Raw genomic sequence first — 184554 nt, forward strand, 5'->3', positions numbered from 1 at the left:
ACAACGAACCCGTCGGACACACATCCAAACACGCCGCATGCGTGCAGTGCTTACACACATCCGACATCATCAACCACCGAAAATCCGACCGACCCTCCACGCCCGTGCCCCGCCCCGGCGGCTGCGCCCCCGGCATACCCAGGAACTCGGGGCCGCCCGACATGCGGGCCGCCGCGCCCGGCGAGCCGGGTGGCAGCCCCGGGTCCGTGCCCGTGTCGGTGGCGGTCCGCGCCCCCACGGCCGCCGTCGCCGGGCTGGCCGCCGGCCCGTCCGGGTAACCGTCGAACGCCGGTGTCGCCCAGCCGACCGAGCGGGGCTGCTCGACGAACGCCACGTGCCGCCACGAGTTCGCGGTCAACGCGCCCGTGTTGTCGTACGACATGCCCAGCAGGTCCAGGCCGCTCTCCGGAACGTCGTTCCACTCCTTGCACGCCACCTCACAGGCCTTGCACCCGATACAGACACTCGTGTCGGTGAAGAACCCCATCCGCTGCGGCGCGTCGACGTAACCCGCGTCCGGCGCCGGATCGAGCGGCCCGTACAGGGCGTTGGCGTGGGGCATCGCTCAGTCCTCCCGGTCACTGCTGCTGTCGGCGACGTCCGTCGTGATCGTCGGTGGATAGCGGTGGCTCAGGTCTCCCGACCGTCGCCGGTAGTCGACGACGAGGTCCAGCAGGTCCTGCCCTCTCGGACGTCGGCCGGGCCGCACGTCGCAGGTGCCGACCTTGCTCTCCTGGATCAGGACGTTGGGGTCCAGGGTGATGCCGAACAAGTCGTTGGCCGAGTCGCCGGTGACCAGACCCTCGAAACCGAAGTGGTACGGCAGCCACACCTGGTGCAAGATCCGCCCGTCCACGCGCAGTGGCGTCACTCGGTCGGTCACCAGCACGCGCGCCTCGATGGCCGCGCGGGTGGTGACCAGGTGCGCCCAGTCCAGGTGACTCAGGCCCCGGTGGGCGGCCAACTCGGGTGACACCTCGACGAACATCTCCGGCTGCAACTCGGCCAGCGTGCGGACCGTCCGGCTCATGCCGCCGGCGGTGTGGTGCTCGGTGAGCCGACTGACCGTGAACACGTACGGGAAGACGTCGCTGTGCGGCTCCGGCGGACTCGGGTTCAGGTAGTTGATCGGATCGGTGTAGACCTTGCGGGCCGGGTTGGCCTGCTGGCGGTAGAGCGGGTTACGCACCGGCGACTCGACCGGCTCGTAGTGGGTGGGCAGCGGCCCGTCCAGGACACCGCTGGGCGCGTACAGCCAGCCCTTGCCGTCGCCCTGGAGGATGAACGGATCGTCGCCCGCGATGCCGGCGACACCCGAGGTGTTCGGCGGCGGGCGGTACGAGGGCGGTTTGGTCTTCTCGAAGTCCGGCACGTCGTGGCCGGTCCACTGGGACTTCTCCGGGTCCCACCAGACGTACCTCTTGCGTTCGCTCCACGGGTTGCCGTCCGGGTCGGCCGAGGCGCGGTTGTAGAGGATCCGCCGGTTGGACGGCCAGGCCCAACCCCATTCGGGCGCCACCAGGGACTGTTCGGCGCCGGGCTTGCGGCGGGCCGCCTGGTTCACACCGTCGGCGAACACGCCCGTGTAGATCCAGCAGCCACCCGCCGTGGAGCCGTCGTCAGTCATCTCCGTGTAGCTCGCCAGTGGTCGGCCGGTGGTCACGTCGTACCCGTTGATCTCGCGCAGCACCGACTCGGCGCTCGGCTCCTCGTGCGGACCGTGCGTGGGGTAGTCCCAGGTCAGGTCGAGCAGCGCCCGGTCGCGAGGTCGGATCGAGCGCGCGAGGCGTTCCCTGACGATGCGGCCGAGGTGGTAGAAGAACCACAGCTCGGAGCGGGCGTCGCCCGGCGGCTCGACGGCCTTCTCCCGCCACTGCAACAACCGCTGCGTCTGGGTGAACGTGCCCTCTTTCTCGACGTGCGACGCCGCCGGAAGGAAGAACACCTCCGTCCGGCACTCCTGCGGCAGGATCTCGCCCGTCTCGATCTCCGGACCGTTCTTCCAGAACGTCGCACTCTCGACCAGGAACAGGTCTCGCACGACCAGCCAGTCGAGGTTCGCCATGCCGAGCCGCTGCGCGCGGCCGTGCGCGGAACCCACCGCAGGGTTCTGCCCGAGCAGGAAGTACCCCTTGATCCTCCCGTCGATCATGTTGAGGACCTGCTGGTAGGTCCCGTGGTCACCGGTCATCCGGGGCAGGTAGCCGTAGCCGAAGTCGTTGTCGGCGGTGGCCGCGTCACCCCAGTACGCCTTGAGCAGGTTCACCCCGTAGGCGCGCGCGTTACCCCAGAAGCCCTTCTGGTCGGGGTGCGCGATGCTGCCGATCCACTCGTCGAGGGTCGGATGGTCGGCGTGGTGCGGCATCGGCAGGTAGCCGGGCAGCAGGTTGAACAGGGTCGGGATGTCGGTCGAGCCCTGGATGCTCGCGTGCCCGCGCAGCGCCATCACCCCGCCACCGGGACGGCCCATGTTGCCCAGGAGCAGCTGGATGATCGCCCCGGCGCGGATGTACTGCACACCGACGCTGTGCTGCGTCCAGCCCACCGAGTAGACCAGCATGCCGGTCCGCTCGCGGCCCGAGTTCTCCGTCCAGGCCCGGGCCAGCCCCAGGAACTTGTCCTGCGGGATGCCGCAGACCCGCTCGACCATCTCGGGGGTGTAGCGGGCGTAGTGCCGCTTGAGGATCTGGTAGACGCAGCGCGGATGCCGCAACGTCTCGTCCCGCTTCGTCTGCCCACCCACCGGCGCGCCGTGCGACTCGTGCTCCAGCCCGGCCGCCGTCTCCCGCTGTGTCTCGGTGTCGCGGGTGGAGATGTTCTCCGGGGCGCCCTCGTACTGCCAACTGCTCTGGTCGTAGCTGGCGTTCTCCTCCACGAACCCGGAGAAGAGCCCGTGCAGATCCTCGGTGTCCCGGAAGTCCTCGCCGACGATGGTGGCGGCGTTGGTGTACGCGAGGACGTACTCGCGGAAGTCCAACTCGTTGTCGAGGATGTACCGGATCACCCCACCCAGCAGCGCGATGTCCGTCCCCGCCCGGATCGGCAGGTACGCATCAGCCACCGCACTGGTCCGCGTGAACCGCGGGTCGACGTGGAAGACCTTCGCCCCACGGCGCTTGGCCTCCATCACCCACTGGAAGCCCACCGGATGTGCCTCGGCCATGTTCGAACCCTGGATCACGATGACGTCGGAGTTCGACAGGTCCTGCTGGAACTGGGTGGCGCCGCCGCGACCGAAGCTGGTCCCCAGACCGGGGACGGTGGCGGAGTGTCAAATACGGGCCTGGTTCTCGATCTGCAACGCCCCCATCGCGGTGAACAACTTCTTGATGAGGTAGTTCTCCTCGTTGTCCAGCGTCGCCCCACCCAGACTGGCGATACCCAACGTCCGGTTCAGCGGCCGACCCTCGTCGTCGCGCTCCTCCCAGGTCTCGTCCCGGGCGGCCAGGACCCGGTCGGCGATCATGTTCATCGCCGTGTCGAGGTCGAGGTCCTCCCACTCGGTCCCGTACGGCCGGCGGTAGCGGACCATGGTCTGGCGCAACGGACTCGTCACCAGGCTCTTGCTCGCCGCGCCCTTCGGACACAACCGGCCCCGCGAAATCGGCGAGTCCGGATCACCCTCGATCTGCGTGACCTGCCCGTCCGCGACGAACACCCGCTGACCACAACCCACCGCGCAGTACGGACACACCGACCGCGCCACCGAATCGGCGGTCTCGGTACGAGCCGTCAGCGACAGGGATCGCGCCGACTTGGCGGCGGCGCCCCGCCCGAGCGGGTCGGTGCCGGTGAGCTGGCGATAGAGCGGCCAGCTCTCGACCCAGCGGCGCACCCCCATCGCTGCACCTTCCCGAGAGAAGTCACTGAACGTGAACAGCCCGACACTAGTTGAGGGGTCGGCTCGGGCGCAGCGAGATCAGCGGGAAGGCGACGTGGTGATCACCTCGTCGGATGCTCCACGGCCAGGTGATCGCCGAAGGTGCGGTAGCGGCGTAGCTCCCAGAGCAGCCAGCCGATGCTGACGAGCGCCACGGCGACGAAGACGAACGAGCCGGTGAACGTGTCCCAGAGCGTGTGCAGGACGACGACGCCTCCGAAGGTGCCGAGGAACCCGAGCAGTCGGCGGACACTCGGAGTGGCCAGCAGCGCCCACAGCGCCCCGGCGGTGAGGCCGGTCCACGCGGTGTGCCCGGCCGGCGCGGTCAGCCCCCGGATGAACAGGGTCTGCTCCACCGCGCCGATGTTGCCCTTCGAGCTGAGCAGGGCGGTGAAGGCGTACCCCATCGTCTCCAGGGCGGCGAAGCCCATGCCGGCGGCCACGCCGATGACCAGACCGTCGGACGGCACCCGGCGGCGGTGCTGCGCCAGGGCCGTGAACAGCAGCACCACCGGGACGATCAGCTTCGCCGACTCCTCGATCAGTGCCACGAACAGCATCGGCAGGGTGCCGAGGCCCCGCAGGGTGTCGTACTCCAGGGTGCCGGCGACCACCGTGCCGATCACCCCGCCGAAGAACGCCGACGTCACCAGCACCGACGCCGGCACCTGCCACCGCCCGGTGCGGGCCTGGGCGAAGGTCAGGAACGTCAGGGGCGCCAGGGTCGCGCCGAGCAGGATCAGCGCCGGCACGAAGTTCGGATTCTGGGTGCTGACGAGGGTTCGCAGCACGGCCACATAGAGGATCAGCCCGATGACGAGTACCCCGACCCACGCCCACCGACGAGAACGATCACGCATACCGGGGAGTCTCGCGGATACAGGTTACGAAGACCAGACCCGGTGCTGAGATGAGTGCGATGACCCGCCACGCACCGCCCGGGCTACGGGCACGCCTGGTCGACGAGGGCGTGGCCGTGGCCCGCACCCGGGCGGGCATCGGGACAGCCACAGCCGATGGGCAGCGTGACAGGAGCCGGGCGAGGTGGAATGGTCTCGTGGTGGCCACCTACGACGTCGCCCTCGTGCTGCTCGTCGACCCGTCCGGGGCCGTACTCCTGCAGCATCGTGACGAGCACGCCCCCGTCTCGCCGAACCAGTGGAGCCTTCCGGGCGGCCACCTTGAGCCCGGCGAGTCGCCCGAGCAGGCGGCCCGCCGCGAGCTGCTGGAGGAGACGGGTCTGACCGTCGGTGAGCTGCACCCGTTGTGGAGCGGTCCGCGTCCGCACGAGCCCGGTTTTCCCCACACGGTGACGGTGCACATCTTCCGTGGCGCCACCTTCGCGCGACAGGAGGACGTCGTGCTCGGCGAGGGGCGGGCAATGGTCTTCGTGCCGCGCGACGAGCTATTCAATCGCAAGCTGGCGGCGTCCACCGCGGCGGTGTTGTCGACGCGCCTCGGGGACGCCTGATCCAGGGGCCGGCCAGGCGCCTCCCGGCGTCCATGCCGCATCGGGCATGAGGCGCTCCGGTCGACCTTGGACAGCGGCACCGGCAGATGGTCGTTACGATTTCCGCCCATGCGTCGCCTCGCCCCACCCCTGGCACTGGTCCTCCTGCTCGGCGTGTCCGCCTGCACCTCGAAGCCCCCGAAGCCGACGGAGTTCACGAAGGTCACCCTGGCTGTCTTCCTGGACAGCGACGTCACGGCGGACCGGAAGACCGCCGTGGAGCAGCGCCTCCGATCGATGCCCAGCGTCGAGGAGGTTTCTTTCGAGAGCCGCGACCAGGTGTACGCACGCGAGAAAGAGGCCTTGAAGGACAGTCCCGACCTGTTGGCGGAGATCAAGCCGGAGCACATGCCGGAACTGTTCCACGCCACGGTCACCGACGCACCCATCGCCGAGGCGGTCGAGCTGGTGATGACCGACGTGGACGGCGTCGACGAGGTCGTCCTCAAGGTCGCGGACGTCGACCCCCTGCCCTCGCGGATCGGGATCGTGGTCCGCCTGAAGCCGTCCGCGACCGGCGAGCAGCGGACCGCTGTGGAGCAGGCCGTCCGGGCGCTGCCGACCGCCCGATCGGTCGAGTTCGAGGACCGGGCCGCCGCGTACGAGCGCCTGCGCACGCGCTGCCAGGGCAAGGGCGACCTGACCACGCAGCTCCAACCACAGATGGGCCGCGAGTCCTGGCGGTTCGAGATGCCCCTGGACAAGAAGGGCCCGGGAGTGTCCGAGCTGAGGAAACTCGACGGGGTCGACGCCGTACAACTCGTCCCGCTGATGATGCTGTAGCCACCTGCCTCCCTCGACGGCCGCTGCGGCATCGGGCGGATCAGGGCAGGAACTGGCCGGTCAGGTCGATCAGGGCGCGGGCGGCGGCGCCGAGCGGGCGGTCCACCGGGGTCGCCAGCGATGCCGTCCAGTCCAGGTCGGCGTCGGTGACGGTCAGCGTGCGGACGCCCTCGGCGTCGGCGACGACGAAGCGGGGCAGCAGCGCGATGCCGAGCCCGTGCCGGACGTGGTCGGCGCCGGTGGCGATGTCGGGGATCTCGATGGTGACGCGCCGGGACAGGCCGGCGGTGGCGAACGCCCGGTCGGTCACGGTGCGGTTGCCGTACCCGATCGGGGAGTCGATGAAGTCGAGGCCGGCGAGGTCCCGCAGCGGCACCGCCTGGCGGGCGGCGAGCGGATGATCGTCCGGCACGACGAGGTCGATGACCGAGCGGGCCAGCTCCGTGAGGTGGATCTGCGTCGGCGGCGCGCCGGGCAGTGAGACGAACGCGAGGTCGAGCCGGCGCTCGGTGAGCGCGTCGATGAGCCCCTGCGAGCCGGACGGCGCGACGCTGGTGTGCAGCAGCACCCCGGGGTGTCGGCGGTGGAACTCGCCGAGCAGGGCCGGCAGGTGCAGGAGCCTGGTCGAGGTCATCGTGCCGATCCGCAGGGTGCCACGGAGGCCGCCGTGCACCTCGGCGACGGCGTCGCGGGCGTCGCGGGCCGCGTCCAGGGCGATCCGCGCGCGGGGTAGCAGCGCGAGGCCGGCGTCGGTGAGGAGTACGCGTTTGGAGTTGCGGTCCAGCAGCGCCGCGCCCAGCTCGCGTTCCAGGGTCTTGACCGCCGCGGAGACGGCGGACTGGACGACGTGCAGGCGGACGGCGGCGCGGGTGAAGTTCTGCTCCTCGGCCACCGCGACGAAGTATTCGAGTTGGCGCAGTTCCACGCCACCAAGTATCACTTATCGCGATGGCAACTAGCGTCAACTTTCGTTGGACGTGATGATCGAGTGGGGTGACAGTGGGGTCATGTCGTCAACGACCCTGCCCTCCCGCCAGCCCGCCGCCACGGCTGGCCCTGGCGGAGGATCGTCCCGCCACGGCCGTGGCTTCTGGGTGATCGCCCTGGCGTTCCTCACCGCGATGGCGTTCTGCACGGTGCCGTCCCCGCTCTACCCGCTCTACATGGCCCGGGACGGCTTCTCGACGTTCATGGTCACGATCGTGTTCGCGGCGTACGCGGTCGGCGTGGTGATCAGCCTCCTGCTCGCGGGGCACGTGTCGGACTGGGTCGGCCGCAAGAAGATCCTCATCCCGGCGCTGGCGCTGGAGCTGGTCGCCGCCGCGCTGTTCCTCGGTGACGCGTCCCTGCCGGTGCTGCTGGTCGCCCGCCTGGTGAGCGGGCTGGGCATCGGCATGATCACCGCGACCGCCACCGCGTACCTCCAGGAGCTGCACGCGGCACACCGCCCGGACGCGTCCCGGCAGCGTTTCGAGGTGGTCTCCACAGCCGCGAACATCGGCGGTCTCGGCGTGGGCGCGCTGGTCGCGGGCATCCTCGCCCAGTACGTCCACGCGCCGCTGCGCACCCCGTACCTGGTGTTCGCCGTACTGCTGGCGGTCAGCCTCGTGGCGGTCGCGGTGACTCCGGAGACCGTGCGGGAGCGGCTGGTGAAGCCGGCCTACCGACCACAGCGGATCAGCGCCGACCACGGCGACCCCGCCGGCTACGTGGCGGCGACCGCCGCCGGGTTCGCGTCGTTCGCCGTGTTCGGCCTGTTCACCTCCGTGGCGCCGGGCTTCGTCGCCGGCACGCTGCACCTGCCGTCGCGGGCGCTGGCCGGCGCGGTCGTGTTCGCCGTGTTCGGCGGCGCCGCCGTGGCGCAGAGCCTCACCACCCGACTGCCCGCCCGGGCGAAGGTACGGCTCGGGTTGTCGGCGCAGGCCGTCGGCGTGCCCGTCGTGCTGGTGGGGATGCACACCGCCAGCCTGACCGCGTTCCTGCTCGGCGGTGTGGTCGCCGGTGTCGGTGCCGGCGTGCTGTTCAAGGCCGCCGTCGGCACGGTCGCGGCGATGGCCGTGCCCGCCCGGCGCGGCGAGGCACTGGCCGGGCTGTTCCTCATCGCCTACCTCGGGATGAGCCTGCCGGCCCTCGGCATCGGCGTCGCCACGCGCGCCGTCAGCACGATCACGGCCATGAACTGGTTCACCGGCCTGCTGCTCGCGCTCCTCGCCGGCGTGACGGCGCTGTTCCGCCGCAGCTCCGCCAACCGCTGACCGGGCTGGGGGCCGGGCCCGGCCCCCAGCCAGCGGGTCACCGTGGATCGGGCCAGAAGGGTTCCAGCAGGGCCGGGTCCGCGACAGAGGCCGCCACCTGGGTACGCTCCGACTCCGTCAGCGTCAGTGCGCGCAGCCGGGCGCCCCACTCGGGCACCCGGTCGGACTTGCCGAGCGCCACCGACAACTCGACGAGGGCAGCGAGCGCCATCGCCTGCTCGACCACCGGGGCGTCCTCGGCACGGCGGCGCATCCCCGAGTCGAGCGCCCGGTAGGCGGCCCGGTCGTCGGTCTTGAACTCGCGCAGGATCCGCGCGTTGTCGAGCACCCGGGCCAGGCCCTCAAGCTCCTTCGACCCGCCGTACTCGAGGTCTTTCGGCTCGTCGCGGCGGATGAAGATGATGGTGTTGCCCGACGGGTCGACGACGCTGAACCGCGACGCGCCCGCCCGGAACCGCGTGATCCGGGGCAGACCCTTGACGAGCACCTTGCCGTACGCGCTGCGCATCGCGTCGGCGAAGGCCGCGTGGTACGGCGCCACCGCGTCGACCATCACCAGGGCGCCACCGGTCTGTTCCCGCGCGGGGTCGAGGTCCTTCGACGCGGGCCCGTAGTGCAGGGCGAACCCGCTCCACTGGACGACCAGATACACGTACGGGCGCAACTGCTCGTAGGTCACCTCGAAGCCAAGGGCACGCCAGAACGCCAGGGTCTCCTCCGGTGCCGGGCAGGGCAGCAGCGGCACGGTGGTCTCGTTGGGCTGGACACGGTCCTCGCTGGTCGTCATGGTCACTCCCGGTCCGGTCGGCAGGCCGGCCATTGTGCCAGCACGGGCGGCGGATCGCGCCCGACATCACCTCCTACCCAGGGAGGAGACGCGCTCGGACCAGGGGCCGCAACCGGGGCCTGCGGTCGGACGTGTACGGGAGGGGTGGCCACGAACATCTACAGACATGACTACCGTTCTGCGTCGGGCGGCGCGCTGGAACCGCCCGCTGACCCTCTTCGTGGCCGCGTCGGCAGTGCTCGCCGTCGTCGCCGCCGTCGGCATCCTCGTCGACCCCCGCGTCCTCACCGGGGCGCCGATCTGGCTCAAGCCGTTCAAGTTCGCGGTGTCCTTCGTCGTCTACGGCGCGACGCTCGCGTGGATGCTGTCGCTGCTGCCGCGTCGCAGCCGGGTCGCCGAGTGGGCGGCGGCGAGCATCGTCGCGCTGGCGCTGGTGGAGATGGTGGTGATCGTCGCTCAGGTGATCCGGGGTACGACGAGCCACTTCAACGACACCACCCCGTTGAACGCGGTCCTCTTCGCGGTGATGGGCGCCGCGATCATGGTGCTGTTCGTCGCGCACCTCGTCCTCGGGGTCGTCCTGCTGATCCGGCGGATTCCCGACCGGGTCGCCGCGACCGCCGTCGGGTGGGGACTCGGCCTGTCCCTGCTCGGTATGCTCGCGGCCGTGCCGATGGTGCTTTCGACGCAGGACTCGGGCGTCGAGGGCGTCTCCGGGGCGCACAGTGTAGGTGTGGCCGACGGTGGGCCGGGGCTGCCCGTGGTGGGTTGGAGCAGCACCGGCGGTGACCTGCGGATCGGGCATTTCGTGGGGCTGCACGCCCTCCAGGCCCTGCCGATCCTGGCGATCCTGCTGACCCGGTTCGCGACCCGGCTCGACGCGCGTACCCGCGTCCGGTTGCTGGTCGTCGCGGGCACCGCGTACGGCGTACTCACACTGGTGTTGACCTGGCAGGCCCTGCGCGGACAGCCGCTGCTGCGCCCGGACGCCCGCACCCTGGCCGTCGTCGCGGCCCTGGCGGTGGCGACCGCGACCGCCGTCGGCCTGGTGCTGTCACGTCGTCGCCCGGACCTGGCGCTCGCGGCATGACCGGGGCGCTGTTCTCGCTGACATTCGCGGTGGCCGCGCCGTTCTGGGCGCTGATGATCCTGCTGCCGCGCTGGTCCTGGACGGCCCGGATCGTCGGCTCGCCGCTGATCGTGCTGCCGGTCGTCGTGATCTACGCGCTGCTGGTGATCCCGGCGTTCGGCGCGGTGCTGCCCGCCGTCGCGTCGCCGACCCTCGACGGGGTACGCGAGCTGCTCGGCACCGCCGACGGCGCGGCGGCGGGCTGGGCGCACATGATCGCGTTCGACCTGTTCGTCGGGCGGTGGGCGTGGCTGGACAGCCGGGAGCGGAGGGTGCCGGCGCTGGTCATGGCACCGGTGCTGCTGCTGACGATCCTGCTCGGACCGCTCGGCCTGGCCGCCTACCTGGGCGTACGGGGACGGTGGCCTCGTCCGGCGGTCGCCGCCGTCGACACCGGGCACCTAGGCTGACGGCCGTGGCGTGGTGGGGACGACTGTTCGACGCGCGGGACGCGCGCGTGCGGATGGCGCTGCTCGACCTCAGCGGGCTGGGCTACCTGCTCATCGTGCCCCACTCCGCTTCCGTGCCCACGCCGACACAGTGGACTCTCGCGGTGGCCGCGTTCGCGGCGGCGCTCCTGGCGTACCGCCGTCCGGTGGTCAACCTGGTGGCGCAGACAGCGTTGCTGGCGGTCGCGATCTGCCTCCTCGACGACGTCACCATCAACCAGGTGGGGGCGAGCTGGGCTCTGCTCGAGGTCACCATGCTCGCGGCACGCGCCCGCACCATCTGGCTGGCGGCCGGGCTGCTGATCGTGGTCGACCTGACCGCCAGCATCGGCGACCCGCTGCGCGAGGTCGCCTCCGGCGTCGTCGGGCTGGGCCTGGAGGTCGGCGTCCCGGCGCTGCTCGGCCTGGTCATCCGGGCCAACCGGGAGCTGGGACGGCAGGCGTTGGAGCGGGCGCTGGCCGAGACGCGACGCCGCGAGTCGGACAGCCGGGCGGCGCGCTCCGACGAGCGCGCCGCCATCGCCCGCGAGCTGCACGACGTCGTCGCCCACCACGTGGCGTCGATGGTGCTGCGGGTCGGTGTGGCCCGGCACGTCCTGACCGACCTGGACCCCCGGGTGGGCGAGGTGTTCGACGACGTGCACGGCACCGGCACCGCGGCCCTGTCGGAGCTGCGCCGGCTGGTCGCGGTGCTGCGTCAACCCGACGGGGTACGCGGTGACGCAGCGCTGACCGCGATCGAGCCCTCGGCGCTCCCCTCGGCGCTCGGTGCCGCCGTCGACCGGGCCCGCCAGGGCGGCATCACCGTCGAGGCGGACATCGACGCGGCGATCGGGCGGATCGACGCGGTACGGGGCCTGGCGGTGCTGCGGCTGACCCAGGAGGCGCTGACCAACGTGGCGCGCCACGCCGGGTCGTCCGCGCGGGCGCACCTGGTGGTGGCCGTGCGCGACGGGGCCGTGCACTGGGAGGTGACCGACGACGGGGGTGACCCGGTTGGTGACCACACGTCGACGGCGGTGCCGGCCGGCGGTGGTCACGGCGTCACCGGGATGACCGAACGCGTCGAGGTCCTCGGCGGCCGGTTGGAGGCGGGGCCGGCCGGCACGGGGTGGCGCGTGCGCACCGTCCTGCCGAACACCCTGCCCGCCGAGTCGGCACCCCGCGCCCGCGCGGCACCGGCCGGAACACCCACCCGGAGGCCGGCGTGATCCGCGTCCTGCTGGTCGACGACCAGCACCTGATCCGCGCGGGACTGCGCATGCTCTGCGACGCGCAGCCCGACCTCGAGGTGGTCGGCGAGGCCGACAACGGCCGGGAGGCGGTCACCCTCGCGGCGCGACTCGTCCCCGACGTCGTCGTCATGGACCTGCGCATGCCCGGCGTCGACGGGATCACCGCGACAGGTCGGATCCTCGCCGAACGTCCCGCCACCCGGGTGCTCGTGCTGACCACGTTCGGCGACGACGACCACCTCTACCCGGCGCTGAGCGCGGGCGCGTGCGGCTTCCTGCTCAAGGACGCGCCACCGACCGAACTGTTGGACGGCATCCGGCGGGCCGCCGCGGGCGACAGCCCGTTCAGCCCGGAGGTGCTGCACCGTCTCGTCCAGCGCGCGGTGCACGCCCGCGTCGAGCCGCCCCGGCGGGTGCCGGGGCTGACCGCCCGCGAGCGGGACGTGCTCGACCTGGTCGCCGAGGGCCTGTCCAACACGGAGATCGCCGAGCGGCTCCACATCGGCGTCACCACCGTCAAGACCCACATCACGAGCCTCATGACCAAGACCGAGAGCCCCAACCGGGTACGCCTCGCGCTGTTCGCGCGCGGCGCCTGAGTCCGGGGGCTCCTACCGGCCGCAGGCGTAGCCCTGCATGCCCCTCGGGTTCGCCCCGGCGGCCAGCACCCCCGTGGCCGGGTCCCGGGTCACGGCGCAGAGCCGGCCGAGGCTCCACGCGTCGGCGAGCCGTACCTCGTGCCCGTATCCCCGCAGGGCCGTCACCACTGCGGCGTCGAGCCGGTCCTCCACCAGCAGCACACCGGGCTCGAACTCGCGGGGATAGAACGACGACGGCGGGCTGAGGCTGTGCCAGGCGGGCGCGTCGATGGCCTGCTGGAGGTGCTGGCGGCCGACGAGGTGACGCAGCAGGAAGGGCACCTGCCACTGGTCCTGCTGGTCGCCGCCGGGGGTGCCGCAGGCCAGGACGGGTTCCCCGTCGCGGAGCACCATCGTCGGACTCAGCGTGGTGCGTGGTCGGCGGCCCGGGACGAGCGACGCGGGCAACCCCTCCTCCAACCAGCACATCTGCAACCGGCTCCCGAGCGGAAAACCCAACTCAGGGATCGTCGGCGAACTCTGCAACCAGCCGCCGCTCGGCGTCGCGGAGATCATGTTGCCCCACCTGTCGACGACGTCCACGTGGCAGGTGTCGCCCCGGGTCACCCCGTCGGACCGTACGGTCGGCTCGCCGGTGGTGGGGTCCGGCACGTCGGCCCGGTGGGTGACGCCGGACCGGAGGTGCGTCGGCAGGTGCGGCTGCGCACCCCCGGGACTCCCGGGTCGTAGCGTGCCCGACGCGCGGTCACCGATCAGGGCCGCCCGCTCCCGCGCGTACGCCGGGTTCAGCAGCGCCGCGGCAGGCACGTCGGCGCTGTCGCCGTACCACGCCTCGCGGTCGGCGAACGCGAGCGTCAGCGCCTCGGCCTGGGCGTGGATGCCGGCGGCGCTCGCCGTGTCGTACGCGCCGTCGTCGTCGAGCGCGTCCAGGACGGCCAGCGTCTGGAGCAGCACCGGACCCTGGCCCCAGAACCCGGTCTTGGCCACCGTGTAGCCCTGCCAGTCGAGGGTGGTCGGCGCTTCCCAGGTCGCCGAGTACGCGGCCAGGTCGTCGCCGGTGACCAGCCCGCCGTGCACGCCCCCGCTGGAGTCGCGGAACGGTCGTCGGCTGAACGCGTCGACCGCCTCGGCCACGAAGCCCGTACCCCAGGCGCGGCGCGCCGCCTCGATCTGCGCCTCCCGGTCACCGCCGGCCGCCTGCCCCGCCTCGACGAGTCGGCGCAGGGTGCGGGCGTACTCCGGGTTGGCGAACCGCTCCCCCGCCGCCGGTGGCCGGCCGTCGCGCAGCCAGAGCTGGGCGGACGTCGGCCAGTGCTCCTCGAACAGCGACCGCACGGCCGCCACCGTCGCGCCGACCGCCCCCACCAGGGGGTGACCGGCGGCGGCGTAGCCGATCGCCGGCTCCAGCACGTCCGCGAGGGAGAGGGTGCCGTGCTCGCGCAGCAGCAGGAGCCACGCGTCCACCGCGCCCGGCACGGCCGCCGCGAGCGGACCGGCCCCCGGGACGAGGTCCATGCCGAGGGACCGGAAGTGGCCGATCGTCGCGGCGGCCGGGGCGGGGCCCTGCCCGCACAGCACCGTCGGGCGCGGGTCCCGGGCGGTCGCCACGATGGCCGGCACCTCGCCGCCCGGGCCGTTGAGGTGGGGTTCGACGACGTGCAGAACGAACCCGGCGGTGACCGCGGCGTCGAACGCGTTGCCGCCGCGTTCGAGGACCCCCATCGCGGACTGACTGGCGAGCCAGTGCGTCGACGACACCATGCCGAAGGTTCCCTGCAGGGTCGGTCGGGTGGTGAACGTCATGACAACACCTCACTGGGAGCCCGGTGGCGCTGGGAGGCCGTCGGCGGTCGCCTCCCAGCGGGCAATGCTAGGCCGCTCGGCCATGGCGGATTCCGGCCAGTCACAACCAGCCGCGCCGGGTGGCCTGCACGCCGAGTTGGAACCGGCTGCGCGCGCCCAGCAACTCCTGGAGGCGACTGACCCGGCGGTGCACGGTGCGGTTACTGACGCCCAGGTCACGGGCGATCGCCTCGTCGGTCAAGCCTGCGGTGAGCAGCGCTAGCAGCCGCTGCGTGGCCACCGTCGGCTCGGCGTCCGGTTCGGTGGTGTCGGCGGTGGCGTGGATCGGCGCGCCGAGCCGCCAGAACACCTCGAACAGCTCGGACAGCCCCTCCAGCAGCCGCGAACGGTGCACCAGCATCCCGTCGGTCTCGTCGCCGCTGGCGCGCGGGAGGACGACCAGGCCACGGTCGTCGTCGACGAGCACCATCTTCAGTGGCAGCTCCGGAAAGACGCGCGCCTGCTCACCGGCGGTCACCGTGGCACGCACCGCCGCCAGCATCGCCTCGTCGTGCAACAGCTCACCCTCGTACACGCAGCGGTAGCGTCGGCCGCGGCGCAACGCGTCGTACTGCACCTCCTCCGGGACCCGCGTGGTGTCGCGCAGGTACGGCCCGCGTTCCAGACCCCGCACCTCGGCGCGGGCCCCGGCCTGCAACTGGCGGAACAGCTCGCGGACGGCGTCCTTGCCCTCGATGACCTCGACGAACGCCGCGCCCGTGCCGTGCACCGCGGTGTAGAGCCCGGACAGCGTCTCGGCGGCAGCCCGCGCCCGGGCCGCCTCCATCTCCCGCAGCGCGGCCCAGTTCTCCAGGGCGGTACGCGGTGACCGGACGTGCAGCACGCCGGCGGCGTCGCGGTGCACGGCGCCGCTGCTCAGCAGGCCGGCGAGCGCGCGCGTGGCCCGTGGCGACGCGGTGGTCAGGAACGTCCGCTGCGCCACCGGCGCAACCCGCAGGAGATGTTGGTAGACGTCCACGGCGTCCGCCGTGAGCGGGAGCGATTCCACGTCGAGGGCGGGCGTCACGGCGAGGGGACCGATCCGCATCGGGCGATCGTAGAGCGCCCCGGCGTCGACGGTTTACGCAGGTCGGAGCACATGGATCACGATCAGTTCGCCGAGGCGTCCCCGCGCTCGCCTGCATCGCGAGGGTGGTACTCGGGTTGCAGCCGCGCGCTCGTGAACGCCGACTTCACCGCCGCCTTGAGCGCGGCGACGTCGTACGCCCCGTGGTGGCGCTGGCCGTTGACGAAGAAAGTCGGGGTGCCGGTGACGCCGCTGAGGTCGGCCGACTCGACGTCCTCGGCGATCCGGTCGACGCCCATGCGCTTGACCATGTGCTCCCGGAACGGATCGAGCTCCAGACCGAGCTGTTCGGCGTAGCGCAGCACGTCGGCGGGGTTGAGCGCGTCCTGGTGGGCGAGCAGCAGGTCGTGCATCTCCCAGAACGCGCCCTGCTCGCCCGCCGCCTCGGCGGCCTCGGCGGCGAGCTGCGCGTGCGGGTGGACGTCGGTGAGCGGCAGGTGCCGCCAGACGTACCGGACGTTGGCGAAGTCGGCCAGCAGCTCCCGGACCACCGGCTCGGCCTGCCCGCAGTAGGGGCACTCGAAGTCGCCGTACTCCACGACCGTCACCGGCGCGTCGATCGACCCGCGCATGTGGTCGCGCTCCGCATCGACCGGGAGTTTCAGGTCGACGATCCCCATGGCCATGCCGAGCAGCGCCCGCGCACGCCGGGTCGGCGAGAGTCGGGCGACGATGCGGAACAGCAGCCAGGTGAGGACGGACGCGCCCACCGTCGCGACGAGGATGCCGAGCTTCGCCTCGTCCAACGCCGGGCCGTGCAGGGCGTGGTTGGCGATCAGGAGCGCGACGGTGAACCCGACGCCGGAGACCGTGCCGACCCCCAGGACGGCGACCCAGCCGACCGGCGGCCGGAACCGGCCACCACTGAGCCGGGCCACCAGCCACGAGGTGGTCACGATGCCGACCGGCTTGCCGACGAGGTACGCCGCCACCACGCCGAGCGTGACCGGCGAGGTCACGGCCCTGCGCAGCAGCTCGCCGTCGATCACGATCCCGGCGTTCGCCAGCGCGAACAGCGGCACGACCACATAGCTCGCCCACGGGTGGTACAGGCTCTGCAGACGCTCGTTCGGTGACAGCGCGGCGGTGAGCCCGGCCTGTGCCATCCGGGCGAGCTGCGGTGTGGGCTGCTCGCGGAAGAGGCGGAACTGGTCGCTCGCCCACTGCAGGTCCTTGCGGCCCGGGTCGTACGCGTAGGTGAGCAGCCCCATCAGCAGGCCCACCACGACCGGGTCGATGCCGGACTCCGACACCGCGAGCCACGCCGCCACCCCGAGCAGCGTGTAGAACCAGCCGTGCCGGATCTTCCGGACCCGCAGGAGCAGCACGACGGCGAAGATCCCGGCCGCGACGAGCAGCGCCGTCGGCGAGGAGTGCGACGGGTACGCGACAGCCAGCACCGCGATCGCCACCAGGTCGTCGACGACCGCGACCGTCAGCAGGAAGGCACGCAGCCGGTCCGAGAAGCGCGGCCCGAAGACGGCCAGCGCGCCGAGCGCCAGGGCCGTGTCCGTGGCCATCACCGCGCCCCAGCCCACCGCTGTGGGACGCCCGGCGTTGATCGCCAGGTAGATCCCGATCGGCAGCAGCATGCCGCCGAACCCGGCCAGCATCGGCAATGCCAACCGACGCCGCTCGCGCAGCTCGCCGATGTCGAACTCGCGGCGCAGCTCCAGGCCGGCGACCAGGAAGAAGAACGTCATGAGGCCGCTGTTGACCCAGGTACGCAGATCGTGCGCGACGGGCCAGTCGCCGAGCCGGACCGACAGGGTGGTACGCCACACCGACTCGTACGACGACGGGTGCAGGTTGGCCCAGATCAGGGCCGCCACGGCGGCGACCAGCACCACCCGCGCGCCACCGGTCTCGGTGCGCAGGAACGCACGCAGCGGAGCGTTGATCCGCCCCTGCCAGGCCGTCCGGGCGGACCACCCCCGGAGCGGATTGTTGCTCGTCACGGAGGCAATCTTCCTCGGCCTGACCGTCTCTCGGCGTGGATTCGCGATCGTCTCTCCTGACCGACCCAGCCCCGGGCATGCACGGAAAGCGACTGGTTGGTAACGTGTCGGTGATCTCGCTGGCGGTGGCCGGCGGTGGTCCCCTGGGGAGGGTCAGCATGTGGGCGGACGACGCTGCGCTCGACGCGGCGGGGCGCCGGCTCGACGAGTGGGAGTCGTCGCTCGCCGAACGGGCGGAACGGGCGAAGACGCTGTCGACGCGGATGCAGGAGTTGACCGGCACCGCCCACACCCCCGATCGGACGGTCCTGGTCACCGTCGACTCGGCTGGCCTGCTGGTCGACCTGTGGCTCGACGAGCGCACCCGGCAGCAACCCGCGGCACGCACCGCCCAGCAGGTCGTGGACACCACAAGAGCCGCGCGCACCGACCTGCTGCGGCAGGTCGCCGAAGTGACAGCGGAGTCCCTCGGCGACGACGCGGGCGCCCGGGCCATCATCGACTCCTACCGCGATCGGCTGAGCCACGATCAGGGGCCGAGCGATGCCCGGCGGTGACGGCATCCAGGTCGACCCGGACGACCTGACCGCCCACGCCGCACGCCTCGATCGCTGTGCCAGCAGCCTCGACAACGCCCAGCAGGCAGGCCAGCACGTCCGGTTGAGCACCGAGGCCTACGGGCAGCTCTGCGCGCTGATGCCGACACTGCTCGACGGCCTCCAGCGGACCCTGGTCGACGGCATCGGTGCCGCCGCCGCGTCGGTACGGGACACCGCCGGAAAGCTGCAAACCAGCGCGGACAGCTACCGACACACCGACGCCCACGCCAAGCGCCTGCTCGACGGGGTGCGACCGCAGCCGTGACGTCCAACCCGCTCGTCGCCGCCGCAGCGGACACCCCGCCCAGCGCCTGGGCGGGTGTATGGATCTGCGAGGACATCGAACTCATCGCCCAAGGCGTCCGCAGCGGCAGTTGGATCGACGGCAGCCTCGGTGTGGTGAGCGCCGGCCTCGACGCCCTCGCCTTCGTCTCCGACCCGGTCGGCGCCCTGCTCCAATATGGGATCGCCTGGCTCATCGAGCACGTCAAGCCGCTCAGTGAGGCGCTCGACTGGCTCGCCGGCGACCCGGCGCAGATCACCGCACACGCCCAGACCTGGCGCAACGTCGCCGTCTCACTCCGCGAGGACGCCGCCGAGCTGACCCGCGCCGTCCGCGACGACGTCGCCGGCTGGGGCGGCAGCGCCGGCCCCGCCTACCGCGCCTGGGCCGCCGAACAACACCAGGCCATCACCGGTCTCGCCCAGGGCGCCGACACCATGGCCGCGATCACCGAAGGCGCCGCCGGCCTGGTGGCCGCCGTCCGACTCCTGGTCCGCGACGCCATCGCCACCTGCGTGTCCCGCCTCATCACGTACGCGGGTGAACTCCTCATCACCGGCGGACTGGCAACACCGCTGGTCGTGGAGCAGGTCACCACGCTGGTCGCGTCGTGGGGGGCGCGGATCGCGCGGTTGCTCCGCGCACTGCTGGCCAGCCTGCGGCGGCTGATCCCGGAGGTGCGCCGCCTCGGCGACCTCATCGACAAGCTCAAGCAGTCGCTCGGGCGACTGCAGAAGACAGAGTCGCCACCGAGTCGGAACACGCCCGAACCTGAGCCGCCCCGCGAGCCGCCAAAGCCTGCGGTGACGGAGCAGCAGCGGATACACGATCTCGGCATGGATCCGGCGACCGGGAAGTTTCGTCCGGGCGAGGCGGAGACAGCGGTCCGGCTAGAGCAGGAGATGGGCGTCGTACTCCACCGCGCTCCCCCGGCCTCTTCTGCCGACTGGGTGGACGAGTCCGGACGGACCTACGATGCGGTGGGCAACTTCCCGCCGCAGTTCTTTGACCGTCAGTGGCCCCAGCTGCAGTATCAGATCGAACGGCACTTGGACAAAGCCGACCTGGTGCCGGTGGACGTGTCGAAGTTCAATCCGGAACAGGTTGCCCGGATCGAACAGTTCATCACGGATCGAAACCTCGGTCCGCGAGTATTCATCGTGGGGAAATGATGGCTGGCCTTATCGTGCTGAAACCCGGCGTCGACTGGACTTCATCGGGGGGGCTGTTTGAATGGACGCTGGAGTTTTCGATTGCCCGTCTTTCCGACAGGGAGACCGCTGACCGCTTGCAGGAGATCGTCGACAACAACCTCGGGTCGTTGTGGGTCGACGACCTGCCCCCGGCAGCACAGCTGGAGATCGTCAGCCACTGGCGGAACGACCTGGTGACGACCGGCGAACGGCAACTGCCGGAGACCGAGCACAAGATCGACGTCATCCGCCATCTTCAGGAGCTCGTGGACGCAACCTACTCAGCCGGGTACCCCTGACGCCATCGTCGACCCGGTCGCCGGTCGATCCGGATCCGGCACTCTCCCGCGCCACCCGTTCGGCCCGTACTACGGAGACCGCCCCAACGGATAGCCTTACTTTCACCAACTTCAATGTCCTGGTCTCGGCTCGACGTGGAGCGCGTGCACCGTGGACGGTGACGGAAGGAGACTCCATGCGCGGACGCAGATGGGCGACGCTGGCGGTGGCGGCGACGCTCGCACTCGGTGGACTGGTCGGAGCCGGCGCGGCCCCGGCAGCAGCCGACCCGCAGGGCGGCACGCTCCGCGGCGTCTACTCCGATGGCCAGTTCTGCAACAGCTACGGCAGCGAGGGTGCCCGCACCGGCCAGTGGAGCTGGTACTACTGCGAGTACCGCCAGTACGGTCCCAACGCACCCGGGTTCTACTTCCTCTGGACCTTCACGTACTAACTGTCGGTTCCGCCGCCGGCCCCGCTCGGCCGGCGGCGGCTCCCCTCACCGGCGCAAGCGGCGGGAGCAGCCGCCGTCGTGGCCGTCGCGCAGGGGGCAGCGTCGGCCGCCGGGCAGCCTCAGGTCGCAGAAGACCCGGTGACGCAGGAACTGCTGGTCCTCCTCGGAGACGGTGGTCTCCCCCGGGTCCACCATCGGCAGCACCAGCATCCAGCGGCCGATGACCCGGGCCAGACGTTGCGCAGCGGGCAGGTCGGCGGCCACGACGGGCAGGTGGATGACGTACCGCTGGCTCATCGGGGCTGGTCCTGCGTGGCCGGCCGGCGGTCCAGCTCGCCCTTGAGCCGGGCGGTCTCGCGGCGGCTCTGGGCGAGGGCCGCGTAGACGGCGGCCATGTCGACGGCGACCCGGTCGAGGAAGGCGTACACGTCGTCGGGGTCCAGACCGCGACGTCCGAGCAAGGCAGGCGCGAACCGGCGCTCACGCACCTGCCACGGCAACAAACTGGTGTACGCGCCGGAGCGATCGGCGTCACCACCGCTCGCCGCCCCCGGTCGCTCGTTCTTGGCGTTCATGTCTGCCTGCCTTCCTGACGCGGAGGGGCGAGGGAGTTCGGGGAAGCGCGGCGACCGTTCGGGGGGACCGGACGGCCGCCGCGCTGTGATCAGCCTGCGACAGTCCGGAGCAGGAAAGCAACGTTCCAAAGCGTAATTTCGCCGTTGTGCATTGACTTTCTTTGCTGCAACCCGTAGGAGTTGCAGGAGCAGGTCACGCAGTGTTGCGCCATGGAACCAGGGAGTGTGCGAGTGCCCGACGACATTGGATCGACCGTGCCGCGCCGGCAGCTCGGTCGGCTGCTGCGCCAGTTCCGCAACGAGGCCGGGGTGACACTCGACGCCGCAGCCGAAGCGCTCGAATACAGCCGGCAGAAGATCTGGCGTCTTGAGTGCGGCCAAGGCTCGGTGCGGGTGCTCGACGTCAAGGCGATGTGCGAGCTGTACGGGGTATCGCCCGAGATGACCGAGGCGATGCGCGGACTGGCCGCCGAGACGAAGTCGAAGGGCTGGTGGCACGCGTACGGCGATGCGGTGCCGAACTGGTTCGAGCTGTACGTCGGCCTGGAATCCGCCGCAGCTCACCTTCGCCGCTACGACGAGTCGCTCATCCCTGGGATCCTTCAGACCAAGGAGTACGCTCGCGCGCTCTACCGCCTCGGCGGAATGCTGAACGAGGAGGAACGCGAGCGGGCGGTACAGGTCCGACTCCAACGGCAGGCATTGCTCGTTCGACGGTTGCCGGCAGCTCCCAGACTGGAGGCGGTGCTCTCCGAGGCGGTACTTCGGCGTGGCGTCGGCGGTTCATCGGTCATCACCGAGCAGCTCGCTCATCTCACCAAGCTGTCCGAGCTACCGAACGTCATCGTCAGGGTGCTGCCACTGGAAGCAGGCCCTCAGCCCGGCGCGGTTGCGGGATCCTTCGTGATCCTCGACTTCCCGACGACCAAGGGGGGCCGTGCCGCGCCGGAGCCGTCCGTGGTTTACAGCGAGTCGTTGACCGGGGCGCTGTACCTCGACAAGCCCGACGAGTTGGCGGCCTATCAGCGCGTCTGGCGAGGGCTGGATGCGCTGGCCCTCGGCGAGGCAGAATCGACTGACATGATCAAGCGGATCGCTGGGGAGATGCGGCATGACTGACCTGACCGGCGCCGTCTGGCGCAAGAGCACCCGCAGCGGCGACAACGGCGGCGACTGCGTCGAGGTCGCCACTAACATCCCTGGTGTCGTCGCCGTCCGCGACTCCAAGGACCAGGCCGCACCGGCTCTCATCTTCCACTCAACCGCTTGGTATGCCTTTATCGGCGCCGCCCGCAATAACACGCTGAGCCACTGAAGCCGAAGGCCTGTTGCGCAGGCAGAGCAAGTCCGGTGAGCTGGTACCCGAAGGTCCTCCCGGCTGACACGGACGTACGGCATTGGCCGTGAGGCGGGCCGGGATGACGATGTCGATCCTGCGGACCGGTGCGTCCGTCGTCGCCAGGATGCCGAGGGGACAGGAACAAAAGACCTGCACCTGGACGAAGGCATCCCGACGCTGGGGACCCATCACCGTAGGGCAAGGTGGAATTTAAGGCCTGGCGACCGGTCGAGCTGATGCGCCCGACAAGGAGTTAGCCAGAGCAGCAGTAGGACTAGCGGTCGTCCTGATCGGCGTCGCCTGCGTCCTGTGGATCGTCGTCCTCCTCGGCGAAAGCTTCGGGCGCCTCAACGCCCCCGGTCAACTGTCCCGCATCAACGTCCCGCTGCGCCTGCTTGCCCATGGCTTTCTCCACCAGCTCGAGCAGAGCCCGCCGACGCGCGAGGAAGAACGCATCGAAGTCGGCGGCCCGCAGTGCCTTGGTGTCGATCAGGTGGGCACCGATGATCGTGTCAAGCTCATCGGAGCTGACGGCGGCGGCGCTTTCGAGCTTCGGCACATAGGTTGCAGGCGAGGCTCCGCCGATGAAGCGGTTGGTCTTTCCCGCCAGCGGTGTCTTGTTGACGATGCTCTCCCTTAGGTTGCGTGAGATTTCGTTGTCATCGCACCACTTCTTCGGGAAGACATGGTGGATGTCAACGTCGAGAGCGACATACTGCGTGTGGTCGAACGTCTGGTGGTATCTCCAGTCCTTGGCGCCCCCGGCCATCAGGAGAGCGTGCAAGCCCTTGTACGCCGCAGACTGCCGCGTCCGCAGCGACAGGAGCCGGGACTCAGCGAAGGTCGCTCCCGACACAGTGCCCGGTTGCTGGACCCCAGTGTCCGACGACGTTACAGCCCGCGCCCACGCCGGAACCTGGTCCACGTCGCGTGCAAAGCGTGTCTCTGTAGCGCCTCCGTAGAGCTCGCCGAGAATGCCGCACCAGAACCACTGTCGCAGGCGGCTTCGGACACCGTGGATGGTCGCAGCCTCTCCAAGGATCACGCGGATCACCGCTAGAGGCACGAGTTGGGTCGGGTAGGGAATGTCGCGCGCACGGTGAATGTGTTCGTCTCGGAGGAACTGCGCAACCCACACGAGCGCCTCCCGCACCTGTTCAGCCCAGGCCAGGTATTGGCTGAGCTCAAGTCGCAGGACGTCCTCCTTCCGAGCGGAGGTGAACGACGCCCCATGCGCGGTGACGAGCAGGGTGACCGCTTGGAGGAAATCAGTGTTGCGGATGCCCTTCAAGACAGGATGGTCGGCAATGAGTTGCTCAGTGAGGTGCCAGTCGTCCTTCAAGCGGAAGTCGTCCCCGTGCTGCGCGAAGTAAGCGGCGTCGCCAGCGAAGGTCGCGGTCAGCAGCTCGAAGACGTTGAGGGGAAGCCCTCCGGTGTTGACCTTTTCGAAGACCGTGGCGACCGCTCCCTTGGTCGTCGATTTGTCCAATTCGATAGCAGGAATCTCGTAGCTCTGCATCGGTGTGAGAACCTCGCCCTGGAAGCGCTGGATGAGCGCTCGTCGCACCCTCGCATCACCCGCTTCTCCGGGGAAGTTCCACAACCAATCGAGTTGACCGGGCGAGTCGTAGATTAGGCGGAAGGGGAAGTAGCCGTGTTCGCGCTCCTTTTCCGGTGTGGACACATCGAGGCGGATATCCTTGCCGAAGTTGGTCCGCTCGATCCCGTCGCCTGGCAGGATCACCACCGCCTCGTCCCGACGAGCCGGGTCCTTCAAGGCTCGCTCAATGTCGATGTAAAAGCGCCGCTGAACCTGCTTCTTCCGGGCGTCCTCCGTGTCGACCACGCCTGAGCCGGTCAGTGACTGGTAGAGCGACGTCAGGCGTTGCTGCCCGTCAAGAAGTAGCAGGTCTGGATCTGCCTTACTAGACATCGGGGGAGTTCCCTCGATCGCCTTTGGCTTGAACCGCACCTGGTCGTTGCCGGTTTGAAGCAGCATCAGCACACCAAGGGGGTGACCCAAGGTCACCGTGACGAGCAGGGACCTGATCCGCTCCTCGTCCCACTTGTACCCGCGCTGAAAGTCAGGTAGCTGGATGCTGCCGCTACCGGCCTGTTCCAGAAGCTTGGACAACTTGTACTGCGGCGTCTGGAACCCCACGATGCTCCCCGGGACTATCGGCTGACAGTCCGGTCAGGCTACCGACACAACCTCCGGCCCACCGCCCGCTCGACGGTCAGGTATGCGACATGACGGTCACCAAGATGCACACCTCCGTGGACATGACGCGCCTGTACCACCGGCCCGTGTACGTCACCGGAGACGAAGTTGGCGACACCGCCAGCGCCCTCCGCGAGGGTCGCCTCGACCTGCGACCGCCGAGCTCTTAGCTCACCGCCGAAACTCACATAGCGGTGCGACTCCCGGTCGAGCAGTTCGGCGAGGCAGCTGCAGCTCGGAGACGGTTGGCAACTCACTCTGACGCTGGATCACCTGGCAGCCGCGATGACAAAGGCAGGCCACTTCGAGGAGGCCGGGCAGCACTGGCGGGAGGCCCAGGCCCTGCTGACCGGTTGCGACGATGCTCGTGCTGCCGCGCTTCCGAGGGCATCGGGGCGTCGCTTCCGAGTCGCAGGGGAGTGAGAGCCGTGCGCTACGGGCTGTCGGGGCTGCGTCGCCCGATGGGGGCGCAGGGCACTGACGCGTTCTGCCCAGAGACACTTCTTTCCGTGCTGGCTGGGCGAATTACCTCGGGCGAGGGTTCGAGACGCACGGCAGGAAGACGCCCGACGCTGCGGTCTCTGCTAGAGGTCGGGTCCACGCCGGATCTGGGCGATCCGCCTGTCCAAAGTCCGGACGTGGGCGGAGCCCAACCCGTACTCGGCGACGAGGGCCGGCCGAAGTGCCACGAGGTGCCGAAGGCCCTCGCTGGTGCGCCCTACCGCGGGCAGCATCATGCCGAGGCGGTAGGTGGCGTCCCGGTGCAGGGGGTCGTACGGCTCGGCGAGGGCGAGGAAGTCGGTGAGCTGCTTGACGGCCTCGTCGATGTTGCCGATCTCGGCGTGACTGACGCCCGAGTAGTAGTGGAGAACGGTCAGTTCGTCCCCACCGTCGACCTTGGGGAGGATCTCGTCGAGGACGGCTGCCACCCGACTGAACTCGTCGGCGAACCACAGCGTCGATGCCAGAGCCACCTGCATCTCCAGCTTCAGCGCCGGCTCGGCGGCGGCCCGGCCCACCGCCTCGTCCAGCAGGTCGATCGCCTGCTGGAACTGCGAATCCTGGACCAGCTCGCCAACCTGCTGCTGGATCTCGATCGCCTCGTCAACGCTCAGCGGCGCTGCGGTGGTCGACGTCGGTTTCGGGGCGGGGGCGGCTCCCCGCTGGCGTGGCGCGGGCGCGAGGGGGCGGAGGAAGGGACGACGCGGGTCACGGTTGCCGCCCGGTCCGGCGGGACCGGGCTGGGCGGCGATCGGGAGCAGCGTCTCGTAGACGTCCTCCGCCGAGGGGCGGTCCGCGGGCCGCTTCGCCAGCATTCGCGCGACCAGGTTGTCGAGGTCGGACGGCACGTCGGCGCGCAGTGCCCGCGCCGTCGGCGCCGGGGTGTTGACGTGGTGGTCCTGGTACGAGCGGCCAGTCGTCTCCACGAACGGCACCCGCCCGGTGAGGGCCTCGTACAGGACGCACCCCAGCGCATAGACGTCGCTTGCCGGCCCAACGGGGTTGCCCAGGGCCTGTTCCGGCGGCATGTAGGGCGGACTGCCGACGGTCAGACCGACCTGGGTCAGTCGCGGGAGGGCGCTCGCACCGCGCAGGATGGCCACCCCGAAGTCGAGGACCTTGACCACTCCCCCGTCGCTGACCATGAGGTTCGTGGGCTTGATGTCGCGGTGGACGACGTCGACCCGGTGCACGTCGACGAGGGTGGCCGCCACCTGGGCGGCGATGGCGACTGCCCAGGTGATCGGCCACGGGTCCGCGGCGTAGGTCCGGGAGGCGATGAGCTCCGCGAGCGTCTGCCCGTACACGAGCTGCATCACCAGGTAGATGCGGCCGCTCGACTCCTCGATCCCGAAGTCGTACACCGCGGGGATGCCGGCGAGTTCGAGGCGGGCGGTCGTGCGGATCTCTCGCAGGAACCGCTCCCGGTCCGCCGCCACCGCCTCGTTGAACGCCGCGCTCTCCGCACTGCCGAAGGTCACCGCCGGGCCGGGCCCGTTCCGCATCAGCTTGATCGCCACGCGGCGGTCAAGATGCCGGTCGTAGCCGCTCCAGACGACACCCATGCCGCCGGTGCCGATCGGCGCGTCGACGCGGTACCGGTCCGCGAAGACCCACTCCTCAGCCGGTGTCACGTCGCTCACCGCGCGCGTTCCCCCGAATCGTCACTCGCCTCTGGTCGCTGTCGCACTCTTCTCGTTCGCCCCGGAGACCTGACTGCGGAGCTTGCGCAGGGCTTCGGCGCGAGACGGGCTCAGGATCAGCCCGTACGCCCGACGCCGGGCCTCCGCCTTGACGGCGGCCTGGAACTCCGGGTTGTCGAAGTACCGGCCGACGAAGGTTGTGTTGCGATCATGGTTCCGAGCCACAATGTTGTCCAGCTCTGGGTCGGCCACCTGACCGAACCGTTCGATGTCGTTGTTGAGCGCGACCTGTTGCATCTTCTCGTCCTCAGCCAGTGAGATGATCTGCTGCACGAGCAGGATCTGGTCGGACGAGCTGAGGTCGTAGCCGAAGCGCTCGTTCAGCTCCTCGATCACCTCGCTGAGCGGCTTCTCCTCGACCTGCCGGGAGGCGCCGCCGTCCGGCGAGAAGCCGGGGATGAGGTGCGCGCCGGACGGTTGCAGCGACAGGTCCTCCTCAGCGCGCTTGCGGATGCGCAGGTGACTCAGCGTCGCCGCACCGATGTCGACGCCCGCGCCCGGCTCGCTGGGTAGCCGTCGGAGCAGGAAACGGCCGTACAGGTAGAGCCGTTCGAGGTCCTCGTCGCCGTACCCGACGACCTGGGCCAGGAAGCCGTACGCCCGGACGTAGTCGCTCACCGACGAGCGGAACTCCTCGGCGCGGTCCCGGTCGTCCTTGGCCAGGTGGTCGAACCGGTCAACCGCCGGCTCAAGGAACCGGTAGAGCGCGGCGTGCGCCTTCTCCAGTTGCCCGGCGGTCATCGAGGGCTGATCGGCGGCGAGCAGGGCTCGGGCGAAGGCGTCCATCTCCGACTCGACGAGCAGTTGAAAGTCCATCACCTCGCGCTGCTTGTCGTAGAGCAGGTTCGGGTCGGTCGGCTCGGTGATGGTGGTCTCGAAATACGGCTTGAACCACTTCTGGATGTCTTCGGCCTTGTTGGCGAAGTCGAGCACGAAGACGTCGTCCTGCGTCTTGTCCGGGTGGATGCGGTTCAGGCGGGAGAGGGTCTGGACTGCTGCGACGCTGGCGAGCGGCTTGTCGACGTACATCGCGGCGAGCAGCGGCTGGTCGAAGCCCGTCTGGTATTTCTCGGCGACGACCAGTATCCGGTATTCGGTCTGGTTGCGGGCCGTGGCGTGAGGATCGCCGACCTTCGTGTACGCGAACGCGTCCGGCAGGGCCGCCTCGGAGAACCCGTTGAGCTTCGACTCGGAGTAGTCGATGCCGTCGAGGGTGAGCGTGCCGGAGAACGCCACGATCGGGGCGCAGTCTGTGACACCACGCTTGTCGAGATACTTGCGCATCGCCTGGTAGAGCCGCAGCGCGTGCTCACGGGAGCGGGTCACCACCATCGCCTTGGCCCGCTCGCCGATGCGCTCGCTGACCTCGGTGCGGAAGTGGTCGATGATGATCTGCGCCCGTTGGTCCTGCGACTCGGGGTGCAGCTCTGCCGCCCGTACCAGCTTGGCCTTGGCCTTTTTCGGGTCGACCTCGGGGTCGGCGGCCTCCACGGCCTCGACCGCCGCGCTGGCCAGCCGCCACCGCGCTTCGTACGTGATGTAGTTGCGCAGCACGTCGAGGATGAAGCCCTCCTCGATGGCCTGGCGCATCGAGTAGACGTGGAACGGCTCCATCTGGCCGGTTCCGGGGTTGCGGGTGCCGAACAGCTCCAGCGTCTTCTGCTTCGGCGTGGCGGTGAAGGCGAAGTAGGACAGGTTGGCGTGTTTACCCCGTGCCAGGGCGGAGGCGGTCAGCAGGTCGCCGTCGGCGTCGATGTCGTCCGAGCCGAGCCGACCGAGCGCCTTCTTCAACGCGTTCGCCGACTCCCCCGACTGCGACGAGTGCGCCTCGTCGATGATGACCGCGTACCGGCGCTGGCCCAGCTTGGCGACCTTGTCCAGCACGAACGGGAACTTCTGCAAGGTCGTGATGATGACGCGGGCGGCCGAGCCGGTGAGGGCGTCGGCGAGCTGCTGGGAGTCCTCGTCGATTTTCTTGACCACTCCGGCCACGTGGTCGAACTGGTAGATCGTGTCCTGCAACTGCCGGTCCAGCACCACCCGGTCGGTGATGACGATGGCCTTCTCGAAGACCGGTTGGTTGTCCGCGTCGTGCAGGGTGGACAGCCGGTGCGCCAGCCAGGCGATGGTGTTCGACTTACCCGAACCGGCCGAATGCTCGACCAGGTAGTTGTGACCCGCACCGTGGTCCGAGGCGTGCTCGACCATCCGCCGCACCGCGTGCCACTGGTGGTAGCGCGGGAAAATCAGCGGGCTAGCGTGGGGGGCCGCCTTGCCCTTCCTCGGCACCTCGACGTGCACGAACCGCTGCAGCAGTTCGAGGAAGTTGTCCCCCTGCCACACCTGCCGCCACAGGTAGGAGGTCTGGTAGCCGTCGCCGGGCGCGGGCGGGTTTCCCGCACCCCCGGACACCCCCGGTCCGTTCGAGCCCACGTTGAAGGGCAAAAACCGGGTCTGCTCCCCGGCAAGCCGCGTCGTCAGGAAGACCAGGTGCGGGTCAACGGCGAAGTGCACGAGGGTACGCCGCGCGAAGATCAGCTCCTTGGCGTCGCGATCCGTGCGGTACTGGCGCTTCGCGTCCTCGACGTCCTGCCCGGTCAGCGTGTTCTTCAACTCCGCCGTGGCGACCGGGATGCCGTTGACGAACAGGCCCAGGTCCAGCTCGTCGGCCGTCTTCGCCGAGTAGCGCAACTGCCGGACCACGGTGAGCCGGTTCGCCTGGTACTCGTCGAGCGCGCCGACCGCAAGAGTGTGACCGGGCCGGAAGTAGCAGAGCTGAATCGTGACGCCTCGGTCCTTCACCCCGCTGCGGAGCACGTCGAGCGCGCCCCGCTTGTCGATCTCGACCGCGACACGCTTCGCGAACTCCCGCTGCGCGGTGACCAGGTCGCCGTAGGCGGTGATGAGCCGGTCGAACTCCTTCTTCTGGGTCGCCCCGATGAAGGTATCCAGCTCGCCGGTGTCAAGGCCAAGGTCGGGGCGGTAGCCGTTGGACAGCCCTCGGTGCCAGCCGTTCGCGAGGAGTTCGGCCTCGATCGTCGCCTCGAACGCCTGCTCCTTGTAGACATGAGCGCTCACGACAGGTCCGCTCCCCTCCCGGTCGTCACATCGAACTGCCCAGTGACCGCCGCCGTGATCAGTGCCTGCTTCCGCTCTGCCAACAGGTGGCGCTGCCGCTGCACCGCTGACACCACTTCGCCGATGGCTGCCAGGGCCTCGTCCACTTCGGCCACAACGGCCTGTTGCCTGCGGACAGGCGGAAGCGGAACGCGCAGGTCACGAATCTTGCTACTGCTTGTCGATGCAAGATTCGTCGTCTTACTTCCGGTGCTCTCGAAGTGCACGCGCGCGGGCACTGTTCGAGTCAAGAGGGCCAGGTAATGAGCGTCGAGTAAACGTTTGTTCACTCTAACCGCGAAAACATGGTTCTGATGTAGGCATCCGTCGATTTGGCCTTCCCAGACTGTTCCACGCCCCAACTTGTCGAGATCACCCCCTTCAGTCATGAGAACATCACCCGTCTGCAAGCTGGAACCAGCAGCCAGGCGCCTAGGCACCACGATCTCGGCGACTTCGTTGAGATCGACGTATCCGGCTTGGACATTCGCCACCCGCAAATACGGCCGAGTCACGTCGTCGCTTCCCGACGCACGAGAGGCATCAACGGTGACGCCTGTCTGAATCGTAGCCAGATATCCGAGCCTCACGCCGGGAACGTCCGAGCCAAGCTTGAAAGCCGATGTCACACGGGCCACCGAGAGCTCGCGCAGGAGCTCCAAATGCCGCGAGCGCGCCACGCCGAGCGCCTCAATGCGTGCGGTTTCGGCGTCGAGAAAGTCGGCGATTCGCTGCTGTTCTCGAAGCGGAGGAACCGGCAATCGCACATCGGCAAACGCGTCCATGTCGATGCTCTGGCCCTGGCGTATGCCCTGGGTGATGTTCGCCAACTTCGAGATCAGCAGTTGAGACCTGAAGTAGTACTTGTAGTACCGAGGTTCGAGGCCGTCGAGACAACGAAGGACATGATAGGCGGGACTGACAATCCCCCTCACTTCGGAGTGGGAAATCCCGTGTTGGAAGGACCGAAGTCCGATTACGAAGTCGTCGGGCTCGACGAGCTTGTAGTTTGAGACGTTCGAGTCAGGGTTCCATACGGAAAAGTCGAGGTCTTCGCGCAGGGAAACGCCGGTCTTCGTAGCAGACGCAAGCGGGGCGCCGACGCCGCGCACGTCAATCCGTCGCATCACATGCCGCGCACGACGGGAATCCCATTTAAAGGTGTCACGCATCTCCGCCGGTCACCTCGCTCAGCAACGCTTGAATCTGAGATTCCAGCTCCCGAAGTTCGGCGTCGATCTCGGCCAACGGTCGTGGTGGCTTGTAGACGTAGAAGTGGCGGGTGAACGGAATCTCGTACCCGATCTTCGTCTTGTTTTCGTCGATCCACGCTTCTGGGACGTGCGGGCGGACCTCGCGGTCGAAGTACTCGTGGATGTCTTCGGCGAGCGGCACATTCTCGAAGTCTCGCAGGTCCGCGTCCGGGACGACCTCGCCCTTGATCTTCTGCACTTCCCCGTCCGGCTCACTGATGGAGACGCTGTCCATGATGGCCTTCGCGGGAGCACCGGTCGGCCACAGCGCACCGCCGGCGACCGCCGCCGCAAGGAGCGCGTCCTTGGCTTCGGCCTTCGTGCGCCACACCGTGCCGAGCAGTGGCTTGAACGCGCCGATCAGCTCGTCGCGGTGCGAGTACCGGGAAAGGGGTTTGCTCTCCGCGAGCGCGGCGAGCGTCTCCTCGGTGATCTCGAAGCGGAGCTTCAGTGGCCGTTCCACGGTGATCCGCTGGTAGCCGAAGTCGGTGGTCTGGAAGACCTTGACCTTGCCGTGGTCCGGGTGCGACTCGCCCGACGCGATGGTGAGGGCCTGACCGTAGAGCCGGGTGATGTGGGTGACCTGGTCCTCGGAGATCATCTTGCGCTTGTCACCGAGGCTCTTGCGCATCTTGACCCACTGGTCCCGGGCGTCGAGCAGGATCACCTTGCGTTTGAGGTTCTCCGCCTTCCGGTTGGACAGGATCCAGAAGTAAGTGGAGATGCCGGTGTTGTAGAAGAGCTGGTCGGGCAGGCCGACGATGCCTTCGAGCAGATCGTTCTCCAGGATCCAGCGGCGGATGTTCGACTCGCCGGACTCGGCCGCGCCGGTGAACAGCGGCGAGCCGTTTAAGACGATGGCAATGCGGGATCCGCCCTTCTCCGGCGGCTCCATCTTGGAGATCATGTGCTGGAGGAAGAGGAACGAGCCGTCGTTGATGCGCGGCAGGCCGGCCCCGAACCGGCCGGCGTGCCCAAGCGTGGCCTCGGCGTCGACCTCGTCCTTGACCTTCTTCCACTCCACCCCGAAGGGCGGGTTGGCCAGGAGGTAGTCGAACCGTTGGCCCTCGTGGCCGTCGTCGCTGAACGAGTTGCCCAGGTGGATGTTCGACGGATCCTGGCCCTTGAGCATCATGTCCGAGCGGCAGATGGCGTACGACTCGGCGTTCAGCTCCTGGCCGAAGAGGCGCACCGCCGCCCTCGGGTTGAGCGACGAGATGATCTCCTCCGCCGCCGAGAGCATTCCGCCCGTGCCGCAGGCCGGGTCCAGCACGTTGATCACCGGGGCGCCGGTGAGGTGCCCGCTGTCCGGGCCGATGAGCAGGTTCACCATCAGCTTGATGACCTCGCGTGGCGTGAAGTGCTCACCGGCGGTCTCGTTCGAAATTTCGGAGAAGCGCCGAATCAGCTCCTCGAAGACGTAACCCATCTGGTGGTTGTCGACGCGCTCCGGGCTGAGGTTGATGTCCCGGAACTTCTGCACGACCGGATAGAGCAGCTTGGCCGAATGCAGGCGGGCGATCTGGGTATGGAAGTCGTACTTGTCGACGATCTCGCGGGCGTTCGGCGAGAAGCCGTTGATGTAGTCCCTGAGATTCTTCGCTACGTCCGGGGCGGACGCGCCGATCGTGTCGAAACTCTGCTTGGACGTGTTGTAGAACGGCAGACCGGCCGCGAGCCGAAGCAACTGGTCCTTGTTGGTGAGCGTCAGCGATGAATCGCGGTCCCACACCGCCTTGCGGGTCGGCGCCATGACACAGTCCAAACGGCGCAGCACGGTCAGCGGAAGGATCACCTTGCCGTACTCCGACTGCTTGTAGTCACCGCGCAGCAGGTCGGCGACTGACCAGATAAAGCTGGCCAGGCTCTGGTGGGTGCTCACGTCAACAGCTCGCTTTCACAACTCGTCGGGGGCGGAACCGCCCCTGGGCCCAGCAGAATTTCAGTCACGTGGGGTCTCACCGTAGTCACGTCACCGCGAATGGTGACAGCCCAAGATCGGTCACGGTTACTCCTCGTCCGGTGGACGTAGCGCTCCGCCGGTCAGGCCGATGCCGAGGGAGTGGGCGGCCTCGTCGGCGAGTCGACTCACCGTGTCGGCCGTGTCGCGCAGCTCCTGCACCTGGCGGAACGCTCGCCCGTACCGTTGCTGGTCCGGCAGCGTCAGGACCGGCACCTGCAACCGGCGGACGTCGACCCGCACGATGGTGCTTCCGGTGGCGGCGGCGTTGACGTTCTCCTCCGCGCTGAGGAACCCCGCGATGAACCACGCGTTCAGGCGCTGCGGGTCGGGCCGCAGCAGGAGGTGCTGCCGGCCCAGCGGTCGGCCGTCGTCCACGCCAGCGGCGACGCGGGCGCGGTAGGGCCGGGCGAACAACTCCGGCAGGATGACATCCCCCGCACGGATCTCGACGTCTGCCTCGACGGTGGCAGCTCGACCAGCGGGTACCGCGCGCAGCAGCGTCAGCGCCCCGCCTCGGAGCAGGTCCGCGACAGCCGTCGTACGCCAGGTCTGCGGCTGTTTTCCGGCGGCGGTCCACAGTTCACTCCGCTGCGTCACACCGATCAGCGCGTCCGCCGCGTGTCGCAGCTCGGCGTGCCTCCGCCGCACCTGGCGTAGGTGGTCCGCGGGTCGGATCGCCACCGTCACCGACTGAACGTGCCGGGCCGGAGCGAGGTCCGTCGGCCCGGCGAGCAGATCGACGACCGGCACCGCCCGCGCCACCGAGGGCACGGCTTCGAACACCCCGCCGTCGTACGCCGACCAGGCACCGAGCGCGGCCTCACGGACGGACTTCCAGCCCTGTCGTCCTGACCCGGCGGCGTCGACGAAGAGCACGGTGTCGGAGACCGCCTGAGCGCCGTCCCCCGGTCGCATCAGAACCCACAGGTTCAGACCGATGTGCGAGGGTGGCGCGGCACCGGCCGGCAGCGCGATGACCGCGCGGAGAGCCCCACTCTTCACCAGCTCGGCTCGGATACGGCGACCGGAGGCGCGTTCGGCGGTAGCAGGAGGCATCAGAAGGACGGCCCGACCACCGGGTGCGAGATGGGCGAGACAGTGTTGGACCCAGGCCAGCTCCGGCTCGCCCTTCGGTGGCAGACCGTAGACCCAGCGCGGGTCGTACGCGAGGACCTCCTGACCCCAGTCGCGGTTGCCGTACGGAGGGTTACACAGCACCCCGCCGGCTCCCAGGTCGGGGAACGCGTCGTCGCGCAGGCTGTCCCCATCGCGGATGTCGGCGCGCACCTTGCCGTACTGCAGGCCGAGCCGGGTCGCGGCCTGCGCCGCCTGAGCTGCCAGCAGATCCTGCCCGTACAGTCGGCGAGCCCCACGACGGGCAGCCGCGGCAAGCAGCCCGCCGACCCCGCAGGCCGGGTCGTACACGACGGCGGGGAAACGTTGATCGAGGGCGGGCAGCAGATCGACCATGAGATCCGCCACCTCCGTCGGTGTCCGGTACGTGCCGGTCGTGGCCGCATCGTCGATGCCCCGCTCGCCGACAAGGTCGGCGGCAACGAGCGCGCCACTTGCCCGTACGCAGCGCAGCAGCGCCCGCAGGACCGGCGCCTCGTCGTCACCGTACGTCACCGCATCGCCTGTGAGGTCGGTGGCACGCCGGATCAGATCCCGGTCGGGCAGGTCCAGTGCCCGGTCGAGGTATGCGGGGTCGAGCCGGTGCGCGGCGAGCACCAACGGCAACAGCCGTAACGGCTCACCCTTCTCCGGCCGTTCACGCAGGGCGGCTCGCAGGTCCTCCGCAGGCGTTTCGGCCGGCAGTTGACCTCGCGCCCCGAGCCAGGAGCGGACCGCCTCCAGGTCGTACGCCGGACTCGCCTCGGTCCCGCCGGAGGGTGACGGGAAGTCGGCGTGGCGGCGACGCCAGTTGCTGACCGTCGCCCGGCTGACGCCGGCCATGCGGGAGATCTCCGCAGCGGTGACCTGTGACATGCCTGCTCCTCGTTGACATCCAGTCAACACGACCCTAGGGCAGCATGCGGTTGATGACAACATGGTGGTTGACAGTGTTTTCACGCGGTGCTTTACTTTCGTTGCTTTCGCCGCACTGGTTGCGGCACTGACCACCTCCCGCGCCGAGGGCGGGACCCGCGAAGCCCGCCCTCGGTGCACCCCTCCCCCGCACCACCGCCAGCCCGACTCTCAACGCGAGGAGATCGACGTGCGCCGTGCGAGCCAGCCGACCACGACCAGAGCCACCACGACCAGACCAACCAACCGCCGTGTCGTCCGCAGGGACGTCACCCGTCCGCCGGACGACACGCCCACCCTCTTCGACCTCGACCTGCCTGCGCGAGCGGAGGGCACGTATCTCACGTCGGTCTACCAGCTCGAACGGATGACGCCGACCATCGAGGGTCTGCACGACGCGGTGAACCACCGCTACGTGCGGCAGCACGACTTCCTCATCGAGGAGCGCCTGGTCGCCGGCGCCCCGGCGCTGCTGGTGCACGGGACGGTGCCGCGTCAGCGCGCCGACTGGTGCGAGGTGCTCGCCCGGTTGACCGGGGAGGAGACCCAACTCGGTTTCAGCAGTGGCGGTGCCGCGCTGCTCGTCGCGGTGGACGACAACGTCTACGCGCTCGCCTACGGGACCGTGGGTCGTCACATGGTCGATCTGGACCTGGTCAATCCGGGCTTCGGGATCGGCTTCGCGGTGCGTTCGCTGGCCCCCGACGAGATCAAGCAGGTACGCCGGCGGGTGTTCGGCACCACCGGCCGAGTCGACCGCAACATGGTTCCGGGCGGCCAGCACATCCGGATGTACGGGATCGACAAGTGGGGCGAGATCGTCGGCCAGGTCTGCGGGCGGACGTTCAACCCGAACCTCACCGCCTGCCGGTCCACGGGTAGGGCCACGCCGGTCGAGGGCAGTGACGCCCTGCGCATCCACCTGGGTGTCGAACCCGCGAGCCTCCTCGCCGACCTGAGGGAGATCGACCGGGTCCGCAAGCAGGAGGCGCCCTTCCCTGACCTGGAGTTCATCACCCAGATCCGGCCGGTGCCGGCGCGGGATCCCCGGCTGTCCCAGGTGGAGGAACAGCTGGACCGGCTGCTCAGGCTGCGGGATCCTGCGGACGTCGGGCTGGCCGTGCCGGGCCGGGTCTTCAGCGAGATCGAGCGCGTCCGGTCGTACAAGCTTCGGGTGCCGAAGTCCGGCCTCCGTCCGGCGCGCCTGCCGGAGCTCACGTTGGCGGACGTCCTCGCGCAGACCGAGGGTGTCCCGGACGGCGAGCGGTGGGCGTCGCTCTGCACTGGGCGCATCACCCTCTACGGCGATAAGGACGGCCAGGAGGAGATCGGCTCCACTGCCGCGTCGCGATGGATCACGGCGCAGCTCGCGCACGGTGAGAGTCAGCTCCTGCTGCACGAGGGCGGCTGGTACGAGATCGGCGACCGGCACCGGGAGTTCCTCCGCGACGAGATTGAGCAGGTCCTGGCCGTTCCGGCCAGCTTCGCGCTCCCCGCCTGGACCGCTGAGCTGGCGGACGAGGAGGCGTACAACGCCCACGCCGCGAGGGTCTGCGGGCTGACCCTGCTGGACCGGAAGCTGCTGCGGACCCGCCAGCACCCCCGACGTATCGAGGCCTGTGACCTGCTCGGGCCGAACAACGAGCTGATCCACGTCAAGCGGGCCACGGGCAGCGCGGCCCTGAGTCATCTCTTCGCGCAGGGCGCGGTGTCGGTCGACGCACTGCGGTACGAGGCTGACGCCCGCACCGCGCTCGTCAAGATGGTCAAGCGACAGCCGTCCGGACGGGTCATCGACCCGGCCTTCCAGCCCCGCAAGGTGATCTACGCGATCGCCCTCGGCTCCGGTAAGCCGCTCACGGTGAACTCGCTGTTCACCTTCGCCCAGGTCGCGCTCTACCGGGCGATGAAGTCCCTGCGCAACGAGGGCGTCGAGGTCGAGGTCGTCGGCATCCCGTCGGCCTGATCCGTCTACGACATCAGCTCCACAGGTCCCGGATCAGGACCTTCGCTCCGCGCTTCACCCTTTCCGCCGCACATCTCGCGGGGTGGCCGTCCCCGGCCACCCCGCCGCGACCACGCGTTTGGAGTTGACCATGCCTGTCCCCCGCCAGACCTGCGCCGGCACGTCGGCGCTGCCGAGCCGCACCACCCCACCGGTGATCGAGCTGATCTTCGAGCGGCTGGCCGCCGCTGACGTACCGACCGAGACCGCCGAGCTGGTCCTCGCCGCGCTCACCAGCGAGGAGGAGCTGGACGCCGCGCTCGCCGGCGCTCCGGTCCGGCTCGACCCCCGCTCCCCCACCGGCGGCGACTCGGCGGAGCACATCTGGTTGAAGTCGGTGACCGTCGCCGGCTTTCGCGGCGTCGGCCCGGAGCGGACCCTCCAGGTCGACCCCGGTCCGGGCCTCACGCTGGTCGTCGGCCGTAACGAATCCGGCAAGTCCAGCTTCGCCGAGGCCGTCGAGCTCGCCCTGACCGGTGACAGCGCGCGGTGGGCCGACAAGACGAGCGTCTGGCGTACGGGGTGGCGCAACCTGCACAACCCGGACCCGTGCTGGGTCGACGTGGAGTTGCGGGTCGACGGGGTGGCGACGCCGACCCGGGTGCACCGCGCCTGGCCGGTCGACGCGGGTCTGACCGACGCCGAGGTGACGGTCACGAGCGCGCACGGGCGGCACGGGGGCCTCGACGAGCTGGGGCTGGGCCGCCCGCTGGAGCTGTACCGGCCGTTCCTCACGGCGGCCGAACTGGGCAAGCTCGCCTCCGGCACGCAGAGCCAGCTCTTCGACGCGCTCTTCGCGATCCTCGGGCTCGACGCGCTCACCGACGCGGATCAGCGTCTGCTATGCGCCGCCCGGCCGCACGACACCACCATCAAGGAGGTAGGCGCACAGCGCACCGCCCTGGCCCACGCGCTCGCCGACATCACCGACGAGCGGGCCCAGCGGATCGCCGCACTGCTGCGCGGCCGGGGAGCTGTTGACCTCGGCGCGGTCGCGGCGGTCCTCGACGAGCCGGACGAGGCGACCACCGACCGGGAGGTGCTGCTCGGCCGGGAACTCGCCGACCTCGACCCGCCGCCGGTCGACGAGGTGACCCGGCTCGCCGCTCAGCTGCGGGAGGCGGCGGACGAGGCGACGCGGTACGACGGTGGTCGGCCCCGGGCCGCGTTGCGCAGCGCCGAACTGCTCCGCCTCGCCCTCGAACAGCACGAGGACGCGGGCGACGGGCCGTGTCCGGTCTGCGCCACCGGCGCCCTTGACGGTGGATGGCGTGCGGCCGCCGCGCAGTCCGTGACCGAGCTGCGGCAGCGCAGCGTCGCCGCCCAGACGGCGATGACCCGCCGGACGGCCGTGCTACGGCAGGCGCACCACCTGATCGACGACCTGGCGGTGCCCGAGGGTCCGGGGTCGGAGGCCTCGGTCGGCGTGTTGCGCGACGCCGTGGCGGCGCTTCGACGCGTACCCGGGGAGCCTGCCGCGCTGGCCGACCCACGTGGCCGCGCGGTACCCGGCTGTGGTGTTGGCGGCGGACGCGGCCCGCGCGTACGCCGAAGGGTTCCTGCGGCAGCGCGGCACCGGCTGGCGGGCTGCGGCGGCCGACGTGCGCGAGTGGGTGGCCGCCGGCGGCGGGCTCGCGGCGCGGGAGGCGACCCTGGCCCGGTTGAAGGCCGCGCGCGCGTGGCTGAAGGGGGCGGCTATGGAGATCCGCAACGAGCGGATCGCGCCCTTCGCCGGGCATTCGCAGCGGATCTGGGCTCAGCTACGGCAGGAGAGCAACGTCGAGTTGGGTGCGATGACGCTGGAGGGGATCAACAACCGGCGGCGGGTGGTCTTCCCGGTCAGCGTGGATGGCGCCGACAACGGGACCGCGCTGGGCGTGATGAGTCAGGGTGAGATGCAGGCGCTCGGGTTGGCCACGTTCCTGCCGCGCAGCTGTGCCCCGAAGAGCCCGTTCCGGTTCATCGTGGTCGACGACCCGGTGCAGAGCATGGATCCGTCGAAGGTGGACGGCCTGGCCCGGGTGCTCGCGGAGTTGGCCGAGCAGCGGCAGGTGGTCGTGTTCACGCATGACAGCCGTCTGCCGGACGCGGTGAGCCGGCTCGACCTGGGCCGGGCTCGGATCATCGAGGTGACCCGGGCGGAGAGGTCGGTGGTGACGCTGCGGGCCGGCTCCGATCCGGTGACCCGCTACCTGAACGACGCCCACGCCCTGTCGCGCAACGACGAGATCCCCGCCGAGGTGCGCGGCCCGGTGGTGGCCGAGCTGTGCCGCTCCGCGGTGGAGGCCGCCTGCCACCGGACGGTCTGGCGGTCCCGGGTAGCGCGCGGGGTCCCGCACGCCGACATCGAGTCGGCCATCGAGGGCGCGTCGCGTCGACTGGCCACCGTCGTCGCCCTGGCCGCGTTCGACGACGCCGAGAAGGGCGGTGACGTGCTCGGCTGGCTCCACCGCCGACACGGGCGGCGGGTCGTCGACGCGTACCAGGCGTGTCGGGAAGGGGTGCACGGCGCGTACCAGGCGGACCTGCCCGGCCTGGTCGCGGACGTCCGTCTCCTCGCCGGGGCGCTGTCGTGAGCGCGCCATCGCCGCAGCGCTGCCTCGCGGCGGCCGACGAACTGCTGCGTAGGGCCGGTCTGCTCGGAGCTGCGGCCCTGAGCGCCGGTTGGTGGCCACGGGCCTGCGCCTGCCTGATCCGACTCGCCCTCGAAGGTGGCGTCGACGCGTACTGGGGGCGGGTAAAGCCGACCGTCGCGGCCTGCCGACAGGGCCGCGCGAAGCAGTTGATGCTGCGCGGCCGGCTCGGTCCGGGCCCAGAGGTCGCCCGCCGGGTGGCGTTCGCGTGGACGACGCTCTCCGCCGCCACGCACCACCACTGCTACGAGTTGGCCCCCACGGCGACCGAGTTGCGTCGCCTACACAGCGAGGTGAGCACCCTCCTCGCCCGACTTGAACCGAGCGGCTAGACCTGTTCAGTCACTCGTCTGTGGACACTACGGGGCTTGAAAGTGCCGCTCCGGTTGAGTCGGCGTGAGCAGCTAGACACGTACTGTAATGCCGCTGTTGTCGATCACGGAGGATGTGCGATGCCGCCCGAGTTCGATGGATCCGCGAACAAGGTATCCATGCCCGCTGACGACGTTTCCGACGCCACCGCTTCCCCCGACGCGGAACCGACAGTCAGCCTGGTCGAGATCGAGCCAGGGTTGGCCGTCCTCTTCGCGGACCAGCCGCCGGTCGGCTTCAACGTGATCCCCTTCGAGATGATGGGCACTCAGGCGAACAAGGGCCTGACCGACAAGCTGGCGTTGGCCTCGGGCCTCGGCAATCTTGCGGCGCAGGGCGCGCAGAGCGCGGTCAACGCGCACGGCCTGGTGCGCCTGGCGCCCGCGACGCTGCAGGCGCTCAAAATGGCGCGACCGATGACGTCGGGCGGTTGGAACCTGGGGTCGCTCGTTACGGGCAAGGGGAGGATCGCCGCCTCGGTGCGCTGGGCGCCCGTGACGGGGGCACAGACCGCCTCCATACTCTCGGCTCTCGGGCCGGCCGCCGCGCTGCTGGCGCTGCAGGTGCAGCTGGCGTCGATCTCACGTCGTATCGACGAGAACGTCGAACTCACTCGTGACGTCCTTCGTGCCCTCCATGAGGATCAGTGGGCAACGCTACTCGGCCTGCACGAGACGACGATGCGCGCCGTGCGCGAGGCCCAGGCGGCCGGCACCGTCAACGACCACATCTACTCCGCCATCGCGACCCGGGACCCCGACCTACGCAAGCAACGACTGCTCTTCCGGTCGTTCGTCCGCGGGCACATCGACGCGCTGGACACCGACGGGCAGAGCCGCCGTGCCCACATCCAGAAGAACGTCGAGCAGATCCTCGCCGACGCCCACGGCATGCTGATGGCAGAGTGGTCCTGGTATCGCTCTCAGGTGTTGCGAGCGAGTCACATCAGCCGCGACGAGGCCCATGCCGTCGAGAACGAGCGGCTTCTGACCGAGTTGGTCGCCGATACCCAGCGCGATCACACCCAGGCCATGGACGAGGTCACGGGTCTCCTCACCGACCTTGAACGTCAGTGCCGTCTGATCGCCGAACTCCCGGCCGAGCGGAGCCTGCCGTTCACCGCCAAGCGTCAGAACATCCGGGACACCGTCGCCATGGCCGAGGCTCTGGCCGAGCGGGTGGCGATTCTCCGCAACCGTGTCTACACGCAACCCGCTCCGCTGGACCCACCTCTCACCGCCTTCCCCGAGGCGGTGCCGGATGAGGTGCTGCGAATCCTCCGTTGGATAGTGCCCGGCGACCAACCCCTGCTGGCCATCGCCGATGTCAATCTCGACCGTCTCGTCGGCGACGACGCCTACCTCGGAGTGACACCCGAACGGTTCTTCATCTCGGCACAGGGCGCCGTGCGCAAACAGGGCATCATCGAGCGCGAATTCCCCCTCGCGGACCTTCGCTACGTGCGGTTCCGCGAACGTGACAAGCGAGGCCCTGTACTGGATGTCATCACGACCGAGGAAAACATCCGGCTCACCTTCGACGACTGGGCCGGCAAGGGGCAGGGGTTGGACGACACTCGCCGGCTTGCCAACCTCCTGGCTACGGCGATGAACCTACCCGAGGCCGAGCGACGCACCGATCCGCTGCTGACCGCCGCGTCCTCGACCCGGCCGGCAATTACGCCGTGACCGCAAGGCGTCCCCGTCGAAGGGCGCATCGGAGGCGACCATCACGGCCCTTCACCAGTCACGGGCCCAGTCCGGCGGCGGTACGACGGCGAGTTGCGGCTCGCCGCTGATCGATTCGAGGGCGTGCACGATCCGTAGGTCGCCGTCGGCCGCAGCGTCCTCGTCGGTGACCACCCGGCCACTGCTGCCGTCGGTGCTGACCAGCAGCCACCGATCGGGATGGATGCTGCCGTCGTCGACCAGCGCCCGCACCCCGAAGGTCTTGGCGAGAGCGGCCGCCAACTCGCGCTCGCCCTGGCCGGTAGCGTCAGCGAGTTCCGTGTCCCCGGTCAGGATCCATCCAAATTCCTCATCGTCGTCGGGAGGATTCAACATGGCGACCGGCCTCGGGTCGTCGACTTCCCGGTCCACGATCCGGCCGACGTAGACGCCGTCAGGTGAGATTCCATACTCCTCGCTGAGCAAGCGGCGAAGGGCGGCCGCAGGCAGTTCCCTCTCGAAGTGGATCTGGTAGAGCAACACTTACCCCCGGTAGCTCTTGTGATGGCGGAAAACATCCAGCGCCCGTTCCTGCGCGGCCTCGGTGAGGAACGGATTGCGGGCCATCGCGGCTCTTGCCTTCTCGATGTCACCGCCAGCGGCAATGTACTCCTTCAGGGCGCCGTACTCGGCGCGGTTCAACTGCGCCAGGCCGGGGCCCGCCTCGGGAAAGACGGTGCCGCTCGGTTCGACCGCGTAGGTACGACCGTTGACCTGGTAACGCTGTCGATCTGGATCCCAGGTGGCGCGACCGGCTGCGATGTCGTCCAGGTCCTTGGCGACGTCCGTGCCGGGCAGGACGACCGTGTTGACTTCCTTCGAGGGGTTCTTGGGTCGAATGCTGTCGAGGTTGTGCCGTGGATGAGGCGGCTTGAGAGAGATCTTCCCGGCGGGCCCGGGGACAGCTCTTCGGGCCGCATCAGTAGCGTCGCCAGCGGCCTTCGGCCCGACCTCCCTGGCTTCGCGCATCGATGCCGAGGCCGCCTTGGCGATGATGCCGGAGGCAGCCTCGCTTCCTGCCTTCCGGCCTCGCCTACCCAAGGACGATCTCCAGCGCTTGACCGATCAGGAAGTCGATAGCGATGTCAATCAGCTTCTTGAAGACGGGTATCTCCAGCAACGAGGCTCCCAGGGTCGGCCCGGCCGCGGCGATGGCCTGGACGATCGCGATGGCCAGCAGAGTCAACTGAACGATCACATTGATCTTCAGAGCGAGCACCGCCATGGCACACACCAACAACGCTGCTCCGACTGCCCGCGCTCCCGTACCGATCCCCCGCAAAACCTCGGACGCCGAATCGCTCTGGGCCCACTGAGCGCGGAAGGCTTCCAACGCCTCCCCGTGGTTGTCGCCGAGCAACGCCGCGGCCTCACTGGCAGCGGCCGAGACGGTGTCGACGTCAGCTCCGAACGCTATCCACGCCTGGCCCAGCTCGAAGAGTCGTTCCTCATCGCTCTCCGGCCAGACGTAGCCGAGTTCGTTCAGCAGGCCAGACAACTCACCCGGAATCTGGATCCCCATCGCGGGTCAGCCGAACGCACGAAAAAGGTCGCGGTTGTCTTCCTCGACCTGGTCGTAGGCATTCCCCATCAGGATCAGGCCATCGCCGAAGCCGGTCAGAGCGTTGAGGACCGAGGTGACCGAACGCTCCGCGACTCCGCTGGCGGCTTGGTAGGACACGCCAATCAGGCCGCCGACATCATCCGTGCCGAAGATGTCCCCCATTCCGTCGGCCGTCGTCCGCAGTTGCTGCCACCGTTCGCCAAGCTGGCCTGCCGCCGTCCGCACCGCCTCCCCGACCTCCCGCAGGCGATCCGGATCGACGTCAAGCGGCCTCATCGACGCGGCTCACGTAGCAGCGCCACGACGTCCTGCAGTGCCTGGTTCATCTGGGCCATCTGTCGGATCGACCGGTCCTGCACCTCGTGCAGGCTCCCCGCCAAGGCGTCGACGTCGACGGGCTGCCCGACGGCGGGCTGGCCTTCTCGCAGGACGTCGAACGCTTCGTTGACGGCGGCCATCACATGCTCGGCCAGCTCCGCCGAGGGCGTCCGCATCAGTCGCGGATCGATCGTGAGCGAGTCGAGCCTATCGCCAGCGACGCTGGCGCTGACCAGCCCGTCGGCGGCGCTGCCGTGGCCGACAGCGACCTCCCGAGAGTCCTCGGTGGTGGTTTCCGGGCCGCTTCGCACTGCCTCCAACGCGCGGCGTGTCTCGGTCAGCACATCGTCCATGGAAGACAGTTCGCGTTCGCTCACCACAACACGGGAAGATATCAGCTCAGCACGAAGCGTCAGTGGCGCGCGAGGGCCGGCGGGATCCGTACCCCTGACGTGGACATCCCTGGCTACGACAGTGGCAGGACCTGGCTACTGGCCCAGGGGCGAACTCGTCAAGAGTCTGAGCGAGCAGGTCAGCGCGACGGCCCCGGTGGCTTATGGTGATAAACCGGACGCTCACCGGGTGGGCGTCCGGCCGTGGGATACGCGCTGCTCAGCCGGAGGGTGGACCGATGATCGAGCACGCCTGCGGCGTCGACGACTGCTGAGATGGACTGGGCCGGATGGGCGTTGTTCGGGTTGGTCGCCACCGCGCTGCTCACCGCGGCGATGATCACCGCTCAGCTTGCCGGCCTCACCCGGCTCGACCTGCCCCTGGTGCTCGGGACCTTCGTCACCGCCGATCCCGACCGGGCCCGGGTCGTCGGGTTCTTCCTGCACCTGTGCGTCGGTCAGGGGTTCGCCCTCGGGTACGCGGGCACGTTCACCCTGTTGTACCGCGCCACCTGGTGGATCGGAGCGCTGCTCGGGATCGTGCACGTCGGGATCGCCCTGACGGTGCTCCTGCCGCTGCTTCCTGGTGTCCACCCCCGCATGGCGTCGCAGCGGGCGGGACCGGCCAGCACGGCGGTGTTGGAGCCGCCCGGGCTGTTCGCCCTCAACTACGGTGTCCAGACTCCCCTGGTCACGGTTGTCGTCCACGTCGTCTACGGGGTCGCTCTCGGACTGCTACTGCAAGCCAGGTGACCCGCCGCTCGTCGAGGAGCGGTCGCCGTGACTGGTGAGCGACCGATCAGCGACTACGGGCTGCTGGGCGACACGCGTACCGCCGCCCTGGTCGCGAGCGACGGCGCGATGGACTGGCTCTGCGTACCGCGATTCGACGGTGAGCCACTGTTCGGCCGGCTGGTCGGGGGCCCGGACGCGGGGACGTTCCGGGTCGGCCCGGCCGGGCCGGCCACGGTCGTCGAACGGCGGTACCGGCAGCACACCGCCACCTTGGAGACGACGTGGGCGGTGGGTGACGGCCGGCTCCGCCTCACCGAGGCGATGGTGGCCGAGGTCAGCGGGTGTCTGCTCCCCACGACACTGATCGTGCGACGGTTGTCGGCCGAGCAGGCAGCGGTCGAGGCCGTGGTGCAGTTCGATCCCCGCCTGGGCGCACGGCACCGCAGGCCACGGGTCCAGCACCGGCGGCAGACCCTGGTGTGTGAGTGGGGTGCACTGGCGGTTGCGCTGGACAGCACGCCCGCATTGAGGATCGAACCGGGCCGACCCACGCCGGTCACGGTCCGGCCGGGTCGTCCGGTCACCCTCGTCCTGGCCGTGGCCTACCGCGAACCGGTGATCCACGTCGAGCCCACGGCCGCCTGGGACCTGCTCGTCGAGGACGAGGCCCGCTGGCGCGCCTGGACCGCGGAGATCGACGAGCGGGTGCCGTTCCGGGAGCACGTCGCACGAAGCCTGCTCACGATGCGGCTGCTCACCTACTCACCCTCGGGAGCGCCGGTGGCCGCGCCGACCCCGTCGCTGCCCGAGGAGCCCGGCGGTGAACGTAACTGGGACTACCGCTACGTCTGGCCCCGCGACGCCAGCATCGGCATCAGCGCCTTCCTCAGCGTCGGCAAGGCCGACGAGGCCCAGGGCTTCCTCGCCTGGCTGCTGCACGCCAGCCGGCTGCAACGGCCGCGCCTGCCGGCGCTGCTCACCCTGCATGGCCGGCACGTACCGGCGGAACGGGAACTTCCCGGTTGGCCCGGCTACCTCGACAGCCGTCCGGTACGCCTGGGCAACGCCGCCGCCGGCCAGCACCAGCTCGACGGCTACGGCTGGGTGATCGACGCCGCCTGGGCGTTCGCCCAGACCGGACACCGCCTGTACACCGAGACGTGGCGGGCGGTACGCGGGTTCGCCGACGTGGTCGCCCGGTGTTGGCCGGAGCCCGACGCCGGCATCTGGGAGGTGCGGGAACCCGCCCAGCACGTCCACTCCAAGCTGATGGGCTGGCTCGCCTTGGACCGCGCTCTGGCCATCGCCGACACACACCCCCTGCCGGACCGTCAACGTCGACGCTGGCAGCGATCCCGGGATGCCATCGCCGCCGAGGTCCGGACGCGTGGCTTCGACCCGACGACGGGTAGCTACGTGCGCACCTACGGCTCCCCGGACCTCGACGCGGCGCTGCTCGTCCTACCGCTGCTCGGCCTGGACCGGGCCGAGTCACCCCGGGTACGCGGCACCATCGACGCCATCCGGGACGGCTGTCCGCCGGGGGTCCACTGCTCTACCGCTACCCGCCGGGGCGTGACGGCCTCCCCGGCGCCGAGGGCGCGTTCCTGCCCTGCTCGTTCTGGCTCGTTCAGGCCCTTGCCCGCACCGGGCGTCGCCGCGATGCCGTCGAGCTGTTCCAGGCCATGGTCGACCACGCGAGTCCCCTCGGCCTGTACGCCGAAGAGGTGGACCCGGCGACGGGCGCCCACCTCGGCAACTTTCCCCAGACACTGACCCACGCCGCGCTCGTCCAGGCCGCGCTCGCCATCCGCGACGCCCCGATGGTGTCTTCAGTATCGTGAACAGACCAGAGGCAACCGGTTGGGGCATCGAACCGCTTTCTGCTGCATGAGGTTCGACAAGGAGCGCACCGTGATGGTTGACCTTCGCGCCGGGCTGGTGGCGACGATGCTCGTCGTCACGATCGCTGGGTGCTCCGACAACGGCCGCACCGACGAGCCGCCAGATCGGACCGTCAGCGCGAGCCCGACACCGGTCCAGACCGACAGAGACCCGATCGCGAAACGGTTCCCGCGCCTCGGCGACTTCGTCGAAGCCCACTGGCAGGCGGCAACGGCCGGGGGCGAGAGCCGGGTCTCCGTACCGGGCCCGACCGACACACAGATCGAGGCACTGGTCGTGCTGCGACCCGACACCATCGCCACGATCCTCAAGGGCTACGAGTGGCAGCCCGCGCCACCCGGCTGGGAAGTGTCGCTGAGCGCCGAGCTGCGTCCGTTCCTGCCCACCGGTGGCACGTGGCAGGTCAGTGAGAAGTACGCCGAGGACGTGCGGACGGCACAGTACAACGGCACCGTCTACCTCGATGCCGGCAGCGGCACGGTCTTCCTACGGGTCATCGACAGTTGACCCAGCCGACGATGACGCGCCGATCGTGCGGGTAGGGTCCCGATCATGACCATCCCGCACCTGACCGCTGCCGACGGCACCGCCCTGCCGGCGATCGGACTCGGCACGTACCAGCTCAACGGTTCGGCGGGTGCCGAGGCGATCGGGCACGCGATCCGGGCGGGCTACCGGTTGCTCGACTCGGCGGTCAACTACGAGAACGAGGGCGCGGTGGGACGGGCGGCCCGGGCGGCCGGCGACGTGCGCGACGAACTGGTCGTCACCTCGAAGCTGCCGGGGCGGCACCACGACTACGACGAGGCGCTGACCACCATCGAGGAGAGTGTCTTCCGCACCGGCCTCGACCGGATCGACCTGTACCTGATCCACTGGCCGAACCCCAAGGTCGACAGGTATGTGCAGGCGTGGCGGGCGTTGATCGAGGCGCGCGAGCGGGGTCTGGTGCGGCACATCGGGCTTTCCAACTTCCTGCCCGAGCACATCGACCGGCTGGTCGCCGAGACCGGGGTCGCCCCGGTGGTCAACCAGATCGAGGTGCACCCGTACTTCCCGCAGCAGGAGGCGCTGGACTACCACCGGGAGCACGGCATCCTGGTGCAGGGGTGGAGCCCGCTCGGCCACGGCAACGACCTGCGACAGCACCCGGTGATCGCCGAGATCGCGGCCGCGCACGGCGTCAGCACCGCCCAGACGATCCTGGCCTGGCACGTGGCCCGCCAGGTGATCCCGCTGCCCAAGGCCGCGTCGCCGCAGCGGCAGGTCGAGAACCTGGCCGTCTTCGACCTCGCGCTCACCGACGCGCAGGTCGAGGCCATCACGGCGCTGGGCCGCCCGGCCGGGCGGCTGTCAGATCAAGACCCCGCGGTGTACGAGGAGTTCTGACCGACCCACCTCCCCTGCGCCGATCTTGCACTTTCGGTGGCGACATCTGAGGCGTCACAGCCCAAATCGACAACCGAAAGTGCAAGATCGGCGGGGTCAGGGTCGGGGGTCGGGGGTTCAGGCCAGGCCGCCGAGGGTCGGGTCGCTGATGCTGTCCTTGCCGTTCTCGACGTGGCCGGCGCAGCGGTACGCGAAGTCGGCGTCACCCGCGACGGCGACCGTCAGGTCGTACCAGCCGTGGGTGCGGGCCAGCGGCCAGGTGGCGCGCTCGGTGCGACCGGGGCGCAGCGACAGCGTGACGGGCCGGGAGTGGTACCCGTCCCGGACGGTCACCTCGACGCGCTTCGGCCCACGGTTGGTCAGCGCGAGCCCCATCTTGTCGCCCCGCTCGTCGAGGGAGGGCGTGATGTCGAGATCCGACCGGCCGCCGGCGAACCGCCGGAAGAAGCCGTTGGGCCCGTGCACCGACAGGTCGTACCCGGAGGAGGTTTTCCAGGTGTCGGCCAGGCGCTTGCCCGGCTCGACGGTGTAGCTGCGCGGCGCGGCCGTGCTGCCGCCCTCGCGGACCTGGAGGACCGCGGTGGCCCCGCCGGTGTTGCGGAACTCCATCCGGAACTCCCCGTCGCCCCGCCGTCCGTCGGCGTGCAGGGCGTACGGGATCGCCCGCGCCGGGCGTACGCCGCGCTCCTGCTTCGGCAGCCGTTGATCGACCGGCGGCACGGGCACCTCGTCGGGGTGCCGGACCAGGTCGGCGGGCTTGAAGTCGTCGGTGTCCGGCAGCTTGACGTCGTGCGACCGGTTCGGGTGCCGGAAGTCGAAGGCCGTGGTCAGGTCACCGACGACGGCGCGCCGCCAGGGGGTGATGTTCTTCTCGACCAGGTCCGGCCGGCCGTGCCCGAACCGCGTCTCCAGGAACTTGATCAGCGAGGTGTGGTCGAAGACCTGCGAGTTGACGTAGCCGCCGCGGGTCCACGGCGAGACGATGATCATTGGTACGCGGATGCCGAGGCCGTACGGGCCGGCCGGGTGGTCCGCGTCGCCGGGGAAGATCTCGTTGGTGGTCGGCACGGTCGACTGCCCGTGCTCGCGCGTCTGTGGCGGCGTCGGCGGGACCACGTGGTCGAAGAAGCCGCCCTCCTCGTCGTACGTGATGAACAGCGCCATCTTGCTCCACACCTCGGGGTTCGCGGCGAGGATGTCGATGACCTGCGAGATGTACCAGGAGCCGTAGGCCGGCTCCCAGTTCGGGTGCTCGGTGTACGCCTCCGGCGCGGTGATCCAGGAGACCTGCGGCAGGCGTCCCGCCTCGACGTCGGCCCGGAAGTCGGCCAGCAGCGCCTTCGGGTCGCGGCCCTGGGTGCGGATCTCGGTGCCGGTCTTGGCCCGGTCCGCCAGCGGGGAGCCGGGCTGCGCGTTCTGGTACTGGTCGAAGTAGAGCAGCGAGTTGTCGCCGTAGTTGCCGATGTACGGGTCGTTCGTCCAACCCCAGGAGCCGGCGGCGTTCAGGCCGGTGCCGACGTCCTGGTAGATCTTCCAGGAGATGCCGTTGCGCTCCAGCCGCTCCGGGTACGTCGACCAGTCGTAGCCGGCCTCGGCGTTGGTGATGACCGGGCCGCCGCCCTTGCCGTCGTTGCCGACCCAGCCGCTCCACATGTGGTAGCGGTTCGGGTCGGTCGGCCCCATCAGCGAGCAGTGGTAGCTGTCGCAGACGGTGAACGCGTCGGCCAGCGCGTAGTGGTAGGGCAGGTCCTGCCGGGTGTGGTACGTCATCGACGTGACGCCCTTGTTCGGCACCCACCCGTCGAAGCGGCCGTCGTTCCAGGCGGCGTGCCCGTCGTTCCAGCCGTGCGGAGGGTCCGGCAGGAAGGTCTGGCCAAGGTCCTTCACCTCGGGACGGAACGGCAGCAGCTCGTCGGCGCCGTCGGGCTGGTGCCACACGTCCCTACCCGACGGCAGTGTCGCCGGATGGGGGTCACCGAAACCGCGTACGCCGCGCATCGTGCCGAAGTAGTGGTCGAAGGAGCGGTTCTCCTGCATCAGGATGATCACGTGCTCGACGTCGTTGATCGAGCCGGTCCGGTTGTTCGCCGGGATGGCGAGCGCCTTGCTGAGGTCCAGCGGGAGCGCCGCGCCGATCGCGGGAACTCCCATCGCCTTGAGAAACGTACGCCGATCCACCGTGCCCATAACTCCGCCTTTGTGTGCTCTGATCGAGAAACTGGCGACCGGACGCTATCGAGGGCGGGTTGACGGCAGATGACCATAATTGGGCCGGACGGGAGCCCTCCGACGTACCGTGAGATCGTGCCGACGAGAGACGTACTCACCAAGGCTGACCTCGCCGAACTACGCCGCACGGCCCTCGGGACGGCCGACCCGCTCGGTGTCGCGGCCGATCTCGCCGAGGCGGTCGAGCAGGGCCGGTTGGAAGACCCGGACGACGCCGGTGACGCGCTGACCCTGGCCGCCGAGATCGCCCGGATCAGGGCCAGGACCGAGGCCGCCCTGCGGTACGCGGACCAGGCGCTGGCGGCGTACCCCTCGGCGGACGATCCCCGCGCGGGTGTTGCCCGCGCGCTGCGGGCCCGGGTCATGTTCCAGGCCGGCGGCCGTGACGACGAGGCGGTGGCGGAGCTGACCGCGCTGCGTCCGCTGCTGCTCACGCAGCCCGACGTGCCCGCGTACCTGAGCGCGGCGCTGGACGCCGCCGGTCGGTCGGCGACCGCCGAGACGTGGCTCAGCGAGGCCGTCGACACGCTGCTCGGCGAGCGCGACACCACCGCCGATCCGGAGGTCGGTCCGCCGGACGCGCCCGGCGTGCTGTTCTTCCTGCTGCAACAGCGCCACCGGATACGACGGAACCTCAACCTGCCGCACGACCGGCAGGACGACCTGGCCGACCGGCTGGAGAACCAACTCGTCCGCCAGGCCTCGGAACGCCAGGGCGGCACGTCGGATCTGCTGCTCTGGCCCCGGGACGAGTTCGACCGTCTGCTCGCCGCGCATCCCGAGCTGATCGAGTTGTACGGGCCGGACTGGGACGCGCACCGGGCGCGGCTGGAGAAGGAGCTGGTACGGCTGACCGGCGCCGGCCGAACCGGTCTGGGCGTGTTCCGGGCGACCGTGGCCGGCCTGGACGTGTTCGCCCGTGGGCGCGACGGCGACCCGACCGACGCCGCGATCCGGGCCGGCTACGCGGCCGAGGTGTCGGCGCGGCCCGCCGCCCGGGTGCCCTGGCCGCCGGAGCGCAACGACGCGTGCTGGTGCGGATCGGGCCTGAAGTACAAGAAAGACTGCCTGCCACGGTCGCGAAGCTGAGCGGCGACTCCGCTACCGATAGCCTCCATGCCTGGATCACCGAGATCCGCCATGGCCGGAGGAGTCGCCGAATGTTCGAAGAGTTCCAGGGCATCCCCGCCCATCCGCTCGTGCTGCACGCCGCGGTCGTGTTCGTGCCGCTGCTGGCGCTGCTGGCGATCGCGTACGCGCTCGTCGCGCCGATCCGCCCGCACACGCGCTGGGTGCTGGGTCTGCTCGCGGTGGGCGCGCCGATCTGCGCGCTGCTGGCGAAGCTCACCGGGGACGCCTTCTTCGAGCGGTTGCGCTCGGCGAACCGGGTCACGCCGGAGTTCGTCCCCAAGCTGGAGGCGCACCAGGACTTCGGCGACATGACCCTGTACGCGGCGATCGCGCTGGGTGTCGTGGCGCTGGCCCTGGTCCGCTTCGTCCCGCCGCGCGCCACCGAGGGCGTACCCGCCAGTCGGGCGGTGACCGTGGCGTTGCAGGTGCTGACGGTGGTGGCCGCCGCCGTCGCCGTGTACTACGTGGTCCGCACCGGCGACTCGGGCGCGAAGGTGGTCTGGGAAGGTCAGTGACGTGCAGCGGGGGCGCGGTCCGACCGGAGTCGGGCCGCGCCCCCGCGATGACGGTCAGCCGGCGTGGTACGCCCGGATGACTGTCTGCTCGATGCCGCTCCCACCGTTCGCGGCGGCCTTCACCCGCAGCGAGACAGCCTGCCCGGAGGCGGCCTTCGGCAGGTCGAACCGGTAACTGTCACCGCTGCCGGTGACCCGGGACGGCTTCCAGGTGACGCCGTCGTCGGTCGAGGTCCAGACCTGCATCGACGTCACCTTCTGCGCCTTGACGCCGTGCGCCTGCCGGACGGCCAGCTCGGCGGTTCCGCCGACGGTGTGGTTGTCGTGGTCCATGGGCAGCGCGTAGTCGACCGCGAGCAGCGGCAACGGCACCCTCCCGGTCCCCTCCGGTCCGGCGGAACGGAACGACCACGACGTGGTGACCTTCGTGGAGATCGGCAGGATGAGGCTGGTGTCGACGTCCAGGGTCACCCGGTAGTCGGCCGCCGACTGCGGCACCGTGAAGTCGGCGACCGGCCGATCGCGTTCCTCGACCAGCTTGCCGTTGCGGTACAGCGACAGCGTGCGCTTCAGCCCGATGGCCTCGCCCTGGATGCAGTCGGCGCGCTGGTGCTGATCGGTCAGCGACACCATGTCGACGTGCAGGTTGCCCCGGGTCCGCGACGGCGGGCTGGCGCAGCTCCAGCCCTCACCGGCCGGGTCGTCGTACCAGTCGGAGTGCAGCGGCTGCCGCGCCCACACCTTGGACTGCCGGCTGCCCGGCAGGTACTGGCGCGGCGCCTCCAGGGCCGGCAGTCCGCCGTAGGCGCCCTGGTCGGCCCAGACGATCTCCGGCGAGAGGTAGGACGTCCGGTTCGGTGGCATGGGACCCTCGTACGTCTGGGTCACCGGCACCCCGTCGGCAGTGTCGCCGACGCGGACCAGCCCGGTGTACATCTCCGGCGAGTCGGTCTGGTGGAACCGCTCGTCGAGGCGGGCCAGCCGGGCCTGCTCGGCCCTGGTCACCCGGAACGACGGGTCGGCCGGCACACCGGCGGCGTACTCGTGCACGATGTTGTACCGGTACGGCTTCGCGGTGCCGGCCGGCGCGTCCATGTTGACGGCTGCCCAGGTGCGGCGCGAACCGATGGTGGGCTTCGGGATCGCCACGCTGCGGACCGCCGCCGCCACCCCGAACCCGCTGATCTGGTGCCACCAGGGCAGGCCGTTCACCGCGGTCTGGAAGGTGGTGACGTCGGTCCGGGTGGTCTTGGTGGCCACCCCGTCGACGGTTGCCGTGACCGGCTTCGCCTGCGCGGGGTCGAGGGTCACGGTCCGGGCGCCGCGCACGTCCAGGTCACCGGCCGCGGTGAGGGCCATCTCCTCTACGTCGCTGTCCACGTAGTAGGCGACCGAAGCCCCCAGCACCGAGTATCGACCGGCCGGCACCCGCAGCGTGAAGGTCTCGCCGGGCGTGCCGCTGTCCCCGCCGTAGAACAGCAGCGGATCGGTGAGGTTGGCGACCATGAGGTTCACCCAGGTCTCCGCCCCGTCCCGTAGGCCGGGCATCGGCTTGGTGTGGACCGTCAGGTCGTAGCTGGGCTGCTCGACGTAGAAGCTCACCGGGGTGGTGGCGACCACGTTGCGGCCGGTGCGGGCGGTGACGGTGGCCAGGTAGAGGCCCGGCCGGTTGGCCAGCGCCGCACGGTTGATCCGCAGCGTCGCCGCCGCCGTCGCGCCCCGCTTGAGGGTCACCCGGTTCGTCGACAGCGACGCCGCGCCGCGCGGCACGGGCTGGCCGTCGTGGTTGACGATCGCCACGTCGAGGTCGAGAACCGTCGTGGCCGGGGTGGACGCGCCGGTCCAGCTCAGCTTCGTCTCGCTGGTCCCGGACTGCGGGTACGTGAACGTGCCGAGGTTGACCACCGGCTGGTCGCTGGTGGGGCCGCCGAGGGCACGGGCCGCGTTGAGGCGGCCGGCTCCGATGGCGTACGGGTCGATGCCGGTCAGCGGGTCGGACGCGCCGACGAGGGCGGCCTTGAGCTGTGTGCCCGTCCAGTCGGGGTGCCGCTGGGCGAGCAGCGCGGCGGCGCCGGCGACGTGCGGCGTCGCCATCGAGGTGCCGCTGAGCGACTCGTAGTACCTGTCGATCGGGTCCTGGAGGTTGGTGCCGGCGGCGCGGGCCGCGACGATGTCGACGCCGGGCGCGACGAGTTCCGGCTTGGCCGCGTGGTTGTTGATCAGCGGTCCTCGGCTGGAGAAGTCGGCGAGCTTGTCGTCACGGTCGACCGCGCCGACGGTGAGGGCGCTGGCCGCCGAGCCGGGCGAGGAGATCTGCGCGCCGCTGTTGCCGGCCGCGATGACGAACAGCGTGCCGGTCTGCCGGCTCAGGGCGTCGACGGCGAGCGAGAGCGGGTCGCTGCCGTCGTCGGCCTCGCCGCCGCCGAGGCTCATGTTGATCACGTCGGCCCGGGTGGACGCCCACTCCATGCCGGCGATAATGCCGGAGTCGGCACCGGAACCGTGGTCGTCGAGGACCTTGCCGATCACCAGCTTGGCGTCGGGCGCGACGCCACGACGCTGGCCGTGGGAGGCCGCGCCGGTGCCGGCGATGGTCGACGCGACGTGCGTACCGTGGCCGTTGTGGTCGACGGCGTCCCCGCCCTCGGTGGTGAAGTCGGCCCGCTCGGCGACCCGACCAGCCAGGTCCGGGTGGCTGTAGTCGGCGCCGGTGTCGAGCACCGCGACGCGGGCGCCCTCACCGGTGTAGCCGGCCTTCCAGGCGTCGGGCGCGTCGATCTGGGCCAGGTTACGGTCCAGGCCGGCGGGCTTCGCGCCGGCGGGCAGGGCGGTGGCCCGGACCTTGCGGTCGAGCCAGACCTTCTTCGCCCCGGCGAGCAGCGAGTTGGTCGCCAGCTTCGCGGTGGCCGGGCTCTTCTTGGGTACGTGTCCGGCCACCGCGCCGATGCTGGACAGCGTCCGCACGTCGCCGAGCGCGGCAACCCGGGCGGAGGCGGTGGCGGGCTGCACGATGACGGGCAGCTCGGTGGTGTTCTCGTCGTCGTACCCGTCGGCGATCAGCGCGGTGACGTCGAAGAGGTCGGGGTCGAGGACCGGGCCGATCTGGGACGCGACGCGGGCGGGGAGGACGTGCAGGTGACCGTCCGGGCCGCAGGTCTGCCGGATCACGGCGTTGGCGTCGGCCGGTCGGATCGTGGCCTGCGGGCATCCGGTGCCGGTGCTCCGCACGGTCACCACGTCGCCGGTCAGCAGGGTGACGGTGTGGGTCCTGCCGTCCGTGGAGGTGCGGGGTGTGTCGGTGCCGGCGATACCGCCGGGGCCGGCTGTGGCGGTGCCGCCGGGCACGGCGGTCAGCGCCGTGGCCGTCATGGCGACGGCCAGCAGCCAGCGTGTCTTCCTGAGCATGTCGCTCCTGTCTCATGTGGACAAATGGCGCCTCTTGGGCGACATTTGCAAGATCATAGGTCCGTATAGCGGATCTTCGGCAGGTCGCGGCGAGGGTTTTTTCGTCCGCCGTGACAACGTTTTCCGCCATGTGTCGACGGCCTACCCAGTTCGGTGTCGATTCGATTACGGCCCCTGTCCCGGGCCGGAAAACGGCCGATGCCGGCCACCCGAAGGGATCGACGCCGACGTCCACCCGCACCTAGCATGGCGACGAATGGATCTTCGCGATTGGCCCTGCCGAGACCCGGCAACCGGCCCGACCGAAGGGAGACGCGCATGCGTCGACCCCGCCATCTGGCACTTCTCAGCGTCGGCGTGTCCGGCGCACTGGTCCTGAGCGCGACACCGACACCGGCAGCCGCCCAGCCCACCGCACCCGCGCCCACCGGCATCGTGGTGGCCGACGGCATGACCCAACCGGTGTTCTCGCTCGCCGACGCCATCGAGGAGCGGGTGTACGTCCAGACCCCGGTGGACACCGACCACGACGGCCGCCCCGACCAGGTCGCCATCGACATCTCCCGACCCCGGGAGACCGCCACCGAGGGCTTCAAGGTGCCCGTCATCTTCGAGCACAGCCCGTACCGCAAGGGCACCTGGGGCGACGTGCCGTACCCGAGCGTGCTCGTCGACGAGCTGCCGCAGAACGGCCGGACCGACCACTCCGGGCGGCGGGCGCTCGACGCCGACGCCCAGCGCGCCCAGGCCAAGGCCAACCTGCCCGGCTCGCTGGACGACTACTACGTGCCGCGGGGGTACGCGGTGGTGCTCGGTCAGAGCGTCGGCACCGGCGACTCGGACGGCTGCCCGACAAGCGGCGACCAGGCCGAGACGCTCGGCACCAAGGCCGTCATCGACTGGCTCAACGGCCGGGCCAGGGGGTACGACGCCAACGGCGCCCCGGTGACCGCCGGCTGGACCACCGGCGCGGTGGGCATGACCGGCGTCTCCTACAACGGGACGCTGCCCAACCAGGTGGCCACCACCGGGGTCAAGGGCCTGAAGACCATCGTGCCGGTCTCGGCGATCAGCAGTTGGTACGACTACTACCGGGCCAACGGCCTGGTGGTCGCGCCCGGCACCTTCCAGGGCGAGGACCTCGACATCCTGGCCCAGTACACGGCCGGGCAGGCGCGCGCCGAGGGGCCCTGCGCCGACGAGCTCGCGCAGATCACCAGGGAACAGGACCGGATCACCGGCGACTACTCCACGTTCTGGCAGGACCGCGACTACCTCGACGCCCGTGACGTCCAGGCCAGCGTCTTCGTCGTGCACGGCCTCAACGACTGGAACGTCAAGACCGAGCACTTCGCCGGTTGGTGGGACGAGTTGGCCAAGCGCCACGTGCCGCGCAAGATCTGGCTGCACCAGGGTGGGCACGGCGGGCCGGGCAGCAGCGCCTCGGTGACCCTGCCGGACGGCCGCACCTGGACGTACAAGCAGACGGAGAACCGCTGGTTCGACTTCTGGCTGTGGAACGTGCGCAACGGCATCATGGACGAGCCGACCGCGGTGCTCCAGCGCGAGGACCGCGTCTACACCACGTACGCCAACTGGCCCGACCCGGCCGCGCGCGAGGTCGGGCTGCGGTTCGCCGCCACCGACGCCACCGCGCCCGGCACGCTCACCACGGGCAAGCCGCCGAAGGCACGTGTCGAGCAGAGTTTCGTCGACGAGGGACGGACGATCCACCCGGACACCCTGGTGGCCGACCCGGACACGGCCAGCGCCAACCGGCTCGCCTACCGCTCCCCCGCGCTCGCGCAGAGCGTCCGCATCTCGGGCCGACCGGAGATGCGGTTGCGGATGGCGATCGACAACAAGCCGGACGCCAACCTCACCGCGTACCTGGTCGACTACGGCCCGGCCGGGTCGACCGCCGCGCCGACAGTGGTGACGCGCGGCTGGATGGACCCGCAGAACCGCGTCAGCGCCGCGCGCACCGCGCCGGTCAAGCAGGGCAAGCTGTACGACTACCGGTGGACCATGGAGCCGAAGGACTACGTGTTCCCGGCGGGTCACCGGATCGGCGTGGTCGTCTTCTCCAGCGACCAGGAGTACACGCTGCTGCCGTTGGGGGGCACCGAGTTGCGGGTCGCCCCGAACGACAGCGAGCTGCGGCTGCCCGTGGTTGGCGGGCGGGGCGTACTCGGCTTCTGATCGGCTCCGTCAAGGGGTGGGGCGGTTCGACGACGCGTCGGGCCGCCCCACCCGGGTCTGTTCGGCTAACGGCTCTGTGGTGGCGGGCACACCCTCTAAAGCATCCTAGGAAGATAGCCCATCGCGGCTCCGGGCCCGGTGCCGCAGCCGGCCGGGCCCCCACCACGGGGCCCGGCCCTTGTGCTGTCGTCGTCATTTTTCCACCAACTGCGGCACGTATTGACAACTTTCGACATCAGGGTGAGGCTTGGACCGCAGAGAGCGCTCTCTCGCGCCGGCCCCACCGGGCCGCCACCAGTCTGGCCAGGGAATTACTCCGCTGTCTTCGGCGGCGGCACCGGAGTTGCCCCCTGACCCGTCCCCCGAACAGGAGTCACACGATGGACAGGGCCGCACCCCTCTCCCACCGCCGGCTACGCCTCACCGTGGCGATCGGCGCCCTGCTGACGCTCCTCGGCACGTACCTGGCCTGGACCACCGACCGGGCCGACGCCGCCCCGGTCGCCAACGTCATCCGGGTCGCCGAGTTCCCCGCCGACTGCACGTACAGTCACCGGCTGCCCGACGACCCGATCGTCTTTCCCGGGCTGCCCGGGGCCTCACACATGCACAGCTTCTTCGGCAGCAAGGCGACCAACGCCACCACCACCCTGCCCGACCTGGTGAAGTCGACCACCACCTGCAACCCGGCGGTGGACGTCTCGTCGTACTGGGTGCCGACCCTGTACCGCGACAACGTCGCGGTGGAACCGGCCATCGCCACCTTCTACTACCTCGGTGAGGGTGTGCGCTCCGACGTCGTCGCCAACACCCAACCGTTCCCGCAGGGCCTGCGACTCGTCGCCGGCAACGCGAAGGCCACCGGGCCGAACGACAGCATCGCCCGCTGGTCCTGCCTGCACGCCGGTCAGGTGCCACCGTCGAAGGACTTCGTCAACTGCCCGGCCGGCACCATGCTGGAGTCGTATCTGGACTTCCCGCAGTGCTGGAACGGCCGCGACCTGGACTCCGCGGACCACAAGAGCCACCTGGCGTACCCGGTGAACCAGGCCTGCCCGAGCACCCACCCGGTGCACGTGCCGAAGTTGCGGCAGGTGCTGCGATACCCGGTCAGCGGCGACCCGTCGCACTTCCGGCTCGCGTCCGGGCCGGGCTACACCATGCACGGCGACTTCTTCAACGCCTGGCCGACGGCGGAGATGGCCCGCCGGGTCCAGGACTGCATCCGTCCGGTCATCAAGTGCGGCCACGACGGTCGACCGGTCTGAGTCGTCGCACCCGGGAGGGGCGGTCCGGTGCTGCCGGGCCGCCCCCGCTTCTCGCACGCGGTTCCGGAAGGAGGAGGCATGCGCGCACACGTCACGCTGCTCGTGACGGCGATGCTCGTCGCCGGCTGCGCCGGCGGGCCGTCGAGCACCCCGGACGCCGCCGCGCCCACCACTCCCGCGCCGACGACGGCCACCCCGTCGGACAGCTCCTTCAGCCCGACCGACATCGCCTGGCTGCAACTGACGGCGGCGATGACGCAACGCCTGCAACCGGTCCTGGACCTGGTGCCGACCCGCACCACCGACCCGGCGTGGCGACGGCTGGCCGTCGAGGTGCAGGCCAGCAACCGGGCCGACCTGACCCGCTCCCTCGACCTGCTGGGCGAGGCCGGAGCGCCGACGACCAACCCGCACGAGGGTCACGACATGCCCGGCATGATCACCGCCGACGAGTTGGCCGCGCTGCGGTCGGCCACCGGGACGCCGTTCCAGCGACGGCTCGCCACGCACCTGCGGGCGCACCTCGCGCAGGCCGTCAAGATCGCTGCCGCTGAGCAGCGGGGCGGCGTCCAGCCGGAGACGACGGCACTGGCCGCAGCCGTCATCCGAGCCGGCGACGCCGACCTCGCCCGCCTCGACCAGCTCGACCGACCAGCAGGAACACGCCCGCCCGCCGGACCGTACGGTCCGGCCCCGGCGCCGCGCCCTCAGCTCACCAGCAGTCGGGCGATCGTCGCCGGCTCCGCGAGGTGCGGGAAGTGGCTACCGGCCAGCACGGTGACCTCGATCTCCGGCAGGGCTTCCGTCAGCCAGGCCAGGTAACGGGCCGGCGGCTCGGACGAGGTGACCCAGCGGTAGGGAATCCCCCGCTCGGCAATGGACCGCAGATCGCGGGACCGCTCGGCCGCGATGCCCTCGTCGGAGGAGTGCAGGACCTCGCCCCAGTAGCCCAGCAGGAGGTCCGGGCGGGGGTCGGTCGCGGTGGTGACGATCTCGCGCGCCTCTGCCGGCAACGACTCGATGCCCATGCCGGCCAGCATGCGGTCCCACACCTGTCGCCACTGCGGGCCGCGCAGCGTCGGCTCGGCCTGGCGTACGGCGACGCCGAACGGGCCGGGCAGCAGGATCTGGTCCAGGTTCACCACACCGCGCACCGGATAGCGCGCCGCGTAGGTCGTGGCGACCACCGCGCCCACCGAGTGCCCCACCACGACCGGCGTGGCGAGACCCGCCTCGGTCACCTGGTTGTGCACGACCTCGGCGACCTCGGCCATCCGGTAGGAGTCCCGCCGGGGCGCGTCGCCGTGCCCGGGCAGGTCGAGGGCGAGGATCTGGCGGTCCGGGTCGATCGCCGCGAGTTCGCGCCGCAGCGGGCCCCACTGTCGCCTGTCGTACGTCAGGCCGTGCACCAGGACCAGCGGTGCTCGGGTGTCGTCGTCGTTCACTGCCGTGCCTCTCTCGGGTTCCGGTCATCTCGGCGGCCTGCCCGCAGCGAGCCGATGGTCAGGTCCAGGGCGGCCTCCAGGTGGTCGACCTTCCCGGTGGAGAGCAGCAGCAGGACGCCGCCCTGGATGCCGGCCAGGAGTGCCGCGGCGGCGCGCTCGGCGTCCACCTCGGGGGCGATGTCACCCGTCGACTGCATGTGCCGGATGCCGTCGGTGATCTTGTCCTGCCAGCGCCACATCAGCCCGGTCACGATCGCCTGGGCCCCCGGCGCCCGTCGGCCCGTCTGACCGAGCAGGCCGTTGAGCGGGCACTTCACGCCCTGCGCGAGGTAGCGCTCGATGAGCCGGTCGCGCCACGCGTGCCAGGCCGGCCAGGACGTCAGGTTGCTGAGCATCGGCTCCTGGTCGATGAGCACCTGGTCGGCCTCGTGCTGGGCCACCGCGAGCAGCAGCCCCTCCTTGCCGTCGGGGAAGTAGTGGAAGAGTTGGCCCTTGCTGGTGCCGGTGTGGGCCATCACATCCTCCAGGCGTACCTCGTCGACGCCGTGCTCACGGATCTCGGCGGCGGCACCGGCGACGATCCGTGCCCGGGTCGCCTCGCCCTTGCGGGTCAACGCACGAGTCATGGCCCCACCATAGCCCGGCTTTGGACTTGCGGGTCCATTTTTGGCGAGCCAGGGTCGGTGACGCGCGGTCCGCTCCGGGCCCCGCACAGCGACCAGGAGGACGCGACGATGAACCAGTACCACCTGCTCGGAAGCTCCGGCCTGCGGGTGAGCCGACTCGCACTGGGCACCATGAACTTCGGCGTCGACGGCTTCCACGCCGCGTACGGCAAGACCGAGGAGGAGTCAGAGCCGATCTTCCGACAGTATCTGGAGGCGGGCGGGAACTTCGTCGACACGGCGGACTTCTACACCGCCGGCGAGAGCGAGAAGATCCTCGGCCGCCTGATCGACCGTGCCGGCGTGCGGGAACGGCTCGTCCTCACCACCAAGTTCACCTACAGCGTCGACCCGGGCGACCCGAACGCCAGCGGCAACGGTCGCAAGCACATCATGCGGGCCGTCGAGGCGTCGCTGCGCCGGCTCGGCACCGACTACATCGACCTGTACCTGCTGCACACCTGGGATCGGATCACGCCGGCCGAGGAGGTCGTACAGACCCTCGACGACCTGGTCCGGGCCGGCAAGATCCGGTATGCCGGGCTGTCCGACGTGCCGGCCTGGTACGCGGCCCGCGCACAGAGCTACGCCGAGGCGCACGCCCTGACGCCGATGATCAATATCCAGCTCCCGTACTCCCTGGTGGTGCGGCACATCGAGGCGGAGTTCACCGCGATGGCCCAGACCCTGGGCATGGGCATCACCGCGTTCAGCCCGATCGGCGGCGGCCTGCTCAGCGGCAAGTACCGCCGCAGCAGCGAGGGCCTCAGCGGGACGGGCCGGCTGACCACCCCCAACGCGGGAGGCCGGGGGATCAGCCCCGACGACTGGAAGGTCATCGAGGCCCTGGAGGAGGTCGCCGTCGACCTGGGTCGCCCGATGGCGCAGGTCGCGATCAACTGGGTGGTCACCCAACCGGCCGTCGGCTCGGTGATCATCGGGGCGAGCAGCGCCGAGCAGGTCGCCAGCAACTTCGGCGCGCTCGACTTCGAGATCCCGGCCGACGCCCGACGCCGCATCGACGAGGCCAGCGCTCCGAACCTCGGGCTGCCGTACGGCATGTTCACCCCGCAGTACCAGTCCTGGCTGGTGAGCCCGGGCCTCTCCATCGGCGACAAGCCGGCCGGCTACGCGCCGCCGATCGTCAACGCGCCGCCGGTCGTCAACGCGCCGCGGTAGCACCTGCCTGACGTGGTGTGCCGTAGCGGAGCGGCGCCTCTGCGGCACACCGTCGGTCAGCCGCCGACGGCAGCGTTGTCGGCCGTCGGTGCCGGCTCGCCCTCGTAGAGGTCGACGTAGAGCTGGAGTACGTCGGCGGCCCCGTCGCCGAGCGCGGTGAGGTCGAGGGTGTTGTGGCGGACGCCCAGCGACTCGGGCAGCGCGTACACCCGCAGGTCGATGCCGTTGGCCCGTGCGATGCGGCGCGGCACCCGCACCGCCGCGGTGGCGTCCACCACCGTGTCGAGCGGACTGATCGCCACCGCCGCGCTCAGCAGGCCGGTCCGTCGGGGACGGCGTGACAGCGACCGCACGATCGTCAGGTACCGCGTGACGGCCGCGAGGGAGTAGCCGCGCGCGGTGAGCCGATCGGGCAGGATGCGCCGCCCGTACAGCGTGATGAGTGGCCGGACCGCGAAGGCCGGCGCCTGTCCGGGGCCGAAGAACGGCGACAGCACCAGCAGCCGTCGCACGACGTCCCCACGGACCTGGGCCAGCCAGGTGGCCAGCACCGCGCCACCCGAGATGCCCACGACGCCCACCTCGTCCCCCAGGCCCGCTGCGACCGTGAGGGCCTGCGCGGCGTACGACGTCAGCTCGCCGGTCTCGATCCGGTGGTGACCCGGCCGATCGACCATGCCGTGGCGCGGCGCCCGCGGTATCCACACGTTGTAGCCCCGGGCGAAGAACACCTCGGCCAGCTCGTCGTGCTGCTCCGGCGCCATGGTGTAGCCGTGCAGCAGCAGGACGGCCCTGCCGGTACGCGCGCCGTGGCTCAGCAGGCGACTGCGCGACTCCGGCCGGACCTGCGCATCCGCGGCCTCCGCCGCCGTGATGCTCCGAGCGGCAGCGGTGGCGGCGTCGAAGTCGAGCGGTGACGCCGGTGCGAGCCGCAACTCCCGGCGCCCCAGCGGCCAGAGGTATAGCCCGCCGACCGCCGCCGCGACGAGCGCCGTCGCGCCGACGAGAAGGGCGATGAACTGCGGCATGGGCAGATCCTGGCAGGAGGTGACGTCGGGACGGCCGCGGGGGCGCGCCCCGGTGACCCGGGGCGCACCCGAAGCGACTACACCGTCTCCGCCAGCGGAGCGCTGTCGACCGGCGGAGCGCTGTCGACCGGCGGAGCGCCGTCGACCGAACGGGCCGCCTCGTTCGGCGGCGCGAACAGCACGCGGGCGCGCAGCTGCCGGAAGCCGGTCCGTTCCAGCTCGGCGAGCACCGCGACGCGGTAAGCGTCCACGTCGGCGATGACCTCTCGGGCGCCTCCGGCGGCGAGTACCCGGACCGCCTCGGCCAGCAGCTCACCGCGCGCCGCGTCGTCGAGCAGGCCGAGGTAGGCAAGGAGTGGATAACAGGCGTCGCCGGCCGTGCCGACCAGGCCCACCGGCCGTCCGTCCGCCACGCCGACGCGCCAGTCGTCGGTGGACTCCCCCAACCAGGCCAGCGGATCGGTGGCCAGGTCGACGCCGCTGACGGCGCGCGCGATCTCCGCGCCGGTCAGGACGTCCGGCTCGGCGACCCGGGCGACCAGGGTGTTGATCTCGGCCACGTCGACGGGTGGACGGAACGTGTAGCGGCCGGAGGTCGTCGGCAGGGGCGTACCCGTCCACGAGCAGCGCAGCCGCTCACCCACCTCGACCAGGCCGGCGAGCCGGGCTGCCTCCATCGGCGCGGTGACCACGGCCAGCACCTCGGGGCGACGTCGCCAGTGCGCGGGCAGGGCCGCGTAGTACCGACCGGGACCTCCCAGCGCCTCGTGGGCGGTGCGCAGCAGCGCGGCCCCCACCTCCGGCTCGGCGGCCAGGTCGAACCGCTCCAGCCACGCAGCGCCCACCGCGCCGGGTGGGAGGAGCCAGGCCGCCCGGCCGACGACCCGGCCGCCGCGCAGGGCGACCCAGGTGGTCTCGGGTCGGTAGCCACCGCCGGCGATGCCGTCGGCGTACGGGATCTGCCGCAGTTGAGGCAGCGGATCGGTCATGGAGTCGAACAGGTTTTCCTCGCCCGCGACGAGCGGGCGGATGACCAGACTGGTCATGGCGGACCTCCGGGAAGCGCGCGCCCCGGCTCAGATCCGCGTGGACGCCGGTACGCGGAGGGGGCGCAGAACATCGGACATTGTTCTGACCTCCTCTCGGCTTGACGGCGTGCAGCCACCCTACTTGAGGCGTTCTCGGCGTTCAACGCCCCCGCGTCACAGTGTCGGGTTGGTCTGCGCGCCGCGCTGGTGGGCGTGCCCGTCGGCGACGGCGATCCCGGCCAGGATCAGCGCCGCCAGGCCGGTCACGGCGACCGGCGGGAGCAGGACGCTGGGCAGCGCCGCCACCGCCATGACCAGCGCGCCGATGAACAACATCTGGCAGCGCGGCGCGGACTGGTACCGGCGCTCCAGGTAGCTGCGGCCGATCAGGAACAGCACCGGACCACCGAAGATGATGGCCGCCAGAGCCCAGTCGATGGGCGGGTGCGGGTCCTCGATGACCTGCCCGAAACCGACGGCGGTGCAGATGATGCCACCGACGATGAGCAGCAGGCTGTAGCTCGCCAGCCGGGAGAGTTGCAGGCCCTCCCCGGCGGGGCTGCCGCTGGCCTGCCTGCCCGGCCCCACGTGGTAGAAGTAGAGCCGCCAGAACGAGACCGTGGAGACGAACGCGGCCACGAGGACGATGGTCCGCTCGGCCGAGAAACCCGGGAAGCTGACGGCGGCGCCGGCTTCGAGCACCACCTCGGCCAGCGCGATCATGAAGAACTGGTTGTACCGCTCCGCGAGGTGCACCTCGGACACCGAGACCAGGCTGGCGATCGGCGCACGGCCGATCCGCGGCACCGGCCAGTTGGTGCCCGCGCCGACGAGTTCGATGGCGAGCGCGAGCGTCCAGAAGACGCCGCGGCCGAGGCCGCCGTCGAGGCCGCCACCGATCCAGAGCACGCCGGAGACCGTGTGCCAGGCCAGCACCCGGTACGAGAACACCTGCGCCGGATCACCCCGTAGGGCGAACACCAGGTAGAGCGATCTGCCGAGCTGGATGACGACGTACGTGCAGGCGAAGATCGTGCCGCGCTGGCCGAACGCCTGTGGCAGCGACACCGCCAGCACCAGCGTGCCGAACATCGTGGCGAGCAGGAGGACCTGGAGGTCCACGCGGCGAGGGTCGTAGGTGCTGGCCAGCAACGCGTTCAACGACCAGATCATCCACATCGCGGTGAAGAACAGCAGCGTCTGCCCCGCCTCGGACAGCAGCGTGTGCCGGACGATGGTCAGGTCGTCCGCGACCCGCCCGGCGAGACGGGCGAGCGCGAAGACATAGACGATGTCGAACAGCAGCTCCAGGACGGTCGCCGATCGCGGACTCGTGCTGTCGGCCAGCCCGCGCATCCAGGTGCGCGTCAACATGGCCGCACCCCCTCGTACCGGTTAAGGGAACTTTATCCCGGTACGCGCGGTCGTCATGCCGGATCGCCCACGGTGGGCTCGACGTGGTCGCGCCACGAGTGCCGGGGCTCGTAGCCCAGGACCCGCCGTGCCTTGTCGATGCTGAGCAGGGTCTCGTGCTCGCCGAGCTCCCGGCGGATCTCGACACCCGGGTAGACCTCGGCCAGCAGGCTGGCGCTCGACCGGGACATGACCGTGTCGGCGTTGGCGATGATGAAGACGTCCGCGCCCGGCCGGTCGTACGCGAGCGCCCGCTCGACCGCCTGGGCACCGTCGCGGGAGTCGATGTAACCCCACAGGTTCCACCGCCGGGCTCGCGGGTCGGCGTCGAACGACGGGAACGGCGCGTAGTCCTCGACGTCCATCACGTTGGAGAACCGCAGACCCACCATGACCAGCTCCGGGTCCCAGCGGCAGAAGTGCCGCGCCATCTCCTCCTCCAGAGCCTTGTTCAGCGAGTACGTCGACTCGGGCCGAGGCGCGTACTCCTCGTCGACAGGCGCGTACGGCGGCGGGGTGTCGAACGGGAGCCCGAGCACGGTCTCGCTGGACGCCCACACCACCCGCCTGATGCCGGCGGCCCGCGCGGCGGCGAAGACGTTGTACGTCGCGGCGGAGTTGTTCGCGAACGTGGCCGCGTTCGACATCAGCCCGGGCGCCGGGACGGCGGCCAGGTGCACGATCGCCTCGACGCCCCCGGCGTGCTCGTCGGCGCCCCCGGTGAACGCCTCGACGACCTGCCCGTAGTCGGTCAGGTCGACGAGGAGGAACTCCCCGTCGACGTCACGGGGGTCACGGCCGCCGACGCGGTCCACGGCCAGCACGTCGACGCCGACGCCGCGAAGGTGGGCGACCACGGCGCGGCCGAGCTTGCCGGTGGCGCCGGTGACGACGACACGTCCGGGGAGTACGGGATCGGTCATGAACCCATCCTCGCCGGCCCGTTCCGGCGGCCCGCACGCGGGTGCGTACCGGCGGCCACCCGCCGCATCGATCAGGAATCGAGAAGTCACCGCTGGCGGCCCTACCTAGCATGACCAGCATGGACATCACCATTCACACGACAGTTCTCCCGCACGTCGACCCGGACGCCTCGGTGGCCTTCTACCGCGACGTCCTCGGCTTCGAGGTCCGCAGCGACTTCGGTCAGGGCACGATGCGGTGGATCACCGTCGGGCCCGTCGACCAGCCCGGCACGTCCATCCTGCTGGCGCCCCCGGCTGCCGACCCGGGCGTCACCGAGGACGAGCGGCGCACGATCACCGAGATGATGGCCAAGGGCACCTACGGGTGGATCCTGCTGGCGACCCGGGACCTGGACGGCACCTTCGAGAAGGTGCAGTCCGGTGACGTCGAGGTGGTCCAGGAGCCGACCGAGCAGCCGTACGGCATGCGGGACTGCGCCTTCCGCGATCCGGCCGGCAACATGGTCCGGATCCAGGAGCTGCGCTGAGTCCTCGCCGTACCTCGCCTCGCCGAACTGGTCGGCATGTCGCCCGGCTGCCGCCTGCCGGTGCGTACGGTGCAGGGGTAACCGTTCCACGCGAGGAGGAGACCCATGTCCAAGCCACCGCTTCCCGAGGCCGCGGTCGAGATGCTCCAGAAGCCGAACCCGGCTGTCATCACCACGCTTCGCAATGGTGGTCAGCCGGTGTCCGCCGCGACCTGGTACCTGTGGGAGGACGGCCGGATCCTGGTGAACATGGACGAGAGTCGCCGCCGCCTGGAGCACGTCCGCAACGACCCCCGGGTCTCCCTCACCGTGCTGGACGAGGCCGGGTGGTACACCCACGTGAGCATCATCGGCCACGTGGCCGAGCTGCGCCCCGACCCGGATTTCACGGACATCGACCGGCTGTCGAGGCACTACACGGGTAACGCCTACCCGCGTCGGGAGCGCGGTCGGGTGAGCGCCCTGATCGAGATCGACCGTTGGCACGGCTGGGGGTCGATGAAGGACAACAGCCAGGTCGGCTGACCGACAGAGGTGGCGGTGGCGGAGGGGCGGCTCTTGACCGCAGAGCGTGATCGGCTTAACTTCATCAATCAGATAAGTGTCTTTACTAATTCTGTTTGATCCCTCGTGGGAGTGCCGATGCGTCAACTGCGTCACCGCCGCCTCACCGCCGTCGTCGCCCTGGCGACCCTACTGATCACCGCTGCCCCGCCCGCTGCCGCGAGCGCCAGCGCCAAGCCCGAGCGCCAGCCCGGCTACCACCGGGTCGGCTACTTCACCCAGTGGGGCATCTACGGCCGGGCGTTCCCGGTCAAGAAGCTCGACACCTCCGGGGCCGCGAGCCGCCTCACCCACGTCAACTACGCCTTCGGCAACATCAGCGAGGACGGCCGCTGCTATCTGGACGGCGGGCCGGGCGAGGGCGACGCCTGGGCCGACTACCAGCGACCGGTACCCGCCGAGGAGAGCGTCGACGGCGTCGCCGACGCGCCCGGCCAGGCGCTCAACGGCAACTTCCACCAGCTCGCCAAGTTGAAGGCCAAGCATCCCCAGCTCAAGGTGTTGATCTCGCTGGGTGGGTGGAGCTGGTCGACGTACTTCTCCAACGCCGCCCGCACCGACGCGTCCCGCAAGGCGTTCGTCGCCTCCTGCATCGACCTGTACCTCAAGGGCAACCTCCCGGGCGCGCCGGGTGCCGGGGCGGGCGTCTTCGACGGCGTCGACCTCGACTGGGAGTGGCCGAACTGGGACGGTGAACCCGGCAACGTCATCCGCCCCGAGGACCGGGGGAACTTCACCAGGCTGCTCGCCGAGTTCCGCCGGCAGCTCGACGCGTACGGCCGCACCACCCGCTCGCACCACCCGCTGACGGCCTTCCTGCCGGCCAACCCGGCCACGATGGACGCCGGCTACGAGGGCCGCAAGATCTTCAAGTACCTGGACTTCGCCACCGTGCAGGGGTACGACTTCCACGGCGGCTGGGAGGCCCGCGCCAACCAGCAGTCGGCGCTGCGCGTACCGGCGGGCTCGCCCGACAACCCGGACTTCTCCGTCGAGGTGGCTGTCGACGGGTGGATCGCCCGCGGCGCGCCACGCGCCAAGCTGGTCCTGGGCATCCCCTACTACGGTCGCGGCTGGACCGGCGTCACCGGCGGCGGCAACGGCCTGTTCCAGCCGGCCGCCGGGCCCGCGCCGGCGACCTTCGAGGCCGGGTACGAGGACTACAAGAACCTCAAGAACCTGGCCGGCAACGGCTACACCGTGCACCGCGACCTGCGCGCCGGGCACGCCTGGCTCTTCGACGGTACGACCCTCTGGACGTACGACGACCCGGCGGTCGTGTTGCAGAAGACGCTCTACATCCGGCGGGCCGGTCTGGGTGGGGCGATGATCTGGTCGCTCGACGGAGACGACGACAACGCCACCCTGACCAGAACTATCGGCCTGGGCCTGACCACCTGGTAGGTGCCCGAAGCGCGGCTCCCTTGATCACTTGATGACCAGCAGTTGCCAGTACCGGTTTCCGAACTGCTCCTCATCAGGTGATCAGGGGGTCGGCCCTACTCCGGGGCCACCGCGCGCACCGCGGCCTCGATGAGCGCCGTCACCTGGTCCATGTCCCGCGCCCGGCGGACGTCCAACTCGGCCGACGATCCGCCGGGCAGAACGAGGTGCACCGTCACGTCCTCGCGGCGGTGGGTCAACCAACTGGCGACCGCTTGGACCAGCACCATGACAGTGCCGGCGTCGCCGATCGCCACCCGCAGCACGTCCGCGCCGCCCTCGGGCACTTCCTCCGGTGGTGTCAGGGTCACCCCGTCGCGCAGCCGGTCGTCGGCGCGCAGCCAGGACGCCAGCGAGCGCCGGACATCGGCAGACGGAAGATCCGGACGAACCGCGATGGTGATCGTCTCCGGCACGTTCTGCTCCCTCCAGGACGACGCTGAGTCACACCACCATCCTGCCAGCCGGTCCCGGACCCGGCATCCCACGCACTCACGGAAGTCGATCGGACCTTGACCGTCGTGTCGGCCCGTCCATAGGCTCCGGCCACTGCGAGGCTTTCCCCCAAGAAGGGAACCCGAGACATGACCCCATCGTCGCGTCCGTTCTGGACGGTCCCTCCGAAGCGGCTGGCGGGTGCCGCCGCCATAGCGCTCCTGCTCGGCACGACTCCCCTGCTGGGCGGCACGCCACCCGCGAGCGCCGCCCCGCCGTCGACGTGCAGCAGTGACCCGACGGCACGGCTGGGTACCGTCCCGACCCCGGAGGCGACGCTCGGCTTCCCCCTCGGCCTCGGCCAGGAACGGGTCGTGACCAACGACGAGGTCCGCACCTACCTGGGGGCTGTCGACAGCGCCTCCGACCGGGTCGTCACCGGGGTGCTGGCCACCAGCGTGCTCGGGCAGCCCCTGCCGTACGCGGTGGTGTCCAACGAGCGCAACGTACGCCCGTCCGCGCTGCGCAGGATCGCCGACGACGTACGCGACCTGCGTGACCCACGCCGGACGAGCGCGCGCACGGCGGCCCGTACGGCGAAGGACGGCCCGGCCATCGTCTGGATCGCCGCGAACGTGCACGGCGGCGAGAAGAGCGGCACCGACGCGGCCCTCAAGACGCTGTACGAGCTGGCCGCCGGCCTGTCCTGCGAGGTCGCCCGGCGCAACGACAACCTGGTCACCGTCATCGTGCCGACCCAGAATCCGGACGGCCGCGACGCCAGCCGGCGGCAGAACGAGTTCGGCTTCGACATGAACCGGGACTGGTTCGCCCGCACCCAGCAGGAGACCGACGGCAAGCTCGAACTGCTGCGCCGCTATCCGCCGCAGGTGTTCGTCGACGCGCACGAGATGGGCGGCCGGCAGTACTTCTTCCCGCCCAACGCCGACCCGATCCACCACGAGATCGCCGGCGAGGCGGTGGACTGGATCAACCGGATCGGCGAGGCCAACAAGGCCGGCTTCGGCTACAACGGCGCCTGCGACGACACCGTCACCACCGAGTGCTACTTCAACTACGACACGTACGACATGTTCTTCATGGGCTACGGCGACACCGTGCCGACCACCGGCTTCGGTGCGGCGGGCATGACGTACGAGAAGGGCAGCGCGTCGGCCGTGGCCGACCGGGTGCAGCAGCAGTTCCACACCCAGTGGTCGACGCTCGGGTGGGCCGCCGCCAACAAGCGTGCGGTGTTGGACGGCTACTTCGACATCTGGACCGACGCGCTCGCCCAGGGCCGCGCGGGCACGCTGGAGCCGAACGAGGTGGTGCAGCCCACCAACGAGGTCCAGTTCCCGGTACCCGACGTGACGATCCGCTCGTACTTCCTGCTGCCCGACCGGCAGCTCGCCGACGTCCGCCGGCTCGTCGAGCGGCTGCGCCGCATGGACGTCGAGGTGTACGAGGTGCAGAAGCCCACCCGCGTGCCCACCGCCCGCGTCTTCGGAGGCCGCAGCGCCACAGACGTCACGGTGCCCAGGGGCGCGTACTGGATCCCGATGGACCAGCCGCAGAAGCACTGGATTCAGGCGATCATGGGCGAGGACCCGTACGTCCCGTTCCCGTACTTCTACGACGTGTCGTCCTGGAGCAACCCGCTGCTGATGGGCGTGTCCACCATCTACACGGGCGACAACGTCCGCCCGAAGGCCCAGCTCGTCCGGGGGATCGCCGGCGGCCGGAGCGGGCTGGCCTGGCCGTGGGGCTCCTACACGTACCCGCTGGATTCGGCCGCCGCCGCGGAGTTCACCTTCACCCTGCTCGGCCGGGGTGTGCCGGTCGTGCGTGACCTCGACACCGGCCGCGTCGCGATCCCGGCACGCAGCCTGAGCCGCACGGTCGACGACCTGGCCCGGTCACTCGGCGTCACCCTGACCCCGGGTGGGCGGGTCACCGGCACCCCACTCGACCTGCCCGACGTCGGACTGTTCCAGGGCACCGGCATCTCCACCACCTCCGGCTCGCACGGCGAGGCCCGTTACGTGCTCGGCAAGCGGTGGGGGCTCGACCTGAAGCCGGTCACCACGGCCGACATCAACGACAACACCGAGGCGTTCACCGGGCGTACCGTGCTGCTGGTCCCCGACGGCAGCAACGCCACCGGCGGCCTGACCGCCACCGGACAGGCCAACCTGCGCGACTGGATCGCCCAGGGCCACACCTACGTCGGGCTGCGCAACGAGGGCACCCGGCTGGCCCGCGCCGCCGGCCTCACCTCCACCACGGAGAAGACCAAACCGGCCGACTACCTGGTGATCGGCTCCCACCTGCGGGTCGACGTCGACACCGACAACCCGGTCGCCCTGGGCCGCCCCGCCGAGGACTTCGAGTTCAACAACAGCGACCCGATCCTCACCCCGAGCAGCACCGGGACGAACGTGCTCACCTACCCGAGCGGCGACACGTTCTGGGCCAACGGCTACACCGTCGGCGCGCACACACTCAAGGGCACGGCCGCCGTCGTCGACGAGCCAACCGGCGCCGGTCGGGCGGTGCTGTTCGCGTTCAATCCACTCTTTCGGGCGTACAACGAAAATGGTCTGCACCTGGTGGCCAACGCGCTGCTCTACCCGCCGGGCGCGCCCGACGCCCGACGCACTCCGGGCACCGACGCGGCGCGCGCCAGCGCCGCCGCCGCGCCGGTGACGGCGGACCTGGGCGGCGGCTGGCGGCCGATCACCATCGAGATCGCGGCGGCCGACCTGCCGCGCGCCCGGGCCGTCGTCGAACGCTTCACCACCGACGCGCGCACGACCGCGATGGACACCTCGGTGTACGTCGTGATCCCCAACCCCCAGGGCCTCCAGGCCGACGAACACCCCTTCACGAACGACCTGGTACGCGCCCTGCGCGCCGCCGGAGTGCCACTACGGTCGGTGGTCGCCTGACCGGTCCCCCGCACAGCCAAGCGCCCGTCCCCGGTGTTCTCCGGGGGCGGGCGCTTCTTGCTTCAGGGGATCACGGCCGACGGGCGACCTCAACGACGAATGCCCGCCACGAGGCCGGCCCGAAGATCAGCGCCGGACCGTCGGGGTCCTTGGAGTCCCGCACACCGACGATGCCCGGCAGATTGTCCGCAACCTCGACACAGTCGCCACCGCCGGAACCACTGCGGGTGGACTTGCGCCACACAGCGCCGTTCAGGTCCATGACGTCACCACTTCCTTCATCAGATCGAGGGACTGGCGGCGGGGTAACGCCTCGTTGCGAACGGTCTCCCACCTAGAGATCAGAGTATCCACGTCGTCGTCACGGTCGATGACTACACCGCCGAGTTGGTTCTCCATCTGTGCGACCCACTTGTGATCCGGCAGACGCGCCAGGCTGAACGGCCCGGTCAGGCCGACGTGCATGCTGACCTCGTCCGGTAGCAGGTGAACGCTGATGTTCGGTCGCTCCGCCAGGGTGGTCAACTGCTTGATCTGTCCCGCCATGATGTCGCGGAAGTCCGCACCGGCGCGGCGGAGCACCGACTCGGCGATGACGGCGATGAACTGCGGGGCATTCGCCCTCGTGAGAACCGCCTGCCGGTCGATCCGGTGCGCCATCCGCTTGTCGACCTCGTCTTCGCTCAACGTGTCATCGCAGCGAATGACCGCGCGGGCGTAGCTCTCCGTCTGGAGTAGGCCCGGGACGAGGCTCGGCTGAAAGCACCTGAGCTGCGTCGCCGTGCGCTCCGCGTCGAGCCACGGCAGAAACCACGACGGAGCGCCGAGTTTCCCCACCATGCGCTCGAACAGGCCGTTGTTCTTGAGGGCACGGTCGGCGCCCTTGATGAAGTCCATCGTCAGCGCTCGCGTCTCGCCCTCGACGGCGCTGACATGCGAGGCGCTGAACCCGGCCCCTCGGCCGAACGCCTCCTGCGTCATCCCGGCGGCCCCTCGGGCGCGGCGGATCTCTCCGACGATGAACGCGGCGAGCGAGTGCGGCAGATCAGCCATTCAGTGCTCCCCAAACCGGAAGATCGATTACCCACGCCACTGCCCGACGTGGAACGTTTCGCCAGCTCAGCCCGAACCGGCGAAGCACCTTCCGAGCGTAGTGGCCTCCACAGCAGAGTGTCACCAGCGGCGCGGCCGGTGGAGGACCCGAGACCCGGCGGACGCGTTCGCATCGGGGCCGCCCTCTGGGCCAGCGCTCACGGGGCGGCCCCTCCCAACGTCAGCCAGGGGAAGACCATGCCCATCGACATGCCACCGCAGGTGCGGTCCGGTGACCTGCTGCACCTGACCCGTGCCGCGAGCCCGCAGTTCGCCCGCCCCATCACCGTCCGGGTGATCCGCGCCCTCACCGACCGGCACACGTACCACGGTTGGTTGTGGATCGACGCCTACCAGCTCGGCCCGAACGGCGACGCCGTCGCCCGCCGCGAGCTGTACCTGATGCCCGCCGGCGCGCGCCGGCTCGCCTCCCCACCAGCGGCACCTCCCCGGCCCGCCGCCCCACGCCGACCCACCGCACCTTCCAGCTCCGCCGCCTCACCGCGCACCGCCCCGCGCCGGACCACGGCCTCACGCTGGTCCCCCGCGCCACCCGTGCCCCCCGCGCCACCCCTGCCCACCGCGGCTCCCGCCTCTGCGCTGCCCCGCCCGGCCACCACCCCATCCCGGTACCACCACGCCGGCGCGTCGTGATGCTCGGTGCCCGGCCGCGCACGGTCCGGTGCGGGTCGGCTGATGTCCCGTCGCGCTCCCGATCATCAACCGGCCCGCCCGACATGGCGCTGCGGCACCTGCGGAATCGCCTGGCCGTGCTCGGCCGCCAAACTCCGCCTCCTGGCGACCTACCGGATCGATCGCCAGGGTCTGCTGGACCACCTGGCGGCACTTCAGTCGGAGGCCGCCGCCCACCTCGCGGCCCTCAATCCCGACAATCCACCCATCAACCTGACCGATCGCTTCACCACCTGGGCCTCCCCCCGCTAACAAACCGTCCACTCCCGCGAATCCGTGCAGATCTTGGACAGTTTCCGTTAGCTGCTAACGGAAACTGTCCAAGATCTGCACGAAGCGCACGCGAGGGCGCAGCGCGAGGGCCGCGCGCGAAGGCCGCGCGAAGGCCGCGCGAAGGCCGCGCCGAGACACGGAGGCCGCGCGGTGGCTGCTCAAGGAAGCAAAGGCCGCGCGGGGGCCGCGCAAGGACGCAAAGGCCGCGCGGGAAGCCAGAGGCCAAGCGGAGGCCCAGAGGCCGAGCGCACGAAGACGCGGCGGCCAGCGGCCAGCGGCCCCGAAGTGTCCAAGATCTGGTGGCTCGATGTTCGTCGGGCGGCAAGGATCGACGGAATGTTGCCCGCCGATGACGCCGACGCATGTGATTGGCTCGCCTTCGAGCAGGCGGGTGTGCTGAGGACGGCGCAGCTTGCCGGCCTGCTCAGCGAGGGGACGGTCCGGGGTCGTATCCGCTCCGGACGCTGGCGGTCGATCTGCCAGGGCATCGTGCTCACTGGCAACGGTCGACTCACCCCTGACCAGCAGCTGTGGGTGGCGGTCCTGGCGTCCGGGCCGGGTGCAGTCCTGGCCGGGGCGACCGCAGCCGCCGAGGCCGGCGTACGGGGACTGCGGCGAGAACCTCTGCACGTGCTGGTGCCGGCCAACCGCCGCGCCGCTCGGACGAGCCTTCGTCGACTGCCGATCGACATGCCCGCGGTGCTGCTCCATCGCACGTCGGTGCTGCCCGACGCGCATCTTCAGCTTGCCCGTCCGCCGCGCACGACGACGGCCCGAGCCCTGGTGGACGCGGCCGGGTGGGCCGGCAGCACGGACGAGGCACAGGGGTTGCTGGCCGCGGGGTGCCAGCAGCGTCGTGTGCTGCCCGAAGAGCTGGCTGCCGTCGTCGACGTCCTGCCTCGGGCGCCTCGCCGGCGGCTGATCCGGCAGACCATCGCGGACATCGCCGGCGGCGCGCAGGCACTCTCCGAGATCAACTTTGTGCGGTTGTGCCGACGGCATCGACTGCCCGCCCCGGACCTGCAACGACACCGGGTCGATGCGGCGGGTCGCAACCGCTGGTTGGACGCGTACTGGCACGAGTGGCGGGTGCAGGTGGAGATCGACGGCGCGCACCACATGGACGCGCGGCAGTGGGCGGCGGACATGCGTCGACAGAACGACGTCTGGACCAGCGGCGACCGTATCCTGCGCTTTCCCGCCTGGCTGGTCCGCGCCCGGCCCGACGAGGTCGCCGACGTCGTGCGCCGGGCGCTTGTCGCGGCCGGCTGGACTCCGACGGGAGCGGCGCGAATGCCGTCGAGACAGGCCCGCTGACGCCTACGGTTTGCGGGCGACGCCGCTGTATCCGGTGCGGGCGACGTCCGCGTCGACGGTGGCGGGCGGCTCGGGGTACGGCCACATGTTGACCAGGCCGGGCGGCTCGAGGACGAAGTCGCCGAAGAACCGGGTGACGTCGGCGTGGCCGCGCGGCACGAACGGGGTGCTCGCGCGGGCGTAGATCGCCGAGATGCGGGCCATCAGGTCGGGGTGCACGTCGGTGCTGGCGTGGGACAGCGCGAGGTAGCTGCCGGGGGCGAGCGCGTCGCGGTAGGTCGTCACGATGCGCTGCGGGGCCTGCTCGTCGGGCACGAGGTGCAGCACGAACATCATGAGGACCGCGACCGGGCTGTCGAAGTCGATGGCGGCGGCGACCTCCGGGTGGCCGAGCACTTCGCCGGGTCGACCCAGGTCGGCCTGCACCACCGACACCGTCGCCGCGTCGGCGAGCAGGGCACGCCCGTGGGCGCAGACCACGGGGTCGTTGTCGACGTAGACGACGCGTACGGCCGGGTCGATGCGGTGGGCGATCTCGTGCACGTTGTCGCGCGTCGGCAGCCCCGATCCGAGGTCCAGGATCTGCCGGACGCCCTTCTCCTCGACGAGGTGGCGGACCGTACGGGCGATCAGGTCGCGGCCCTGCCGAGCCGCCTCGGGCATCCACGGCGCGACCTGCAACACCATCTCGGCGGCGGCCCGGTCGGCGGCGAAGTTGTCCTTGCCGCCGAGGTAGTAGTCGAACATCCGCGCGGCGTTCGGCCTGTCGGTCTGGAGCTTGACCCCGGGCTCGGACTGCGTCATGGCCGACCACCTCTCCCCTGCCGAGCCCGCAGCATAGCGTCCACGATGGCCGGTCACCTTCCCCCGGGCTGGCGCTCGGAACGCGGCCTCGTGCCCCAGAGACATGCGGGATATCAGAGAGGCACGTACCGCATCGGCGTGCCGGGTCCGACTGGACTGGTGACCATGCCGTGGTTCGCACCCGGGACAAATGTCCTGGTCGACCGCGTACCGGTGACTCTGCCCGTGCCCCGCGCGCCTGCCTAGCGTGACAGGCATGGATGACACAGCCGTACGCCTCGACGGCCTCACCCGGCGGTTCGGTCCCGTCCGAGCCGTCGACGGGCTCGACCTGACGATCGCGCGGGGCAGCACCGTCGCCCTGCTCGGCCCCAACGGCGCCGGCAAGAGCACCGCCATCTCGCTCATGCTGGGCCTGGACCGACCCGACAGCGGCACCGTGAGCCTGTTCGGTCGGCCACCGGCCGAGGCGGTCCGGGCGGGACGGGTCGGCGCGATGCTCCAGGACGCCGGCTGGGCGCCGAGCGCGACGGTCCGGGAGGTCGTCGACCTGGCCCGTGCGCTCTATCCGCGAGCGGTGCAGACCGACCGGATACTGGCGCTGGCCGGGCTGACCGAGCGTGCCGGCCGCCGCCTCGACAAACTTTCCGGCGGCGAGCAGCAGCGGGCACGGTTCGCGTTCGCGCTGGCCGGCGACCCGGACCTGCTGGTCCTCGACGAGCCCACCGCCGCGCTGGACGTCGCCGCCCGGCAGGCGTTCTGGGCGGCCATCGACCGGTACACCGCCGACGGACACACCGTCCTGTTCAGCACCCACCACCTGCACGAGGCGGACGAGTTCGCCGACCGGGTCGTGGTGCTCGCCGCGGGGCGGGTCGTCGCCGACGGGCCGCCCGCGCAGATCCGCGCGCTGGCCGGCGGTCGTACCGTCTCCTTCGACGTCGCCGGCGGGCCGCTCGACGGCCTCGACGCGCTCCCCGGGGTCCGATCGGTGCAGGTCCGGGGCGGCCGGGTCGCGCTCACCACCGACGACGCCGACGCCACCGTCCTCGCCCTGGCCGGCACGCGTGGCTTCCAGGGCCTGGAGGTCACCGCCGCCGCCCTGGAGACCGCCTTCCTCACCCTCACCGCGACACCGACGACCCGCACCGCGACACCGACGGAGCACTGACATGCGCGCTTACCTGCGATTCGAACTGCGCCGACTGGCCCGCGACCCGCGGCTGCTGCTGTTCACCGTCCTCACGCCCGTGGTCACGTACCTCATCTTCTCCGGGGTTGGTCTTGACGGCGACCGGCTGGAGGGCGTCGACGCGGCGGTGGCCCTCATGGTCGGTCTTGCCGGCTACGGCGCGGTGGCGGGCGTGCTCTCGGTGGGCACGTCGGTCTCCCAGGAGCGGGCGTCGGGTTGGCTGCGCCAGCTCCGCGTCACCCCGTTGCCCGCCTGGCAGGCGGTGATCGCGAAGGCCCTGGTCTGCACGCTCAGCGGGGTGCCGTCGGTGATCGCCGTCGGCTGCGCCGGACGCATCCAGCACCACGTCGAGCTGGGGGCCGGCCGGTGGGCCGCGCTGCTGCTGCTGATGTGGGTCGGCACGGTGCCGTTCGCGCTGCTCGGGCTCGCCATCGGGTACGGCCTCACCCCGCAGCTCGCCCAGCCGGTCAACTTCCTCGCCTTCCTCGGCCTGTCGGTGCTGGGCGGCCTCCTGGTGCCCGTGGCGTACTTCCCGAGCGTGCTGCGCCACCTGGCCCACGCCCTGCCGACGTACCGGTTCGCGGAACTCGGGTGGCGCTCGGCGGCCGGGCTGACGCCCACCCCGTCCGGGCTCGCCGTGCTCGCCGCGTGGACGCTGGCGTTCACGGCCCTCGCGACGTGGGCGTACCGGCGGTCCACCACCCGCCGGTGACAGCCGATACGGTGTCCACCATGTCGTCCGGTGCGACAGGGTCCGGCGGAACCCGCCGACGAGGCTTGCTGCTCGTCGCCGCGCACACCCTCTGGCTCTGGCTGCTGCTGACGCCGGCCGCCGCGATCGCACGCGGGCAGGTGCATCCCGCACCACCGGCGGCGGTGGGGCTCGTCGTCTTCGCGCTGTTCTACCTGGCCCTGGTGGCCGTACCCGTGGCCGACCTGCCCGTCCGTCCGACAGTGCACCAGGCGGGGCTCGTCGCCTTCGCGCTGCTCGGGATCGGGCTCGCGGTGGCGTACGCCGGTGGGCCGGAGGGCTGGCTCGTCCTCTTCCTGTACGTCGCCACGGCCGGCGCGGTCGCCTTCGTGCGCATGACCTGGGGGTTCGGTTGGGTCGGCGGCTCGGCCGCCGCCGTCCTGGTGATCGGCGTGGCGCACCGGCTGCCGGCCACCGAGACCGCCCAGATGGCGCTGATCACCGTGCTCGGGGGCACGCTGACGTTGGCGTTCGCCCGCACGGCCCGCCTGGTGGAGGAGTTGCGCCGCACCCAGCGTGAGCTGGCCCGCACGGCGGTGGAGCAGGAGCGGCTGCGCTTCGCGCGGGACCTGCACGACCTGCTGGGCCACACGCTGTCCCTGGTCGTGGTCAAGGCCGAGGTGGTACGCCGGCTCGCCCCGACCGATCCACAGCGGGTCGTCGCGGAGGCGACGGACATCGAACGGATCGGTCGTACGGCGCTCGCCGAGGTGCGCGAGGCGGTCACCGGCTACCGGGAACGCAGCTTCGCGCGGGAACTCGACAGCGTCCGTGCGGCCCTGGCCGACGTCGGGATCACCGTCAGCGTCCGGGGCGGCGACCGGCAGCTCGGTGTCGAGGCCGACGACGCGTTCGGTTGGGTGCTGCGCGAAGGGGTGACGAACGTCGTGCGGCACAGCCGGGCGTCGCGCTGCGACATCGAGGTCACCACCGACGCCGACGAGGCGGTGTTGACCATCCGCGACGACGGGGTGGGCGGCCGGCCGCAGCTCGGCAACGGCCTGCGCGGCCTCACCGAGCGGCTGGCGCAGGCCGGGGGGACGCTGCACGTCGGCCCGGCGCACGACGGCGGCCTGCGGGTCACCGCCCGGCTCCCCCACTCCCCCACCGGACGGTGGGCGTCGTGATCCGGCTGCTCCTCGCCGAGGACCAGGGCATGATGCGCGGCGCGCTGGCCCTGCTGTTGAACCTCGAACCCGACATCGAGGTCGTGGCCGAGGCCGCGACCGGGGCGCAGGCCACGAGCGAGGCTCTTCGGGTACGCCCCGACGTGGCGCTGCTGGACATCGAGATGCCCGACGGCAGCGGTCTCGACACCGCTGCCACGCTGCGCGACCAGCTCCCCTCCTGCCGGGTGCTGATCCTCACCACCTTCGGCCGGCCCGGCTACCTGCGACGGGCGATGGAGGCCGGCGCCCACGGCTTCCTCGTCAAGGACGGGCCGGTGCAGGAGCTGGCGGTGGCCGTCCGACGGGTGCTGGCCGGCGAACGGGTGATCGACCCGACGCTGGCCGCCGCCGCCCTCGCGGCCGGCCCGAATCCGCTCACCGACCGGGAGCGGGAGGTGCTGTCCGCCGCCGTGGACGGCGCCACCGTCGCCGACATGGCCGCCGCGCTCCACCTGTCCGAGAGCACCGTGCGCAACTACCTGTCCGCTGCCATCGGCAAGACCGCCACCCGCAACCGCATCGAGGCGGCCCGCACGGCGCGCGCCAACGGCTGGCTCTGAGCAGGTGCTGGCGGCGTTTGCAAGCCCACGACACGCTAACTTGAGGGCATCCCCAGACAGAGGAGAGCCCCGTGGGCACTGTGGTCCTGTACAGCTCGGTGTCGGTGGACGGCTTCGTCGCGGACGAGAAAGACCAGCCCGGCCCGCTGTTCGACTGGTTGTCCAGCGGTGACGTCCCGTTGGACGAGAGCGGCGCGCTGACGGTGTCGCAGGCGTCCTACGACTACATCCGGCCGTACTGGGACCAGATCGGGGTGACAGTCGTCGGCCGTCATGTCTTCGACCTGACCGACGGCTGGGACGGACAACCTCCGAGCGGGATCGCCCACGTGGTCGTCGTGACCCACCGGGGCAGGCCCGACGGCTGGGACCCCGGGGCGCCGTTCCACTTCGTCGACGGCGTCGAGGCAGCCGTGGCGAGGGCGCAGGAGCTCGCGGGTGACCGCATCGTCGAGGTCGCCGCCGGCGACGTCGGCGGCCAGGTGCTCGCCGCCGGCCTGGTCGACGAGGTACGCATGGACGTCGTACCCGTCGTGTTCGGGTCCGGCAAGCGCTACTTCGGATCGGTCGACGCGCAGCACCTGTTGGAGGACCCCGACGTGGTGATCCACGGCAACCGCGTGCTGCACCTGCGCTACCGCGTGCGCCGCTGACCGCCCCGGGCCGCCGGACTAGTCTCGCCCGCATGCGGGGACGAATCGCTGTGGCGCGGTGGTACGGGGAACGTCGACGGCTCGTCCGTCGTACTCTGCTGGCTCTGGTGGTGGGTGCGGTGGTCCTGGCCGGCAGCACCGTCGCCAGCGTGCGGTGGGTCCGTGACACCGCCGCCGGCCACCTCTACGACGAGGCCGACGTTCCGGCGGCACCGGTCGCCCTGGTCCTGGGCACCAAGGTGGACACCGATGGTGAGCCGTCGCCGGTCCTCGCAGCTCGGCTGGAGATCGCGCGGCGGTTGTTCGACGCCGGCCGGGTGAGCGCGATCCTGGTGTCCGGCGACAACATGAACGCCGACTACAACGAGCCCGAGGCGATGCTGCGCTGGCTGGTCGACCGAGGTGTGCCGGCGCGCAAGGTGGTCCTCGACTACGCCGGTTTCGACACGTACGACTCCTGCGCGCGGGCCCGACAGATCTTCGGCGTGCGACGGGCGACGGTCGTGACCCAGTCGTTCCATCTGCCGCGGGCCGTGGCCCTGTGTCGGCGTCTCGGCATCGACGCCCAGGGGGTGGGCGACGACAGCGCCAAGCGGTACTCCCGGACGTGGCGGTTCGGGTCGCTGCGCGAGAACGGCGCCTGTCTGAAGGCGGCGGTGGACGTGCTGTCCGGCCGGGAGCCCGCGCACCTCGGTCGGCGCGAGACCGGCGTCGAGGACGCCCTGCGCGACGCCTGAGCACGGTCGACGTACCGACGACAGGCCGCGCGGTCAGCGGGGCGGTCGGGCGCTGTCGCGGACGACGAGTTCGGTGGCGAGTTCGATGCGCGGGCTCTCGGTCTTCTCGCCGCCGGCGAGCCGCAGCACCGTCCGGGCGGCCAGCATGCCCATCTCCGAGAGGGGCTGGCGGACGGTGGTCAGCGGCGGGGAGCACCAGCGGACCTCCGGCAGGTCGTCGAAGCCGATCACGCTGATGTCGTCGGGCACCCGCAGGCCACGTTTGCGGACGGCCTCGTAGACGCCCAGCGCCATCTGGTCGCTGGAGGCGAAGATGGCGGTGGGTGGGTCGGGCAGGGACAGGAGCTGGGTACCCGAGGTGAAGCCGGCCTCGTGGTAGAAGTTGCCGGGCCGGATGAGGGCTTCGTCCACGGCGATGCCGGCGGCGCCCAGAGCCGCGCGGTAGCCGTCCATCCGGGCTCGGCTGCACATCAGGTGTGGTGGCCCGGCGATGAAGCCGATGCGGCGGTGCCCGAGGCCCAGCAGGTACTGGTTGGCGCTCAGGCTGCCCGCCCAGTTGGTCGCGCCGATGGTGGGTGACTCCTGCGGATCGACCCCGGCGGGGTCGATGATGACCACCGGCAGGTGCAGCCGACGCAGCTCCGCCTGCAGTGGCGGGTTCACCATCGAGGTCACGAAGATGACGCCCTCGGTGGATCGCGTACGCATGTTGTCCAGCCACTGCTTGGCCGAGGAGATGCGCCAGTGGATGGCGGAGACGACGGTGCCGACGCCACTGGCGCGGGCGACGTCCTCCACCCCGCGGATGATCTCCACCGCCCACGGGCTGTCCAGGTCGTTGAAGACCAGGTCGATCAGTGCGGCCTCGGTCCGCCGGGCCTGGGTGCGCCGGCGGTAGCCGTGTTGGTTGAGCAGCGCCTCGACGCGCTCCCGGGTGTCGGGAGCGACGTCGGTGCGGCCGTTGATGACCCGCGAGACCGTGGGCACGGAGACACCGGCCAGTCGCGCGATCATCGCGATGGTGACGTTTCGGCCGTTGTCGGAGCCCACGGTCCGCTCCTTCGTCTGGCGGGATTGTTCAGGTTGGTCGGCGATCTGGTGTCGTCACCCCTTGACGCTGCCGGTCAGACCGCCGATCAGTTGGCGTTCGGCGACGGCGTAGAAGCCCAGGGCGGGGAGCATCGACAGGACGACGTACGCGAGCACCCGCGCGGTGTCGTCGGCGTACTGACCCTGGAACGCCTGGACCCCGACGGGCAGGGTCCACCAGCTCTGATCGCTGAAGACGACCAGCGGCAGCATGAAGTTGTTCCAGCTGGTGACGACGGCCAGGACCGAGACGGTGGCCAGCGCGGGGCGGGCCATCGGCAGCAGGACCCGCCAGAAGAACCCGAAGGAACTGCAGCCGTCCAGGACGGCGGCCTCCTCCACCTCGGCGGGGATGGTACGGAAGAACTGGCGCAGGATGATGATGGTGATCGGCAGCCCGAAGGCGGCCTGGGGCAGGATGACGCCGAGCGGGTTGTCCAGCAGGCCGATGGAGCGCAGCAGGACGAACAGCGGCAGGATCGCCACCGCGAACGGGAACATCAGGCCGATCGCGAACAGGGTCACCAGGAACTCGCGGCCCCGGAAGGCGTAGCGCGCGAAGACGAACGCGGCCATCGCCGCCGCGGCGACGACGATGAACGTGCTGCTGACGGCGATGAGCAGGCTGTTGCCGAGCTGCCGCCAGAACACCCCGGAGGCGAACAGGTCGGTGTAGTTCGACGGCACCCACGGGTCGGGCAGGCCCAGCGGGTTGGTCGACAGCTGGCCGTTGTCCTTGAAGCCACCGATCACACCGAACCAGACCGGCACGACGATGAGCGCGCCGACGCCGATGCAGACGAGGTGCAGCACGATGCTGCGGGTCCGCTGGGCGCCACTGGTCTTGGCGGTCATCGCTGGCCTCCCTGGTTGGTGATGGCGCCCGCGGTGTCCCGACGCAGGACGACGCGCTGGTAGAACAGGGCGAAGACGAGGCTCAGCAGGAACATGACCATGCTGATCGCGCTGGCGTAGCCAACCTCGAACCGGCGGAAACCGAACTGGTACATCGTCACGGCCATGGTCTCCGAGGAGTGGATCGGACCACCACCGGTGAGCACCCAGACCATGTCGAACAGTTGGATGGTGCCGATGACCGACAGGAAGATGCTGATCCGGATCGTCGGCCCGAGCAACGGCAGGGTGACGTGGCGGAACGCCTGCCACGCGGTCGCGCCGTCGGTGACCGCGGCCTCGGACAGCTCCTTCGGGATGCCCTGTCGGGCGGCCAGGAAGAGCATCATGTACAGGCCGAAGTACTTCCAGGACACCACCAGGAAGACGGCGTACAGCACGGTGGACGGATCGGCGAATACCGCTCCCGCCTCCGCTCCCAGGAACGTGGATATCGACTCGCCCAGACCCCGGTTGGGTGAGAACACCAGGGTGAACAGGACTGCCGTGGTGACCTCGGAGAGCACGTACGGGGCGAAGAAGATCAGCCGGTAGACGGCTCGGCCGCGCAGCGGCTGGTTGAGCAGCATGGCCAGGGCCAACGCGACGGGCAGCTGCACGGTCAGCGACAGCAGCACCAGCACGAGGCCGCGCCACAGGTCACCCCGGAACGTCGGGTCGCCGAAGGCGCGGGTGTAGTTGTCCAGCCCGACGAAGTTCTCCGGTAGCCCGAAGCCGTTCCACTTGTAGAGGCTGGCGTAGGCGGCCACCACGATGGGCGTGATGACCAGCAGCACGAACAGCGCCAGGGCGGGCGTCAGGAACACTGCGAGGACGCCACCCCGCCCCGGCCGGGGCTGGCGGCCGCGCTGTCGCGCGGTGCCCGGCCCCGGTGCCGGCGGATCTGTCGCCGTGTCGCCGCGCCCTGTGTACGACACGGTCGATGGCCTGGTCATTCCTGCTCCACTCGATGTCGATCGCCGGCTACGGATGGGTACGGGGTCACGGTCAGGCGGTCTTCGCCACCTGCGTGATGTCCTTGAGGATCGCCGCGGGCGCCTTCTTGCCGGCGATGATCTCGGCGACGCTGTCGTTGATCTGCTGCCCGAGCGCCGGCGCGTACGCCTGGTCGAGGTAGAGCTGGAAGCCGGTGTTCTTCGCCAGGGTCTCCGCGACGACCTTGTTGTTCGGGTCGCTGATGGCGTCGGTGGCGTCCTTGACCGTGGGCAGGACCGCGCCGGTCTTCGCGGACCGGCGCTGGTTGTCGACGCTGAGCAGGAACTTCAGGAAGTCGATCGTGGCGGCCGGGGCGTCCTTGCCGACGGCGAAACCGTTGCCGCCGCCGAAGACCTCGGTAGCGGTGCCCTTGCCGCCGTCCACGGCGGGGAACGGGAAGAAGCCCAGCTTGTCGCCGATGCCCTTCTTGCTGGTCGAGCTGGACGCCTGCACCGCCGGCGCCCACTGACCCATCAGCTCCATGGCCGCGCCGCCGTTGCCCATGGTGGCGGCCTGCCCGTCCGGGGAGCCGTACTCGGCACCGAGGAAGCCCTTCTGGAACGGCTGCAGGTCGACGAGCTCCTTGAGGCGCTCACCTGCGGCGACCAGGTCGGGGGTGTCGAAGTTCTTGTCGTCGACGGCCTTCTGCAGCGCGCCGACGCCACCGATGCGCATCGCCAGGTACGACCAGTAGAAGTGGGCCGGCCACTTGTCCTTGCCGGCGATGGCGACCGGGGTGATGCCGGCGGTCTTGAGCTTGCGGACCGCGTCCAGCAGAGCGGTCCAGGTGGTGGGGGGCTCGGTGATGCCGGCGCGGGTGAAGAGGTCCTTGTTGTACCAGAACCCGACCATGCCGATGTCGAACGGGATGCCGTAGATCTTGCCGTCGATCGTGTACGGGCCCATGGCGGCGGGCAGGATGCCGCCGACCAGGTCCTTCACGTCATCGGTGAGGTCCTTGACCAGACCCGCGTCGACCTGCTGCTTGAGCACGCCGCCGCCCCAGGACTGGAAGAGGTCCGGCGGGTCGCCCGCCTGCGTGGCGGTGGTGAGCTTGGCCTTGAACGCCTCGTTCTCCAGCGGCTGGATGGTGAACGTGACGTTGCTGTGCGCGGTCTTGTACTCGTTGGCCATCGCGGCCCAGACCGGCAGCATCGGCTCGGTGTTCTGGATGTGCCACCAGTTGATCGTCTGCGGCGCGTTCGGGTCGCTGGACTTGTCATCGCCACTGCAGGCGCTGAGCAGGTAGGCGCCGGCGCCGGCGCCGGCAAGGCCGAGCAGCGATCGGCGGGAGAGGTGCGCTGTCATGATCCATCCCTTCGGGGACTCACGGTGTGCTCGGACGCCGGCCGAGCCGGCAAGGGTTCGAACCTGGATCTCCGGAACTTTCATTGCTTCGTCGGTATTACCGATCGATGGCCGGGACGCTACGAGCAGTTCCCCCAGCGGTCAAGACCCCTGTCCTATCGCGATAAGACCGGCTACCGTACGAGGGGCTTCCAGTGATCTGGTACCCGCAAGTTTCCGGAAGTTTCACAGCCGCACCGCACAGAGGAGCCCCCGTGTCGACCGACACCGCTGACGTGGCGACCGCTGCCTGGTCGATCCGCAACCCCGTCCTCGCCGGGTTCCACCCGGACCCGTCGATCCTGCGCGTCGGCGATGACTTCTACCTGGCCACCTCGACCTTCGAGTGGTATCCGGGGGTACGCGTGCACCACTCGCGCGACCTCGTGAACTGGCGCCCGCTGGGTGGCATCATCACCGACCGCCGCCTGCTCGATCTGCGCGGCTGCGGCGACTCCAACGGTGTGTGGGCGCCCGACCTGACGTACCACGATGGGGAGTTCCACCTCGTCTACAGCGACGTGGCCAGCTTCGCCAGCGGTTACTGGGACCCGCAGAACTTCCTGATCACCGCGCCCGACATCGCCGGGCCCTGGTCGGACCCGGTGAAGCTGCACGGGCGTGGCTTCGACGCCGCCCTGTTCCACGACGACGACGGCCGCACCTGGCTGCTGAGCATGAGCGCGGACTGGCGTCCCGGCCGGGACCGGTTCGGCGGCATCGAGATCCAGCAGTACGACCGGGCGACCCGTCGTCTCGTCGGCCGGCCGCGCATCCTGTTCACCGGCACGTCGGTAGGGGTGACCGAGGGGCCGCACCTGTACCGCCACGACGGCTGGTACTGGCTGATCACCGCCGAGGGTGGCACCAGCTGGGAGCACCAGGTGACCGTGGCGCGTTCGCGGGAGCTGTTCGGCCCGTACGAGGTGGACCCGGACGGGCCCCTGCTGACCTCGGTGGGTCGGCCCGACCTGCGGTTGCAGAAGGCCGGTCACGGCAGCCTCGTGCAGACCCCCGACGGCGGCTGGTACCTGGCCCACCTGGTCGGTCGTCCCTACTCGCCGCTGGGCAACTGCGTGCTCGGTCGGGAGACCGCGATCCAGCGGGTCGAGTGGCCGGACGGTGGTTGGCCCCGCATCGCCGGCGGGGTGCCGGCCGAGGAGGTCGTCGCCCCGGACCTGTCGCCGCACCCGTGGCCCGAGGAGCCCGCGACCGACGACTTCGACGCCGCCGAGCTGGCATCCTGCTGGTCGACGCTGCGCCGGCCGGCCAGCGCCGACTGGATCGACCTGCGCTCGCGGCCCTCGCACCTGCGTGTCCACGGTGGACAGTCACCGGTGGGCCGGCAGGCGCCGAGCCTGGTCGCGCGACGGGTCGGGGCGACGCACTGCTCACTGGAGACCGTCGTCGAGTTCGACCCGATCGACCACCGGCAGCTCGCGGGGATCACCGCGTACTACAACACCCTGAACTGGCACCACCTCTACCTGACCCGCGCCGACGACGGACGTACGGTGTTGGAGCTGCTCAGCTCCGACAATGGCCGACGCACCCCGTACCCGGAGCTGACCGTCGACGCCAGTGGCGTCGCCCAGGTCGGTCTGCGGGCGGTGTTCGACGGACCCGTGGTGCGTTTCGACTACGACCTCGGGGCCGGTTGGCAGCGCCTGCCCGTCGACCTGGACGCGACGATCCTGTCCGACGAGCACGCCGCGCTGATCATCGACGGGGAGCCCGCAGCCTGGGGTTTCACCGGCTCCTTCCTCGGCCTGTGGGTGCAGGATCTCGGCGGCGACGGGGTGTACGCCGACTTCGACCGGGCCACCTACCGGGAGCACTGAGCACGCGGACGCCTCAGGGGCGCTGGGCGACCGCGCGCAACTGACCGAGGGTGGTACGGAAGCCGTGACCCGACGCCGTCGCGTCCTCCGTGCGCAGGCCGGTGACGGCCATGGCCTGCGAGCGGCTGGACGCGACGGCATCGTCACCGGCCCCGGTGACGTCGAAGACGCCGAAATCGCCGCTGAGCGTCCGGAACGTCGGCGTCGCGGCCCCCGCGTCCTGGGACAGGTAGAGGACCACTCTCTGACCCACGTCGAGGGTCGACATGTGGGCCATGTCCGCCACACCGGCGTCGAGGCTGGCGAGTGTGATCGACGCTCCGGCGCGTACACCGGTGTCGGTCCTGGCCCGCAGGACCTCGTCGACCCGGAAGCCGGCGGACGCGACCTCGCCGCGCACGACCAGGTCGGCGGTCTCGGTGAGCTGCCGCACCGTGCCGTACCCGCGCAGCTTTCCCTGCGGCGGAGCGGGCGGCGCGGTCGCCGTCGGCGCGACCGCACCGCCGGTGGTGGGCGCGGCGGCCGGTTCGGCGCGGTCGTCGCTGCCGCAGGCCGTCAGCGCCGCCGCGGCGAGCACGGCGACCGCGGCGGCCCACCAGAAGTGGGTACGGCGGAAAACGACTGCCATGGAACGCTCCTCGCGGCTCGGTGGTGCTGCTGACGCGGCTCGACCCGGCATCGTCCGGGCCCTCGCGCGGGCTGACGATAGCCACCGTCGCGCACAGCCGGGCGACCGGTTGATGAACAAATGATCTTCGTCTCCGACGTGCCGCGTCGCCGGATCGCGGCCCGGGGCCGCCGCTCACCTCGGCTCGCTGCTCAACCCCTCCAGGCGCCCGAGCGCCCGCCGCGTCGCGTCCTGACTGGCGGGCAGCAGCGGCAGGCGTACCGACGGGGTCGGGATGCGTCCCCGCGCGTGCAGCACCGACTTGACGACGCTCGGGTTGGGCTCGGCGAACAGCGCCGCCGACAGGCCCGCGAGTCGGTGGCCCAGCGACCTCGCGGGCGTGACGTCGCCCGCCTGCCAGTGCGCGACCAACCGGACGTAGTCCCCGGCCGCGACCTGGGCCGAGGCGGCTATGGCGCCGTGCGCGCCGAGGGCGAGCAGCGGGGACAGGAGCGGATCCTCACCACCGAGTACGGCGAACCCGGGCGGGACGTCGGCGAGGAGGTCGACGGTGTCCGCGTCGATCCCTCCCGTGGCGTACTTGACGCCGACGACGCCGGGCAACTCCGCGAGCCGCCGCAGGTCGTCGGCGTCGAGCTGCTGCCCGGTCCGGTACGGCACGTGGTAGACGACCAGCGGCACGGGGCTGGCCCGGACGAGGTGGGCGAAGTAGGCGAGCACTCCCGGAGCGCCCGGCCGCAGGAACGGGGGCACCAGGGTCAGGGCCGCCGTCACCTCGGGCCGGTCGGCCAGCGCGCGTAAGGCCTCGGCGCTGTTGGCGCCCACGAGCAGACGCGCGCGACGCTCCCGGCACACCGCCCCCAGGACGTCGAGCACCGCGCTCCGCTCCTCGTCGGTGAGCGCGGCCGGCTCGCCCGTCGTGCCCAGCGCGACCACACCGGCCGCGCCGGCGTCCAGGACGTCGACGGCCAGGGACGTCAACGCGTCGGTGGCAACGGCGCCGGAGTCGTCGAACGGGGTGATCAGTGGAACGTAAAGGCCGGTCAGGGTCATGCCCTCACTCTCCGGCGACCGACCAGGAAGGTCCAGTTCCGATTGCTCAACCAATACGTAAGCTGGCCTGATGCTTGACGTCCGTCGTCTCGTCCTACTGCGAGATCTGGCCCGTCTCGGGACCATCGCCTCGGTCGCCCAGGCGCACGCCTACACGCCGTCCGCCGTCTCGCAGCAACTGGCCGCCCTGCAACGGGAGGCGGGCATCCGCCTGCTGGAGCGCAGTGGGCGCCGGGTCAGCCTCACGGCGACGGCGACCGCGCTCGTGCGGCACACCGAGGTCATCCTGGCAGCGCTGGAAGCCGCCGACGCGACCCTGGCGGCCGCCCGGACGGGCCTGCGCGGGAGCGTGCGCATCGGCGCCTTTCCCAGCGCCGTACGCACCCTGCTACCGGCGGCGCTGGTCACCCTGGCCCGCGACCATCCGGCACTGGACCTGATGATCACCGAGTTGGACCCGGTCGACATGCCGGCCGCCCTGCGGAGCCGGCAGCTCGACGTCGCGCTGCTGCACGACTACGACATCGCGCCGGTCCCACCCGACCCGGCGCTGGACTCCATCGCGCTGCTGGAGGAGACCGTTTACCTGGCCGTACCCGCTGGGGTCCTGTCGGGCGACGACGCGGATCTCGGCGGCGCGGATCTCGACGCGGTCGGCGGTGCGCGCGACGCACAGTGGATTGTCGGCAGCCCCGGGACGCTCTGTCACTCGGTCGCCCTGCACGTCTGCCAGATGGCGGGTTTCGCCCCGGCGGTGCGGCACCACGTCGACGACTTCACCGCCATGCTCGCCCTGGTCGCCGCGGGCGAGGGGGTCGCGCTCGTCCCACAGCTCGCCGTCACGCAGCCCTCGCCGCAGGTTCGCCTCCTCCCGCTGACCCTCCGCCGACGCACGAGAATCGCCTACCGCAGGGGTGCGGGCGACCACCCTGCGGTGTTGGCATGCGTCTGGGCGCTACGCAGAGCCACCACCGCCCTGCCCAGTGGAGTTCCGATTGACAGTTGATCGACCTGCTGCTATCTGTTAATACAGTTTCCTGATTCTCGCGGTGCCTTGGCGCCCTCCCCCACGCCGGGCACCCGACCGGTCGGCGGCATGCCGCCCCTTTCCCCCGAGGAACACCATGGTGCGTAAGAGAACAGCCGCCTACGCCGTGGGCACCCTGCTGATCGGCGTCGCGGCGGTCGGCTACGGCCTGCCGTCGGCCAGCGCCGCGACCGCCGGCCCGATCACCGGCCTGGCCGGCAAGTGCGTCGACGTGGCCGGTGCCAGCTCGGCCAACGGCACGGCCGTGCAGCTCTACGACTGCAACGGCAGCGCAGCCCAGACGTGGACGGTCGGCAACACCGACAACTCGATCCGCGCACTCGGCAAGTGCCTCGACGTCACCGCCGCCTCGACCGCCAACGGCGCAAAGATCCAGCTGTACGACTGCAACAGCACCGGCGCCCAGAAGTGGACCGCCGCCAGCGGCGGCGCCCTGGTCAACACCGCCTCGGGCAAGTGCCTCGACGTGACCGACCGCAGCACCGCGAACGGCGCCCGGCTGCAGATCTGGACCTGCGGCGGCACCACCAACCAGCAGTGGACCCTTCCGGGCGGCGGCGGCAACCCCACCCCCACGCCGACCGCCAGCGGCTCGACCGGCACCAACCTCGACGACCCGGCGAAGAAGGACGTCGCCATGCAGCTCGTGTCGGCGGCGGAGAACTCCTCACTCGACTGGCGCGCCCAGTTCTCCTACATCGAGGACATCGGCGACGGCCGGGGCTACACCGCCGGCATCATCGGCTTCTGCTCCGGCACCGGCGACATGCTCGAACTGGTCCAGGCGTACACGAACACCAAGCCCGGCAACGTGCTGGCCGGCTACCTGCCGGCGCTGCGCGCCGTCAACGGCACCGCGTCGCACTCGGGCCTCGACCCGAACTTCACCCGCGACTGGCGCACCGCCGCCAACGACTCCGTGTTCCGGGCCGCGCAGGAGGCCGAGCGGGACCGGGTCTACTTCAACCCGTCGGTCCGCGACGGCAAGAACGACGGGGTACGGGCACTCGGCCAGTTCGCCTACTACGACGCGGCGGTCATGCACGGGTACGAGGGCATGCGCCAGATCCGCAGCCGCGCCCTCGCCCGGGCGAAGCCCCCGGCGCAGGGTGGCGACGAGCGGACCTGGCTCAACGCGTTCCTCGACGAGCGGGTCATCGAGATGAAGAAGGAAGAGGCCCACTCGGACACCTCCCGCGTCGACACGGCCCAGCGGGTGTTCCTCAACAACGGCAACTTCAACCTGAACACGCCGTTGGCATTCGCCGTCTACGGTCAGCAGTTCCGCATCAGCTGACCGCACGACGTGACAACGGTGATCGCGCCGCTGCCGGCTGCCCGATCGGGCATGCGGGTGGCGGCGCGGTCACCGTCGGCGTCGTCCGACGTTGACGATGACCGGCACATCGGTCGGCGTTCGTTGACGTCGTCGGTACGCTACGGCCTGTGTGGGGTGTCGTGGACGCGGTGGGGTCAGCGGCTGGCGCGCTGCTCGCGGCGATAGCGGGGTTCGTCGCATACCGGCTCTACAAGATCGAGTCCGAGCGTGATCGTCGTACCGAGATGCAGTGGGCGAGGCAGCAGGCAGCGTCGATCGGCGTGTGGATCCGCGACGACGTCGAGCCGCTCGACCTCGACGAGGATGAGCCGGAGCCCATATCGGAGCCCGAGCTGACCTTTGTGGTGACGAACATGTCGGCGCTTCCGATCTACCGACTCTCGGTGCACTTCGATCTGGGACAGGACATGGCGCTGCGCGTCGTCACGCAGCGAGACGTCCTGCTGCCGGGCGAGCGTTTCGAGACTCAGGTGCCCTCCGAGATCGAGGGTGCACGCCGCCGTCCGGTGTTGACCTTCAGGGACAACGCGGGCGCAGAGTGGTGGCGCGACTCGACGGGCCATCTCGGCCGAACAGGTCACGAGCGTCCCCTGGACGAGGACGAGGACGCCGACGACGAGTGAGGTGAGCTGGGCTCCACCGCCCCCCACCGCGATGTGGCAACCCGTGTCCGTCTGGATCGCCTATCGATCATGATGACCGAAAGTGTCGTACACCTGTCCTAGTGTCAGGTCATGGTCGAGGAGCTGGCGCAGGCGGACGACGCGGTCGCGGCCTGCGTCGACGCGGCGGCCTGGACCCTTGCGGAGCACGATCTGATCGCCGCGCTCGACGCCGCGCACCGCCTCACGCAACGCCTCGCCGCGATCGAGCTGACCCTCGTCCGCGAGCTCGACGGCCGGGGCACGGCCCGCGCCCAGGGCGCGTCCTGCACGACGGTCTGGTTGCGCGAGCGCCTGCGCCTCACCGTTCCCACCGCTCGTCGGCTCGTCGATCTCGCCGCCGCCCTCGACAACGGCCACAACGGCGGAGTCCGGCAGGCGTTGGCCGACGGGAACATCACCGCCGAGCAGGCCCGCGTCATCACCGACACCGTCACCACGGTGCACGACTCCGCCGGCACCGCAGCCGCCGACAAGGCCGTCGGCGTCCTCGTCGAATGGGCGGGGCAGTTCGACCCCACCCTGCTGCGCAAGGTGAGCACCCGCATCCTCGACCACGTCGCCCCCGACGTCGCCGAGGCCGCCGCGAAGGCCGCGCTCGACGCCGACGCCCGCCGAGCCGACCGCGACCGGCATCTCACCCTGTCTGCGCAGACCGACGGCCGACTACGTCTCACCGGCATCCTCGACGCCGAAACCGCCGGCGTGCTGCGTGCCGCCATCGACCCACTCAGCGCACCCAGCGGCCCCGACGACCAACGCTCTCCAGGCCAACGCCGCCATGACGCCCTCGCCGACCTCTGCCGACTCACCCTGCGCACCGGCGATCTGCCCGAGCACGGTGGTGACCCCGCCCAGATCGTCATCACCACCAGCTACGACGCCCTCGCACGGGGACTGAGCGCCGGCACCCTCGACGCCGGCTTCACCGTGACCCCGCAGACGGTTCGCCGGCTGGCCTGCGACGCGGCCATCCTTCCCGCCGTCCTCGGCGGCACCAGCCAGACCCTCGACGTCGGTCGGCAACGACGACTCATCACCGGCCCCCTACGACGTGCGCTGGTCCTGCGCGACCGCGGCTGCGCCTTCCCCGGCTGCGACCGGCCACCCCGCTGGTGCGACGCCCACCACATCCGCCACTGGACCGACGGTGGCCCCACCAGCCTTGCCAATGCCGTGCTGCTCTGCGCCCATCACCACCGACACGTCCACCACAGCGAATGGACCGTCCACCTCGGAAACGACGGCCACCCCGAATTCACCCCACCGGCCTGGCTCGATCCCGACCAGATCCCCCGCCGGAACCACTACCACCGACGTAACTAGGCCATGGCGGCCGACGAGGCCGGGCGGGATGGCGTCCTCGTCACTGAGGGGCATGACGGCCAGGTAGTCGGAATGGTCGAAATGCTGCGGCATTCCGATCCGCCGGACCATCAGATCCTGCGTCCTGAACCGTCGGCCCAGGTCCACACGGTTGTACTGCCCGCTGCCAGAGGGCTCGGGGTGGGATCAGCGTTGCTCACGGCGGCCGAACAGTGGGCAAGCGACCGGGGGATCACGTGCCTGTCGGCTGGCATCCACCACCGCAACGCCGATGCAGTGCGCTTCTACAGCCGGCACGGCTACACCGACACCGGCCTGTCCCTAGGTAAGAGCGTGAAGTCGCGGCCGCAGTGCCGTCATCGGAGCCAGATGATGGCGGCGATGAGGACCAGGCTTGATCGGTAGAGGGATGCATGCCCGTTTGGCGTAGCGGGTGGCCAGGTCACGCCACTGCTTGAATCGGTTGAAGAAGCGTTCCACGACGTTGCGTATGCGGTGGACCTGCTTGACGAAGGCCGGCGGCCTGCCGCCGGGGCTGCCCTTGGCGTTGCGGCGGGCGACCTGGTCGGATCGCTCCGGGATGACGTGGCGGATCCCGCGCGGTCGCGGGGCTCGACGGGTGGAGTCGTGCGCGTAGCCCTTGTCCGCGATCAGCACCTCGGGACGTTTGCGGGGCCGCCCCGGTCCGGGCTCGTTGACCCGGATCGAGTCCAGCAGCGCCAAAGCTGCGGGTTTTCGCCGCCTGACCCGGGGTGAGCTGGATCGACAGCGGCCGGCCGCCTCCGTCGACCGCGAGGTGAATCTTCGTGCTCAACCCGCCGCGGGACCGGCCGATGGCCTCGCCATCTTGCGCGTGAGGGTGTCGCCGGACCTGTCGTGGAGCCCCTCTTTCGCAAGCGCCAGCGGCATGCTGGTGCGCCCGCACGATCGTCCCGTTGATGACCTGGCGGTGATCCCGCCACCGTCCCGCGCACCACCCGGCTCCGGCAGCAGCGGCGCGATCACCGCCCACGCCTCATCGGTCAACTCACCACCGGCACATCGTGAAACGACCAACAAGATCGACACGACACGCCCAAGGAAGTGTCCGGCCGATCATGTGACGAGCGGGCGCCAGACTTGGCGGGGTGCGAACCCTTCACGTCGCAGCCAGTGCTCGGTATAGACGATCCGCTCCGGCTCGACGACCACAAGGGTGTCTTGGGGCGGCTCGGACAGCGACCGCCCCCGCTCGGCATGCTCGTTCTCCCATCGGAACGCCTCCCAGTAGTGCGCTCGGTCCGGATGCGCCGGGTCGAGCACCCGGGCAGTACCGAACAACTGAGCCCCACGGCTGCTGGCCAGCCCGACCAGCGGCGCGAAGATCCCGACGGACACGCGTCGATCGGCAGCGATGTTGCGCATCTTCGGCGAACGTGGCGCGGCCGTGAACAGCACCGTGAAGCCGAGCGGGTAGTACCGCACCGGGGTGGCCAGCGGGCCGTCCGGCCCCGTGGTCGCGAGCACGCACATGTTCTGCGACGACAGCAGGTTGAGGATGCGCTCTTCGAGCCGTTCACGATCGAGTCGCCCAGCCGGTGTGGGCCCGGCCAGCCACGGATTCGTCAACGGCATGCGGCGTCCCCGATCATGACGAGCACCCTACTCACACTGTCGTGCGGAGCAGTTCGGCCCCGCCCAACCACACCCACGACTTGACCTAAAGCTCGGGTGAGGTCCTAGCCTCCGGTATCGGAGGTACGCATGAGCATGGAAGTTACCGCGTGGACGTCACTGCGCCACGCGATGAACGCACGGGACGAGCGTCCGCTGTCCCGCGCCACCTTGAAGCGGATCGCGCGGTTCGCACGGCCGCACCGCGCGCTGATCATCAGGTTTCTCGTGTTGAGCGTCGTGACGGCCGTTCTCACGGTCGCGTCGCCGATTCTCGCCGGCCGGGTGGTCGACGCGATCGTGGACGGCGCCGACGGCGGTGTCGTGGTCCGGTTGGCCGTACTGATCGCGGTGATCGCCCTCGCCGAGGCCGGCCTCGGACTGGTGACGCGATTCCTCTCCGCCAGCATCGGTGAGGGGCTGATCGTCCAACTGCGGACGGCTGTCTTCGACCACGTCCAACAGATGCCGGTGGCGTTCTTCACGCGGACCCGCACAGGTGCGCTGGTCAGCCGGCTGAACAACGACGTGATCGGGGCGCAGCGGGCGTTCAGCGACACCCTGTCGAGCGTGGTCGGTAACGCCGTCACGTTGGTGCTGACGTTGGCCGTGATGCTCAGCTTCTCGTGGCAGATCACGCTGCTGGCGCTCGTCCTGCTGCCGATCTTCGTCCTACCGGCCCGGCGCATCGGTTCGCGGCTCGCCCGGTTGCAGCGTGAGGCGGCCGAGCACAACGCGGCCATGAGCACACGTATGACGGAACGGTTCTCCGCACCGGGCGCCACCCTGGTGAAGTTGTACGGGCGGCCGGCCGAGGAGTCCGCCGAGTTCGCCGCGCGGGCACGGCGGGTACGGGACATCGGGGTCCGCACCGCCATGCTCCAGTGGGTCTTCATCACCGCCCTCACCGTGGTCGGCTCGCTGGCGCTGGCCCTGGTCTACGGGCTGGGTGGCCTGTACGCCCTGCGGGGCAGCCTCGACGCCGGAACAGTGGTCGCCCTCGCGCTGCTCCTGTCACGCCTCTACGCGCCGTTGACATCGCTGGCCAGCGCCCGGGTCGAGGTGATGAGCGCACTGGTGAGCTTCGAGCGGGTCTTCGAGGTCCTCGACCTCACACCGCTGATCCTCGACAAACCCGACGCACGGCCCCTTCCCGACGGGCCGGTCGCGGTCGAGTTCAACGGGGTGCGCTTCGGCTATCCGTCGGCGGACCGGGTGTCCCTCGCGTCCCTCGAGGACGTGGTCAAGCTCGATACGCGTGGCGGCGAGGAGGTGCTGCACGAGGTGTCGTTCCGCGCCGAGGCGGGACAGATGGTCGCGCTCGTGGGTTCCTCCGGAGCGGGTAAGTCGACGATCGCACAGCTGGTGCCGCGCCTGTACGACGTCGACGACGGCGCCGTGAGACTCGGCGACGTCGACGTACGCGACCTGTCCGCCGAGTCGATCCGGACGGCGTTGGGTGTGGTGACCCAGGACGGGCACCTCTTCCACGAGAGCATTCGCGCCAACCTGGCGTTCGCCCGGCCGGGCGCCACCGAGGACGAGATGTGGGACGTGCTGCGGCGGGCCCGACTCGCCGACCTGATCCGCTCGCTTCCCGACGGGCTCGACACCGTCGTCGGAGAGCGGGGATACCGCCTGTCCGGTGGGGAACGGCAACGGCTCACCATCGCGCGACTGCTGCTGGCTCGGCCGCGCGTGGTCATCCTCGACGAGGCCACCGCGCACCTCGACTCCACCTCGGAGGCGGCGGTGCAGGACGCCCTGGCCGAGGCACTCACCGGTCGTACGAGCGTGGTCATCGCGCACCGGCTCTCCACCATCCGGGCAGCCGACCAGATCCTCGTCGTGGAGGACGGACGGATCGTCGAACGCGGACGACACGGCGACCTGCTCGCGGCCGGTGGCCGCTACCACGAGCTGTACCGCACGCAGTTCGCCCAGGACCAACCGACGGCCCAGGAGCAGCCGACGGTCCAGGAGCAGCCGACGGCCCAGGAGCAGCCGACGGTCCAGGAACAACGCGTGCCGATCTAGACCACCATGCCGGGGCACCTGCTCCACGACGGCGCCGCCCGCCTCGGGTCGATCCCCGGGGCGGGCGGCGGGAGTCGACGGTCAGTCGTCGTCGTCCTTGTCGTCGGCGTCGTCGTCGGCGTCGACCGGCTCCTGCTCGGCCTTGACCACCGAGCCGTTCGCACGGTCGACGTCCACCTCGTGCTCGGTGTCGCCGGCGACGATCTCCACGCTCCAGACCGGGCGGCCGTGCTCCTGCTCGGCTTCGACCTCGACGATCTGGCCACCGCCAGCCTTGGTGAGCGCGATCTCTCCGGCTCGCTTCTCGTCGACGGCAGCGCCGGCCGGCGCGCCGCCCGGGGACGGGGTGTCGCCGGTCGACGGGGCACCGCTCGTCGGCGTACCCGATGGTGCGCCGGTCGACGACGGATCGCTGGTCGCCGGCGCGGCGGTAGTGCTGTCGGCCGTCGGCGCGACGGTCGCGGCGGCGAGCGTCGTGTCGGTGCGCGAGTCCTTCGCGGCGGTGACGCCGAACGCGGCCCCGGCCACCGCCAGCACCGCCGCCCCGCCGACCGACGCCAGGAGCAGATTGGTCCGCTTCATCGTGGTGTCCACCTTTCCTCGGTTGTCGACTACGAGGATCGGCTGAACCGGGATAGCAGCGCGCTGTGCGAACGCTAAGGCCGGGTTAAGCCTGCGGTCAGAGCGCCATGCGCATGAAGACGTCGGCGCGGGCGTACGGCGGCAGCGGGATCTGTTCGCCATCGACGTGCTGGAAGCCGGCCGTCTCGTAGAGGTGCACGGCGTTCGGGAGCTTGGTACTGCTGCCGAGGAACAGGGTGGTCGCGCCGAGCTGGCGGGCCCGCTCGATCGCCGCCTCGATGAGCTGGCGGCCGAGGCCCCTTCCGCGCGCCGCCGGGGCAACCGCCATCTTCGACAACTCGAAGACGTCCTCCGAGCTGCGCACCAGGGCGACACAGCCGATGACCTCCCCGCCGTCGCGGAGGACGAGCACGTCGCCGCCCGGCTCGACGATGGCGGCGAACGGGTCGCCGAGCGTCTTGCGGTCCGACTCCTCGATGGTGAAGGTGTGGGAGATCCACTGTTCGTTCAGCGTCCGGAAGGCCTCGGCCTCCTCGGCGGTGGTCATCGACGTGACGGTCAGCGTGCTCGGGTTCATGACCCGATTCTCCGGTCGCCGCTATTCGAACGTCCAATATCTTGTTCGGACTGATTCGTATCCTCGACGTATGGATCCCGAGCTGCGCCACCTGCGGTACTTCGTCGCGGTCGCCGAGGAGCTGCACTTCGGCCGGGCCGCGGTACGGCTACGGATGGCCCAGCCGCCGCTGTCGCAGCAGATCCGCCAACTCGAGGCGATGATCGGTACGCCGCTGTTCGTCCGCACCTCCCGGTCGGTGGCGCTGACGCCGGCCGGCGAGGCGTACCTCGTCCGATGCCGGCGGGTGCTGGCCTCGGTCGCCGACGACGTGCACGAGGCGAGCCGCATCGGGCGCGGGGAACAGGGACGCTTCGACATCGGCTTCGTCAGTTCGGCGATCCAGCTCGGACTGGCCGGGCCGATCCGTCGTTTCCGTGAGCGTCATCCGGCCGTCCACCTACGCCTGCACGAGGCGTACACGGCGCTCATCGTCGACCGGCTGTTGAACGGCGAGGTCGATCTCGGCGTGGTTCGGGACGCGGACGACCACGAGGACCTGGTCGGCGTCACGTACGCCACCGAGTCCTTCGTCGCCGTCCTGCCGGCCGACCACCCGCACGCGGGAGACCGCGCGATCGACGCCGCGGTGCTGCGGGACGACGCGTTCGTCTTCATCCCACGGGTGGCCGGCGAGCGGGCCTACCAGCGCAATCTTCGGCCGTGCCTGGACTCCGGCTACACGCCGCGCATCGTCCAGGAAGCCGGTAGTTGGACCACGGTCGTGCACCTGGTCGCGGCCGGCCTCGGAGTGACCATCGCACCGGCGAGCATCACCGCCGTGGCACCTCCTCCGGTGGCGGTGCTGCCGTTGACCGGCACCGAGGCCGCCACCGAGGTGCGCATCCTGCGCCGCCGGGATGACGACCGGGTCACCTCGACGGGCTTCGGGACCGCAGACAGTTCTTTCGACCTGCGCACGGCTAGCCGCGCCGGTTGAGTTCCGCCTCGAGCCGCTGGACGAGGGTCTTGCGGTCCTTGCCGGCGTGCTCGTTGCGCAGCGCCGTCCTGAGCTGTCGCGTGTCGAGCCCACGGACGAGCTTGCTGGCTTCGGCGACCGACATCTCCGACATCCGGCCGGCCGTGGTGGCGTCGCGCCGCGCCTTCTTCGCCGGGCCGGTGTTGGAGACGTACTGCCGGCCGGTCCGGGACGCCTCCCGCTTCTTGGTGTCGGTCGCGCGCTTCTGGCTCTCGGACATCTCGTCCCAGGCCTTCTTGGGCAGGTAGCGGCTCGTCGTGCCGTCCTTGCGGGCCCGGGCGTCGCCCTCCTTCGTCTGCCACTTCTCGTTGCCCCAACGCTGCAACGCCTTCTGTCGATCGTCCTTTTCGCCCAGAAATCCGCCGCCGCGCCGCTTGTACTCCTGTGTCACCAGTTGTGACTTACGCGCCGACCACTGCCCCGGTTTGCCGCCCTTGTCGGAGGCCTTGATTTCTTCCTTGATCTGCTCTCTGAGCTCGGGTTTCGTATACCGCGCCATAGGTGGCAGCTACCCGGCAGCGCAGCGGCTATGCCTGACGCTGTGGTGGCGGCCCGAGTCGCAGCAGCACCTGCGCCCCACCACGCGGACCGGACCGCAGCTCCAACCGCCCGCCGCCGGCCTGGGCGGCACGGCGGGCGATGTCCAGGCCGAGTCCGGTCGAGCCGACCGCGCTGGCACCTCGCCGGACAGCGCCAGCGGGCATCCCCGGGCCCTCGTCCGCGACGGCGAGCAGCACCTCCCCGTCGTCCCGCGCGAGCCGCACGGTGAACGGCGTGCCGTCGGGAGTGTGCGCGAAGACGTTGCCGAGCAGGGCGTCCACGGCGGCCGTCAGATCGTCGGCGGCCACCCCGACGGTCAGTGGGCCGGGGGCCAGGTCGAGGTGGACGGCCCGGCCGGTGTCCTCGGCGAGCACCGACCAGAACGCGACCCGGTCGGCGACGATCGCCGCGGCGTCGGACGCGACGGTTCCCGGCGCCGGCGCGCGACGCCAGCGGGCCTGCTGGATCAGCCCGGTGACCGCGCGTTCGAGCCCGTCGGCGGCAGCCGCGATCCGGGCCGCGTCGTCCGGGTCGCGCAGTGACTCCGCCTCCAGCCGCAGCGCCGTCAGCGGTGTCCGCAGCCGGTGGGACAGGTCGGCTACCTGTTCCCGCTCCTGGAGCAGGAGGACCTGTATCCGGGCGGCCAGGTGGTTGAGCGCGCCGGCGACCTCGCGCAGCTCGGGCGGACCGGCGGGTACGACCCGGGCGTCCAACTCGGCGTTCGCCAGGCGGTGCGACACGGCCGACAGGTCGCTGATCGGCCGGACCAGCGTGCGCGCCAGCCGGTCGGCGACCGCCAACCCGATCAGCACCAACACCACGCCGAGCAGTGCCAGCACCAGCCAGGCCCGGGTCACGCCGGCGGTCAGCTCCTGCCGGGGCACCACGATCCGGATGACGCCGGTGCCGTCCGGTCGGCCCTGCACGGCGATGACCACCTCCCGGCCGGCCGCGGACTCCCCGGTGAGGCTCTGCCCCCGCGCGGCCAGGGCCACCGCGGGAGTACGGGGTGCCTGCGCGCCGAGCACGGTGCCGTCGGGGAGGAAGACGCTCACCGGTCGGCCGGACTCCGCGGCGAGCTGCTCGACGGTGAGCCGGATGGTCGGCGCGTCGGCGGTGCCGACCACCGGCACGAGGCTCTGCGCGTCGGCGGTGGCCCGTACGGTGGCCCGGTCCTGGGCGACGGTGCGTACGAGCAGGGCCAGCGGCACCAGGAACGCGACGAGCGTGAGCACGCTGACCGCGGCGACCAGCAGCGCCAGGCGGGCCCTCACGGCTGGGCCGCGGGCGCGTCGAGACGTACGCCGACGCCGCGCACGGTGTGCAGGTAGCGGGGCTGCTGTGCGGTCTCCCCCAGCTTGCGGCGCAGCCAGGACAGGTGCACGTCGACGGTCTTGTCGGCCCCGCCGTACGGGATCTGCCAGACCTCGGTGAGCAGCTCGCGTTTGGTCACCACCTGGCCGGGCCGTCCGGCCAGGTGGTGCAGCAGGTCGAATTCGCGCGGCGTCAGCTCCACCAGCGTGCCGTCCAGGGTGACCTGTCGGGACCGGGGATCGACGCGCAGACCGCCCACGACGAGGGACACCTCCTGCGCGTCGGGGCCGGCGGGACCTCGCCGCAGCACCGCGCGGGCACGGGCGTCGAGCTGCGCGGCGGTGAACGGCTTGACCACGTAGTCGTCGGCGCCCGCGTCGAGGACCCGGACGATCTCGGTCTCGTCGTCGCGCGCGGTGGCCACGATGACCGGCACCGAGCTGACCGCGCGCAGCATCCGCAGCAGCTCGCGTCCGTCCAGGTCGGGCAGGCCCAGGTCGAGCACCACCAGGTCGGGTCGGTCGTCCAGCGCGTCACGCAGGCCGGCCATCGCGGTCGAGGCCGCGGCGACCGCGTGGCCGCGCTCCCGCAGGGCACGGATCAGCGGGGTACGGATCGTCAGGTCGTCCTCGATGAGCAGCAGGCGGGCCACAGCAGGCAGGCTAGCCGCTGTCGCTGCCGGCGCGGCGCACGTTAACCATGCCTTAGCCTCCGGATGTGCCTGGGACAACCATGGATCGGGGATAGTCGGTGGCATGAGCCGTCGTTCGATCCTCGTCGCCGCCGGGTGGGTGGCCACCGTCGCCGTGGCGACTCTGATCGGGTTGGGCGCGATCCGGCTGGTGGGCGAGAGCATCACCGGCACGCCGGGCGGGGTGCGCAGCGAGGCGGACATCGAGCGAGCGCTCGCCTCGCCCGAGCCGGGGCCGAGTGGCACCGTGGGTGCCGCGCCGGCGGGGCCGTCCACGGCGAGCGCCGCACCGAGCGCCAGCGCCGGGGTCCGCCGGAGTTTCGCCACCGGCGGCGGCACGGCCGTGGCCGAGTGCGGCGCCGACGGGGTACGCCTGGTGTCGTGGGCGCCCGCGCAGGGTTACCGGGTGCACGAGGTGGACCGGGGCCCGGACGACGACGTCGAGGTCACGTTCGAGGGTTCGGCCGGCCGGCACGAGTTGAAGGTCCGCTGCATCGGCACCGAACCGGTGGCCGTCGCCGACGACTAACCCGCTCGTGGTGCTGCGGCAAGATCGTTAGTCTGCTGCGGTGATCCGTACCCTCGTCGTCGCCTCTCTCCTGCTGGCAGGCTGCTCGCCTGCTGCGACGCCCGCGCCCGCCACCAGCCCCACCGCACCCTCGGACGGGTACGCCACCTCTGCGTGTGCCCGCCTGATCGGCGCCATGGCCAGGAAGGAGCCCTCCCCTCCCGATGACATGGGCACTGCCACGCGAGCGGTGTCGGCGACCGACCCTGGCATCAAGGAAGCCGGTAAGCAGCTCGCAGCGGCCGCCAAGGAAGCCGGCGACCTCTGGGTGCAGAACGATCCCTCCGTCGACAAGGGGCCTGCCTACCGCCGTCTGGCCGACGCCCAGCAAGGGCTCCTCGCGGCGTGCACCAACGTCTTCGGTGAGCCCCCGTGGGCGTTCGTCAAGCAGCAGCCGACGCCGACGCCCAGCCGCTGACGGACGTGGCCGGCACGAAGGCTCGTGCCGGCCACGTGGTGGTGGTGGTTCAGCTCGTGTACGCCTCCACCTCCCAGAGGGAATGGCCGTAGCCGGTCCCCCGGGCCGTGCCGTAGATGCGCAGGTAGCGGCCGTTCGCGCCGAGGCCGCTGTGCTCGTCCACGCCACCGTCGGCGCCGGTCACCGTCTTCACGGTGGTCCAGGTGGTGCCGTCGTTGGAGGTCTGGATCTGGTACGCGCTGCTGTACGCCGCCTCCCAGGCGAGCTTGACCCGCCCGATCGCGGTCGGGCTGCCCAGGTCGACGCGGATCCACTGCGGGTCGGAGAACGTGCTCGACCAGCGGGTGGTGAGGTTGCCGTCGACGGCTTGCTCGCCGGAGACGTCGGCACCCTCGGTGCTGGACGTCGTCGTCGGCTTGTTCAGCAGCAGGTTGCCGCCGGTCGGGGTGCCGGTACCTCCGTACACCTCGAACTCGTAGAGCGAGTAGCCCCAGGCCGTGCCGCGGGCGGTGCCGAGGAGCCGGACGTACCGGCCGGAGCCGGTGAGCCCGGTCAGGTCGTCCACCCCGCCGTCGCCGCCGGTCACCGTCCGGATCGTGGTGAAGGTGACGCCGTCCGTCGAGGTCTGGATCTGGTACGCGCTGCCGTACGCCGCCTCCCAGGTCAGCTTGACCCGACTGAGGGCGTACGTGGCGCCCAGGTCCACGTCGATCCACTGTGGATCGCCGAAGCTGCTGCCCCAGCGGGTGCCGGCCACGCCGTCGAACGCGTTGGCGGCGACGAACGCGCCCTCGTAGCTGGATGCCCGCGCCGGCTTGCCCTTGGCCAGGTTGGTGCCCGTCCCGGGATCCGGGTCCGGGTCCGGGCCGGGCCCGCCCGGGCTGGTGGAGAGGGTGAACTCGTCGATGTCGAACCACGGCCCGGCGCCCTTGAAGACCAGGTACAACGTCCGGGTGCCGGTCGGGGCGGTGACCCCGCCGGTGACCGTGGCGAAGGTGGCGTACCCGCCGGTGGAGGTGACGGTCGCCGAGCCGACCAACTGTCCGGTGGGTGAGTCGACGCGCAGTTCCAGCGTCCCGCCGCCGCCGGCCGGCGCGCCGACGCGGGCGCTGAACGACTGGATGCCGGCCAGGTTGTAGGGCCGGAACGAGATCCAGTCGTTGTTGTCGATGTAGCCGACCGCTGCCCCGCCGTGCCCGGCCGCCCCGGCGACGATCTGGACGCCTGACGAGTCACCGAAGTGCTCGGCCTGGCGGACCCGCGGTTGCAGCACCGCCTGGGTGTGCGTGGTCAGCGCCGGCTGGCCGCCCCCGCCCAGGTCGGTGTACTCGGCGTCGATGATGCCGAAGATGTTGGCCGCCGTGTCGTGCTCGCCGTCGGCCGAGGTCTGGATGACCCCGGTGCAGCCCTGCGCGCTGCCGAGCTGGTGGCCGTGGGAGTCGTGGCCGAGCACGTAGTTCACCTTGACCCGGGCACAGTTGACCGTGCCGTCCTGGGCGTCGGTGACCGTGACCGAGAACGGGATCGCGTCCCCGAAGGTGAAGGTCTGCCCATTCAACGGGGTGTTCACGGTGACCACCGGGGCGCTGTTGCCGACCGTGACGACCACGCTCGCGGTGGCGGTCTTGCCGGTGGTGTCCCGCACGGTCAGCGTCGGGCTGCGGGTGCCGTTGGTGGTGTACGTGAAGCTCGGGTTCGCGGCGGTCGAGTCGGTGGTGCCGTTGTTGTCGAAGTCCCACGCGTAGGTGAACGGGTCACCGTCCGGGTCGGGGGTGCCGGCCGAGGAGAAGGCAACGGTCAGCGGCGCGGTGCCGCTGGTGGGGGTGGCGGTGACCTTCGGGACGGGTGCCCTGCCCCCACGGGCGTACTCGATGCGGTAGAGCGCCGAGTTGGCGTCGCCGTTGAACCAGCCGGTGCCGTAGTCGAGCACGTAGAGCGCGCCGTCGGGGCCGAACTCCATGTCCATGACCTGGGTGCCGGTCCACGGGAACGGGTTGATCTTCAACGGCTGGCCGGTGGAGTCGAGCTTGACGTTCTTGATCCAGCGGCGGCCGAACTCGCCCGCGAAGAAGGTGCCGTCGTAGTACTGCGGGAACGCCACGGGCGAGGTGTTGTTCGGGTCGTACCGGTAGACCGGGCCGGCCATCGGCGACAGGCCGCCACCGGTGAACTCGGGCGGCGAGCCGGAACCGCCGTACGGCAGCCAGGCCGGGATCGCCGGCGGGAGTTGGGTGATGCCGGTGTTGTTCGGCGAGTTGTTGACGGGTCCGCCGGCGCAGTTGAACTTCGCCCCGGACGGCCCGGACGGGAACGTGTAGTCGTTGTACGCGTCGTTGCGGGCCGTGCAGTACGGCCAGCCGTAGAAGCCCGGCCGGTCGACGCGCGCGAACTCGACGTTGCCCGCCGGCCCACGGTTCGGGTCGGCGGTGCCCGCGTCGGGGCCGTAGTCACCGAGGTAGACGACGCCGGTGGCCTTGTCCACGCTCATCCGGAACGGGTTGCGGAACCCCATCGCATAGATCTCCGGACGCGTGCGCGCCGTGCCGGGGGCGAACATGTTGCCCGCCGGGATCGTGTAGCCGCCGGCCGCGCTCGGCTTGATGCGCAGCACCTTGCCCCGCAGGTCGTTGCTGTTGCCCGCGGTGCGCTGCGCGTCGAAGGCCGGGTTGCGTCCGGCCCGCTCGTCGATCGGCGTGAAGCCGGCCGAGTCGAACGGGTTGGTGTCGTCACCGGTGGACAGGTAGAGGTTGCCGGCCGCGTCGAAGTCCATGTCGCCGCCGACGTGGCAGCACATGCCCCGGCTGGTCGGCACGTTGAGGATCAGCGTCTCGCTGGCCAGGTTGATGGTGTTGTCGGCGTTCACGGTGAAGCGGGACAACCTGTTGACCCCGTCCCAGACGGCGAACTGGGCCGGGGTGCCCTCGGCCGGCGCGCCACCGCCCGGTGTGCTCAACGGAGGCGCGTAGTACGCGTACACCCAGCGGTTGGTGGCGAAGTTGGGGTCGACCTTGATGCCCTGGAGCCCCTCCTCGTCGCCGGTGTAGACGGCCAGGGTGCCGGCGATCTTGGTGTTGCCGGCGGCGTCGGTGTGCCGGATGACGCCGTCGCGGGAGGTGTGCAGCACACCCCTGTCGGGCAGGACGGTGAGGCTCATCGGCTCGCCGGTCTCGGCGGCACCCTTTGCCAATGCCACCTGCTGGAAGTTGGTGGTGACCGTCGGGCCGCAGTCGGCGGTGACCGCCCCGGCGGCGGTCTGGATGCCACCGAGCAGGTGCTGACGGAAGGCGGTGTCGGTGTACGAGGCGTCGGTGTGGCCGAGGCCGGTGTACCAGGCCCGGCCGCCGGAGTAGTTCTGGCACCAGGAGATCGGGTGGTCGTACCCCATGCTGCCGCCGCTGTACGTGTTCTCGTCGAGGGTGGCCAGCACGTGCACGTTGCCCCGGGGGTTGGTGCGGTAGTTGTACAGCTCGTCGAAGCGGCTCCACCGCTGCGGCAGGCCCTTGGTGGACGGGTGCACCTGGTCGGCGACCGTGACGGTGGCGGTCTGCTCGGCCGGGTGCGAGGCGAAGTACGCGCCGACGAGTCCGCCGTACCAGGGCCAGTCGTACTCGGTGTCGGAGGCGGAATGCACGCCCACGTACCCGCCGCCGGCGGTGATGTAGCGCTCGAACGCCGTCTGCTGGGCGGCGTTGAGCACGTCGCCGGTGGTGGACAGCCAGATCACCGCCGCGAACCGGGCGAGGTTGGCGTCGGTGAACTGGCCGGCGTCCTCGGTGGCCTCGACGGTGAAGCCGTTGGCCGCGCCGAGCTGCTGGATCGCCGTGATGCCCGGGGTGATGGACCCGTGCCGGAATCCGGCGGTCTTGCTGAAGACCAGGACGGTGAACGGGGCGGCGCTGGCCGCGGGTGGTGTGGCGACGACGCCGCCCAGCACGAGGATCGCGCTCAACACAGCGCCGAGCCACGCTCTCAGGGATCTGCGCACGGGTAGGTCCTTTCGGGGGACGACGTGCGCCGATCACGCCGGTGGTGGTGTGCATGCATCGTTACGGGTCGATTACCACCTCGTCAAGGACTTCAGCACTATCCGAGAGAGCGTTATCTCGGCAGGTCAGGTCGACTGCGGCAGGTGAGATCAGATTACGGTTTCCGCGTGGGTCCGCGTGGCGTGTCGGCTCAGGGCGGGCAGCGCCGGAGCGAGCGCCACGAGCATGCACAGACCGCCGAGCGGCAGCAGGTCGAGCGTGACGGCCGGCAGGACGATCCCGACGAGCAGCAGGGCGACGCTCCACCAGGGCAGCAGCCGGTGAGCCGCGAGCATGCCCGCGAGGACGAGCAGACCGAGGAAGAACAGCTGCGGTACGACGTTGTAGAACACCACCTCGACGCCGGGCACGTCCTTGAAGTCCGCGCCGAGCGCCGACATCTCCGCCCGGTCGGCGGCCAGCAGACCCTCGACGATGTCCGCGCCGAACTGCACCATCGTTGCGGCCAGGCCGATCAGCGTGACGGCCACGACCGGCGTACGCCACCGGCCGGGGCGCAGCAGGCCGGCCAGCGCCAGCACCACCGGCACGAACAACACCATGCCCGCGAGGCCGACCAGGTGCGCGGCCTGCCAGTCGAACCCGGGGCCGTACGTCCCGTCGGACCTGCCCCACAGGCGTACGAGCCCGTAACCCACGATGCAGGCCGGCCCGGCGATCACGAAGAATGCGGTGCGTCTCATGCCCAACATCATCTGGTCGGCAGCGCGCGCCCGGCTCCGGGTGAAGCCCCGGTGACGGCCCCGGTCTTCGGCTCAGGTTTCCCACCGAGCAACCCTGATCCCCGTGGTCTCCTATAGTCGCGCGGTGAGCACGGATCAGGTACGGCAGGCGTACGGCGCGGTCGCGGATCGGTACATCGAACTGTTCGGCACCCGTGAGCAGGTGCACCCCGACGACGTCGCCTTCGTCGGGCGGCACCTGACGGGTCGCCCCGGGCCGGTGCTCGACCTGGGTTGCGGCCCCGGCCACCTCACCGACCATCTGCGGTCGCTGGGCGTCGACGCCACGGGCATCGACGTGGTGCCCGAGTTCATCGCCCACGCGCGGGCGACGCATCCGGGCGGCGACTACCGCCTCGGGTCGTTGGACGACCTCGACGTGGCCGACCACTCCGTCGCCGGCATCCTGGCCTGGTACTCGCTGATCCACCTGCCCCCGGAGCGCCTCGACGGTGTACTGACGACATTCCGACGTGCCCTGACCCCGTCCGGAGCGTTGGTGCTGGGTCTCTTCTCCGGCGACGAGATCGACGCCTTCGACCACAAGGTCACGACCGCCTACCGCTGGCCGGTCGACGAGATCTCGGAGCGGCTGACGAGGGCCGGCTTCACCGAGGTCGAGCGCCTGGAGCGCCCCGACGGCGGCCCGCACCGGCCGCACTACGCCATCGCCGCCACTGCGACGGGGTGAGTCGAGCCGCCCGCGCGCAGCGGACACCACGAGGATCGCTCAGCCGACGCTAAGACCGCTCTCACGGCCCGTTCCTAACGTGTGCGGGCATGGCGACACCACCCGTATCCCCGCCGACGACCGCCGCCCGCTCGGACGCCCGCACCGCCTGGCTGACCTGCGTCGCGCCTCGTCCAGCCGCCCGGCTGCGGCTCGTGTGCCTCCCGTACGCCGGTGCCGGCGGCGGCGCGTACCGGCCGTGGGCCGCCCTGCTGGGCGACGACGTGGAGGTGTGGGCCGCGCAGTTGCCCGGCCGTGAGCGTCGGCTGGCCGACCCGCCTCTGAGCACGATGGACGACCTCGTGCCGCCACTCGTCGACGCGATCGTCGCGCGGGTGCCGGCCCCGTTCGCGATCTTCGGGCACAGCATGGGCGGCCTGATCGGGTACGAGGTGGCGGCCCGCCTGGTCGCCCGGGGCGGTCCGGTACCGCAGCGGCTGGTGGTCTCGGCGGCCCGTCCGCCGCGCGACGCCGCGCCGCTCGGTACGGCGCACCGCCTCGACGACGCGGCGCTGACCCGTTGGCTGCACGACCTCGGCGGCATTCCCGACGAGGTGCTCGCCGACCCCGGTCTGCTGGAACTGATCCTGCCGACCGTGCGGGCCGACCTGAGCGTGGTCGCGTCCTACCGCCCGACGACCGTGCCGCCGCTGCCGCTGCCGGTGGACGCGGTGGCGGCCGCCGACGATCCCCTGGTCAGCCCGGACGAGGTGGCCGGATGGGCGGCCTGCACCACGGCCGCCTTCTCGCTGACCGTCGTCCCCGGAGGTCACCTCTACCTGCACGACACGCCTCCCCCGCTGTCCCGCCTGCTCGGCGGTGGACCGGCCGCCGACCGCGCGTACGTCGAAGGGGCCACCCGATGACCCAGGACCTGCACCCGGACCTCGCCGACCTCACCCCCGAGCAGCGGGAGCTGCTGGCCCTGCGGCTGCGCCAGAGCCGAGCCAGCCAGAGCCGAGCCAGCGAGAGCCGCGCCAGCCAGAGCCGCGCCGACCACTACCCGCTCTCCTTCACGCAGGAGCAGCTCTGGTTCCTCGACCGGTTGGAGCCCGGTACGCCGGTCTACAACGTGCCCTTCGCCGAGCGGATCACCGGTCCCCTCGACGTCGCGGCGCTGCACCGGGCGGTCCACGCGGTGGTGGCCCGGCACGACGCGCTGCGGATCGTGTTCACCACCGTCGACGGCGTCGTCACCCAGCGGGTGTCGGACGCCCTGGACGTGCCGCTGCCACTGCTGGACCTGACGGCGCTGTCGGAGTCGGAGCGGCAGGCCGCCGCCGAGCGGGAGATCGCGGCGCACGCGGCGGTCCGCTTCGACCTGACCAGCGGGCCACTGCTCGCGGTACGGCTGGTCGCCCTCGCCGCCGACGAACACCTGCTGCTGGTGACCGCGCACCACATCGTCTTCGACGCCTGGTCGGCGGGTGTGTTCGTGGAGGAGCTGGTGCGCTGGTACGGCGAGTTCGCCGCCGACGTGCCCGCCGGGCTGCCCGCGCTGCCCACCCGGTTCGTCGCACACGTCGCGGCCCGCCGCCAGCCGGAGGCCGAACGGGAGCTGGCCGGTCACCTGGCGCACTGGCGGGAACGGCTCGCCTCGGCCCCGGCCCGGTCCACGCTGCCACCGGACCGCCCCCGGCCGCCGGTGCAGACGCACCGTGGCCGGAGCCTGCCGTTCACCGTCGACGCCGAGGTGACCGACGCCCTCGCCGGACTGGCCCGGCGCGCCGGCGCCACCGTCAACGCGGTGGTCCTCGCCGGGCTGACCGCCCTGCTGCGTCAGGCCACCGGCCAGGAGGACCTGCTGCTCGGCATGCCGGCCGCCGGCCGGGCGAGCACCGATCTGGAGCCGCTGATCGGCTGCTTCGCCACCATGCTGGTGCTGCGGGTGGACACCGCCGGCGACCCGAGCGTCCGTGACCTCGTCCGTCGGGTGCACCGCACGGTCAGCGAGGCGTACGCCCACCAGGAGGCCCCGTACGCGCGGGTGGTGGAGGAGGTCCGTCCGGTCCGGGACCCCAGCGTGAACCCGCTCTTCCAGGTGCTGGCGACCATGACCGACGGCGGCGTACGGCAGCGGCAGGCGGCTGGGGTGACGTTCCGTGCGGTGCCGGCGGAGAGCGGCCTCACCGACTTCGACCTGTTCGTCAGCCTGACCGTCGACGGTGACCGGATCGAGGGCGCGGTCGACTTCAACGCCGACCTGTATCTCGACGAGACGATCGCCGCGACCGTGGGGCGGCTGCCGGAGCTGCTGCGCGCCATGGTGGACGATCCGGACCGGCCGTTGTCGCAGGTGCCCGGGCTGCGCCGGCACCGCGTCGCCCTGGCGGCCACGTTCACCGTGGACCCGCTGCGCGATCCGGTGGACTTCTGGCTGCGCTTTCTGCGCGTACCGGCGGCGGTGGAGCTGGTCGGGTACGGCCAGTTGGTGGCCCACCTGCTGGCCGGGCCGACGGCCGACGCCACGGTCTGCCTGCTGCGGTTCGAGGACTGGCTGCGCCGCCAGGACCACACGGCCGGGGACGCGGCCCTCGACGCGGCGATGGACGACCTCGACGCGGCGGTGGCGGCGTACCGGCGACGGACCGACGCCCCGCTGCTGCTGGTGGTCTGCCCCGCGTCGCCGCGCGCCGCCGCCCGACGTGACGGCCAGGACGGCCGGCAGGACCGGGATGGCCGGCTCGACGACCGGCTGGCCGCGTTGGCGGCTCGTACCCCGGGGGTCCACGCGGTCTGGGCCGCCGACCATGCCGGCGCCTACCCGGTCAGCGAGGTGGGCGACGAGCGCGCGGACGAGCTGGGCCACGTGCCGTACACGGGCGAGTACTTCGCGGCGCTCGGCACGATCGTCCTGCGCGAGCTGCGCCGGCTCGCCGGCCAGCCGCACCGGCTCGTGTTCGTCGACGGCGAGCGGTTGCCGCTCGACCGGCTCGCCGACGCGCTGCCCGGTCACGAGGTGCGGGCGTACTCGACGGAAGCGCTCGCCGCCGCCGACCCGGCCACCACTGTGGTGCTCGACACCGACCCGCAGGCCGTCGCGGCGCTGCGCGAGGCGCACCCGGGCGTGCTGGCGCTGGCCGTCCCCGCCGGGTGGGACGAGCTGCGCCGGCTGCTCACCCACGTCTGGGCGCTGGACCCACCCGCGCCGGTGACGAGCGCCGGCCCGAGTGAGCTGTGCACGTCGATCGGGTCGGAGCGGGCCGCGTACGTCGTCGAGGAGCTGAGCACCCCCGCCGCGGTCGCCGAACGGAGCCGGCCGACCCCCGTACGCGCCGCAGCCGACAGCGAGGTCGTCGCACCCCGCACCGCCACCGAGGAGCGGCTCGCCGGTCTCTGGGCCGCCGCGCTCGGCGTCGAACAGGTCGGGGTGACGAGCGACTTCTTCGGTCTCGGTGGACACTCGCTGCTCGCCACCGGCCTGCTGTCGCAGGTGCAGGCCGAGTTCGGCCGGGAGGTGTCGCTCTACACCCTGTTCACCAACCCGACCGTGGCCGGGCTCGCCGCCGTGCTGGACGCCGACGAGGACGCCACCGCGCTCGCCCCGCTCATCCCCGCCCCGGCGGGTACGCCGGCGGTGGCGTCCTCGGCACAGGTGCGACTCTGGGCGCTCGACCAGCTCGGCGACGACGTGGTCCGACACAACACCACGGCCGCCGTCGAGCTGCGCGGCGACCTCGACACGACCTCGCTGCGCCGGGCGTTCGACGACGTGCTGGCCCGGCACGAGGTGTTGCGGACCACCTTCCGGGGACGCGACGGCGAACCCGAACCCGTCGTACACCCACACGTCGACCCGTGGTTGGAGACGCTGGACCTGACCGGGTTGCCGGCGACCAAGCACGCGCGGGCCCTGCGCCGGGCGGCCGCCGAGCTGGCCGCGCACCGGTACGACCTGGCGACCGGGCCGCTGGTGCGGGCCCGCTTGGTGCGGCTACCCGAGCAGCGCTGGCACCTGCTGCTCGGCATGCACCACATCGTCTGCGACAACACGTCGTGGAGCATCCTGCTCGACGAACTCGCCGACCGGTACGCCCACCACGCCACCGGCGTCGACCGGCCGCTGCCGGCGCTGCCGGTGCAGTTCACCGACTACGCCCGGCACCAGCGCGACTGGCTGGCGTCCACCGCCGTCGAGCCGCACCTGGCGTACTGGCGGGAGCGGCTGGCCGACGCGCCGTTGCTGCTGGACCTGCCCACCGACCACCCCCGCCCAAAGGAGCGCTCGGACGTCGCCGGCTACCAGGCGCAGCGGCTCGGCGCGGGGCTCGGCGCGGCCGTGCGGGAGCTGGCCCGGGCGGAGGGGGTCACCCCGTTCGCCGTCCTGCTGGCCGGCTTCGCCGCCCTGCTGCACGCCGAGAGCGGTCAGCCGGACCTGGTGCTCGGCACACCCACCGCCGGCCGGGAACGCGCCGAACTCGCCCCGCTGATCGGGTGCTTCGCCGACCTGCTGCCGCTGCGCGTGGACGTGGCCGGACGGCCCACCTTCCGGCAGCTCGTGACCCGGGCCCATCGCACGGCACGGGAGGCGTACCGGCACCAGGGGCTGCCGTTCGCGACCATCGTGGAGGCGCTGCGTCTGCCCCGGCAGGCCGCGTACCACCCGCTGTTCCAGTGCGTGCTCAACGTCCTCGACGGCGCCGACGAGCTGCCGGAGTTCCCCGGGCTGGCCGCCACGCCCGTCGACGTGCCGAGCGTCGGCGTCGACTTCGACCTCTTCCTCAGCGTCACCTGGCAGGGCGACGACCTGCACGCCGACCTGGCGTACCGGGCCGACCTGTTCGTCCCGGAGCGGATGGTCCGGCTGCTGAGCGGGCTGGCGACGGTGCTCGACGACGGGGTGCGTCGACCGGACGCCCCGATCGGTGCGGGTCGGCGTACGCGCCCGTCCCGTCGGCCCGCGCCGCCCGCGCCCCGACTGGTGGTCGGCGGCACCGTCGAGGTTCCGCGGCTCGCGGACACCGTCCGCTTCTGGACCGGACTGCTCGGCCTGCCGCACACCCTCGACCAGCTCGCGCCCGGCGCGCTGCTGCGGCTGCTGCGCGACCCGGCCGCCGGACTGGCGACGGGCCGGCGCGACCGCAACGCGCTGGTCCTGCGCTGGGAGGACCGGTTGACACCCGGTCCGCTCGGCGCGGGCATCGTCGGGCTACGCGACTTCTGCACCGAGCTGCTGGCGGCGCTCGACGTGCACCGGTCGCACAGCGCGGCGGCGCTGACGATCGCGGTCTGTCCGCCGTCGCCGCCGTACCGCACGTCACCGTGGAACGCCGTCTTCGCCGAGCTGACCGCCCGGCTGGCCGAGGCCCGACCGGACGTCGACGTCGTGACGGTCGAGGCGTGGGCGCGGCGCTACCGGGTGCCGGAGCCGCCCGACGACGCCTGGTCACCGGAGCTGGCGGCGGTCACCGCGACACTGCTGGTGCGGCGGGCGGTACGACACCCGGCCCTGCGCCGGCTGGTCGTACCGGCCGGGCCGGCGCACCGCCAGGCGGAGCTGGCGCGGCTGCTCGCGGCCCAGGCCCGCGCCGGGCGCGAGGTGCTGCTCACCACGACGCCGCAGAGCGCGGAGCTGTCCGCGCTGGTCACCGCCGAGATCATCGGGTACGCCCCGACGCCTCCCACCGACGCGGCCACGCTGCTCCTGCACCCAGCCTCCGAGCCCGCGCCGCCCGACGCCCTGGCGCTGCCCGTCGACGATCGGGTCGGGCCGGTGGAGATGCTGCGGGGTCTCTGGTCGCTCGACGCCGGCACCACCGTGGACGGCGACGCGCCCGTCGACCGGATTCCCGCCGGTCTGCTCGCCGAGGTGGCCACCGAGCTGGGCGACGCGACGGTGCTGCGCGGCGCGGTCAGCGACGGGTACCGGCGTTCGGCCGACCGGAAGGCCGCCGCCCCGCGCACGGACCGGGAACGTCAGCTCGTGGCGATCTGGTCGGAGCTGCTGCGCACCAACCAGCTCGGCGTCACCGACGACTTCTTCGCCTCCGGCGGTGACTCGCTGCTCGCGATGCAACTCGTCGCCCGTTGTGCGGCAGCCGACATCCACATCACCCCGCGCCAGCTCGTACGCCACCCCACGGTCGCCGAGCTGGCCGCCAGCCTCGGGGAGGCGACGGCGACACCGCGGGCCGAGCAGGGCGAGGTGCACGGCGACGCCCCGCTGACCGGCGCGCAGCGCTGGTTCACCGACGTCATCGCCCCCACCATGGGCCGGCCCGCCCTGTTCAACCACCCCTACTACCTCGAGCTGGCCCGGCCGCTCCCGACCGACCTGGTACGCGAGGCGGTACGTCGACTGGTGGCCCAGCACGACGCGCTGCGGCTGCGCCTGGGCAGGCAGGCGGACGGGAGCTGGCGCCAGCACCACGCCGACCCGGCCGATGCCGTGCCGTTCGTCAGCCACGACCTGACCGGGCTCCCCACCGACGAGCGGGAGGCGGCCGTCGAGGCCCACTGCGCCGAGGCACAGACCGGTCTGGACCTCACGGCAGGCCCGCTGGCCCGGGTGGCGCACTTCCGGCTCGGCCCGGAGCTGCCCGACCGCCTGCTGCTCGTCAACCACCACCTCGTCGTCGACGCGGTCTCCCGGGGCGTGCTGCTGGCCGACCTGGAGATGCTCTGTGACCAGCTCGAACGTGGTGTCGAGCCGACGCTGCCGGCCAAGACCACCTCGTACCGCGACTGGGCACGGCGACTGGCCGCGTACGCGGGCTCGCCGGAACTGCGCGGGCAGGTGCCGTTCTGGCTGGCGCAGGCCGACGAGGGCGTGCTGCCCCGGCTGGCCGACGAGCCGACCGCCGCGCCGTTCCGCCTCGGTGACCTGGGCCTGGCCACCGTGACCCTGGACGAGGCCGCGACCCGGGGCCTGCACACCGTCGCCCGCAAGCTGCGCGCCAGCGTGCGCGACCTGCTGGTGTGGGCCGTCGTGGACACCCTCGCGGGGCGTACCGGCGGGGCGGTCACCGTCGCCACGACCGGCCACGGGCGGGAAGCGCTCTTCGACGACGTCGACGTCAGCCGCACGACGGGCTGGTTCCAGGTGCTCTATCCGCTGCGCCTGGAACTGCCCGCCACCACCGACGCGACCCGCTCGGTCCGCTCGGTGATCCGCCAGCTCGGCCGCGTCCCGGACAACGGCATCGGGTACGCGCTGCTGCGCCACCTCTGCCCCGACGACGAGGTCCGCGCCCGACTCACCGCGACGCCGTCGCCGACGGTCGCGGTCAACTACATGGGCGGGTACGGCTTCGACGACGTCGCCCCGGCCAACCAGCTCCTCGACGTCTGCGCGGCGCCGTTCGGCCCGACCGAGGACCCCGACGGGCACTGGCCCTTCGCCTTCGACGTGACGGGGTCGCTCACCGGCGCCGCGCTCCGCGTCGATCTGAGCTATGCCACTCCGGCCTTCCGGCCGGAGACCGCTGAGAACCTGCTCGACGGCATCCGCCGAGGCCTGCTGCGCCTCGCCGGTAGCCCCGGGCACCCGCCACGGCAGTAGGAGGAGACCCCATGGCGTTCCGACGCCCGTCCCGGTTCGCCGGGTTCACCACGATCTGGTTCGGCCAGCTGCTGTCGGCGCTCGGCACCCGGATGACCAACTTCGCCCTGAGCATCTGGGTGTGGGACGCCACCGGCCGGGCCTTCGACCTGACCATGCTGATGGCGTTCGCGTTCGGCGCGACAGTGATCTTCAGCCCGATCGCCGGCGCGCTCGTCGACAGGTGGGGACGGCGACTGACGATCGTGCTCAGCGACGTCGGTTCGGCCCTCACCACCGCCGTCGTCCTGCTGCTGTTCCTCAGCGGCTCGGTCGAGGTCTGGCACCTGTACCTGGTCAACCTGGTCACCGGTGCGTTCCTCGCGTTCCAGCTCCCGGCGTACCAGGCGACCATCACCGTGATGATGGAGAAGGGCCAGTACCCGAGGGCCAACGCGATGATGTTCGCGGTCCGGACCATCCCGGTGATCTTCGCCCCCGGCTTCGCCGCCGCCCTGCTGGGCTTCATGGACATCAAGGTCATCCTGTTCGTCGACGCGCTGTCGTACGTGGTGGCGATCGGGGCGGTGCTGCTGGTGCAGCTCCCACCCAGGCCCCGCTCGACCCAGCCGGACGAGGGCGGCTTCTGGTACGACACGTTCTACGGCTTCCGCTACATCCTGGCCAGCCGGGCGTTCACCGGGCTGGAAGCGATCATGTTCGCCATCAACGTGCTCGCCGCGGTCGGCTTCGCCCTGCTGGTGCCGCAGATCCTGGCCCGCACCGACAGCAGCACCAACGCGGTCGGCCTGGTGCAGACCATCGGCGCGGTGGGCGGTGTGGCCGGCGCGCTCCTGCTCGGACTGCTGCCCAACACCCGCCACAAGATCCGCCGGATGCTCATCGCCATCCTGGTCTTCAGCGTCCTCGGCCGGATCATCTACGGCGTCGGGGACAGCATCATCGTCTGGTCGGTCGCCCTGCTCTTCCTGCACCTGTCCATCCCCTTCATCGACGGGTACGCCCAGTCGGTGTGGCAGGAGAAGGTCGAGCCGTCACACCAGGGCCGGGTCTTCGCCGCCCGCCAGTTCATCGAGGACCTGGCGTACCCGGGCGGCACCGCCCTGGCCGGCATCGCCGCGGACCGCTGGTTCGAGCCGATGATGCGCGAGGGCGGCCCGGGCGTGCCGTACTTCGGGTGGCTGGTCGGCAGTGGACCGGGCGCCGGGATGGGCCTCATCTTCGTGATCGTCGGCCTGTTCGGCATCGGCGTGGCGGCCGCCGGATTCGCCTCGCCGAGCATCCGCCGGATGGAGGTCGACCTTCCCGACTACGACGAGCCGACCGACCCGCCGGCCCCGCTGCCGTCGCCCTCGGGCACCGAGGAGCTGACCGACGACCGCGCGGTGGTGGCGAAGTGACGCTCACCGAGGTGGTGGCCGGGGTGCTGGACGTCGACCCGGCCGAGGTCACCGACGAGTCCGGACCGGAGACCATCGGCACCTGGACCAGCCTGCGCCACCTGCAACTGGTGGTGACCCTGGAGGAGGTCTACGGGCTCTCCTTCGCCTTCGACGAGATCCGCGACGTGCGCAGCGTCGGCGAGCTGCGGACCGTGCTGCGGGCCAAGGGCACGGAGACCCCATGAGCGCCGTCCTGTTCAGCCGACGCACCCGCTGGCAGGCGCTCACCCGCCAGCGGCCGGCCCCGGCGCTGCGCGTCGCGCTGTTGGCCAGCTACACGGTGGACCCGCTGGTGCCGTACCTGGGTCTGGACCTGCACGAGCGCGGTCTGCCCGCCACGCTCACCGTCGGCCCGTTCCAGCAGGTCGTGCAGCAGTGCCTGGCAACCGACGGGTTCCTCGCCGACGTCCGACCGGACGTGCTGGTCGTGGCGCAGCGCCTGGAGGAGGCCGGCGACCCCGGCGCGGCCGGCGACGCGTGGACGGCGGAGCTGCTGGCCGGGGCCGAGGCGGCCGTCACCGCCGCACGGCGACACGGCGCCCTGCTGGTGTACGTCCTGCCGGCCGTTCCCGCCGCCCGCCCGGGCGGGCCGGCCGACGCGATGCGGGCCGACGGGGTGGCCGCTAGCGCCACCGTCGTACGGCAACGCCTGCGCGACCGGCTGGCCGGTGACCCGTGGGTGCTGCTCGTCGACGCCGACGAGGCGGTACGCGCCGTCGGCGACGAGCGGGCGTACCACCCGGTGCTGTTCCGCCTCGCGAAGGTGCCGTACACCGAGGAGGTCTTCGCGCGGCTCGGCGCGACCGCCGCCACGCTGGTGGCCCTCTGGTTCGGCGCGGCCTGCCGGGCGCTTGTCGTCGACGGTGACGGGTTGACCGGCGCGGCGCACCTGCTGCCGGCGCTGCGCGAGCTGCGCGCCGCCGGTGTACGCGTGGCGCTGCGCGCCACCGGCGACGGGTGCTGGTCGAACGGCGACGCCGTCGACCTGTTGAGCGTGCTGGACGGCTGGGTCACCGACGCGCGCCCGATCGACGAGCAGCTCGCGGAGATCGCCGCCGAACTGGGCGTCGTCCCGGCCCAGGTCGTCCTGGCCGGCGTCGGCGCGGCCCAGCTCGGCCCGGCCGGCGACGGGCCGGCGGCCGAGGGGCCCGCCTTCGGGGGGCCGGCGCGACGCGTACCGCTCGGGGCCGACCCGGGGGCCTGGTCGGACGAGCTGCGGGCGGCCGGGCTGACCGACCGGCTGCCGGAGCAGCGGTGGAGCGGCGGCCCGGCCCGGTCGGCCGACGCGCCGCATGCCGAACTGTCCCTGGACGACTTCGTGGCCGGCCTGGACGTCCAGGTCGACTACCTCCCGGTGGTCGCGGACGACGTCGCCGAGGTCGCCGAAGTGGTCGCCCGGGCGCACGACTTCGCGCTGACGTCGGCCCCACCGGCCGCCGCGTTGGCCGAGCGGGCCGCCGACCTGCTGGCGATCCGGGTCCGCGACCGGCTGGGCGACTACGGCACGTCGGGTCTCGTGGCGCTGGACCGTACCGCCGACCGCTGGACCGTCGACGTCTTCTCGCTCTCGTGCCCCGTGCTGGGCAAGGGCGTCGAGGCGGCCGTACTGCGGGAGGTGACCCGGCGGGCCGGGGAGGCTGGCGCGGGTGAGGTGGTCGTCGCCTGGACCGACACGGGCCGCAACGGCACGGCCCGACGGTTCCTGTCCGAGGTGGACGGTGTCCTGCCCGCTGATGTCCGGGTCCGGTTGCATGCCACCCGCACCGACGCGGGCGACGAGCCGCCGCGCACCGCCGCCGCGCCGACGGAGCACACGGCGGGGGTACGGCGGTGAGCGCGCCGCCGGTCGACGTCGGGGTGGCCGCCCTGGCCCACGTCCTCGGCGAGCCCGTCGACGTGGCGGCGGCCGCGGCCGCGTACACGAAGGATCTGGACCGTCTGCGGTCCTGGGAGTACCGGACGTTCCACCGGGCCGGCCCCGGCGTCGGGGTGACCGACCTGGCGGTGGTGGCCGGCGGCACGGCGCTGGACCGGGCCGGGTTGCGCGCCGCCGACGTGGACCTCGTGGTGCTGGCCATCCCCGATGTGGCCGAATACCTCTACTGGGACCCGGCCGCACACACCCAGGCCCGCCTCGGTGCCCATCGGGCCGAGGCGGTGCTCCTCAACCAGGCGTGCGGCGGCGGGGTCGCCGCCTTCGACACGGTGGCCGGGCGGTTCGCCACCCACCCCGGGTACCGGACCGCGCTGGTGATCGGCGCGAACCGGGTGTGCGAGCCGTACTGGAACCGCATGGAGGTCAACACCAGCGTCTTCTCCGACGGCGCTGCGGCGGCGGTGCTGGTACGCGACCACGACCGGTGCCGCTGGCTGACCACCGAGACGATCACCGACGGCCGGTACGCGGGCTTCATGCGGATGCCCGCCGGTGGCGCGGCCCAGCCGTTCACGCCGGACAGCGGCACACCCCGCGTCGGTGACCCGGCGGACCGGCTCAACGAGTTCTTCGCCGGGGACGTCCGGCGGATGTTCCGGTTCGTCGCGACCATCCGGGAGCGCAACCGGCAGGTGGTGGAGACGGCCTGCGGGCGGGCCGGCGTCACGCTGGCCGACGTCCGCCGGTTCGTGCACTTCCACGACAACGCCCGACAGTTCGCCGAGCTGGCCAAGGACCTCGGCGTGGAGCTGGAACGGACGAACGTCGAGCTGGCCCTCGCACACGGCCACGTCGGTTGCGCGGACCAGCTCATCGCTCTGGAGCACCACCTCGACACCGGCGAGCTGACCGCCGGGGACCTGGTCGCCCTGACCAGCACCGGCAGCGGCATGCACTGGGTCTGCACCCTGCTGCGGGTCTGACCGGCCGCACCCCAACCACGGGAAGGAACACCGACCATGAGAGTCGAGGAGGTCCTGCACCGGATTCGCCGGCTGCGCCGAGGAGACGCGGCCGCCGACCCGGAGCTGGCGCCCGGCCTGGTCCACCTGGACGACGCGGCGGTCACCACCGTCGCGTCCGCCGGCCGACTGCTCGCCGACGTACCCGCCGACAAGCTGGCCAGCCCCGACTTCCCACTCCGCCCGCTGCGGGTCGCGGTCACCGGCACGTTCACGCCGGGCACGCTGGAACCGCTGCTGCGGGTGGCGCTCCTGCGGATCGGCATCGCCGCCGAGATCCACGTCTCCGGCTTCGACCAGCTCGTGCTCGACCTCAGCGACCCGGCCTCGACGGTGGCCGAGTTCCGGCCGGACGTCACGCTGTGCCTGCTGCACGACGGCTGGTTCCTGCCCGCCGAGTGGGACCCCGGCGACCTCGCCGGCCTCGCCGACGTACTGCGCGAGCGGACCGGCGTGCTCACCGCCGCGCTACGCGGATACGCCGCGCGCGGCGACGGCGCGGTGCTGCTGCACACCGTGCCGCTGTCCCCGCTGGAGCACCGCGGCCTGGTCAGCTTCCGGGGTCGGGCCGAGCTGGGCCGCGTCTGGCGGGAGCTGAACGCCCGGCTCCTGGAGCTGGGCGAGCGCAACACGACGTACACCCTGGACTTGGAGACGCTGCTGGTCGACCACGACGGCCCGGTGCGCGACGAGCGCCTGTACCGGTTCGCCAGCATGGCGTGGACGCCGTCGGTGGAGCGCCGGTACGCCCACGAGGCGGCCTCGTTCTGCCGCGCGGTCCTCGGCCGGACGGCGAAGGTGCTCGCGCTGGACCTGGACAACACCCTCTGGGCGGGCGTGCTCGGCGACGACGGGCTCACCGGCATCCGGCTCGGCACCGACTACCCGGGCAACTGCCACCGGGACGTGCAACGTCGCGCCCTGGCGCTGCGCCGGCAGGGCGTCCTGCTCGCGGTGTGCAGCAAGAACGACCCCGACCTGGTGAGCGAGGCGTTCGCGCAGCACCCGGACCTGCTGCTACGCGCCGACGACTTCGTCGCGCAGGCGGTGAACTGGGGACGCAAGGACGAGAACCTGCGCCAGCTCTCCACCGGCCTCAACCTGGGTCTGGACGCCGTCGTGTTCGCCGACGACAGCCCGTTCGAGTGCGAGCTGGTACGCCGCGAGCTGCCGAGCGTACGGGTGGTGGAGCTGGCCGGCGACCCGGCGGGCTTCTCCACCAGGCTGCTCACCGAGGGGCACTTCACCGTGCTGGCCACCGGCGTCACCGACCGGGAACGCACCGAGCTGTACCGGGCCCGCGCCGGGCGGGAACGCTTCGCCGCCACGTTCGACACCGCTGCCGACTACCTGCACGAGCTGAAGTTGCGCGTCAGCGTCCGGGACGTCGACGCGCACAGCCTGCCCCGGGTCGCGCAGCTCGGGCTGCGGACCAACCAGTTCACGATGGCCGAACGGGCGCACACCGAGGCGCAGACGCGAGCGCGCGCGGACTCCCCCGACCACCTGGTGCTCACCGTCGAGGTGGCCGACCGGTTCGGCGCCGAAGGGCTGGTGGGCGGCCTGTGGCTGGACCGGACCGACCCGGACGCCTGGGTGATCGAGAACTTCGTGCTGAGCTGCCGGGTCTTCTCCCGGGGCGTCGAGCAGGCCGCGCTGCACCGGGTGGCCGAGCTGGCCCACTCCGCCGGAGCGTCCCGCCTGGAGGCGCTGTTCCGGCCCACCGCCCGCAACAAGCCCGGCGGCGCCGTGTGGCCGTCCGCCGGTTTCACCGTGGCGTCCGTCGAGGACGGCACCACCCGGCACGTGCTGCCGCTGCATCCCCCGCCCCGGCTCCTGCCGGCGTGGATCGCCCTGGAGGGAGACATCCGTGCCTGACCTGTTCACCACCGTCGCGGGCCTCATCGAGCAGGTCGCGGACGTACCGGCCGAGGAGATCGCGCCCGACGTCCGGTTCGCGTCGCTGTCCAACTGGACCAGCCTGGAGGCGCTGCGCCTGCTCTCCGCGCTGGAGGACGACCTCGGCGTACGGCTGGACCTGCGGGCGTACCTGGCGGTGACCGCCGTCGGCGAGCTGGTCGACCTGGTCGCCGCCGAACGGGACGGGGCGACACGGTGACCGCCACCCGCACCGAGGCGGCACCGATCGCGCCGACCCGGCTCACCGACGCCGACCTGGACCTGCTGCTGCTGATCCGGCACTTCGAGCTGGCGTTGCTGGACATGTTCGGTCGGGGCGAACTGCACGGCACCACGCACACCTGCCTGGGGCAGGAGTACGTGCCGGTGGCCTTGCGCCCGCTGCTCGACGACGGCGACTTCGTGTTCAGCAACCACCGGGGTCACGGCCACTACCTGGCCCGGTTCGACGACCCGCACGGCCTGCTCGCCGAGGTGATGGGCCGCGAGGGGGCGGTGTGCCACGGCGTCGGCGGCAGCCAGCACATCCTGCGGGACCGCTACCTGTCGACCGGGGTGCAGGGCGAGAGCGTGCCGGTGGCCGCCGGGGTGGCGCTGCACCTCAAACGCACCGAGCCGGGCCGGTTGGCGCTGGTCTACCTGGGCGACGGCACGTGGGGCGAGGGCGCCGTCTACGAGGCGCTGAACATGGCCGCGCTGTGGGGTCTGCCGCTGGTGCTGGTGGTGGAGAACAACGGCATCGCCCAGTCCACGCCGACCACCGCGCAGCTCGCCGGCAGCATCGGCGGCCGGGCCCGCGCCTTCGGGGTGGACCACCTGCGGATCACCTCCACCGACACCGAGGTCGTCCGGGCCGCGCTGACGCCGGCGCTGGGCCGGGTCCGCGAGCGGTCCACGCCCCACGTGGTGGAACTGCTCACCCACCGGGTCGGGCCGCACAGCAAGGGCGACGACAGTCGCCGCCCCGAGGAGATCGCGCACGCGCGGGCGCACGACTGGTACGTCCGCTACGCGCAGGCGTACCCGGAGCAGTTCGAGGCGCACGACAAGCGGCAACGGGCGTACGTGGCGCAGGTGGTCGCCGACGTCGCCGGCCGACCGGCGAGCCGTTGGACGGAGGAGAACCGTGGCTGAGCGGGTGGTGGAGAACCTCAACCAGGCGCTGCACGCGCTGCTGACCGACGATCCCGCGCTGACCGTGCTCGGGGAGGACCTCGTCGACCCGTACGGCGGGGCGTTCAAGGTGACCCGGGGGCTGTCCGAGCGCTGGCCCGAGCGGGTGCTGTCCACCCCGCTGAGCGAGGGCGGGATCGTCGGCGTGGCCGGCGGGCTGGCGCTGGCCGGGCAGAGCGCGATCGTCGAGATCATGTTCAGTGACTTCGTGGCGCTGGCGTTCGACCAGATCCTCAACTTCGCCAGCAAGTCCACCGCCATGTACGGCCGCCGGGTGCCGATGCGGCTCGTGGTGCGCTGCCCCAGCGGCGGCAACCGGGGGTACGGCCCGACGCACAGCCAGAGCCCGCTGAAGCACTTCATCGGCATCCCCGGCCTGAGCGTGCACGAGGTGTCGCCGTTCCACGACAACCGGACGGTCCTCGCCGGCATGCTCGCCACCGGCCGACCGGGACTGCTCTTCGAGGACAAGGTCCTCTACACCACCCGGATGTACGCCGACGGTGTGGTGGACGAACTGTTCCGCTACGACCTGATCGGCCCCGACGCCGACGTCGCCCGGGTCCGGGTGGACGAGGAGGAACAGGCCGACTGCGTGCTCGTCGTACCCGGTGGGCTGGCCGCCCGGGCCGTGTCGGTGGCCCGGGAGCTGCTGCTGCGCGACGACATCGTCTGCCAGGTGCTGGTGCCGTCGCGGCTCTGGCCGCTGGACGTGGACACCCTGCTGCCGCCGATCGCGCGGGCCGGACGGGTGGTGGTGGCCGAGGAGAGCACCGCCGGTGGCACCTGGGGCGCGGAGCTGGCGCAGGCCGTGCACCGGCGGCTCTGGGGATCGCTGCGCGCGCCCGTACGCCTCGTGCACTCCGCGGACAGCGTCATCCCGACCGCCGCGCATCTCGAACGCACCGTGCTGGTGCAGGACACCGACATCCACCAGGCCGTGAAGGAGGTCGTCCGTGGTGACTGACCTGGTCGTCCCCAAGCTCAACAACAACGACACGACGTACGTCCTGCTCGACTGGCTGGCCGAGGACGGCGAGCAGGTACGCGCCGGGGAACCGATCGCCGAGGTGGAGACCTCCAAGGCGGCCGAGGAACTGCTCAGCGACGGCGACGGCGTGCTGCACCGGCTCGTCGAGGTCAACCAGGAGTGCGCTCCCGGTGACGTCATCGGTCGCGTCTTCGAGAACGAGCAGGCCCGGCAGCGGTTCCTCGCCGAGGCGGTCACGCTGGCCGCCTCGACGCCCGACGTGCGGCCCGGGGGGCCTGTCCTCACCGACTCGGCCCGGGAACTGGCGGCGGCGCACGGCCTCGGCGACGACGAGTTGCGGGGGCTCGGCAAGTCGGTCGTGCGACGTACCGATGTGGAACGCCTGCTGGCCGACCGGTCGGCGGCGCCCATGGCCGCGACCGAGCCGGTGGTGGTGGCCGCGGCCGCCGCGCTGGCCGCCGGCGACGGCCCGGAGCCCGACGACCCGCGCCCGGTGCACGCGCTCTCCCGCGCCCAGCGCGCGGTGGCCGCCGTGGTCACCGAGTCGCACCGGGAGGTGCCGGCGGCGCTCGCCGTCGTCAAGGTCCGGGCCGACGCCGCCCTCGCGGTGGCCCGGCAGCTCACCCGCGCCACCCGCACCCTTGTCGGTCTGCCGGAGCTGCTGGTCAAGGTCATCGGCGGGTCGCGCGAGGACCACCCGTTGCTCTTCGCCGCACCCGGCGACGGCAGCAGCGTACGTCTGGCCGAGGCGGCGCACGTCGGCGTCACCATCGACGTCGGCACGGGCCTGTTCATCCCGGTGGTCCGCGACGTGGAGGAGCTGACCTGCGCGGAGATCGCCGAGACGCTGATGGATTTCCGCACCCGGGCCGGCGGCGAGGGCTTCCGGGCCGCCGAGCTGGCCGGCGGGACCATCGTCGTGTCCCTGCACACCGACCCCGACGTGGTGCTGGCCGGGCCGATCGTCTTTCCCGGGCAGACCTGCGTGGTGGCGATCGGCGGCACCCAGGACGAGCTGGCGCTGGACGCGGACGGTCAGGTGGTGAGCCGGCGGTTCGTCAACCTCAGCGCCGTCTACGACCACCGGATCGTCAACGGGCGGGAGGCGGTCGCCTTCCTACAGGCCGTGAAGGCCGCGCTGGAGTCCCCCGACCACCTCGCCGAGGAGTGACGCATCGGTCGGACCGAGCCTCAACCGCTCACGGACCGCTGTCTGCTGTGATCGTTGGCGGCTGAGCAGCGGTGTGGCCGGTGTGTCGTGTTGCTGAGCCGCCAAGGATCACGAGCGAAGGCGGTCGCGGCGATCGCGCAGAGGGCGGCGGCGGCGAGCAGGGGTGGGCGACCGCCCAGGCGCACGGCGGCGGAGCCGAGAGGGATCGCCACGACGAGCGGGCCGAACAGGGCGGTGTTGGCCGTCGCGGCGACCCGGCCGAGCAGCGCCGCCGGGGTGTGTGTCTGCACGGCGGTGACCGCCGCGACCAGGGTCCACGGCAGCCCGACGCCGGCGACGACCGCACCCGCAATCGTGCCCTGCCACCAGGGCAGACACCGTGCGAGGCAACCCGCGGCGAACAGCAGCGTTCCGGCGACGCCCACGGCGACGGGCCCCCGTCGGGTGAGCAGCCGGCCGACGACGAGTCCACCCAGGATGGAGCCGGCACCCTGGGCGCTGGCCAGCACTCCCAGGAAGGTCGTCGGCAGGCGCAGGTCCGTGACCACGATCGCGTAGACGGCGGCGGTCACGAACCCGGACATGGCGATCGACACTCCGGCCAGCAGGACCGGCACGCGGATGGTCCGCTGTCCGGCCAGGACCGCCACTCCGGTACGGAGCCCGTGGTCCGGCCTCGCCGGGCGCTCGGTTGGCGTCCTGTTCAGGCGGACCGCCAGGTAGAGGACGGCGACGAGAATCGGCATCGCCGCGCTCAGCACGGCGACCGCGTGGCCGCCGTGCCAGGCGTAGAGGCCCGCGCCGGCCAGCGGCGCGACGAGTTTCATGCCCTCCTGGGCGCTGGAACGCCACCCGTTGACGGCGCCGAGTTCCGCCGCCGACAGCGCCGACGGCAGCAGCGCGGTCTCCCCCGCGTCGATGAGCGCGTAGCTGACACCGTAGGCGCACGAGACGGCGAAGACGAGCCAGGTCTGCCCCGGCCCACGGACGGCGAAAAGTGTCAGCAGCGCGGCGGCCAGGGCGAGGTTGACGGCGAGCACCAGTGGCCGCCGAGGCGCCCGGTCGAGTAGGGCGCCGAGCCACGGGCCCGCCAGCACCGGGGCGTACACGCAGAGCCCGGTGAGCGCCGCGACGCCGGTCGAGCCGGTGAGGTCGAGGACCCAGAGGCCGGCGACCAACGCCATGGCGCCGCTCCCGAAACCGGACAGCAGCGAGATCGCCACGAACAGACAGGCGTTGCGCCGCATGGACCCTCCAGGTTGAGCCGAGTCGACTCACATCCTGTTGGTTGAGCCGCAGTCAGGCAATGCCGTCAGCGGATGTCAATGCTGCGTTGACAACGCGGTCTCCATCGTCGCCGCCGCCGCCCGCACCGGCGGCGGCAGCCGGTCGCCCGCATCGTCGAGGTCGGTACGCAGGTGCAGGGCCAGCGCGTAGAGCGAACCCGGGTCGGCGTCCAGAGCCGCGTCGACAGTGCTCCGCACGAGTGTCGCCCGACGGAATCGGGAGTCCCACCGCCGGTCCGTCGCGATCCAACGCCCCAACTCGGCCACCGCGGCTCGTAGCGCCGTGATCTGCGGGTCGTAACCCCGGTCCAGGTCCTGCCGCCGTGCACGTCGCGCCACGGCCAGGCGTTGCCGGCGCTGCTCGGCGGCCTGCCGGGTGCCGAGGCCCAGCGCCGTCGCGATCTGCGCCCAGGTCGCCCCGTCGTGGCGCGCCCGGTCGATCAGCTCGGCCTCCCGCTCGTCCAGGTGCTGGCGAGCGGCACGCACCTCGGCCAAGCCGACCAACGGCGTCGTCATCGTGTCAACATTACATTGACAGCTAGCCGCTGCGCGCGTCGACCGGCTTCCCGAGGTCGCGCGGGAGGGTGCGGTGGGCCACACCGTCCTGCCGGACCACCGACCTCTCCCGGCAGGACGGTGACCGGCCGTTCAGCCGGCCGCGAGGTGGTCGCGGACGCTGCGGGGGCGCATGTCGGTCCAGGTGCGCGTCACGAAGTCCAGGCACTCCTCGCGGCTGCCGGCGCAGCCGGCGTTCCGCCAGCCGTCCGGCACCTCCTTGTGCCGGGGCCACAGGGCGTACTGCTCCTCGTCGTTGACCACCACGCGGTGCTCGTCAGCCATCTGTCTGTCCTTCCTCGTGTCGGGCCAGGTGCAGCTCGCGGGCGAGACTCTCCGGGGACATCGCCCGGATCTCCGCGAGCAGGTCGGTGAGGTCGTCGTCCGGTGCGGGCGCGGCGGGTCGGACCAGCGCCGCGACGGTCCGCGCCAGGGCGGCGGGGGTGGGTGACTCGAAGATCGCGCCGGGTGGCAGGTCGACGCCGAACGTGTCGCGCAGTCGCGCCACCACCCGGGTGCCGAGCAGCGAGTGGCCGCCCAGCTCGAAGAAGTCGTCGTCGGGGCCGATCTCGTCCACCCCGAGCAGGTCCACCCAGATCCGCCGCACCACCTCGTACGGCTCGTCGGTCGGCGCGGTGACGACGTCCGGTGCGGTGGGTGGCGGCGCGGCGGTGTCCGGCGCGGTCGCGTCCACGACGACCCGATCCGGCCGGTACGCGTCGACCCAGTGCCGCTCGCCGGCGAACGGGTACGTGGGCAGGGGCACCCGCCGTCGCCCGGCGGGCCAGTCGACGGGCGCCCCGGCGAGCCAGAGCCGGCCGACGGCCAGCGCGACCGCGTCGTCCTCTCCCGACGGGGTGCGGTCGACGGGCAGGCTGGTCACCACGGGCGCCTTACGGGCCGCCTCGTGCTGGCGGACGAGGGTGGCCAGGGTGCGTCCCGGACCGACCTCCAGCAGCGCGTACCGCTCGCCGAGCAGCAGGTCGGCGGCCGCGGTGAAGTTCACCGGGCGACGGAGCTGCCGCAGCCAGTAGTCGGGATCGGTGGCCTCGTCGTCGGTCAGCCAGCGTCCGGTCACATTGGACACGACCGGGATGCTGGGCGGGCGCAGTGGGATCTCACGCAGGTGCGCGGCGAAGCCGGCCAGGGCGGGCTCCATCATGGCCGAGTGGAACGCGTGCGAGGTGCGGACCTCCCGACAGGCCACCCCGCGCCCGCGCAGGTCGGCGGCGAACGCGACGACGGCGGCCGTCGCCCCGGAGACCGTGGTGAGGCGCGGCGCGTTGAGTGCGGCCACCTCCACGCCGTCGGGCAGCAGCGCCGTAACCTCGTCGACGCCGAGGGCCACCGAGAGCATCGAGCCGGGGGCCTGCGCCTGCATGAGCCGGCCGCGTACGGCCACGGTGGCGAGCGCGTCCGGCAGCGTGAGGACGCCGGCCAGGCAGGCGGCGACGTACTCGCCGAGGCTGTGCCCCGCCAGCGCGGCCGGACGTACGCCACGGTGGCGCAGCAGCTCGGCCAGGGCGTACTCGACGGCGAACAGGGCCGGCTGGGTGAGCCGGGTCTCGTCCAGCTCGGGTGCGGCGGGGACCGCCTCGCCGGGCGGGCAGAGCAGCGTCCGCAGGTCCACGTCGAGGTGGGGGCGCAGCAGGTCGGCGCACCTGTCGAAGGCAGCCCGGTAGACCGGTTCGGTGCAGTACAAGGTGCGACCCATCCCCGCGTACTGTGCGCCCTGGCCGGGGAAGAGCAGCGCCACCCCGGCCGGCGTACCGGTGGCGACGCCCGTGCGGACCAGCGACGAGTCGCGGTCGGCGAGCCGGGCGGCGGCGGTCCGGGCGTCGGGTGCGACGGCGACCAGGCGGTGGCCGAACGCCCGTCGCGTGCGGGCCAGGGTGTACGCGACGTCGGCCAGCGGCACGTCCGGGTTCGCGTCCAGGTGGGTGGCGAGCTGGGCGCGGGCGCGGTCGAGCGCGTCGGCGTCGCGGGCGGAGAGCACCAGCACGTGCGCGGACCGCTCGTCGTCCGGGGCACGATCCTCCGGTTCGACCGCCTGGAGCACGACGTGGGCGTTGGTGCCCCCGATGCCGAAGGAGCTGACCGCCGCGCGCGGCGGCGCGCCCAGATCCGGCCAGGGCTGCGGCGTGGTGGGTACCCGGAACGGTCCGCCGGCCAGCTCGGGGTGCGGCTCGGTGCAGTACGGGCTGGGCGGCACCACCCGGTGGTGCAGCGCCAGCGTGGCCTTGATCAGCCCGGTCACGCCGGCGGCGACGTCGAGGTGACCGACTATCGACTTGACCGAGCCGAGCGCACACCGGCCCCCGTCGGCGCCCCGGCCCCCGTCGGCGCTGTGGAACGCCTCGGTCAGGGCGCGCAGCTCGATCTGGTCGCCCAGCTCGGTGCCGGTGCCGTGCGCCTCGACGTACCCGATGGTGGTGGGGTCGACCTCGGCCACCTCCTGGGCGGCGCGGATCGCGGCCACCTGACCGTCCACGCCGGGCGCGGTGAAGCCGACCTTCACCCGGCCGTCGTTGTTGATGGCGGAACCGCGGATGACCGCGTACACCGTGTCTCCGTCGTCGCGGGCGTCCGCCAGCCGGCGCAGGACGACCGCGGCGGCGCCGTCGCCTCCCACGGTGCCGGTGGCGCGGACGTCGAACGGCCGGCAGTGCCCGTCGCGGGACATGATGCCGCCGGCCTCGTGGCGGTAGCCGGTACCGGCGGGCAACAGGACGTGCGCCGCGCCGGCGAGCGCGACGTCACACTCGCGGGAGAGCAACGCCTGTGCGGCGAGGTGTACGGCGACCAGCGACGACGAGCACGCCGTCTGCACCGCGACGGCGGGCCCACGCAGGTCCAGGTGGTACGCGACCCGGGTGGGCAGCGAGTCCTTGTCGTTGGCGAGCAGCAGCTCGTATTCGGAGACCGAGTCGAGTCGCGGGTTGCGGAACAGGTGGTGCAGCAGGTAGCCGCTGGCCGCCGCGGCGGCGTACACGCCGACCAGTCGGCCGGGGTCCCCGGCGAGGTGACCGGCGCGTTCCAGGGCGGTCCACGCCATGTGGAGGAAGAGCCGCTGCTGCGGGTCGAGCAGCCGCGCGTCGCGGGGCGAGTAGCCGAAGAAGCCGGCGTCGAAGCGGTCGACCTCCGGTAGCGCCCCGTGCGCCGGCACGTGGTCGGGGTGCCTCCGCTCCTGCACGCTCAGCCCGGCGGCGGCCAGTTCGGCGTCGGTGAACCGGGTGATGGTCTCCTGTCCGGCGAGGACCCGCCGCCACAGTTCGTCGACGTCGGCCGCGCCGGGAAAGCGACCGGCCATCCCGACGATGGCGATCTCGAGTCCGGTCTCCTGGTCGGTCACGCTCGTCCCTCCCCCGCCGGCACCGGGCGGGCCCGGCGGGCCCGGTCGGCAAGTGCCTGCTTGCGTTCGTCTCGTCGGCGACCGCCACCCGTCGCCGCCGTCGGCGCGGCCGCGCCGTCGAGAAAGCGGGCCAGCAGCGCGACGGTCGGGTAGCGGAACAGCTCCACCGCTGGCACCGGTCGACCCAGTCGGTCGGCGAGTCGGGTCTGCACCCTCGCCAGCAGCAGTGACGTGCCGCCGAGGTCGAAGAAGTTGTCGTCCGCCCCGATGTCGTCGAGCCCGAGAACCTGTCGCCAGGTGTCGGCGATGGCCCGTTCGGTGGCACCGTCGGGTGCCACGTACGCGGCGCCGAGGTCGGCGCGGGCCACGGTGGGGGCGGGCAGGCGGGACGGGTCGAGTTTGCCGCTGGACGTGACCGGCAGGTCGGGCACCACCACGAAGGCGCTCGGCACGAGATAGCGGGGCAGACGCCGCAGCAGGCTCTGGCGCAGCTCGTCCACCGCCAAGCTGTCGCCGACGAGGTAGCCGACCAGCCGCCGACCGCCGGGCGAGTCGGTTCGCACCACGGCGGCGGCCCGGCGCACACCCGGGCACTGCCGCAGGTGGGCCTCCACCTCGCCCAGCTCGATCCGGTAACCGTTGATCTTGACCTGGTTGTCCGCCCGGCCGAGGAAGACCAGTTGCCCGTCGGCACGCCAGCGGACCAGGTCACCCGTGGCGTACATCCGCGCTCCCGGCGTCGGCGCGTACGGGTCCGGGACGAAGCGCCCGGCGGTGAGCGCCGGGTCCCCGTGGTAGCCGCGGGCCACTCCGACGCCGCCGAGGTGCAGCTCGCCGGGGACCCCGGGGGGCACCGGCCGCAACTCGGTGTCGAGGACGTAGGCGCGTACCCCGGTCAGCGGCCGGCCGATCGGCAACTCGCTCTCCACGGGTGCGCAGTGGGCGGCGGTGGCGGTGACGGTGGCCTCGGTCGGGCCGTACCCGTTGATCAGGAGCCGGCCGCGCGACCAGGCGGCGGCGACGTCCGGCGCGCACGGTTCCCCACCGACGGTGAGGATCCGCAGGTCGGGCACGGCTGCGGGGTCCAGCGCGTCGAGGACCACCGGCGGCAGGTCGGCGACCGTGACGCGGTGCCGGGTGAGCGCGGTGGCCAGGTCGGGGCCGGGCGTGCGCTCGTCCGGGCCGAGCAGCCGCAGGGTGGCCCCCGCGGTGAGCGCGGTGACCACATCGGACAGCGCCACGTCGAAGCTGATCGAGTGGAACTGCAGGACCCGGTCACCGGCCTGGACGCCGACCAGCCGGGCCTGCGCCTCGGCGAGGTTGGCCAGCCCGCGGTGGGTGCCGACGACGCCCTTGGGCAGCCCGGTCGAACCGGACGTGTAGATCAGGTAGGCGGCGGAGTCCGGATGAACGGCCACCGAGGGCGGGGCCTCGTCGTGCGGCGCGGCGTCGTCGAGATGCAGCAGCGGCACGGCGGTGGCGGGGAGCGCGAGCTGCGCGTCGGCCGTGGTGACCACCAGCGCGGCGGCGGAGTCCGCGAGCAGGTGCGCCAACCGGGCCGCCGGTAGCTGCGGGTCCAGGGGCAGATAGACACCACCCGCCCGGAGTACGGCGAGGAAGGTGATCACCCAGTCCGGGCCGGCCGGCAGGCAGACGCCGACTGTCGTCTCGGCCCGCACGCCCCGGGCGGCCAGGACTCGGGCCAGTGCGTCGGCCCGCGCGTCCAGGTCCCGGTAGGTCACGGCCTGATCGCGGTACGCCAGGGCGACGGCGTCCGGGGCCACCGCGGCCTGGCGGGCGACCAACTCATCCAGGGTCGGCTGGTCGGGTGGCGCGGACGCGGTGGCGGCCCAGCGGTCCACCAGGTCCCGGCCGGCGTCCTGGTCCAGCAGCGGCAGTCGGTCCACCGGGGTGTCCGGGTTGGCGAGCGCGGCCATGAGCAGGGTGTCGAGCTGGTCGGCGAGCGCGCGGGCGGTGGACTCGTCGAAGAGCCTCATCCGGTACTCGATCCGCCCGTCGATGCGTCCCTCGTGGGCGATGACTGTCAGCGTGAGGTCGAACATGGACGTGCCGGTGTGCGTCTCGCCGCTGGTCAGCACGGTCACTCCGGGCAGCGTCAGCCGCTGTTCCCAGCCGTCCTCGACGGCGAACATGACCTGGGCGAGGGGGTGCCGTCCGGGGTCGCGGACCGGGCGCAGATCCTGCACGAGGGCGTCGAACGGCACCGGGTCGGTCAGCGCGGTCAGCGCCGAGTCCCGCAGCCGGTCCAGCAGGGCGGCGAAGGTCAGTCCGCCGTCGACCCGACTGCGCAGCACCAGCGTGTTGACGAAGAAGCCGACGGCGGTCTCGCTGTCGAGGGTCTGCCGGTTCGCCACCGGGGTGGCGATGAGCAGGTCCGGCTGTTGGCTGCGACGGTGCAGCAACGCCGCCCAGGCCGCCGCGAAGATCATGTACGGGGTGGCGCCGGTACGCCGTTGCGCCTCGGCGACCCGCTCGGCCAGCTCCGGCGGCCAGGAGAACTCGATCTCGTGTCCGGCGTCCTCCAGCTCCGCCGGGCGGGGCCGGTCGGTGGGCAGGTCGAGGCCGGGCGGCGCGCCGGTCAGCGCGTCGCGCCACCAGTCCAGTCGCCGGGCCAGCTCGGCCGGGCCGAGCAGCCGGTCCTGGGCCAGCGCGGCCGGCACGTCCCGGGGCACCGCCGGCAACGCCACCGGACGTCCCTCGTGCAGGGCCGCGTACGCCGTCGACAGCTCCTCGAAGAGCAGGCCCATGCTCCAGCCGTCGCAGACGACGTGGTGCAGGCTGAGCAGCAGCGAGAAGTCGGTCGGGCCGGTGCGGCACAGGGTGGCCCGCACCAGTGGCCCCCGGGCGAGATCGAACGGGCGTACCGCCTCGGCGGCGGCGTACTCGTCGAGCCGGTCCGGCGCGACGTCCTCGACGGTCAACGGCAGGCCGGTCGGCGGCAGGACCATCTGGTACGACTGACCGTCCAGCGGCACGAACACCGTTCGCAGCGCCTCGTGCCGCGCCACGATCTCGTCGAGCGCGCCACGCAACGCGGCCACGTCCAGCTCGCCGCGCAGGTCCACCCGGTACGGCACGTGGTAGGCGGGGCTGTCCGGGCGGAGCTGGGCCAGCAGCAGCATCCACTCCTGGGCGGCGGTGAGCGGGTGGATGCCGTACCGGTCGCCGTCGGCGCGGATCGCGGCGAGGAACGCCCGCCTCCGCTCGGGTGGCAGGGCGTCCACGCGCTGGCGCACCTGCTCGGGGATGCGGACGCCGCTCATCGGGCGATGCCCTGTTCGAGCTGGTCGAGCAGGCCCGCGAGGTCGGCTGCGGGTGGCCCGTCCAGCGCGACCGGTTCGGCCGGCTCGACGGGCTCGACCGGCGCGCCACCGATCTCGTCCAGCGCGGCGGCCAGCCCGGCCACGCTCGGGTGGTCGAAGATCAGTCGCAAGGGCACCTCCGCGCCGAGCGCGGCGGTGAGCCGGGAGCGGACCCGGGTCGCCTTGAGGGACCGCCCACCGAGGTCGAAGAAGTCGTCGGCGCGGCGACGCACCGGTACACCGAGGACGTCCTGCCAGATCTCGGCCACCACCCGTTCGGTGGCCGTACGCGGGCCGTCGTCGTCGCCCGTCTCGGCGGCTTCGGGGGCCGGCAGGGCCGGCACATCCACCTTGCCGTTGCGGTTGAGCGGCAGCCGGGGCAGCACCACGAACACGGCCGGCACGAGATGGTCGGGCAGCTGCTCGCGGGCCCGTTCCCGGACCTCCTCGACGCGTACGCCCTCGTCGGGCACGACGTACGCGACGAGTCGGGCGTCCCCGGCGGCGTCGCGGTCGGCGCGCACGATCGCGTCGCGCAGCAGCCCGCCACCGCGCAGCGCCTCGGTCACCTCGCCCGGCTCGACGCGGTAGCCACGGATCTTGACCTGGTGGTCGGATCGGCCGACGAACTCGACCAACCCGTCGGGGCGCTGCCGGACCACGTCTCCGGTGCGGTAGAGCCGGCCCCCGGTGCGGGGTCCGAACGGGTCGGGCACGAACGTCTCGGCTGTCGCGTCGGGGCGGCCGAGGTAGCCGCGGGCCACCCCGTCCCCGCCGACGAACAGCTCACCGAGCACGCCGGGTGGCACCGGTTGCAGGAGTGTGTCCAGCACGTACACCCGGGTGTTGGCGACCGGGCCGCCGATCGGCACGATCGGGTCCGCGGCGGTGAGTCGGGCGCAGTCGTACGTCGTGCTGTAGGTGGTGGCCTCGGTCGGGCCGTACCCGTTGACGAGCGTCGTGTCCGGGCAGGCCGCGCGGATCCGGTCCACGGCGACCCGGTCGGCCTGTTCGCCGCCGAAGGTCAGGTAGCGCAGCGCGGCCAGGGCGTCCGGCGCCTCGGTCGCCACCTGCCGCGCGACGGAGGTGGCGAGGAACATCATGGTGACGCCGGTGTCGCGCAGCCGGGCGCGGAGCCGGTCCGGCACGATCACGTCGTTGATGTCCAGGTCCACGAGGCAGGCGCCGTTGAGCAGCGCGCCCCACACCTCCAGGGTGGCCGCGTCGAACGACATCGTCGCGGCCTGCCCCATCACGTCGTCGGGGCGTACGTCGATGAAACTGGTGTCGCGGACCAGCCGGACGATGTTGCGATGGCTGACGCCGGTGCCCTTGGGACGGCCGGTGGAGCCCGACGTGTACATGACGTACGCGAGCTGGTCGGGGTGGACCGGCACCGCCGGAGGCGCCGCCGGGCCGTCCTCGACGGGCAGCCGGTCCACGGCGATGCGGGGCGTGCCGTCGTCCGGCAGCCGATCGGCCAGCGCGGCGGCGTGCAGGACGACGCCGGGCTCGGCGTCCTGGCACATGAGCGCCAGCCGCTCGGGCGGGTAACCGGGGTCCAGCGGCAGGTAGGCGGCCCCGACCCTGAGCGTCGCCAGGGCGGCGATCACCCAGGCGGTGGTGTCGGCGAGGCAGATCCCGACGAGCGTCTCCGCGCCGATCCCGAGCCGGAGCAGACGCCCGGCGAGGTGGTTGGCGCGCCGGTCCACCTCGGCGTAGTCGAGCGTCTGGTCGCCGTCGCGCAGCGCCGGCGCGTCCGGGGTGCGACGGGTCCACTCGGCGAACAGGTCGGTCACCGACGAGTCGCGTGGATAGTGGGTGTCGGTGGCGTTCCAGTCGCGCACCACCCGCCGTTCGGTGGCCGGGTCGAGCAACGGCAGGTCGGACAGGCGCGCCGTGGGTCGTTCCCGCGCCCGGTCGAGCAGGACGGCGAGCGCCGCCGCGACCAACGGCGCGTGCGGATGCGCACCCACCGTTGCCGTCGACCGTTCGCCGCTGTGGTCGACCAGCAGCCGCAGGACGCCCCGATTACCGGACGGCATCCGATCGGGTCCAATCGACACCACCGGCCGATAGTCGGGAACCGTTTCGGGCAATTCCCCGTCGTGCTCGCGGGCCTCGCGCAGCGCCGTTCGGACCAGGTCCCGCAGCTCGATCCAGGTGGGATCCTCGGGCAACCGGACACGGATCGGCAGCCAGCGCGCGGCGCCGGTGGGCGCGGCGGGCGTCTCGGCGAGCAGATCTCGGCCGCCGGTCCAGCGGCGCAGCAGCGCGAACAGCCCCGCCAACGCGCTGACCTGCGGCTCGACGTCGTCACCCAGGTCGGTGTGGGCGTGGGCGGCCGGGTCGGTCGTCGGGGTGAAGGGCAGGTCCGGCGGCTCCGGGAGGGCGGTGAGCTGCCGTTCCCAGAAGGTGGAAAGGGCAGGAAGAATTGTCTGTTCGGTCATCGGATCTCAGCTCCGATCGGCGGGTGACACGCAATGACGGGAAGTCTGGCCACCATCCGTGCTGGTTGCTTGTGCGGGCCGTTCGGGTGCCGTTGCGGCGGTCTGAGGGAAACCTGAGCGCGGCTTTATGCCGATAGCGCATTGCAGTCAGTAAGTACACCGACTCTTTTGGTTATGGCGATGCCGCTCGATGAAGGCAATGATCGTGCCGGGGGGAAGCCACGCCGGGCGACGACTCGTAGGGCCCGGCTGTCTCTTCGCTCGCCTGAGCCTCCACGAGAGAACACAGGAGCGGTGAATGTCCGGAGACCTTGTCAACCATGCCTGGCGCGCGTCGACGCCGGCTCGCAGAGAAGGCGGGGGTGACGCGTCGACAGCGGAGCGACAACCTACGATCGGTGATCCGGGACGGGCGCTGCGTCACCTCGCCGCCGCCGGTGACCGCACAGCGGCGCACCTGTGGCTCGCCACCCAACCCGACCTGCTCGCCGCGACACCCGCCGAGGCCGACGCCCCGATCGCCAAGATCTGGCGCGCGGCGTTGCGGCACCACCTCGCCGGGGAACCACACCTGGCGACAGCCCTCCTGGCGACCGCGCCCATCGGCGCGACCGGGCCGCACGCCGTGCAGACGTACTGCCACGCGGCGGTGCACCACCTGCTCGACGACGACATCGAGCGGGCCAGCGCGGACGTCGAGGAGGCGGCGCGTGCCGCTCACGCCTGCGGCGTCCCGACGGCCCACCAGGCGTACTCCCGGGTGGTCGTCCTGCTCGCCGCCGCCACCGGCGACGCGGCGACGACCCTCGCACGGGCGGAGTCGACCGAAGGGCTGCGCCGCGCCGACGCGGACCTGTTCCGGCTGATGGTCCACCTCGATCTGGCCAGCCACCTGCTGCGGGCAGGCGACGCCGCCGACGCGTTGCGGCACGCCGAGGCGGCCGTACGACTGACCGAGGTGGCCGGCGAAACCAGCTACGAGCCGTACGCGCTGACCGTGGCCGCCGTGGCGAAGTGCCAGCTCGGCCGATTGGAGGAGGCGTTGGCCGACGGTGCCGCCGGGCAACGGCTGCGGGAGCTGGCGGGGATCGCCGCCGACGAGGCGTTCTCGCTGGCCGCCCTCGGAATGGTGCACCGCCGCCGGCGGGAGCCGCGCCAGGCCCGGCAGGCGTTGGAGGGTGCCCTGGCCGCACTGGGCAACGGTCAGTCGCGCCCCGCCTCACCGGCCTGGGTGCTCGCCGAACTGGCGCGCATCCGAGCCGCCGACGACCTGGCCGTCGCGCAGGATCTCGCGGACCGGGCGGTCACCACGGCGCGCGAGTCCGAACGGCCGTACGCGCTGCTGGCGCGCGGCTGGGTGGCGCTGCTGCGCGGTGACACCGCCGCCGCCCACTTCGACGCCGCCGAGGCCCGCACCGGCGCGACAGTCGGGCGACGACGCGCCACCCTCGTCGAGGCGCTCCAGCTCACCGTGCTCGCCGCCGACGACCCGCGCGCGTCCGCCGGGCTGCTCGACGACGCCGCCGCGCTCTGCCGGGAATTGGGCGACCCGGCCGACCAGGCCACCGTCCGGCTGATCGCCGCCCGGTTGCAGGGACGCCAGGCCCGTCGCGGCGCCGAGGGCGCCGAGCAGAAGCTGCGCAGGTGCGGTGTACGCCTCGACCCGGGCGTCGCCGACGGGCTCACCGCGATCACACTGCGCGTACCGGCGGTGGTCATCCACACCCTGGGCGACTTCCGGGTGTTCCGGGCCGGCGCCGTCGTCCCGTACGGCGAGTGGCAGTCCAAGAAGGCCCGGGACCTGTTGAAGATCCTCGTCGCGCACCGGGGCCGCGCCGTGCCCCGGGCCCGACTGATGGAGTTGCTCTGGCCGGACGAGTCGCCGACGCGCACCGCGAACCGGCTGTCGGTGCTGCTGTCCACGTTGCGCCGGGTGCTCGGCCACGGACACCGCACCAGCGGCCGGGGGGCGGTGCTGGCCGACCGGGGTTCGGTGGCGATCGACCTCGACGTGATCGACGTGGACGTCGAGACGTTCCTCACCGCGGCCGAGGAGGCGCAGGCCACCCTGCGGGCCGGGCACCCCGACACGGCCCGCGCGCTGATCCGCGCCGACGAGCTGTACGGCGGGGACTTCCTCGCCGACGACCCGTACGAGGACTGGGCCCAGCCACTGCGGGAGGAGGCGCAGGTCGCCCACACCAGCGTGCTGCGGGCCCTGGCTCAGCACACCTCGGACACCGACCAGAAGCTGGTCTACCTGATGCGCCTGGTGCACCGCGACCCGTACGACGAGGACGCCCACCTGGAGTTGGTGCAGGTGCTGCGCACGGCCGGGCGGCACGGGGAGGCGCAGCGGCGCTACCGCACGTACGTCGAGCGGATGCGGGAGTTGGGCATCGCGCCGGCTGACGGCCCGAGCACCGGCGTCGACACCGGTTCCACCGGCCAGGGCGCGGACCCGTCGGCCGGGCCGGGCACGCGGGTGACCCGGTGGAGGACCCCGGCCCCCCAACCCCCGTGGACGGCGGAGGTGGACTCGGCCCACCGTCCGACGGGTGTGCCGGCGCAGCGGCCGCCGAGGAGGCTCATCGAGCACCCGGCCTGACCCGTCTGGGTCCGGGCTCATGCCCTCCCCAACGACTCCCGTACGTGCCTGCTGGCGTGGTGGAGCTCCGGCCGGTGCGCCTCCAGCTCCCCAGCGCGGGCGTTCTATCCCCTGGTACCTCTCCCCGTTGCCGGAGCCTTCGGCCTTGCGCCACCGCCGGGTCTCGCTCTGCCTGTCGAGGCGGCGGACGGTGGCCTCCGATGCCCCGATCCCGGTGGGCGCGCCTGGGCAGCCCACCGGGTCGGTCCCGGTCGAGGGTGCGGATCAGTGGCGGGGCTGGTAGCTCTTCGGCAGGCGCATGCCGCGCTCGGCCATGATCGCCCGTACCCGGTTGGGGTAGTTGGTGATGATCCCGTCGACACCCATGTCCATCAGCGCCGACACGGTGGCCGGATCGTCGCAGGTCCAGGGGATGACCTTCAGGCCCCGGGCGTGCGCCTCGGAGATCATGGTCGCGTCGGGGTAGAAGCGGAAGTTCGGGTCGCCGATGGTCCCGTTCTGCGGGAACCCGTAGTTGGGCGACAGGGCGGTGACGCCGGGGATGGCGGCGGCCGCCTTGACGAAGTCACCGTCGTAGTCGTCGACGTCGATCCCACCCAGCCAGGGAGATGCTCCGGGCTTGCCGACCTGGAGGAAGTCGTAGTTCGTCAACGCCACCAGCGGCCACGTCGGCGCGAGCCGGTGCATCTGGCTCAGCGCGCCCCAGTCGAAGGACTGGATGCTGACCTGCTTCTCGATGCCGGAGGCGCGGATCTCCTCGAAGACCCGCCGAACGAACAGCTCCCGGGGCGCGGTCTGCTCGGGCGCTCCCGCCTCGACCTTCGTCTCGATGTTGAGGGTGATCTGCTTGGCCTTGTAGCTCTTGACGAGGCCGAGGACGTCCTTCAACTCGACCATGCGGAAGCCCTTGACCTGCTCCTGCTCGGGAAAGCCAGGGAGCTGCTGGTAGCCGCAGTCCATGGTCTTGACCTGGGCGAGGGTGAGGTCCTTGAGGTACTTGCCGACGTACGGGTACATCGGGTCGCCGACGGTGACCGGCGCGGTGTCCGCGCACTTCTGCGCGCTGACCTGGCGGTCGTGGTTGACGACGACCTTTCGGTCCTTGGTGATCTGGGTGTCCAGCTCCAGCGTGGTGACGCCGAGGCGCATGGCCTTGGCGAAGCCCTCCAGCGACTCCTCGGTGGTCATGCCGATGCCACCGCGGTGCGCTTGGAGGTCGAAGTGGGTCTTCTGGGGGTGCAGCGCGCTGGCGCTGTCGACGGTCGACGCGTGCGCGGCTACCGGAGCGGCGAGCGCGGGCAGAACGGCGAGGCCCGCCAGAACGTGACGCAGGGACATGGTGCAAAACCTCAGCTCTTCAGGTGCAGATGCCCTGGTGAGGCTAGGTGGGGAACGGTCGACCCCGATGACCTCGCCACGAGCGGAGCGTGAACGCTCGCCGAACCTCAGAGGCGCCGGGGGCCGCCGGGGTTCGCCGACGGCCCCCGCGTCCTGCGGTGGCCGTCGGCGTACGCCCTGGCTAACCGCCGAGGGTGACGTGCAGGATTTTTTCGTTGCTGTTGTTCGGGATGCTGTCCTTGTCACCGGTGGTCGTGGTCGTGAGCCACAGGCCGCCGTCGGGCGACGGCTCGACAGTGCGCAGCCGGCCGTAGGTGCCACTGAAGTACGTCTGCACGTTCGTCAGACTGCTACCACTGATCACGCCGCGGTACAGGCGCGTACCACGAGCGCAGGCGACATACAGGGCGTCGCGCACGATCGCGATGCCGGAGCAGGAGCCCTCGGCGGTCGGATAGGTGCGGGCCGGCGCGATGTAACCGGCCGTGCCGCAGGTGCCGCTGGTGCCCTCGCAGGCCGGCCACCCGTAGTTCCCACCCTTGGTGATCAGATTCGTCTCGTCCATGATGGAGTTGCCGAACTCCTGCTCCCACAGGCGGCCCTGGGAGTCGAACGCGAGCCCCTGCGGGTTGCGGTGACCGTAACTCCACACGTAGTTGCCGAACGGGTTGTCCGACGGCACGCTGCCATCCGCGTTGAGCCGCAGGATCTTGCCTTCGAGGCTGGCGCGGTCCTGGGCGTAGGAGCCGTTCTGCGCATCACCCGTACTGGCGTACAGCTTGCCGTCCGGGCCGAACCGCAGCCGGCCACCGTTGTGATACTTGTTGCGCCGGATCCCGCTGATCAGGATCTGCTCGCTGGAGGTGGTCAACCGACCGTTCTCCAGCTTGATACGCACGATCCGGTTGTCACTCGGCGACGTGTGCATGATGTACAACCACCGGTCACTGGCGAAACCCGACGAGATCGCCAGACCCAGCAGGCCACCCTCACCATCGGTGCTCTGCACGTTCGGCACCGTGCCGACGGTGGTCTTCGCCCCCGTGGCGGGGTTGAGCTGGATGATGTCGTGCGCGTCGCGGCGGCTGTAGAGGACGCTGCCGTCCGGCAACGTCGCCAGCCCCCACGGGACGTCGGTGTCGGTGGCCACCTGCCGCACGGTGCACACCGGGTTGGCGCAGGAGGTCCCGGTGCTCACCGAGACGGTGGAGCTGCGCGCCGACGCGTTGTCCTGACCGTCACGGGCCGCCACCTGGTACTGGTACGTGGTGTTGGCCGCCAGTCCGCTGTCGGTGAAGGTGGTGACCGGAGGAGTGCCGGCGACCGTGCCGACCTTCACACCGCCGCGGTACACGTCGTACGCCCGAACCCCGACGTTGTCGGTCGACGCCGTCCAGCGCAGCGTGACCGTCGTACCCGAGGCGGTGCCGGTGAGCTGCGTGGGCGTGCTCGGCGGCACGGTGTCGGCCTGACACTGCGGCGGTGTGATCGTCACGGTGGAACTGGCCTGCGACACGTTGCCGGCGGCGTCCCGCGCGTTCACGTACAGCCCCCAGGTCGCGCCGGGCACCACGGTGAGGTTGGCGGACAGGGTGCTGCCGCTCACCGAGGTCATGAGCTGGCCGTCGTGGTAGATGTCGTAGAAGGCCACCGCCACGTTGTCCGTCGAGGCGTTCCAGGCGAACGTCACCGAGTTGCAGGTCAGGCCGCTCACCCGAGCGTTGCCGGGCGTCGTGGGTGCCTGGCTGTCGGTGCTGCCGAACGACGACGTCCAGCGCTGGTTGGCCTGCCCGTTGCAGGTCCAGAGACCGACGGTCGTGCTGTTGGCCGTGCCGCCGCCGGTCACGTCCAGGCACAGCCCCGACTGGACGCCGACGATGGTTCCGTCGGTGTTGATTCGCCACCGCTGGTTGGCCCCGCCGGTACAGCCGTAGATCTGTACGGCGGCCGGGGCGGTGGTGTCCTGACCGACCACGTCCAGGCACATCGTCGCGTCGTAGACCCGCAGCTCACCGGCTGTGGTGAACGTCCACGCCTGGTTGGCCTGCCCGCCGCAGTCGTAGATGTTGACACCGGTGCCGACGGTCCGGCCGCCGCCCACCACGTCCAGACACCGGCCGGACGCCGCGCTGACGACTGTCGACGGGCCGGCCGCGGAAGCCGGCACCCCGAGTGTCACGGCCACCAGCACTGCCACGGTCAACGGCGGCAGCAGCCGTCGTGGTCTGACCCGCGCGAAGATTCTCATCCGTCCTCCAAGGTCGGGGCATCGACCGGCCCGACCCCACGCCGGGCGACCCAGCGCCCGACCAGACCGACGAGAAGACAACATCGACCATCAAAGATGGATTCCTGGCACATGTCAAACGATCCCGCTCCATCGAGGACAAACCGCGTCAAGGCCTCGGATCGGCGCGGCGTGCCCGACCGCGGCGGGCTGCGGCGGGGCACGACCGACCACGGCGCGGAGGAGCGGGCAGGCTGCGGCACGGCGTGCGGCAGGAAGGCTGCGGCGTGGCGTGGCGTGGGGCAGGCAGGCGGGCTGCGGCGGTGCGGCTTGGGGCAGGCGGGCTGCGGCGGTGTGGCTTGGGGCAGGCGGGCTGCGGCGGTGTGGCGCGGCGGCCCAGCAACCGCCGCGCCACCGGCGCCTGTCGGCGCCGAAGCCGGACCGCCCGGTCCGCCGCTCCGGGCGGCCCGGCAGCACAGCCTCCACCTGGCCGGGCGGGCCTCCCGGCGGCGGCGGAGCACTGCGCGCACCGACGTCGTGCGACGCGATGGCGTCGACCGGCCACCCCGCCATCGGCGACCGGTACACCGGGTTCGCCGCGGGCGACCCGGATCGACGTTCATCGAGGTCCGTCGGTGGCGAAAGTATTGGTACGACACGGACGCAGTGTCAACGTTTATCGGAAACTTTGCGAAAGGTCAGACGGGCCAATCATCCCGCCGACTGTTCGTCATCACTGGCCGAGGCACCGGCCAGGCGATTGAACCGGCTGTCGACGGCGACTCTGCTCGCCAGCCCGTTGAATTGACGCCGATAGTTCCGATGAATTTCCGGATCACGTCCCCCGCAGGTCAGCGCCTGGTGGGCAAACCGCCCCCAGGGCAGCCTCCACCGCGAGTGGATCGCCACTGCTCCGCGCGGGGACACCGGGCCCACGCACACCCGTCCGGACTATCGGAGGACTTCCGGAACTTATTGACGGCCTCGAATTCCCGCTGTAATACTCCGATCCACCGTGATCGATGCGACTCGGCGTCCGTCAGGTTGCTGTCGATCTCCCCACCCACCACCCACACGTCCGGACCGTGCTGTCCTTACACACCGGGACGGGCCCGGGCCGGTAGAAGGGGTACAGATGAGCACTGTCTCCGCTGGCACGCTCGTACGGTTCAGGCCACTACGGGCGGCGCTGTCCATCCTCGTAACCGCCGCCGCAGCGTGCGGGATCGTCGTCGTGGCCACCGCCACTCCGTCGAACGCCGCCACCTGCAACGGCTACGTCGGCCTCACCTTCGACGACGGCCCGACCGGCAGCACTAGCGCCCTGCTGAACGTGCTGCGCGCCAACGGCGTACGGGCCACCATGTTCAACATCGGGCAGAACGTGCAGAACAACAGTTCTGCCGCGCAGGCACAGGTGTCCGCCGGCATGTGGGTCGGTAACCACAGCTGGAACCACGCCCACATGACGTCGATGAGTCAGTCCCAGATGCAGTCCGACCTCTCCCAGACGAGCTCGGCCATCCAGTCGGCGACCGGCACCCGTCCCCAGTTGTTCCGACCTCCGTACGGGGAGACCAACTCCACTCTCCAGTCCGTCGCCTCCTCGCTCGGGATGCGGCAGGTGATCTGGGACGTCGACTCCCAGGACTGGAACGGCGCCAGCGTCAGCCAGATCGTGTCGAACGCCAGTCGCCTCCAGGCCGGCCAGGTCATCCTCATGCACGACGGCATCCAGAACACCCGGGACGCCATCGGCCAGATCATGGCCAACCTGACCAGCCGCAACCTCTGCCCCGGCATGATCTCGCCGTCCACGGGACGGGCGGTCGCGCCCGACGGTGCGACCCCACCGCCCAGCGGTACGACCCCGCCACCCAGTGCGACGACTCCGCCGCCCAGCGGAGGCTCCTGCACCGCCACCGCGACGACCCCCAACGTCTGGGGCGACCGGTACAACACCTCGGTGACGGTCAGCGGAAGCAGCACCTGGACGGTGGTCGTGGCCCTCACCTCGCCGCAGCGGGTCTCCACCGTCTGGAACGGCAACGCCACCTGGGACAGCAGTGGCACGGTGATGACCGTGCGGTCCAACGGCAGCGGCAACACCTTCGGTTTCACCACGATGTTCAACGGCAACAGCAGCGCCCGGCCGCAGATCCGCTCCTGCACCGCCGGCTGACACGCAGAATCGTCCCGCGTGGCGCGCACGGCGGCGCCGCGCGGGACACGTGCGCCCACCCGTAGCCGCGCATGTGCGGGTCTGTCGGTGACGGGGTAGGGTCGCCTTCGGGTCAAGACATGCGCCCTCCAGTGGTCAACCGCGCGACGACACTCGTCACTCGCGGCGGATCACCCCGTTTCTGGGTGGAGGTGTCATGTGACAGGCCAGCGTCCGGTTCTTCAGCCGGAGCCGTACGACCCCCACTCCCCGCAGTGGATCCAACCCGCCAGACCCCTGCTGTCCCTGGTTGTGCGCGACGAGGGTTCGACCAGGTCGATCGTGGTGGCTGGTGAGATCGATATGAGCAACGCCCACCTGCTCACCGAGCTGGTGGAGTCTCTCAGTGCCACGCCCGCGCCGCTGATCACGCTGGACCTGTCGGAGGTCCGCTTCCTCGGCGCCCACGGGGTGAGCGCACTGCTACGGGCCCGCGAGCTGGCCATCTCGGCCGGAGGCCGCCTGACACTGCACGATCCGTCTCCGTTCGTGCTGCGCGTCCTCGCGGCCTGCAAGGTGCTACGACACCTGGGGCTCGACGCCCAGACGGCTTCGGTCACCTCCCCACTCACCGCCGACGTCCCTCGCCCGGCATGCCTCGGACGAGGGCTGCGTGAGCGCGGTCATCGCCGAGCCGAAGCGAACTGAGGACGTTTGTTCTCGATGCGTTCGGCCGGATAGGGCTTTTTTCCCCGAAAGGACAGGCATGTTCAACCCGCTTGATCACAAGGGTCTGCCACTGGACAGCCAGCTCCGCAACTGGCGCGAGCTGAATGTCGACCCGATCGACCCCGAGGCGGTCGACCCCTATACCCGGTGCCGGATCATCACGATGAACGGCATCGAGGTCGAGGCGATCAACTTCTCGCACCAGTTTGCCCGGAACTGCCCGGACCAGGAGGTCCGCCGGCAGCTCGCCTACGTCCGGTATGTGGAGAGCCAGCAGCAACGGGTGGTGAACTGGCTGCTCCCGGGCGCGGCGAGCGTGCTGGAGACGACGCTCGGCTATGAGCAGGTAGCCGTCGACCTCACCGCCTGGGTGGCCCGGCACGAACCCGACCCTACCTGAAGCAGGCGTACGAATTCGGTGTGCTGGAGGACTTCGACCACCTGTACCGCTACGCCAACCTCTACGAGATGGTCGAGCGACGCAAGGCGGAGAAGATCGTCGACGGTCTGACCGAGGTCATGCCGGGCCGGCCGGCGGTCCAGGAGCACCGGCATCCCTTCGACGAGGTCCGCACCCCGTACGACCGCAACTCCGTCGACCCGCGCTCGAAGTTGCACGCATTGACGATCCTCTCGGCCGAGCAGCAGGTGATGTTCTACTACATGAACGTCGGGCCGCAGTACATGGAACCGATCGCACGCCAGCTCTACCAGGAGATCAGCCTGATCGAGCAGGAGCACGTCACCCACTACGAGTCGCTGCTGGACCCGGGCGAGAACTGGTGGGAGCGGCTACTCACGCACGAGTACAACGAGTGCTGGCTCTACTACTCCTTCCTCCAACAGGAGAGCGACCCCCGCATCAAGGCGATCTGGGAGCTGCACCTGCAGATGGAGTTGGCCCACCTCCAACAGGCCGCCGACCTGCTGCGCCGGCACGACGGCCGGGAGCCGGAGGAGATCGTCGGCAGCGCCGGCCTGCCCGAGCCGCTGACGTTCGAGCCCAACAAGGACTACCTGCGGCACCTGCTGGCCAGCCAGATCGATCTCACCAAGCTCGGTGAGGGCTACGTCCGCGAGGCCCACGAGCGCTTCGAGTGGATGCAGCAGCAACTGCACGACGGTCAGCAGCCGCCGAGCGAGCAGGTCATCGACATGCACTGCGAGCGCTTCGGCGACGAGTACCGCATCGAGACCGAGGGACCGCATCCGGTCGAGGCGTTGCGCACCAAGGGAGGCAGCCATGCCTGACACCGGCACTCCGGCCACCCCCGGACCCGTGGAGGACGTCGTCGACCTGCTGCTCGCTCAGCACGCCCAAGTCGAGCAGCTCTTCCTGCTGGTCATCGGCGGCACCGGCGACACCCGGCGAGACGCCTTCGACGATCTGGTCAAGCTCCTCGCCGTCCACGAGACCGCCGAGGAGGAGGTCGTCCACCCGCTCGCCCGGACGCTGCCCGGTGGTGGCGGCGACGCGATGGTCGACGACCGGCTCGACGAGGAGCGTCAGGCCAAGGAGACGCTCAAGACGTTGATCGACGGCGGAGTGGACGCCGACGGCTTCGACACCGGCATCATCCTGCTGCGCGACGCCGTGCTGACCCACGCCCGCTACGAGGAGCGCTACGAGTTCCCGCTGCTGCGCCAGCACGTGCCGGCCGACCGCCTGCGCAGCCTCGCCACCGCCGTACGCGGCGCGCAGGCCACGGCACCGACCCGACCGCACCCGAGCGCCCAGTCAGCCACGGGCAACCTCGCGGCCGGACCGGCGTTGGCGATCATCGACCGGGTCCGCGACGCGCTGCGCAAACCCTCGGGCAGCTGACCCGGCGGGATGACTGTCGAGGGGCCGCCCCTGGCACGGGCAGCCCCTCGGGTCATCGACCGCCCGCGCCCCCACGGCCCCGCCCGCCCGCGTCGCCCTGAACCGCCTTCGCGACGAGGGACTCCGCGACCTCGCGGACCTTCCGGTTGCTGTCCTGGGAGACCTTCGACAGCAGCGCGAATGCCTCCTCGGCCGTGCACCGCCGCTCCCCCATGATGATCCCCTTGGCCTGCTCGATCACCGCCCGGCCACGCATCGCCTGTCGCATCTGCTCGGCCAGCGTGGTCGCGTTGTCGTACAGGTGCGCGTTGGCGAGCGCCACCGCCGCGTACGACGCGAAGCGCTCCGCGACGGTGACCGCCGCCGGATCGAAGGCGTTCGCCGGGCCGCCGTAGACGTTGAGCGCACCCACGACCGCCCCCTGGATCGGCAGCCCGATGGACAGGGAACTCCCCACGCCTGCGGCGTGCGCTTTGGTCGCCCACGCCGGCCACCGCTGCTCGGAGGCCAGGTCGGGCACGGAGAGGGTGTCGCCACTGGCGGACGCGTCCAGGCATGGGCCACGGTCCAGCTCGTACTGCCAGTCATCGAGGTCACGGGCCAGGTCCGAGGTGAACGCCGCCGTCCAGCCGACGCCGCCGCGCAGCAGGGTCACCGACACCTCCCGGGCCGGAGTGACGGCTCGGCGGGCCAGCTCGGCGACCCGGCCCAGCATCTCGTCGAGGCTGGTCTCGTCGAGTCTGATCCGGCCCAGCTCGGCCAGCATGTCGGGGTCGTCCATGGCAGGTCCCCTACCCGGCGTGCCAGCAGCTCACACCCCGGCGAGAAGGTGCCGCACCCGGGCGTGGCACGCCACGGCGGGGGTCTGGCTGGTGGTCGATCTGCTGTTCCACGACCGGGACGACCTGGTCGCGCTATGTCGGCGCCGCCCTCGGTCCCCCGGTGGCGCTCAGCCCTCGGTGTCCTGGCCGCCCGGCGGAAGGCTTGCCACGCTACGGAGCAGCGCAGCCCTGAACTGCTGGTACAGGTCGCGGCCGAGCGCGTCGGAGAGCGTCCGCTCGATGACGGCCACGAAACCGTCGGACGCCTCCATGAGCCGCAGTCCCCGCTCGGTCGGAATGATCAGTTTCGCTCGACGGTCGGCCGGGTCCGGCGTACGTCGGACGTAGCCCAGCCGCTCCAGCTCGTCGAGGATCGCGCCCATCGTCTGCTTGTTCCGCCCGGCCAGGCGCGCCAGCTCGCCGGGGCGCGTTCCCTCCGGGTCGAGGTAGGCGAGCACGGCGCCGTGACGGGGTCGCACATCGTCGAAGCCCTCTGCGGCCGCGCGCGTGAAGATCTCCCGCTGGACGCGCCCGGAGAGCTGCACGGCCAGGACGCCGAGATCGGGGTCCTGCTCCTTACGTGTGCTGCGCTTCATATTTTGGTCCAATCATTGGACGGTACAAGTTTTGGACTATATCGTTTCGCCGGTGACCAGCGGCCCGACCAGGTCCGCGTGAAACCGGAGGACGACCATGACCATTCTGATCACCGGAGCGACCGGCACCGTCTCGCGGGAGGTGCTGCGGGAACTCGCCGGCAACGAGCAGGTGCGGGCGCTCGTGCGGGATCCGTCACGGGCGCCCGCCCTCGACGGCGTCGAGTACGTCGTCGGCGACCTGGACCGCCCCTCGACGCTGACGCCGGCGTTCGAGGGCGTCCACACTCTGTGGCTCCTCACCCCGATGGGTCCTCTCGCGCCGAGCAAGAGCATGAACGCGGTCTGGGCCGCGCGGCAGGCCGGCGTACGGCACATCGTCCGACTCTCGGCGATCGGCGCCGCGCACGACGCGCCCACCCGCAACGGCCGCCTGCACGCGCTGTCCGATGCCGAGGTGCAGGCGTCCGGCATCCCCTGGACGATCCTGCGACCGAGTTTCTTCATGCAGAATCTGCTCGGGTCGCTGGCCGGCGAGCAACTTCACGGACTCTTCGGCGCGGCGCGGGTCGGTGTCGTCGACACGCGGGACATCGCCGCCGTCGGGGCCGCGATCCTCGCCGCGCCGGAGCCACACGAGGGCATGGTCTACACGCCCACCGGTCCGGAGAGCATCACCCTGGACCAGGCGGCCCAGGACATCGGCCGGGCGCTCGGCCGTCCGGTGCGGTACGTCCCGCAGAGCCCGGAGCAGACGCGCGACGGCCTCCTCGCGGCCGGCCTGGACGAGTGGTCGGCGGAGGTCCTCGCCGAGTACCGGGTCGCCTACGGCGCCGGCTGGGGCGACTTCACCAACGACCACGTCGCCCGGGTGACCGGCCGGCCGCCACGGACCCTCGCCGAGTTCGCGCACGACCACCGCGAGCAGTTCGCGGCTGCCTGAACGGCCACGGCCCGCCGACGCGCTCTACGGTGACCGTGCCGGGGAGCGCGTCGGTGTGGCCGGCACGACGCGCTGGTGTCATGAGGAGCACATCATCGGTCCGGCGATTTGTCCGGTTCGGCCACTCGAATCCTCAGGTAGGTGGAACGATGACTGTCGTGGGAACTGCCAATACCGCCATGCCTGCCATCTCGCCTCTTGCCGGCGAGCCGATCAAGCGCGCCGACGCCGAACGCCTCGCTGGAGTGCTGAAGGCGTTCGCCGATCCGGCCCGACTGCGACTGCTCAGTCTGATCCAGGCCGCCCCGGAGGGCGAGGCCTCGGTCACCGACCTCACCGCGCCACTCAACCTCTCTCAGCCGACCGTGAGCCATCACCTGCGGATCCTCACCGAGGCCGGTCTGATCGAGCGTGAGAAGCGCGGCGTCTGGGCGTACTACCGCATCGTGCCGTCGGCGATCGCGGCGATAGCCGACCTGCTGACCCCGCCGCGCAAACGGCCGACGAAGAAGACCCGCTGAGCGACCGCCCCGCCGACGTCGGCGACGGCCGTCGTCGTCAGAGGACCCGGGCGACCGCGCCGTTGAACGACACGTCCCGCACGGACGGGCGCGGCTGTGGCGCGTCGTCGGCGTGCCAGTGCGCCACGGAGACGATGCCCGGCTCGACGATGTCCAGGCCCTTGAGGAGGGCCGCGAACTGCTCGGTGCTCCGGGCCTGGAAGCGGCCGTCCCGGTTGTTGGCATCCAGCTCGGCGGTGACAGCGGGCGGCAGATGTTCCCAGGTCACGTGCGAGGCGACCACGTAGCTGCCGGACGGCAGCGCGGCGACGAGTCGGTCGAGGATGCCCTTGGGGTCCTCGTCGTCGCGGATGAAGTGCAGGATGGCCACCAGCATCAGCGCGACGGGCTGGGTGAGGTCCAGCGTCGCCCGCAGTTCCGGATGCGCGAGGATCTCGGCCGGCTCCCGCAGGTCGGCGTCGAGGTACGCCGTCCGACCCTCGGTGGTGCTGGACAGCAGCGCGCGGGCGTGGGCGAGCACGATCGGGTCGTTGTCGACGTAGACGACACGGGCCGACGGGTCGACGGCCTGCGCGACCTCGTGGGTGTTGTCGGCGGTCGGGATGCCGGTCCCGATGTCCAGGAACTGCCGGACACCACGCCGCGCCAGGAAACGCACCGCGCGTTGCAGGAACATCCGGTTCTCGACCGCGGCGAGCCGGATGGTGGGCATCGCCGCCGCGAGGGCGTCACCGGACGCCCGGTCCGCGGCGAAGTTGTCCTTGCCGCCCAGCAGGTAGTTGTATCTGCGCGCCGGGTGCGCGACTGACGTGTCGATCCGGTCGGTAGCAGAAGAATTCCCGCCGTGTGACGTCATCCGACCTCCCCGTCGCCGCGCGTCCTCCACAAGGTACACATCCCGGTGGCGAGGCGCGTACCGGCCGGCGCCGGTCAGGAGGCGCAACCCTGGGCCGCCTCGGCCGCCTCCGCGCCGCGTACACCGGCCAGGATGTCGGCGGCGGTGTGCGCCCGGATGCCGGACTGCGCGTCCTCGGCGAACCGGGCGACGACCGCCCGGACGTGCCGCTCGGCGGGTGCGGCGAGGCCGTCGTAGACGGTCTCGAAGAGCTCCCGCGCCGGCCGTCTCAACCATCCGGCCGGCAGGAGGTCCAGGGGCAGTCGGGGGTCGAGGGTGGGAAAGCGGCGGAAGGTGTCCATGACCTCGGTACGCGTCCGCACCGCCGCCGCGCCGTCGACGCCACCGGAACGCACCTGCGGCACCAGGGGCCTCCATCGTCGTAGGAACTCCTCGTAGTGCCGGCTGATCGCCTCGACGTCCCAGGCGTCGATCGGTGCGCGCTGGGCGATGGCGTCGAGGTCAGCCTGTCGCCCGCGGAACACCGTCACGGCGCCCGGGGCGAACCGGGCGAGCTGGGCCCTGCCCTGCGCACTCAGCTCGTACGGCGAGATCCACAGTCCGTCGTAGAGGGGCGCGTACCCGAGCCAGCGGAGCTGACCGCGCAGGGCCCGCCGCTGCGCGCCGCGATCCTGCGGCAACGAGAAGGCGACGATGGTCCAGCAACCGTCCCACGCGGTCACCTCCGTGGTGGCGGCCAGGATCCAACTGCCGCCGCTGGACAGGTTCGCGGCGGCGGCACGGCTCAGCCGGTAAGAGCTCCGCCGTCCCTCGCGGCTGCCCTCCAGCACGGCGCGACGGGCCAGCCGGCTGATCGCCGCGCGCGCCCCGGCCGTACTCACACCGGATTCGGCCAGCAGCGCGACGAGGGCCGCGGACGGAACCCGCGCACGGGTCCGCAACGTGTAGTCGGCCAGCAGGGTCACCGCGAGGTCCTGCGGGGAGCTGCCGGACTGCCGCCGAGGCAGTCGCGGGGGGTCGTCCCCGTGGTCGGGATAGATCTCCTCGATGGTGAAGGGGTCTGCCACAGGCGCTCCCGGCTCGACTCAGGGACGGGTGCACCGACTCTAGACGGACCGTCCGGGCAGCGGTGTCGACACCATCGCGCTTTGATCGAGATGCATCGATTGACACTTTGGCGACCGCGAGGAACACTATCTGCTACGCGACGCCGTACACAGCCGGGCACAGGGCGAGCACACGTAGTGGGCGAGGCGCGATCACCACGGGGAGTCGGGCGCACCCGTGACCGCACAGCGCGCGCGACCACACCCACCCCGCACAGGCGATCGAAGGAGTCATCCCCGTGAAGATTCGAAGGAAACTGCTGCTCGGCCTGGTCACGTCACTGGTGGCCGCCGGCCTGGTGGCCCCCGCGCTCCAACCCGCGTACGCCGCCTCGCTCACCGAGGTGACCACCTTCGGCGACAACCCGGGCCGGATGCGCATGCACGTCTACGTGCCGGACACCCGCCCGGCCAAGCCGGCGATCGTGGTGGCCATGCACGGCTGTGGTGGGTCCGGCCCCGGCTTCTACTCCGGCAGCGAGTTCGCCGCCCAGGCAGACCGGTACGGGTTCATCGTGATCTACCCGAGCGCGACCCAGCAGGCCGGCTTCGGCAACTGCTTCGACACCTGGTCGGACGCCGCCAAGCGCCGCAACGGCGGCAGCGATCCCGTGTCGATCATCTCGATGATCCGCTATGCGCAGCAGCAGTACGGTGGCGACCCCGACCGGGTGTACGCCACCGGCAGCTCGTCCGGCGGCATGATGACCAACCACATGCTGGCCCTGTACCCCGACGTGTTCAAGGCCGGCGCGGCGTTCATGGGAGTCCCCTACAACTGCTTCGCCAACGCGGCGGACTATCCGCCCGGAAGCAGCCAGTGCACTGGCGGAAACATGAACCGGACCCCACAGCAGTGGGGTGACGCCGTACGCGGGGCCTACCCCGGCTATTCCGGTCCCCGTCCCCGGGTGCAGTTGTGGCACGGCACCAGCGACACCCTCGTGCCGTACTCGCTGCTCCAGGAGACGATCGAGCAGTGGACCAACGTGTTCGGGCTCAGCCAGACACCGACCTCCACCGACACGCCGCAGGCCAACTGGAACCGCCGCCGGTACGCCGACGCCAACGGAACCGTCCAGGTCGAGGCGTACAGCATCCAGGGCGCGGGCCACAGCCTGCCGGCCGGCGGCATGGCCGCTGTCGCGGTCGCCTTCTTCGGCCTGACCACCCCGCCGAACCCGACCACGCCGCCGCCGAACCCGACCACGCCGCCGCCGAACCCGACGACGCCCCCGCCGAACCCGACCACGCCCCCGCCCAACCCGACGACCCCGCCGCCCAACCCGACCACTCCACCGCCGAGTTCCGGAGCGTGCCGGGTGGGCGTCGCCATCAACGCCTGGAACAGCGGCCTCACCGAGAACATCACCATCACCAACACCGGCACGAGTGCCGTCAACGGCTGGTCGCTCGTCTTCACCCTGCCCGGCGGCCAGAGCATCACCTCGGGCTGGAACGCGACCTACTCCCCCACGTCCGGTCAGGTGACGGCCCGCAACGCCTCCTACAACGCCAGCATCCCGCCGAACGGATCGGTGACGGTCGGCTTCCAGGCCACGCACACCGGCAACACCGCACAGCCGAGTTCGTTCACCCTCAACGGCGCGACCTGCACGGTCGCCTGAGCGACAGCGAGCCATTCCGACCAGGTCGAACCGGCCCCGCCGCTCGCCGGCGGCGGGGCCGGCCCGACTCAGTTTCCGGCGGGCACCTGGTCCACGACCTCGTCGTACCCGACCGCGCCGGGCGCCGCCGTCGGCGCGTAGATCACGCGGAGCACGCCCGTCGGGAAGGTCTCGGTCGAGACGACCCGCAGGTGGTACGGCGAATCGCCGTCGTCGAAGAGCCGGCGGCCCTTGCGCGCCGCCACGGGGTGCACCAGCAGACGCAGCTCGTCGACCAGGCCGGCGGCGAGGAGCTGCTGCACGACCGAGATCGACCCGGGGATGAGGATGCCCTTGATCCCGGAGTCGGCCTTGAGCGCGGCGACGGCCTCGGGGAGATCGCCGGCGATCAGCTCGGAGTTGCGCCAGGAGAAGTCCAGCGGCTGGCGGGAGACGACGACCTTGCGGACGTCACCGAGCTGCTTGGCGAACCCGGCGTCCTCGCCACCCGCGGCCTCCCGGTCGGGCCAGGCTCCGGCGAAGCTGTCGTAGGTGACCCGACCGATGAGCAGCACGTCGGACGTGTCGTAGTCCTCGGTGACGGCGCGGCCCATGTTCTCGTCGAAGTACGGGAAGTGCCAGTCGGGGTCGATCTCGGCGACGCCGTCGGCCGAGATGAACAGCGTGGAGATGACCTTCGCCATCGCGGTGCTCCTTTGCATGAGGTGCTGTCGGGCTCATAGACGGGCACAGCATCGCAAACTCGTACGACGGTTACCGCCCTCTGCGGCCGCGTGCCGCCGACCGATCGCTCCCGTGGGGTCTGCGGCACGAGACGCGAACGAGCCCCGGCCGATCGCGGCCGGGGCTCGTCAGGTGACGCAGGATCAGGCGATGTCGAACCGGTCCAGCTCCATGACCTTCGTCCAGGCGGCGACGAAGTCACGCACGAACTTCTCGCGCGCGTCCTGGCTGGCGTAGACCTCGGCGAGGGCGCGCAGCTGGGAGTTGGAGCCGAAGATGAGGTCGACCGCCGTGGCGGTCCACTTCACCTCGTCGGTGGTCAGGTCCCGGATCTCGTACACGTGCTCGTCGGACTCCGACGCCTTCCACCGGGTGCCCGGGGAGAGCAGGTTGGCGAAGAAGTCCCCGGTGAGCACGCCGGGCCGGTCGGTGAGGACGCCGTGCGACGCGCCGCCGACGTTGTTCCCGAGCGCGCGCAGGCCGCCGACGAGGACGGTCATCTCCGGTGCGCTCAGGTTCAGCATGTAGGCCCGGTCGATGAGCAGCACCTCCGGCTGGGTCTTCTCGCCGGCGCGCAGGTAGTTGCGGAAGCCGTCCGCGCGCGGCTCGAGGACCCGGAAGGAGTCGACGTCGGTCTGCTCCTGGGTGGCGTCGGTGCGGCCCGGCCGGAACGGCACGGTCACCTCGACGCCCCCGTCGCGCGCCGCCTTCTCGACGGCGGCCGAGCCGGCCAGCACGATCAGGTCGGCGAGCGAGACCTTCGCCCCGCCGGCGGCGTTGAACTCCTGCTGGATGCCCTCCAGCGTGCTCAGGACGGTCGCCAGCTGCTCCGGCTGGTTGACCTCCCAGCTGCGCTGCGGCTCCAGGCGGATGCGCGCGCCGTTGGCGCCGCCGCGCTTGTCGGTGTGGCGGAAGCTCGCGGCGGAGGCCCAGGCGGTGGAGACCAGCTGCTCGACCGTGAGGCCCGAGTCGAGGACCTTCGCCTTGAGGGCGGCGATGTCGGCGTCGCCCACCAGCTCGTGGTCGACGGCCGGTACCGGGTCCTGCCACAGCTGCGGCTCGGCGACCCACGGTCCGAGGAAGCGCTCGATCGGACCCATGTCGCGGTGCAGCAGCTTGTACCAGGCCTTGGCGAAGGCCAGCGCGAACTGGTCCGGGTTCTCCAGGAAGCGGCGCGAGATCTTCTCGTACGCCGGGTCGACGCGCAGCGACAGGTCGGTCGTGAGCATCGTCGGCTTGTACTTCTTCGACGGGTCGAACGGGTCCGGGATGATCTCCTCGGCGTCCTTGGCGACCCACTGCTTCGCGCCACCGGGGCTGGTGGTCAGCTCCCACTCGTACCCGAACAGGATCTCGAAGAAGCGGTTGCTCCACTGCGTCGGCACGTCGGTCCACGTCACCTCGAGGCCACTGGTGATCGCGTCGGCGCCCTTGCCGGTGCCGTGGGTGCTCAGCCAGCCCAGGCCCTGCGCCTCGATCGGGGCACCCTCGGGCTCCGGACCCACGTGGTTGTCGGCGACACCGGCGCCGTGGGTCTTGCCGAAGGTGTGACCACCGGCGATGAGGGCGACGGTCTCCTCGTCGTTCATCGCCATCCGGCCGAAGGTCTCGCGGATGAAGTGCGCCGCCGCGGCCGGGTCCGCGTTGCCGCGGGGGCCTTCCGGGTTGACGTAGATGAGGCCCATCTCGGTCGAGCCGACGCCGGCCGCCATCTCCTTCTCGGAGGAGTACCGCTCGTCGCCCAGCCAGGTGTCCTCCGGGCCCCAGAAGATCTCCTCGGGCTCCCACACGTCCTCACGACCGAAGCCGAAGCCGAAGGTCTTGAACCCCATCGACTCCAGGGCCACGTTGCCGGCGAGCACCAGCAGGTCGGCCCAGGAGATCTGCTGGCCGTACTTCTGCTTGACCGGCCACAGCAGGCGACGGGCCTTGTCCAGGTTGGCGTTGTCCGGCCAACTGTTGAGCGGGGCGAACCGCTGGCCGCCGTCGCCGGCGCCACCGCGGCCGTCCTCGATGCGGTAGGTGCCCGCGGCGTGCCAGCTCATCCGGATCATCAGACCGCCATAGTGGCCGAAGTCGGCCGGCCACCAGTCCTGCGAGGTGGTGAGGACCTCGGTGATGTCCCGCTTGAGGGCCTCGACGTCGAGCTTGGCGAACTCCTTGGCGTAGCTGAAGTCCGGTCCGAGCGGGTTGCCCTTGGACGAGTGGGCGTGCAGGACCGAGAGGTCGAGCTGGTTGGGCCACCAGTCCCGGTTGGTGCGCGGACGACCACCGGTCTTCGGGGTCGGCGAGTCGATCGCCGGGTTCTCGCTCTCACTGCCCTGCGCGGTGACCGAGTCGTGCGCGACCGGGCAGCCGGCCGCGGCCTTCTGGTCCACGCCCTGCGCGCTGATGGGGCCGTTGTCCTGGGTGTCGCTCATGTACTTCCTTCCGAACTGGCGGATCGCTGGGAGGTGCGGTCGGCTGCGCAATCGGGGCAGATGCCCCAGTAGACAACCTCCGCCTCGTCGACCACGAAGCCGTGGTCGTTCGAGGCGGTGAGACAGGGTGCGTGGCCGACGGCACACTCGACGTCGGCGATGGCGCCGCAGGAGCGGCACACGACATGGTGGTGGTTGTCCCCCACCCGTGACTCGTAGCGGGCGGTCGCGCGGGCGGGCTGGATGCGCCGCACCAGGCCCGCGTCGGTGAGCGCGCGCAGCACGTCGTACACCGCTTGGTGGGAGATGGTGGGATGCTCCGCCCGGACCAGCGCGATCACCGTGTCGGTGTCGACGTGGGGGTGATCCCGCAGCACCGCGAGCACGGCCAGCCGGGGTCGCGTCACTCGCAACGAGACCCCTCTCAGCTGCGCTTCGAGGTCGGGCACCACGGGCTGCACACTAGCTCACTTTTTTGGAACGAATCAAGTTTTCGGCCACCGGCGCGTCGGCGTGGCGCACCTTCCACCTCCGGTTCATCCGGCGGCAGGTCCGGAAAGTCTCCGGAAGTTCCGAGCAACATTCATCAGATGTTGCCGCCGGGCCGGCCGGTCGGCGCCGGCCCGGCCACCCCCTCTGATCGACTTCTGACCTCGACAGATGCTTTTCGTCGCGAGCATGGCGACGGGTTCACCGCTGCCGTCACCCTTCCGGAAAATGTTGACAAGTGGACGACCGGCTCAATACCGTCCACATCGACGGCATTCAATTGCCGCCACCGCTCGCACCGCGACTGCCGCCTCCGGTCGTCGTGCGGGACATCCGGTCAACCACCACCACGCGGTACGACGCCGTGGCCGTCACGAACACCCGACAGCCCAACGGTCGTACCGCACCGCTGGCCTCGTGCCAGCCGTGACGAGGAGGAAACACCTCAATGATCGACACCGAGCACACCCCCACCGCAGCGCCGAGGCGCGGCCGCTTGCGGCTGCTCCTCGGCGCCGCCTGTGCGGTCGTCCTGGCCATCACCGGGACGGTCACGGCCACCAGCGCGTACGCCGAGGCCGACCGGACGCTCACCTCGAGCCTGACCGGCACGCACAACGGCTACTACTTCTCGTTCTGGAAGGACGGCGGCAACGCCAGCATGACGCTGCGCGAAAACGGCCGGTACTCCAGCAGTTGGGACCGGAGCACCAACAACTGGGTCGGCGGCAAGGGCTGGGCCACCGGCTCGCGGCGGACGGTCAGCTACTCGGCCAACTACAACCCGGGGAACAACAACACGTACCTCGCCCTGTACGGATGGACGCGCAACCCGCTCATCGAGTACTACGTGGTGGAGAACTTCGGCAGCTACAACCCGAGCAACGGCGCCACCCGGTTGGGCACGGTCACCACCGACGGCGGCACCTACGACATCCTGCGCAGCCTGCGGACCAACGCCCCGTCGATCGACGGCAACCAGACGTTCTACCAGTACTGGAGCGTCCGTCAGAACAAGCGCTCGAGTGGCACCATCACCACCGCCAACCACTTCGACGCCTGGGCCCGCGCCGGCCTGAACCTCGGCACCAACCACGCCTACCAGATCATGGCCACCGAGGGCTACCAGAGCGCCGGCAGCTCCGACGTGACAGTGCAGGAGGGTGGCGGCGGCAACCCGACCTCCGGGCCGACCTCCGGGCCGACCTCCGGACCCACCACCGGCAACCCGGGCGGCGGCAACTGCACCGCGACGCTCTCCGCCGGCCAGCAGTGGGGTGACCGGTTCAACCTGAACGTCGCGGTCAGCGGCACCAGCAACTGGATCGTCAGTCTCGGCCTCAACGGCGGTCAGAGCATCCAGAACAGCTGGAACGCGTCCGTCAGCGGCACCAGCGGGACCGTGACGGCCCGGCCGAACGGCAACGGCAACAACTTCGGCATCACGGTCATGGCCAACGGCAACTGGACCTGGCCGACGATCACCTGTCGCACCAGCTGACGCACTCTCCACCACACCGCACGGTCCGGCCCCCGCCGCCACGCGACGGGGGCCGGACTGTGCGCACCGGCTCTCACGAGTACAGGAGGTGCAGCATCATCCCGGCGTCGGCGTGGCCCAGGTTGTGGCAGTGGTTGGCCCACATTCCCGGGTTGTCGGCTCGGAACGCCACCTCCCACACCTCGCCGGGCCGGACGTCGAACGAATCCAGCCAGAGCGGACTTCCGGCCGCCGGCCGACGGTCACGGGACAGCACGAGGACGTGATGGCCGTGCAGGTGCCACGGGTGCACGGCCTGCGACCGGTTGACGATCGTGAACCGGACGACGTCCCCTCGGCGGACGACCTGCGGCGGGATGTCCGGAGCGGCCGCGCCGTTGACGGTGTGGGCGTACCGCGGGAGCAGTCCGCGCAGGTCCAGGCCACGATCGAGGACCAGGGTGAACGTCCGGTCGAATCGGGACCAGGGCACCGCCGCCGGCTGGCCATAGGTGAGCGGATCGAGTACGGGCCACCCGCCGGTCTCCGTCGACACCACGCCTGTCGAGTAGACCCGGCGTCCGTCGACGTCCAGCGCCACCGGTGTGTCAGCAGCGGTGAACACCAGGTCGTAGCGGCCCCCGGCCGGGATCAGCACGGCGGTGTCCCGCAGCGACGTCGCGCCGCTCAGCTCGTAGCCGTCGATCGCGGCGACCTGGAAGGCGGTTCCGGCCAATGCGTAGCGGTGCGTCGTGCTGTCGGTGTTGATCAACCGCAGCCGCACCGGGACGCCGGCGGCGACCTGCTCCACCTTCGCGTCCGGCAGCGGACGACCCGCCAGGGTGTGCACCGGCACGCTCACGTCGAGGCCGTTCGTCGGCCCGGGGCGCACCACCAGGACGCCGTACAGGCCCATCCGGACACCGACGTCCGAGACCGAGTGGGTGTGGTACCAGTACGTGCCGGCCTGGTCGGCGCGGAACCGGTAGACGAACTCCTGTCCCGGCAGCACCGCCGACTGCGTCACCCCGGGCACCCCGTCCTGATCATTCGGCACGTCGTACCCGTGCCAGTGCAGGGTGACGCCCCGCCCGATGTCCCGGTTGCGCAGCGTCACCTCCAGCACGTCGCCCACCGTGGCGGTCAACTCCGGCCCGGGCACCTGCGCGTCGAACGCCCACGCGGCGACGTCGTGGCCGCCCACGCTCACCGTGGTGGTACCGGCCGTCAGGGTGAACCGCCGGGTGGGTTCGTCGGGAATCCGCGCCTGCGGGTACGCGTGGTCGTGGGGTGCGGCGGGAGCGGCGCCCGGGGCGACGGCCAGGCCGGTCCCGGCCAGCAGCGCCGCGACCGCCACCGCGACGGCCGCCCGGGACACCGTCCGGGACGGGCGCGCGTCGATCAGACGCCACGAGACCGCCGTGGCCGTGACGACCCCGGCGACCGCAAGCAGCCCCGCCGACGCCGACACCGGATAGCCGTGCAGGACCGTCACGAGCAGGGCGCCGCTCACGGCGTACCCGGAGAAGAGGAGCGGGACCGCGACGGTCCGGATGTCGTCGGCGGCCCGCAGCAGCCGCGGCCCGGCGACGGCGACCGCCGCGAGCGACAGCGGCGCGGCGATGACGACCTTCTCCGCGACGAACCACCAGCCGACGCGCGCGAGCGCGAGCACTGTCGTCGCGCGGGCGAGCGTGGCCAGCAGGGCGACGGCGGCCAGCCCGAGTGCCAGGGGCCGCCGACGGGCGGCCGCAGCGGCCCCGCCGCCCAGCCATCCGACGGCGGCCAGGATCGCCAGCACGAGGTCCGCCGCGAGCAGCGAGGCGGTGGTCATGCCGGTTCCCCTTCCGGTACGACCGCCAGCGCGTCGCCCCCCGGCGCCCCGGCGGCCAGCCGGCGCGCTCCGCGCAGGACGCCGACCACGACGTGCACCGCGACGATGCCGTTGACCGCGTGCAGCCCACCGACGATCAGGCCGAACGGCGTGCTGACGCCGACGGCGTCGGTGCCGGCGTTGGCGAGCATGGCGAGCAGCGCCTGCACGACCACCAGACCGAGCGGCAGGATCGCCAGGGCGATGAGTCGACCCGGCGCCCTTGCCAGCGCCGCGAGCAGCGCGGTGAGCAGGGTGAGGACCGGGATGACCGCCATGCCGTTGATGCTGTGCAGGGCGTACGCGCCGTCGTCCGCGGGCTTGGTGAACCCGCCGACGGCAGCGAAGACGAACTGGAGGGCGAACGCGGCGAGGAGCAGGCCGCTGCTGACGACGAATGCCTTACGCATGCCGACCTCCTAGAGATGCGCCGAGGAGAGCGCCCGGGCGACGTGGTCGGTGGCCGTGATCGCGCCGTACGCCACCAGGCGGACCAGGTCGGCGTCGGCGGGGTGCGACAGCCTCCACAGGGCGACGTCGCCCGGGCTCACCGCGCTGGGCGCGAACGCCGACAGCAACGCGATCCGCGTCCCGACGCGGTCCCGGCCGGGCACATCCCGGACGAGGTCGACGGCCCAGTCGGCGGGCCGAGCCGGGAACCGCCCGTCCTCCCAGCGCACGGTGGCCGTCACGGTCTGGCGAGCAACGTCGCCCAGCAGTTCACCGCCCCGGCTGGCGGCGTCCCGCAACGCGGCGTACGCGATCCCGACCGGGCTGTCCCCGGCCCAGGCCGGCGACGGCGTCCCCGGGGCATCCAGGAGCGGAAGACTGCGTCCGGGTTCCTTCCGCTCCCGGGCCGACCTGGCGTACAGCCGGCCACCCACCGAGCGCACCAGCGGGGCGCGTTGCAGGCCGCCGGGGAGCAGGTCGGGGTCGAGCAACGCCGAGACGACCCGGTTGACGAAGTGGAAGGCGAGCAGGGTGCCGGTGACCTCGGGGCCGTACGGACTCGTCCAGCCGCCGGCACGGGGGCTGCGGCTGGCCTCGGCCCAGCGGGCGAGTTCGGCGTGCCTCGGCTCGGGCGGCGTCTCGCCCCGGGCGACGACCTCGGCCAGCCCGTGCTCGCCGAGGGCGTGCAGCAGCAGCACGTGGGCGTCGAGGCAGAACCGACAGCGGTTGGCCCGGGACACCACCGCCGCGACGAGTTCACGGTCGACCCGGGACGTGTCACCGGCGAGCAGGGCCTCGCGCAGCAGCGACCACGTCGCGGTCAGCACCTCGGGCACGGCCGAGAGCGCCTGGAAGGTGGGCAACGGTCCGAGGAAGTCGTCGCGTAGCTGCTGGTAGACCTCCGCGGTGCGGCCGGTGGCCGCCCTGGTGGGAGCGGGTGTGCAGAAGCGGTATGTCATGCGGTCGATGCTTGCCGCGGCGGCCCGGGAAAACGTCGTGCCGCCGCAGACACTTCACCGGACCCGGATACCGCGCCCGTGGTACGTCTGATCTACCGCGCGCGCGGGATGCTCCACCAACGACGGCCGTTCTACAGTGCGACCATGCGCCGTGACCTGCCGTACGTCCTCAGCGGCCTCGCCCTCGGCGGTCTCCTGCTCGGCAACGCCGCGCTCGCACCGGACGCCGCGACGGTCGGGGCGCTCGATGTCGCCCTGGTCCTCGTCATGGCCGCGGCTCTCGGGGTGTGCCGGCGGCATCCGGTGCTCGCGCTGGGCGTGGTGACCGTCGCCATGCTGGCCCTGCACGTCCGGGTGCACTCGGGGGTGTCGGCCGCCTTCCCCGTCCTCGGCGTCGTCTACGTGACCGCCTGGCGGGGGCACCGGTCGGCGGCCGCCGTGGCCAGCGTCGCCTTCCTCGGTGGCTTCCTGGCCCGCGACGTCTCGGTGGCCCCGGTCGAGCGTCCGAACCAGCTGATCGTCGAGCGGACGGCCCTGCTGCTGGGATGGTTCGTGGCGGCCAACGTCGCCGGGCTGGTCGGTCGGCAACGCCGGGCCTACCTGGAACAGGTCGAACAGCGGGCCGTCGAGGCCGAGCGCACCCGCGAGGAGGTGGCGTTGCGGCGCGCCGGCGAGGAGCGGCTGCGCATCGCCCGCGACCTGCACGACTCCCTGACGCACAGCATCTCGGTGATCAAGGTGCAGGCCGGGATCGCCGTGCACCTGGCCCGCAAGCACGGCGAGGAGCCGTCGGCCACGCTGCTGGCGATCCAGGAGGCCAGCGCCGCCGCGATGCGGGAACTGCGCACCACCCTGGACGTCCTGCGCGCGCCCGACGACGAGCGCGTCGGACTGGCCCGGGTGGACGAACTCGCCGAGCGGACCCGGGCGGTCGGCGTACCGGTCCAGGTGACCGTCGCCGGCCGGCCCCGGAGCCTGCCGGACGAGGTCGACCAGGCCGGCTACCGGGTCGTCCAGGAGGCCCTGACCAACGTGGCCCGGCATGCCGGCCCGGCGACCGCGCACGTCCACGTCGAGTACGCCCCGGCCGGGCTGACCGTCGCGGTCACCGACGACGGGCGGGCGTCGCCGGCCCAGCCACCGACACCGGGAGTGGGACTGCGCGGCATGCGGGAGCGGGTCACCGGACTGGGCGGCACGTTGCTGGCCACCGCCCAGGACGACCACGGGTTCACGGTGCGGGCGACGTTCCCGCTAAACGAGCCGGCATGACCGGGCGGTCGCATCCGATGATCCGGGTCCTGCTCGCCGACGACCAGGCGCTGATGCGGGCCGGCTTCCGGGCGCTGCTGGCCGCCGAGGACGACCTGGAGGTCGTCGGCGAGGCCACCGACGGCAGGTCGGCCGTACAACTCGCGCGACGTCTGCGCCCGGATGTCGTGCTGATGGACGTGCAGATGCCCGGACTCGACGGGATCGAGGCGACCCGACGGATCGCCGCCGACCCCGACCTCGCCGCGATCCGCATCCTCATCCTGACCAACTACGGGCTCGACTCCTACGTCTTCGCCGCACTCCGCGCGGGGGCGAGCGGGTTCCTCCTCAAGGACGCCGACCCCGCCGACCTGTTGCAGGCCGTCGCCGTCGTGGCCCGTGGCGACGCGCTGCTCGCGCCGGCCGTGACCCGTACGCTGATCAGCGAGTTCGTGGCCGGGCCACCGCCGGCGGTGCCGGCCGCCGGTCGGGACGTGCTGACCGCCCGCGAACAGGAGATGGTCGAGCTGGTCGCCCGAGGGCTGACGAACGACGAGATCGCCCTGCGGATGGTGATCAGTCCGTTGACCGCCAAGACGCACGTCAACCGGGCGATGACGAAGCTGCACTGCCGGGACCGCGCCCAGTTGGTCGTGTGGGCGTACGAATCGGGACTGGTCACGCCGCGCCGCCGGTGACCGTGCCGTCACCGGCGACGCGGCGCGAGCCGGTGTCAGGACCCGATCGCGATGGCGAAGACGTGCATCGTCGGCACGTTCGCCGCGGCCCGTGCGCTGATGTTGGGCAGCACGACCTGGGTCACCGCCTTGCTCTGCAGCGCGACGCCCACGTAGTAGACGCAGGCCGCCGTGGCCTGGCGACCGTTGTTGGGCCGGTTCTGGTACGCGGAAACGACGGCGGCGGTCGCGCCGGACACTGGGCCGCCGTACCAGTCGGGTGTGCTGAGCGTGAACGTCTGGCGCGTGCCGTCCGCGTACACCACCGTGCCGGTGCCCGAGACCGCGCCGTAGGTGCCGGTGATCAGGAAGCCGAGGGTGCTCCCGGTGCCGCTGATGCCGATGGTCTGGCCCGAGGCGATGGCGTTGTCGGCCGTGCCGGGGCTGACGTTGGGCCAGCGGAAGTTCACACCGTTGCGGCTCACCGTGCTGCCCGGGCTGGCACCGGCCTGCGCCAGGGCCTGCGCCGAGAGGGAGGCCCCGTTGCCGTCGAAGTTGCCGACGTTGGTGTTGCTGTCGTTGGTGATACCCGCGTTGGTGAAGCTCTGCTCCAGCGTCGGCGTGGCGGCGCCCGTACTGGTGACCCGGTAGGTGCGTCCCGCCTGCACGGTGACCTCGACCAGGTCGGACTCGACCCGGGTGACCCGGGGCGATGTCCCGTCGGCGGTGTCGACGACGCTGACGGTGCCGGTCAGGAACCGCGACCGCAGCCGGACGGTGCCGGCACGGTCCGGTCGCACGAGCACCTCGGTGGCCGCGCCGCTCGCCCACGTGATGCTGACCGTGTGCCCACCACGACCCCGCAGGCCGGTCACCCGTCCGCTGGGCCAGGCCGGCGGCAGCGCGGGCAGGATGTGCAGCTCACCGATGTGGCTCTGGAGCAGCATCTCGGCGATGCCGGCGGTGGCACCGAAGTTGCCGTCGATCTGGAAGGGCGGGTGCAGGTCGAACATGTTGGGGGCGAGCCGGGCGGTGGTGGCGAGGTAGCGGATCAGGTCGTGGGCCCGCTTGCCCTCCTCCATCCGCGCCCAGAAGTTGATTTTCCAGGCCAGCGACCAGCCGGTGCCGTCGTCGCCGCGCAGCGCCAGGGTCCGCCGGGCGGCCTCGAACAACTGTGGGGTGCCGCGCTTGGTGATCTGGTTGCTGGGAGCCAGTCCGTACAGGTGCGAGATGTGCCGGTGGTTGGGCTCGGTCTCCACCCAGTCGTAGAGCCACTCCATGATGTTGCCGCGCGAGCCGACCTTCATCGGTGGGAGGCGGTCCCGGGTGGCCCGTACCTGGGCCCGGAAGGTGCTGTCCACGTCGAGGATCTCGCTCGCGCGGGCGACGCCGTCGAAGAGGTCCCGCAGGATCTGGTTGTCCATCGTGGGTCCGGCGCACACGCTGGCGTTGGAGTGGTGGCTCAGCTCCGGTGAGTTCGACGGGTTGGTGACCAGGTAACCGAGGGTCGGCTCGGTCACCAGGGTGTTGAGGAAGAACTGCGCGGCGCCCTTCATGGCCGGGTAGTTCGTCCGCAGGAACTCGATGTCACCGTTGAACAGGTAGTGGTCCCAGATCAACGTGGACAGCCAGGCGCCACCGGTCTGCCACATGCCCCAGAACGCGCCGTCGACGACCGCGGTGGCCCGCCACGCGTCGGTGTTGTGGTGGGTGACCCAGCCACTGGCGGAGCCGTACTGCACCTGGGCGGTCCGCGCTCCGGCGACGGCGAGCTCCCTGACCATGTCGAAGACCGGGTTGTGGCACTCGGCGAGGTTGGTGGTGTTGGCCGGCCAGTAGTTCATCGGCAGGTTGGCGTTGATCGTGTACTTCGAGTCCCAGGACGGGGTCAGCGAGTCGTTCCAGATGCCCTGGAGGTTCGCCGGCTGGGTGCCGGGCCGCGACGACGAGATCAGCAGGTACCGACCGAACTGGAACAGCAGCGCCGAGAACTGCGGATCGTTGACGCTGTTGTGCTGGGCGATCCGGACATCCGTCGTCTGGTCGGCCGCGGAGGTGCGGCCCAGGTCCAGGGTGACCCGACCGAACAGCGCCTGGTAGTCGGCGACGTGCCGGGTGCGCAACTGGTCGTAGCTGTAGGCGCGCGCCGCGCTCAGACGCTGCCGCGCGATGCCCCCGTAGTCGCCACCGACGTTGCGGTAGTTGACGTAGCTGGAGCCGATCGAGATCAACAGGACCACGCTGGTGGCGTTGGTGACCCGCAGGGTGCCGCCCGAGCTGGACACGCTGCCGCCGGTGACGGTGGCGTTGGCCAGGGCGAGGAAGCGGACCTGACCGGTGACGCCCTCCTGGCTGCCGGAGACGCCGTCGAGGCCGATCGTCGTGCCGTCCGGACTGGACACCGTCGTGCGCTGCGGGCTGTCGAAGGTGGCGGTGAAGCTGATCGAGGTGGCGCGGTCGGCGGTCAGCCGCATCGCGATGACCTGGTCCGGCGCGCTCGCGAAGACCTCACGCTGGTAGCGGATGCCGTTCAGGACGTACGACGTCGTGGCGGTCGCGGTGGTGAGGTCGAGGGTGCGGTTGTGCTGGGACGCTCCGCTGGCCGAGCCGAAGGCGAGCCGGAGGTTGCCGACGGTCTGGTACGCCAACTGGCCGCCCGGGTTGCCCATCATGGTCTGGTTGATCAGATCCTGGGCCTGGGTCCACTGGTTGGCGTTGACCAGTCGCCGGATCTCCGGCAGAGCGGCGGCGCCTCTGGTGTTGCTCGGGTCGTGCGGGCCGCCGGCCCAGACGGTGTCCTCGTTGAGCTGAAGTCGCTCGGTGTCGACGTTGCCGAACACCATGGCACCGAGTCGACCGTTGCCGATCGGCAGGGCGCGCAGCCAGTCCGTGCCGGCGCCCTCGTCGTACCAGAGGGCGAGGTCGTTGGCCGCCAGCACCTGCGGCGGCGCGACGGAGTCGGCGTTGGCGGTCGCCGTCCACGGCAGCGGCAGCAGGGCGCCACCCGCGCCGGCCGCACCGATCTTGAGGGCCTGCCGCCGGGTCAGGTCTGACATCGATCCTCCAAACGGTGACCGATACGGCCACCCAAGCGCGACAACGACGACCCCCGATAGTGGATCCGCGCGGTGGCACCGACCGTGCAGCGCAGGTCGTAGGCAGACCCGTGGACGACCAAACGTCCGATGTGTTTCGGGAAGATTACTCCGGCGTCACGCAATAGGCAACGGTCGATCGCTGCTGGATCACCGCCGCCCGGCGGCCCGGCCCCTGTCGGCCGAGGCCCGGCCCGATCGGAAGCGTGCTGCGGATCGACAGACACGACGACGGCACGCGTCAGACAATCGGTTCCACATACATTCGATGATTACGGCAGCCGCACCCGCGACGGCCTCGGTGGACCGGCGGGCGCGGCGGGGCGTCGCTCACTCCGGCAGCGTCGCCCCGGACTCCTCGGCCACCAGGTACGTCGCGTACCAGTCGGGCCAGTTCTCGTCCCGCTCGCCGGTACGCTCCTCGTGCGCGCCGTGGGCGGCCGCCGCGCGCCGCAGCGCGCCCGCCAGGTCGATCACCTCGACCACCACCGACGATCACCACGCTACGTCCCGCGCCTCGCCGAGGTACGGCGTTCGAGGCATCAGCCAGGTGCCGCCCGCGTCGCCCGGCGCAGCCCGAACAGGGCGACGAGCGCGAGGAGGATGACGGCGACGGAGTACTCGTCGGCCGTCCGCGGGAGCCCTCCGCCGTACACCACGAGAAAGCCGGCGATAACGGTGGGGAGGCCGAACCCGACGTAACAGACGACGTAGAGCAGCGACAGCACGCTGGCGCGTTCGTGCGCCCCGACCAGCGGCATGATCGTCTTGAGGCTGCCCTGGAACCCGCCGCCGAAGCCGACTCCGCCGAGCGCGAGACCGACGAAGAACCCGGGTACGGACTCGGCCATGACCGCGACCACCGTGACGACCATGCCCAGGATGAGGGCGACGATCCCGGTCAGGATCACCCGCCGCGCCGGGGTGTCCCGCAGCACCAGGACGGCAACCGACCCGAAGAGCGCGAAGACGAAGAGGACCAGACCGGCGACCACGATCGACGGTTCCATCAGACTGTGCACGAGCGCCGGGCCGAGCGCGCCGAAGAAGCCGGCCAACGCCCAGACCGCGAACAGCACCGGGGCGACGACCAGCACCGGTCCGCGTACGGGGCGCGGCAGCCTGATCTCCGGTCGCAGACTGCGCCGCGCGCCCGCCATCCGCGTGACGGTCTCCGGCATCAGCGCGACCCCGACGGCCTGGATCAGCAGGACCGCGACGAGGACGACGTACACCAGCCGGGTCGGCGCGGGTAGGTAGCGGATGAGCAGCGCCGAGAGCAGGGCGCCGCTGCCGGTGCCGAGACCGGGGGCGATCGAGTTCGCGAGCGTCCCGCGGGCACGGTCGATGTCGAGCATGGCCGCGCCGACGGCTCCCGTGGCGGCACCCGCCGCGAGTCCCTGCACGAGGCGGGCGACCACCAGCGCGGGAACACCGTTGGCGAGGATGAAGACCACCAGCGCGAGGATCTGCACGGCGATCGCGGCAGCCAGGACCGGTCGCCGGCCGACGTGGTCGGAGAGCTTGCCGAAGGTGAGCAGGGATGCCAGCACCGCGAGCGCGTAGACCGCGAAGACGGCGGTGGTCGTGACCGGCGAGAAGTGCCAGCGCTCCTGGTAGATCCCGTAGAGCGGGGTCGGCGCCGCCGAGGCGGCCAGGAACGACACGAGGATCGACGCCAGCAGCACCAGGGAGGCGTTCGGCGCGAGTCGCGCCCGCCCCGCGATCGACATGTCGGTACTCCTCGTGCTGCCCGGCGGGCGTCGGGCTCGACGGCCGCAGCGGCGTACCCGATGTGCCGCCCTCCATGCGCCGACGCGGCGCGTGCGGACTACGCGTCGTCGCGCGGCCCGAGGTGCTCGCGCAGCGCCGCCGCGATGTCGCCGGCCGCGCGGAGCTGGTCCGGAGTGAGGGCGTCGACGAACAGCTCCCGGATGGTGCGCAGATGCCCGAAGGTGGCCCGCTGGAACGCCTCGGCCCCGACCGGGGTGAGGAGCACCTGCGACCCACGCGGGACGGTCGCGCACTCCTCGCGACGGATGAGCCCGCGTCGTTCCATCCGGCCCAGGTGGTGCGAGAGCCGGCTCCGCTCCCACCCGATGTGTGCGGCGAGGGCGGAGGAGCGCATCCGTGACTCCGGCGCCTCGGTGAGCGCGAGCAGGACGGCGTAGTCGCCCGACGAGAGGGAAGAGTCGACCTGGAGACGTGACCCGACCCGGGAGGTGAGGATCTCCGTCGTCTCGACGAAGTTCCGCCAGATCCGCAGCTCCTCCATCGTCGGCAGCTGGCGGCCCCTCCGCCGCTCGGGTGTGGCGTCGACCATTGAAAGCTCCCGGGAATTGACGTGTCAATTGGCAGGTTAGCATCATTGACACGTCAACCGGGGAGGCTACTTCCCACGTGTCGACGGCGAGGAACGCCGAGGAGGAGACATGACGGCCGGGGCTTTCGAGTTGGGACTCAACTCGTTCGGCGAGGTAGCCACCGACGGCGACCGCACGCTGAGTGACGCCGAGACCGTACGACTGCTGGTGGACGAGGCCCGGCTCGCGGAGTCGGTCGGCCTCGACGTGTTCAGCCTGGGCGAGCACTACCGCGAGGGGCACAACGACTCGGCCACGCCCGTCCTGCTCGCGGCGATGGCCACGGCGACCGACCGGATCAGGCTCGGCACCTCGGTCACCGTCCTCAGCACGAACGATCCGGTGCGGCTCTACCACGAGTTCGCCACCCTGGACGCGGTCAGCGACGGCCGGGCCCAACTGGTCCTCGGGCGGGCGTCGGCGACCGAGTCGTTCCCCCTGTTCGGTTACGACCTGGCGGACTACGAACGGTTGTTCGAGGAGAAGCTGGACCTCTTCCTCCAGCTCCAGCGTGACGAAACGGTCACCTGGACCGGAACCGCCCGCAGCCCTCTGGTCGCGCAGCGGCTGCATCCGCGCATGCGTCCGGGCGGAATCCCGACCTGGATCGGCGTCGGCGGAAGCCCCAACTCGGTGATCCGCGCCGCCCGGCACGGGCTCCCGCTCATGCTGGCGATCATCGGTGGACGCCCACAGCGGTTCGCCGGTCACGTCGACCTCTACCACCGGGCACTCGACCAGTTCGGGCATGCCGCGCGGCCGGTCGGACAGCACTCGCTCGGCCTCGTGGCGGACACCGACCAGGAGGCGGTCGAGACGTGGTGGCGGTACTGGCAGCCGACCGTGGCGCGGCTCGCCGAGGAGCGCGGCTTCTACAAGCCGGATCGCGCGCGCTACGAGGCCGAGGTCGACCACGGCGCGCTGTTCGTGGGGTCGCCGGAGACGGTCGCCCGCAAGATCGCCACGACGGCCCGCGACCTGGGGCTGAGCCGGTTCGACCTGAAGTACGACATCATGCACCTGCCTCGCGAGGCGCGGGCGCGCACCATCGAGCTGCTCGGCAGCGAGGTCGCGCCACGGGTCCGGGAGCTGTTGGCGAAGGAGCCCACCAATGTCTGATCTCGTGTTCGGCCTCGACACCTTCGGTGACGTACCGGAGGACGACTCGGGCAAGCCGGTGTCCCACGCCGCAGCGATCCGGCAGGTCGTCGACGAGGCGGTGCTGGCCGACGACCTCGGCGTCGACGTCATCGCCCTCGGCGAGCACCACCGACCGGAGTACTCGGTGTCGACACCGGAGACGGTGCTGGCGGGCATCGCCACCCGCACCTCGCGGATTCGGCTCTCCTCCGGCGTCACGGTGCTCAGCTCGGACGACCCGGTCCGCGTGTTCCAGCGTTTCGCCACTGTCGACGCGCTGTCGCACGGCCGGGCCGACGTCATCCTCGGCCGGGGCTCGTTCACCGAGTCCTTCCCCCTGTTCGGCTACGACCTGGCCGACTACGACGTGCTGTTCGAGGAGCGGATCGAGCTGTTCGCGAAGCTGCTCGACGAGCAGCCGGTCACCTCGAGTGGTACCACCCGCGCCCCGCTCAAGGACGCCGACGTCTTCCCCAAGACGGAGTCGGGACGCCTCACCACCTGGGTGGGCGTGGGCGGCTCTCCGCAGTCGGTGGTGCGGACCGCCCGGTACGGCCTGCCGCTCATGCTCGCCATCATCGGCGGCGCTCCCGAGCGTTTCGCGCCCTACATCGACCTCTACCGCCGGGCGGCCGACCAGCTCGGCACCACCGCGCACCCGGTCGGGATGCACTCGCCCGGCTTCGTCGCCGACACCGACGAGGAGGCCAAGGAACTGTACTGGCCGCACTACCGGGTCATGCGCGACCGGATCGGCGCGCTGCGCGGCTGGCCGCCGATCCGCCGCCAGGAGTTCGACTCGGAGGTGGAGCACGGCTCGCTCTACATCGGCTCGCCGGAGACGGTGGCCCGCCGGATGGCCAGCGCCATCAAGGGTCTCGGCGTCGGCCGGTTCGACCTCATCTACACCGCCGGGGCGCAGCCCGTGAGCGCCCGGATGCGCGCCGTGGAGCTGTACGGCTCCCGGGTGATCCCCATGGTCCGCGACATCCTGGCCAGCTGACCCACCGACCGACCCCTCGGGAAGGAAGACATGAACGACAGCGGCTCCGACCGACCCCGGACCCTCGCCGTCCTCGGCGCCGGCAAGGTGGGCACCGTCCTCGCCCGGCTCGCGCTCGCCGCCGGCTACCGGGTGCTCGTCGCCGGCTCCGGCGATCCGGCGAAGATCGCCCTGACCGTCGAGGTGCTCACGCCAGGGGCGGTGGCCACCACCGCGGTCGACGCCGTGGCCGACGCCGACATCGTCATCCTCGCCCTTCCGCTGGGCAAGTACCGTGCGCTCCCCGCCGAGGCGCTGCGCGGCAAGCTCGTCGTCGACGCGATGAACTACTGGTGGGAAATCGACGGCATCCGCGACGACCTGACCGACCCGCGTACCTCGTCCAGCGAGATCGTCCAGGCGTTCCTGGCCGGGTCGCGGGTCGTCAAGGCGTTCAACCACATGGGGTACCACGATCTCGAGGACGGGTCGCGACCGGCGGGCACGGCCGGGCGCAAGGCCATCGCGATCGCCGGGGACGACGAGGACGACCTGGCGCCGGTGGCCTCGCTGGTGGACGCCCTCGGCTTCGACCCGGTCGTCGCCGGCCCTCTCGCCGAGGGCGTACGACTCGAACCGGGCAGCGAGTTGTTCGGCGCCAACGTGAGCGCCGACGAGGTGCGTGCCCTCCTCCGGCGCTTTCCCGAGTCGGATCGCGGCCGGGTCGTCGCCGCCGCGCGCGCCGGCGACGACCGCGCTGCCCAGGCAGGCCACGACTCCTCGGCCTGACCGCCCGGACCTCAGTGGTCGTCGTCGAACGCCGTCCGAGGGTCGAGCTGCCGACCTCGCTCCAGCGCGGCGGCGTAGTCGTCGCGGCCGAGCGCCTCGACCGCGGCGTCACGCACGGCGGCGAGGTCGGCCGCGTCGTCCGGGTCCGGTACCTGGCCGAGGGCCGCGAACGCCGCGTCCGCCAGGCCGACCATGAGCGCCGCCCGTGGGTGGTCGCCCTCGGCGGAGGCGAGCGCCGCGCCCGCCACGCAGACGTACGGCACGAAGTCGTCCCAGCCGTTCCGGAACACCCGGGTACGGCTGACGGCGAACAGCCTCCTCGCCTCCGCGAGGTTGCCCAGGCCCAGCTCGCAGAAGGCCAGGTTGTGCGTCTCGGAGTTGACGGTCTCCGGCCGACCCAGCGCCTCGTTCAGCGCGATGCTCTCGCGGTACAGGTCCCGCGCCCGGGTCAGGTCGCCCGCCATCCGCGCCACTGCGGCCAGCACGTGCCGGGGTCGCTCCTCCAACGCGCGGTCGCCGGAGCGCACCGCGACGTCGAGCGCCTCGCGCGCCCGCGCCTCCCCGAGCGGCAGGTCACCGCCACGGATCGCCACCCGGGCCATGCTGTAGCGGGCCTCCACCTCGCCCGCCGCGTCGCCGACGGCCCGGGCCCGCTCGATCTCGGCCGCACTCATCCGTACCACCGCGTCGGTCTCCCCACGCCGGAAGGCCGAACGGACGTCCGCACTGAAACTCACGGTCGATGCCCCTGTCGTGTGTCGTGCACCGTCGCGCCTACCCTCTCGGCGCTGCTCACGCATGCAGGGCCGTCCAGTTCTCCTGGAAGCGGAAGCCCATCGACTCGTACAGAGGTCGGCCGAGCGCGCTGGACTGGAGGTACGCCGCGTCCGCGCCGGCGGCGACGCCGTCGCGCAGCACCTCCTCGGTGATCGCACGCCCCACGCCACGACCGCGTGCGCTCGGGACGACAGCGATGTTGAACACGCCGACGACACCCCGGGTGTGCATGCCGAGACCGGTGCCGAGGAACTGGCCGTCCTCTTCGTACAGGTAGCCGTCGATGCGCTCGGCGTCGAGGACCGCGCCGCCCATCAACGACCCGAACAGACCATCCGGGGCCTCGAAACCCCTGGTGAGAACGTCCGTGTACCGGTCACTGTCCGCCGCGCCGACCCGTCGTACGCGCTCGCGCTGCGCCTCGTCGGTCCGGTAGACCAGCTCGTCCGCCGTGCAGGCGAGCAGGGGCAGAGCGCTGCGCGCGGAGAGCCCGTGGCGGGCGGCCAGCTCGGCAACCGCGCTGTCGGCGTCGCCCCGGACCACGATCGCCCAGGCCTCGACCTGCCGGCCCACCTCGACCGCCATCTCGTCGAGCGCCTCGAGATCCGGCGTCGGCGACAGGTCGTACGCCACGTTCAGCGTGGCCGCTCCCGCATGGGTGACCGCCGCACGGGCGGTGCCCCGCCGCGCGTAGTAGCCCTTCGGCGTCGCCGCACACAGATCCTCGAAGGCGACGTCGTACGCCGCCGCCATCCGATCTCCGATGACCTTCATGCCCATCCCCCCTGACGAACTCCCCCAAGCGCGCAAAGATAGCCGCAGCTTCGCGACCTGCGTGAACCGAGGTACGGCGGGGGTCAGGATCGGCGGGAGCCACGCCCGGGCCACCACCGCCCGGCGCGGAGTCCCTGGCTGGTGGCGCCATGGAAGATGATCATTACGACTACGCCGATCAGACCGAGGAGCGGGTGCACCAGCCAGCCGAGCAGACCGGTCAGACCGTAGAGGACCAGGCCGACGATCGGGCGAAGCTCCTGCACCCGTACCTGGTCCGGGGTGACGGTGTCGGCCCGCAGCGCCGGATGGCGACGCACGTAGGCGAAGAGCACCCACCAGGGCGCCGACATCAGCGAGGCGGCGAACGCGTACAGGACGACGGCCACTCGCAGGTCGTCGGTGTTGCCGTCGGCCAACGCCGACGCCAGGACGGCGGTGGGGAACGGAATGATCACCACGCCGAAGAGGATGCCGAGGTTGATCGAGCTGAACGCGGGGGTGGTGCCCCGCACCAGTTGGAGCACCGCGTGATGATTCAGCCAGAGGACGCCGACGTAGATGAACGACACCACGAACGCCAGATATGACGGCCCCTCACCGAGAAGCCCCTCGGACAGCCCGCCCTCGTGGAAATCCGGCACCCGCAGATCCAGCACCAGCAGCGTGATGACGATGGCGAACACCCCGTCGCTGAAGGCCGCCAGGCGGCCCGCGTCGGTCACCGCGAGGCCGCTGTCGTCTGCGGGGATCCCCCGTTCACCTGCGGACATTGCCGCATGCTAGCAGTGAGCAGGCGACCACCGAGCGTCATTGAGGGCGGCGGGCTCAGACCCGCCGCCCTCGCCGATACGCTCCGGAGCGATATTCCTAGCAGGAATATTCATACCTCTGAGGTATGCCGCTCACCACCGCATCAGCTGGCGTACGTCTCGAACTCGCCGACCCGGGGCGTACCGCTGGAGCTGTTGATCTTGAAGGTTATCTTGCTCAACGTCGTCGCGGCGAAGCTGATCGCGCCCGCGCCCGCGCCCGCGCCCGAGGCCAGGACGGCGCCGGTGTCGTGGTTGACGAGCTGCCAGGATCCGATGGAACCCTGGGTTCCGGAGGGCTCCCGGATGATCACGCGGGAGACCCGGGTGGCGGTTCCCCACTTGATCGAGATGGAGCCGGTCGATCCGGCCGGCGACCAGTACGTACTGATGTCGCCGTCGCGCACGTTCCCGTAGCTGGTTCCGCTGGCCTTGCTGGAGCCGTCGGCGCCGGCGCCCAGGCTGAGGTTCGTCCCGCCGGCCGGCGGGGGCGTGGTCGGGGGCGGCGTGGTGGGCGGGGCCGTGGTCGGGGGCGGCGTGGTGGGCGGGGCCGTGGTCGGCGGCGGTGTCTGCGCCGAGCAGCTTCCGTCGGACACCCGCAGGCCCGTGTTGGCACCCGCCGTCTGACCGACGACGCTGGGGACGCAGCTCGCGCCGTCGAGGCGGTACGCGTACGGGATGCTGACGGTGGTGGTGGACGTCGGGTTGGGGCCGGCGGGGTAGTTCTCGCTGCCGGGGGTGGACCAGGTGACGTTGTCGAAGATGTTGCCGCTGACCTGCCAGTAACCGCGCTCGTCGGTGTAGAAGGTGCCCAGCACGTCCTTCGAGTCGCGGAAGTGGTTGTTCTCCACCCTGGCCCGGGCGCCGGCTCGGGAGTTGATGCCCGACTCGTTGAGGCTCACGTAGCTGTTGTTGTAGATGTGGGCGACGCCCCCGCGCAGCAACGGCGTGCGGGAGTCGATGTTCTGGTAGAGGTTGTGGTGGAACGTGACGAAGCCGTTCGACAGGTCGCTCTCACTGGACCCGATGAGGCCCCCACGACCGGAGTTGCGCAGGACGCTGTACGACAGCGTCACGTACTGGGTGTCGTCCTTCATGTCGAAGAGGCCGTCGTACCCCTCGGACTCCCCGCCGGACGCCTCCAGGGTCACGTGGTCGACCCACACGTTGCGGACCGTGCTCTCCATGCCGATGGCGTCCCCACCGTTGGAGGTCGGCGACCCCGACTTCTTGACGTTCCGGACCGTCACGTTCTGGATGATGATGTTGCGGGAATCGCGGATGTGGATGCCCAACTGGTCGAAGACCGCTCCACTACCGACCCCGATGATGGTGACGTTGCTGATCTGCTTCAGCTCGATCACGCCGTCCGCCGTGTTGCAGCTCGCACCCGAGACCTTGGTGGTGTTGCCGTGGTTGATCGTCCCGGTGACCTCGATGGTGATCGGAGTGCTGCTGCTGGCACGCCCACAGAGCGCGGCGTGGATCGCGGTGCCGGTGCTGGCGCGTACCGTCTGCCCGCCCGCGCCCCCGGTGGTCCCGCCGTTCTGGGTGGCGTAGCCGGTGGCGGCACCCACCGCCGCCGCGGGCCGGGGGCCCTGCAGGGCCACGCCGGCCGCGACCCCGACGGCCACCGTCACGAGCGCGGCCGGAAGTCGCCGTACGACTGTTCGTCTCATCTCGCCTCACCTTCGAAGAAATCGAGTGATGCGCCGATGTCGGACGGTCCGGGATGACCGCCGTCACGCAACCCGGAATAGGCAACAATCAATTACTAATCGATCGTCGGCAATATCCTCACCCTGACGCCTGAGGCAGAGCCGCTGGCCGGGCGGCACGCAGCCGGCAGCACTCCGAGGCGTGCCGAGCCGATCCAGGGAAAACATCGACGTGCAGCAATCGTAGGGAAAGCGTTTTCCCTGAAGCAATAGCTACCGTTTGCAGGTTTTTTGCAGCCCCGACCGCCTCGACCCTGCGGGGCAGGCGGGGTGGGCGAGGGTTGGCGAGGGCTGGGTGGATGTGGCGTTGACAAGGGTGCATCGAACGAAATAAATTCCTTGCTACGAGAAACTGTTTCGTGCGCTCGCAGTGCGGCACTCACCCGCGGGCCCACGAATGAGCAGAGCGCCCGGCCGTCCGCCGAGCCGGTCGACAAAGGAGGGTGCCGCAGTCCCGCCGGACCCGTTCGCCGCACCGTCAACCTCGCGTCGCCGCACCCTCAGCACCGCCGACGCGAGCCTCGGTCCGGCGTCGACGTTTCGGCCGCCGCACCGGCGCTCCCCCGGTGCCCCTCCGCGACTGTTCGCGCAGCCCCGGACTCGGCGGCCGAGAGACATGTCGAGGTGACCGGCCGGCTGATCTGGACAGCCGACATCCGACACCCCGCCGTCGCACGCCTGGGAGCGCTCCCGGCGATGCCCGACGTACCGCCCGACGCTCCCCCGAACGACCAGCCCGGACGCGTCGGCCACCACCACCTCGGGAGAAGTCTGATGAGAAAACGAACCAACACCGCCCTGATGTCGGCAGGCGCCGTCCTGCTGGCGTCGACGGCGGTCGCCCTGGCCGCGCCGGCCGGCGCCGCAGCCGCCGGCTGTGCCGTGGACTACGCCGTGTCATCGCAGTGGCAGGGCGGCTTCGGCGCGAACGTCACCATCACCAACCTCGGCGACGCGGTCAGCAGTTGGACGCTGAACTGGTCCTACAGCGCCGGCCAGACCGTCACGCAGGCCTGGAACACGACACTGACCCAGAGCGGCGCAGCGGTCACCGCCAAGAACGTCAGCTACAACGGTGCCATCCCGACCAACGGGACCGCGTCGTTCGGCTTCAACGGCTCGTGGACGGGCAGCAACCCCGACCCGTCCAGCTTCGTGCTGAACGGCGTGACCTGCACCGGCGACACGACACCGACGACACCGCCGCCCACCTCGGCGCCCCCGACCACCCCACCGCCCACCACACCGCCGCCGACCACACCGCCCCCGACCACACCGCCGCCCAACGGCCCGGCGGACATCACGGTGAACAGCGCCACCAGGTACCAGACCGTCGACGGCTTCGGCGCCGCCCAGTCGATCTGGGGCAGCGCCTGGTCGACCACCGACACGCAGACGCTGGTCGGGCTGGGCGCCAACCAGCTCGGCCTGTCCATCGTGCGGACCGGCCTCTCACCGGAGTCCAGCGAGTGGGCGACCCACGTCAACTCGTTGAAGACCGCGAAGGCGTACGGGTCGAACGTGAAGATCCTCGCCTCGCCGTGGACCGCGCCCGCGGCCTGGAAGACCAACAACAGCAGGACCAACGGCGGCAAGCTGAAGACCGACTACTACGACGACTACGCGAACCACCTGAACAGCTACGTCCAGTACATGCGGGGTCAGGGCGTGACCATCGACGTCACGTCCGTGCAGAACGAGCCGGACTGGCACCCCGACTACGACTCGATGGACTGGAGCGGCACCGAGCTGCGCACCTTCGTCCGCGACCAGGGTGCGAAGGTGCAGAACACCAAGCTGATGGTGGCCGAGGCGGTCAACCTGAACTACGGCTACACCGACCCGACCCTCAACGACGCGACCGCCCGGAACAACATCGGTTACATCGGCGGCCACCTGTACGGCACCGAGTCCGCAGGGCGGCTGGCCCCGTACCCGCTGGCCGCGACGTACAACAAGCCGGTGTGGATGACCGAGTGGAACCTGCACGCGGCGGACGGCGGCGGCTCGAACATCTGGGGCAACCCCAGCAACCTGGCCGTCTGGAACGAGACGCTCGACGACATCATGCGTACCGTGCACAGGTCGATGGAGGCCAACTGGAGCGCCTACATCTGGTGGTACGGCAAGCGCTACTACTCGTTCATCGGCGACGGCGAGGCGGCCTACGGCACCACCGCCGGCGCGCCGCTCAAGCGTGGGTACGCGTTCTCGCAGTACGCGAAGTACGTCCGGCCGGGCTACCAGCGCGTCGCCCTGACCAAGAGTTCCAAGGCGTCCCCGCTGGAGGTGACGGCCTACCAGGGTGACGGCAAGATCACGCTGGTCATCCTCAACCGGTCGAACAGCGCGGTCAACAACGCCGTGATCCAGGCGCCGCAGAACGTCAGCAGGGCCGAGTACTACCTGACCTCGCAGAACGCCAACGCGGCCAGCCAGCCGACAAGCGTGAACGGAGGACAGGCCACCATCAACGTCGGCGCACGCAGCATCTCGACCCTCGTGTTCACGCTCTGACCGTCCCAGGGCGGCGAACCGGCGGGGTGTGGGGTGTGCACGGATCGCGCGCACCCCACGCCCCGGCGGGGTCGGTTCCCCCGATCCGGGGAGCGCCTTCCCCGACCGGAGGGAGGCCTGCCGGCCTGCGCCCCGCGAGGATCGCAGACATGACGACGACGGCACCCCACACGCGCCGCAGCGGCCACGGCCTGACGTACGCCGTACTCGCCTGGGCCGTGGCCTACGGGGGCGTACGTCTGGCCTGGACGATCGGCGAGACGCCGGAGTTCGGACCGTTCGGGTTGGACCTGCTCGGATTCACCGGCTGGCGGTCGGTGGCGTTGTGCCTGGCCGCAGGCGCGGTGGCGGTCGCCCTGGACCGTGCGTCGACCTGGCGACCGGCGCTGGCGGGACTGGCCTGGACGGTCGCCGGCGCGTTGGTCGCGGCGGCGGCGATCCTGCTGCCGGAACTGGTAAGCCTGCTCCTGCTCGCTCCCGGCCCGTCCTTCAACCCGCTGGCGTTCGCCAGTCGGCTCGGTTGTGCCACCGGCGCGGTGCTCCTCGGCCTGGCCGTCTTCGCCTATCAGCGCCGTACGCGGGGCGACTGTCCCGACTGCTGCCGGACGATCCGGCCCGGTCAGCGACGCCCGGCACCCGCGCCGTGGGCGCGCTGGGGAGCGTACGTGGCGGTGACCGGGCTCGTGACCCGTTTCGCGGCACAGGCCGTGGTGGGCTTCGACGACGTCGCGCAGGACGCCTCCATCATCGGGTTGGAGATCGGTCTGGTGCTGGCCGGGGTGCTGTTGCCGCTGGCGCTTGTGCACTCCTGGGGTGAGGTCTGGCCGGGCTGGGTGCCGTTGCTCGCCGGCCGTACGATTCCCCGCCGGCTGTTGCTGGTGCCGGGCTTCGGGCTCGGGGCAGCCATCGTCACCTACTTCGGCATGGGGATGGTGCAGGTGGCCTCCGGATCGGCCAGTGAGTTCTCCGACGCGTTCCTCTGGGTGGCCATGTCGGCGTACTGCCTGCTGGGGCTCGGCCTCCTCGTCGCGTCCAGCGACTACCACCTGCGTACCCGCAGCGCGTGCCGGACCTGCGGCCGCTGACCGGCCGCAGGCCCGGGTCAGCTGCCGTCGCGGTCGCCGACCTCGCGTCGGCCGGGCCCGGGGTGGGGATTGTCCCGGGCGGGCGGCACCCGTTGACCCCGTACCGGCGAGCGCGGCGCGGGCGGGACGGGACGCCGCAGCGTCCCGCCCGTCTCCGCGACGAGGTACTCGGTCTCCTGCACCAGGTAGTGCGGTCGGCGTTTGGTCTCGTAGTAGATCCGGCCGATGTACTCCCCGATCACGCCGAGGATCGTCATCTGGATGCCGCCGAGCCCGATCACGCTGACGATGATCGTGGTGTACCCGGGGACGTCGATCCCCTTCTCGACGGCGTCCGCCACGACCCAGGCCATGTAGGCGAGCGCGATGAGGGTGAGGAACAGCCCGCCGTAGATGGCCAGGCGCAGGGGCCGGTTGTTGAACGACAGCAGGCCGTCGAACGCGTAGTTGAACAGCTTGCTGAGCGTCCACCTGCTCCGCCCGGCCTGCCGGGTCTCGTTGGGGTGGGCCACCACCGCCGTGCGGAAGCCGATCCAGGAGAACAGCCCCTTGGAGAAGCGGTTGTATTCCGGCATCGCCAGTATCGCGTCCACCGCGAGCCGGGACAGCAGGCGGAAGTCGCCCGCGCCGTCCTGGAGGCGCACGTCGATCCACCAGTTAATGATGCGGTAGAACGACCGGGAGGCGACCATGCGGACGAACCGGTCACCGCGCCGGTCCCGCCGGGCGATCACCTGGTCGAAGCCCTGCTGGTACAGCGTCACCATCTCGGGCAGCAGGCGCGGCGGATGCTGCAGGTCGGCGTCCATGATGACGACCGCGTCGCCGGTGGCCCGCTGCAACCCGGCGAGCATTGCCGCCTCCTTGCCGAAATTGCGGCTCAGCGACGTGTAGCAGACGGTGGGGTCGGCGGCGGCGAGCCGCCGCAGCGCCTCCAGGGTGCCGTCCTCGCTGCCGTCGTCGACGTACACGACCTCGATTTCGACGTCGGGCAGCTCGGCGAGGGCCGCGCACACGGTCTCGTGCAGCCGCTCGACCGACGCCTCCTCGTTGAAGCAGGGCACCACGACGGACAGTCGCACGCTCGTCACCTCACCCTGCCCGTACCCGGACGTCCGTCGCCGGCGCCCACCCGGTCAGAGGTGGTAGACCAGCATGCCATCGAGATCCTCCCGGGTAATGCCCAACCCGTCGATGGGCCGGGTCGCGATGCTCTCCCACGGCGTGCCGACGACGCGGCTCGGCACGACCATCACCGACCGCACGCCGATCCCCCGCAGGTGCGCGATGCTCACCGGATCGGGGAACGACGCCACCGCCGTCCGGGTCTGCGCCTGGCTGACCGGTTCGAAGCCGGCCAGACCGTTCGTCAGCCGGGGGAAACCGTCGGTCGACCACAGCATGTACGTCAGGTCGCCCAGTCCCCCGGCCGGCAGCACGAGGATCGGGTCCTGCACCGTCCGCATCGCGGCCGGCGGTTGTGGCACGGTCGGGTGCGGCGTGTTGTTCACGCCCTCCAGGGTGACCACTGTCAACGGAATCAGCAGGACCAGCGGCGTGAGGGTCGCCGCCCAACGGCGGGGAGTGGACTGGCGCAACGACTCCGCGAGAGCGGTCACCGCGCCGGCCGCCAGCACCGCCAGCAGCAGGCTCGTCCAGTGCATCATCCGGCCGGGCGTCCGCAACGCGTCCCAACCCGGCAGGAGCGTCGACAGCGTCAGGTAGCCCGGGTCACCGTCGCCACCGAGGGTGGCGCCCAGGCCCAGCAGCACCGTGCCGACCGCGCCGAGCCCCAGCGCGACCCGGTGCCGCAGCGGGTACGCCGAGAGGAACAGCCCCGCCGCGGCCAGCCCGATCACCATCATGCCCGGCAGCAGCGCCATCTCCGGCGGCCAGGAGAGCTGTTCGCGTGCGCCGGCGTGCCGCTCACCCCACAGCCACGAGTCGGCCGGCGCGGTGACGAACCCGATCAGCGGAGGCGAGAACATCTTCGTCCAGTCCAGCGTCCGCTCGGCCTGCGGGTTGAGGTCGACGACGCGCAGGTAGACCATGCCCAGCAGCAGCGTCACCAGGCCGAACACCCCGCCGCCGACGAGATCCGCGATCAGCAGTCGCCGGCCGAACGGAGGCCGTTCCCGCTTTCGCCACCAGGACCAGCCGTAACAGCCGGCCGCGACCAGGACCGTGGCCAGCAGGAAGTAGACGAGCGGCAGGCCGATGCCGAAGCCGAGGCTGACCTGCCAGGCGGCGACGAGCCACCCGACCACCGCCCAGCCGGGCCTGCGCAGCTCGGGCCGGTACCCGTGGCGCAGCGACCAGCCGTGACCACGCGCCAACATGGCCAGCGACAGCGCGATACCCGCGCTGGACAGGATGTTCAGGTGCCCCGAGTGCGCCAGCCGCCAGGGCGCGTACGCCCAGGCGATCCCGGCGACCGCGCCGCCCCACCGGTTCGCGCCGAGCTGCCGCGCCAGGGCGTACGCCCCGAACGACGCCAGCGCGTGCAGCAGCACGTACAGCAGGTTGTAGTGGATCACGGAGGCCGTGAAGCCGGAGCCGAGCATCCCCATCGGGGCGTAACCGAGCAGGGTGTCGCTGTAGGCGTAGGTGTATGTCTCGGGGTAGAACGTGTTCGAGTTCCAGAGATCGGCCGGGCTGCTCAGCAGGGCGTGCCCCGACCAGGCGACCTGCCACGCCTGCAACAGCGGATCACCCAGGTCGCCGGGGATCGTCGTCGCCGGGTGGCGCATGGTCGGCCAGGTCAGCACCACCGCCAGTAGCAGGCTTGCCGCCACCGCCACGGTCCATTCGGAACGCGCCCAACTCCATCGCCCCCAGTCGGCCGGCGGCCGATCCTCGGGGATCTCGTCGGGGGTCACGTCTTCCGAGGTCGAGGTCGGTGGAGGGGTGGCGGACCGGATAATCATGAAATCGATGCTCTCCAATAGTGCCGGGCTTGTCCATCTGTTGTCCGAAGCGTGGCGTGTTCTCGCGCACGACGCAACGGCCACATACCAACAGACGTCGCGGGGAGCGGCGACGGTGGCACGGACGAGCGTCCGCGCCACCGCGCCGCCGATTCGACCGACCGATGATCAGCCGATCTTGATCAACTGCCACTGCTGGTTGGTGCCGCCCCAGTCCGCGTACTGCACGACGTTGCCGCCGTCGGCGGTGGACGCGCCCTGCACCTCGACGGCCTTGCCGCTGTTGCGGTTGATGAGACGTACGTAGCCCCCGGAATCCGCCAGCCGGAACTGCTGGTTGGTGCCGTTTCCGTCGGTCCACTGCACGACCGCTGCGGAGTCGGCGGTCGAGCGGTTGTAGACGTCCAGAACCTTGCCGGAGTTGCGGGACTTCAGTCGGTAGTAGCCGCTACCGGAGTCGACGAACTGCCACTGCTGCCACGCCCCGTCGTTGCGGGTCCATTGGTCGATCCGGGCACCGTCGCTGGTCGCCCGCTCGTACACGTCCAGAGCCTTGCCGCTGTTGCGGTTCACCAGGACGTACCAGGCGGTGGTGTCGACGGGCGAGCCCGGCGGGGGCGTGGTCGGGGTGCCGCTGCCCGCGTTGAGGGCGTTCAGGACCGAGGTGTACGCCGCCTTCTTGTTGCCGGACCGGTCGAACAGCAGGGCGTTGTCATCCCCGCGCCACGAGTCGCTGTCCCGCACGCCCCAGGTGGTGATGCCGGTGCAGCGCGCGACGGCGAGGCAGGCGCGGGTCACGGAGGCGTAGATGGTGGCCTGGTTGGAGCCGGTCATCACGTCCAGCTCGGTGATCTGCACGTCGACGCCCAGGTCGGCGAAGCGTTGCAGGTTGGCCTGGTAGTCGCTGGCCAGCGTGGTGCCGAGGTGGGACTGGAAGCCGACGCAGTCGATCGGTACGCCGCGGGACTTGAAGTCGCGGACCATGTTGTAGATGCCGGTGGACTTCGCGTTGATGCCGTCGGTGTTGTAGTCGTTGTAGCAGAGCTTGGCGCC

Annotated in this window: 156 protein-coding genes and 3 pseudogenes; 82 read left to right on the plus strand and 77 right to left on the minus strand. The window is 71.1% G+C overall.

Translation table 11 applies throughout. The features are described 5' to 3' along the window. The 3 genes from ABZU91_RS15495 to ABZU91_RS15505 all read right to left on the minus strand — a co-directional run. Positions 1 to 562, minus strand: a 562-nt coding sequence (locus ABZU91_RS15495) for a 4Fe-4S dicluster domain-containing protein (protein WP_355239850.1), incomplete at its 3' end; no start/stop codon positions are given. A gap of 3 nt (positions 563 to 565) precedes the next feature. Beyond that, positions 566 to 3841, minus strand: a complete 3276-nt coding sequence (gene fdh / locus ABZU91_RS15500; protein ID WP_355239853.1) for a formate dehydrogenase — start codon at positions 3839 to 3841, stop codon at positions 566 to 568. A 101-nt stretch (positions 3842 to 3942) separates the two neighbouring features. Beyond that, on the minus strand, positions 3943 to 4740 hold the full coding sequence (locus tag ABZU91_RS15505) for a PrsW family intramembrane metalloprotease (protein WP_355239856.1): 798 nt from the start codon (positions 4738 to 4740) through the stop codon (positions 3943 to 3945). Between the two features lie 59 nt (positions 4741 to 4799). Between ABZU91_RS15505 and ABZU91_RS15510 the strand changes: the two genes are divergently transcribed. Further along, positions 4800 to 5351, plus strand: coding sequence for an NUDIX domain-containing protein (locus tag ABZU91_RS15510; RefSeq protein ID WP_355239859.1), 552 nt, complete (start codon positions 4800 to 4802; stop codon positions 5349 to 5351). Positions 5352 to 5459: 108 nt separating this feature from the next. Further along, a complete protein-coding gene (locus ABZU91_RS15515; RefSeq protein ID WP_355239862.1) occupies positions 5460 to 6173 on the plus strand; it encodes a permease-like cell division protein FtsX in 714 nt (237 codons plus the stop codon). 40 nt (positions 6174 to 6213) lie between these two features. On the opposite strand, the gene ABZU91_RS15520 is transcribed toward ABZU91_RS15515, so the two are convergent. Further along, positions 6214 to 7098, minus strand: coding sequence for a LysR family transcriptional regulator (locus ABZU91_RS15520; protein ID WP_355239865.1), 885 nt, complete (start codon positions 7096 to 7098; stop codon positions 6214 to 6216). A gap of 82 nt (positions 7099 to 7180) precedes the next feature. Here ABZU91_RS15520 and ABZU91_RS15525 point away from each other — a divergent pair, with 82 nt between their 5' ends. Continuing rightward, complete coding sequence (locus tag ABZU91_RS15525) at positions 7181 to 8428, plus strand: MFS transporter (RefSeq protein WP_355239868.1); 1248 nt, start codon at positions 7181 to 7183, stop codon at positions 8426 to 8428. Positions 8429 to 8465: 37 nt separating this feature from the next. Here ABZU91_RS15525 and ABZU91_RS15530 read toward each other — a convergent pair whose 3' ends face one another. Then, positions 8466 to 9215: a glyoxalase gene (locus ABZU91_RS15530; protein WP_355239871.1), complete on the minus strand. Its 750-nt coding sequence runs from the start codon at positions 9213 to 9215 to the stop codon at positions 8466 to 8468. A gap of 166 nt (positions 9216 to 9381) precedes the next feature. On the opposite strand from ABZU91_RS15530, the gene ABZU91_RS15535 reads away from it, so the two are divergent. Genes ABZU91_RS15535 through ABZU91_RS15550 form a run of 4 tightly spaced genes read left to right on the plus strand, consistent with a single transcriptional unit; the run spans position 9382 to position 12627 of the window. Then, positions 9382 to 10305: a hypothetical protein gene (locus ABZU91_RS15535; RefSeq protein ID WP_355239874.1), complete on the plus strand. Its 924-nt coding sequence runs from the start codon at positions 9382 to 9384 to the stop codon at positions 10303 to 10305. Then, entirely contained in the window at positions 10302 to 10754 is a 453-nt protein-coding gene (locus tag ABZU91_RS15540; protein WP_355239879.1) for an ABA4-like family protein, read from the plus strand. Before ABZU91_RS15535 ends, ABZU91_RS15540 begins: the two co-directional genes overlap by 4 nt. 5 nt (positions 10755 to 10759) lie before the next feature. After that, a complete protein-coding gene (locus tag ABZU91_RS15545) occupies positions 10760 to 12004 on the plus strand; it encodes a histidine kinase (protein ID WP_355239883.1) in 1245 nt (414 codons plus the stop codon). Beyond that, positions 12001 to 12627, plus strand: a complete 627-nt coding sequence (locus tag ABZU91_RS15550) for a response regulator transcription factor (protein ID WP_355239886.1) — start codon at positions 12001 to 12003, stop codon at positions 12625 to 12627. The genes ABZU91_RS15545 and ABZU91_RS15550 overlap by 4 nt, the downstream gene beginning before the upstream one ends. 12 nt (positions 12628 to 12639) lie before the next feature. Here ABZU91_RS15550 and ABZU91_RS15555 read toward each other — a convergent pair whose 3' ends face one another. The 3 genes from ABZU91_RS15555 to nhaA all read right to left on the minus strand — a co-directional run bounded on the left by ABZU91_RS15555 (position 12640) and on the right by nhaA (position 17514). Beyond that, on the minus strand, positions 12640 to 14430 hold the full coding sequence (locus tag ABZU91_RS15555) for a gamma-glutamyltransferase family protein (protein WP_355239889.1): 1791 nt from the start codon (positions 14428 to 14430) through the stop codon (positions 12640 to 12642). A gap of 100 nt (positions 14431 to 14530) precedes the next feature. Then, positions 14531 to 15517, minus strand: coding sequence for a LuxR C-terminal-related transcriptional regulator (locus ABZU91_RS15560; protein WP_355239892.1), 987 nt, complete (start codon positions 15515 to 15517; stop codon positions 14531 to 14533). A gap of 62 nt (positions 15518 to 15579) precedes the next feature. Further along, the gene (gene nhaA, locus ABZU91_RS15565) at positions 15580 to 17514 is read right to left on the minus strand and encodes a Na+/H+ antiporter NhaA (protein WP_355239895.1); all 1935 of its coding nucleotides are present in this window, start codon (positions 17512 to 17514) and stop codon (positions 15580 to 15582) included. Between the two features lie 158 nt (positions 17515 to 17672). On the opposite strand from nhaA, the gene ABZU91_RS15570 reads away from it, so the two are divergent. From ABZU91_RS15570 to ABZU91_RS15590, 5 genes are all read left to right on the plus strand, one after another. Beyond that, positions 17673 to 18071 carry a YbaB/EbfC family DNA-binding protein gene (locus tag ABZU91_RS15570; RefSeq protein ID WP_355239898.1) on the plus strand — a complete coding sequence of 133 codons (399 nt, stop codon included), beginning with the start codon at positions 17673 to 17675 and terminating at the stop codon, positions 18069 to 18071. Next, complete coding sequence (locus ABZU91_RS15575) at positions 18058 to 18378, plus strand: type VII secretion target (protein ID WP_355239901.1); 321 nt, start codon at positions 18058 to 18060, stop codon at positions 18376 to 18378. Before ABZU91_RS15570 ends, ABZU91_RS15575 begins: the two co-directional genes overlap by 14 nt. Further along, entirely contained in the window at positions 18375 to 19568 is a 1194-nt protein-coding gene (locus tag ABZU91_RS15580; protein WP_355239904.1) for a WXG100 family type VII secretion target, read from the plus strand. The genes ABZU91_RS15575 and ABZU91_RS15580 overlap by 4 nt, the downstream gene beginning before the upstream one ends. Then, positions 19565 to 19888, plus strand: a complete 324-nt coding sequence (locus tag ABZU91_RS15585; RefSeq protein WP_355239907.1) for a hypothetical protein — start codon at positions 19565 to 19567, stop codon at positions 19886 to 19888. The genes ABZU91_RS15580 and ABZU91_RS15585 overlap by 4 nt, the downstream gene beginning before the upstream one ends. A 176-nt stretch (positions 19889 to 20064) precedes the next feature. Next, positions 20065 to 20322, plus strand: a complete 258-nt coding sequence (locus tag ABZU91_RS15590; protein WP_355239910.1) for a hypothetical protein — start codon at positions 20065 to 20067, stop codon at positions 20320 to 20322. Positions 20323 to 20367: 45 nt separating this feature from the next. Here ABZU91_RS15590 and ABZU91_RS15595 read toward each other — a convergent pair whose 3' ends face one another. Both ABZU91_RS15595 and ABZU91_RS15600 read right to left on the minus strand, forming a co-directional pair. After that, a complete protein-coding gene (locus ABZU91_RS15595; RefSeq protein ID WP_355239913.1) occupies positions 20368 to 20619 on the minus strand; it encodes a hypothetical protein in 252 nt (83 codons plus the stop codon). Next, positions 20616 to 20897, minus strand: coding sequence for a DivIVA domain-containing protein (locus tag ABZU91_RS15600; protein ID WP_355239916.1), 282 nt, complete (start codon positions 20895 to 20897; stop codon positions 20616 to 20618). Before ABZU91_RS15600 ends, ABZU91_RS15595 begins: the two co-directional genes overlap by 4 nt. Before the next feature lie 231 nt (positions 20898 to 21128). Between ABZU91_RS15600 and ABZU91_RS15605 the strand changes: the two genes are divergently transcribed. Further along, positions 21129 to 22016 carry a helix-turn-helix transcriptional regulator gene (locus ABZU91_RS15605; protein ID WP_355240289.1) on the plus strand — a complete coding sequence of 296 codons (888 nt, stop codon included), beginning with the start codon at positions 21129 to 21131 and terminating at the stop codon, positions 22014 to 22016. Then, positions 22009 to 22212 carry a DUF397 domain-containing protein gene (locus ABZU91_RS15610; protein WP_355239919.1) on the plus strand — a complete coding sequence of 68 codons (204 nt, stop codon included), beginning with the start codon at positions 22009 to 22011 and terminating at the stop codon, positions 22210 to 22212. The genes ABZU91_RS15605 and ABZU91_RS15610 overlap by 8 nt, the downstream gene beginning before the upstream one ends. A 298-nt stretch (positions 22213 to 22510) precedes the next feature. On the opposite strand, the gene ABZU91_RS15615 is transcribed toward ABZU91_RS15610, so the two are convergent. Continuing rightward, complete coding sequence (locus ABZU91_RS15615; protein WP_355239922.1) at positions 22511 to 24397, minus strand: DUF262 domain-containing protein; 1887 nt, start codon at positions 24395 to 24397, stop codon at positions 22511 to 22513. 89 nt (positions 24398 to 24486) lie between these two features. Here ABZU91_RS15615 and ABZU91_RS15620 point away from each other — a divergent pair, with 89 nt between their 5' ends. Beyond that, a complete protein-coding gene (locus ABZU91_RS15620; RefSeq protein ID WP_355239925.1) occupies positions 24487 to 24627 on the plus strand; it encodes a hypothetical protein in 141 nt (46 codons plus the stop codon). 414 nt (positions 24628 to 25041) lie between these two features. Here the strand turns inward: ABZU91_RS15620 and ABZU91_RS15625 are convergent, their stop codons facing one another. From ABZU91_RS15625 to ABZU91_RS15645, 5 genes are all read right to left on the minus strand, one after another. Then, a complete protein-coding gene (locus ABZU91_RS15625; protein ID WP_355239928.1) occupies positions 25042 to 26601 on the minus strand; it encodes a serine/threonine-protein kinase in 1560 nt (519 codons plus the stop codon). Between the two features lie 21 nt (positions 26602 to 26622). Next, on the minus strand, positions 26623 to 29739 hold the full coding sequence (locus ABZU91_RS15630) for a DEAD/DEAH box helicase family protein (RefSeq protein WP_355239931.1): 3117 nt from the start codon (positions 29737 to 29739) through the stop codon (positions 26623 to 26625). Then, on the minus strand, positions 29736 to 30950 hold the full coding sequence (locus tag ABZU91_RS15635) for a restriction endonuclease subunit S (RefSeq protein ID WP_355239933.1): 1215 nt from the start codon (positions 30948 to 30950) through the stop codon (positions 29736 to 29738). Before ABZU91_RS15635 ends, ABZU91_RS15630 begins: the two co-directional genes overlap by 4 nt. Continuing rightward, entirely contained in the window at positions 30943 to 32913 is a 1971-nt protein-coding gene (locus ABZU91_RS15640) for a class I SAM-dependent DNA methyltransferase (RefSeq protein ID WP_355239936.1), read from the minus strand. The genes ABZU91_RS15635 and ABZU91_RS15640 overlap by 8 nt, the downstream gene beginning before the upstream one ends. Before the next feature lie 126 nt (positions 32914 to 33039). Next, entirely contained in the window at positions 33040 to 34983 is a 1944-nt protein-coding gene (locus ABZU91_RS15645) for an N-6 DNA methylase (RefSeq protein ID WP_355239939.1), read from the minus strand. Positions 34984 to 35212: 229 nt separating this feature from the next. On the opposite strand from ABZU91_RS15645, the gene ABZU91_RS15650 reads away from it, so the two are divergent. The 5 genes from ABZU91_RS15650 (at position 35213) to ABZU91_RS15670 (ending at position 41720) form a co-directional block, all read left to right on the plus strand. After that, positions 35213 to 36988, plus strand: coding sequence for a DUF6119 family protein (locus tag ABZU91_RS15650; protein ID WP_355239942.1), 1776 nt, complete (start codon positions 35213 to 35215; stop codon positions 36986 to 36988). A 130-nt stretch (positions 36989 to 37118) separates the two neighbouring features. Continuing rightward, positions 37119 to 38921, plus strand: a complete 1803-nt coding sequence (locus ABZU91_RS15655) for an ATP-binding protein (RefSeq protein WP_355239945.1) — start codon at positions 37119 to 37121, stop codon at positions 38919 to 38921. Then, a complete protein-coding gene (locus tag ABZU91_RS15660) occupies positions 38821 to 39603 on the plus strand; it encodes an AAA family ATPase (protein WP_355239948.1) in 783 nt (260 codons plus the stop codon). Before ABZU91_RS15655 ends, ABZU91_RS15660 begins: the two co-directional genes overlap by 101 nt. Further along, positions 39600 to 39992: a hypothetical protein gene (locus ABZU91_RS15665; protein WP_355239951.1), complete on the plus strand. Its 393-nt coding sequence runs from the start codon at positions 39600 to 39602 to the stop codon at positions 39990 to 39992. Before ABZU91_RS15660 ends, ABZU91_RS15665 begins: the two co-directional genes overlap by 4 nt. Positions 39993 to 40112: 120 nt before the next feature. Continuing rightward, complete coding sequence (locus ABZU91_RS15670; RefSeq protein ID WP_355239954.1) at positions 40113 to 41720, plus strand: hypothetical protein; 1608 nt, start codon at positions 40113 to 40115, stop codon at positions 41718 to 41720. A gap of 51 nt (positions 41721 to 41771) precedes the next feature. Here ABZU91_RS15670 and ABZU91_RS15675 read toward each other — a convergent pair whose 3' ends face one another. From ABZU91_RS15675 to ABZU91_RS15695, 5 genes are read right to left on the minus strand one after another with little or no spacing between them, the layout of a single operon-like run. Further along, positions 41772 to 42242, minus strand: a complete 471-nt coding sequence (locus tag ABZU91_RS15675) for a hypothetical protein (RefSeq protein WP_355239957.1) — start codon at positions 42240 to 42242, stop codon at positions 41772 to 41774. Beyond that, positions 42243 to 42800 carry a hypothetical protein gene (locus tag ABZU91_RS15680; protein WP_355239959.1) on the minus strand — a complete coding sequence of 186 codons (558 nt, stop codon included), beginning with the start codon at positions 42798 to 42800 and terminating at the stop codon, positions 42243 to 42245. Continuing rightward, on the minus strand, positions 42793 to 43281 hold the full coding sequence (locus ABZU91_RS15685; RefSeq protein WP_355239962.1) for a hypothetical protein: 489 nt from the start codon (positions 43279 to 43281) through the stop codon (positions 42793 to 42795). The genes ABZU91_RS15680 and ABZU91_RS15685 overlap by 8 nt, the downstream gene beginning before the upstream one ends. Before the next feature lie 6 nt (positions 43282 to 43287). After that, the gene (locus ABZU91_RS15690; RefSeq protein ID WP_355239965.1) at positions 43288 to 43599 is read right to left on the minus strand and encodes a hypothetical protein; all 312 of its coding nucleotides are present in this window, start codon (positions 43597 to 43599) and stop codon (positions 43288 to 43290) included. Beyond that, complete coding sequence (locus ABZU91_RS15695) at positions 43596 to 44018, minus strand: YbaB/EbfC family nucleoid-associated protein (RefSeq protein ID WP_355239968.1); 423 nt, start codon at positions 44016 to 44018, stop codon at positions 43596 to 43598. Before ABZU91_RS15695 ends, ABZU91_RS15690 begins: the two co-directional genes overlap by 4 nt. A 291-nt stretch (positions 44019 to 44309) precedes the next feature. Here ABZU91_RS15695 and ABZU91_RS15700 point away from each other — a divergent pair, with 291 nt between their 5' ends. The 5 genes and pseudogenes from ABZU91_RS15700 (at position 44310) to ABZU91_RS15720 (ending at position 48062) form a co-directional block, all read left to right on the plus strand. Continuing rightward, positions 44310 to 44786, plus strand: a complete 477-nt coding sequence (locus tag ABZU91_RS15700) for a hypothetical protein (protein ID WP_355239971.1) — start codon at positions 44310 to 44312, stop codon at positions 44784 to 44786. Between the two features lie 27 nt (positions 44787 to 44813). Then, positions 44814 to 46286: pseudogene (locus tag ABZU91_RS15705) on the plus strand (glycoside hydrolase family 15 protein); the annotation flags it as partial. A gap of 89 nt (positions 46287 to 46375) precedes the next feature. Next, complete coding sequence (locus tag ABZU91_RS15710) at positions 46376 to 46612, plus strand: glycoside hydrolase family 15 protein (RefSeq protein WP_355240292.1); 237 nt, start codon at positions 46376 to 46378, stop codon at positions 46610 to 46612. 73 nt (positions 46613 to 46685) lie between these two features. Next, complete coding sequence (locus ABZU91_RS15715) at positions 46686 to 47180, plus strand: hypothetical protein (RefSeq protein WP_355240295.1); 495 nt, start codon at positions 46686 to 46688, stop codon at positions 47178 to 47180. Between the two features lie 45 nt (positions 47181 to 47225). Continuing rightward, complete coding sequence (locus ABZU91_RS15720; RefSeq protein WP_355239974.1) at positions 47226 to 48062, plus strand: aldo/keto reductase; 837 nt, start codon at positions 47226 to 47228, stop codon at positions 48060 to 48062. Positions 48063 to 48179: 117 nt separating this feature from the next. On the opposite strand, the gene ABZU91_RS15725 is transcribed toward ABZU91_RS15720, so the two are convergent. Further along, positions 48180 to 50249, minus strand: coding sequence for a phosphocholine-specific phospholipase C (locus ABZU91_RS15725; RefSeq protein WP_355239977.1), 2070 nt, complete (start codon positions 50247 to 50249; stop codon positions 48180 to 48182). A 117-nt stretch (positions 50250 to 50366) separates the two neighbouring features. On the opposite strand from ABZU91_RS15725, the gene ABZU91_RS15730 reads away from it, so the two are divergent. Together ABZU91_RS15730 and ABZU91_RS15735 are read left to right on the plus strand one after the other, a co-directional pair. Then, positions 50367 to 51380 carry an SEC-C metal-binding domain-containing protein gene (locus tag ABZU91_RS15730; RefSeq protein WP_355239980.1) on the plus strand — a complete coding sequence of 338 codons (1014 nt, stop codon included), beginning with the start codon at positions 50367 to 50369 and terminating at the stop codon, positions 51378 to 51380. A 71-nt stretch (positions 51381 to 51451) separates the two neighbouring features. Continuing rightward, positions 51452 to 51937 (plus strand): DUF2231 domain-containing protein, encoded by a 486-nt coding sequence (locus ABZU91_RS15735; RefSeq protein ID WP_355239983.1) that lies wholly within the window; start codon positions 51452 to 51454, stop codon positions 51935 to 51937. A 54-nt stretch (positions 51938 to 51991) separates the two neighbouring features. On the opposite strand, the gene ABZU91_RS15740 is transcribed toward ABZU91_RS15735, so the two are convergent. Further along, entirely contained in the window at positions 51992 to 55342 is a 3351-nt protein-coding gene (locus tag ABZU91_RS15740) for a S8 family serine peptidase (protein WP_355239985.1), read from the minus strand. A 318-nt stretch (positions 55343 to 55660) separates the two neighbouring features. Here ABZU91_RS15740 and ABZU91_RS15745 point away from each other — a divergent pair, with 318 nt between their 5' ends. The 3 genes from ABZU91_RS15745 to ABZU91_RS15755 all read left to right on the plus strand — a co-directional run bounded on the left by ABZU91_RS15745 (position 55661) and on the right by ABZU91_RS15755 (position 59634). Next, a complete protein-coding gene (locus ABZU91_RS15745) occupies positions 55661 to 57544 on the plus strand; it encodes a Xaa-Pro dipeptidyl-peptidase (protein ID WP_355239988.1) in 1884 nt (627 codons plus the stop codon). Between the two features lie 380 nt (positions 57545 to 57924). Further along, entirely contained in the window at positions 57925 to 58812 is an 888-nt protein-coding gene (locus ABZU91_RS15750) for a DUF1996 domain-containing protein (protein ID WP_355239990.1), read from the plus strand. 78 nt (positions 58813 to 58890) lie between these two features. Further along, positions 58891 to 59634: a DUF305 domain-containing protein gene (locus tag ABZU91_RS15755; RefSeq protein WP_355239993.1), complete on the plus strand. Its 744-nt coding sequence runs from the start codon at positions 58891 to 58893 to the stop codon at positions 59632 to 59634. On the opposite strand, the gene ABZU91_RS15760 is transcribed toward ABZU91_RS15755, so the two are convergent. Together ABZU91_RS15760 and ABZU91_RS15765 are read right to left on the minus strand one after the other, a co-directional pair. Beyond that, positions 59520 to 60257: an alpha/beta fold hydrolase gene (locus tag ABZU91_RS15760; RefSeq protein WP_355239995.1), complete on the minus strand. Its 738-nt coding sequence runs from the start codon at positions 60255 to 60257 to the stop codon at positions 59520 to 59522. The genes ABZU91_RS15755 and ABZU91_RS15760 overlap by 115 nt on opposite strands. Further along, a complete protein-coding gene (locus ABZU91_RS15765) occupies positions 60254 to 60883 on the minus strand; it encodes a TetR/AcrR family transcriptional regulator (protein WP_355239998.1) in 630 nt (209 codons plus the stop codon). The genes ABZU91_RS15760 and ABZU91_RS15765 overlap by 4 nt, the downstream gene beginning before the upstream one ends. 108 nt (positions 60884 to 60991) lie before the next feature. Between ABZU91_RS15765 and ABZU91_RS15770 the strand changes: the two genes are divergently transcribed. Next, on the plus strand, positions 60992 to 62101 hold the full coding sequence (locus ABZU91_RS15770) for an aldo/keto reductase (protein ID WP_355240001.1): 1110 nt from the start codon (positions 60992 to 60994) through the stop codon (positions 62099 to 62101). 56 nt (positions 62102 to 62157) lie between these two features. On the opposite strand, the gene ABZU91_RS15775 is transcribed toward ABZU91_RS15770, so the two are convergent. The 4 genes from ABZU91_RS15775 to ABZU91_RS15790 all read right to left on the minus strand — a co-directional run bounded on the left by ABZU91_RS15775 (position 62158) and on the right by ABZU91_RS15790 (position 66493). Beyond that, positions 62158 to 63129, minus strand: coding sequence for an alpha/beta hydrolase (locus tag ABZU91_RS15775; protein ID WP_355240004.1), 972 nt, complete (start codon positions 63127 to 63129; stop codon positions 62158 to 62160). Between the two features lie 77 nt (positions 63130 to 63206). Next, positions 63207 to 64175 (minus strand): acetyltransferase, encoded by a 969-nt coding sequence (locus ABZU91_RS15780; protein WP_355240007.1) that lies wholly within the window; start codon positions 64173 to 64175, stop codon positions 63207 to 63209. A 156-nt stretch (positions 64176 to 64331) separates the two neighbouring features. Continuing rightward, positions 64332 to 65531, minus strand: a complete 1200-nt coding sequence (locus ABZU91_RS15785; protein WP_355240010.1) for a low temperature requirement protein A — start codon at positions 65529 to 65531, stop codon at positions 64332 to 64334. 53 nt (positions 65532 to 65584) lie between these two features. Then, positions 65585 to 66493, minus strand: a complete 909-nt coding sequence (locus ABZU91_RS15790; RefSeq protein WP_355240013.1) for an NAD(P)-dependent oxidoreductase — start codon at positions 66491 to 66493, stop codon at positions 65585 to 65587. Positions 66494 to 66612: 119 nt separating this feature from the next. Between ABZU91_RS15790 and ABZU91_RS15795 the strand changes: the two genes are divergently transcribed. From ABZU91_RS15795 to ABZU91_RS15805, 3 genes are all read left to right on the plus strand, one after another. Next, a complete protein-coding gene (locus tag ABZU91_RS15795; protein ID WP_355240016.1) occupies positions 66613 to 67023 on the plus strand; it encodes a VOC family protein in 411 nt (136 codons plus the stop codon). A 105-nt stretch (positions 67024 to 67128) separates the two neighbouring features. Then, on the plus strand, positions 67129 to 67548 hold the full coding sequence (locus ABZU91_RS15800; RefSeq protein ID WP_355240019.1) for a PPOX class F420-dependent oxidoreductase: 420 nt from the start codon (positions 67129 to 67131) through the stop codon (positions 67546 to 67548). A 117-nt stretch (positions 67549 to 67665) separates the two neighbouring features. Beyond that, positions 67666 to 68991, plus strand: coding sequence for a glycoside hydrolase family 18 protein (locus tag ABZU91_RS15805; RefSeq protein ID WP_355240022.1), 1326 nt, complete (start codon positions 67666 to 67668; stop codon positions 68989 to 68991). 95 nt (positions 68992 to 69086) lie between these two features. On the opposite strand, the gene ABZU91_RS15810 is transcribed toward ABZU91_RS15805, so the two are convergent. After that, the gene (locus ABZU91_RS15810) at positions 69087 to 69446 is read right to left on the minus strand and encodes a hypothetical protein (RefSeq protein WP_355240025.1); all 360 of its coding nucleotides are present in this window, start codon (positions 69444 to 69446) and stop codon (positions 69087 to 69089) included. A gap of 168 nt (positions 69447 to 69614) precedes the next feature. Between ABZU91_RS15810 and ABZU91_RS15815 the strand changes: the two genes are divergently transcribed. Beyond that, on the plus strand, positions 69615 to 72416 hold the full coding sequence (locus ABZU91_RS15815; RefSeq protein WP_355240028.1) for a M14 family zinc carboxypeptidase: 2802 nt from the start codon (positions 69615 to 69617) through the stop codon (positions 72414 to 72416). Positions 72417 to 72486: 70 nt separating this feature from the next. On the opposite strand, the gene ABZU91_RS15820 is transcribed toward ABZU91_RS15815, so the two are convergent. Both ABZU91_RS15820 and ABZU91_RS15825 read right to left on the minus strand, forming a co-directional pair. Beyond that, the gene (locus ABZU91_RS15820; protein WP_355240031.1) at positions 72487 to 72678 is read right to left on the minus strand and encodes a DUF397 domain-containing protein; all 192 of its coding nucleotides are present in this window, start codon (positions 72676 to 72678) and stop codon (positions 72487 to 72489) included. Beyond that, positions 72669 to 73469: a helix-turn-helix transcriptional regulator gene (locus tag ABZU91_RS15825; RefSeq protein ID WP_355240034.1), complete on the minus strand. Its 801-nt coding sequence runs from the start codon at positions 73467 to 73469 to the stop codon at positions 72669 to 72671. Before ABZU91_RS15825 ends, ABZU91_RS15820 begins: the two co-directional genes overlap by 10 nt. A 237-nt stretch (positions 73470 to 73706) precedes the next feature. Between ABZU91_RS15825 and ABZU91_RS15830 the strand changes: the two genes are divergently transcribed. Together ABZU91_RS15830 and ABZU91_RS15835 are read left to right on the plus strand one after the other, a co-directional pair. Beyond that, positions 73707 to 74162, plus strand: coding sequence for a hypothetical protein (locus tag ABZU91_RS15830; RefSeq protein WP_355240037.1), 456 nt, complete (start codon positions 73707 to 73709; stop codon positions 74160 to 74162). Between the two features lie 648 nt (positions 74163 to 74810). Further along, a complete protein-coding gene (locus ABZU91_RS15835) occupies positions 74811 to 75791 on the plus strand; it encodes a hypothetical protein (protein ID WP_355240040.1) in 981 nt (326 codons plus the stop codon). Between the two features lie 3 nt (positions 75792 to 75794). Here the strand turns inward: ABZU91_RS15835 and ABZU91_RS15840 are convergent, their stop codons facing one another. After that, entirely contained in the window at positions 75795 to 76595 is an 801-nt protein-coding gene (locus tag ABZU91_RS15840; RefSeq protein ID WP_355240043.1) for an SAM-dependent methyltransferase, read from the minus strand. 256 nt (positions 76596 to 76851) lie between these two features. On the opposite strand from ABZU91_RS15840, the gene ABZU91_RS15845 reads away from it, so the two are divergent. From ABZU91_RS15845 to ABZU91_RS15870, 6 genes are all read left to right on the plus strand, one after another. Beyond that, positions 76852 to 77766, plus strand: a complete 915-nt coding sequence (locus tag ABZU91_RS15845; protein ID WP_355240046.1) for an ABC transporter ATP-binding protein — start codon at positions 76852 to 76854, stop codon at positions 77764 to 77766. A gap of 1 nt (position 77767) precedes the next feature. Then, positions 77768 to 78499, plus strand: coding sequence for an ABC transporter permease (locus ABZU91_RS15850; RefSeq protein WP_355240049.1), 732 nt, complete (start codon positions 77768 to 77770; stop codon positions 78497 to 78499). Between the two features lie 20 nt (positions 78500 to 78519). Further along, on the plus strand, positions 78520 to 79665 hold the full coding sequence (locus tag ABZU91_RS15855) for a sensor histidine kinase (RefSeq protein ID WP_355240052.1): 1146 nt from the start codon (positions 78520 to 78522) through the stop codon (positions 79663 to 79665). Beyond that, complete coding sequence (locus ABZU91_RS15860; protein ID WP_355240055.1) at positions 79662 to 80267, plus strand: response regulator transcription factor; 606 nt, start codon at positions 79662 to 79664, stop codon at positions 80265 to 80267. The genes ABZU91_RS15855 and ABZU91_RS15860 overlap by 4 nt, the downstream gene beginning before the upstream one ends. Before the next feature lie 71 nt (positions 80268 to 80338). Next, on the plus strand, positions 80339 to 80920 hold the full coding sequence (locus ABZU91_RS15865; RefSeq protein ID WP_355240058.1) for a dihydrofolate reductase family protein: 582 nt from the start codon (positions 80339 to 80341) through the stop codon (positions 80918 to 80920). Positions 80921 to 80952: 32 nt separating this feature from the next. Further along, on the plus strand, positions 80953 to 81657 hold the full coding sequence (locus tag ABZU91_RS15870; RefSeq protein ID WP_355240061.1) for an ElyC/SanA/YdcF family protein: 705 nt from the start codon (positions 80953 to 80955) through the stop codon (positions 81655 to 81657). Between the two features lie 33 nt (positions 81658 to 81690). On the opposite strand, the gene ABZU91_RS15875 is transcribed toward ABZU91_RS15870, so the two are convergent. From ABZU91_RS15875 to ABZU91_RS15890, 4 genes are all read right to left on the minus strand, one after another. Then, positions 81691 to 82707: a LacI family DNA-binding transcriptional regulator gene (locus ABZU91_RS15875; RefSeq protein ID WP_355240064.1), complete on the minus strand. Its 1017-nt coding sequence runs from the start codon at positions 82705 to 82707 to the stop codon at positions 81691 to 81693. Positions 82708 to 82761: 54 nt separating this feature from the next. Further along, positions 82762 to 83601 (minus strand): carbohydrate ABC transporter permease, encoded by an 840-nt coding sequence (locus ABZU91_RS15880; RefSeq protein ID WP_355240067.1) that lies wholly within the window; start codon positions 83599 to 83601, stop codon positions 82762 to 82764. Continuing rightward, positions 83598 to 84467, minus strand: coding sequence for a sugar ABC transporter permease (locus ABZU91_RS15885; protein ID WP_355240070.1), 870 nt, complete (start codon positions 84465 to 84467; stop codon positions 83598 to 83600). The genes ABZU91_RS15880 and ABZU91_RS15885 overlap by 4 nt, the downstream gene beginning before the upstream one ends. Before the next feature lie 181 nt (positions 84468 to 84648). Then, positions 84649 to 85944 (minus strand): extracellular solute-binding protein, encoded by a 1296-nt coding sequence (locus ABZU91_RS15890; RefSeq protein WP_355240073.1) that lies wholly within the window; start codon positions 85942 to 85944, stop codon positions 84649 to 84651. Between the two features lie 254 nt (positions 85945 to 86198). On the opposite strand from ABZU91_RS15890, the gene ABZU91_RS15895 reads away from it, so the two are divergent. Next, a complete protein-coding gene (locus tag ABZU91_RS15895) occupies positions 86199 to 87824 on the plus strand; it encodes a glycoside hydrolase family 43 protein (RefSeq protein WP_355240076.1) in 1626 nt (541 codons plus the stop codon). Positions 87825 to 87837: 13 nt separating this feature from the next. On the opposite strand, the gene ABZU91_RS15900 is transcribed toward ABZU91_RS15895, so the two are convergent. Together ABZU91_RS15900 and ABZU91_RS15905 are read right to left on the minus strand one after the other, a co-directional pair. Then, positions 87838 to 88452 (minus strand): hypothetical protein, encoded by a 615-nt coding sequence (locus ABZU91_RS15900; RefSeq protein WP_355240079.1) that lies wholly within the window; start codon positions 88450 to 88452, stop codon positions 87838 to 87840. Positions 88453 to 88626: 174 nt separating this feature from the next. After that, positions 88627 to 89505 carry a dihydrodipicolinate synthase family protein gene (locus ABZU91_RS15905; protein WP_355240082.1) on the minus strand — a complete coding sequence of 293 codons (879 nt, stop codon included), beginning with the start codon at positions 89503 to 89505 and terminating at the stop codon, positions 88627 to 88629. 70 nt (positions 89506 to 89575) lie between these two features. Between ABZU91_RS15905 and ABZU91_RS15910 the strand changes: the two genes are divergently transcribed. The 5 genes from ABZU91_RS15910 (at position 89576) to ABZU91_RS15930 (ending at position 94285) form a co-directional block, all read left to right on the plus strand. Next, positions 89576 to 90511 (plus strand): LysR family transcriptional regulator, encoded by a 936-nt coding sequence (locus tag ABZU91_RS15910; RefSeq protein ID WP_355240085.1) that lies wholly within the window; start codon positions 89576 to 89578, stop codon positions 90509 to 90511. A gap of 118 nt (positions 90512 to 90629) precedes the next feature. Then, complete coding sequence (locus tag ABZU91_RS15915; protein WP_355240088.1) at positions 90630 to 91850, plus strand: chitosanase; 1221 nt, start codon at positions 90630 to 90632, stop codon at positions 91848 to 91850. 149 nt (positions 91851 to 91999) lie between these two features. Then, positions 92000 to 92515, plus strand: coding sequence for a hypothetical protein (locus tag ABZU91_RS15920; protein ID WP_355240091.1), 516 nt, complete (start codon positions 92000 to 92002; stop codon positions 92513 to 92515). Between the two features lie 111 nt (positions 92516 to 92626). Beyond that, on the plus strand, positions 92627 to 93880 hold the full coding sequence (locus ABZU91_RS15925) for a DUF222 domain-containing protein (RefSeq protein ID WP_355240094.1): 1254 nt from the start codon (positions 92627 to 92629) through the stop codon (positions 93878 to 93880). Between the two features lie 3 nt (positions 93881 to 93883). Beyond that, on the plus strand, positions 93884 to 94285 hold the full coding sequence (locus ABZU91_RS15930; RefSeq protein WP_355240097.1) for a GNAT family N-acetyltransferase: 402 nt from the start codon (positions 93884 to 93886) through the stop codon (positions 94283 to 94285). Here the strand turns inward: ABZU91_RS15930 and ABZU91_RS15935 are convergent. Together ABZU91_RS15935 and ABZU91_RS15940 are read right to left on the minus strand one after the other, a co-directional pair. Continuing rightward, positions 94237 to 94936 (minus strand): annotated as a pseudogene (locus ABZU91_RS15935) (IS5 family transposase). The gene ABZU91_RS15930 and the pseudogene ABZU91_RS15935 sit on opposite strands and share 49 nt — an antisense overlap. Before the next feature lie 39 nt (positions 94937 to 94975). After that, entirely contained in the window at positions 94976 to 95494 is a 519-nt protein-coding gene (locus ABZU91_RS15940) for a pyridoxamine 5'-phosphate oxidase family protein (protein ID WP_355240100.1), read from the minus strand. A gap of 171 nt (positions 95495 to 95665) precedes the next feature. Between ABZU91_RS15940 and ABZU91_RS15945 the strand changes: the two genes are divergently transcribed. Continuing rightward, positions 95666 to 97570, plus strand: coding sequence for an ABC transporter ATP-binding protein (locus tag ABZU91_RS15945; protein WP_355240298.1), 1905 nt, complete (start codon positions 95666 to 95668; stop codon positions 97568 to 97570). Positions 97571 to 97651: 81 nt separating this feature from the next. Here ABZU91_RS15945 and ABZU91_RS15950 read toward each other — a convergent pair whose 3' ends face one another. Both ABZU91_RS15950 and ABZU91_RS15955 read right to left on the minus strand, forming a co-directional pair. After that, positions 97652 to 98152, minus strand: coding sequence for a PepSY domain-containing protein (locus ABZU91_RS15950; protein ID WP_355240103.1), 501 nt, complete (start codon positions 98150 to 98152; stop codon positions 97652 to 97654). 97 nt (positions 98153 to 98249) lie between these two features. After that, positions 98250 to 98729 carry a GNAT family N-acetyltransferase gene (locus ABZU91_RS15955; RefSeq protein ID WP_355240106.1) on the minus strand — a complete coding sequence of 160 codons (480 nt, stop codon included), beginning with the start codon at positions 98727 to 98729 and terminating at the stop codon, positions 98250 to 98252. A gap of 70 nt (positions 98730 to 98799) precedes the next feature. Between ABZU91_RS15955 and ABZU91_RS15960 the strand changes: the two genes are divergently transcribed. Further along, positions 98800 to 99708 (plus strand): LysR substrate-binding domain-containing protein, encoded by a 909-nt coding sequence (locus ABZU91_RS15960; protein ID WP_355240109.1) that lies wholly within the window; start codon positions 98800 to 98802, stop codon positions 99706 to 99708. Here the strand turns inward: ABZU91_RS15960 and ABZU91_RS15965 are convergent. Genes ABZU91_RS15965 through ABZU91_RS15975 form a run of 3 tightly spaced genes read right to left on the minus strand, consistent with a single transcriptional unit; the run spans position 99692 to position 102253 of the window. After that, positions 99692 to 100246, minus strand: a complete 555-nt coding sequence (locus tag ABZU91_RS15965; protein WP_355240112.1) for a DUF5872 domain-containing protein — start codon at positions 100244 to 100246, stop codon at positions 99692 to 99694. The genes ABZU91_RS15960 and ABZU91_RS15965 overlap by 17 nt on opposite strands. Before the next feature lie 28 nt (positions 100247 to 100274). After that, a complete protein-coding gene (locus tag ABZU91_RS15970) occupies positions 100275 to 101561 on the minus strand; it encodes a HAMP domain-containing sensor histidine kinase (RefSeq protein WP_355240115.1) in 1287 nt (428 codons plus the stop codon). Beyond that, positions 101558 to 102253 carry a response regulator transcription factor gene (locus ABZU91_RS15975; RefSeq protein ID WP_355240117.1) on the minus strand — a complete coding sequence of 232 codons (696 nt, stop codon included), beginning with the start codon at positions 102251 to 102253 and terminating at the stop codon, positions 101558 to 101560. Before ABZU91_RS15975 ends, ABZU91_RS15970 begins: the two co-directional genes overlap by 4 nt. Positions 102254 to 102356: 103 nt before the next feature. Between ABZU91_RS15975 and ABZU91_RS15980 the strand changes: the two genes are divergently transcribed. Next, positions 102357 to 102821 (plus strand): septum formation initiator, encoded by a 465-nt coding sequence (locus ABZU91_RS15980; RefSeq protein WP_355240120.1) that lies wholly within the window; start codon positions 102357 to 102359, stop codon positions 102819 to 102821. A gap of 40 nt (positions 102822 to 102861) precedes the next feature. Beyond that, positions 102862 to 103278, plus strand: a complete 417-nt coding sequence (locus tag ABZU91_RS15985) for a hypothetical protein (RefSeq protein WP_355240123.1) — start codon at positions 102862 to 102864, stop codon at positions 103276 to 103278. A 49-nt stretch (positions 103279 to 103327) separates the two neighbouring features. Here the strand turns inward: ABZU91_RS15985 and ABZU91_RS15990 are convergent, their stop codons facing one another. Together ABZU91_RS15990 and ABZU91_RS15995 are read right to left on the minus strand one after the other, a co-directional pair. Continuing rightward, positions 103328 to 107263: a ThuA domain-containing protein gene (locus ABZU91_RS15990; protein ID WP_355240125.1), complete on the minus strand. Its 3936-nt coding sequence runs from the start codon at positions 107261 to 107263 to the stop codon at positions 103328 to 103330. A gap of 150 nt (positions 107264 to 107413) precedes the next feature. Beyond that, positions 107414 to 108007 (minus strand): hypothetical protein, encoded by a 594-nt coding sequence (locus tag ABZU91_RS15995; protein ID WP_355240128.1) that lies wholly within the window; start codon positions 108005 to 108007, stop codon positions 107414 to 107416. Between the two features lie 124 nt (positions 108008 to 108131). On the opposite strand from ABZU91_RS15995, the gene ABZU91_RS16000 reads away from it, so the two are divergent. The 12 genes from ABZU91_RS16000 (at position 108132) to ABZU91_RS16055 (ending at position 125872) form a co-directional block, all read left to right on the plus strand. Beyond that, positions 108132 to 108737, plus strand: a complete 606-nt coding sequence (locus ABZU91_RS16000; protein ID WP_355240131.1) for a class I SAM-dependent methyltransferase — start codon at positions 108132 to 108134, stop codon at positions 108735 to 108737. A gap of 89 nt (positions 108738 to 108826) precedes the next feature. Further along, positions 108827 to 109642: an alpha/beta fold hydrolase gene (locus ABZU91_RS16005; RefSeq protein WP_355240134.1), complete on the plus strand. Its 816-nt coding sequence runs from the start codon at positions 108827 to 108829 to the stop codon at positions 109640 to 109642. Continuing rightward, positions 109639 to 116277: a condensation domain-containing protein gene (locus tag ABZU91_RS16010; protein ID WP_355240136.1), complete on the plus strand. Its 6639-nt coding sequence runs from the start codon at positions 109639 to 109641 to the stop codon at positions 116275 to 116277. Before ABZU91_RS16005 ends, ABZU91_RS16010 begins: the two co-directional genes overlap by 4 nt. Positions 116278 to 116288: 11 nt before the next feature. Then, on the plus strand, positions 116289 to 117677 hold the full coding sequence (locus ABZU91_RS16015; protein ID WP_355240139.1) for an MFS transporter: 1389 nt from the start codon (positions 116289 to 116291) through the stop codon (positions 117675 to 117677). Continuing rightward, positions 117674 to 117904, plus strand: a complete 231-nt coding sequence (locus ABZU91_RS16020; protein ID WP_355240142.1) for an acyl carrier protein — start codon at positions 117674 to 117676, stop codon at positions 117902 to 117904. The genes ABZU91_RS16015 and ABZU91_RS16020 overlap by 4 nt, the downstream gene beginning before the upstream one ends. Then, positions 117901 to 119553, plus strand: a complete 1653-nt coding sequence (locus tag ABZU91_RS16025; protein ID WP_355240145.1) for a hypothetical protein — start codon at positions 117901 to 117903, stop codon at positions 119551 to 119553. Before ABZU91_RS16020 ends, ABZU91_RS16025 begins: the two co-directional genes overlap by 4 nt. Then, positions 119550 to 120578 carry a 3-oxoacyl-[acyl-carrier-protein] synthase III C-terminal domain-containing protein gene (locus ABZU91_RS16030; protein ID WP_355240147.1) on the plus strand — a complete coding sequence of 343 codons (1029 nt, stop codon included), beginning with the start codon at positions 119550 to 119552 and terminating at the stop codon, positions 120576 to 120578. Before ABZU91_RS16025 ends, ABZU91_RS16030 begins: the two co-directional genes overlap by 4 nt. Before the next feature lie 36 nt (positions 120579 to 120614). Then, positions 120615 to 122495: an HAD-IIIC family phosphatase gene (locus ABZU91_RS16035; RefSeq protein WP_355240150.1), complete on the plus strand. Its 1881-nt coding sequence runs from the start codon at positions 120615 to 120617 to the stop codon at positions 122493 to 122495. Beyond that, on the plus strand, positions 122488 to 122736 hold the full coding sequence (locus ABZU91_RS16040) for an acyl carrier protein (RefSeq protein ID WP_355240153.1): 249 nt from the start codon (positions 122488 to 122490) through the stop codon (positions 122734 to 122736). Before ABZU91_RS16035 ends, ABZU91_RS16040 begins: the two co-directional genes overlap by 8 nt. After that, positions 122733 to 123671 (plus strand): thiamine pyrophosphate-dependent dehydrogenase E1 component subunit alpha, encoded by a 939-nt coding sequence (locus tag ABZU91_RS16045; protein WP_355240156.1) that lies wholly within the window; start codon positions 122733 to 122735, stop codon positions 123669 to 123671. Before ABZU91_RS16040 ends, ABZU91_RS16045 begins: the two co-directional genes overlap by 4 nt. Then, positions 123664 to 124677 carry a transketolase C-terminal domain-containing protein gene (locus tag ABZU91_RS16050; protein ID WP_355240159.1) on the plus strand — a complete coding sequence of 338 codons (1014 nt, stop codon included), beginning with the start codon at positions 123664 to 123666 and terminating at the stop codon, positions 124675 to 124677. Before ABZU91_RS16045 ends, ABZU91_RS16050 begins: the two co-directional genes overlap by 8 nt. Beyond that, positions 124667 to 125872: a 2-oxo acid dehydrogenase subunit E2 gene (locus tag ABZU91_RS16055; RefSeq protein ID WP_355240162.1), complete on the plus strand. Its 1206-nt coding sequence runs from the start codon at positions 124667 to 124669 to the stop codon at positions 125870 to 125872. Before ABZU91_RS16050 ends, ABZU91_RS16055 begins: the two co-directional genes overlap by 11 nt. A 20-nt stretch (positions 125873 to 125892) precedes the next feature. Here the strand turns inward: ABZU91_RS16055 and ABZU91_RS16060 are convergent, their stop codons facing one another. The 6 genes from ABZU91_RS16060 to ABZU91_RS16085 form a co-directional block, all read right to left on the minus strand. Beyond that, positions 125893 to 127119: an MFS transporter gene (locus tag ABZU91_RS16060; RefSeq protein ID WP_355240165.1), complete on the minus strand. Its 1227-nt coding sequence runs from the start codon at positions 127117 to 127119 to the stop codon at positions 125893 to 125895. A gap of 75 nt (positions 127120 to 127194) precedes the next feature. Beyond that, positions 127195 to 127674 (minus strand): hypothetical protein, encoded by a 480-nt coding sequence (locus ABZU91_RS16065; RefSeq protein WP_355240168.1) that lies wholly within the window; start codon positions 127672 to 127674, stop codon positions 127195 to 127197. 132 nt (positions 127675 to 127806) lie between these two features. Continuing rightward, on the minus strand, positions 127807 to 127998 hold the full coding sequence (locus ABZU91_RS16070; protein WP_355240171.1) for an MbtH family NRPS accessory protein: 192 nt from the start codon (positions 127996 to 127998) through the stop codon (positions 127807 to 127809). After that, a complete protein-coding gene (locus ABZU91_RS16075; RefSeq protein WP_355240174.1) occupies positions 127991 to 131065 on the minus strand; it encodes a type I polyketide synthase in 3075 nt (1024 codons plus the stop codon). Before ABZU91_RS16075 ends, ABZU91_RS16070 begins: the two co-directional genes overlap by 8 nt. Then, positions 131062 to 134349, minus strand: a complete 3288-nt coding sequence (locus ABZU91_RS16080) for an amino acid adenylation domain-containing protein (protein WP_355240177.1) — start codon at positions 134347 to 134349, stop codon at positions 131062 to 131064. Before ABZU91_RS16080 ends, ABZU91_RS16075 begins: the two co-directional genes overlap by 4 nt. Continuing rightward, positions 134346 to 136838 carry an amino acid adenylation domain-containing protein gene (locus ABZU91_RS16085; protein WP_355240180.1) on the minus strand — a complete coding sequence of 831 codons (2493 nt, stop codon included), beginning with the start codon at positions 136836 to 136838 and terminating at the stop codon, positions 134346 to 134348. Before ABZU91_RS16085 ends, ABZU91_RS16080 begins: the two co-directional genes overlap by 4 nt. A 298-nt stretch (positions 136839 to 137136) precedes the next feature. Here ABZU91_RS16085 and ABZU91_RS16090 point away from each other — a divergent pair, with 298 nt between their 5' ends. Then, complete coding sequence (locus tag ABZU91_RS16090) at positions 137137 to 139446, plus strand: BTAD domain-containing putative transcriptional regulator (protein WP_355240182.1); 2310 nt, start codon at positions 137137 to 137139, stop codon at positions 139444 to 139446. Between the two features lie 264 nt (positions 139447 to 139710). Here ABZU91_RS16090 and ABZU91_RS16095 read toward each other — a convergent pair whose 3' ends face one another. After that, complete coding sequence (locus ABZU91_RS16095; protein WP_355240185.1) at positions 139711 to 140784, minus strand: glycerophosphodiester phosphodiesterase family protein; 1074 nt, start codon at positions 140782 to 140784, stop codon at positions 139711 to 139713. Between the two features lie 181 nt (positions 140785 to 140965). Beyond that, positions 140966 to 143032: a PQQ-dependent sugar dehydrogenase gene (locus ABZU91_RS16100; RefSeq protein WP_355240188.1), complete on the minus strand. Its 2067-nt coding sequence runs from the start codon at positions 143030 to 143032 to the stop codon at positions 140966 to 140968. 1114 nt (positions 143033 to 144146) lie between these two features. Here ABZU91_RS16100 and ABZU91_RS16105 point away from each other — a divergent pair. The 5 genes from ABZU91_RS16105 to ABZU91_RS16125 all read left to right on the plus strand — a co-directional run bounded on the left by ABZU91_RS16105 (position 144147) and on the right by ABZU91_RS16125 (position 147726). Further along, on the plus strand, positions 144147 to 145193 hold the full coding sequence (locus ABZU91_RS16105) for a polysaccharide deacetylase family protein (protein WP_355240191.1): 1047 nt from the start codon (positions 144147 to 144149) through the stop codon (positions 145191 to 145193). Positions 145194 to 145517: 324 nt separating this feature from the next. After that, positions 145518 to 145880: an STAS domain-containing protein gene (locus ABZU91_RS16110; RefSeq protein ID WP_355240193.1), complete on the plus strand. Its 363-nt coding sequence runs from the start codon at positions 145518 to 145520 to the stop codon at positions 145878 to 145880. Positions 145881 to 145938: 58 nt separating this feature from the next. Further along, positions 145939 to 146301, plus strand: coding sequence for a hypothetical protein (locus tag ABZU91_RS16115; protein ID WP_355240196.1), 363 nt, complete (start codon positions 145939 to 145941; stop codon positions 146299 to 146301). Between the two features lie 20 nt (positions 146302 to 146321). Further along, positions 146322 to 147152 (plus strand): hypothetical protein, encoded by an 831-nt coding sequence (locus ABZU91_RS16120; protein WP_355240199.1) that lies wholly within the window; start codon positions 146322 to 146324, stop codon positions 147150 to 147152. Continuing rightward, positions 147145 to 147726, plus strand: coding sequence for a hemerythrin domain-containing protein (locus ABZU91_RS16125; RefSeq protein ID WP_355240202.1), 582 nt, complete (start codon positions 147145 to 147147; stop codon positions 147724 to 147726). The genes ABZU91_RS16120 and ABZU91_RS16125 overlap by 8 nt, the downstream gene beginning before the upstream one ends. Positions 147727 to 147778: 52 nt before the next feature. Here the strand turns inward: ABZU91_RS16125 and ABZU91_RS16130 are convergent, their stop codons facing one another. Both ABZU91_RS16130 and ABZU91_RS16135 read right to left on the minus strand, forming a co-directional pair. Then, entirely contained in the window at positions 147779 to 148507 is a 729-nt protein-coding gene (locus ABZU91_RS16130) for a GAF and ANTAR domain-containing protein (protein ID WP_355240204.1), read from the minus strand. Positions 148508 to 148675: 168 nt separating this feature from the next. Next, positions 148676 to 149143, minus strand: a complete 468-nt coding sequence (locus ABZU91_RS16135) for a MarR family transcriptional regulator (RefSeq protein WP_355240207.1) — start codon at positions 149141 to 149143, stop codon at positions 148676 to 148678. A gap of 97 nt (positions 149144 to 149240) precedes the next feature. Here ABZU91_RS16135 and ABZU91_RS16140 point away from each other — a divergent pair, with 97 nt between their 5' ends. Then, positions 149241 to 150086, plus strand: a complete 846-nt coding sequence (locus ABZU91_RS16140) for an SDR family oxidoreductase (protein WP_355240210.1) — start codon at positions 149241 to 149243, stop codon at positions 150084 to 150086. Between the two features lie 179 nt (positions 150087 to 150265). Then, complete coding sequence (locus ABZU91_RS16145; RefSeq protein ID WP_355240301.1) at positions 150266 to 150607, plus strand: metalloregulator ArsR/SmtB family transcription factor; 342 nt, start codon at positions 150266 to 150268, stop codon at positions 150605 to 150607. Between the two features lie 37 nt (positions 150608 to 150644). Here the strand turns inward: ABZU91_RS16145 and ABZU91_RS16150 are convergent, their stop codons facing one another. Together ABZU91_RS16150 and ABZU91_RS16155 are read right to left on the minus strand one after the other, a co-directional pair. Continuing rightward, on the minus strand, positions 150645 to 151463 hold the full coding sequence (locus ABZU91_RS16150) for an SAM-dependent methyltransferase (RefSeq protein ID WP_355240212.1): 819 nt from the start codon (positions 151461 to 151463) through the stop codon (positions 150645 to 150647). 74 nt (positions 151464 to 151537) lie between these two features. Then, on the minus strand, positions 151538 to 152530 hold the full coding sequence (locus tag ABZU91_RS16155) for a PaaX family transcriptional regulator C-terminal domain-containing protein (RefSeq protein ID WP_355240215.1): 993 nt from the start codon (positions 152528 to 152530) through the stop codon (positions 151538 to 151540). A gap of 278 nt (positions 152531 to 152808) precedes the next feature. On the opposite strand from ABZU91_RS16155, the gene ABZU91_RS16160 reads away from it, so the two are divergent. Continuing rightward, the gene (locus ABZU91_RS16160; protein ID WP_355240218.1) at positions 152809 to 154197 is read left to right on the plus strand and encodes a PHB depolymerase family esterase; all 1389 of its coding nucleotides are present in this window, start codon (positions 152809 to 152811) and stop codon (positions 154195 to 154197) included. A 68-nt stretch (positions 154198 to 154265) separates the two neighbouring features. Here ABZU91_RS16160 and ABZU91_RS16165 read toward each other — a convergent pair whose 3' ends face one another. The 3 genes from ABZU91_RS16165 to ABZU91_RS16175 form a co-directional block, all read right to left on the minus strand. Then, positions 154266 to 154880, minus strand: a complete 615-nt coding sequence (locus tag ABZU91_RS16165) for a dihydrofolate reductase family protein (protein WP_355240221.1) — start codon at positions 154878 to 154880, stop codon at positions 154266 to 154268. Positions 154881 to 155063: 183 nt separating this feature from the next. Next, positions 155064 to 157340, minus strand: a complete 2277-nt coding sequence (gene katG, locus ABZU91_RS16170; protein ID WP_355240224.1) for a catalase/peroxidase HPI — start codon at positions 157338 to 157340, stop codon at positions 155064 to 155066. Beyond that, positions 157337 to 157792 carry a Fur family transcriptional regulator gene (locus tag ABZU91_RS16175; protein WP_355240227.1) on the minus strand — a complete coding sequence of 152 codons (456 nt, stop codon included), beginning with the start codon at positions 157790 to 157792 and terminating at the stop codon, positions 157337 to 157339. Before ABZU91_RS16175 ends, katG begins: the two co-directional genes overlap by 4 nt. Before the next feature lie 485 nt (positions 157793 to 158277). Between ABZU91_RS16175 and ABZU91_RS16180 the strand changes: the two genes are divergently transcribed. After that, positions 158278 to 159330 (plus strand): glycoside hydrolase family 11 protein, encoded by a 1053-nt coding sequence (locus ABZU91_RS16180; RefSeq protein WP_355240229.1) that lies wholly within the window; start codon positions 158278 to 158280, stop codon positions 159328 to 159330. A gap of 73 nt (positions 159331 to 159403) precedes the next feature. Here the strand turns inward: ABZU91_RS16180 and ABZU91_RS16185 are convergent, their stop codons facing one another. From ABZU91_RS16185 to ABZU91_RS16195, 3 genes are read right to left on the minus strand one after another with little or no spacing between them, the layout of a single operon-like run. Further along, positions 159404 to 161143, minus strand: a complete 1740-nt coding sequence (locus tag ABZU91_RS16185; protein ID WP_355240232.1) for a multicopper oxidase family protein — start codon at positions 161141 to 161143, stop codon at positions 159404 to 159406. Next, positions 161140 to 161592 carry a DUF6220 domain-containing protein gene (locus ABZU91_RS16190; protein WP_355240235.1) on the minus strand — a complete coding sequence of 151 codons (453 nt, stop codon included), beginning with the start codon at positions 161590 to 161592 and terminating at the stop codon, positions 161140 to 161142. Before ABZU91_RS16190 ends, ABZU91_RS16185 begins: the two co-directional genes overlap by 4 nt. Positions 161593 to 161601: 9 nt before the next feature. Further along, positions 161602 to 162591: a carboxymuconolactone decarboxylase family protein gene (locus ABZU91_RS16195; RefSeq protein ID WP_355240238.1), complete on the minus strand. Its 990-nt coding sequence runs from the start codon at positions 162589 to 162591 to the stop codon at positions 161602 to 161604. A gap of 144 nt (positions 162592 to 162735) precedes the next feature. Here ABZU91_RS16195 and ABZU91_RS16200 point away from each other — a divergent pair, with 144 nt between their 5' ends. Together ABZU91_RS16200 and ABZU91_RS16205 are read left to right on the plus strand one after the other, a co-directional pair. Then, positions 162736 to 163863 (plus strand): sensor histidine kinase, encoded by a 1128-nt coding sequence (locus ABZU91_RS16200; protein WP_355240241.1) that lies wholly within the window; start codon positions 162736 to 162738, stop codon positions 163861 to 163863. A 17-nt stretch (positions 163864 to 163880) separates the two neighbouring features. Then, the gene (locus tag ABZU91_RS16205; RefSeq protein WP_355240304.1) at positions 163881 to 164543 is read left to right on the plus strand and encodes a response regulator transcription factor; all 663 of its coding nucleotides are present in this window, start codon (positions 163881 to 163883) and stop codon (positions 164541 to 164543) included. A 35-nt stretch (positions 164544 to 164578) separates the two neighbouring features. Here the strand turns inward: ABZU91_RS16205 and ABZU91_RS16210 are convergent, their stop codons facing one another. The 4 genes from ABZU91_RS16210 to ABZU91_RS16225 all read right to left on the minus strand — a co-directional run bounded on the left by ABZU91_RS16210 (position 164579) and on the right by ABZU91_RS16225 (position 169940). Continuing rightward, positions 164579 to 167578: a glycoside hydrolase family 95 protein gene (locus ABZU91_RS16210; RefSeq protein ID WP_355240244.1), complete on the minus strand. Its 3000-nt coding sequence runs from the start codon at positions 167576 to 167578 to the stop codon at positions 164579 to 164581. A gap of 369 nt (positions 167579 to 167947) precedes the next feature. Further along, complete coding sequence (locus tag ABZU91_RS16215) at positions 167948 to 168106, minus strand: hypothetical protein (protein ID WP_355240247.1); 159 nt, start codon at positions 168104 to 168106, stop codon at positions 167948 to 167950. 53 nt (positions 168107 to 168159) lie between these two features. Continuing rightward, positions 168160 to 169350, minus strand: coding sequence for an MFS transporter (locus ABZU91_RS16220; protein ID WP_355240250.1), 1191 nt, complete (start codon positions 169348 to 169350; stop codon positions 168160 to 168162). Between the two features lie 98 nt (positions 169351 to 169448). Next, positions 169449 to 169940: a MarR family transcriptional regulator gene (locus ABZU91_RS16225; RefSeq protein WP_355240253.1), complete on the minus strand. Its 492-nt coding sequence runs from the start codon at positions 169938 to 169940 to the stop codon at positions 169449 to 169451. A 109-nt stretch (positions 169941 to 170049) separates the two neighbouring features. Between ABZU91_RS16225 and ABZU91_RS16230 the strand changes: the two genes are divergently transcribed. Genes ABZU91_RS16230 through ABZU91_RS16240 form a run of 3 tightly spaced genes read left to right on the plus strand, consistent with a single transcriptional unit; the run spans position 170050 to position 172891 of the window. Beyond that, positions 170050 to 171099 carry an LLM class flavin-dependent oxidoreductase gene (locus ABZU91_RS16230; protein ID WP_355240256.1) on the plus strand — a complete coding sequence of 350 codons (1050 nt, stop codon included), beginning with the start codon at positions 170050 to 170052 and terminating at the stop codon, positions 171097 to 171099. After that, a complete protein-coding gene (locus ABZU91_RS16235) occupies positions 171092 to 172123 on the plus strand; it encodes an LLM class flavin-dependent oxidoreductase (protein WP_355240259.1) in 1032 nt (343 codons plus the stop codon). The genes ABZU91_RS16230 and ABZU91_RS16235 overlap by 8 nt, the downstream gene beginning before the upstream one ends. 30 nt (positions 172124 to 172153) lie before the next feature. Continuing rightward, a complete protein-coding gene (locus ABZU91_RS16240) occupies positions 172154 to 172891 on the plus strand; it encodes an NADPH-dependent F420 reductase (RefSeq protein WP_355240262.1) in 738 nt (245 codons plus the stop codon). A gap of 11 nt (positions 172892 to 172902) precedes the next feature. On the opposite strand, the gene ABZU91_RS16245 is transcribed toward ABZU91_RS16240, so the two are convergent. The 4 genes from ABZU91_RS16245 to ABZU91_RS16260 all read right to left on the minus strand — a co-directional run bounded on the left by ABZU91_RS16245 (position 172903) and on the right by ABZU91_RS16260 (position 176933). Next, positions 172903 to 173628 (minus strand): tetratricopeptide repeat protein, encoded by a 726-nt coding sequence (locus ABZU91_RS16245; RefSeq protein ID WP_355240265.1) that lies wholly within the window; start codon positions 173626 to 173628, stop codon positions 172903 to 172905. 55 nt (positions 173629 to 173683) lie between these two features. After that, entirely contained in the window at positions 173684 to 174442 is a 759-nt protein-coding gene (locus ABZU91_RS16250) for a GNAT family N-acetyltransferase (protein ID WP_355240268.1), read from the minus strand. An 83-nt stretch (positions 174443 to 174525) separates the two neighbouring features. Then, on the minus strand, positions 174526 to 175215 hold the full coding sequence (locus ABZU91_RS16255) for a TMEM175 family protein (protein ID WP_355240271.1): 690 nt from the start codon (positions 175213 to 175215) through the stop codon (positions 174526 to 174528). Between the two features lie 143 nt (positions 175216 to 175358). After that, positions 175359 to 176933, minus strand: a complete 1575-nt coding sequence (locus tag ABZU91_RS16260; RefSeq protein ID WP_355240274.1) for a pectate lyase — start codon at positions 176931 to 176933, stop codon at positions 175359 to 175361. An 813-nt stretch (positions 176934 to 177746) separates the two neighbouring features. Here ABZU91_RS16260 and ABZU91_RS16265 point away from each other — a divergent pair. Together ABZU91_RS16265 and ABZU91_RS16270 are read left to right on the plus strand one after the other, a co-directional pair. Beyond that, the gene (locus ABZU91_RS16265; protein WP_355240277.1) at positions 177747 to 179489 is read left to right on the plus strand and encodes a cellulose binding domain-containing protein; all 1743 of its coding nucleotides are present in this window, start codon (positions 177747 to 177749) and stop codon (positions 179487 to 179489) included. Positions 179490 to 179638: 149 nt separating this feature from the next. Beyond that, positions 179639 to 180574 carry a hypothetical protein gene (locus tag ABZU91_RS16270; RefSeq protein ID WP_355240280.1) on the plus strand — a complete coding sequence of 312 codons (936 nt, stop codon included), beginning with the start codon at positions 179639 to 179641 and terminating at the stop codon, positions 180572 to 180574. A 17-nt stretch (positions 180575 to 180591) separates the two neighbouring features. Here ABZU91_RS16270 and ABZU91_RS16275 read toward each other — a convergent pair whose 3' ends face one another. The 3 genes and pseudogenes from ABZU91_RS16275 to ABZU91_RS16285 form a co-directional block, all read right to left on the minus strand. After that, entirely contained in the window at positions 180592 to 181665 is a 1074-nt protein-coding gene (locus tag ABZU91_RS16275; protein WP_355240283.1) for a glycosyltransferase family 2 protein, read from the minus strand. 45 nt (positions 181666 to 181710) lie between these two features. After that, positions 181711 to 183501 (minus strand): hypothetical protein, encoded by a 1791-nt coding sequence (locus tag ABZU91_RS16280; RefSeq protein ID WP_355240286.1) that lies wholly within the window; start codon positions 183499 to 183501, stop codon positions 181711 to 181713. A 171-nt stretch (positions 183502 to 183672) separates the two neighbouring features. Beyond that, a pseudogene (locus tag ABZU91_RS16285) lies at positions 183673 to 184554 on the minus strand (endo-1,4-beta-xylanase); the annotation flags it as partial.

Source organism: Micromonospora sp. NPDC005174 (assembly GCF_040608495.1).
In the GTDB taxonomy this organism is placed as follows: Bacteria; Actinomycetota; Actinomycetes; order Mycobacteriales; family Micromonosporaceae; genus Micromonospora.

What these genes read in the sequence shown, in the direction of transcription:
- ABZU91_RS15505 (WP_355239856.1), bottom strand. Translation starts at nt 4,740, where the DNA reads ATGCGTGATCGTTCTCGTCGGTGGGCGTGGGTCGGGGTACTCGTCATC.
- ABZU91_RS15510 (WP_355239859.1), top strand. Translation starts at nt 4,800, where the DNA reads ATGACCCGCCACGCACCGCCCGGGCTACGGGCACGCCTGGTCGACGAG.
- ABZU91_RS15515 (WP_355239862.1), top strand. Translation starts at nt 5,460, where the DNA reads ATGCGTCGCCTCGCCCCACCCCTGGCACTGGTCCTCCTGCTCGGCGTG.
- ABZU91_RS15525 (WP_355239868.1), top strand. Translation starts at nt 7,181, where the DNA reads ATGTCGTCAACGACCCTGCCCTCCCGCCAGCCCGCCGCCACGGCTGGC.
- ABZU91_RS15530 (WP_355239871.1), bottom strand. Translation starts at nt 9,215, where the DNA reads ATGACGACCAGCGAGGACCGTGTCCAGCCCAACGAGACCACCGTGCCG.
- ABZU91_RS15535 (WP_355239874.1), top strand. Translation starts at nt 9,382, where the DNA reads ATGACTACCGTTCTGCGTCGGGCGGCGCGCTGGAACCGCCCGCTGACC.
- ABZU91_RS15540 (WP_355239879.1), top strand. Translation starts at nt 10,302, where the DNA reads ATGACCGGGGCGCTGTTCTCGCTGACATTCGCGGTGGCCGCGCCGTTC.
- ABZU91_RS15555 (WP_355239889.1), bottom strand. Translation starts at nt 14,430, where the DNA reads ATGACGTTCACCACCCGACCGACCCTGCAGGGAACCTTCGGCATGGTG.
- ABZU91_RS15560 (WP_355239892.1), bottom strand. Translation starts at nt 15,517, where the DNA reads ATGCGGATCGGTCCCCTCGCCGTGACGCCCGCCCTCGACGTGGAATCG.
- ABZU91_RS15570 (WP_355239898.1), top strand. Translation starts at nt 17,673, where the DNA reads ATGTGGGCGGACGACGCTGCGCTCGACGCGGCGGGGCGCCGGCTCGAC.
- ABZU91_RS15575 (WP_355239901.1), top strand. Translation starts at nt 18,058, where the DNA reads ATGCCCGGCGGTGACGGCATCCAGGTCGACCCGGACGACCTGACCGCC.
- ABZU91_RS15585 (WP_355239907.1), top strand. Translation starts at nt 19,565, where the DNA reads ATGATGGCTGGCCTTATCGTGCTGAAACCCGGCGTCGACTGGACTTCA.
- ABZU91_RS15590 (WP_355239910.1), top strand. Translation starts at nt 20,065, where the DNA reads ATGCGCGGACGCAGATGGGCGACGCTGGCGGTGGCGGCGACGCTCGCA.
- ABZU91_RS15595 (WP_355239913.1), bottom strand. Translation starts at nt 20,619, where the DNA reads ATGAGCCAGCGGTACGTCATCCACCTGCCCGTCGTGGCCGCCGACCTG.
- ABZU91_RS15600 (WP_355239916.1), bottom strand. Translation starts at nt 20,897, where the DNA reads ATGAACGCCAAGAACGAGCGACCGGGGGCGGCGAGCGGTGGTGACGCC.
- ABZU91_RS15610 (WP_355239919.1), top strand. Translation starts at nt 22,009, where the DNA reads ATGACTGACCTGACCGGCGCCGTCTGGCGCAAGAGCACCCGCAGCGGC.
- ABZU91_RS15620 (WP_355239925.1), top strand. Translation starts at nt 24,487, where the DNA reads ATGACGGTCACCAAGATGCACACCTCCGTGGACATGACGCGCCTGTAC.
- ABZU91_RS15635 (WP_355239933.1), bottom strand. Translation starts at nt 30,950, where the DNA reads ATGCGTGACACCTTTAAATGGGATTCCCGTCGTGCGCGGCATGTGATG.
- ABZU91_RS15645 (WP_355239939.1), bottom strand. Translation starts at nt 34,983, where the DNA reads ATGTCACAGGTCACCGCTGCGGAGATCTCCCGCATGGCCGGCGTCAGC.
- ABZU91_RS15655 (WP_355239945.1), top strand. Translation starts at nt 37,119, where the DNA reads ATGCCTGTCCCCCGCCAGACCTGCGCCGGCACGTCGGCGCTGCCGAGC.
- ABZU91_RS15660 (WP_355239948.1), top strand. Translation starts at nt 38,821, where the DNA reads ATGACGCTGGAGGGGATCAACAACCGGCGGCGGGTGGTCTTCCCGGTC.
- ABZU91_RS15670 (WP_355239954.1), top strand. Translation starts at nt 40,113, where the DNA reads ATGCCGCCCGAGTTCGATGGATCCGCGAACAAGGTATCCATGCCCGCT.
- ABZU91_RS15685 (WP_355239962.1), bottom strand. Translation starts at nt 43,281, where the DNA reads ATGGGGATCCAGATTCCGGGTGAGTTGTCTGGCCTGCTGAACGAACTC.
- ABZU91_RS15690 (WP_355239965.1), bottom strand. Translation starts at nt 43,599, where the DNA reads ATGAGGCCGCTTGACGTCGATCCGGATCGCCTGCGGGAGGTCGGGGAG.
- ABZU91_RS15700 (WP_355239971.1), top strand. Translation starts at nt 44,310, where the DNA reads ATGGACTGGGCCGGATGGGCGTTGTTCGGGTTGGTCGCCACCGCGCTG.
- ABZU91_RS15715 (WP_355240295.1), top strand. Translation starts at nt 46,686, where the DNA reads ATGGTTGACCTTCGCGCCGGGCTGGTGGCGACGATGCTCGTCGTCACG.
- ABZU91_RS15720 (WP_355239974.1), top strand. Translation starts at nt 47,226, where the DNA reads ATGACCATCCCGCACCTGACCGCTGCCGACGGCACCGCCCTGCCGGCG.
- ABZU91_RS15725 (WP_355239977.1), bottom strand. Translation starts at nt 50,249, where the DNA reads ATGGGCACGGTGGATCGGCGTACGTTTCTCAAGGCGATGGGAGTTCCC.
- ABZU91_RS15735 (WP_355239983.1), top strand. Translation starts at nt 51,452, where the DNA reads ATGTTCGAAGAGTTCCAGGGCATCCCCGCCCATCCGCTCGTGCTGCAC.
- ABZU91_RS15740 (WP_355239985.1), bottom strand. Translation starts at nt 55,342, where the DNA reads ATGCTCAGGAAGACACGCTGGCTGCTGGCCGTCGCCATGACGGCCACG.
- ABZU91_RS15745 (WP_355239988.1), top strand. Translation starts at nt 55,661, where the DNA reads ATGCGTCGACCCCGCCATCTGGCACTTCTCAGCGTCGGCGTGTCCGGC.
- ABZU91_RS15750 (WP_355239990.1), top strand. Translation starts at nt 57,925, where the DNA reads ATGGACAGGGCCGCACCCCTCTCCCACCGCCGGCTACGCCTCACCGTG.
- ABZU91_RS15755 (WP_355239993.1), top strand. Translation starts at nt 58,891, where the DNA reads ATGCGCGCACACGTCACGCTGCTCGTGACGGCGATGCTCGTCGCCGGC.
- ABZU91_RS15765 (WP_355239998.1), bottom strand. Translation starts at nt 60,883, where the DNA reads ATGACTCGTGCGTTGACCCGCAAGGGCGAGGCGACCCGGGCACGGATC.
- ABZU91_RS15770 (WP_355240001.1), top strand. Translation starts at nt 60,992, where the DNA reads ATGAACCAGTACCACCTGCTCGGAAGCTCCGGCCTGCGGGTGAGCCGA.
- ABZU91_RS15775 (WP_355240004.1), bottom strand. Translation starts at nt 63,129, where the DNA reads ATGCCGCAGTTCATCGCCCTTCTCGTCGGCGCGACGGCGCTCGTCGCG.
- ABZU91_RS15780 (WP_355240007.1), bottom strand. Translation starts at nt 64,175, where the DNA reads ATGACCAGTCTGGTCATCCGCCCGCTCGTCGCGGGCGAGGAAAACCTG.
- ABZU91_RS15785 (WP_355240010.1), bottom strand. Translation starts at nt 65,531, where the DNA reads ATGTTGACGCGCACCTGGATGCGCGGGCTGGCCGACAGCACGAGTCCG.
- ABZU91_RS15790 (WP_355240013.1), bottom strand. Translation starts at nt 66,493, where the DNA reads ATGACCGATCCCGTACTCCCCGGACGTGTCGTCGTCACCGGCGCCACC.
- ABZU91_RS15795 (WP_355240016.1), top strand. Translation starts at nt 66,613, where the DNA reads ATGGACATCACCATTCACACGACAGTTCTCCCGCACGTCGACCCGGAC.
- ABZU91_RS15800 (WP_355240019.1), top strand. Translation starts at nt 67,129, where the DNA reads ATGTCCAAGCCACCGCTTCCCGAGGCCGCGGTCGAGATGCTCCAGAAG.
- ABZU91_RS15805 (WP_355240022.1), top strand. Translation starts at nt 67,666, where the DNA reads ATGCGTCAACTGCGTCACCGCCGCCTCACCGCCGTCGTCGCCCTGGCG.
- ABZU91_RS15815 (WP_355240028.1), top strand. Translation starts at nt 69,615, where the DNA reads ATGACCCCATCGTCGCGTCCGTTCTGGACGGTCCCTCCGAAGCGGCTG.
- ABZU91_RS15820 (WP_355240031.1), bottom strand. Translation starts at nt 72,678, where the DNA reads ATGGACCTGAACGGCGCTGTGTGGCGCAAGTCCACCCGCAGTGGTTCC.
- ABZU91_RS15825 (WP_355240034.1), bottom strand. Translation starts at nt 73,469, where the DNA reads ATGGCTGATCTGCCGCACTCGCTCGCCGCGTTCATCGTCGGAGAGATC.
- ABZU91_RS15830 (WP_355240037.1), top strand. Translation starts at nt 73,707, where the DNA reads ATGCCCATCGACATGCCACCGCAGGTGCGGTCCGGTGACCTGCTGCAC.
- ABZU91_RS15835 (WP_355240040.1), top strand. Translation starts at nt 74,811, where the DNA reads ATGTTGCCCGCCGATGACGCCGACGCATGTGATTGGCTCGCCTTCGAG.
- ABZU91_RS15840 (WP_355240043.1), bottom strand. Translation starts at nt 76,595, where the DNA reads ATGACGCAGTCCGAGCCCGGGGTCAAGCTCCAGACCGACAGGCCGAAC.
- ABZU91_RS15845 (WP_355240046.1), top strand. Translation starts at nt 76,852, where the DNA reads ATGGATGACACAGCCGTACGCCTCGACGGCCTCACCCGGCGGTTCGGT.
- ABZU91_RS15850 (WP_355240049.1), top strand. Translation starts at nt 77,768, where the DNA reads ATGCGCGCTTACCTGCGATTCGAACTGCGCCGACTGGCCCGCGACCCG.
- ABZU91_RS15855 (WP_355240052.1), top strand. Translation starts at nt 78,520, where the DNA reads ATGTCGTCCGGTGCGACAGGGTCCGGCGGAACCCGCCGACGAGGCTTG.
- ABZU91_RS15870 (WP_355240061.1), top strand. Translation starts at nt 80,953, where the DNA reads ATGCGGGGACGAATCGCTGTGGCGCGGTGGTACGGGGAACGTCGACGG.
- ABZU91_RS15880 (WP_355240067.1), bottom strand. Translation starts at nt 83,601, where the DNA reads ATGACCGCCAAGACCAGTGGCGCCCAGCGGACCCGCAGCATCGTGCTG.
- ABZU91_RS15890 (WP_355240073.1), bottom strand. Translation starts at nt 85,944, where the DNA reads ATGACAGCGCACCTCTCCCGCCGATCGCTGCTCGGCCTTGCCGGCGCC.
- ABZU91_RS15900 (WP_355240079.1), bottom strand. Translation starts at nt 88,452, where the DNA reads ATGGCAGTCGTTTTCCGCCGTACCCACTTCTGGTGGGCCGCCGCGGTC.
- ABZU91_RS15905 (WP_355240082.1), bottom strand. Translation starts at nt 89,505, where the DNA reads ATGACCCTGACCGGCCTTTACGTTCCACTGATCACCCCGTTCGACGAC.
- ABZU91_RS15910 (WP_355240085.1), top strand. Translation starts at nt 89,576, where the DNA reads ATGCTTGACGTCCGTCGTCTCGTCCTACTGCGAGATCTGGCCCGTCTC.
- ABZU91_RS15915 (WP_355240088.1), top strand. Translation starts at nt 90,630, where the DNA reads ATGGTGCGTAAGAGAACAGCCGCCTACGCCGTGGGCACCCTGCTGATC.
- ABZU91_RS15925 (WP_355240094.1), top strand. Translation starts at nt 92,627, where the DNA reads ATGGTCGAGGAGCTGGCGCAGGCGGACGACGCGGTCGCGGCCTGCGTC.
- ABZU91_RS15930 (WP_355240097.1), top strand. Translation starts at nt 93,884, where the DNA reads ATGGCGGCCGACGAGGCCGGGCGGGATGGCGTCCTCGTCACTGAGGGG.
- ABZU91_RS15940 (WP_355240100.1), bottom strand. Translation starts at nt 95,494, where the DNA reads ATGCCGTTGACGAATCCGTGGCTGGCCGGGCCCACACCGGCTGGGCGA.
- ABZU91_RS15945 (WP_355240298.1), top strand. Translation starts at nt 95,666, where the DNA reads ATGAACGCACGGGACGAGCGTCCGCTGTCCCGCGCCACCTTGAAGCGG.
- ABZU91_RS15950 (WP_355240103.1), bottom strand. Translation starts at nt 98,152, where the DNA reads ATGAAGCGGACCAATCTGCTCCTGGCGTCGGTCGGCGGGGCGGCGGTG.
- ABZU91_RS15955 (WP_355240106.1), bottom strand. Translation starts at nt 98,729, where the DNA reads ATGAACCCGAGCACGCTGACCGTCACGTCGATGACCACCGCCGAGGAG.
- ABZU91_RS15960 (WP_355240109.1), top strand. Translation starts at nt 98,800, where the DNA reads ATGGATCCCGAGCTGCGCCACCTGCGGTACTTCGTCGCGGTCGCCGAG.
- ABZU91_RS15965 (WP_355240112.1), bottom strand. Translation starts at nt 100,246, where the DNA reads ATGGCGCGGTATACGAAACCCGAGCTCAGAGAGCAGATCAAGGAAGAA.
- ABZU91_RS15980 (WP_355240120.1), top strand. Translation starts at nt 102,357, where the DNA reads ATGAGCCGTCGTTCGATCCTCGTCGCCGCCGGGTGGGTGGCCACCGTC.
- ABZU91_RS15995 (WP_355240128.1), bottom strand. Translation starts at nt 108,007, where the DNA reads ATGAGACGCACCGCATTCTTCGTGATCGCCGGGCCGGCCTGCATCGTG.
- ABZU91_RS16005 (WP_355240134.1), top strand. Translation starts at nt 108,827, where the DNA reads ATGGCGACACCACCCGTATCCCCGCCGACGACCGCCGCCCGCTCGGAC.
- ABZU91_RS16010 (WP_355240136.1), top strand. Translation starts at nt 109,639, where the DNA reads ATGACCCAGGACCTGCACCCGGACCTCGCCGACCTCACCCCCGAGCAG.
- ABZU91_RS16015 (WP_355240139.1), top strand. Translation starts at nt 116,289, where the DNA reads ATGGCGTTCCGACGCCCGTCCCGGTTCGCCGGGTTCACCACGATCTGG.
- ABZU91_RS16025 (WP_355240145.1), top strand. Translation starts at nt 117,901, where the DNA reads ATGAGCGCCGTCCTGTTCAGCCGACGCACCCGCTGGCAGGCGCTCACC.
- ABZU91_RS16035 (WP_355240150.1), top strand. Translation starts at nt 120,615, where the DNA reads ATGAGAGTCGAGGAGGTCCTGCACCGGATTCGCCGGCTGCGCCGAGGA.
- ABZU91_RS16060 (WP_355240165.1), bottom strand. Translation starts at nt 127,119, where the DNA reads ATGCGGCGCAACGCCTGTCTGTTCGTGGCGATCTCGCTGCTGTCCGGT.
- ABZU91_RS16065 (WP_355240168.1), bottom strand. Translation starts at nt 127,674, where the DNA reads ATGACGACGCCGTTGGTCGGCTTGGCCGAGGTGCGTGCCGCTCGCCAG.
- ABZU91_RS16070 (WP_355240171.1), bottom strand. Translation starts at nt 127,998, where the DNA reads ATGGCTGACGAGCACCGCGTGGTGGTCAACGACGAGGAGCAGTACGCC.
- ABZU91_RS16080 (WP_355240177.1), bottom strand. Translation starts at nt 134,349, where the DNA reads ATGAGCGGCGTCCGCATCCCCGAGCAGGTGCGCCAGCGCGTGGACGCC.
- ABZU91_RS16085 (WP_355240180.1), bottom strand. Translation starts at nt 136,838, where the DNA reads ATGACCGAACAGACAATTCTTCCTGCCCTTTCCACCTTCTGGGAACGG.
- ABZU91_RS16090 (WP_355240182.1), top strand. Translation starts at nt 137,137, where the DNA reads ATGTCCGGAGACCTTGTCAACCATGCCTGGCGCGCGTCGACGCCGGCT.
- ABZU91_RS16095 (WP_355240185.1), bottom strand. Translation starts at nt 140,784, where the DNA reads ATGTCCCTGCGTCACGTTCTGGCGGGCCTCGCCGTTCTGCCCGCGCTC.
- ABZU91_RS16100 (WP_355240188.1), bottom strand. Translation starts at nt 143,032, where the DNA reads ATGAGAATCTTCGCGCGGGTCAGACCACGACGGCTGCTGCCGCCGTTG.
- ABZU91_RS16105 (WP_355240191.1), top strand. Translation starts at nt 144,147, where the DNA reads ATGAGCACTGTCTCCGCTGGCACGCTCGTACGGTTCAGGCCACTACGG.
- ABZU91_RS16115 (WP_355240196.1), top strand. Translation starts at nt 145,939, where the DNA reads ATGTTCAACCCGCTTGATCACAAGGGTCTGCCACTGGACAGCCAGCTC.
- ABZU91_RS16125 (WP_355240202.1), top strand. Translation starts at nt 147,145, where the DNA reads ATGCCTGACACCGGCACTCCGGCCACCCCCGGACCCGTGGAGGACGTC.
- ABZU91_RS16130 (WP_355240204.1), bottom strand. Translation starts at nt 148,507, where the DNA reads ATGGACGACCCCGACATGCTGGCCGAGCTGGGCCGGATCAGACTCGAC.
- ABZU91_RS16135 (WP_355240207.1), bottom strand. Translation starts at nt 149,143, where the DNA reads ATGAAGCGCAGCACACGTAAGGAGCAGGACCCCGATCTCGGCGTCCTG.
- ABZU91_RS16140 (WP_355240210.1), top strand. Translation starts at nt 149,241, where the DNA reads ATGACCATTCTGATCACCGGAGCGACCGGCACCGTCTCGCGGGAGGTG.
- ABZU91_RS16145 (WP_355240301.1), top strand. Translation starts at nt 150,266, where the DNA reads ATGCCTGCCATCTCGCCTCTTGCCGGCGAGCCGATCAAGCGCGCCGAC.
- ABZU91_RS16150 (WP_355240212.1), bottom strand. Translation starts at nt 151,463, where the DNA reads ATGACGTCACACGGCGGGAATTCTTCTGCTACCGACCGGATCGACACG.
- ABZU91_RS16165 (WP_355240221.1), bottom strand. Translation starts at nt 154,880, where the DNA reads ATGGCGAAGGTCATCTCCACGCTGTTCATCTCGGCCGACGGCGTCGCC.
- katG (WP_355240224.1), bottom strand. Translation starts at nt 157,340, where the DNA reads ATGAGCGACACCCAGGACAACGGCCCCATCAGCGCGCAGGGCGTGGAC.
- ABZU91_RS16180 (WP_355240229.1), top strand. Translation starts at nt 158,278, where the DNA reads ATGATCGACACCGAGCACACCCCCACCGCAGCGCCGAGGCGCGGCCGC.
- ABZU91_RS16185 (WP_355240232.1), bottom strand. Translation starts at nt 161,143, where the DNA reads ATGACCACCGCCTCGCTGCTCGCGGCGGACCTCGTGCTGGCGATCCTG.
- ABZU91_RS16190 (WP_355240235.1), bottom strand. Translation starts at nt 161,592, where the DNA reads ATGCGTAAGGCATTCGTCGTCAGCAGCGGCCTGCTCCTCGCCGCGTTC.
- ABZU91_RS16195 (WP_355240238.1), bottom strand. Translation starts at nt 162,591, where the DNA reads ATGACATACCGCTTCTGCACACCCGCTCCCACCAGGGCGGCCACCGGC.
- ABZU91_RS16200 (WP_355240241.1), top strand. Translation starts at nt 162,736, where the DNA reads ATGCGCCGTGACCTGCCGTACGTCCTCAGCGGCCTCGCCCTCGGCGGT.
- ABZU91_RS16205 (WP_355240304.1), top strand. Translation starts at nt 163,881, where the DNA reads ATGATCCGGGTCCTGCTCGCCGACGACCAGGCGCTGATGCGGGCCGGC.
- ABZU91_RS16210 (WP_355240244.1), bottom strand. Translation starts at nt 167,578, where the DNA reads ATGTCAGACCTGACCCGGCGGCAGGCCCTCAAGATCGGTGCGGCCGGC.
- ABZU91_RS16220 (WP_355240250.1), bottom strand. Translation starts at nt 169,350, where the DNA reads ATGTCGATCGCGGGGCGGGCGCGACTCGCGCCGAACGCCTCCCTGGTG.
- ABZU91_RS16225 (WP_355240253.1), bottom strand. Translation starts at nt 169,940, where the DNA reads ATGGTCGACGCCACACCCGAGCGGCGGAGGGGCCGCCAGCTGCCGACG.
- ABZU91_RS16230 (WP_355240256.1), top strand. Translation starts at nt 170,050, where the DNA reads ATGACGGCCGGGGCTTTCGAGTTGGGACTCAACTCGTTCGGCGAGGTA.
- ABZU91_RS16235 (WP_355240259.1), top strand. Translation starts at nt 171,092, where the DNA reads ATGTCTGATCTCGTGTTCGGCCTCGACACCTTCGGTGACGTACCGGAG.
- ABZU91_RS16240 (WP_355240262.1), top strand. Translation starts at nt 172,154, where the DNA reads ATGAACGACAGCGGCTCCGACCGACCCCGGACCCTCGCCGTCCTCGGC.
- ABZU91_RS16250 (WP_355240268.1), bottom strand. Translation starts at nt 174,442, where the DNA reads ATGAAGGTCATCGGAGATCGGATGGCGGCGGCGTACGACGTCGCCTTC.
- ABZU91_RS16255 (WP_355240271.1), bottom strand. Translation starts at nt 175,215, where the DNA reads ATGTCCGCAGGTGAACGGGGGATCCCCGCAGACGACAGCGGCCTCGCG.
- ABZU91_RS16260 (WP_355240274.1), bottom strand. Translation starts at nt 176,933, where the DNA reads ATGAGACGAACAGTCGTACGGCGACTTCCGGCCGCGCTCGTGACGGTG.
- ABZU91_RS16265 (WP_355240277.1), top strand. Translation starts at nt 177,747, where the DNA reads ATGAGAAAACGAACCAACACCGCCCTGATGTCGGCAGGCGCCGTCCTG.
- ABZU91_RS16270 (WP_355240280.1), top strand. Translation starts at nt 179,639, where the DNA reads ATGACGACGACGGCACCCCACACGCGCCGCAGCGGCCACGGCCTGACG.
- ABZU91_RS16280 (WP_355240286.1), bottom strand. Translation starts at nt 183,501, where the DNA reads ATGATTATCCGGTCCGCCACCCCTCCACCGACCTCGACCTCGGAAGAC.